At 71.7% G+C, this 192,917-nt stretch carries 168 protein-coding genes, 1 tRNA gene and 3 pseudogenes; 100 read left to right on the top strand and 72 right to left on the bottom strand.

The window, feature by feature from the left end:
- The first annotated feature begins 987 nt into the window (after positions 1-987).
- A complete protein-coding gene (locus ACIQU3_RS33545) occupies positions 988-1,746 on the top strand; it encodes a tetratricopeptide repeat protein (RefSeq protein ID WP_403929358.1) in 759 nt (252 codons plus the stop codon).
- Positions 1,747-1,909: 163 nt separating this feature from the next.
- Here the strand turns inward: ACIQU3_RS33545 and ACIQU3_RS33540 are convergent, their stop codons facing one another.
- On the bottom strand, positions 1,910-3,202 hold the full coding sequence (locus ACIQU3_RS33540; RefSeq protein ID WP_403929345.1) for a DUF1015 domain-containing protein: 1,293 nt from the start codon (positions 3,200-3,202) through the stop codon (positions 1,910-1,912).
- A 72-nt stretch (positions 3,203-3,274) separates the two neighbouring features.
- On the opposite strand from ACIQU3_RS33540, the gene ACIQU3_RS33535 reads away from it, so the two are divergent.
- The 4 genes from ACIQU3_RS33535 to ACIQU3_RS33520 all read left to right on the top strand — a co-directional run bounded on the left by ACIQU3_RS33535 (position 3,275) and on the right by ACIQU3_RS33520 (position 7,359).
- Positions 3,275-4,306, top strand: coding sequence for an HAD hydrolase-like protein (locus tag ACIQU3_RS33535; RefSeq protein WP_403744233.1), 1,032 nt, complete (start codon positions 3,275-3,277; stop codon positions 4,304-4,306).
- An 85-nt stretch (positions 4,307-4,391) separates the two neighbouring features.
- Positions 4,392-5,435 carry a FecCD family ABC transporter permease gene (locus ACIQU3_RS33530; protein WP_403744231.1) on the top strand — a complete coding sequence of 348 codons (1,044 nt, stop codon included), beginning with the start codon at positions 4,392-4,394 and terminating at the stop codon, positions 5,433-5,435.
- Positions 5,432-6,469 carry a FecCD family ABC transporter permease gene (locus ACIQU3_RS33525; protein ID WP_403744230.1) on the top strand — a complete coding sequence of 346 codons (1,038 nt, stop codon included), beginning with the start codon at positions 5,432-5,434 and terminating at the stop codon, positions 6,467-6,469. Before ACIQU3_RS33530 ends, ACIQU3_RS33525 begins: the two co-directional genes overlap by 4 nt.
- Positions 6,466-7,359, top strand: a complete 894-nt coding sequence (locus tag ACIQU3_RS33520; RefSeq protein WP_403744228.1) for an ABC transporter ATP-binding protein — start codon at positions 6,466-6,468, stop codon at positions 7,357-7,359. The genes ACIQU3_RS33525 and ACIQU3_RS33520 overlap by 4 nt, the downstream gene beginning before the upstream one ends.
- Here ACIQU3_RS33520 and ACIQU3_RS33515 read toward each other — a convergent pair.
- Positions 7,343-7,690, bottom strand: a complete 348-nt coding sequence (locus ACIQU3_RS33515) for an SCP2 sterol-binding domain-containing protein (protein WP_403744225.1) — start codon at positions 7,688-7,690, stop codon at positions 7,343-7,345. The two genes, ACIQU3_RS33520 and ACIQU3_RS33515, sit on opposite strands and share 17 nt — an antisense overlap.
- 42 nt (positions 7,691-7,732) lie before the next feature.
- Between ACIQU3_RS33515 and ACIQU3_RS33510 the strand changes: the two genes are divergently transcribed.
- The 5 genes from ACIQU3_RS33510 to ACIQU3_RS33490 all read left to right on the top strand — a co-directional run bounded on the left by ACIQU3_RS33510 (position 7,733) and on the right by ACIQU3_RS33490 (position 13,104).
- A complete protein-coding gene (locus tag ACIQU3_RS33510) occupies positions 7,733-8,008 on the top strand; it encodes a hypothetical protein (protein ID WP_403744223.1) in 276 nt (91 codons plus the stop codon).
- Between the two features lie 7 nt (positions 8,009-8,015).
- On the top strand, positions 8,016-8,831 hold the full coding sequence (locus tag ACIQU3_RS33505) for a TlyA family RNA methyltransferase (RefSeq protein ID WP_403929342.1): 816 nt from the start codon (positions 8,016-8,018) through the stop codon (positions 8,829-8,831).
- Complete coding sequence (locus tag ACIQU3_RS33500; RefSeq protein WP_366715251.1) at positions 8,828-9,733, top strand: NAD kinase; 906 nt, start codon at positions 8,828-8,830, stop codon at positions 9,731-9,733. Before ACIQU3_RS33505 ends, ACIQU3_RS33500 begins: the two co-directional genes overlap by 4 nt.
- 195 nt (positions 9,734-9,928) lie before the next feature.
- Positions 9,929-11,647 carry a DNA repair protein RecN gene (gene recN, locus ACIQU3_RS33495; RefSeq protein WP_403929356.1) on the top strand — a complete coding sequence of 573 codons (1,719 nt, stop codon included), beginning with the start codon at positions 9,929-9,931 and terminating at the stop codon, positions 11,645-11,647.
- Between the two features lie 314 nt (positions 11,648-11,961).
- Positions 11,962-13,104 carry a glycosyltransferase family 4 protein gene (locus ACIQU3_RS33490; protein ID WP_403929339.1) on the top strand — a complete coding sequence of 381 codons (1,143 nt, stop codon included), beginning with the start codon at positions 11,962-11,964 and terminating at the stop codon, positions 13,102-13,104.
- 4 nt (positions 13,105-13,108) lie between these two features.
- Here the strand turns inward: ACIQU3_RS33490 and ACIQU3_RS33485 are convergent, their stop codons facing one another.
- Positions 13,109-14,755, bottom strand: a complete 1,647-nt coding sequence (locus ACIQU3_RS33485) for a PucR family transcriptional regulator (RefSeq protein ID WP_403744216.1) — start codon at positions 14,753-14,755, stop codon at positions 13,109-13,111.
- Positions 14,756-14,880: 125 nt separating this feature from the next.
- Between ACIQU3_RS33485 and ACIQU3_RS33480 the strand changes: the two genes are divergently transcribed.
- Positions 14,881-15,837 carry an LLM class F420-dependent oxidoreductase gene (locus ACIQU3_RS33480; RefSeq protein ID WP_403929337.1) on the top strand — a complete coding sequence of 319 codons (957 nt, stop codon included), beginning with the start codon at positions 14,881-14,883 and terminating at the stop codon, positions 15,835-15,837.
- 153 nt (positions 15,838-15,990) lie between these two features.
- Here the strand turns inward: ACIQU3_RS33480 and ACIQU3_RS33475 are convergent, their stop codons facing one another.
- Positions 15,991-17,793: a glycoside hydrolase family 15 protein gene (locus ACIQU3_RS33475; RefSeq protein ID WP_403744242.1), complete on the bottom strand. Its 1,803-nt coding sequence runs from the start codon at positions 17,791-17,793 to the stop codon at positions 15,991-15,993.
- 527 nt (positions 17,794-18,320) lie between these two features.
- Between ACIQU3_RS33475 and ACIQU3_RS33470 the strand changes: the two genes are divergently transcribed.
- The 11 genes from ACIQU3_RS33470 (at position 18,321) to ACIQU3_RS33420 (ending at position 31,432) form a co-directional block, all read left to right on the top strand.
- Complete coding sequence (locus tag ACIQU3_RS33470) at positions 18,321-19,979, top strand: CTP synthase (protein WP_403744238.1); 1,659 nt, start codon at positions 18,321-18,323, stop codon at positions 19,977-19,979.
- Positions 19,980-20,073: 94 nt separating this feature from the next.
- Positions 20,074-20,700, top strand: a complete 627-nt coding sequence (locus ACIQU3_RS33465) for an NUDIX domain-containing protein (protein ID WP_403929334.1) — start codon at positions 20,074-20,076, stop codon at positions 20,698-20,700.
- Positions 20,701-20,945: 245 nt separating this feature from the next.
- The gene (locus ACIQU3_RS33460; protein WP_403929331.1) at positions 20,946-22,985 is read left to right on the top strand and encodes a tetratricopeptide repeat protein; all 2,040 of its coding nucleotides are present in this window, start codon (positions 20,946-20,948) and stop codon (positions 22,983-22,985) included.
- A 138-nt stretch (positions 22,986-23,123) separates the two neighbouring features.
- Positions 23,124-24,248, top strand: coding sequence for an alanine dehydrogenase (ald, locus tag ACIQU3_RS33455; protein WP_403744207.1), 1,125 nt, complete (start codon positions 23,124-23,126; stop codon positions 24,246-24,248).
- 448 nt (positions 24,249-24,696) lie between these two features.
- Positions 24,697-25,824 carry a ParA family protein gene (locus ACIQU3_RS33450; protein WP_366715263.1) on the top strand — a complete coding sequence of 376 codons (1,128 nt, stop codon included), beginning with the start codon at positions 24,697-24,699 and terminating at the stop codon, positions 25,822-25,824.
- Entirely contained in the window at positions 25,809-26,378 is a 570-nt protein-coding gene (locus ACIQU3_RS33445; RefSeq protein ID WP_403744204.1) for a hypothetical protein, read from the top strand. Before ACIQU3_RS33450 ends, ACIQU3_RS33445 begins: the two co-directional genes overlap by 16 nt.
- Positions 26,379-26,735: 357 nt before the next feature.
- Positions 26,736-27,833 carry a segregation/condensation protein A gene (locus ACIQU3_RS33440; RefSeq protein ID WP_403929354.1) on the top strand — a complete coding sequence of 366 codons (1,098 nt, stop codon included), beginning with the start codon at positions 26,736-26,738 and terminating at the stop codon, positions 27,831-27,833.
- Positions 27,830-28,516 (top strand): SMC-Scp complex subunit ScpB, encoded by a 687-nt coding sequence (scpB, locus tag ACIQU3_RS33435; RefSeq protein ID WP_403929328.1) that lies wholly within the window; start codon positions 27,830-27,832, stop codon positions 28,514-28,516. Before ACIQU3_RS33440 ends, scpB begins: the two co-directional genes overlap by 4 nt.
- Positions 28,516-29,634, top strand: a complete 1,119-nt coding sequence (locus ACIQU3_RS33430) for a pseudouridine synthase (RefSeq protein WP_366715271.1) — start codon at positions 28,516-28,518, stop codon at positions 29,632-29,634. Before scpB ends, ACIQU3_RS33430 begins: the two co-directional genes overlap by 1 nt.
- Before the next feature lie 62 nt (positions 29,635-29,696).
- The gene (locus ACIQU3_RS33425; RefSeq protein WP_403929325.1) at positions 29,697-30,416 is read left to right on the top strand and encodes an NUDIX hydrolase; all 720 of its coding nucleotides are present in this window, start codon (positions 29,697-29,699) and stop codon (positions 30,414-30,416) included.
- Positions 30,413-31,432, top strand: coding sequence for an ADP-ribosylglycohydrolase family protein (locus ACIQU3_RS33420; protein WP_403929323.1), 1,020 nt, complete (start codon positions 30,413-30,415; stop codon positions 31,430-31,432). Before ACIQU3_RS33425 ends, ACIQU3_RS33420 begins: the two co-directional genes overlap by 4 nt.
- 24 nt (positions 31,433-31,456) lie before the next feature.
- Here the strand turns inward: ACIQU3_RS33420 and ACIQU3_RS33415 are convergent, their stop codons facing one another.
- Positions 31,457-31,894, bottom strand: coding sequence for a Rieske (2Fe-2S) protein (locus ACIQU3_RS33415; protein WP_403744194.1), 438 nt, complete (start codon positions 31,892-31,894; stop codon positions 31,457-31,459).
- A 179-nt stretch (positions 31,895-32,073) separates the two neighbouring features.
- Here ACIQU3_RS33415 and aroH point away from each other — a divergent pair, with 179 nt between their 5' ends.
- The 5 genes from aroH to der all read left to right on the top strand — a co-directional run bounded on the left by aroH (position 32,074) and on the right by der (position 36,744).
- Entirely contained in the window at positions 32,074-32,436 is a 363-nt protein-coding gene (gene aroH, locus ACIQU3_RS33410; RefSeq protein WP_234847113.1) for a chorismate mutase, read from the top strand.
- On the top strand, positions 32,433-33,518 hold the full coding sequence (locus ACIQU3_RS33405) for a prephenate dehydrogenase (RefSeq protein WP_403744191.1): 1,086 nt from the start codon (positions 32,433-32,435) through the stop codon (positions 33,516-33,518). The genes aroH and ACIQU3_RS33405 overlap by 4 nt, the downstream gene beginning before the upstream one ends.
- 345 nt (positions 33,519-33,863) lie before the next feature.
- On the top strand, positions 33,864-34,526 hold the full coding sequence (gene cmk, locus ACIQU3_RS33400) for a (d)CMP kinase (RefSeq protein WP_403744189.1): 663 nt from the start codon (positions 33,864-33,866) through the stop codon (positions 34,524-34,526).
- On the top strand, positions 34,523-35,170 hold the full coding sequence (locus ACIQU3_RS33395) for a lysophospholipid acyltransferase family protein (protein WP_366715285.1): 648 nt from the start codon (positions 34,523-34,525) through the stop codon (positions 35,168-35,170). The genes cmk and ACIQU3_RS33395 overlap by 4 nt, the downstream gene beginning before the upstream one ends.
- 80 nt (positions 35,171-35,250) lie before the next feature.
- Entirely contained in the window at positions 35,251-36,744 is a 1,494-nt protein-coding gene (gene der / locus ACIQU3_RS33390; protein WP_403744186.1) for a ribosome biogenesis GTPase Der, read from the top strand.
- 65 nt (positions 36,745-36,809) lie between these two features.
- Here the strand turns inward: der and ACIQU3_RS33385 are convergent, their stop codons facing one another.
- Together ACIQU3_RS33385 and ACIQU3_RS33380 are read right to left on the bottom strand one after the other, a co-directional pair.
- Positions 36,810-37,256, bottom strand: coding sequence for a hypothetical protein (locus ACIQU3_RS33385; RefSeq protein ID WP_403929320.1), 447 nt, complete (start codon positions 37,254-37,256; stop codon positions 36,810-36,812).
- Positions 37,257-37,341: 85 nt separating this feature from the next.
- Entirely contained in the window at positions 37,342-38,124 is a 783-nt protein-coding gene (locus tag ACIQU3_RS33380) for a hypothetical protein (RefSeq protein WP_403729196.1), read from the bottom strand.
- Positions 38,125-38,670: 546 nt separating this feature from the next.
- Between ACIQU3_RS33380 and ACIQU3_RS33375 the strand changes: the two genes are divergently transcribed.
- The gene (locus tag ACIQU3_RS33375; RefSeq protein WP_403929318.1) at positions 38,671-39,303 is read left to right on the top strand and encodes a transglycosylase family protein; all 633 of its coding nucleotides are present in this window, start codon (positions 38,671-38,673) and stop codon (positions 39,301-39,303) included.
- 72 nt (positions 39,304-39,375) lie between these two features.
- Here the strand turns inward: ACIQU3_RS33375 and ACIQU3_RS33370 are convergent, their stop codons facing one another.
- Genes ACIQU3_RS33370 through ACIQU3_RS33360 form a run of 3 tightly spaced genes read right to left on the bottom strand, consistent with a single transcriptional unit; the run spans position 39,376 to position 43,339 of the window.
- Complete coding sequence (locus tag ACIQU3_RS33370) at positions 39,376-40,017, bottom strand: ABC transporter ATP-binding protein (RefSeq protein ID WP_403929316.1); 642 nt, start codon at positions 40,015-40,017, stop codon at positions 39,376-39,378.
- Positions 40,014-42,863 carry a branched-chain amino acid ABC transporter permease/ATP-binding protein gene (locus tag ACIQU3_RS33365; RefSeq protein ID WP_403729181.1) on the bottom strand — a complete coding sequence of 950 codons (2,850 nt, stop codon included), beginning with the start codon at positions 42,861-42,863 and terminating at the stop codon, positions 40,014-40,016. Before ACIQU3_RS33365 ends, ACIQU3_RS33370 begins: the two co-directional genes overlap by 4 nt.
- Positions 42,863-43,339, bottom strand: a complete 477-nt coding sequence (locus ACIQU3_RS33360) for a hypothetical protein (RefSeq protein WP_403729178.1) — start codon at positions 43,337-43,339, stop codon at positions 42,863-42,865. Before ACIQU3_RS33360 ends, ACIQU3_RS33365 begins: the two co-directional genes overlap by 1 nt.
- 145 nt (positions 43,340-43,484) lie before the next feature.
- Here ACIQU3_RS33360 and ACIQU3_RS33355 point away from each other — a divergent pair, with 145 nt between their 5' ends.
- Genes ACIQU3_RS33355 through ACIQU3_RS33345 form a run of 3 tightly spaced genes read left to right on the top strand, consistent with a single transcriptional unit; the run spans position 43,485 to position 46,392 of the window.
- Positions 43,485-44,048, top strand: coding sequence for a hypothetical protein (locus ACIQU3_RS33355; RefSeq protein ID WP_403729176.1), 564 nt, complete (start codon positions 43,485-43,487; stop codon positions 44,046-44,048).
- Positions 44,023-45,312 (top strand): ABC transporter substrate-binding protein, encoded by a 1,290-nt coding sequence (locus tag ACIQU3_RS33350; RefSeq protein WP_403729173.1) that lies wholly within the window; start codon positions 44,023-44,025, stop codon positions 45,310-45,312. Before ACIQU3_RS33355 ends, ACIQU3_RS33350 begins: the two co-directional genes overlap by 26 nt.
- 39 nt (positions 45,313-45,351) lie before the next feature.
- Positions 45,352-46,392, top strand: coding sequence for a helix-turn-helix transcriptional regulator (locus tag ACIQU3_RS33345; RefSeq protein ID WP_403929313.1), 1,041 nt, complete (start codon positions 45,352-45,354; stop codon positions 46,390-46,392).
- Here the strand turns inward: ACIQU3_RS33345 and ctaD are convergent.
- Positions 46,286-47,962: pseudogene (gene ctaD / locus ACIQU3_RS33340) on the bottom strand (cytochrome c oxidase subunit I); the annotation flags it as partial. The gene ACIQU3_RS33345 and the pseudogene ctaD sit on opposite strands and share 107 nt — an antisense overlap.
- Before the next feature lie 483 nt (positions 47,963-48,445).
- On the opposite strand from ctaD, the gene ACIQU3_RS33335 reads away from it, so the two are divergent.
- Positions 48,446-48,661, top strand: coding sequence for an I78 family peptidase inhibitor (locus ACIQU3_RS33335; RefSeq protein ID WP_403929311.1), 216 nt, complete (start codon positions 48,446-48,448; stop codon positions 48,659-48,661).
- A gap of 81 nt (positions 48,662-48,742) precedes the next feature.
- Here the strand turns inward: ACIQU3_RS33335 and ACIQU3_RS33330 are convergent, their stop codons facing one another.
- Together ACIQU3_RS33330 and ACIQU3_RS33325 are read right to left on the bottom strand one after the other, a co-directional pair.
- Positions 48,743-49,738 (bottom strand): phosphatase PAP2 family protein, encoded by a 996-nt coding sequence (locus tag ACIQU3_RS33330; RefSeq protein ID WP_403729164.1) that lies wholly within the window; start codon positions 49,736-49,738, stop codon positions 48,743-48,745.
- A 227-nt stretch (positions 49,739-49,965) separates the two neighbouring features.
- Positions 49,966-51,231 (bottom strand): hypothetical protein, encoded by a 1,266-nt coding sequence (locus ACIQU3_RS33325; RefSeq protein WP_403929308.1) that lies wholly within the window; start codon positions 51,229-51,231, stop codon positions 49,966-49,968.
- A gap of 264 nt (positions 51,232-51,495) precedes the next feature.
- Here ACIQU3_RS33325 and ACIQU3_RS33320 point away from each other — a divergent pair, with 264 nt between their 5' ends.
- Both ACIQU3_RS33320 and ACIQU3_RS33315 read left to right on the top strand, forming a co-directional pair.
- Positions 51,496-53,097, top strand: coding sequence for an MFS transporter (locus ACIQU3_RS33320; RefSeq protein WP_403929305.1), 1,602 nt, complete (start codon positions 51,496-51,498; stop codon positions 53,095-53,097).
- A gap of 111 nt (positions 53,098-53,208) precedes the next feature.
- Entirely contained in the window at positions 53,209-54,399 is a 1,191-nt protein-coding gene (locus tag ACIQU3_RS33315) for an acyl-CoA dehydrogenase family protein (protein WP_403929302.1), read from the top strand.
- Positions 54,400-54,448: 49 nt separating this feature from the next.
- Here the strand turns inward: ACIQU3_RS33315 and ACIQU3_RS33310 are convergent, their stop codons facing one another.
- Complete coding sequence (locus tag ACIQU3_RS33310) at positions 54,449-54,889, bottom strand: cell division protein SepF (RefSeq protein ID WP_053672325.1); 441 nt, start codon at positions 54,887-54,889, stop codon at positions 54,449-54,451.
- A 288-nt stretch (positions 54,890-55,177) separates the two neighbouring features.
- Here ACIQU3_RS33310 and ACIQU3_RS33305 point away from each other — a divergent pair, with 288 nt between their 5' ends.
- The 3 genes from ACIQU3_RS33305 (at position 55,178) to ACIQU3_RS33295 (ending at position 59,226) form a co-directional block, all read left to right on the top strand.
- Positions 55,178-56,437 carry a DUF5685 family protein gene (locus tag ACIQU3_RS33305; protein ID WP_403729145.1) on the top strand — a complete coding sequence of 420 codons (1,260 nt, stop codon included), beginning with the start codon at positions 55,178-55,180 and terminating at the stop codon, positions 56,435-56,437.
- 393 nt (positions 56,438-56,830) lie between these two features.
- Complete coding sequence (locus tag ACIQU3_RS33300; RefSeq protein WP_403729142.1) at positions 56,831-57,736, top strand: S1 family peptidase; 906 nt, start codon at positions 56,831-56,833, stop codon at positions 57,734-57,736.
- 443 nt (positions 57,737-58,179) lie between these two features.
- Positions 58,180-59,226: a S1 family peptidase gene (locus ACIQU3_RS33295; protein WP_403729139.1), complete on the top strand. Its 1,047-nt coding sequence runs from the start codon at positions 58,180-58,182 to the stop codon at positions 59,224-59,226.
- A 139-nt stretch (positions 59,227-59,365) separates the two neighbouring features.
- Here the strand turns inward: ACIQU3_RS33295 and ACIQU3_RS33290 are convergent, their stop codons facing one another.
- Genes ACIQU3_RS33290 through ACIQU3_RS33280 form a run of 3 tightly spaced genes read right to left on the bottom strand, consistent with a single transcriptional unit; the run spans position 59,366 to position 62,305 of the window.
- Positions 59,366-60,193: an MOSC domain-containing protein gene (locus ACIQU3_RS33290; RefSeq protein WP_403729134.1), complete on the bottom strand. Its 828-nt coding sequence runs from the start codon at positions 60,191-60,193 to the stop codon at positions 59,366-59,368.
- A gap of 45 nt (positions 60,194-60,238) precedes the next feature.
- Positions 60,239-60,868, bottom strand: coding sequence for a peptide deformylase (def, locus tag ACIQU3_RS33285; RefSeq protein ID WP_403729131.1), 630 nt, complete (start codon positions 60,866-60,868; stop codon positions 60,239-60,241).
- Positions 60,869-60,928: 60 nt separating this feature from the next.
- A complete protein-coding gene (locus ACIQU3_RS33280; RefSeq protein WP_403929300.1) occupies positions 60,929-62,305 on the bottom strand; it encodes a condensation domain-containing protein in 1,377 nt (458 codons plus the stop codon).
- Between the two features lie 447 nt (positions 62,306-62,752).
- On the opposite strand from ACIQU3_RS33280, the gene ACIQU3_RS33275 reads away from it, so the two are divergent.
- From ACIQU3_RS33275 to ACIQU3_RS33215, 13 genes are all read left to right on the top strand, one after another.
- Positions 62,753-63,826: an ATP-binding cassette domain-containing protein gene (locus ACIQU3_RS33275; RefSeq protein WP_403929297.1), complete on the top strand. Its 1,074-nt coding sequence runs from the start codon at positions 62,753-62,755 to the stop codon at positions 63,824-63,826.
- A 62-nt stretch (positions 63,827-63,888) separates the two neighbouring features.
- On the top strand, positions 63,889-64,668 hold the full coding sequence (locus tag ACIQU3_RS33270; RefSeq protein WP_403729120.1) for an ABC transporter permease: 780 nt from the start codon (positions 63,889-63,891) through the stop codon (positions 64,666-64,668).
- Between the two features lies 1 nt (position 64,669).
- Complete coding sequence (locus ACIQU3_RS33265; protein ID WP_403729117.1) at positions 64,670-65,482, top strand: ABC transporter permease; 813 nt, start codon at positions 64,670-64,672, stop codon at positions 65,480-65,482.
- A 46-nt stretch (positions 65,483-65,528) separates the two neighbouring features.
- Positions 65,529-65,801 (top strand): phosphopantetheine-binding protein, encoded by a 273-nt coding sequence (locus tag ACIQU3_RS33260; RefSeq protein WP_403729114.1) that lies wholly within the window; start codon positions 65,529-65,531, stop codon positions 65,799-65,801.
- Complete coding sequence (locus ACIQU3_RS33255; protein ID WP_403729111.1) at positions 65,798-67,228, top strand: methylmalonyl-CoA mutase family protein; 1,431 nt, start codon at positions 65,798-65,800, stop codon at positions 67,226-67,228. The genes ACIQU3_RS33260 and ACIQU3_RS33255 overlap by 4 nt, the downstream gene beginning before the upstream one ends.
- Positions 67,229-67,253: 25 nt before the next feature.
- Complete coding sequence (gene ccrA, locus ACIQU3_RS33250) at positions 67,254-68,615, top strand: crotonyl-CoA carboxylase/reductase (RefSeq protein WP_403929295.1); 1,362 nt, start codon at positions 67,254-67,256, stop codon at positions 68,613-68,615.
- Positions 68,612-69,532 carry a diiron oxygenase gene (locus ACIQU3_RS33245; RefSeq protein WP_403729104.1) on the top strand — a complete coding sequence of 307 codons (921 nt, stop codon included), beginning with the start codon at positions 68,612-68,614 and terminating at the stop codon, positions 69,530-69,532. The genes ccrA and ACIQU3_RS33245 overlap by 4 nt, the downstream gene beginning before the upstream one ends.
- A gap of 39 nt (positions 69,533-69,571) precedes the next feature.
- Entirely contained in the window at positions 69,572-71,128 is a 1,557-nt protein-coding gene (locus ACIQU3_RS33240) for an amino acid adenylation domain-containing protein (RefSeq protein ID WP_403929293.1), read from the top strand.
- 51 nt (positions 71,129-71,179) lie between these two features.
- Positions 71,180-73,024 (top strand): asparagine synthase (glutamine-hydrolyzing), encoded by a 1,845-nt coding sequence (gene asnB, locus ACIQU3_RS33235; RefSeq protein ID WP_403929290.1) that lies wholly within the window; start codon positions 71,180-71,182, stop codon positions 73,022-73,024.
- The gene (locus tag ACIQU3_RS33230; RefSeq protein ID WP_403929288.1) at positions 73,021-75,087 is read left to right on the top strand and encodes a condensation domain-containing protein; all 2,067 of its coding nucleotides are present in this window, start codon (positions 73,021-73,023) and stop codon (positions 75,085-75,087) included. The genes asnB and ACIQU3_RS33230 overlap by 4 nt, the downstream gene beginning before the upstream one ends.
- 34 nt (positions 75,088-75,121) lie before the next feature.
- A complete protein-coding gene (locus tag ACIQU3_RS33225; protein ID WP_403729091.1) occupies positions 75,122-75,808 on the top strand; it encodes a TylF/MycF/NovP-related O-methyltransferase in 687 nt (228 codons plus the stop codon).
- A gap of 160 nt (positions 75,809-75,968) precedes the next feature.
- Positions 75,969-79,430, top strand: a complete 3,462-nt coding sequence (locus ACIQU3_RS33220; RefSeq protein WP_403929285.1) for a DNA polymerase III subunit alpha — start codon at positions 75,969-75,971, stop codon at positions 79,428-79,430.
- A complete protein-coding gene (locus ACIQU3_RS33215) occupies positions 79,400-80,410 on the top strand; it encodes a DNA polymerase thumb domain-containing protein (RefSeq protein WP_403729078.1) in 1,011 nt (336 codons plus the stop codon). The genes ACIQU3_RS33220 and ACIQU3_RS33215 overlap by 31 nt, the downstream gene beginning before the upstream one ends.
- Before the next feature lie 23 nt (positions 80,411-80,433).
- Here the strand turns inward: ACIQU3_RS33215 and ACIQU3_RS33210 are convergent, their stop codons facing one another.
- Positions 80,434-80,808 carry a cupin domain-containing protein gene (locus tag ACIQU3_RS33210; RefSeq protein ID WP_403729070.1) on the bottom strand — a complete coding sequence of 125 codons (375 nt, stop codon included), beginning with the start codon at positions 80,806-80,808 and terminating at the stop codon, positions 80,434-80,436.
- A gap of 80 nt (positions 80,809-80,888) precedes the next feature.
- On the opposite strand from ACIQU3_RS33210, the gene ACIQU3_RS33205 reads away from it, so the two are divergent.
- A complete protein-coding gene (locus tag ACIQU3_RS33205; RefSeq protein ID WP_403929282.1) occupies positions 80,889-81,335 on the top strand; it encodes a MarR family winged helix-turn-helix transcriptional regulator in 447 nt (148 codons plus the stop codon).
- A 162-nt stretch (positions 81,336-81,497) separates the two neighbouring features.
- The gene (locus ACIQU3_RS33200; protein WP_403929279.1) at positions 81,498-82,358 is read left to right on the top strand and encodes an esterase/lipase family protein; all 861 of its coding nucleotides are present in this window, start codon (positions 81,498-81,500) and stop codon (positions 82,356-82,358) included.
- A gap of 111 nt (positions 82,359-82,469) precedes the next feature.
- On the opposite strand, the gene ACIQU3_RS33195 is transcribed toward ACIQU3_RS33200, so the two are convergent.
- Positions 82,470-83,483 carry a lytic polysaccharide monooxygenase gene (locus ACIQU3_RS33195; protein ID WP_403729057.1) on the bottom strand — a complete coding sequence of 338 codons (1,014 nt, stop codon included), beginning with the start codon at positions 83,481-83,483 and terminating at the stop codon, positions 82,470-82,472.
- A 182-nt stretch (positions 83,484-83,665) separates the two neighbouring features.
- Between ACIQU3_RS33195 and ACIQU3_RS33190 the strand changes: the two genes are divergently transcribed.
- A complete protein-coding gene (locus ACIQU3_RS33190; RefSeq protein ID WP_403929276.1) occupies positions 83,666-84,115 on the top strand; it encodes a GNAT family N-acetyltransferase in 450 nt (149 codons plus the stop codon).
- A gap of 30 nt (positions 84,116-84,145) precedes the next feature.
- Here ACIQU3_RS33190 and ACIQU3_RS33185 read toward each other — a convergent pair whose 3' ends face one another.
- Positions 84,146-84,280 (bottom strand): hypothetical protein, encoded by a 135-nt coding sequence (locus ACIQU3_RS33185; RefSeq protein ID WP_403729047.1) that lies wholly within the window; start codon positions 84,278-84,280, stop codon positions 84,146-84,148.
- Between the two features lie 138 nt (positions 84,281-84,418).
- On the opposite strand from ACIQU3_RS33185, the gene ACIQU3_RS33180 reads away from it, so the two are divergent.
- The gene (locus ACIQU3_RS33180) at positions 84,419-85,051 is read left to right on the top strand and encodes a class I SAM-dependent methyltransferase (protein WP_403729044.1); all 633 of its coding nucleotides are present in this window, start codon (positions 84,419-84,421) and stop codon (positions 85,049-85,051) included.
- On the opposite strand, the gene ACIQU3_RS33175 is transcribed toward ACIQU3_RS33180, so the two are convergent.
- Positions 85,010-85,510: a DUF402 domain-containing protein gene (locus tag ACIQU3_RS33175; protein WP_403729041.1), complete on the bottom strand. Its 501-nt coding sequence runs from the start codon at positions 85,508-85,510 to the stop codon at positions 85,010-85,012. The genes ACIQU3_RS33180 and ACIQU3_RS33175 overlap by 42 nt on opposite strands.
- The gene (locus ACIQU3_RS33170; RefSeq protein ID WP_403729038.1) at positions 85,491-86,420 is read right to left on the bottom strand and encodes a GNAT family N-acetyltransferase; all 930 of its coding nucleotides are present in this window, start codon (positions 86,418-86,420) and stop codon (positions 85,491-85,493) included. The genes ACIQU3_RS33175 and ACIQU3_RS33170 overlap by 20 nt, the downstream gene beginning before the upstream one ends.
- A 71-nt stretch (positions 86,421-86,491) precedes the next feature.
- Here ACIQU3_RS33170 and ACIQU3_RS33165 point away from each other — a divergent pair, with 71 nt between their 5' ends.
- The gene (locus ACIQU3_RS33165; RefSeq protein ID WP_381432482.1) at positions 86,492-86,860 is read left to right on the top strand and encodes a GntR family transcriptional regulator; all 369 of its coding nucleotides are present in this window, start codon (positions 86,492-86,494) and stop codon (positions 86,858-86,860) included.
- 276 nt (positions 86,861-87,136) lie between these two features.
- Here the strand turns inward: ACIQU3_RS33165 and ACIQU3_RS33160 are convergent, their stop codons facing one another.
- The 5 genes from ACIQU3_RS33160 to ACIQU3_RS33140 form a co-directional block, all read right to left on the bottom strand.
- Positions 87,137-87,910 (bottom strand): DUF72 domain-containing protein, encoded by a 774-nt coding sequence (locus ACIQU3_RS33160; protein ID WP_403729033.1) that lies wholly within the window; start codon positions 87,908-87,910, stop codon positions 87,137-87,139.
- Between the two features lie 33 nt (positions 87,911-87,943).
- Complete coding sequence (locus ACIQU3_RS33155; RefSeq protein WP_403729030.1) at positions 87,944-89,038, bottom strand: DUF5925 domain-containing protein; 1,095 nt, start codon at positions 89,036-89,038, stop codon at positions 87,944-87,946.
- Between the two features lie 75 nt (positions 89,039-89,113).
- Entirely contained in the window at positions 89,114-89,914 is an 801-nt protein-coding gene (locus ACIQU3_RS33150; protein ID WP_403929273.1) for a polysaccharide deacetylase family protein, read from the bottom strand.
- Complete coding sequence (locus ACIQU3_RS33145; protein ID WP_403929270.1) at positions 89,907-90,932, bottom strand: glycosyltransferase family 2 protein; 1,026 nt, start codon at positions 90,930-90,932, stop codon at positions 89,907-89,909. Before ACIQU3_RS33145 ends, ACIQU3_RS33150 begins: the two co-directional genes overlap by 8 nt.
- Positions 90,929-91,750, bottom strand: coding sequence for a glycosyltransferase family 2 protein (locus ACIQU3_RS33140; protein WP_403729019.1), 822 nt, complete (start codon positions 91,748-91,750; stop codon positions 90,929-90,931). The genes ACIQU3_RS33145 and ACIQU3_RS33140 overlap by 4 nt, the downstream gene beginning before the upstream one ends.
- 616 nt (positions 91,751-92,366) lie before the next feature.
- Here ACIQU3_RS33140 and ACIQU3_RS33135 point away from each other — a divergent pair.
- A complete protein-coding gene (locus ACIQU3_RS33135) occupies positions 92,367-93,173 on the top strand; it encodes an SGNH/GDSL hydrolase family protein (protein ID WP_403729016.1) in 807 nt (268 codons plus the stop codon).
- A 4-nt stretch (positions 93,174-93,177) separates the two neighbouring features.
- Here the strand turns inward: ACIQU3_RS33135 and ACIQU3_RS33130 are convergent, their stop codons facing one another.
- The 4 genes from ACIQU3_RS33130 to ACIQU3_RS33115 all read right to left on the bottom strand — a co-directional run bounded on the left by ACIQU3_RS33130 (position 93,178) and on the right by ACIQU3_RS33115 (position 99,833).
- The gene (locus ACIQU3_RS33130; RefSeq protein WP_403929268.1) at positions 93,178-94,839 is read right to left on the bottom strand and encodes a serine/threonine-protein kinase; all 1,662 of its coding nucleotides are present in this window, start codon (positions 94,837-94,839) and stop codon (positions 93,178-93,180) included.
- Positions 94,840-94,954: 115 nt separating this feature from the next.
- A complete protein-coding gene (locus ACIQU3_RS33125; protein WP_403729006.1) occupies positions 94,955-96,610 on the bottom strand; it encodes a nickel transporter in 1,656 nt (551 codons plus the stop codon).
- Complete coding sequence (locus ACIQU3_RS33120) at positions 96,607-98,184, bottom strand: tetratricopeptide repeat protein (RefSeq protein ID WP_403929265.1); 1,578 nt, start codon at positions 98,182-98,184, stop codon at positions 96,607-96,609. Before ACIQU3_RS33120 ends, ACIQU3_RS33125 begins: the two co-directional genes overlap by 4 nt.
- Before the next feature lie 116 nt (positions 98,185-98,300).
- Positions 98,301-99,833: a DUF4331 domain-containing protein gene (locus tag ACIQU3_RS33115; protein WP_403929263.1), complete on the bottom strand. Its 1,533-nt coding sequence runs from the start codon at positions 99,831-99,833 to the stop codon at positions 98,301-98,303.
- A 227-nt stretch (positions 99,834-100,060) separates the two neighbouring features.
- Between ACIQU3_RS33115 and ACIQU3_RS33110 the strand changes: the two genes are divergently transcribed.
- The 3 genes from ACIQU3_RS33110 to ACIQU3_RS33100 all read left to right on the top strand — a co-directional run bounded on the left by ACIQU3_RS33110 (position 100,061) and on the right by ACIQU3_RS33100 (position 101,811).
- A complete protein-coding gene (locus ACIQU3_RS33110) occupies positions 100,061-100,603 on the top strand; it encodes a sigma-70 family RNA polymerase sigma factor (RefSeq protein ID WP_033312815.1) in 543 nt (180 codons plus the stop codon).
- Positions 100,600-101,418, top strand: coding sequence for an anti-sigma factor domain-containing protein (locus ACIQU3_RS33105; protein WP_403929260.1), 819 nt, complete (start codon positions 100,600-100,602; stop codon positions 101,416-101,418). Before ACIQU3_RS33110 ends, ACIQU3_RS33105 begins: the two co-directional genes overlap by 4 nt.
- A gap of 126 nt (positions 101,419-101,544) precedes the next feature.
- Positions 101,545-101,811, top strand: coding sequence for a hypothetical protein (locus ACIQU3_RS33100; protein WP_403728992.1), 267 nt, complete (start codon positions 101,545-101,547; stop codon positions 101,809-101,811).
- A 177-nt stretch (positions 101,812-101,988) separates the two neighbouring features.
- On the opposite strand, the gene ACIQU3_RS33095 is transcribed toward ACIQU3_RS33100, so the two are convergent.
- Together ACIQU3_RS33095 and ACIQU3_RS33090 are read right to left on the bottom strand one after the other, a co-directional pair.
- Positions 101,989-102,771, bottom strand: a complete 783-nt coding sequence (locus ACIQU3_RS33095; RefSeq protein WP_403728989.1) for an ABC transporter permease — start codon at positions 102,769-102,771, stop codon at positions 101,989-101,991.
- Positions 102,768-103,769 (bottom strand): ATP-binding cassette domain-containing protein, encoded by a 1,002-nt coding sequence (locus ACIQU3_RS33090; protein WP_403929257.1) that lies wholly within the window; start codon positions 103,767-103,769, stop codon positions 102,768-102,770. Before ACIQU3_RS33090 ends, ACIQU3_RS33095 begins: the two co-directional genes overlap by 4 nt.
- Positions 103,770-103,832: 63 nt before the next feature.
- On the opposite strand from ACIQU3_RS33090, the gene ACIQU3_RS33085 reads away from it, so the two are divergent.
- On the top strand, positions 103,833-104,549 hold the full coding sequence (locus tag ACIQU3_RS33085) for a TetR/AcrR family transcriptional regulator (RefSeq protein WP_403728982.1): 717 nt from the start codon (positions 103,833-103,835) through the stop codon (positions 104,547-104,549).
- A gap of 176 nt (positions 104,550-104,725) precedes the next feature.
- Here the strand turns inward: ACIQU3_RS33085 and ACIQU3_RS33080 are convergent, their stop codons facing one another.
- From ACIQU3_RS33080 to hmgA, 3 genes are all read right to left on the bottom strand, one after another.
- On the bottom strand, positions 104,726-105,880 hold the full coding sequence (locus ACIQU3_RS33080) for a type ISP restriction/modification enzyme (RefSeq protein ID WP_403929254.1): 1,155 nt from the start codon (positions 105,878-105,880) through the stop codon (positions 104,726-104,728).
- A gap of 69 nt (positions 105,881-105,949) precedes the next feature.
- The gene (locus tag ACIQU3_RS33075; protein ID WP_403728976.1) at positions 105,950-106,696 is read right to left on the bottom strand and encodes a GntR family transcriptional regulator; all 747 of its coding nucleotides are present in this window, start codon (positions 106,694-106,696) and stop codon (positions 105,950-105,952) included.
- Positions 106,697-106,844: 148 nt separating this feature from the next.
- Positions 106,845-108,191 carry a homogentisate 1,2-dioxygenase gene (gene hmgA / locus ACIQU3_RS33070; RefSeq protein ID WP_403929251.1) on the bottom strand — a complete coding sequence of 449 codons (1,347 nt, stop codon included), beginning with the start codon at positions 108,189-108,191 and terminating at the stop codon, positions 106,845-106,847.
- A 168-nt stretch (positions 108,192-108,359) separates the two neighbouring features.
- On the opposite strand from hmgA, the gene ACIQU3_RS33065 reads away from it, so the two are divergent.
- The 9 genes from ACIQU3_RS33065 (at position 108,360) to ACIQU3_RS33025 (ending at position 120,973) form a co-directional block, all read left to right on the top strand.
- Positions 108,360-108,956: a hypothetical protein gene (locus ACIQU3_RS33065; RefSeq protein ID WP_403728970.1), complete on the top strand. Its 597-nt coding sequence runs from the start codon at positions 108,360-108,362 to the stop codon at positions 108,954-108,956.
- Complete coding sequence (locus ACIQU3_RS33060) at positions 108,953-109,573, top strand: TetR family transcriptional regulator (RefSeq protein WP_403728964.1); 621 nt, start codon at positions 108,953-108,955, stop codon at positions 109,571-109,573. The genes ACIQU3_RS33065 and ACIQU3_RS33060 overlap by 4 nt, the downstream gene beginning before the upstream one ends.
- Positions 109,574-109,822: 249 nt before the next feature.
- Positions 109,823-112,090: a molybdopterin oxidoreductase family protein gene (locus tag ACIQU3_RS33055; protein ID WP_403728961.1), complete on the top strand. Its 2,268-nt coding sequence runs from the start codon at positions 109,823-109,825 to the stop codon at positions 112,088-112,090.
- A gap of 99 nt (positions 112,091-112,189) precedes the next feature.
- Positions 112,190-113,665: a CitMHS family transporter gene (locus tag ACIQU3_RS33050; RefSeq protein WP_403728958.1), complete on the top strand. Its 1,476-nt coding sequence runs from the start codon at positions 112,190-112,192 to the stop codon at positions 113,663-113,665.
- A gap of 23 nt (positions 113,666-113,688) precedes the next feature.
- Complete coding sequence (locus tag ACIQU3_RS33045; protein WP_403929351.1) at positions 113,689-114,993, top strand: MFS transporter; 1,305 nt, start codon at positions 113,689-113,691, stop codon at positions 114,991-114,993.
- Between the two features lie 443 nt (positions 114,994-115,436).
- Entirely contained in the window at positions 115,437-116,771 is a 1,335-nt protein-coding gene (locus ACIQU3_RS33040) for an ABC transporter ATP-binding protein (protein ID WP_403728955.1), read from the top strand.
- A 121-nt stretch (positions 116,772-116,892) separates the two neighbouring features.
- Complete coding sequence (locus ACIQU3_RS33035; RefSeq protein ID WP_403929249.1) at positions 116,893-118,281, top strand: aldehyde dehydrogenase family protein; 1,389 nt, start codon at positions 116,893-116,895, stop codon at positions 118,279-118,281.
- 39 nt (positions 118,282-118,320) lie between these two features.
- On the top strand, positions 118,321-119,403 hold the full coding sequence (locus ACIQU3_RS33030) for a Zn-dependent alcohol dehydrogenase (protein ID WP_403728949.1): 1,083 nt from the start codon (positions 118,321-118,323) through the stop codon (positions 119,401-119,403).
- A 190-nt stretch (positions 119,404-119,593) separates the two neighbouring features.
- The gene (locus ACIQU3_RS33025) at positions 119,594-120,973 is read left to right on the top strand and encodes an MFS transporter (protein WP_403728946.1); all 1,380 of its coding nucleotides are present in this window, start codon (positions 119,594-119,596) and stop codon (positions 120,971-120,973) included.
- On the opposite strand, the gene ACIQU3_RS33020 is transcribed toward ACIQU3_RS33025, so the two are convergent.
- Genes ACIQU3_RS33020 through ACIQU3_RS33010 form a run of 3 tightly spaced genes read right to left on the bottom strand, consistent with a single transcriptional unit; the run spans position 120,962 to position 123,396 of the window.
- Positions 120,962-121,930, bottom strand: a complete 969-nt coding sequence (locus ACIQU3_RS33020) for a DMT family transporter (protein ID WP_403929348.1) — start codon at positions 121,928-121,930, stop codon at positions 120,962-120,964. The genes ACIQU3_RS33025 and ACIQU3_RS33020 overlap by 12 nt on opposite strands.
- Before the next feature lie 57 nt (positions 121,931-121,987).
- The gene (locus tag ACIQU3_RS33015; RefSeq protein WP_403929246.1) at positions 121,988-122,710 is read right to left on the bottom strand and encodes an ArsR/SmtB family transcription factor; all 723 of its coding nucleotides are present in this window, start codon (positions 122,708-122,710) and stop codon (positions 121,988-121,990) included.
- Between the two features lie 35 nt (positions 122,711-122,745).
- Complete coding sequence (locus ACIQU3_RS33010) at positions 122,746-123,396, bottom strand: TetR/AcrR family transcriptional regulator (RefSeq protein ID WP_403728940.1); 651 nt, start codon at positions 123,394-123,396, stop codon at positions 122,746-122,748.
- A 74-nt stretch (positions 123,397-123,470) separates the two neighbouring features.
- Between ACIQU3_RS33010 and ACIQU3_RS33005 the strand changes: the two genes are divergently transcribed.
- From ACIQU3_RS33005 to ACIQU3_RS32995, 3 genes are all read left to right on the top strand, one after another.
- Positions 123,471-124,622 (top strand): acyl-CoA dehydrogenase family protein, encoded by a 1,152-nt coding sequence (locus ACIQU3_RS33005; RefSeq protein WP_403728937.1) that lies wholly within the window; start codon positions 123,471-123,473, stop codon positions 124,620-124,622.
- 60 nt (positions 124,623-124,682) lie between these two features.
- On the top strand, positions 124,683-124,934 hold the full coding sequence (locus ACIQU3_RS33000) for a YiaA/YiaB family inner membrane protein (protein ID WP_403728933.1): 252 nt from the start codon (positions 124,683-124,685) through the stop codon (positions 124,932-124,934).
- 70 nt (positions 124,935-125,004) lie between these two features.
- Complete coding sequence (locus tag ACIQU3_RS32995) at positions 125,005-125,640, top strand: TetR/AcrR family transcriptional regulator (RefSeq protein ID WP_366715402.1); 636 nt, start codon at positions 125,005-125,007, stop codon at positions 125,638-125,640.
- Between the two features lie 17 nt (positions 125,641-125,657).
- Here the strand turns inward: ACIQU3_RS32995 and ACIQU3_RS32990 are convergent, their stop codons facing one another.
- Positions 125,658-126,119: a MaoC family dehydratase gene (locus tag ACIQU3_RS32990; protein ID WP_403929243.1), complete on the bottom strand. Its 462-nt coding sequence runs from the start codon at positions 126,117-126,119 to the stop codon at positions 125,658-125,660.
- Positions 126,120-126,230: 111 nt separating this feature from the next.
- On the opposite strand from ACIQU3_RS32990, the gene soxR reads away from it, so the two are divergent.
- Positions 126,231-126,704 (top strand): redox-sensitive transcriptional activator SoxR, encoded by a 474-nt coding sequence (soxR, locus tag ACIQU3_RS32985; protein WP_403728929.1) that lies wholly within the window; start codon positions 126,231-126,233, stop codon positions 126,702-126,704.
- Between the two features lie 129 nt (positions 126,705-126,833).
- On the opposite strand, the gene ACIQU3_RS32980 is transcribed toward soxR, so the two are convergent.
- Together ACIQU3_RS32980 and ACIQU3_RS32975 are read right to left on the bottom strand one after the other, a co-directional pair.
- Positions 126,834-127,550, bottom strand: coding sequence for a 3-keto-5-aminohexanoate cleavage protein (locus tag ACIQU3_RS32980; protein ID WP_403729229.1), 717 nt, complete (start codon positions 127,548-127,550; stop codon positions 126,834-126,836).
- 75 nt (positions 127,551-127,625) lie between these two features.
- Positions 127,626-128,228 (bottom strand): hypothetical protein, encoded by a 603-nt coding sequence (locus tag ACIQU3_RS32975; protein ID WP_403728926.1) that lies wholly within the window; start codon positions 128,226-128,228, stop codon positions 127,626-127,628.
- 264 nt (positions 128,229-128,492) lie between these two features.
- Here ACIQU3_RS32975 and ACIQU3_RS32970 point away from each other — a divergent pair, with 264 nt between their 5' ends.
- Complete coding sequence (locus tag ACIQU3_RS32970) at positions 128,493-131,291, top strand: penicillin acylase family protein (RefSeq protein ID WP_403728923.1); 2,799 nt, start codon at positions 128,493-128,495, stop codon at positions 131,289-131,291.
- A gap of 19 nt (positions 131,292-131,310) precedes the next feature.
- Here the strand turns inward: ACIQU3_RS32970 and ACIQU3_RS32965 are convergent, their stop codons facing one another.
- Together ACIQU3_RS32965 and ACIQU3_RS32960 are read right to left on the bottom strand one after the other, a co-directional pair.
- Entirely contained in the window at positions 131,311-132,624 is a 1,314-nt protein-coding gene (locus ACIQU3_RS32965) for a serine-threonine protein kinase (RefSeq protein ID WP_403929240.1), read from the bottom strand.
- 138 nt (positions 132,625-132,762) lie between these two features.
- Entirely contained in the window at positions 132,763-133,998 is a 1,236-nt protein-coding gene (locus tag ACIQU3_RS32960) for an exo-beta-N-acetylmuramidase NamZ domain-containing protein (protein ID WP_403728918.1), read from the bottom strand.
- 194 nt (positions 133,999-134,192) lie between these two features.
- Between ACIQU3_RS32960 and ACIQU3_RS32955 the strand changes: the two genes are divergently transcribed.
- The 3 genes from ACIQU3_RS32955 to ACIQU3_RS32945 are packed head-to-tail and all read left to right on the top strand — an operon-like array spanning position 134,193 to position 137,249.
- The gene (locus tag ACIQU3_RS32955; protein WP_403728914.1) at positions 134,193-134,966 is read left to right on the top strand and encodes an SDR family oxidoreductase; all 774 of its coding nucleotides are present in this window, start codon (positions 134,193-134,195) and stop codon (positions 134,964-134,966) included.
- Positions 134,963-136,627 carry a class I adenylate-forming enzyme family protein gene (locus ACIQU3_RS32950; protein WP_403929238.1) on the top strand — a complete coding sequence of 555 codons (1,665 nt, stop codon included), beginning with the start codon at positions 134,963-134,965 and terminating at the stop codon, positions 136,625-136,627. The genes ACIQU3_RS32955 and ACIQU3_RS32950 overlap by 4 nt, the downstream gene beginning before the upstream one ends.
- A gap of 28 nt (positions 136,628-136,655) precedes the next feature.
- Complete coding sequence (locus ACIQU3_RS32945; protein ID WP_403728908.1) at positions 136,656-137,249, top strand: TetR/AcrR family transcriptional regulator; 594 nt, start codon at positions 136,656-136,658, stop codon at positions 137,247-137,249.
- 15 nt (positions 137,250-137,264) lie between these two features.
- Here ACIQU3_RS32945 and ACIQU3_RS32940 read toward each other — a convergent pair whose 3' ends face one another.
- The 5 genes from ACIQU3_RS32940 to ACIQU3_RS32920 all read right to left on the bottom strand — a co-directional run bounded on the left by ACIQU3_RS32940 (position 137,265) and on the right by ACIQU3_RS32920 (position 143,011).
- A complete protein-coding gene (locus ACIQU3_RS32940; RefSeq protein WP_403728904.1) occupies positions 137,265-137,630 on the bottom strand; it encodes an STAS domain-containing protein in 366 nt (121 codons plus the stop codon).
- 7 nt (positions 137,631-137,637) lie between these two features.
- On the bottom strand, positions 137,638-138,744 hold the full coding sequence (locus tag ACIQU3_RS32935) for a B12-binding domain-containing protein (protein ID WP_403728901.1): 1,107 nt from the start codon (positions 138,742-138,744) through the stop codon (positions 137,638-137,640).
- Positions 138,741-140,357 (bottom strand): SpoIIE family protein phosphatase, encoded by a 1,617-nt coding sequence (locus ACIQU3_RS32930; protein ID WP_403728898.1) that lies wholly within the window; start codon positions 140,355-140,357, stop codon positions 138,741-138,743. The genes ACIQU3_RS32935 and ACIQU3_RS32930 overlap by 4 nt, the downstream gene beginning before the upstream one ends.
- Before the next feature lie 399 nt (positions 140,358-140,756).
- Complete coding sequence (locus tag ACIQU3_RS32925) at positions 140,757-141,971, bottom strand: acyl-CoA dehydrogenase (RefSeq protein ID WP_403728895.1); 1,215 nt, start codon at positions 141,969-141,971, stop codon at positions 140,757-140,759.
- Between the two features lie 5 nt (positions 141,972-141,976).
- Positions 141,977-143,011, bottom strand: coding sequence for a phosphotransferase family protein (locus tag ACIQU3_RS32920; protein ID WP_403728892.1), 1,035 nt, complete (start codon positions 143,009-143,011; stop codon positions 141,977-141,979).
- A 199-nt stretch (positions 143,012-143,210) separates the two neighbouring features.
- Here ACIQU3_RS32920 and ACIQU3_RS32915 point away from each other — a divergent pair, with 199 nt between their 5' ends.
- Both ACIQU3_RS32915 and ACIQU3_RS32910 read left to right on the top strand, forming a co-directional pair.
- Positions 143,211-144,164 carry an NADP-dependent oxidoreductase gene (locus ACIQU3_RS32915; RefSeq protein ID WP_403929236.1) on the top strand — a complete coding sequence of 318 codons (954 nt, stop codon included), beginning with the start codon at positions 143,211-143,213 and terminating at the stop codon, positions 144,162-144,164.
- 76 nt (positions 144,165-144,240) lie between these two features.
- Positions 144,241-144,696, top strand: coding sequence for a hypothetical protein (locus tag ACIQU3_RS32910; RefSeq protein WP_403929233.1), 456 nt, complete (start codon positions 144,241-144,243; stop codon positions 144,694-144,696).
- Positions 144,697-144,727: 31 nt separating this feature from the next.
- Here ACIQU3_RS32910 and ACIQU3_RS32905 read toward each other — a convergent pair whose 3' ends face one another.
- The 4 genes from ACIQU3_RS32905 to ACIQU3_RS32890 are packed head-to-tail and all read right to left on the bottom strand — an operon-like array spanning position 144,728 to position 146,956.
- On the bottom strand, positions 144,728-145,063 hold the full coding sequence (locus tag ACIQU3_RS32905; protein WP_403728877.1) for a DUF202 domain-containing protein: 336 nt from the start codon (positions 145,061-145,063) through the stop codon (positions 144,728-144,730).
- On the bottom strand, positions 145,060-145,452 hold the full coding sequence (locus tag ACIQU3_RS32900) for a DUF202 domain-containing protein (RefSeq protein ID WP_234847675.1): 393 nt from the start codon (positions 145,450-145,452) through the stop codon (positions 145,060-145,062). Before ACIQU3_RS32900 ends, ACIQU3_RS32905 begins: the two co-directional genes overlap by 4 nt.
- Before the next feature lie 10 nt (positions 145,453-145,462).
- Positions 145,463-146,005, bottom strand: coding sequence for an NUDIX hydrolase (locus tag ACIQU3_RS32895; RefSeq protein WP_403929230.1), 543 nt, complete (start codon positions 146,003-146,005; stop codon positions 145,463-145,465).
- Between the two features lie 45 nt (positions 146,006-146,050).
- The gene (locus ACIQU3_RS32890) at positions 146,051-146,956 is read right to left on the bottom strand and encodes a DMT family transporter (protein WP_403929227.1); all 906 of its coding nucleotides are present in this window, start codon (positions 146,954-146,956) and stop codon (positions 146,051-146,053) included.
- Positions 146,957-147,320: 364 nt separating this feature from the next.
- On the opposite strand from ACIQU3_RS32890, the gene ACIQU3_RS32885 reads away from it, so the two are divergent.
- The 4 genes from ACIQU3_RS32885 (at position 147,321) to ACIQU3_RS32870 (ending at position 151,325) form a co-directional block, all read left to right on the top strand.
- Positions 147,321-148,271, top strand: coding sequence for a hypothetical protein (locus tag ACIQU3_RS32885; protein WP_403929224.1), 951 nt, complete (start codon positions 147,321-147,323; stop codon positions 148,269-148,271).
- Positions 148,272-148,304: 33 nt separating this feature from the next.
- The gene (locus ACIQU3_RS32880) at positions 148,305-149,840 is read left to right on the top strand and encodes an APC family permease (protein ID WP_403929221.1); all 1,536 of its coding nucleotides are present in this window, start codon (positions 148,305-148,307) and stop codon (positions 149,838-149,840) included.
- Positions 149,841-149,992: 152 nt separating this feature from the next.
- Positions 149,993-150,718, top strand: a complete 726-nt coding sequence (locus tag ACIQU3_RS32875) for a molybdopterin-dependent oxidoreductase (protein ID WP_403729226.1) — start codon at positions 149,993-149,995, stop codon at positions 150,716-150,718.
- Complete coding sequence (locus ACIQU3_RS32870; RefSeq protein WP_403728862.1) at positions 150,702-151,325, top strand: cytochrome b/b6 domain-containing protein; 624 nt, start codon at positions 150,702-150,704, stop codon at positions 151,323-151,325. The genes ACIQU3_RS32875 and ACIQU3_RS32870 overlap by 17 nt, the downstream gene beginning before the upstream one ends.
- Before the next feature lie 304 nt (positions 151,326-151,629).
- Here the strand turns inward: ACIQU3_RS32870 and ACIQU3_RS32865 are convergent, their stop codons facing one another.
- Genes ACIQU3_RS32865 through ACIQU3_RS32850 form a run of 4 tightly spaced genes read right to left on the bottom strand, consistent with a single transcriptional unit; the run spans position 151,630 to position 155,424 of the window.
- Entirely contained in the window at positions 151,630-152,661 is a 1,032-nt protein-coding gene (locus ACIQU3_RS32865; RefSeq protein ID WP_403728859.1) for an L-idonate 5-dehydrogenase, read from the bottom strand.
- Between the two features lie 19 nt (positions 152,662-152,680).
- Positions 152,681-153,445 carry an SDR family oxidoreductase gene (locus ACIQU3_RS32860; protein ID WP_403929218.1) on the bottom strand — a complete coding sequence of 255 codons (765 nt, stop codon included), beginning with the start codon at positions 153,443-153,445 and terminating at the stop codon, positions 152,681-152,683.
- A gap of 10 nt (positions 153,446-153,455) precedes the next feature.
- Positions 153,456-154,853, bottom strand: a complete 1,398-nt coding sequence (locus ACIQU3_RS32855; RefSeq protein ID WP_403728852.1) for a gluconate:H+ symporter — start codon at positions 154,851-154,853, stop codon at positions 153,456-153,458.
- Positions 154,854-154,905: 52 nt separating this feature from the next.
- On the bottom strand, positions 154,906-155,424 hold the full coding sequence (locus ACIQU3_RS32850; protein WP_403929216.1) for a gluconokinase: 519 nt from the start codon (positions 155,422-155,424) through the stop codon (positions 154,906-154,908).
- A gap of 138 nt (positions 155,425-155,562) precedes the next feature.
- On the opposite strand from ACIQU3_RS32850, the gene ACIQU3_RS32845 reads away from it, so the two are divergent.
- Positions 155,563-156,264, top strand: a complete 702-nt coding sequence (locus ACIQU3_RS32845; RefSeq protein WP_403728846.1) for a FadR/GntR family transcriptional regulator — start codon at positions 155,563-155,565, stop codon at positions 156,262-156,264.
- Between the two features lie 47 nt (positions 156,265-156,311).
- On the opposite strand, the gene ACIQU3_RS32840 is transcribed toward ACIQU3_RS32845, so the two are convergent.
- Both ACIQU3_RS32840 and ACIQU3_RS32835 read right to left on the bottom strand, forming a co-directional pair.
- The gene (locus ACIQU3_RS32840; RefSeq protein ID WP_403728844.1) at positions 156,312-156,686 is read right to left on the bottom strand and encodes a YchJ family protein; all 375 of its coding nucleotides are present in this window, start codon (positions 156,684-156,686) and stop codon (positions 156,312-156,314) included.
- Positions 156,687-156,749: 63 nt separating this feature from the next.
- A tRNA-Leu gene (locus tag ACIQU3_RS32835) sits at positions 156,750-156,834 on the bottom strand.
- 196 nt (positions 156,835-157,030) lie between these two features.
- On the opposite strand from ACIQU3_RS32835, the gene ACIQU3_RS32830 reads away from it, so the two are divergent.
- The 3 genes from ACIQU3_RS32830 to ACIQU3_RS32820 all read left to right on the top strand — a co-directional run bounded on the left by ACIQU3_RS32830 (position 157,031) and on the right by ACIQU3_RS32820 (position 159,769).
- Positions 157,031-158,356, top strand: a complete 1,326-nt coding sequence (locus ACIQU3_RS32830) for a M20/M25/M40 family metallo-hydrolase (RefSeq protein WP_403728842.1) — start codon at positions 157,031-157,033, stop codon at positions 158,354-158,356.
- 148 nt (positions 158,357-158,504) lie between these two features.
- Positions 158,505-158,738 carry a chaplin ChpH gene (gene chpH, locus ACIQU3_RS32825; protein WP_403728840.1) on the top strand — a complete coding sequence of 78 codons (234 nt, stop codon included), beginning with the start codon at positions 158,505-158,507 and terminating at the stop codon, positions 158,736-158,738.
- 131 nt (positions 158,739-158,869) lie between these two features.
- Complete coding sequence (locus tag ACIQU3_RS32820) at positions 158,870-159,769, top strand: chaplin (protein WP_403929213.1); 900 nt, start codon at positions 158,870-158,872, stop codon at positions 159,767-159,769.
- A gap of 80 nt (positions 159,770-159,849) precedes the next feature.
- Here ACIQU3_RS32820 and ACIQU3_RS32815 read toward each other — a convergent pair whose 3' ends face one another.
- Entirely contained in the window at positions 159,850-160,038 is a 189-nt protein-coding gene (locus tag ACIQU3_RS32815; RefSeq protein ID WP_030244084.1) for a DUF5703 family protein, read from the bottom strand.
- Positions 160,039-160,085: 47 nt separating this feature from the next.
- On the opposite strand from ACIQU3_RS32815, the gene ACIQU3_RS32810 reads away from it, so the two are divergent.
- Entirely contained in the window at positions 160,086-160,829 is a 744-nt protein-coding gene (locus tag ACIQU3_RS32810) for a hypothetical protein (protein ID WP_403728836.1), read from the top strand.
- Between the two features lie 66 nt (positions 160,830-160,895).
- Here the strand turns inward: ACIQU3_RS32810 and ACIQU3_RS32805 are convergent, their stop codons facing one another.
- From ACIQU3_RS32805 to ACIQU3_RS32795, 3 genes and pseudogenes are all read right to left on the bottom strand, one after another.
- On the bottom strand, positions 160,896-163,331 hold the full coding sequence (locus ACIQU3_RS32805; RefSeq protein WP_403728834.1) for a helix-hairpin-helix domain-containing protein: 2,436 nt from the start codon (positions 163,329-163,331) through the stop codon (positions 160,896-160,898).
- On the bottom strand, positions 163,328-164,314 hold the full coding sequence (locus tag ACIQU3_RS32800; RefSeq protein ID WP_403728832.1) for an aldo/keto reductase: 987 nt from the start codon (positions 164,312-164,314) through the stop codon (positions 163,328-163,330). Before ACIQU3_RS32800 ends, ACIQU3_RS32805 begins: the two co-directional genes overlap by 4 nt.
- Positions 164,315-164,422: 108 nt before the next feature.
- A pseudogene (locus ACIQU3_RS32795) lies at positions 164,423-165,523 on the bottom strand (polysaccharide lyase family 1 protein); the annotation flags it as partial.
- 211 nt (positions 165,524-165,734) lie between these two features.
- Between ACIQU3_RS32795 and ACIQU3_RS32790 the strand changes: the two are divergent.
- Together ACIQU3_RS32790 and ACIQU3_RS32785 are read left to right on the top strand one after the other, a co-directional pair.
- On the top strand, positions 165,735-166,790 hold the full coding sequence (locus ACIQU3_RS32790; RefSeq protein ID WP_403728830.1) for an LLM class F420-dependent oxidoreductase: 1,056 nt from the start codon (positions 165,735-165,737) through the stop codon (positions 166,788-166,790).
- Positions 166,791-167,069: 279 nt separating this feature from the next.
- Positions 167,070-167,858 carry a ferritin-like domain-containing protein gene (locus tag ACIQU3_RS32785; RefSeq protein WP_403728828.1) on the top strand — a complete coding sequence of 263 codons (789 nt, stop codon included), beginning with the start codon at positions 167,070-167,072 and terminating at the stop codon, positions 167,856-167,858.
- A gap of 19 nt (positions 167,859-167,877) precedes the next feature.
- Here the strand turns inward: ACIQU3_RS32785 and ACIQU3_RS32780 are convergent, their stop codons facing one another.
- Entirely contained in the window at positions 167,878-168,873 is a 996-nt protein-coding gene (locus ACIQU3_RS32780; RefSeq protein ID WP_403728826.1) for a magnesium and cobalt transport protein CorA, read from the bottom strand.
- Between the two features lie 61 nt (positions 168,874-168,934).
- On the opposite strand from ACIQU3_RS32780, the gene ACIQU3_RS32775 reads away from it, so the two are divergent.
- The 4 genes from ACIQU3_RS32775 to mshC all read left to right on the top strand — a co-directional run bounded on the left by ACIQU3_RS32775 (position 168,935) and on the right by mshC (position 172,405).
- Positions 168,935-169,621 carry a histidine phosphatase family protein gene (locus ACIQU3_RS32775; RefSeq protein ID WP_403728824.1) on the top strand — a complete coding sequence of 229 codons (687 nt, stop codon included), beginning with the start codon at positions 168,935-168,937 and terminating at the stop codon, positions 169,619-169,621.
- Positions 169,622-169,699: 78 nt separating this feature from the next.
- Positions 169,700-170,287 (top strand): DUF3090 domain-containing protein, encoded by a 588-nt coding sequence (locus ACIQU3_RS32770; protein WP_248507471.1) that lies wholly within the window; start codon positions 169,700-169,702, stop codon positions 170,285-170,287.
- A complete protein-coding gene (locus ACIQU3_RS32765; protein WP_403728819.1) occupies positions 170,251-171,081 on the top strand; it encodes an SCO1664 family protein in 831 nt (276 codons plus the stop codon). The genes ACIQU3_RS32770 and ACIQU3_RS32765 overlap by 37 nt, the downstream gene beginning before the upstream one ends.
- Before the next feature lie 94 nt (positions 171,082-171,175).
- Positions 171,176-172,405 carry a cysteine--1-D-myo-inosityl 2-amino-2-deoxy-alpha-D-glucopyranoside ligase gene (mshC, locus tag ACIQU3_RS32760; RefSeq protein ID WP_403728817.1) on the top strand — a complete coding sequence of 410 codons (1,230 nt, stop codon included), beginning with the start codon at positions 171,176-171,178 and terminating at the stop codon, positions 172,403-172,405.
- A gap of 66 nt (positions 172,406-172,471) precedes the next feature.
- Here the strand turns inward: mshC and ACIQU3_RS32755 are convergent, their stop codons facing one another.
- The 6 genes from ACIQU3_RS32755 to ACIQU3_RS32730 form a co-directional block, all read right to left on the bottom strand.
- Complete coding sequence (locus tag ACIQU3_RS32755; RefSeq protein ID WP_403728815.1) at positions 172,472-173,455, bottom strand: PAC2 family protein; 984 nt, start codon at positions 173,453-173,455, stop codon at positions 172,472-172,474.
- A 158-nt stretch (positions 173,456-173,613) separates the two neighbouring features.
- The gene (locus ACIQU3_RS32750) at positions 173,614-174,285 is read right to left on the bottom strand and encodes a FadR/GntR family transcriptional regulator (protein WP_403728813.1); all 672 of its coding nucleotides are present in this window, start codon (positions 174,283-174,285) and stop codon (positions 173,614-173,616) included.
- A gap of 146 nt (positions 174,286-174,431) precedes the next feature.
- Positions 174,432-176,048, bottom strand: a complete 1,617-nt coding sequence (locus tag ACIQU3_RS32745; RefSeq protein ID WP_403728811.1) for an FAD-dependent oxidoreductase — start codon at positions 176,046-176,048, stop codon at positions 174,432-174,434.
- Between the two features lie 8 nt (positions 176,049-176,056).
- Positions 176,057-177,595 (bottom strand): glycerol kinase GlpK, encoded by a 1,539-nt coding sequence (gene glpK / locus ACIQU3_RS32740; protein ID WP_403728809.1) that lies wholly within the window; start codon positions 177,593-177,595, stop codon positions 176,057-176,059.
- 84 nt (positions 177,596-177,679) lie between these two features.
- The gene (locus ACIQU3_RS32735) at positions 177,680-178,471 is read right to left on the bottom strand and encodes an MIP/aquaporin family protein (protein ID WP_403728805.1); all 792 of its coding nucleotides are present in this window, start codon (positions 178,469-178,471) and stop codon (positions 177,680-177,682) included.
- A gap of 262 nt (positions 178,472-178,733) precedes the next feature.
- The gene (locus ACIQU3_RS32730; protein ID WP_053673928.1) at positions 178,734-179,507 is read right to left on the bottom strand and encodes an IclR family transcriptional regulator; all 774 of its coding nucleotides are present in this window, start codon (positions 179,505-179,507) and stop codon (positions 178,734-178,736) included.
- A 418-nt stretch (positions 179,508-179,925) separates the two neighbouring features.
- On the opposite strand from ACIQU3_RS32730, the gene metH reads away from it, so the two are divergent.
- The 4 genes from metH (at position 179,926) to ACIQU3_RS32710 (ending at position 188,019) form a co-directional block, all read left to right on the top strand.
- The gene (metH, locus tag ACIQU3_RS32725; RefSeq protein WP_403728801.1) at positions 179,926-183,441 is read left to right on the top strand and encodes a methionine synthase; all 3,516 of its coding nucleotides are present in this window, start codon (positions 179,926-179,928) and stop codon (positions 183,439-183,441) included.
- Between the two features lie 168 nt (positions 183,442-183,609).
- The gene (locus tag ACIQU3_RS32720; RefSeq protein ID WP_403728799.1) at positions 183,610-184,311 is read left to right on the top strand and encodes an HAD family hydrolase; all 702 of its coding nucleotides are present in this window, start codon (positions 183,610-183,612) and stop codon (positions 184,309-184,311) included.
- A 409-nt stretch (positions 184,312-184,720) separates the two neighbouring features.
- Entirely contained in the window at positions 184,721-186,325 is a 1,605-nt protein-coding gene (locus tag ACIQU3_RS32715; protein WP_403728797.1) for an ABC transporter substrate-binding protein, read from the top strand.
- Between the two features lie 107 nt (positions 186,326-186,432).
- Positions 186,433-188,019, top strand: a complete 1,587-nt coding sequence (locus tag ACIQU3_RS32710) for an ABC transporter substrate-binding protein (RefSeq protein WP_403728795.1) — start codon at positions 186,433-186,435, stop codon at positions 188,017-188,019.
- Positions 188,020-188,087: 68 nt separating this feature from the next.
- On the opposite strand, the gene ACIQU3_RS32705 is transcribed toward ACIQU3_RS32710, so the two are convergent.
- Positions 188,088-188,759 carry a response regulator transcription factor gene (locus ACIQU3_RS32705; RefSeq protein WP_030946009.1) on the bottom strand — a complete coding sequence of 224 codons (672 nt, stop codon included), beginning with the start codon at positions 188,757-188,759 and terminating at the stop codon, positions 188,088-188,090.
- A 14-nt stretch (positions 188,760-188,773) separates the two neighbouring features.
- Positions 188,774-189,836: pseudogene (locus tag ACIQU3_RS32700) on the bottom strand (RecB family exonuclease).
- Positions 189,837-190,024: 188 nt separating this feature from the next.
- Between ACIQU3_RS32700 and ACIQU3_RS32695 the strand changes: the two are divergent.
- Positions 190,025-191,803 (top strand): site-2 protease family protein, encoded by a 1,779-nt coding sequence (locus ACIQU3_RS32695; protein WP_403929210.1) that lies wholly within the window; start codon positions 190,025-190,027, stop codon positions 191,801-191,803.
- Between the two features lie 39 nt (positions 191,804-191,842).
- Positions 191,843-192,745: a tRNA (adenine-N1)-methyltransferase gene (locus tag ACIQU3_RS32690; protein ID WP_031141913.1), complete on the top strand. Its 903-nt coding sequence runs from the start codon at positions 191,843-191,845 to the stop codon at positions 192,743-192,745.
- The last annotated feature ends 172 nt before the right edge of the window (positions 192,746-192,917 follow it).

Raw genomic sequence — 192,917 nt, 5'->3', positions numbered from 1 at the left:
AACCGTGGCGGTGGGTATGGCCGGCGTGACGACCGTGACCGTGGTCCCCGCCGCGACGACCGCGGTGACCGTCCCGCCTTCCGTCGCGACGACCGTGGAGACCGTCCGCCCTTCCGCCGTGACGACCGGGACGACCGCGGCGAGCGCCCCGCCTTCCGTCGCGACGACCGGCGCGACGACAACCGTGGCGGTGGGTATGGCCGGCGTGACGACCGTGACCGTGGTCCCCGCCGCGACGACCGCGGTGACCGTCCCGCCTTCCGTCGCGACGACCGCGGTGACCGTCCCGCCTTCCGTCGTGACGACCGCGGTGACCGTCCCGCCTTCCGTCGTGACGACCGCGGTGACCGTCCCGCCTTCCGTCGTGACGACCGTCGTGACGACCGACGCGATGATCGGCGTGGCGAGCGGCGCGAGGGCGACCGTGGCGGATTCCCCCGCCGCGACGACCGGGACCGTGGTGGCTTCCGGCGCGACGACAACCGCGACCGCGGCGAGCGTGGCGGTTTCCGCGGCCGGGACGACCGCGGTGGCTTCCGGGGCCGCGACGACCGGCGTGACGACCGTCGTGACGACCGGCGTGACGACCGTCGTGATGAGCGCCGTGACGACCGTCGTGATGAGCGCCGTGACGACCGTCGTGATGAGCGCCGTGGGGACGAGCGCGGGGAGCGCGGCGGCTTCCGTCGGGACGAAGGCGGCCGAGGCGGGCGCCCCGGTTTCCGGCGCGAGGACGGCCCCCGCAGCGACTTCCGTCGGGAGGACAGCCGCGACAGCAGGGGCGACCGCGGCGAGCGCGGTGGCTTCCGAGGCCGTGACGACCGCGGTGGTCGCGGGCCTCGGCGTGACGACCGGGGCGACCGCGGCTTCCGGCGTGACGGTGATCGCCGTGACGGCGACCGGGGCGGGTTCCGCGGCCGTGACGACCGGCGTGGCCCTGGCCGGTTCCGTGAGGAGCGTGACCGCGACAGGGAGCCGATCAAGCGGCTGCCGATCCCCGAGGACGTCACGGGCGACGAGATCGACAAGGACGTACGGCAGGAGCTGCAGAGCCTGCCCAAGACGCTCGCGGACGACGTCGCCAGGAACCTGGTGATGGTGGCCCGGCTCCTCGATGAGGACCCCGAGGGCGCGTACGGCTACTCCAGGGTGGCGCTGCGGCTGGCGTCGCGTGTCGCCGCCGTGCGGGAAGCCGCCGGGTTCGCCGCCTACGCCAGCCAGAAGTACGGCGAGGCACTGGCCGAGTTCCGGGCCGCCAAGCGGATGACCGGGAACATCGACCTGTGGCCGGTCATGGCCGACTGCGAGCGTGGCCTCGGCCGGCCGGAGAAGGCCCTGGACATGGCCGGCGCGCCCGAGGTGCACAAGCTCGACAAGGCCGGTCAGGTCGAGATGCGGCTCGTCGCCGCCGGTGCGCGGCGGGACATGGGGCAGCTGGACGCGGCCATCGTGACGCTTCAGAGCCCGGAGCTCGCTGCGAACGCCGTGCAGCCGTGGACGGCGCGCCTGAGGTACGCCTACGCCGACGCGCTGCTCGCGGCGGGGCGTGAGAGCGAGGCCCGGGAGTGGTTCGCGAAGGCCGTCGAGGCCGACCGCGACGGCAGCACCGACGCTTCGGACCGGCTCGCCGAGCTGGACGGTGTGGAGTTCATGGACGCTCTGGTCGAGGACGACGAGAACGACAACGACGAGACTCCGGCCGCGCCCAAGGCGGACGAGGACGAGGGCGAGAACCACAAGGACTGACGTCCGCACAGAGCAGCAGAGCAACAGCAGGACAGCACAACAGCGCAACAGCAAGACAGAGCAGGACAGCAGCACAGCGCAACAGAAGAAGGGGCGGGATCCCGGGCCGTGAGGCACTTGGGGTCCCGCCCCTTCCGCGTGTCCGGGCCGGCCCGGAGCTCCGTCAGAGGTCCAGAGCCCGCAGGACCAGGCCCGTTGCCGGCTTCGGGCCGAACGACGTCGACTTGCGGGGCATCGTCACGCCCTGGCGCGCCAGGTCGCGCACGACCTCCTCGCGGACCGGGTGCATCAGGACGGCCGTTCCGCCGTCCCGTTCCGCCTTCTCGACCGTCGCGGCCGTGTCGTGGATGTAGGCGATGTGAGCCGGGGAATCCTCGGGGATGCGCCAGACGTGGTCGAGGAGCGTGGCGTGCAGGACCGTCGCGTCCAGGGTGCGCCAGGCCGTGGGGCGGTCGGCGGGCACCGTACGGGCCAGGAGATCCGGGTCCGGGCGGTCGACGAGGTGGAACGCGCCGTCGCCCGCCAGCAGGAAGGCGTTCCCGGCGCAGGCGGCGTCGGCCAGTGTCCGCAGGGCCTCGGACAGCGGGACGTCGAGGCGACGCACGCGGAAATGCCCCTCCAGGGCGGCCACGGCGTCGGCGACCGGGAGGCCGTGCAGGAGGCGGTGGATGGCACGGACCCGCAGGGGATAGCGGGCCGTGTCGACGAGGAGGACCAGGCCGTGGTCCCACGGGCTGGGGGAGGGGTGCTCCGCGCGGAGGCGGCGGTAGGTCGCCCAGCGGTGGTGGCCGTCGGCGATCAGGGCCTGGTGCCGGCCGAGGTCCCTTTGGATCGTCGCCAGGTCCTCGGGGGCGGTGACCGACCACAGGCGGTGGCGGAAACCGTCCTCCGTGGTGGTGGCCAGGAGCGGCGGCAGGGTCGCGGTGCGCTCGATCAGATCGGCTGTGGCGGTCGTGGCCCCGTCGCCCCGGTAGGTGAGCAGGAGGGGTTCGAGGTTGGCCGAGGTGGCCCGCATGAGGGCCGCGCGGTCGGCGACGACGTGCGGCATGACGTCCTCGTGCGGCAGCACCAGCTGCTCGTCCGGATCCGACACGCGCAGGGCGCCGATGATGCCGCGTTGCAGTATGCCGTTGCCGTCCTGCTGCTCGTAGACGTAGAGACCCGGTTCCGGATCGGTGGTGAGGATGCCCTCGGACAGCCAGCGGCGCAGCGTGTCGGCGGCCCGCTCGTTGCGGGCACTGGGTGTGGCGGCCTGGGGGAGGATCAGACGGACGATGTTGTACGGATCGGCCGATTCGAGGTGGTGCAGGCCGTCGGGGCGCACCACGACGTCGTACGGGGGTGATGTGACGGCGGCAAGGCTGCCGACCCGGTGGGGGTCGTAACGAAGGCCTCGGAACGGGGTGAGTTCCAGGCCTCGGTGCGTCGTTGCCTCCGAGTGACCTGCTGAGTTCATCCCGGCATCGTACGGCTGTCGGTGGCATGGGGGATGATCGGGGGAAAGCCGTCGAACGAGGAGCGATGCGGGATGAGCCGAAGCGTCAGGACGAGGCCCGAGGGCAGTGGGCAGGCCCTGAGCGAGGCGTACGACACGGCGCTGCTCGACCTCGACGGTGTCGTGTACGCGGGCGGGAGCGCCATCGCGCACGCGGTCGAGTCGCTGGCCACGGCCCGGGAGGGCGGGATGCGCCTGGCGTATGTGACGAACAACGCGTTGCGCACCCCGGACACCGTGGCGGCGCATCTGACCGAGCTGGGGATACCGACGGGCGCGCAGGACGTCATCACCTCGGCGCAGGCCGTCGCGCGGCTGATCAGCGAGCAGGTGCCGCAGGGCGCCCGGGTGCTGGTGATCGGCGGTGAGGGGCTGCGGGTCGCGCTGCGTGAACGCGGGCTGGTGCCCGTGGAGTCGGCGGACGACGACCCGGCGGCGGTGGTGCAGGGCTTCGGTGGCGCCGACCTGCCGTGGGGGCGCTTCGCCGAGGCCTCCTACGCGGTGGCGCGGGGCGTGCCGTGGTTCGCCTCCAACACCGACCTGACGATTCCGAGCGGGCGGGGCATCGCTCCGGGCAACGGAGCGGCCGTGGAGGTCGTCCGGATCGCCACGGGTGCGGAGCCGCAGGTCGCGGGCAAGCCGCTGCCGCCGATGCACCGCGAGACCATCCTGCGGACCGGGGCGCAGCGGCCGCTGGTGGTCGGGGACCGGCTGGACACGGACATCGAGGGCGCGTTCAACGGGGAGGTCGACTCGCTGCTCGTCCTGACCGGTGTGACCGACGGCGCGCAGTTGCTGGCCGCGCCGCCGCAGCACCGGCCGACGTATGTGGACGCCGATCTGCGGGGGATGCTCGCGAGCCAGCCGGAGGTCGTCGACGCGGGTGAGGGCGCCTTCCGGTGTGGTGGCTGGACGGCGACGGCCGGCGCGGACCGGCTCGAGCTCGACGGGGAGGGCGCGGCCGTGGATGGTCTGCGTGCGCTGTGTGCCGTGGCGTGGACGGCGGCCGGTGAGGGTGCGTGTGAGCTGGACGGGGGGAAGGCGCTGGCGCGGCTGGGGATCTGAGCGCCTGTCAGTGCCCGGGCGGGGCCGGGGGCCGGGGCGGGCATCCGCATCGTGCTCGAATGCGAGGGTAGGCTAACCTAACTGCGTGTTGGTCGAGAGTCCCCCCGAGCAGAGCGCGGAGACCGCCCCCGCGCCTCCCACCCGACGGGCGGTACGAGCCTTCGGGCTGCTCCTGTCCGTGGCGATCCTGGTGTTCGTCGCGCTGGCGAGTATCGCGATCGGGGCGAAGGAGCTGTCCCTCGGGCAGGTCTGGCACGGCCTGTTCGAGGACTCGGGGACCTACGGCGACGTGGTCGTGGCCGAGCGGCTGTCGCGGACGCTGCTCGGGCTGCTGGCGGGCGCGGCTCTCGGGCTGGCCGGGGCGGTGCTCCAGGCCCTCACCCGCAATCCGCTGGCCGACCCGGGACTGCTCGGCATCAACGCGGGCGCCTCCGCCGCGGTCGTCACGGCCATCACGTACTTCGGGGTCACCTCGCTCAGCGGCTACGTCTGGTTCGCGTTCTTCGGCGCGGCCGCGGTCGGGGCGCTCGTCTGGTTCCTCGGCGGCAGCCGGGGCGCGACCCCGGTGCGGCTCGCGCTCGCAGGCACGGCGATCAGCGCCGCCCTGTACGGCTACCTCCAGGCCGTGATGATCATGGACGAGGCGGCGCTCGGCAAGATGCGCTTCTGGACGGTCGGTTCACTGGCCTCGGCGACGAACTCGACCATCACGCAGGTCCTGCCGTTCCTGCTGACCGGTACGGTCCTGGCGCTGGTCCTGGCCCGGCCGCTGAACGCGATGGCCATGGGCGACGACACCGCCAAGGCGCTCGGCGCCGACCTCAACCGCACGCGGGCGCTGTCCATGCTGGCCGCGACCGTGCTGTGCGGAGCCGCGACCGCCGCCTGCGGGCCGATCGTGTTCGTCGGGCTGATGGTGCCGCACGTGGTGCGCTCGTTCACCGGGCCCGACCTGCGCTGGATCCTGCCGTACGCGGCGATCCTGTCGCCCGTGCTGCTGCTCGGCGCCGACGTCCTCGGCCGGATCGTGGCCCGGCCCTCGGAGCTCCAGGTGGGCATCGTCACCGCGATCCTCGGCGGGCCGGTGTTCATCTTTCTCGTACGACGGCGGAGGACGGCCCAGCTGTGAAGACCACCAACCGTGCCGTGCGGACCGGCGGGCTCTCGATACGCCTGGACGTACGGGCCGTCACCGTCGTGCTCCTGCTGCTCGTCGCGGCGCTCGTGGCGAGTGTCGTGCTCATCGGCACCGGCGACTTCCCGATCCCGGCCGCCGACGTGCTGCGGACGCTGGTCGGCCAGGGCAACCCGGGCCAGGAGTTCATCGTCAACGAGCTGCGGCTGCCGCGGGTCCTGGTCGGGCTGCTGGTCGGAGCCTCGCTCGGACTCGGCGGCGCGCTGTTCCAGGCCATCTCCCGTAACCCGCTGGGCAGTCCGGACGTGCTCGGTCTCGGGCAGGGGGCGACGGCCGGCGCGCTCGCGGTGATCGTGCTGACCTCCGGCAGCGCGAACCAGGTCGCCGCCGGGGCGCTGGCCGGGGGACTGGTGACCGGGCTCGCCATCTACGTGCTCGCCTGGAAGAAGGGCGTGCACGGCTACCGGCTGGTCCTGGTCGGCATCGGCGTCTCCGCGATCGTCACGGCGGTCAACGGCTATCTGCTGACCAAGTCCGACATCGTGGACGCGGCCCGCGCGGTGGTCTGGATGACCGGCTCCCTCGACGGCCGGGACTGGGATCAGGTGTGGCCGCTGCTCGCGCTGACCGCCGTGCTGGTGCCGCTCGTCCTCGTCAACGCGCGCGGGCTGCGGATGATGGAGATGGGCGACGACGTGTCGTACGCCCTCGGGGTGCGGGTCGAGCGGGTACGGCTGCTGCTGATGGTGGCGGCCGTGCTGCTCACCGCGTCCGCCACCGCCGCGGCCGGGCCGGTCAGCTTCGTCGCCCTCACCGCGCCGCAGCTGGCCCGGCGCCTGACCCGCTCGCCCGGGCCCAACCTGTCGGCCTCGCTGTGCATGGGCGCCGCCCTGCTGGTCGTCGCCGACTGGGTCTCGCAGCGGGCGTTCGGCGCGGAGCAGTTGCCCGTGGGCGTGGTGACCGGTGTGCTCGGCGGGGTCTACCTGCTGTGGCTGCTGGTCAGCGAGCGCAGGGCGGGCCGCATATGAGGGCGGGCCGGAGCGCCGAGAGCAGCACCAGCAGCGGACTGATCAACCGAAGGAGCCCCGTGAACCGCCTGTCCGCCGAGAACGTCACCCTCGCCTACGACCAGCGGGTCATCGCCGAGCAGCTGTCGGTGGAGATACCCGACCGGTCGTTCACGGTGATCGTCGGCCCGAACGCCTGCGGCAAGTCGACGCTGCTGCGGGCGCTGTCACGGATGCTCAAGCCGAGCGAGGGCCGGGTGCTGCTCGACGGGAACGTGATCCAGTCGATGCCCGCGAAGAAGGTAGCGCGGACCCTCGGCCTGCTGCCCCAGTCGTCCATCGCGCCCGACGGCATCACGGTCGCCGACCTCGTCGGCCGTGGCCGCTACCCGCACCAGGGCATTCTGCGCCAGTGGTCGGCCGACGACGAGCGGGTCGTCCAGGAGTCCATGCGGCAGACCGGCGTCGCCGAGCTCGGCGACCGCTACGTCGACGAGCTCTCCGGTGGCCAGCGCCAACGCGTGTGGATCGCCATGGCCCTCGCCCAGCAGACGCCCCTGCTGCTGCTCGACGAGCCGACGACGTACCTGGACATCCAGCACCAGATCGACGTGCTGGACCTGTGCGCGGAGCTGCACGAGGAACAGGGCCGCACGCTCGTCGCCGTGCTGCACGACCTCAACCACGCCGCCCGCTACGCCACCCACCTCATCGCCCTGCGCGAGGGCCGGGTCATCGCCGAGGGCGCGCCGAAGGACATCGTCACGGCCGAACTGGTCGAGGAGGTCTTCGGGCTGCGCTGCCAGGTCATCGACGACCCGGAGACGGGCACCCCGCTGGTCGTGCCGGCCGCTCGCAAGGCCCGCGTACGGGGCACGGACGGAGAGGTCGCGGCTACAGGAGCTTCCTGAGCTGGAACAGGTCCCGCACGCCCGCGTGCAGTTTCACCCGGCCCGAACCCCAGGCCTTGGCGAAGTTCAGCTCGCCGCCGACCAGGGCCACCAGGTCGTCGCCGGTCATGGCGAGCCTGATCTCGGCCTTGCCGGGCGGCGGCCCCGGCACGGTGTCGTGCACCTCGATCCGCCCGCCCTGCATGCGGCCGACGAAGGTGACGTCGAGGTCCGTGATGTGGCAGCTCACCGAGCGGTCCAGGGCCGCGGCGTCGCGGACGTCCCCTTCGGCGCGCTGCATGTTGTCCGAAAGCTTGTCGAGTGCGCTGCGGCACTCCTCGATCGTGGCCATCGCGGTCGACGGTACCGCAGCGGTTCGCGGTAGCGTCGGGGCATGGACGACGCAGTTCCCGAGGCCCCTCCGGCGGCGGAGGAGGAGCCGGCGTACGACCCCGCCGCCCCCGCGCCCCTGAACGTGCCCCGCGCGCCCACCGGTGACGCCGGTGTGGACGCCGCCCTGGACCGGCTCGGCGACGCGGACCACCTCGCCACGGACGGCCATGTCGAGGTGTACGAGGATGTACACCGGGGGCTGCGCGACGCGCTCACCGCGCTCGACGCCCGCCCGGGACCTCCGGTGCCCCCGCGGCCGTACGAGCACAGGAGCTGAACCGAACGTGGCAGGAGTCGCACGTCGCCGTCTGGACGCGGAGCTGGTCCGCCGGAAGCTCGCGCGTTCGCGTGAGCACGCCGCGCAGCTGATCGCCGCGGGGCGGGTCTCCGTCGGCAAGACCGTCGCGACCAAACCCGCCACGCAAGTCGAGACCGCGGCCGCGATCGTCGTGGCCCAGGACGACAGTGATCCCGACTACGTCTCGCGCGGCGGTCACAAGCTGGCCGGCGCGCTCGCGGTCTTCGGCCCTCAGGGGCTGGCCGTCGCAGGACGCAGGGCGCTCGACGCGGGCGCTTCCACCGGCGGTTTCACCGACGTCCTGCTGCGCGCGGGCGCGGCCCACGTCGTCGCCGTGGACGTCGGATACGGACAACTCGCGTGGTCCCTCCAGAAGGATGAACGCGTCACCGTCAAGGACCGTACGAACGTACGCGAGTTGACGCTTGAAGCGATCGATGGGGAGCCAGTGGATCTTGTCGTGGGGGATCTGTCCTTCATCCCGCTCGGGCTGGTCCTGCCCGCCCTGGTGCGGTGCGTGAAGCCGGACGCCGATCTGGTGATGATGGTCAAGCCGCAGTTCGAGGTGGGTAAGGAGCGCCTCGGCAGCGGGGGAGTGGTACGCAGCACCCAGCTGCGCGTTGAAGCGGTCCGGGGGGTGGCCGCGAAGGCCTGGGGGCTGGGGCTCGGGGTGAAGGGCGTGACGGCCAGTCCGCTGCCCGGGCCGTCGGGGAATGTCGAATACTTCTTGTGGCTGCGGTCCGGGGCACCGGAACTGGACCCGGCCGAGGCAGACCGTGCAGTGGCGGAGGGGCCGCGTTGACCGAGAACCGAGCTCGTACTGTTTTCCTGCTCGCCCACACGGGGCGGCCCGCCGCCGTGCGCAGTGCCGAGCTCGTGGTGAAGGGGCTGCTGCGCTCCGGCCTCGGCGTGCGCGTCCTGGAGGCCGAGGCGCGCGACCTGCCGTTGCCGACCGAAGTGGAGCTGGTGAAGGAGGCCACTCCGCAGTGCCTCGACGGGTGCGAGCTGCTGATCGTGCTGGGCGGCGACGGCACGCTGCTGCGCGGCGCCGAGTTCGCGCGGGCCTCGGGCGTGCCGATGCTCGGCGTCAACCTCGGGCGCGTCGGGTTCCTCGCGGAGGCCGAGCGGGACGACCTCGACAAGGTGGTCGACCGGGTGGTGACCAAGGCGTACGAGGTCGAGGAGCGGATGACCGTCGACGTCGTGGTGCACCAGAACGGCGACATCGTGCACACGGACTGGGCGCTGAACGAGGCGGCCGTGCAGAAGGTGTCCGCCGAGCGGATGCTGGAGATCGTCCTGGAGATCGACGGCCGGCCGGTCACGGGCTTCGGCTGCGACGGGATCGTGTGCGCCACGCCCACGGGGTCGACTGCGTACGCCTTCTCGGCGGGCGGGCCGGTCGTGTGGCCGGAGGTCGAGGCGCTGCTGATGGTGCCGATCTCCGCGCACGCGCTGTTCGCGAAGCCGCTGGTGACCTCGCCGGATTCCGTGTTGGCCGTGGAGGTTCTGCCGCACATTCCGCCGGGGGTGCTGTGGTGCGACGGGCGGCGGACGGTGGAGTTGCCGGCCGGGGCGCGGGTGGAGGTGCGGCGGGGGGCGGTGCCGGTTCGGTTGGCCCGGCTGCATCACGCGTCCTTCACGGACCGGCTGGTGGCGAAGTTCGCGCTGCCGGTTTCCGGGTGGCGGGGGGCGCCTCACTAGCGGTGTGTGGGGGGTGGTTCCGCTTTCGTGGGCGGCTGGGGTGGATTGTGGTTTCCGCGCCCACGCGGCGGAGCCGCACCTTGGTACAGCCCCGCGCCCCTGAAGACGGCCGATCACCACTCTCGTGGGTGACAGGGGCGGGCCGGTCGCACGCGCGGGTCCCGACCTCGTAAGGTCTTGTCCGTGTTGGAGGAGATGCGGATACGGTCGCTGGGCGTGATCGACGACGCTGTCGTCGAGCTGTCGCCCGGGTTCACCGCGGTCACCGGTGAGACGGGTGCGGGCAAGACCATGGTGGTCACCAGCCTGGGGTTGCTGCTGGGCGGGCGTGCCGACCCGGCGCTCGTGCGGATCGGCGCCGGCAAGGCCGTCGTGGAGGGGCGCATCACCGTCCCCCGGGACGCCTCGGTCGCCGTGCGCGCCGAGGAGGCCGGGGCCGAGCTCGACGACGGGGCCCTGCTGATCAGCCGTACCGTCTCCGCCGAGGGGCGCTCGCGGGCGCACCTGGGCGGACGCAGCGTGCCCGTGGGGGTCCTCGCCGAGCTCGCCGACGAACTGGTGGCCGTGCACGGTCAGACGGACCAGCAGGGGCTGCTCAAGCTGTCCCGGCAGCGGCAGGCGCTCGACCGGTACGCGGGCGACGCGGTCGCCGGGCCGCTGGCCAAGTACGGCGAGGCGTACAAGAGACTGCGGGCCGTGGCCGCCGAACTCGACGAGATCACCACCCGGGCGCGGGAACGGGCCCAGGAGGCCGACCTGCTGCGCTTCGGGCTCGACGAGATCGCCGCCGTCGAGCCCCGTGCCGGCGAGGACGTGGAGCTGGCCGAGGAGGCCGAGCGGCTCGGGCACGCCGAGGCGCTGGCGGCGGCCGCGGCGGCCGCTCACGCCGCCCTCGCGGGCAATCCCGAGGACCCGGAGGGCGTCGACGCCGGGACGCTCGTCGCGGGCGCCCAGCGGGCCCTGGACGCCGTACGGTCGCACGACTCGGCGCTGGCCGCGCTCGCCGACCGCGTCGGGGAGATCGGGATCCTGCTGCGGGACGCGGCGGGCGACCTGGCCGGGTACGCCGACGATCTGGACGCCGATCCGCTGCGGCTCGCGGCCGTCGAGGAGCGGCGGGCCGCGCTCACCGGGCTGACGCGCAAGTACGGCGAGGACATCGCCTCCGTACTGGCCTGGGCCGAGCAGAGCGCCGCGCGGCTCACCGAACTCGAGGGCGACGACGAGCGGATCGGGGAGCTGACGGCCGAGCGGGACGCGCTGCGGAGCGAACTGGGCGGGCTGGCGCAGGCCCTGACGGACGCCCGCACGGAGGCCGCCGAGCGGTTCGCCGCCGCCGTGACCGCCGAGCTGGCCTCGCTCGCCATGCCGCACGCGCGCGTGTCCTTCGACATCCGGCAGACCGAGGACCCCGACGGCGTCGAGGTGGGCGGCCGTACGGTCGCCTACGGTCCCGCGGGCGCCGACGAGGTCGAGTTGCTGCTGGCCCCGCACCCGGGCGCACCGCCCCGGCCGATCGCCAAGGGCGCGTCCGGCGGTGAGCTGTCGCGGGTGATGCTGGCCGTGGAGGTCGTGTTCGCGGGGACGGACCCCGTGCCGACGTACCTGTTCGACGAGGTCGACGCGGGTGTCGGCGGCAAGGCGGCGGTCGAGATCGGCCGTCGGCTGGCCCGCCTGGCGAAGACCGCGCAGGTCGTGGTCGTGACCCACCTGCCGCAGGTCGCCGCCTTCGCCGACCGCCAGCTGCTCGTCGAGAAGACCAACGACGGATCCGTGACCCGCTCCGGAGTCAAGGTCCTCGAGGGCGAGGACCGGGTCCGGGAGCTGTCCCGCATGCTCGCCGGCCAGGAGGACTCCGAGACGGCCCGGGCCCACGCGGAGGAACTGCTGGCGGCGGCCCGGGCGGACGGCTAGCGCGTCCGGAAGGGCGGGTGTCCTCGGGGCACTCGCCCGGCGGCGGGGCCGCGCATTCTTGCGCAGGCCACCGACAGCGGCGGGGCCGGTGGGCGGAAGCGAGCTGTTCGGGTGAAGCGGGCATCGGATGTGCGATTACTGCGCCGCGATGCCTTTGTCACTCGTGTGGGTGACCTGCTTCTGTCGGCCCCCCGTGCGCCCGGCGCTGCCGCCCTCCCGGTGTTCCCGGAACCCCCCTATGTCCTGGCATCCTTGGCGGAGTACGTGCGAAATCCGCGCCGTGACCGTCCGACCCGAACCAGGAGCCCGGCCAGGTGACCCCCGTGAGCAGCCACGCACCGCATGGCCAGTCGCCGCTGCGCACCGTGCAGGTGCTCGGCGGAGGCAACGCCGCCAGCAGTGCGCATGTGCGCTCGCTGGCCGCGGGGCTCGTCGAGCGGGGAGTGAAAGTCACGGTGTGCGCCCCCTACGAGGCCGACCGCGCCTATGACTTCAGCGGAGTCGGCGCCGACCACGTGCATGTGCCGCGCAGCAGTGACCCGGTGTCGGTGGCGGCGCTGCGCGCGGCCTGCGCCCACGCCGATCTGGTGCACGCGCACGGACTGCACGCCTCCTTCCGCACCGTGCTCGCCCTCAGCGGCCGGCGCGTGGCCACTCCGCTGGTCGTGACCTGGCACGACCGCGCACACGCCGACGGGGCCCGCGCCCACATGCTGCGGGTGCTGGAGCGCAGGGTCGTGAAGGCGGCCACCGTGGTGCTCGGGACCTCCTCGCCGCTCGTGGACCGCGCCCGCCTCACCGGTGCGCGGGACGCCCGGCTCGCCGCCGTCGCGCTGCCCGGCCCCAAGAGGCCCCTCGAACCCGACGACCCCGACGGGCTCCGGCCCAAGGTGCGCGCCGAACTCGGTGCCATCGGGAGGCCGTTGCTGATCGCCGTCGGCTCCCTGGAACGACACCGTGGGTACGACGTCCTGCTGGACGCCGCGCGTGCCTGGCGCCGGCTCGATCCCGTGCCCCTGGTCGTGATCGCCGGGGAGGGGCAGCTGCGTGGTGAACTCCAGGGCCGCATCGAGGAGGAGGGCCTGCCGGTCCGGCTCATCGGGCGACGCGACGACGTCACCGACCTGCTCGCCGCCGCCGACCTGGCCCTGCTGCCGAGCCGGTGGGAGGCTCGCTCCGTCCTCGCCCAGGAGGCCCTCCACGCGCGCGTGCCGCTCGTCGCGACCCACGTCGGCGGCATCCCCGAACTCGTCGGCGACGCGGCCGAACTCGTCCCGTACGGCGACGCGAAGGCCCTCGCCGACGCCGTCGTACGGCTGCTCGGCGACCGGGCGCGCCGGGACCTGCTGACGGCCAGGGGCACCAGGCAGGCCGCCACCTGGCCGACCGAGGACGAGACGGTCGCCCAAGTGCTCAGCGTCTACGACGAGTTGACCCTGCCCCGCCCCCTCTCCTAGAGCCCTACGGGACGTGCCTGCGGGCCCGCAGGGCCAGGCTCAGGGCCAGGACCGTCTGCGGGTCGTCGAGGTCCGTCCCCAGCAACTCCCCGATGCGCGCCAGGCGGTTGTACAGGGTCTGCCGGTTCAGGTGCAGCTCCCGGGCCGTCTCCGCCTTGCGCCCCGCGTGGGCGAGGTAGGTCGTCAACGTGGGCAGCAGCGGCGGCCGGGAACGCCGGTCGTGCTCGAGCAGCGGGCCGACGGCCCGGTCCACGAAGGCCGCCAGGTCCGGGTGGTCGCGCAGCCGCCACAGCAGCAGGTCGATGTCGAGACGACGTGCGTCGTACCAGGGCCGGTCCGCGAGGCCCTGGGCCGCCGTGGCCGTCTCGGCCGCGTGCCGCAGGCCCGAGGCGGCCGCCTGCCAGCCACCGGCCATCCCCACGACCACCACGGGCGCCTGCCCGCCCGGCCGCGGCATCGCGGCCCGTTCCACACCGGCGCGCAGGGCCGCCGCGACCCGGTCCGCGACCGCCGTCCGCTCCGACTCCGCACGCAGCCCGAGCAACACCAGCACCCTGCCCTCCACCGGCCGTACGCCGAGCAGCACCGGCACGCCGACCGCCGCCAGCTCCTCCGAGATGGCCCGGGTCGGCACGCCCCAGCCGCCCCCACCCGGGGCCAGTGCTTCCCCGAGCCGCATGACCACCGGCAGCAGCGGCCCCTCGCCCGGCCGGAAACCCAGCACCCGGGCCTGCGCCGGGGCGTCCTCGGGCGAGATGCGGCCCTCGGCCAGGTCGGTGAGGAAGTCGCCCCGCCCGCGTGCCGCCAGCTCCTCCTCCTGGCGGGCCTGCATCAGCACCACGGCCAGGATGCCCGCGGCCCGCTCGGCCGCCATCCGGTGCACCGGCGCCATGGACGTGCGCACCGGCAGCAGGACCAGACGCGCCCGGACGCCCCCGCTGCCGGGCCCGCCGCCCGGCACGTCCACCAGGACCGACCCCGCGAGCGGCGGCTCGTCCTTGTGCTGGCCGCGCAGCCCCTCCCACACCTGGAGCGGCTCCGCCCCCTCGGGACCGGCTCCGGCGGCGTACAGCAACTGACCGTCCGCCGTCTCCAGGAACACGGGATTGGCGGCGAAGTCGGCCAGGATGCCGAGCACCTGGGGCACCCCGCCGCCGCCCAGCACGGCCTGCGTGCACCGCCGGTGCACCTCCTCGGCCCGCTGCAGCAGGGCGTAGTGGCCGTTGACGATCTCGGTGTGCACCTCCTCCGTGACCGTGACGAACGCCACCTCGCGGTGCAGTTGGACCAGTGGCAGCCCGGCCGCGCGCGCCGTGTCGACGAGGGCCGCGGGCAGCCGGGTGAAGCGCGGGCCGAGCTCCACGACCAGGGCCGCGATGCCGCGCTCGGCGAGGGTGCGTACGAACGCCCGCTGTTCGGCGGGGCGGGTGCCCAGGCCGTAGCCCGTGGTCAGCAGCAGTTCACCGCCCTTGAGCAGCGAGGCGATGTGCGGCACCTCTCCGGCGTGCACCCAGCGCACGGTCCGCCCGAGCCGCTCGCCGCCCGCCAGCACCTCGGGGAGCCCGCTGCGCAGCCCCGGCAGCTCCAGCGCCCGCCGCACGGTGATCCCGGCGCCCTGGGTGTCGTGTGCGCTGTCCGTCCCGCTGTCCATGTGCCGGACGCTACCCGTGCGGGTGCCTCCCGGACATCTCCGGAGGGGCACCGGGACGATCATCGCCCGGATCCCGTCGTGGATGTCCCGGATTACGGCGTGATCGGCCGGGTACGGGCGCCGTCATGGACTTGAGCGTGGTTGCGGTGGGGCGGGAGGACGACAGTCCGGTCGAGGAGCCGCTGCGGGTCGCGGTGCTCGCGGACCGGCTCGGGTACCGGGAGGTGTGGGCGGGGGAGGGACCCACATGGGACTCGTTCGTCCTGGCGACGGCGATCGGTGCGGCCACCGAGCAGGCCGCGCTGACCGCCGGGCCGGTGCCGGTGTCGGTGCGCGACCCGCTGACCATCGTCCGGGGCGCCGCCTCCACGGCGGCCGTGACCGGCCGGCCCGTCGGGGTGGCCCTGGGCACCTCCAGCAAGCGCGTCGTCGAGGGCGTGCACGGCCGGCCGCGCACCCGTCCCGCCGCCGCCCTGGAGGAGTCGGCGGCGGCCGTGCGGGCGCTGATGCACGGCGTGCCCGGCGAGCCGGTCGTCCCCGGCAGCGGCTTCCCGCGCCGGCTCCCGCCGCCCGGCGGCATGGTCACGGTCGCGGCGTTCGGGGAGCGCGCGGTCGCCGCTGCCGTCGCGCACGCCGACCGGATGCTGCTCGACATCGTCTCGCCCGGGCAGGTGCGCATGCTGCGGGCCCGGATGCTCGACGCGGCCGAGAAGGCCGGCCGTACGCCGCCCCGGCTGGCCGCCTGGCTGCCCGCCGCCGTGGACCCCGAGCCGGAGTCGCTCACCCAGGTCCTGCGCAGCGTCGTCGGCTACCTCGCCGTGCCGGGCTACAGCGACATGTTCGTCGACGCGGGGTTCGCCGAGGTCGTCGAGCTGGCCGCCAAGGGCGCCGACCCGGACACCCTGCTGCGCGCGCTGCCGCCCGAGGCCGCGGGCACCGTCGCCCTGGTGGGTGACGCCGACACCGTCCGCGCCCGGATGTCCGCCTACGCCGAGGCCGGACTCGACGAGATAGCCCTCGTCCCGGCCACGGCAGGCGACCCCGCGGGCGAGCGCACGCTCACGGCTCTCAGGCCGAAGTGAGGGGCCGGGCCGACATGGCCGTGAGGGCCGGAGTGCGGCCACGGGTGAGGTCCCCGTGGGCGCTGGAATGACACAGCTGAGCGCCGCGGTGGGGCCCCCGCGCGAGCCGGAGTGACACCCGCGAGGGCCCGTAAGCCCCGTGAGCCGCCCCGCTCAGCCGCCGTACGCGCCCGAAGCGGTCAGGCGCAGCGCTGTGTCGATGAGCGGCACGTGGCTGAACGCCTGCGGGAAGTTGCCGACCTGGCGCTGCAGGCGCGGGTCCCACTCCTCGGCCAGCAGACCGAGGTCGTTGCGCAGGGACAGCAGCTTCTCGAACAGCTTGCGGGCCTCGTCCACGCGGCCGATCATCGCCAGGTCGTCGGCCATCCAGAACGAGCAGGCCAGGAACGCGCCCTCGTCACCGGGCAGACCGTCCACGCCCTCGTCGCCGCCGGAGGTCGGGTAGCGCAGGATGAAGCCGTCCGGCGTCGACAGCTCCCGCTGGATCGCCTCGATCGTGCCGATGACCCGCTTGTCGTCCGGTGGCAGGAAGCCCATCTGGGGGATCAGCAGCAGGGAGGCGTCCAGCTCCTTCGAGCCGTACGACTGCGTGAAGGTGTTGCGCTCCTTGTCGTAACCCTTCTCGCACACGTCGCGGTGGATGTCCTCGCGCAGTTCCTTCCAGCGCTCCAGCGGGCCGTCCGCGTCCCCGGACTCGATCAGCTTGATCGTGCGGTCGACCGCGACCCAGGCCATCACCTTGGAGTGCACGAAGTGGCGGCGCGGGCCGCGCACCTCCCAGATGCCCTCGTCCGGGTCCTGCCAGTGGTCCTCCAGGTAGCGGATCAGCTTCAGCTGGAGGAGGGAGGCGTAGTCGTTGCGCGCGAGGCCCGTCATGTGGGCCAGGTGCAGGGCCTCGGTGACCTCGCCGTACACGTCCAGCTGGAGCTGGTGGGCCGCGCCGTTGCCGACCCGGACCGGGGTGGAGTTCTCATAGCCCGGCAACCAGTCCAGCTCCGCCTCGCCGAGCTCGCGCTCGCCGGCGATGCCGTACATGATCTGCAGGTTCTCCGGGTCGCCGGCCACCGCACGCAGCAGCCACTCGCGCCAGGCGCGGGCCTCCTCGCGGTAGCCGGTGCGCAGCAGCGAGGACAGGGTGATGGCCGCGTCGCGCAGCCAGGTGTAGCGGTAGTCCCAGTTGCGGACGCCGCCGATGTCCTCCGGCAGGGAGGTGGTCGGCGCGGCGACGATGCCGCCGGTCGGGGCGTACGTCAGGGCCTTCAGCGTGATCAGCGAGCGGACCACGGCCTCCCGGTAGGGGCCGTGGTACGTACAGTGGTCGACCCACTCGCGCCAGAAGTCCTCCGTCGCCTCCAGCGACTGCTCCGGCTCGGGCAGCGGCGGCGGCTCCTTGTGCGAGGGCTGCCAGGAGATCGTGAACGCGATCCGGTCGCCCGGCGCGACCGTGAAGTCCGCGTAGGTCGTCAGCGACTTGCCGTAGGTCTCCGCCGATGTGTCGAACCACACGGAGTCGGGTCCCGCGACGGCCACCGTGCGCCCCTCGTGCTTGTGCACCCACGGCACCACCCGCCCGTAGGAGAACCGCATCCGGAGCGCCGAGCGCATCGGCACCCGGCCGGAGACGCCCTCCACGATCCGGATCAGCTGCGGGGCGCCGTCACGCGGCGGCATGAAGTCGGTCACCCGGACCGTGCCCCGCTGGGTGTCCCACTCGGACTCCAGGATCAGCGAGTCGCCCCGGTAGCTGCGGCGCGCGGCGGTGGGGGGCTGCTGGTCGGAGGCGTACGCGGGACCCAGCCGCCAGAAGCCGTGCTCCTCGGTGCCCAGCAGGCCGGCGAAGATGGCGTGCGAGTCGAAGCGGGGCAGGCACAGCCAGTCGACTGTCCCGTCCCGGCAGACCAGGGCAGCGGTCTGCATGTCTCCGATGAGTGCGTAGTCTTCGATGCGCCCGGCCACGTGCAACTCCAGTCGAACGGCCACGTCACCCCACGAGGGGGCTGTCGCTAGTGCGGTCAAGGGGGGTTTCAGCAGATCTTGCAATGCGTCATTGAGCGATGAAGCAAAACAGGTCGCTCAGCCGTGATGCAAAGCGCCAATTCTTGCTCAACGAACTGACGAGCTCACGTTGTTCCGGTGGTTACGGGCGGGGGGTGGTGCCGTGGGGCCGGACGGGCTCGGCAGCGAGTGTCCGAGCAGGATACGACGCACGCAGATGATCCGGGTGCCCGTCCCGGCAAGGTGGGTACGCCGAACGAGTGAGCAACGGGTGAGGGACCGGTGACCGTGATCGCCTCCGTGTCGGGATGTGTGCGGAGCGTGGCCGGAAGCCATCGCCCCGCGGCGCTGATACGCTGGTAGCCCGTGGACCGGTGGGCCCCTTCCCGACAGGGAACCCCCGAACCGCAGCGACGGCACCCCGGAGCATTCCGGCGGGCAGCCGCACCGCACCCCCAGACCGCGACCACGGGAGCCCCGTCTTGGCCATGCCGCCCGCCGCATTTCGTAATTCGACGACCAAGCACATCTTCGTCACCGGGGGTGTCGCCTCCTCGCTCGGCAAGGGCCTGACGGCCTCCAGCCTCGGCATGCTGCTCAAGGCCCGCGGACTGCGCGTCGTGATGCAGAAGCTCGACCCGTACCTCAACGTCGACCCGGGCACGATGAACCCCTTCCAGCACGGTGAGGTGTTCGTCACCAACGACGGCGCCGAGACCGACCTGGACATCGGCCACTACGAGCGCTTCCTCGACCGTGACCTCGACGGCTCCGCCAACGTCACCACCGGTCAGGTGTACAACACCGTGATCGCCAAGGAGCGGCGCGGCGAGTACCTGGGCGACACCGTGCAGGTCATCCCGCACATCACCAACGAGATCAAGCACCGCATCCGCCGCATGGCGACGGACGAGGTCGACGTCGTGATCACCGAGGTCGGCGGCACCGTCGGCGACATCGAGTCGCTGCCGTTCCTGGAGACCGTCCGCCAGGTCCGTCACGAGGTCGGTCGTGACAACGTCTTCGTCGTCCACATCTCGCTCCTGCCGTACATCGGCCCCTCGGGTGAACTGAAGACGAAGCCCACCCAGCACTCGGTTGCGGCCCTGCGCAACATCGGTATCCAGCCGGACGCGATCGTGCTGCGCTGCGACCGCGAGGTGCCCACCGCGATCAAGCGGAAGATCTCGCTGATGTGCGACGTCGACGAGGCCGCCGTGGTCGCCTGCCCCGACGCCCGTTCGATCTACGACATCCCGAAGACCGTGCACGGCGAGGGCCTGGACGCCTACGTCGTCCGCAAGCTGGACCTGCCGTTCCGTGACGTGGACTGGACGACCTGGGACGACCTGCTCGACCGCGTCCACAACCCCGACCACGAGATCACCCTCGCGCTGGTCGGCAAGTACATCGACCTGCCCGACGCCTACCTGTCGGTCACCGAGGCGCTGCGCGCCGGCGGCTTCGCCAACCGGGCCCGCGTCAAGATCAAGTGGGTCACCTCCGACGACTGCAAGACCCCGGCGGGCGCGGCCCAGCAGCTCGGCGACGTCGACGGCATCTGCATCCCCGGCGGCTTCGGCGACCGCGGTGTGCTCGGCAAGGTCGGCGCGATCAAGTTCGCCCGCGAGAACAAGATCCCGCTGCTCGGCCTCTGCCTCGGCCTGCAGTGCATCGTGATCGAGGCCGCGCGCAACCTGGCCGACATCACCGACGCCAACTCCACCGAGTTCGACCCGGCCACCGGCCACCCGGTCATCTCCACCATGGCCGAGCAGCTCGACATCGTCGCCGGTGAGGGTGACATGGGCGGCACCATGCGGCTCGGCATGTACCCGGCGAAGCTGGCCGAGGGCTCGATCGTGCGCGAGGTGTACGACGGCAAGGAGTACGTCGAGGAGCGGCACCGGCACCGCTACGAGGTGAACAACGCCTACCGCGCCGAGCTGGAGAAGAAGGCGGGCATCCTGTTCTCCGGCACCTCGCCGGACGGCAAGCTCGTCGAGTATGTCGAGTACCCGCGCGACGTCCACCCGTACCTGGTCGCCACCCAGGCCCACCCGGAGCTGCGCTCGCGCCCGACGCGTCCGCACCCGCTGTTCGCCGGGCTCGTCAAGGCCTCGGTCGAGCGGAAGATTTCGAAGTAACACACCAGTTGTACGGTGGCCGGGGTGCATCCCTTCAATGGGTGTGCACCCCGGTTTCGTTTCAGCAGGTCGCGCGGCACGTGGAAGGACAGGCATGACGATCAAGGACATCCCGGTGGAGTGGGAGATCCGGGCGACGGAGACCCCCTTCACGGGCAACAAGACCTCCGTGCGCACCGACGAGGTGGTCATGCCCGACGGCACCGTGGTGGGCCGTGACTACCAGGTCCACCCCGGCTCCGTGGCCGTCCTCGCCCTCGACGAGTCCGACCGCGTGCTGGTGCTGCGCCAGTACCGCCACCCCGTGCGCCACAAGCTGTGGGAGATCCCGGCCGGCCTGCTCGACGTCCCCGGCGAGAACCCGCTGCACGCCGCGCAGCGCGAGCTGTACGAGGAGGCGCACGTCAAGGCCGAGGACTGGCGGGTGCTGACCGACGTCTACACCACGCCGGGCGGCTGCGACGAGGCCGTCCGGATCTTCCTCGCGCGGGACCTGTCCGAGGCCGAGGGGGAGCGCTTCGCGGTCGCGGAGGAAGAGGCCGACATGGAACTCGACCGGGTGCCGGTCCAGGAACTCGTGCGGGGCGTGCTGGCCGGCGAGCTCCACAACAACTGCCTCGTCGTGGGCGTCCTGTCGCTGGTCGCCGCGCGGGCCGGTGACGGACTGGACGTCCTGCGCCCGGCCCAGGCGCCGTGGCCGGCGCGGCCGTTCGAGGCGTAGCACTCCGCCAGGGTGCCGCGGGTGGTGCCGGTCGGGTGCGGCCCCGTCGTGGCTGGTCGCGCAGTTCCCCGCGCCCCCTTACGAGCGCCGCCGGTCCTACAGTCGGTTGATCCGATCGGGGGATGCGTCCGCCGTGCCCGCCGTGCACCACCCGGGACGTTGCAGAGCGTGAACTAGGCTCTGTGGCACGCCCGAGCCGGAGTCCCGGCGGGCTTGCGCGTGCGGTTGGGACGGGAGTGTGGCCCGTGGCGGATCAGGTCGTGGAGACAGGCGAAGTGCGGTCGGCCGGGCGCGTCGCCGGGGAGAGCGAGTTCCTGGGCCGCACGCGGGAGTTGAAGGAACTGCGCGCCGACATCGAGCGCGCCGGACTGGACACCCTGGCCGGCCGCAAGGCACCCCGCGCACGCGTGCTGCTCATCGCCGGCCGGCCCGGTTCGGGCCGCACCGCGCTCGCCGAGGAACTCGTGCGACAGGTCGCGGACCGTTACCCCGACGGGGTCCTGCGTGTCGGCCTGACCGAGCCCGACGGCACCCCCGTCCCCGTCGGCCGCGCCGCCCGCGACCTCCTTGCCGCCCTGGACGAGCAGGCACCGGCCGGGGCCTGCGAGGACGACCTCACCGACGCCCTGCGCAGCGCCCTGGCCGACCGCCGGGCCCTGCTCCTGCTGGACGACGCGGTCGACGCCGAGCAGGTCGACGCCCTGCTGCCCGACAGCCCGGACTGCCTCGTCGTCGCCGTCTCCGAAGGACCGCTGACCGGCATCTCCGACGTCCGCCCCTGCACCCTGGGCGGCCTGGACACCAAGTCCGGGGTGGAACTGCTGACCCGGCACACCGGCTCGGTCCGCATCACCGTCGACCCCCGGGCCGCGGAGGGCCTCGCCGAGGAGTGCCAGGGGCAGCCCGCCGCGCTGATGCTGGCGGGCGGCTGGCTCGCGGCACATCCCAAGGCCGCAGTCTCCGACCTGGCCAAGCAGCTGCGCGCCGACGACAGCGAGGGCATCGCACTGACGAGGGTCTTCCGGCTCGCCCACGCCGCCCTGCCCGCCAGCGCCGCCCGGATGCTGCGCCTGCTCGCCCTTGCCCCGGCCGGTCTCGTCGACCCCCAGACCGCCTCCGCGCTCGTCGGCTGCTCGGTGGAAAGCGCGCGCACCACCCTCGGCGAGTTCGTCACCCTGGGCTTCCTGCGTGCGGTGGACTCCCCGCTGCCGCAGTACGAGGTGCCCGGCTGCCTGCACCCGCAGCTGCGGATCCTCGCCGAGCACCACGAGCGCCCGGCCGATCTCCAGCTGGCCCGCGCCCGCATGCTGGAGCGCACCGTCCGGCTGCTCCAGGCCTGCCGGGCGATCACCGAGACCGACAGTCCGAAGGCCCGCCAGAAGCTGCTCGACATGCCCCGCGCGCTGCGCTTCCCCACCCCGCGCGCGGCCGCCGACTGGCTGCGCCTGACCCGGCCCGCGCTGCTGGCCTCCGCCCGGCTCGCGGTCGCCGACGGGGAGCTGGACACCCTGGCCCGACGGCTGATGTCCCAGCTGGTCCGGGCGATGGCGGCGCACATCGGCACCAAGGCCGCCGCGCCCGACCTCTACGAGATCCACGGCATGGTCCTCGACGTCGCCGAACGCCGCCGTCTGCCCCGGGAGCGTGCCGCCGCCCTGCTCAACCTCGGCGACCTCGACGCCCGCACCGGCCGCACGGCCGACGCCCTGGCGCGCTACCGGGCCGCGCTGGACGCCGGGCGCGAGGTGAACGATCCGTACGCGACCGGCCGCGCGATGGAATCCGTAGGCGGCGCGTACCTGGACCTCGACGACTTCGACCGGGCCGCCGACTGGTTCGGGCGCGCCCTGGTCGAGCGGCTCGCCCGGGGCGAGCGCGCCGAGGCCGCCCGGCTCTACGGGCGGATCGCCGCAGCCCACACCTTCGCGGGCCGCTACGGCGAGGCCCTGCGGAACTGGCGCGCGGCGATCGCCGGCCACCGCAAGAACGGCGACGTGGCCGCCCAGGCCCGGGCCCTGAGCGAGCTGGCGCGGGTCCAGGAGTACGCGGGACGTCCCGAGGAGTCGCTGCGCACCTGCCGGGAAGCCGTGGAATGGGCGCGGCGCGCCGAGGACCCCCGGCTGCAGGCGGCGCTGCATCTGCGGGCCGCCGACACCCTCGAACACCTGGGAGATCCCGCGTCCGCCGGGCTGCACCGGGGCGCCGCCGGGCGGATTCTCGGCGACTCAAACCTTCAAAGTGACCCTGACGCCTGCGAAATCCGTACCGCATCAGCTGAAGATTGATGCAATGAAAGGCTAGACAGCGAGAACACCTTCATTAGACTGGCTCTGCCGCACGTTCTCCTGCGGTCTCTCCCGGTGTGCCCGTGTGTGCCCGGGTATGTCTAAGGAATACCCCCCATACCCTCTGAGCCAAGGACCGTGATCGACGTGAAGGTCGGCATCCCCCGCGAGGTCAAGAACAACGAGTTCCGGGTGGCCATCACCCCCGCCGGCGTGCACGAGCTGGTGCGCCACGGCCACCAGGTCGTCATCGAGCGTGGCGCCGGCGTCGGCTCCTCGATCCCCGACACCGAGTACGTCGCCGCCGGTGCGCAGATCCTGGACACCGCCGACGAGGTGTGGGCCGCCGCCGACCTGCTGCTGAAGGTCAAGGAGCCCATCGCCGAGGAGTACCACCGCCTCCGCAAGGACCAGACGCTCTTCACCTACCTGCACCTGGCCGCCTCCAAGGAGTGCACGGACGCCCTCCTGGAGTCCGGCACCACCGCGATCGCCTACGAGACCGTGGAGCTGCCCAGTCGCGCGCTGCCGCTGCTCGCCCCGATGTCCGAGGTCGCGGGCCGACTGGCCCCGCAGGTCGGCGCCTACCACCTGATGCGCGCCAACGGCGGCCGCGGCGTCCTGCCCGGCGGCGTCCCCGGTGTGCTGGCCGGCCGTGCCGTCGTGATCGGCGGCGGTGTCTCCGGCTGGAACGCCGCGCAGATCGCCATCGGCATGGGCTTCCACGTGACCCTGCTCGACAAGGACATCAACAAGCTCCGCGAGGCCGACAAGATCTTCGGCACGAAGATCCAGACCGTCGTCTCCAACACCTTCGAACTGGAGAAGGCCTGCCTGGAGGCCGACCTCGTCATCGGTGCGGTGCTCATCCCCGGCGCCAAGGCCCCGAAGCTGGTCACCAACGAGCTCGTCTCGCGGATGAAGCCCGGAAGTGTCCTTGTCGACATCGCGATCGACCAGGGCGGCTGCTTCGAGGACTCCCGCCCGACCACCCACGCCGAGCCGGCCTTCCGGGTCCACAACTCGGTCTTCTACTGCGTCGCCAACATGCCCGGCGCGGTGCCGAACACCTCCACCTATGCGCTGACCAACGCCACGCTGCCGTACATCGTCGAGCTGGCCAACCACGGCTGGGCGGACGCGCTGCGCCGCGACCCCGCACTGGCCAAGGGCCTCAACACGCATGACGGCAAGGTCGTTTACCGCGAGGTCGCCGAGGCGCACGGCGTGGAGCACGTGGAGCTGTCCTCGCTGCTCGGCTGAGCACACTCGGCCGCCAAGTCGCCTAAGTGACCAACCGGCAAAGGCGATAGTCCCCCCGTCTCGGCTTCGCTCGATCGGGGGGACCACCGTCGCCGCTCGTCAACGCCGTGCATCCGGCCGGACCTTGCCCGACAAGGTCCGGCCGGATGTGTGTATGGTCACTTCGCGATTCTCGAGCAACTCGCCTCGAACGTAACCCTTCAACCGATTCGCACACCGGTGAAACCTGCCGTGCGACGGCCGTACGCCCTTGACAGCGGGATGTTTCATTGCCGACACATCGGGCCGGGTCCGGCGGATTGTGTTGCTGCGGACGCCCGACACGCCATAGAGTCGCCAATCGTCGGCATGGTGCCACGCTGACCTGTCTAGAAGTTTCCTGGTCACCAAGGAGGTAAGACGACTTGTGAATGAGTCGACATTTTCTCCCGGGGGTGGCCAACCAGGAATGCCTGCACCGGGCCAGGTGCCCGCGGGGTTCGAGGCTGTCGGCTCCGTCGCTGTGCGCACCTTCGCAGCCCACCAGAGTCCGCAGGCGACTCACACAGCACACCAGAAGATGGATGGCCATCACGTGAACGCCATGGCCGGCGACGGAAGTGGCGCGCCCCACAACCACTTCGCCGACTACGACGAACTGCCCGAGGGGCACTTCTACGACCCCGACGCGGAGTACGAGCCCGACCCCGAGTACGCGGCCACCCTCGCGCCCGACGCGGCAAGACAGCGCCGCGAGCGCGTCGGTCCGACCGGGCGCCCGCTGCCGTACTTCCCGATCCCGGGCCCGCTGCCCGAGCACGGACCCGCCAAGATCATCGCGATGTGCAACCAGAAGGGCGGCGTCGGCAAGACCACGTCGACCATCAACCTGGGTGCCGCGCTCGCGGAGTACGGACGCCGTGTCCTGCTCGTGGACTTCGACCCGCAGGGCGCGCTGTCGGTCGGACTCGGTGTCAACCCGATGGAACTCGACCTCACCGTCTACAACCTGCTCATGGAGCGGGGGATGGCGGCCGACGAGGTGCTGCTGAAGACCGCGGTCCCCAACATGGACCTGCTGCCCAGCAACATCGACCTGTCGGCGGCCGAGGTCCAGCTCGTCTCCGAGGTCGCCCGCGAGTCGACGCTGCAGCGCGCCCTGAAGCCGCTGCTGCCCGACTACGACTTCATCGTCATCGACTGCCAGCCCTCGCTCGGCCTGCTCACGGTGAACGCCCTGACGGCCGCGCACAAGGTGATAGTGCCGCTGGAGTGCGAGTTCTTCGCGCTGCGTGGTGTGGCCCTGCTGACGGAGACCATCGAGAAGGTCCAGGAGCGGCTCAACCCGGAGCTGGAGCTCGACGGCATCCTCGCCACCATGTACGACTCACGCACGGTGCACAGCCGTGAGGTGCTCGCGCGCGTGGTCGAGGCGTTCGACGACCACGTCTACCACACGGTCATCGGGCGCACGGTCCGCTTCCCGGAGACCACCGTCGCAGGTGAGCCGATCACCACGTACGCCTCCAACTCCGTGGGTGCCGCCGCCTATCGCCAGCTCGCCAGGGAGGTGCTCGCCCGGTGTCACGCCGAGTGAGTCTGCCGGGGGCCGACGAACTCTTCCGTACGACAGGGGGGATGGCGCTTCAGTCGTCCCAGCCCAGGCGCCAGGCCAACGGCGACGCCAGGGTGCCCGCTCCGGCGGGGGAGGGCGACGCGGCGGCCGCCGCGGAGGACGCGCCGCAGGCGGTGCCCGCGCAGGGCGGTGACGGCGAGGGCGCGGAGCACGTCGCGGCGGACGCGGAGCCGGCCGAGGCCGGGGAGGCCCACAGCCGTTCCGCCGAGCGCTCCGGCTCGACCCGCCGTCAGGCGGCGCAGGAAGGTTCTGCCGCCGGCGCGGCGCCCCGCAAGCGCGGGCGCAACCCCTCGCGCCGGCCCAGCGGCCGGGAGCGGCACGACGAGAAGATCACGGTGTACGTGTCGGCCGAGGAGCTCATGGACCTCGAGCACGCCCGTCTCGTGCTCCGTGGCGAGCACGGTCTGGCCGTGGACCGCGGCCGCATCGTCCGTGAGGCGGTCGCGGTTGTCCTCGCCGACCTGGAGACCCGCGGGGACGCCAGCATCCTCGTACGACGACTGCGCGGGCGGTAGCGGTAGCCTGCGGGGGCCATGACCTCGAACGCTTCCCCACCTCCCCCCGGCGGCCCGGCCGGCCGCCGGCGTGCGCTGGGGCGGGGGCCGGGGGCTCCGCGAACGGCTCCGGAGGCTGAACGGCAGGAGGTCGTGCCGCAGGAGGGCCGCCTGGAGGAGGGCGAGGCGCCGGAGGCCGGGCCGTGGCACGCCGAGCCGCGGGAGCTTGAGGCGCGGGAGGCCCAGCCGTGGGGCGCCGCGGTGCGAGAGGCCGAGCCGTCCCGTGCACCGGAGGAGGCCGGTCCCGCAGCTCCGCCTGTCCGCCTGTCCGGGCCTGAGGCGGTCGCGCCGTCTGCGGACCGGGCCGGGCCGGTGGTCATGGTCGGTTCAAGCACGGCTGCACCGGACGCGGGGTCCGCGGGCGACCCGGCGGCGTCCGAGGCACCGGCGGTGCATGACCCGGCCGCGTACGAGAAACCGACGGTGCATGACCCTGCCGCGTACGCGGTCCCGGCGGCGGATGACCCGGCCGCGTACGCGGCACCGGCAGGGCATGACCCTGCCGTGAACGCGGCATCGGCTGCGGATGACCCCGCCGTGTCCGAGGAGGTCTCCGGGGCCGTCCCGGGCCCCCAGCCGCCGGCCGGTGATGCCGAGTCCGCCGGTGACGGGGTCTTCAAGGTCCGGCTCGCCAACTTCGAGGGGCCCTTCGATCTGCTGCTGCAGTTGATCTCGCGGCACAAGCTGGACGTCACCGAGGTCGCGCTGTCGAAGGTGACCGACGAGTTCATGGCCCACATCAGGGCCATGGGACCGGACTGGGACCTGGACGAGACGACCGAGTTCCTGGTCGTGGCCGCCACCCTGCTCGACCTGAAGGCCGCGCGGCTGCTGCCCGCCGCCGAGGTGGAGGACGAGGGCGATCTCGCGCTGCTCGAGGCGCGGGACCTGCTGTTCGCCCGGCTGCTGCAGTACCGCGCGTACAAGCAGATCGCCGACATCTTCAGCGGGCGGCTCGACGACGAGGCCCGGCGCCACCCCCGGACCGTCGGACTCGAGGCGCACCACGCCGAGCTGCTGCCCGACGTGGTCATCAGCATCGGCGCGGAGGGCTTCGCCAAGCTCGCCGTGAAGGCGATGCAGCCCAGGCCCAAGCCGCAGGTCTACGTCGACCACATCCACGCCCCCCTGGTCAGCGTGCAGGAGCAGGCGCAGATCGTCGTGGCCCGGCTCCGGGAGCTCGGGGAGGCCGGCTTCCGCGTGCTCGTGGCGGACACCGACGACACCCTGACCGTCGTCGCGAGGTTCCTCGCCCTGCTGGAGCTGTACCGCGAGAAGGCCGTCGCGCTGGAGCAGGAGACCGCGCTCGGGGAACTGCTCGTGCGGTGGACCGGCGGCGACGGGGACGAGACACCGACCGTCACCGACGAGTTCGACCGGCCGCCCGAGCCACCGAAGGAGGAGAAGCAGGCGTGAGCGAGCCAACGACCGACCTGCCGGCCGGGACGCCTGTCGTCGCCGGCCTCGACCTCAAGCCCGCCCTGGAGGCCGTCCTCATGGTCGTGGACGAGCCCGCGACCGAGGAACACCTCGCGAAGATACTGGAGCGGCCGAAGCGGCAGATCGCGGACGCCCTGCGCGAGCTGGCCGACGAGTACACCGTCCAGGGGCGCGGCTTCGAGCTGCGGTACGTCGCGAACGGCTGGCGCTTCTACACGCGCGCCGCCTTCGCGCCCGCCGTCGAGCGCTTCGTCCTGGACGGCCAGCAGGCCCGCCTCACCCAGGCCGCCCTGGAGACCCTGGCCGTCGTCGCCTACCGCCAGCCGGTCAGCCGCAGCCGGGTCTCGGCCGTACGCGGAGTCAACTGCGACGGCGTGATGCGCACCCTCCTCCAGCGCGGACTGATAGAGGAGGCGGGCACGGAACCCGAAACAGGTGCGATCCTGTACAGGACGACGAACTACTTCCTGGAGCGGATGGGCCTGCGCGGTCTGGACGAGCTCCCGGAGCTCGCGCCCTTCCTCCCGGAGGCGGAGGCGATCGAGGCCGAGACCCAGGAGGGCGTACCGTCGTTCGACCCGGACGCGCCTGACGACGACGTGCCGGGCAGCCCGGTGAGCCCGGGGACCCACGACGAAGACGACCAGACGGAACTTTGATGCGAAGCAGCAGCGGCAGGAACAGCAGCGGAAACAACGGCGGGAGCCGTGGTGGCAACAGCGGCGGCCGCGGCGGGAGTGGTGGTGGTCGCGGCAACTTCCGCGGCGCCGGCAACAACCGCGACGACAAGCAGGGCAGTGGCCGTCCGAAGAAGCCGCGCCCCGAGGAGCGCCGCTACGACGTGGGCCCCGGGGCGACGAAGGACGGCCCCAAGGCCGGGCGTGGCGGCGCCGCGCGTGGCGGCGCCAAGGGCGGTCCCAAGCAGCCCCAGAAGCAGGGACGTACGACCCCGGCCCGCCCGCGTGAGTACGAGGCGCAGGTCGAGGAGCGCAACCGCGACCGGTACGCCGGGAAGAAGGAGGTCAAGCTCCCGAAGACCTTCCCCGGCGCCGAGCAGGAGGGCGAGCGCCTGCAGAAGGTCCTCGCCCGCGCGGGCTTCGGCTCCCGGCGTGCCTGCGAGGAGCTGATCGAGCAGGCCCGGGTCGAGATCAACGGCGAGATCGTCCTGGAGCAGGGGCGGCGTGTCGACCCGGAGAAGGACGAGATCAAGGTCGACGGGCTGACCGTCGCAACCCAGCGCTTCCAGTTCTTCTCGCTGAACAAGCCCGCCGGTGTCGTGTCGACGATGGAGGACCCCGAGGGCCGGCAGTGCCTCGGTGACTACGTCACCAACCGCGAGACCCGGCTCTTCCACGTCGGCCGGCTCGACACCGAGACCGAGGGCGTCATCCTGCTCACCAACCACGGCGAGCTGGCGCACCGGCTGACGCACCCGAAGTACGGCGTGAAGAAGACCTACCTCGCGCACATCGTCGGGCCCATCCCGCGCGACCTGGGCAAGCAGCTCAAGGACGGCATCCAGCTGGAGGACGGCTACGCGCGCGCGGACCACTTCCGGGTGGTCCAGCAGACCGGCAAGAACTACCTCGTCGAGGTCACCCTCCACGAGGGCCGCAAGCACATCGTGCGCCGGATGCTCGCGGAGGCCGGCTTCCCGGTCGACAAGCTGGTCCGGGTCGCCTTCGGGCCGATCACCCTGGGCGACCAGAAGTCGGGCTGGCTGCGTCGGCTGTCCAACACCGAGGTCGGGATGCTGATGCAGGAGGTCGACCTCTAGACCTTGTGAGCGACCGGCACCCCCTTTTATAGTCGTGCTGACTATTAAAGGGGGTGTTCGTCATGGACGGCTACGACAAGTACGCCCACGAACCCTTCGCGGTGACCGTCGACCTCGCGGTGTTCACCCTCCGGGGAGGCGCGCTGCACGTGCTGCTCGTCGAGCGCGGGCAGGAGCCGTACGCCGGGCGGTGGGCGCTGCCCGGCGGGATCGTGCAGCCGGACGAGTCGGCGGAGACGGCCGCCCGGCGTGAACTCGCCGAGGAGACCGGCCTGTCCGACGTCTCCGGGCTGCATCTGGAGCAGCTGCGGACCTACAGCGAACCCGGCCGCGACCCCCGGATGCGGGTCGTGTCGGTCGCCTTCACCGCACTGCTGCCCGACGCACCCGAGGCGCACGGCGGCAGCGACGCGGCCCAGGCCCGCTGGGTGCCGTACGGCACGGCCGGGCCGCTCGCCTTCGACCACGACCGCATCCTGGCCGACGCCCACGAACGCGTCGGCGCCAAGTTCGAGTACACCTGCCTCGCCACCGCGTTCTGCCCGCCCGAGTTCACCCTCGGCGAGTTGCAACAGGTCTACGAGACCGTGTGGGGAACCGCACTCGACCGGCCCAACTTCCGGCGCAAGGTGCTCGCCACACCCGGCTTCGTCGAAGCCGTCCCGGGCGCCGCCCGGCTGACCGGCGGCCGCGGCAAGCCCGCCGCGCTGTACCGCGCCGGAACCGCCACCGCCCTCCACCCGCCTCTCCTCCGGCCCCTCCGGGAAGGACGCCCCGCATGACCACACTCGTCCACAAGCAGGCCGCCACCGGAGCGCTCACGGGCCTGGCCCTCGGCGATGCACTGGGCTTTCCCACCGAGTTCAACGACGTCCCCTCGATCCTCGCCAAGTGCGGGCCCTGGCGGCAGATGGAGCTGCCGTCCCCGGCGATCGTCACCGACGACACGCAGATGACACTGGCGCTCGGACGGGGCATACGGGCGGCGATGGACCGGGGTGTGCTGGGACCGGAGGGGATGGCCGAGGCCGTGCGGCGGGAGTTCATCGCCTGGAACCGCTCCCCGGAGAACAACCGCGCTCCCGGCAACACCTGTCTGCGGGCCTGCGCCCTGCTGGAGCACTCGGATCGCCCCTGGCAGGACGCCAGTCAAACCGAATCCAAGGGCTGCGGTGCCAACATGCGTGTGGCGCCGCTGGGGCTGGTGTCCGGCCTGAGCGACGAACAGCGTGCGGGCGCCGCACAGTTGCAGTCCGCCCTCACCCACGGGCACCCCACCGCGCTCGCCGCGTCCGACCTCACCGCACACGCCGTACGCCTGCTCGCCCGGGGCGCCGAGCCGACCGGGCTGATCGGACGGCTCCGCTCCTACGCCCTGGAGAACCGCAGCCGCTACCACGAGCGCTGGCTCGGCGACCTGTGGCGGCTGGCCGGGGACCCGAGCCCCGAGCGGTTCATCGCGCGCGGCTGGGACGAGTGTCTGGAGGCCCTCGAGCGGCTCCGGCACGCCGTGCGCACCGTCTCGCCGGAGACCGACCCCTGTCTGGCCACCGGCGAGGGCTGGATCGCCGAGGAGGCTCTGGCGACCGGACTGCTGTGCTTCCTGCTCTTCGTCGACGAGCCGGTGACCGCCCTGCGCCGCGCCGCCTGCACCGCGGGCGACTCGGACTCGATCGCCTGCCTGACGGGCGCCTTCGCGGGCGCGCACCTGGGTGCGGAGGCCTGGCCCGCCGAGTGGGCCGACCGCGTCGAGTACCGGGGTGATCTGCTCACCCTCGGGGCTCTGTGGGACGCGTGACGGCCCGCTGCCGGGCGCGGGCCGTCAGGTCATGCGAATGGAGTTCCCGTCCACGGTGATCTGCTCGGCGGGCAGGGGCTGGGTCGCCGGTCCGTGAGCCACCGCACCGTCGGCGATCTTGAACTTGCTGCCGTGGCAGGGGCAGTTGATCGTGCCGTCGGAGACGGACCCCACCAGGCAGTGCTGGTGGGTGCAGATCGCCGAGAAGGCCTTGAACTGCCCCTCCTCCGGCTGGGTCACCACGACCTTCTCGTCCTTGAAGATCTTGCCGCCGCCGACCGGGATCTCACCGATGTCAGCCAGGTCCTTGCCGGCGGACCCGCTCGTCGCGCCGCCGTCGGTGGGGGAGTCCGCCGACGAGGAGCCGCTGTCGCCGCCCCCGCCGCAGGCCGCGACGAGCGCCGTCGCGCCGGTCACGCCCGTCGCGAGGAGAACCGTGCGGCGCGTGGTCTCGTAGGTCATGTCGTCACTCCGAACGTGCCGAAGATGGGTGAAACGGGATTTGCGTCATCTTGGCACTGAACTTACCCAAAGGCGGTGTTTCTGGCGTCTCGCCGGGTGGGCGTCGCGCCCCCGGGCCGCGCGGGCTGACTAGGCTGGTCGGACGTAGAGCGACACGCACGTCAGCAAGGAGCATCGCCGTGGCGGTACGAGCGGTCCGGGGCGCCGTCCAACTCGAACGGGACGAGGCCGGACACATGGACGAGCAGGTCGGAGCCCTGCTCACGGAGATCCTGGAGCGCAACGGTCTCGCCGCCGACGACCTGATCAGCATCTGGTTCACGGCCACGCCCGACCTGCACAGCGATTTCCCGGCGGCCGCCGCCCGCAAGCTGGGCATCGTCGACGTGCCGCTGATCTGCGCCCAGGAACTGGACATCGAAGGCGCCATGCCCCGGGTCGTCCGGGTCCTCGCGCACATCGAGTCCGACCGGCCCCGTGCCGACATCGCCCACGTCTACCTCGGCGCCGCCGCCGCCCTGCGCAAGGACATCGCCCAGTGAGGACCGCACTCGTCATCGGCACCGGCCTCATCGGCACGTCCGCCGCTCTGGCCCTGTCCCAGCGGGGCGTCACCGTGCATCTCGCCGACCCGGACCCCGAGCAGGCCCGTACCGCGGCCGCGCTGGGCGCAGGCACGGACGAGGCGCCGGACGGCCCCGTCGACCTGGTGATCGTCGCCGCGCCGCCCGCGCACGTGGCCGACGTTCTCGCCGACGCCCTGAGCCGCGGGGCGGGACGCGGCTACCTGGACGTCGCCAGCGTCAAGGGTGGACCGCGCCGCGAGCTGGAGGCACGCGGTCTCGACCTGTCCGCCTACATCGGCTCCCACCCCATGTCGGGCCGGGAGAAGTCCGGCCCGCTGGCCGCGACCGGGGACCTCTTCGAGGGCCGCCCCTGGGTGCTCACCCCGACCCGGGACACCGACACCGAGGTGCTGAACCTCGCCCTGGAGCTGGTCTCGCACTGCCGGGCCGTGCCGGTGGTGATGGACGCCGACGCCCACGACCGGGCCGTTGCCCTCGTCTCCCACATGCCCCACCTGGTCTCCAGCCTGGTCGCCGCGCGCCTGGAGCACGCCGAGGAGGCCGCCGTACGGCTTTGCGGGCAGGGCATCCGGGACGTGACGCGGATCGCCGCCTCCGACCCCCGGATGTGGATCGACATCCTCTCCGCGAACCCCGCGCCGGTCGCCGACCTGCTCACGGACGTCGCCGCGGACCTGGAGGAGACCGTGCGGGCCCTGCGCGCCCTGCAGTCCTCCGACGACCACAAGCGCCGCGAGGGCGCCGGCGGGGTCGAGGACCTGCTGCGGCGCGGCAACGCGGGCCAGGTCCGCGTCCCCGGCAAGCACGGGTCCGCGCCGCGGGCCTACGAGGTCGTGGCCGTGCTCATCGACGACCAGCCGGGGCAGCTGGCCCGGATCTTCGCCGACGCGGGCCTGGCCGGCGTCAACATCGAGGACGTACGCATCGAGCACGCGACGGGACAGCAGGCCGGTCTGGTGCAGTTGATGGTGGAGCCGAAGGCGGCTCCGGTGCTGAGTGCCGCTCTGCGGGAACGGGGCTGGGCGCTCCGGCAGTAGCCGGCAGAAGGCTGCTGTCCGGGGCCGCATTCCGGAGGCTGCCGCCCTCGGGCCCCGTATCGGCCCGAACGGCCTCGTCCTGTGGCCGAGCAGCGTCGGCTGGTGCCGGACGGGTTGGTGGTGGCCGAGCAGCGTCGGCTGGCGCCGGACGGGCTGGTGGTGGCCGAGTGCCGCGGCCGGCGCCGGACGGGCTTCGGGGGCCGAGTGGCGTCGGCGCTTGTGGGTCGCCCCGGACGCGCGGCCGGACGAGTGACGCGCACCCAGTAACCTGGTGCGGGGCACTCGCGCCCTCACCCCCGCAGAGCCCGGTTCAGGAAGGTCCCCACTGTGGAAAGCGCCACGCCAGTGATTGTCGCCATCGACGGCCCCGCCGGCACCGGCAAGTCGAGCACCTCGAAGGCCGTGGCGGCCCAGCTCGGGCTGAGCTACCTGGACACCGGCGCCCAGTACCGGGCGATCACCTGGTGGATGGTGAGCAACGGCATCGACATAGACGACCCGTCCGCGATCGCCGCCGCCGCGGGCAAGCCCGAGATCATCTCGGGTACCGACCCGGACGGCCCGACCATCACGGTCGACGGCGTGGACGTGGCGGCCCCGATCCGCACCCAGGAGGTCTCCTCCAAGGTCAGCGCGGTCAGCGCGGTGCCCGAGGTGCGTGCCCGGATCACCGAACTGCAGCGCTCGATCGCCGCCTCCGCGGAGCAGGGCATCGTCGTCGAGGGACGCGACATCGGCACGACCGTGCTGCCCGACGCCGACCTCAAGATCTTCCTCACCGCCTCCCCGGAGGCGCGGGCCGCCCGCCGCAGCGGTGAGCTGAAGGGCTCCGACGTCCACTCCACCCGCGAGGCCCTGATCAAGCGGGACGCGGCCGACTCCAGCCGCAAGACCTCCCCGCTCGCCAAGGCGGACGACGCCGTCGAGGTGGACACCACCGAGCTCACGCTGGCCCAGGTCATCGAGTGCGTCGTCACCCTCGTCGAGGAGAAGCGGGCCGGGAAGTGACCGAGCTGCCTTCGGCCCGGGGCGCCGAGGTCGGGCGGCGCATCGGCGTCGGCCTGATGTACGGGCTGTGGAAGCCGCGCGTGCTCGGCGCCTGGCGGGTGCCCGCCAGCGGCCCGGTGATCCTCGCGGTCAACCACTCCCACAACATCGACGGCCCGATGGTCATGGGCGTGGCTCCCCGGCCGACGCACTTCCTGATCAAGAAGGAAGCCTTCGTCGGCCCGCTGGACCCCTTCCTGCTCGGCATCGGGCAGGTGAAGGTCGACCGCGACACCACCGACCGCTCCGCGATCACCCGGGCGCTCGGCGTCCTGGACAGCGGCGGCGTGCTCGGCATCTTCCCGGAGGGCACCCGGGGCGAGGGCGACTTCGCCTCGCTGCGTGCCGGCCTCTCCTACTTCGCGGTGCGCAGTGGTGCCCCGATCGTCCCGGTGGCCGTGCTGGGAAGTTCCGAGCGGCGGGGACGGTTGATAAAGGGGCTGCCTCCGCTGCGCTCCCGCGTCGACGTCGTCTTCGGGGAGCCCTTCGAGGCGGGCGACGGCAGCGGTCGCCGGACGCGCAAGGCGCTGGACGAGGCGACCGGGCGCATCCAGAAGCAGCTCGCGGCCCACCTGGAAAACGCCAGGCGTCTCACCGGACGCTAGGCGACACTGAGTAGTGGATCAGCCCGGCACACGGCCGGCACTCCACCGACCACCACGATGAACGACGAGGTACGGACTTCATGAACGACCACATCCAGCCCGACGGCTCGGGCGCGTCCGAGGGCGCCCACGAGCACGACCACGGGGCGCTCGGCGACGCCGAGTTCGCGGAGTTCATGGAGCTCGCCGCGGAGGAGGGCTTCGACCTCGAGGACGTCGAGGGCGCCATCGAGGAGGCCGGTCACGGTCCGCTTCCCGTGCTCGCCGTCGTCGGCCGCCCCAATGTCGGCAAGTCGACCCTGGTGAACCGCATCATCGGGCGCCGCGAGGCCGTCGTCGAGGACAAGCCCGGCGTCACCCGCGACCGCGTGACCTACGAGGCCGAGTGGGCGGGCCGCCGCTTCAAGGTCGTCGACACCGGCGGCTGGGAGCAGGACGTCCTCGGCATCGACGCCTCCGTGGCCGCCCAGGCCGAGTACGCGATCGAGGCCGCCGACGCGGTCGTCTTCGTCGTCGACGCCAAGGTCGGTGCCACCGACACCGACGAGGCCGTCGTACGGCTGCTGCGCAAGGCCGGCAAGCCGGTCGTGCTGTGCGCCAACAAGGTGGACGGCCCCAGCGGCGAGGCCGACGCGGCCTACCTGTGGTCGCTGGGCCTGGGTGAGCCGCACCCGGTCTCCGCGCTGCACGGCCGCGGCACCGGCGACATGCTCGACCAGGTCCTGGAGGTGCTGCCCGAGGCACCGCGTGAGACGTTCGCTGGGGGCGGCATCGGAGGCCCGCGGCGCGTCGCCCTGATCGGGCGCCCGAATGTCGGCAAGTCCTCCCTGCTGAACAAGGTGGCGGGCGAGGAGCGCGTCGTCGTCAACGAGCTGGCGGGCACCACCCGTGACCCGGTCGACGAGCTCATCGAACTCGGCGGCGTCACCTGGAAGTTCGTCGACACGGCGGGCATCCGCAAGCGCGTCCACCTCCAGCAGGGCGCCGACTACTACGCCTCGCTGCGTACGGCCGCCGCCGTGGAGAAGGCGGAGGTCGCGGTCATCCTGATCGACGGCTCCGAGTCCATCTCGGTGCAGGACCAGCGGATCGTCACCATGGCCGTCGAGGCGGGCCGCGCGATCGTCGTCGCGTACAACAAGTGGGACACCCTCGACGAGGAACGCCGCTACTACCTGGAGCGGGAGATCGAGACCGAGCTCGGCCAGGTGGCGTGGGCGCCGCGGGTCAACGTCTCGGCGCGCACCGGCCGGCACATGGAGAAGCTGGTCCCGGCGATCGAGACGGCCCTGGCGGGCTGGGAGACCCGGGTCCCGACGGGCCGGCTGAACGCCTTCCTCGGTGAGCTCGTCGCCGCCCATCCGCACCCCGTCCGGGGCGGCAAGCAGCCGCGCATCCTGTTCGGCACGCAGGCGGGCACCAAGCCGCCGCGGTTCGTCCTGTTCGCCTCCGGCTTCATCGAGGCGGGCTACCGGCGCTTCATCGAGCGCCGCCTGCGCGAGGAGTTCGGCTTCGAGGGGACGCCGATCCACATCTCCGTGCGGGTGCGCGAGAAGCGCGGCAAGAAGAAGTAGCGCGAAGCACCGGAAAGGGCGGCCCCGAACGGGGCCGCCCTTTCCGGTGTCCGGTGCCCGCTCAGTTACCGCCCCCGCCGTCCCGGCGGCAGCGCGGCCGGGACATGGTGCATGCCCGTACCGTGCATCCCCGTGCCGTGCCCGCTCGTGTTGTGCGAATCCGTGGTGTGCGAATCGGCGATGTGCGAGCCGACAGCCCCGACGCGCTGCCACTGCGGCTGCTGCCCGGCGGCGTGGCGGGCGGTCTGGGCGCCCGCGCTGTAGGCACTGTAGGAGCTGCCGTACGTCCCTCCGTAGGAGCCCGAACCGTGCGGGGTGTTCCCGAAGGCGGTGAAGCCGAGCTTCTCCTCGCCGCTGCGGTCCCCGGGCAGTGCCCGGAAGGACTTGACGTACTCGGCGTAGAGCGCGTCGTAGATCGGCGTGGCCGATGGGCCGCCCTGGGAGTCCTGAGCCGACCGCGCGGACGGGATCGGTGGGAAGGACTGGCGGCGGGGAACGTCATATGCGTGCACGTATGTCCAAACGACCCCGCGGGTCAAGGGATGCGGCCCGGCTACGGCTTTCGCAGGTGCACGGCGTGGACGGGTGACGCGCCGCTCAGGTGCCGGCCAGCGGCAGCGCCGAGGCGACCAGCTTTCCGTTCGCCGCCGCCTTGTCCAGCGCGTCCCGCAGCAGGTCCTCGCGCGGCTGGCGGCCGATGGAGCCGGCCGGTGCGGCGAACATCAGCACCTGCTGGTGCTTGCTGGCGGCCGCGCGCCAGCCCTCGGTCACCTGCAGCGGCTGGTGCGCCTGCCACCAGGCCACCGGCCGGCCGCCGGCCGCCCCCGGCTGGAGCACCGCGTGCAGCTGGCCCATGGCGAGCAGCACCGACCAGCCGTGCAGCACCGGCGGTACGGCGGACAGCTCCGTCAGCGGCATGAAGCCCTGTTCGATGAGCAGCGGCAGGAAGTCGTCGCCACCGCCGGTCGTGCCGGGCCGGGCGATGGGCCCGGTCGGCTCGACCACCAGGGCCGGGCGCAGTTCACCGCCGATGAGGACGAGTCCGCTGGTCACACCGAGCACCGCCTGCTGGGGCACCACCTTGTCGGGTTCCAGGTCGACGGTGTCGCCGGTGATGGACTTCACGGCGCCCTGCAGCTGCTCCTCGGTGACCTGCACGACCTGCGAGGGCAGGCAGCCGGCGTGGGCGAAGGCGAGGACGGCGGTCTCGTCACCGATGAACAGGACGGTGCTGGTGCGCTCCTGCTCGGAGTCGCCCGGAGTGCGGCACGACGTGCAGTCGTAACTGCCCGCGGCGGTCTCTCCGGCGAGCAGGCGGTCGGCTTCTTCGTCGCCGATCTCGGCGCGTACCTCGTCGCTGACGTCGAGCATGCGCGGCACGGGTGGCTCCCTCGGGGATGCGGTGCGTGGCAAAGCCGGGTGGCTCCCGGCCCCGTGGTCCGGGTAGGTCCCGGCTCATGCAGAAGACAACGGCCGATCTGTGGCGGGAGTCACGCCCCAAGCCGAACGTAATCGAACCAACCAGCGCGCAGGGTCACGCTGCGCGCGGAATGGCACACTCACTGTCAACTGGCTTATGCGACAAGGGCGTTGGTGGGGTGAGGTGGGTCACAGATCGTCGCGGCTGTTGGTCGATAAATCCGGAAATCCACGAATGAAGTGGGTGTCCGGAAAACGCCGTTACCCGAGGTATCGGTGAACTGGCCTGCCCGAACGGGCGTTTCCTTGCTGCCGAGCCCCCGACCTCCTTAGATTCCTCGGCCGTGTGCAACGAGCACCGCTCGGGTACGTCCACCGGCCGCCGGGTTCCCAGGAACCGGGCACCGCACCGCTCCGGTGGGCGGGGCGAGCGCGACCCTCGCGTCCCATGACGCGAAAGTGGCGTTCCGCCTTGGGGGATCCCCGGGTGTTTCGAAAGGGACCTACATGTCCGAATGTGCCGATACCACTCGCTCAGGCGCCCGCAAGCACCAGGTTCGTACAACGGCGGTCCTCGCCGGGGCGGCACTGCTCGCGCCCCTCGGTCTGCTGGCCGCGACCGGGAACGCCGCGGCGGCTGACAGCGGAGTGTGGGACCGCATCGCCCAGTGCGAGAGCGGCGGCGACTGGCACATCAACACCGGTAACGGCTACTACGGCGGACTCCAGTTCGCCCCCTCCACCTGGAACGCCTACGGCGGCACGGCCTACGCGCCCACCGCCGACCGGGCGAGCAGGTCCGAGCAGATCGCCGTCGCCACCAAGGTCCAGCGCGCCCAGGGGTGGGGCGCCTGGCCCGTCTGTTCGGCACGTGCCGGAGCGAGCGGCGGCGCACCCGCCGCCGACCCGGTCACCTCCACCAAGCAGGCCCCGGCGAAGCCGTCGAAGGCGTCGGCGCGGGCCACGGAGCACGCGGACCGCGGCTCCTCACGCGGCGACTACACCGTCCGCCGGGGCGACACCCTGAGCGGCGTCGCCGCCCGGCACGGAACCACCTGGCAGCACCTCTACGCCGCCAACAAGGCCGCCATCGGGGCCGATCCCGACGTGATCGTGCCCGGCCTGCGCCTCGAGTTCTGAGCCGCTGCTCCTCCTCGCCGGGACACGGGCCCCGTCCGGTCGGCCGACCGGACGGGGCCTCGGCAAGCCCGGTCACCCCCTGAGCTCACCCGCCTCCCCGGCGAACACGACGGCCCCACGGCGCAGTTCGTACACGAGCACGGACCGCTCCCGCAGGGCGGGCGGCAGCCGCTGCTCGGCGAGCACCACGCACGCGTCGAGCGCGCCCAGCAGCTCGTACGTCCGGGCCGCGACCGAGGGCGACATGCCCTGCGCGGGCTCGTCGACGAGCACCACGCGCGCGCGTGCGAGCAACGCCCGGGAGAGGGCGAGCATGCGCTGCTCCCCGCCGGAGAGGGTGCCGGCGCGCCGCTCCAGCAAGGGCCGCAGCTGCGGGTAGGCGTCCAGCGCCACGGTGTGCTCCCGTGCGGCGAGCCGGAGGTTCTCGCGCACGGTGAGCGAGGCGAACACGGCCTGCCGTTCCGGCACGAGGCACATCCCGCGCCGGGCGCGTTCGTACGCCGGGACGCGCGTCACGTCCCGGCCGTCCCACACCACCGCGCCGCCCGCCAGGGGGACCGTGCCGGCCAGGGCGCGCAGGGCGGTGGTGCGGCCGGAGCCGTTGCGGCCCAGCAGCACGGTCAGGCCCGGGCCGGGGGCGACGAGGGTGATGCCGTGCAGTGCCTCCACAGGTCCGTAGCGCACGCGCGCATGGCGCAGGGACAGCGTCGTCATCGGCCGGCCTCCCGCTCCAGGGCTTCCAGGACGTGCCCGGGAGGGCCGGTGGCGACGATCCGGCCCGCGGCCATCACCTGCACGACGTCGGCGAGACCGGCCACCAGGTCCAGGTCGTGCTCGACGACGAGGAGGGCCGTTCCGTCCGCGGCCAGGGCCTTCAGGACCCGGGCCAGGGCGGTCACTTCGGCGGTGTCGAGCCCGGCGGCCGGCTCGTCCAGGAGGAGGACGCGAGGGCTGCCCGCGAGGACCCGGGCCAGTTCGACGCGGCGCAGCGTCCCGGTGGGCAGTCCGGCGGCGGGCCGGCCGCGCACGGGCCCGTCGAGCCCGAGCAGCCTGAGTGTGCGTTCCACGGCGCCCGGGTCGGTCACCCGGCCCTGCTCGGCGCCCACGCGGACGTTCTCGGCCACGGTCAGCGTGGGGAAGACGGCCAGTTCCTGGAAGGTCCGTGCCACGCCGAGCCGGGTGCGGGCGTGCGCGGGCAGCGCGGTGATGTCCCGTCCGAAGAGCCGCACGGCCCCGTCCGCGGGCTTCAGCGTCCCGGCCAGACAGTGGAACAAGGTGCTCTTCCCGGCCCCGTTGGGCCCCACGACCGCGGTGATCCGACCGGCGGAGAGGTCCAGATCCACCCCGTCGAGAGCGGTGAAGCCGCCGTAGCGGACGTGGAGGTGACGGGCGGTGAGGGCTGCGGAGGGGGCGGGTGCTGCGGCTGCCGGGCCCGTGGGCGGTGGGGCGGCCCCGGCGGGTGCCGCCCTGCCCGGCCGGGGGCTCGGGGAGGGCCCGACGGTCGTCTCGGGGCCGGTGACCGACGCCCGGCTGTCTCCGCCCGTCGGGCCGGCCGCGGCCCGGCCCGACGGGGCGCGTCCCGGACGGCCCCCGCCGTCCCCCCGCTCGCGCCGATCGGCCGCTCCCATGGCACCCGGCGCCTCCGCCCTGTGCGCCATCCGCGTCGCCCCGGTCGGTACCGGTGCTCTCCGCGCCCGTTGCGGTTCGGCCGGACGGAGCCGGTCGCGGGCCCGCACGCCGGCCTGCGTCAGCGCCCGGGTGCCGCGCGGCCGCAGGCGTTCGGCCGCCGTGCGCAGCGCCTCGTACGGGCCGCCCGGGAAGCGGCCCACCAGGACCGCGAGGACGCCGATGAGGGCCGCCGCGACGCCGCCCCGGGTGCCCGCGTCCAGCCCGACCAGGAGGGCCGCGGCCACGAGGGCCCCGAGCGTGCTGTCGGCGCCCAGCACCACCACCGCCGCGAACCACAGCAGGCCGCGCACGGGATCGTAGGCGGCGGCGTCGAAGGCACGCAGGCCCATCCCGAGCATGCCGCCGCCCAGCGCGGCCAGCGCGGCACCCGCGACGAAGGCCAGCAGCTTGAGGGAGGGCACACCGACGCCCGCAGCCTGCGCGCCCCGCTCGTGATCCCGCATGGCGGCGAGGGCCCGGCCCGTCCGCCCCCGGCGCAGCGCGTGCGTCGCCAGCAGCGCGACCGCCAGCATCAGCAGCTCCAGGACGTAGTAGGCCCGGTCCCCGTCGAAGCCCGCGGGGCGGCCCAGTGACAGGCCCGAGGTGGCGTACGGCTGGGTGAAGACGAAGCGGCTCACCCCCACGCCGACCGCGAACGTCGCCAGCGCCAGGGCCAGGCCCCGGCGGCCGATCGCGGGCCAGCCCGTCAGCAGGCCCAGCGGTGCCACCAGGACCACCGCCACCGCGAGGGCCGTCAGCTCCGGCAGGGCGGGCAGCCCCGGCAGACGGCCCGCCGCCAGCAGCGCGGTGAACAGGGCACCCAGACCCGCGTACGCCGCCTGCCCCAGCGAGATCTGGCCGCCGCGGCCGGTGACCACCACCAGGGACAGCAGGATCACGGCCAGCGCCGGGACCTGGACCGACGTGTGCAGGTCCCGGCCTGCGAGCCCCAGCGGCAGCAGGAACAGCACGAGCACCACGATCCAGGCACCCGGCGGGGTCGGTACGCGCGCCGTGGCCGTGCGGGGCAGCGCGTCCCGGTCCCCGACGCCCGGCAGGACCAGCGCCGCGACCAGCAACGCGACGACGAACAGGTTCGTGCCGACCGCCTGGAGCAGCGGTTCGGCCCAGCCCGGCGGGTGCAGCCGCGTCAGCTGGCTCTGCGCCACCCCGATGCCCAGCGCCACCACCACCGCGACCGGCAGGCTCCGCATCCGCGCCGCCACCGCGACCGCCACGACCTCCATCACGAGCAGCGAGAGACCGTACGGGTCGAGCCGTACGTACGGCGCCAGCAGCACACCCGTCAGCCCGGCCGTGAACGAACCGAACGCCCAGCCGGTGGCCGCGACCCGGTCCGCGTCGATACCGCCCAGCACGGCGAGCCGCCGGTCGTCGACCACGGCCCGCAGCTCCCGCCCGAAGCGCGTCCACCGGACCACCGCCGCGACCCCGGTGGCCAGCAGCAGCACCACCGCCAGCTGACCCCACGGCTCGTCGGGCACCAGCACCGGCGCGTCGTCCCGTGCTCCCTGGCCCCACAGCAGCGCCGCCCCGCCCACCAGCAGCACGAACACCCCGATGGACGCCACCAGCGTCTGCGCCGGATCACCGCCGAGAACCGCCAGCGGCCGGAAGACGAACCGTTCCAGCACCACCCCCAGCCCCGGAGCCAGCACCAGCAGCGTCACCGCCGCCCCGAGCCACAGCGGCCAGCCCCACTCGACCACGCACTGCCGCAGCACGTACGCGCACACCATCGCGATCGCGCCGTGCGCGAAGTTCAGCACGCCCGTCGCGCGGTAGGTGACGATCAGGCCGATCCCGGTCAGCGCCGCCGCACTGCCGACCGAGAGCCCGGCGAGCGTGAGGTCGTACGTCAGTGACGACATCAGTCGGTTTCTTCGGCCGGTTCGCAGATCGGGCAGGGGTCCAGCTCTCCGCTCGCCACCAGCTCGGAGTCCACCGGCACCGCCTCCGCCTTGCCCGCGACCAGTGGACAGTCCGCGCGGTGCCACAGCGTGCCGCCCGGCAGCATCAGCAGATCGCCGCTGACCGCGAGCGGCGCGAGCGCGGCCCGGCCGGCCGGCTCCGGCTCGGCCGGCCCGTCCTCCACCAGCAGGCCGTAGAGCTCCTCCACACGCCCCGCGGCGACCGCGCCCCTGCCCTGGGCCAGCAGCACCGCCCCGGCGACGATCAGGGCGGCCCCGGGGACCGTGCAGGAGGCGAGGTAGGGCAGTTGCCGTTCGGCGTAACGCTCACCGGAGATCCCGTACCAGCCCACGACGCACAGCACCGCGCCGGCGGCCAGGGCGGCCCAGCCCGCCCACAGGACGGGATGCACGGTCCGCAGTCGGCTGGTCCGCATCGCTCGCTCCCACACGTCGGATTCGGCTGTGCGTGCGTCGGGCTGCCTGTTCAAGTCCGCCGATCGCTTGCACTATGCCCTGTGGAAGCTGACCCTGAAAGCACCGGGCGCCCATGGCCCGGACCGACACCCGGTGGTGAGCCAGATGGTTCTCGGCAGCGACCTCAGGCGGGGGAACGGAACGGGGGGTCCACGCACCGCGGGACGGGGCACGGCGATCGCGGCCGCCCTGGTCCTGGCCCTCGCCCCGGCCCTTGCGGCATGCAGTGACGACAGCGGCGGCGGCAGCGAGAGCACGCCCCCCACACCGACCGCGGAGCAGACCACGAGCGCGCCCGCCAGCGCGCCGGCGGACCGGGCCGCGGCGGAGGCGGAGATCAAGCAGAACTGGGAGAAGTTCTTCGATCCGAAGACCTCGACCGAGGAGAAGCAGGCCGTCCTGCAGAACGGCGACCGGATGGGGCCGGTCCTTCAGGCATTCAGCGGTGACGAGCGTGGCGGACAGGTCCAGGCGAAGGTCACCAAGGTCGAATTCACCTCGGCGACCGAGGCGGACGTGACCTACACGCTCACCCTGAAGGGCGCCACCGTTCTGCCGAACGCCTCCGGGACAGCCGTCGAGGAGGAGGGCACCTGGAAGGTGTCCGTCAAGGCGCTGTGCTCGCTGGTGCAGATGAGCGGCAATGGGTCGCCGGTCCCTGGTTGCTGAGATCCTCGCCGCGTCCCTGCTGCTCTCCCTGAGTGCGGCCTGCGGCAGCCGGCTTCCGGAGAGCGACTTCCGGCACGACGACCGCGGCACCCCGCCGCCCCGCGACTCCGCGCCCCTGCGGGTCGGCATCATCACCAGCGCCACCAGCCCCGTCGGCGGCAACGCCTTCACCGGCCCCCGAGACGGCGCACTGGCCTTCTTCGACCGGCTCAACGCGCGCGGCGGCATCGACGGGCGCAGGGTCGAGGTACGCCGTTGCGACGACGGCGGCAGCGGTGTCGGCAACAACGAGTGCGTGCACAGACTCGTCGAGGAGGACGAGGTCGTCGCCCTGGTCGCCACCACCGTCCTCGACTACGCGGGCGCCCCCCGTGTCGCACGCGCGCGCGTGCCCGACATCGGCGGCCAGCCCATCGGCGCCGCCTACGACACCTACCCGCACCTCTACGGCATCTACGGCAGCCTCGCCCCCCGCCACGGCACCCCAGGCTGGGACGGCCGGCTGTACGGCGGCACCGAGGTCTACCGCTACTTCGCACGCGAGCACGGCGCCCGCACCGCCGCCGTCGTGTCCTACAACCAGTCCGCCTCGGCCGCCTACGCCCGGCTCGTCGAACGGGGACTGCGCGCCGAGGGCTACCGGGTCGTCACCGAGCAGGTCGACTTCGCCCTGCCCAACTTCCGCGCCGTCGCGGCCGACCTCAAGGAGCAGGGCGCCGACCTGGTCTTCGACGCCATCGACGGCCACGGCAACGCCCAGCTGTGCCAGGCGATGGACGAGGTCGGCGCCGACGTCACCGCGAAGGTGACCAACGTGCAGAACTGGACGTCCACCGTCACCGACGACTACAAGGACGCCCCGCGCTGCCGCAACGCCCTCTGGGCGACCGGCGCCAGCCGCAACTTCGAGGACACCGGCAACGCGGCCGTACGGGAGTTCCGCGAGGCGACGAAGGACCTGAAGACGCACTCCCAGTGGCAGCTGGAAGGGTGGGCGGCCGCGCGGTGGTTCACCGACGCGGCGAAATCCTGCGCGGCGACGGGCGTCACGCGCGCGTGCGTCGACGCGTACATGGACCGCAGCCAGGGCTACACCGCCGGAGGACTCCTGCTCCCCGTCCGGTTCGAGCGTCTGCCCGAGCCGCCGAGAACGAACAGGACCTGCCTGTCGGTGGCCCGCTGGCAGGACGACAGGGGCTGGGTGAGCCAGGGGGACATGAACCGCACCTGCTTCACCGTCCCGCAACTGGCCTACACGCCTTGAGGACGGTGGCTGTCCGCAAGGCCTGGCAGACTCGCCCCCATGTTGGAGACCTCGGCCCGTCTGCTGCGTCTGCTGTCCCTCCTCCAGGCCCACCGCGAGTGGTCCGGCGCCGACCTGGCCGGCCGGCTCGGCATCAGCGCCCGCACCCTGCGCCGGGACGTCGACCGGCTGCGTGAACTCGGCTACCCGGTCAACGCCAGCCCCGGCACCGGCGGCGGCTACCAGCTGGGCGCCGGCGCCGAACTGCCGCCGCTGCTCCTGGACGACGACGAGGCCGTCGCCGTGGCGGTCGGACTGCGCACCGCCGCCGGGCAGGGCATCGACGGCATCGGGGAGACCTCCGTCCGGGCCCTCGCCAAACTGGAACAGGTGCTCCCGAACCGGCTGCGCCGCCGTGTGGGCGCCCTGAACGCCTTCACCGTGCCGATGCTGCGCAGCACACTGCCCTCCTCGGTCGACCCGGCCGTCCTCACCGAACTCGCCCATCTGTGCCGGGACGCCGAGCGGCTGCGCTTCGAGTACCGCGGCCACGACGGCGTCCTGTCCCGCCGCACCGTCGAACCGCACCGGCTGGTGTGCACCGAACGCCGCTGGTACCTGGTCGCCTGGGACCTCGACCGGGACGACTGGCGCACCTTCCGCGTGGACCGCGTCACCCCCAGGCCGCCGCACGGCCCGCGTTTCGCGCCCCGCACGCCGCCCGCCGAGGACCTCGCCGCCTACGTCTCGCAGGGCGTCTCCACGCGTGCGTACGCCACCCACGCCGTCGTACGGCTGCTGGTGCCCCTGGAGGAGGCCGCCGAACACATCTCGCCCTCGGCCGGGGTACTGGAGGCCGAGGGCCCGGACACCTGCCTGCTGCGCTGCGGCGCCGGCAGCCTGGACGTGATGGTCATCCACGTCGTCATGCTGGGCTTCGAGTTCGAGGTGCTGGAACCGGCCGGGCTGGTCGAGGCGATCAGGCGGACCCGGGACCGGCTTGATGGCGCTCTGGCTCGGGCTGCGACGTCACCGCCGCGTACTCCGGATGGTGCAGGTCGAACGCCGGGGACTCGGAGCGGATCCGCGGCAACGTCGTGAAGTTGTGCCGCGGGGGCGGACATGACGTCGCCCACTCCAGGGAGCGGCCGTACCCCCAGGGGTCGTCGACCTCGACCCGCTCGCCGTACTTCGCGGTCTTCCACACGTTGTAGAGGAACGGCAGCGTCGACATGCCGAGCAGGAACGCGCCGATGCTCGACACGGTGTTGAGCGCCGTGAACCCGTCCGCCGCGAGGTAGTCCGCGTAGCGGCGGGGCATGCCCTCGGCGCCCAGCCAGTGCTGCACCAGGAACGTGGTGTGGAAGCCGACGAACAGCGTCCAGAACTGGATCTTGCCGAGCCGTTCGTCGAGCATCTTCCCGGTGAACTTCGGCCACCAGAAGTAGAAGCCGGCGAAGATCGCGAAGACGACGGTGCCGAAGACGACGTAGTGGAAGTGCGCGACCACGAAGTACGAGTCCGTCACGTGGAAGTCCATCGGCGGGGACGCCAGGATCACCCCGGTCAGCCCGCCGAACAGGAACGTCACCAGGAAGCCCGTCGCCCACAGCATCGGCGTCTCGAACGACAGCGATCCCTTGAGCATGGTGCCGGCCCAGTTGAAGAACTTCACCCCCGTCGGCACCGCGATCAGGAAGCTCATGAAGGAGAAGAACGGCAGCAGCACCGCACCCGTGGCGAACATGTGGTGCGCCCACACGATCATCGACAGGCCGGTGATCGCCATGGTCGCGCCGACCAGCGTCAGATAGCCGAACAGCGGCTTGCGGCTGAAGACCGGGATGATCTCCGTGATGATGCCGAAGAACGGCAGCGCGATGATGTACACCTCGGGATGGCCGAAGAACCAGAACAGGTGCTGCCACAGGATCGCGCCGCCGTTGGCCGCGTCGAAGACCTGCGCGCCGAACCGCCGGTCCGCCTCCAGTACCAGCAGCGCCGCCGCCAGCACCGGGAACGCCATCAGGATCAGGATCGACGTGAACAGGGTGTTCCACACGAAGATCGGCATCCGGAACATCGTCATGCCCGGGGCGCGCATCCCGATGATCGTGGTGATGAAGTTGACCGCGCCGAGGATCGTGCCGAAGCCGGACAGGGCCAGCCCCATGATCCACAGGTCGGGTCCGAGGCCCGGCGACCGCTCCGCGCTGTTGAGCGGGGCGTAGGCGAACCAGCCGAAGTCGGCCGGCCCGGAGGGCACGAGCAGCGAGCCGAGCACGATCAGCCCGCCGAACAGGAACAGCCAGTACGAGAACATGTTCAGCCGCGGGAAGGCGACGTCGGGCGCACCGATCTGCAGCGGCATCAGCTCGTTGGCGAAGCCCGCGAAGCTCGGCGTCGCGAACAGCAGCAGCATGATCGTGCCGTGCATCGTGAACGCCTGGTTGAACTGCTCGTTGTCGATGATCTGCAGGCCCGGACGGGCGAGCTCGGCGCGCATCAGCAGCGCCATCACCCCGGCGATCAGGAAGAACACGAACGAGGTGACCAGGTAGAGGTGGCCGATCTTCTTGTGGTCCGTCGTCGTGAGCCAGTCGACCACCACGCGGCCGTGCCGTGTGCGCGGCTCGTGCGGCGCCGCCGCCTGTACGGTCTGCGTCCCCATCGCTCGCTCGCCCCTTCGCTCATCGCGTACCGGGCCCGCCGTAGCCCGCGCCTCACGTACCCGCGAGCTCACGCCATGATGCTCGCGTCACCGCAGGCTCCGACAGGGGGCGAACCGGCCTCCGGGTGCAGAAGCCATGCATTTCCTGTACCGCGCCGACTTCACCGGGCCGGGCCGGCAGGGGAAAGGAACTGAGCTCAGAAGGCACTTCTGCCGGAACTTTCCGCCGGGCTTTTCCATCAGCTCATGTGACACGCGGGAATTACGACCGAATGCCTGCGGAAGGCGTACGGAACCGCTCGTCCGAGTGACGGACAGCCCCCGAAACTCCTGTCGTGATCCTGTGACAGAAGCGTGACGGGAGGCGGACGGTGACCGGTCGCCGCCCGGGCTTCATCGGTCCGCGTCCGGGCTACGAGGGGCGCCGTGACCGGTCGTCGGCCCGGGCTTCCGCGGTCGCCGGGCAGGACATAGCGTGGCGGCATGGCACCGACTCCGACACCTTCCGCGGAACCCGACGACAGCCCGGACACCTATGTCGGCCTGGAGGCCGGCCGGGCCGAACGCCTCGCGCATGAGCGCGGCTGGCCCACGGTGCGCGCACTGCCACCGGGGGCGATCATCACGATGGAGTACCGCGTGGGCCGGCTGAACTTCGAGGTCAAGGGCGGCCGGGTGGCGCGGGCCTGGAAGGGCTGAGACCCGCCGAAGGCCCCGGTTCCGAAGCGGAACCGGGGCCTTCGGCGTGCCGGGTGCGGGGTGGGGGCGCGCCGCCGGTGGTCAGCCGCCCGTCACGGGCCGGGCCGAGGGCGTCGAACCGCGCGGGTGGCGCTCGGGGTGCGGCGGCCGGCGGCTGCCGGCCGGGGTGACCGGCGAGCGCTCCGAGCGGGCGGTGTGCGGGCCGGGAGCCAGATGGACCGGCGCCCGCGACGCGCGGGCCGCGACGTCCTCGCGGTCGGCCGGCAAGGGGGTGACCACCACGGGCGGCGCGCCGGCCGGCACGGCCGAGGTGCGGCGCCTGCGGGCCCGGACACGGTCGCGCAGATCGAAGAGGGCGTCCTCGGAGCGAGCGATCAGCGGCTCGAACCACGGCAGGCCGAGCAGGATGAGCAGGCCCGCGGTCCAGCCGAGGAGCACATCGCTCAGCCAGTGCGTACCGAGGTAGACGGTGGCCATGCCGACGCCGAGCGAGGTCACGGCGGACACGGCGGACAGCCAGCGCTGGGCTCTCGCGCCGGAGGCCAGGTAAGCCAGGATTCCCCAGGTCACCACGGCATTGGCGGTGTGACCGCTCGGAAATATATCGCCGCCGAGCCACATCTCGTTCGAGCCGATGAAGGTCGCGTAGTGCGGCCCCAGGCGGCCCATGCCGTACTTGGCGGCGCCGACCGTGATGTTCAGCAGCAGCAGCGAGACGCCGAGCGCGAGCAGCGGGCGCAGGGTGTGCTGCCGCCAGGAGCGCCAGCCCAGCCAGGCCGCGACCATGACCGCGGTGGGGCCGCGCTGGCCGAGGACCACGTAGTAGTCGACGAACCAGTGGATCTCCGACCACTGCTGGTACGGGCGGAAGAACATGACCTGCCAGTCGAGCCGCACCAGCCAGGACGTGATCACCACGGCCCACACGATCGCGCCGTAGAAGGCCAGGGTCGCCGCGAAGAGGACCATGCGGTGCCTGCTCATCTTCGGCACATCGATGTGGGCCGGTCGTTCCGGCTCACGGTCCAGCCGGGCGAACACCCGGTCCAGACGGGTGAGCTTCGGTTCGGTACGCACCCAATCGACGTTACAGCGAGTGAGCTCGGATCCCTGGCGAATCAACGGCTTTGTGATGACGATGTGATGTGGGATTCCTCTCAGGAGGACGTTTATTTCCAGCGAATCTGCAATCGTCGGCCGCTGCGGCCTTCAATTCCTTTGATCATTCCGGATGGGGGTTTTATTGCGCTTTTGAATTCGTTCACCGGGGGGTGGTGCTGAATTCCCCCGGCGCTCACAGCGGGTCAGGGCGGACCGGAGCCGTTCAGCCAGAACGCCCCGTACACCGCCGAGGCCACCGCGACGGACCCCAACACCGCCGCTGACCTGCGTGGACGCGCCTCGGCCAGGGCCACGGCGAGGGGCAGCAGCAGCGGGAAGGCGGGCAGCAGCAGACGCGGTTTCGAGCCGAAGTAGCTCGACGCGCCCAGCGCGAGCGCGGTCACGATGCCGGTGTAGACCAGCAGCGGAAGCGGCTGGCGCCGACGTACTCCGGTCACGTACAGCCAGACGACTGACGCGACCCCGAGAATCAGTCCCAGACCCGCCAGGGCCGCGGGGAACGACATGAGCTTCTCGGCGACGAACCGGCCGAAGGCGTAGCCGCCGTCGAAGCCGTTGCGCCATCCGGCCTGGACCTCCAGATATCCCAGCGGGCCCTTGCCGGTGCGGTGACCGACCCACAGCACGTACCCGGCGGCGCCGAGGGGGGCCAGGGCCATCCCGAGAACGCGCCGGGCCCGAGTCGTGCGGTCGGCCGCAGTGCCCGTGGCTTCAGGACCGGCCGGGCGGTCGACGGGGGCGCCCGGGGCTTCCGGACCCGTCGTGCGGTCGACCGGGGCGCCCGGGGAGTCCGGACCGGCCGCGCGGCCCTCCCGTACGAAGGAGACCACCGCCGCCGTCCACACCGCCGCCACTACGGCGAGCCCCACCGGACGGGTCAGTCCCGCGAGCAGGGCCAGCGCGCCCGCCGTCACCCACCGGCCGGTCAGCACCGCGTACAGCGACCAGGCCGCCAGAGCCGTGAACAGCGACTCGCTGTACGCCATCGACTGCACGATCCCGACCGGCAGGACGGCCCACAGCAGCACCGCGCACACACCCGCCCGGCTGCCGTACACGTGGTCCGCCACCGCGAAGATCCCCCACGCCGCCGCGAGCGAGGCGACCAGACCGACCAGGAACCCCCCGTCCGCATGCGACAGCGGCGACCCCGCCGCCACGAGCCGCTCCAGCCAGGGGAGCAGCGGGAAGAACGCCAGGTTCGAGTGGACGTCCCCGTTCGGCAGCCGCACCTCGTAGCCGTAACCGAGCTCGGCGACCCTGGCGTACCAGAGGGCGTCCCAGCGGGCGGTCAGCAGCGTGTACGCGCTCTTGTCCCGCGCCGCGCTCCAGAGGAACAGCGCCAGCAGGCCCAGGGCGCGGACGGTCGCGTACCCGGCGAGCGCCGGGGCCGCCCGGCGCAGCGCCCCGGCGTGGGACGGGGCCGCGCGCGTCTCGAGATCGGTCACGCGCCCGATTATCGACCGGGGCCGGAACCGTTCGGCCCGCCGGGGCGTGGACGACACCGGAGAGAGTGGCGTACGCCACATCCTTCCGCCGGAGGTCTGAGAGGTCCGCCACTGGTCTTGGCCCGGGACTCGCGTACGCTGACGTGTCACTCGCTTTTCGTTTGCGCGGGCCGGAGGCCTTCCGCTCCTCTCCGGCCGAGTCGCGGGGGCGTCCCCCACCCCGTGAGCCCGCCGATCGCGAGGGAACATCTGGGAGGTACGTACATGTCCGGGACGACCACGGCCGCCGCTTCGCTGCGCCGTCGGACGGCCGGGGCCGGTGCCAACCGCTGGGTGGTCCTCGTCGTCCTCTGCGTCAGCCTGCTGCTGGTCGCCGTCGACGCGACCGTGCTCCACGTGGCGGTCCCCGCCGTCACCGAGGACCTCAAGCCCGGCGGGATAGAGCTGCTCTGGATCGTCGACGTCTACCCGCTGGTCTGCGCCTCGCTGCTGATCCTCTTCGGCACGCTGGGCGACCGCTTCGGCCGCCGCAGGGTCCTGCTCCTCGGGTACACGCTGTTCGGCGTCGCCTCCGGACTCGCGGCACTGGCCGACAGCGCCCAGGTGCTGATCGTGGCGCGGGCGCTGCTCGGGGTCGGCGGCGCGATGATCATGCCCGCGACCCTGTCGATCCTGCGGCAGGTCTTCCCGGACCGGCGCGAGCGGGCGCTCGCGATCGGCATCTGGAGCGCCGTCGCCGCGGTGGGCGCGGCGGTCGGCCCGCTGCTCGGCGGCTTCCTGCTGGAGCACTTCTGGTGGGGCTCGGTGTTCCTCGTCAACATCCCGTTGATGCTGGTCAGCCTGCCGGTGGGACGCGTGCTGCTGCCCGAGTCGAAGGGCGACGGCAAGGGCCCCTGGGACGTGGTCGGCGCGCTGATGGCCGCGGCCGGGCTGTTCGGCGTCGTGCTGGGAGTGAAGCGGCTCGGCAGCGGCGAGTCCCTGGGCAGTCTGCTCACGGTGCCGCCCTTGGTGGTCGGCGCCGCCCTGCTGGCCGGATTCGTACGGCGGCAGCGGCGGCGGACGCACCCGCTGGTGGACCTCAAGATGTTCGCGCGGCCGGCGTTCAGCACGTCCGTCGGGTGCATCGTGCTGGCGATGCTCGCACTGGTGGGTCTGGAACTGATCGCGGCGCAGTACCTGCAGCTGGTGCTGGGGCTGTCGCCGCTGGAGACCGGGCTGCGGCTGCTGCCGCTGACGTTCGCGGCGATGGCGGCCGGGCTGGCCGGGGCGCGGATGCTGCGGCGGTTCGGGCCGCGGCGGATGGTGTGCGCCGGGTTCTGCCTCACGGCGTTCGCGGTGGTGCTGCTGACCGCGCTGGGGCGGACGGACGACTGCGCGCTGATGCTGAGCGGGTTCGTGCTGCTCGGCTTCGGACTGGAGACGACGCTGTTCGGGGCGTATGAGTCGATGCTGAGCGAGGCCCCGCCGGAGCAGGCCGGTGGGGCGGCGGCGATCGGGGAGACGTCGTACCAGCTCGGGGCGGGGATCGGGATCGCGCTGCTGGGCACGGTGATGAACGCGGCGTACGCGCCCGGGTTGTCGGGCGTGCCCGGGGTCCCGGCGTCGGCATCCGCGTCCGCGGGGCATTCGCTGGGGGAGGCGTACGAAGTCGCCGGGCAGCTCGGCGGGTCGGCCGGTGCGGCGCTCCGGCATGCCGCCCGGGACGCGTTCGTGCACGGCCTGCATGTGACGCTGCTGGTGAGTGCGGGTTTGCTGCTCCTGGGGGCGGCGATGGCGCTGCGGCTGCCGCGGGTCATGCAGTGTGAGCCGGAACAGGTGGAGCTGCCGGCTCCCAGGGGCGCGGCGGACTCACGCGTTTCGGTGTGAGGCCCCTTCGCGTTCCTTCATTGGGGACAGCGATGGGTGGTGCGCGGGCGGGCTGCCGTCGTAGCGTCTTGGTTAGCACTGCTAGTTAAAGAGCTTCGGAGGGTGTCGATCATGTCCGGTTCATCCAAGCTGCCCGCCTTCGACCCCGCCGATCCCCTCGGCCTCGACGACCTGCTGGAGCCGGAGGACCTGGGGATCAGGGACACCGTGCGGGCCTGGGCCACGGACCGGGTGCTGCCCTACGTCGCCGACTGGTACGAGAAGGGCGAGCTGCCCCGGATCCGCGAGCTGGCCCGGGAGCTGGGCGGCATCGGAGCCCTCGGCATGTCCCTGGAGGGCTACGGGTGCGCCGGCGCGTCCGCCGTGCAGTACGGGCTGGCCTGCCTGGAGCTGGAGGCCGCCGACTCCGGCATCCGTTCCCTCGTCTCCGTGCAGGGCTCACTCGCCATGTACGCCATCCACCGCTTCGGCAGCGAGGAGCAGAAGCAGCATTGGCTGCCGCGCATGGCCGCCGGCGAGGTCATCGGCTGTTTCGGGCTCACCGAGCCCGACCACGGCTCCGACCCCGCCGCCATGCGGACCTACGCCAAGCGCGACGGCTCCGACTGGATCCTCAACGGCCGCAAGATGTGGATCACCAACGGGTCGGTCGCCGGTGTCGCCGTGGTCTGGGCGCAGACGGACGAAGGAATCCGCGGGTTCGCCGTGCCCACCGACAGCGGCGGGTTCTCCGCTCCCGAGATCAAGCACAAGTGGTCCCTGCGGGCCTCCGTCACCAGCGAGCTCGTCCTCGACGACGTGCGGCTGCCCGCCGACGCCGTCCTCCCGGACGTCACCGGTCTGCGCGGACCCCTCAGCTGTCTGTCCCACGCCCGGTACGGAATCGTCTGGGGCGCCATGGGCGCGGCCCGCAGCAGTTTCGAGGCCGCGGTCGACTACGCGAAGTCACGGGAGCAGTTCGGCCGGCCCATCGGCGGCTTCCAGCTCACCCAGGCCAAACTCGCCGACATGGCGGTCGAACTGCACAAGGGGATCCTGCTCGCCCATCATCTGGGGCGGCGTATGGATGCCGGCCGCCTGCGTCCCGAGCAGGTCAGCTTCGGCAAGCTCAACAACGTCCGGGAAGCGATCGAGATCTGCCGTACGGCCCGGACCATTCTCGGTGCCAACGGGATCTCGCTCGAATATCCCGTGATGCGGCACGCGACCAACCTCGAGTCGGTGCTCACCTACGAGGGCACCGTCGAGATGCACCAGCTCGTGCTGGGCAAGGCGCTCACCGGGCTCGACGCTTTCCGGTAGGCCGGTCCGGTGTCCCCGCGCGGAGGCAGGGCCGGTGAGCGGCCCTGCCTCAGCTCTGGTTGAAGAAGCCGTCCGTACGGTGCCCGGCCGGGTCGCCGTTGACGATCTCCGTGTGGGCCGGGGTGAGCAGGAACACCCGGGTCGACACTCTCTCGATCGAACCGCGCAGGCCGAAGATCAGCCCGGCCGCGAAGTCGACCACGCGCTTGGCGTCGGAGGCCTCCATGGCCGTGAGGTTCATGATGACCGGCACGCCCTCGCGGAACAGCTCGCCGATGGCGCGCGCGTCCCGGAAGCTGTCCGGGGTCACCGTGCCGATCCGGCGGCCCTTCTCCTCGGCGACGTCCGAAGCCACCTTGACGCGCGGATCGGTGACCCAGGCCTCTCCGGGCTCGTTTCCGTCGGAGTAGTCGTCGTCGTCGTAGTAACGCTCGTCTTCGTTGTCGTCGACGAGGCCAAGCCAGGCACTTGCCTTGCGTACCGATCCCATGGACGCCTCCTCTCACAGCGGTCTTTCTGCTTTCCGCATCCCTATGGTCGTCCATGATGCGGATGGCGCGCCAAGTGGATAGACGCCGCACGGGGGGTTTGTGACGGTACTGGTGCACAGCGAATCCGTCGAGAGTCCGTGTGTCCCAAGGGTCGTTTCCCAAACGGCTGCTGACTGTGAGTGAAATATGATTCTTCTCGGCGTACGGGTGACGGGCGGAGCGTACGGGTGAATGCGAGCCGATACGATGCCGCAGCTCAACGTCGTTACGAGGTTCGGGGGAGCGTTGTGTTCGGAATCGTCAGGCCCTGCAGGCACCGGCTCGGGGAGAAGCTCGCGAGCCAGTGGATGGCGCATTTGTGCGGGCTCTGCCTCGCGCTGCGCGGCGATCACGGGCAGTTCGCCCGAGTCGTCACGAATTACGACGGGCTGCTCATCTCGGTTCTGACGGAGGCTCAGGCCGGGCGCGACGCGACCGGCCGGCGTACGGCGGGGCCTTGCCCGCTACGTGGCATGCGCACCGCCTCCGTCGCGCACGGCGAGGGAGCCCGGCTCGCGGCGGCCGTCTCCCTGGTTCTGGCCTCCGCGAAGGTACGCGATCACCTCACCGACGGTGACGGGCTGTTGGCCCGCAAGCCGGTGGCCCGGGCCGCTCGCCGGGTCGCCGCGAGCTGGGACACGGCAGGTGCCCGGAGCGGCACCGCTGTGGGATTCGACACCTCCCTGCTGGTCGACGCGGTGGACCGGCAGGCCGGGATCGAGGCACTCGCCGGGCCCGGGACGCCGATCCTGGCGGTCACCGAACCGACCGAGTCCGCGACCGCCGCGGCCTTCGCGCACACGGCCGTGCTCGCGGGCCGGCCGGGCAACGCCGGGCCGCTCGCTGAGGCAGGCCGGCTCTTCGGGCGTCTCGCCCACCTGCTGGACGCCGTGGAGGACCAGCACGCTGACGCCGCGTCAGGCGCCTGGAACCCGATCACCGCGACCGGCACCTCCCTCGCGGAGGCGCGGCGGCTCGCCGACGACGCGGTGCACGGGGTGCGCCTCGCGCTGCGGGACGCGGAGTTCGCCGACGAGCAGCTCGTGCATCTGCTGCTCGTGCACGAACTGCGGCGCTCGGTGGACCGGGCATTCGGCACGGTGCCGGTGTGCGCCTCCCACCTGGGCGGCGGCCCTCGGGGCCAGGTGCCGGGACAGGGGCCGGGTCCTCACGGGCAGCAGCCGCAGGGGCCCTACGGTTCCCCGCAGCACCCGTACGCCGGCGGTGGCGGAAATCCGTACGCCGGTGGGGGAGGCGCGTACGCCGGCGGGGGTGGCGCGTACGGCGGTGGAGGCTTCGACGGGGGCGGATTCGGCGCGCCTGCGCCGCAGCCGCCGCGCAGGCGCGGGTTCTGGGCCGGCTGCGGGATGTTCTGGCTCCTGTGCTGCACCTGCCAGTTGTGCTGCGCCAAGGAGTACGAGGGGCCGTGGTCCCGCAAGAAGCGCGAGGGCGTCTGCCGGGACTGTGACTGCGACGGGTGTGACTGCTGCTGCCCCTGCGACGGCTGACCCGCCCGGCTGAGGACCGGCCCGATTCATCCGGACGGTCGACTTCCGGACATGACCGGCCCGGTCGCGCGAACGTGGCCGGTCGTGCTGTTGTGTGAAGGGGCGTGAGGCGTGCGGGCCTCCGCCCCCGGCGTCCACCATGCGCCGGGAGTTCCGTGGTCCCCTCGCGCCCCCTGGGGCCGAAAAGCACCCGTGGGGCGACTTCGTAAAGATCCATCAAAGGTTGAAGTCCGAAAGGCACTCTTGCGCCGACCGGCCGTTCGGCCGAATACTCCCCCTCAGCGCTTGTCAGGGGCACGGCGTGTTCGGAATCCGGACGGCCGGTCCCAGGCTGCGCCTCACGGGCCCGAAACCCCACGAGGGCCCCCGACTTCCTTTGTGGAGGAACGAAAAGTGAGGATCAAGCGCACCACCCCCCGCAGCGGCATTTCGAGACGGACCCGGCTGATCGCCGTTTCCACCGGCCTCGTTGCCGCCGCAGCGATCGCGATCCCCAGCGCGAACGCATCCGACACCCCCACCACCTTCAGCGCCGCCGAGCTCAAGAGCGCCAGCGGCTCGCTGCTGAAGGCCGACATCCCGGGTACCGCCTGGGCCGTCGACAGCAAGACCAACCGCGTGCTGCTGACCGTGGACAGCACGGTCACGCAGGCCGAGCTGACGAAGATCAAGCAGCAGGCCGGCGCCAACGCCGACGCGCTCACGATCAAGCGCACACCCGGCAAGTTCAGCAAGCTGATCCAGGGCGGCGACGCCATCTATGCGAGTAGCTGGCGCTGCTCCCTCGGCTTCAACGTCCAGAACAGCAGCGGTCAGCAGTTCTTCCTGACCGCCGGTCACTGCACCGACGGCGCGGGTACCTGGTACTCCAACTCGGGCCGTACCACGGTCATCGGCTCGACCGCCGGCTCCAGCTTCCCGGGCAACGACTACGGCCTCGTGCGCTACAGCGGGTCCGTCAGCCGTCCCGGCACCGCGAACGGCGTGGACATCACGCGCGCGGCCACCCCGAGCGTGGGCACCACCGTCATCCGCGACGGCTCCACGACCGGTACGCACAGCGGCCGTGTGACCGCCCTCAACGCCACCGTCAACTACGGCGGCGGGGACATCGTCTCCGGCCTGATCCAGACCACCGTCTGCGCCGAGCCCGGTGACTCCGGCGGTTCCCTCTACGGCAGCAACGGTACGGCGTACGGTCTGACGTCGGGCGGCAGCGGCAACTGCTCCTCCGGCGGTACGACGTTCTTCCAGCCCGTCACGGAGGCCCTGAGCGCGTACGGCCTCAGCGTCTACTAGGCCCCCGACGGCAGTTCACCGCACTTCGAAGCCCCCGCACGTGTCGTGCGGGGGCTTCCGCGTACGTACGTGCGGGCTCTCCACGTTGCGCAGGGGCTTCGTGTTGTCCGTGGGCTTCCCTCTCAACCGGCTTTGGGATGGGCGAGATTCAGCCACGGGCAGACGTCACAGAGTGGGCACACATTACTCACGCGTAATGTTTGCACTGTGAACGCACGGGAGTTGGTCCGATTTGATCGCGGACGGCCAAAATGACGGGGCGTGCGAAGCGGTGTCTACGCGCGTCTCGAACTTACCCTTGTGTGTTCACCCGCCGCCTCGGAATAGTGGGCGCTCGTCAACGAAGCCTTCCGGCTCGCGGAGGTCCCCACAACCTCCCGTGCCGACCCCCCACAGGAGGACGAAAGTTGAAGCACCGACGCATACCCAAGCGGCGTGCAGTCATGGCAGGTGCGGGCATCGCCGCGCTGGTCGCCGCGGGAGTGACGTTCCAGACCGCGAACGCAAGTGAGACCCCTGAGGCGTCCGCCCCCCGGACCCTGTCGCTCACCGCGGCCGGAAAGCTCGCCTCGTCGCTGGCCGAGGACCTGGGTGGCGACGCGGCCGGGACGTACTACGACACCAAGAGCAAGAGCCTCACGGTGAACGTGCTCGACGAGAGCGCCGCGCAGGCCGTGGAGAAGGCCGGCGCCAAGGCGAGAGTCGTGGCGAACTCGCTCGCCGAACTCAAGAGCGCCCGCGGCACGCTGAAGCAGGACGCGACGATCCCGGGTACCGCCTGGGTGACGGACCCGACGACGAACAAGGTCGTCGTGACCGCCGACCGCACGGTCTCGAAGGCCGAGTGGGCGACGCTGACGAAGGTCGTGGACGGGCTCGGCGCGAAGGCCGAACTCAAGCGGTCCAAGGGGGAGTACAAGCCCTTCATCGCCGGCGGCGACGCGATCACCGGTGGCAGCGGGCGCTGCTCGCTGGGCTTCAACGTGGTCAAGGGCGGCGAGCCGTTCTTCCTGACCGCCGGTCACTGCACCGAGGGCATCTCCACGTGGTCGGACTCCAGCGGCAAGGAGATCGGCACCAACACGGACTCGCAGTTCCCGGACAACGACTTCGGGCTGGTCAAGTACACCGCGGAGGTCGACCACCCGAGCGAGGTGAACCTGTACAACGGGTCCACCCAGAAGATCTCGGGCGCCGCGGAGGCCACCGTCGGCATGGCGGTCACCCGGAGCGGGTCGACCACGCAGGTGCACGACGGCAAGGTCACGGGGCTGGACGCCACCGTGAACTACGGCAACGGCGACATCGTGAACGGGCTGATCCAGACCGACGTGTGCGCGGAGCCGGGTGACAGCGGCGGGTCGCTGTTCGCCGGGGACAAGGCGGTCGGGCTCACGTCCGGCGGCAGCGGTGACTGCACCTCGGGTGGGGAGACGTTCTTCCAGCCGGTGACCGAGGCGCTGTCGGCGACCGGGACCGAGATCGGCTGACGCTCGGAGTCCGCGAAGCCCTTTGCGGAGCCCCGCCCCCTGTGAGGGACGGGGCTTTCCGCTGTGTGTGGCGGGCTGTGGGTGGGGTGCGCGCTCGTTTCGCCTTCGCGGTGGGTGCGCGGGTGTCGTGTGCTGCCGTTCATCGCAAGGAGACCCGATCCCCCACTCGGACCCGGCCGGGCTGCAGTACGTGCGCGTACGCGCCGGCGCACGGTTGCGGGGCCAGGGAGTCCAGCGGGGTGATGCGGTTGTTGTCCGCCAGGACGCGCAGGACGGACGGGTCCCGTCGCAGGGGGCCGTGGGGGAGTGTGGGCACCACGCACCGGGGGGTGCGGGCGATGACGCGCACGGTGAGTTCGTCTCCGATGCGCAGAACGCGCCCGAGCCAGTCGTTCTCCACAAACCCCGTCCGCTCGCCGTCGATGAGGATGTTCGGCCGATATCGCGGCGGCCCGGCGGCGCCGGGAGAAGCGAGCAGGGCGATGGCCTTGAGCGTGGACGTCGTCAGCAGATGCAGCGGCGCGAAGTCGAAGAACGTCCCGGGTGGAGCCTCCCGGCCCAGGCGGCCGGTCGTGACCTCCAACTCGGCGTCCGGACCGGCGCGGAGCACTTCCTGCGGATCGGACCGTTCCAGTTCCGCCGCGGGCGGCGCGGTGCGCGCGAGGATGACGGGGCGGCCCACCAGATCCGAGAGGAGGCCGTCGACCCGGGGGTCCGTGGACCGGAACGTCTCGCCCTCCGGCGTGGTCATCGCTACGGCATCACCCCGGACCTCGGCCGTCATGGTCAGCAGTGCGCGCCACAGCCTGGGGTGCTTCGCGCTGGCCACCTTGCCCGTCCTCCGGTCGACCAGGCCGTAGCCGCGATCGCGGGAGAGTCCGCGTGCGCCGACGTGCACGTCGGACACGTCCTCACCGAGCATCGACTTCACGGGGTAGCGACGCAGCATGCCCACACGTCCGAGCATGTGTCGCCACCTCCTTCTTGCCGGCGGACTCCCTGGGCCGCCCGGTCAGTCGTTCGGAACCGTTGCGTAGTCAGGTCGCCGCTCGGCCATCTGACGCATCACCTGCTTGCGATCGCGCTTGGAAAGACGGTCGATGTACAGCCAGCCGTTCAGATGGTCGGTCTCGTGCTGCAGGCAGCGGGCGAAGTTGCCCGTCCCCCGTACGGCGATGTCGTCGCCGTGTCTGTCCTTGCCCCGGCACACCACCTCGTCCGGCCGGGCCAGCTCCATGAAGGCGCCGGGCACGGACAGACAGCCCTCGGGGGAGGCGTCGAGCACTCGGTCGTCGACCGGTACGGGATCGATGACCGGGTTGATGACGTGACCGACGTGGCGTACTCCGTGATCGTCGTGGCAGTCGTACACGAAGACCTTGAGGGCGACACCGATCTGGTTGGCTGCCAGACCCACGCCGGTCGCGGCGTGCTGACTGGCGAACATGTCGTCGATGAGCGCGGCCAGGGCCTCGTCGAACTCGGTCACCGCAGCGCACTCCCGGTGCAGCACCGGGTTACCGACAAGGGTGATCGGGCGGGCCGTGCCCCGAGCCCGGTGAGACGCTTCACGCTTGGCGGCGTCGGTCGTGTCGTCGACGAACTCCGCCGTCGTCCGGTCGGCGCGTTGGTTCTGGAGCATCGTGGTGCTTGCCTTCCTCGTCTGTGCGGCCAGGGTGAGTGCTTGTGGTGGAGGGGGGCGCTACGTCAGGGACGCGTCCGTCAGGGAGTCCAGGACGAGGCTCTCCACGTCGGTCAGGAACCGGGCGATCTGGGAGGAAGGCAGCAGGGCTGTGTCCGCCCTCAAGGAGAGGACGAACTCACCGTCCTCGATGTATGCGCCCAGGTAGAACTTCATGTCGTCCCACTCGAATTCCTTCACCGGGCCGAACCGGGATCCCCTCGCCGACCGCCGGGCCTCCGGTTCGACTTCCGCACAGCTCTGCGCGGCCTGGTCGCCCTCCTGCCCGAACTCGGGGAAGAAGAGATTGAAAGCGCAGGACAAGTCCGCCTCGTAACCCGTCTCGGCGGAGTAGTCCTCGAGGAGTGCGTCGACCTCGTCCGGGTCGCATTCGCAACCCATGACGGACCGCAGGACGGACTGGTGGCAGGACTTCACGAGTTCCCTCAGTGACGAGGTGGTGACATCCACGCCGACCGGAACGCTCTGGACCAGGGTGCCGGAGTAGTGGAGGTCTCTCTCCAGGAAGCGATTGTGGGAGAACATCAAGAAGCCGCAGCGGGGGTTCCCCGACAGCTTCCCCAGCAATCTCAGCGCATGTGCGAGGATCACCGACCCGATATTCGTCCCGAGGTGCCGGGCAAGCGCCGGGGACGCGAGGAGGAGCGCCTTCGAATACAGCGTGTGCTCATGGAAGCGGACGGGCTCCGCGGCATCTGCCAGCGCCGGGAGGGCCACTCTCGGAAACGTGTCGATCTCACGTCTCCAGCGCTTCAACGCTGCTTGTGAACGCCGTTGACCCGCATGGCTTTGTTCGTCCCGGGCCCGGTCCGACGGATGTGAGATCTCCTGGAGTGCCGGCAGCTCGGCTCCGTCGGCGCATGACCGCAGGCGCTGGTGAAGCTCCTCCGTGACGCGGTGCATGCCCCACGCGTCGATCGCCATGTGGAAGACGATGAGGGTGACTTTCGCCGGCACGCCGTCCGCCGTGATGACAGCGACCCGGACCGCGAGTTCGGGGATGGTGAAGGGCAGCCGAGCGAGATCCTTCTCGGCTTGTCGTACCGCGACCGCCACGTCGTTTTCAGCGCAGTCGTGGACCTCGACCCGCAGATCACCTTGCTCGGCAATGACCTGCCGAGGTTTTCCGTGCTCGTCCACGAAGTATCTGGTGCGTAATGTCTCATGGCGCCGGAGTAGGGCTGAAAGGGATGATAAGACCCCGTCCATGTCGCAGCCCGAGGGAATATCCACCCGGAAAGGCGCGCCGAAGTGCGCGTATGAAGGGGCCTGCGCCGCGACGGCACGCCAAATCCATCGCTGCCCCCATGTGAGGGGCTGTACGCCCGAACCGCGCTCCCCGGAGAAGGGCACCGTTCTCACATCGGCAATGCTCATCCACAGCTTCCGTTCCCGGCCAACCGGACAATCGCCCCAGTCTCGCCGCCTGCTCTTCAGGGCGCCCCGCCGGCCCACCCCTTGCGACCTGCATGGATTCGAACCGCATCAAGTTGACACACCGGTGACCGTGCGTCAAGCGGCAATCCGATCCCGTAACCAGGACTTCCTCCAAGGGGTTGACGAAGGGTCGTCACAACGCTAGAAAAGTTACCCGGCGATTACGGGGGAGGCGCATACCGATGCAGGTAGTAAGCGCTTGTCCGTTTTGTCGAGTCGCAGCCAGGAAAAGCTGAAAACGGATCTCTGGGTAGCGAATTCCCGCAATGCTTCCTCGCAACGCTTCATTGCTGTGAAGCGAGCGGACTCACTCTGCAACCCCTCTGGCTTGAGTGCTTGGATCGGGTTCATACGAAGCTGCACTGTGTGCGGCGAACGGGGCAAGTAGTGCATCACACGAACCATTTACCGCGTGCCGGCGGCGGTGCCGCCATCGAAGTGCACGGACTTACCAAAACCTTCCACGGGGCAAAGCGTCAGCCGGGTTTCCTCGGAGCTCTGCGGTCGATCGTCGCGCCGGAGCGCACCACCAAGACCGCGGTGGAAGACGTGTCCTTCGCCGTCAACCACGGTGAACTCGTCGCCCTCCTCGGGCCGAACGGCGCGGGGAAGTCCACGACCATCAAGATGCTGACCGGCATCCTCGTCCCGAGTTCCGGGGAAGCGCGGGTCGCCGGCATCGAGCCCTACCGGGAACGCGAGCGCAACGCCCGCAACATCGGCGCGGTGTTCGGGCAGCGGAGCCAGCTGTGGTGGGACCTGCCGGTCCGTGACTCGTTCGCCATCCTCAGGGACATCTACGGCGTGTCCCAGGCCGATCACCGGCGGCGGCTCGCCGAGTTCGACGAACTGCTCGAACTGTCCTCGTTCTGGGACACGCAGGTCCGTCACCTCTCCCTGGGGCAGCGGGTACGCTCGGACCTCGCCGCCGCTCTCCTGCACGACCCGCCGGTCGTCTTCCTCGACGAGCCCACGATCGGGATGGACGTCGTGGTCAAGGAGCAGGTGCGCAGATTCCTCCAGCAGCAGGTCGAGCAGCGCGGCGTCACCGTGCTGCTGACCACGCACGACATGACCGAAGTCGCGCGTCTGGCGCGGCGCGTGATCCTCATCAACCACGGGCGCATCGTCGTCGACGGCTCGTTGGAGAGCATCCGCAAACAGATCGGCATTACTTGGCAGGTTCACGCCACACTGGTGGATCCTGCGGACGACCTGCGGCTGGAGGGGGTCAAGGTGCTGCACCGGGACGGGCCCCGCGTAGTGCTGGCCCCCGCGGACGAGGCCGAGCTGACGCCTCACCGAGCTCTGAAGCTGCTCATCGAGCGGTACGCGGTGGCCGATGTCGCCATCGAGGAGGCCGACCTCGAGGACGTCATGCGTGACATGTACCTGCGTACGGCCGCCGGCGCTCCGCAGAGCCCGTCGTCCGTCGCCCTGTCCGAAGCCGGTGAGGCGTGAGCGAGTCCGTTCCGGGTGCCGTTTCGCCGGTTGCTCCGAGCACGTCGCCGAAGGCCTGGCGGGTGGCCCACATCACCGCCCGAGGAGAACTCCTCGCCTCGGGGCGCATCGCGGGCACTGCGGTGCGGCTGGTGGTGCAGGTCTTCCTCGTCGTCTGCCTGTGGCGAGCCCTCTACCACGACACCACCTCCAGCGCGGGGCTGGACCGGGACCAGGCCGTCACCTTCGCCGTGCTGGCCGCCCTGGCCGTCCGCATCCGCGGCATCGATCGCAGCGCCGCCCGCGACACCGTGCTCCAGCAGGTGCAACTCGGCACCATCGTCTACTGGTTCATGCGCCCGGTGGCCCCCCGGCGCTACTACATGTACCGCGCCGTCGGCGACCAGCTCTACGGATTCGCCTGGGCGGGCGCCGGCTACGCGATCTGCCGCGTCCTCGGGCTGATCCAGGCACCGCCTTCGGCCGGCGCGGCCGGAGCCTTCGCCGTCAGCATGCTGCTCGGACAGATGATCTTCCACTACCTCACGCTCCTCATCGACCTGTTGTGCTTCTGGACGGTGAAGAACGAGGCCGGACTGCTGATCCTCGTCTTCGCGCAGAACCTGCTCTCAGGTGTCTTCGCACCGCTGTGGTACTTCCCGGACTGGTTCCGCACGATGAGCGCCTTCCTGCCGTTCCAGGCGACGTTGAACACTCCCCTGTCCCTCTACATCGGCCGCATTCCACCGTCGTCGGCGCTGCGGGAACTGGGTCTCCAGGCGGTGTGGGTGCTCCTGCTCGCCGGTGTCAGCCGTCTCCTGTGGCACCGCGCCGCGGACCGAGTCGTTTCACAGGGAGGCTGAGATGCGCAACTTCATCTCCGCGTGGCGGCTCGCCGGGCGCATCGTCAAGCTCACCTTCCGGGCCCGCCTCGAATACCGCGGCGAGTTCATCATGGGCGTCACCATCGGTGTCGTCTGGCAGGTCTCCGTCATCGTCTTCGCGACGGTGCTGCTCGGCCGCTTCCACGGCATGGGCGGCTGGCCGAGCGACGCGGTGTTGATGATCATGGCCATGCGGATGCTCAGCCACGGCCTCTACGTCCTGCTGCTCGGCCGGGTCTTCGCCCTCACGCTCCTGGTGCAGCGCGGCGAAGTGGACGCGTTCCTGCTGCGGCCGCTGCCCGTGTACCGCCAGGTGCAGCTGTCGTACTTCCCCACGAACGCCATCGGCGACCTCATGGTGGGCATCTCGCTCTTCGTGGGCGCCCTCCTCCACGTCGACCTGGTATGGAGCTGGCCCAAGGCCCTGTTCCTCGCGGCCGGCGTCCTCGGCGGCATGTTCATGGAAGCAGCGATCGCGACCGCGCTCTCCAGCGCGGCCCTGCACTACCCCGCTGCCTTCTACTGGCAGTCCTGGGTGGAAGAGCTGCTCGGCACCTTCGGGAGCTACCCGCTGAAGATCCTTCCCCGGGCCGTGGACGCCGCCTTCACCTTCCTGCTCCCCCTCGCCTTCATCGCCTACTTCCCGGCAGCGGTCCTCACCGGCAACACCCCGGGGCTCGGCGTGCCCGAAACAGTGGCCGCCCTCTCACCCGTGATCGCGATCGCCGCCTTTCTGGCCTCACGGCTGCTGTGGAACCGGAGTCTGCGCCACTACACGGGCGTCAACGGCTGACTTCCGGCTCCGCGCCATCTCACTTCCTCAGAGTGAAAGGTCTCCCATGCCTGCGCTGAACACGACAACGCTGGAAGAAGTCGAGTCCGTCGTCATCGAGACAACGGCACACGTGCTGCAGATGCCTGATGTCGAGAGGACCGACAACTTCTTCGACCTCGGAGTCGACTCCCTGGTCGCCGCCCGCATCCTCACCGAACTGCGCAACCGCCTCGGAGTGGACGTCCCCCTCGTCCAGGTCTTCGAGACCCCGGACATCGACGAGTTCTGCGAGTCACTCCTGGACCTCCTCGCCGAAGCCGAGACCGATCAGACGTGAGCGCGCCCGGTGAGTTCCCCTACGAAGCGGGCCTCCACCCCGGCGGGTACACCAGCCGCTTATGGACCATGCGCCAACTGGCCGGACTGAGCAGCACCGCATCCACCAACGAACGCTTCCGCTATCTGCTGGAGATGGGGGAGACGGGCCTCTCCCTGGCCTTCGACCTGCCGACCCAGATGGGACTCGACCCGGACAGCCCCCAAGCCGACGGCGAGGTGGGCCGCACCGGAGTCTCCATCGCGAGCGTGGACGACCTGATAGCCGTGTTCGCCGGCATCCCGCTGGACAAGGTCTCCGTGTCGTTCACGATCAACGCCACGGCACCCATGCTGCTGGCCATGTGGATCGTGGCAGCCGAGGAATCCGGGGTCGATCCCGCAAGTCTGCGCGGCACGCTCCAGAACGAGATGCTGAAGGAGTTCCTGGCGCGCAAGACCCACGTCTACGACCTCGACACCAGCATGCGCTACTGCCTGGACGTCATCGAGCACTGCCTGCGGCACCTGCCCGCCGTCAACCCGATATCGATCTCGGGCGGTCACGCTCGCGAAGCAGGAGCCGACGCGGCCCTGGAAGTGGCCTGCGCGCTGGCCAGCACGGACGAGTACCTCGGCGGCATGGTGGCACGCGGCTTCTCCGCGGACGAGGTGGCCTCCCGGTTCAGCTTCATCTTCGGGACCGACATGGAACTCCTCAAGGAGGCCGCCAAGTTACGCGTGGCCCGCAAGCTGTATGCCGAACGCATGCACGACATCTGGGGGGCGTCCGCCCCCCGGGCTCTGAAGCTGCGCACCCAGGTCAACACCTTCGGATCGGCGCTGGCGTTCCAGGAGCCGCTCAACAACATCGTCAGAGCCACCGTCCAGGCCCTCGCAGCCGTCCTGGGCGGCACCCAGTCCCTGCACGTCTGCAGCTTCGACGAAGCGGTGCAGACCCCGGGCCCCCTCGGCGCGCGGGTCGCCCTGCGCACCCAGCAGATCATCGCGGAAGAGACCGACATCGCCCGCTACGCCGATCCGCTGGGCGGCTCCCGGGTCGTCGAACAGCTCGTGGACGAGGTGACGCGCGAGGTCGAGGAGTGGCTGGCACGCATCCGCGACCACGGAGGGATGGCGGCCGGCGTACGCAGCGGCTGGCTGGAGAGCGAGATCGAAACCCTCGCCTACACCGACCCGGGGCCGACGGTGGGGGTCACCCGGCCCTCTCCGTCGGAGAGCGAGCGTGAACTGCTGGCCGCGGAGCGCCACACCACGGTCGGCACCCGCAGGGACGTGGTCCGACGGAACGACGTCGGGCCGTACCTGAGCCGGCTGCGGGCAGACGCGGCGAGTCACCGCAACGTCATGCCCGCGCTGATCGAAGCGGTCCGGCAGCGGGCCACCATCGGGCAGCTCGGCGCCGCCATGCGTCCGGCGGAATCCTGACCACAGGCCATTGGGAGGAACGAACATGACTGCTCTCATCGAGGCGGTGCGCAACGGCGCCGTCGGCGACGAACTCCTGACGTACGAGGTACCGGAGACCTACCGCGCCGTCTACCTGAAGAAGGAGGACGAGCGCATCTTCGCGGGCGAGACGGACAAGGACGTCACCCGGACACTGCACGTGGGCGAGGTCCCCACACCCGAGCTGGCGCCGGACGAGGTCCTCGTCGCGGTGATGGCCTCGGCGGTGAACTACAACACCGTCTGGTCCGCGATGTACGAGCCCATCTCCACCTTCCGCTTCCTGAAGCAGTTCGGCCGTCAGGGCGGCTGGGCCCGGCGGCACGACCGGGACTACCACGTCGTCGGGTCCGACGCCGCCGGTGTCGTCGTCCGCGTCGGAAGCGCCGTACGGCACTGGTCCCCCGGGGACAAGGTCATCGTGACCGCGCCGTACATCGACGAGCAGGATCCCATCGCCCAGCAGGACGGCATGCTGGCGGCGGACCAGCGGGCCTGGGGGTTCGAGACGAACTTCGGCGCGTTCGGGGACTTCGCGGTGGCCCGCGCGACGCAGCTCGTCCCCAAGCCGCCCCACCTGTCGTGGGAGGAGGCCGCCTGCAACACCCTGTGCCTGGGCACCGCCTACCGCATGCTCATCGGCCGGCACGGCGCACAGATCAAGATGGGAGACATCGTTCTCGTCTGGGGGGCGGCCGGAGGGCTCGGCTCCTACGCCGTCCAACTCGTCCGCCAGGCGGGCGGCATCGCCGTCGGCGTCGTCGGGTCCGACGCCAAGGGCGACCTCATGGACAAGCTGGGGTGCCACCTCGTGGTCAACCGCAACGACGTGGAACTGGCCGACGACACCGAGGGCAGCGGCCGAGCCGTCTCCTGGAAGGCCCTCGGCTCGGTCATCCGGAAGGAACTCGGCGAGGACCCGCACGTCGTGTTCGAACACGTGGGCCGCAGCACCTTCGACACGTCCGTGAACGTCGTACGGCGCGGCGGCTGCGTGGTCACCTGCGGTTCCAGCAGCGGCTACGACCATCGCTACGACAACCGGTACCTGTGGATGAAACTCAAGCGCGTCATCGGCAGCCACGGAGCCAGCTACCAGGAGTCGTGGGAGGCCAACCGCCTGCTGACGCTCGGTCTCGTGGTGCCGACGCTGTCCCGGGTCTTCGACCTGACCGAGACACCGCAGGCCACCCGATCGGTCCAGCTGAACGAACACGAGGGCAAGGTCGGCATACTCGGGCTGGCGACGCAGGAAGGCCAGGGAATCGACGACCCGGTACTGCGCGCCCAGGTGGGGGAGGAGCGGCTCCGGCTGTTCCGCGACCACGCCGCCACCGGGCCGAAGGCACCGGGCGGACACCTGTGATCCCAGCCCTCAAGGACTGGTACGAGAACGCCGGCGTCCGCAGCCGGGAGAGACGGATCCTCGCGGAGGACCGGGAGGAAGGCCTCCTCCTCTTCCCGGAAAAGCTCGTGCCGTACCTGGACCACGACGCGCTCGCCCACCTCGGGGCGGACGCCCGCCGGGCCCTGCTGGCCCAGCACTTCTACCAGTACATGCAGTACACCACCCAGTTGGAGACCCAGGTCGTCAACCGAGGCACCGCACTGGTCGCACACGGCCAGGTCGACATGCCCCTGAGCGCCCAGGCCCGGCTCGACGCCTTCAAGATCTACTGCGACGAGGGGTACCACGCCCTCTTCAGCCTCGATCTCCTGCAACAGATCGAGAAGGCGGTCGGCATACCCGCGCTGCCCTACGACTTCGGGCCCCGGATGGCCCGGCTGGAGCAGGCCGCCGAACGGTTCCTGCCCGGGTGCGGCTCCCTCGGGCACATCCTGCAGGTCGTCTCGTTCGAGACCGTGGTCACCTCACTGCTGTCGGAGATCCCCCGGGATCCGACCGTCTACCGCGCGGTGCGCGCCGTGGTCGACGACCACGTCTCCGACGAGGTGCACCACCATGCCTACTTCGCGCGCTTCTTCAAGGAACTCTGGGCCGGCCTCTCACCGGCCCGCCGTGTCGACGTGGCCTGTGCCATGCCGCACTTCGTCCACGCCTGTCTCGTCCCCGAGCCGGCTCCGGTCCGCGCCGCCCTGGTCTCGGTCGGCGTCAGCACCTCCGACGCAGATGCCGTCCTGCGCGACCACTACGGCGAAGCCGCACTCAGCGAGGCGGTGAACGAGGCGGGACGCCACACCCTGCGCCTGTGTCAGGCAGTCGGCGCCTTCGACCTCCCGCAGGCCCAGGAGCAGCTCCAGCTGCTGAATCTCAGGATCTGACCGGCAAGGCATCGACGGGACCGAGAGCAGGTCATGCACATGCGCGCGAACGTTCCACCCACCGCACAGAACCTGTGCGAGGTCTTCCTCGCCTCGGCCGCCCGGTACGCCGACCGGGTGGCCCTGCAAGACACCGAACGGTCCTTGACCTACAGGGACCTGGACCGGCTCAGCGCCGAAGTGGCCAACGCGCTTCTCGCCGCGGGCGTCCGTCCGGGGCAGCGGATCGGCCTGCACCTGGCGCGCACCGTGGACCTCGGCGTGGCGGTCCTCGGCGTGTTACGGGCCGGCGCCGTCTACGTACCGGTGGACCCCGGATGGCCGCAGGCCCGGATCAGCACGGTCCTCGCCGACGCGGACGTCGAAGTCGTCCTCGTCGACGAAGTCGGCGGCCTCCCCGCCTGTGCGGAGGTTCTGCAGGTACCGGTCGGCAGGGCCGCCGAGGCGGACCGGGCCGGGCACTCCGTGACACCGGAGCCCTCATCACCGGCGTACGTCATCTACACGTCGGGTTCCACCGGGCAGCCCAAAGGCGTGGTCGTCAGCCATGGCAACGTCGTGGCGCTGCTTCGCCACGCCTTGCCGCTGTTCGACTTCTCCGAGCACGACGTCTGGACCCTGTTCCACGGCGTGAGCTTCGACTTCTCGGTCTGGGAGCTGTGGGGTGCCCTCGCCACCGGTGCACGATGTCTGGTGCTCCCGCTCGGCGTGGTGCGTTCGCCCCATGCCCTGCTGTCGGAACTCGTGCGGCGGCAGGTGACCGTACTCAACCAGGTCCCGTCCGTCTTCACCCACCTCGTCGCCGTGCATGAGGAACAGAACGCCCCGCCTCTCGCACTGCGGTACGTGATCTTCGGCGGGGAGAGCGTGAAACTGCCTGCCGTCGAACACTTCAGAAAGCAGCTGCGCGGCGCGGAGGACACATCGGTCCCCGTCTTCGTGAACATGTACGGGATCACCGAGATCACGGTGCACGCGACATGGAAGGTCCTCGACGAATTCCCCGACCCGCAGCTGAGATCGCCGATCGGAACGCCCCTGCCCCATCTGTCGATCGCGGTTCTCGACGAGGAACTGCGGCCGGTGGGCCCGGGCGGGACGGGCGAGATGTGGGTCAGCGGTGACGGCGTGGCACTCGGATATCTCAACCGTCCGGAACTGACCGGCCGGCGCTTCAAAACCCTCGACACCCCGAAGGGCACCGCCCGCTCCTACCGCACGGGCGATCTCGCCCGAGTGCTCCCCGACGGATCCCTGGACTACGCGGGACGCAATGACCACCAGATCAAACTCAACGGCTTCCGCATCGAACTCCAGGAAGTCGAAACCGTACTCGCCGCCCATCCGGACGTTCAGGACGCGGCGGTCACCGTCGTCCCCCGGCCCGACGGCGGGCAGGTACTGACAGCACTGGTGGTTGCTCAGCCGGGGCACCGGCGCACCGAGCTGGTGAGGGCCGTCCGCACCCACGCGGGCGCCCGGCTTCCCTCGTACATGGTTCCGCACCGCTTCGTGCTCGCGGACGCCCTTCCACTGACGCACTCCGGGAAGCTCGACCGAGCCTCCCTGGCCGAACTTGCGGGCGCACGCAGCTGATCGCCCTTCGCGTACCTGCGCAGTCGCCCCCTCCATGAAGGAAGAACACCTGTGTGCGGCATTGTCGGAATCATCTCCTTCGACCAGGACCTGTCCCTCAGAACCGATCTCGTCGACGCGATGCGTCCCGCGCTGTCCCACCGCGGGCCCGACGCCGTCGACCAGTGGGTGTCACCTCGCGCCCTGCTCGTCCCGCGCCGGCTCGCGGTCGTCGACCTGGCCGGTGGACGACAGCCCGCGATCGCCACCGACGACGCCGGCCGGGACGTCGTCGTTCTCAGCTACACGGGTGAGGTGTTCAACTTCGCCGAGATACGGGCCGAACTCGTCACCCGAGGCCACCGGTTCCGCGACCGGAGCGACACCGAGGTCGTCCTGCGCGCGTACCAGGAATGGGGAGCCGACTGCGCCAGGCGCTTCCGCGGCATGTTCGCCTTCGCCGTCTGGGACGTGCGCCGGGAGGAACTCCTCCTCATCCGTGACCGGTTCGGCATCTACCCCCTCTACTACGCCCGCACATCCCGTGGCTTCGCCTTCGCTTCCGAGCCCAAGGCCCTGTTCACCACCGGTGTCGTGGAGCCCGTGGTGGACCGCGCGGGACTGCTGGAGGCCCTGTCCTTCACCCCGACGCCCGGGTGCTCGGTGTTCAAGGACATCCGTGAAGTGATCCCGGGCGAAGTGGTCCGCTTCGACCACAACGGGGTGCACCGCTCGCGGTACTGGACGTTCACCGCGCGGGAACACGAGGACGACCTGGCCACGACCGAACGCACGGTGAGCGACATCCTCCGGGAGGTGATCCGGCAGCAGCTGGTATCCGACGTGCCCGTCACGGCCATGCTGTCGGGCGGGCTGGATTCAAGCGCCGTCTGTGCCCTGGCGACCGCCCACCGGGCCGGCGCCGGGGGGCCCTTGCAGACGTTCTCCATGGACTACTCGTACCACCTGGACAGCTTCCGGCCCGACGAGGTCCACGACTCCCCGGACAGTCCCTACGTCGAGAAGATGTCCGCCCACCTGGGGACGGATCACCACGAGCTCCTGCTGGACTGGAACCACCTCGCGGATCCGGAGGCGCAGGCCGCTGTCGTCCGGGCGATGGACCGGCCGATCGCGGGCCTGGACATGTACGTGTCGCTGCTGCAGCTGTCCGCCGAGGTGCGTCGCCGCTCGCACGTCGTGCTCACGGGCGACGGTTCGGACGAACTGTTCGGCGGCTACATGTGGTTCCACGACCCCTTCTACGTCCGCGCGCAGCAATTCCCGTGGCTCGGGGTCTCGCACCGGATGGAGTTCCTCACCGGGCTCCTCGACCGTTCGCTCCGCACGGAACTGGCCTTCGCGGACTACGCGCGGGACCGCTACCACGAGGCCGTCGCCGAGACCCCCCTCACGGGAAAGGAGACACCCCGGGAGCGGCGCATGCGCGAGATCACGTATCTCAACATGACCCGGTACCTGCGGGTGATCCTCGACCGCAAGGACCGGCTGGGCATGGCCGTCTCGATCGAGGGCCGGGTCCCGTTCTGCGACCACGTCCTCGCGGAGTACGTCTACAACGTGCCCTGGAGCATGAAGGTCGCCGACGGCCGCGAGAAGAGCCTGCTCCGGGCCGCCGTCCGAGGCCTGGTGCCCGACGCCGTACTGGACCGCAAGAAGTCCCCCTTCCCCACGGCCCAGGACCCCCGGTACCGGACCGCCCTGCGCGAGCAACTGCGCCGGATCACCGAGGACGGCGGATCCGCGGTCGCCGGCCTGTTCGACCAGCAACGGGTCAAGTCCGTCCTCACCGACCCGTCGTACGGCCTGCGCGCGGGGGTGACGCGGATGAGCATCGAGGCCGCCGTCCAGCTTCACCACTGGACGGCCTCCGGCGTCCGGCTGGAGCTGACGTGATCGAGACCGTGCGGGTCGCCATGACACCGGCGCAGGAGTCGATCTGGCTGGAGGAACTGCTCAAACCGGCCGGCGGTGGCAACGCCGGGTTCTTCTCCGTCCTGATCCGGGGCGAGTTCGACGAGGCGCAGGTGCGATCCGCCTGCTTGGCGGTGTGCGACGACAGTCCCCAACTGCGCGGTGTGGTGGTCCCGGGCGAGCAGCGGCATCACATCGAGATCGGCCCGGCGGCAACCCGCTTCTCCTTCGAGACCTGCCGTGTCACGGCTGCCGAGGGCGAGGAACTCCGCGTGGCACGGGAGTGGTACCTGCGAGGACACGGCGGGAGCTGGGACCTGACCACCCGGGCTCCGATCCGGTTCTTCCTGCTGGACCACGGCGGCTCCCGCGCCTCGCTGGTGATCGGCGTCCACCACATCGCGTTCGACGGCAGATCGAAGTTCGTCTTCGCGCGCCGGTTCGCACACGCCCTGACGGCCCTGCGCGCCGGACGGACCATCACCTCGCGGCGGCCCGACCGTCCGTCCGTGCCCCGGCCGGACATCGCGGAGCGCGTCTCCGAAGCAGTACGGCACTGGGTGGATGCCGGTCTGGCCGACCTTCCGGGACTGGGTCTGCCCCTGGGGCACGGACGCGATGCGGCGGGCGAGGTCACGGCAACGGGAACGTTCCATGCCCCGGACCAGGCCTGCACGCGCCTGGCCGACCTCACCAAAGGCGAAGGGACGAGCTTCTTCACCGGCCTCGTGGCCTGCGCCGCCGCCCGGCTCCACCAGTACGGCAACAGCAGGTTCGTGCTGGGCATACCCGTGGACACCAGCACCCCGGACACCCGGGACGAGATCGGACTGCAGGTCAACGTGGTGCCCTGTCTCATCGATGTGCCCCCGGGGGCGAGCTTCCGGGACCTCGTGGCCATCTGCGGCCGGGCCCTGCAGACCGTACGCAGGCACCGTCATGTCCCGTTCGCCTGGGTCCTGCGAGAACTCCGAAGGCAGTACGGCGTCGATGTGGGGCGGACCGTGTTCGACAAGGTCGGCATCTCGTACCCGACGGTGGTCCGTGAGCACACGGAGGTCCCCGGTCTGACCATGGAGTGGGACTTCTTCGCTCCCAACTCCACGCAGACCTTCGAGCTCATCCTCCAGCTCCGCCGTGAGGGGCACCGTGTCTACGGGCGCCTCGACTACTCCACGCGCCTGCTCGGCAGGGCTGCCGCCGAGGGGTTCGCGGACGGCTTCGTACGGCTGCTGGACGATCTGACGGAGGCACCGGACAAGCCGCTGCCGCGGGAACCGAAGCGCTGCACACCGGTGTCGCGCCCCGAGACCGCTGCGCGCGGAGCCCTCGCCACCCCCCGGCCCGAAGAGCCCGTCGCGGTGACCGGATTCCGGGCTCTGACCCGGCTCGCCGAGCAGCCGGGGGAGCGCTCGGCGGCGGAACGGCGCGTGGTCTGCCCGCTGGAGCAGTTCCAGCCCACGTCTGCGGTCGCGGCCTTCGTCCGGTCCGGCGGGCAGGTGATCCTGGAAGCGACCGATCCGGTGCTCGGCCGGCTCGGATCCGCTCGCTGGGACCCGGACGCAGCCGCGGACATACCGCTGACCGACCCGGCCCCGGGGCTCCGTTTCCTCGTGACCACGGATCAGGGGTTCCCCGTGCCCCGCGGAGTCCCCGGTGCCCTGGGGGTGCTGGGCGGCTCCGGACCGGGGCGCTTCAGGGCGTGGATCGACGAGCGGGATCACGTACGGCTCCTGGGCACCGTCGAACAGGTCCGCAGCCATTACGGCCGGTTCCTGGACCTCGACCTGGCCGAAGCCCGGACGGCCGCGCTGCCGGGGGTGCGGGAGGTCGCCGTCCTCTTCGGCACGGTCTCCTCGAAAGCGGCTCCCCGAGTCGTCCTTGTGTCCACCACGGACACGTCGGCGGACGAACGGCACTGGCTGCGGGCCGTCCGTCGGGTCTGGCCCCGTAACTGGCCCCGCCCTGCCCGCGTGACGCTCGCCGAGGAACTGCCACGCCTGCCCTCGGGTGAGGTCGACCGCTCTGCACTCGACGACGCGTGATGCGCCGTCGCCCGACGAGAGATGGAGAAGAGCTGTGGATGAACTGCTGCAGAACGAGACCCTTCAGGAGATACGTGCGTGGATCCTCGGCGAGTTCGCCCAGGAGCAGACGATCTCGGCCGACCGTCTGATCGCGATCACCCCGCGCATAAAAAGCATTGTCGACAGCGGTGTACAAGGCTCCTTCGTCGAACTGGGATGCCACAGGGGTGCCATGACGCTCTGGGTCAGGTCCGTCCTCGACGTGCTCGGCGACACCGAGCGTGAGATCCACGTCTACGACTCCTTCCAGGGGCTGCCGGCGCCGGACGAGTGCGACACCGACTACGCGGCGGAGGGAGATCTCGTCACATCCGAGGAGGTCGTCCTCGCCGCACACGCCCGCTGGGGGAAGAAGCCGCCCGTCGTACACGCCGGATGGTTCGACGACACCCTGCCCAAGGAGCTTCCGGACGCCATCGCGTTCGGATATCTGGACGGAGACTTCTACTCCTCGATCATGACCAGTCTCACGCACTGCATTCCGAGGATGACGCCCGGTGGCGTACTCGTCATCGATGACTACGCGGACCTGGAGGCCCATCCCGGAGCCTGGAACGGCCTGCCGGGAGTGAAACTGGCTTGTGACGAGTACTTCGAAGGGAGATCGCCGGTGGAGGCCATCGTTCTCGAGAACAGCGATCTCCCCTACGGCTTCTACCGGCGCCCGGCCGAGGTGTGACCGTGTGAAGCACCCTCTTCATCACGCTCCGTGACAAGTTTCGACACCCCTCTCTTGAATCGCATAAACGTTCGATGCTGGTCTAGGGTGGTGTCATCACCCCGGAGGGGCCGGAGTGGCAACGTGGAGACAGGGGGCAGGCAGTGGCGAGGTGGTCCGGATGCGCGGTTTTACGCATCTGCACGCCGTCTCCGGGTTCTCCCTGCGGTACGGCGCCTCGCACCCCGAGCAGCTTGTGGAGCGGACCGTCGAGCGGGGGATGGACGCGGTCGCCCTGACCGACCGGGACACCCTCGGCGGGGCCGTCCGGTTCGCCAAGGCCGCAGGTCAGGCCGGTGTCCGCCCGCTGTTCGGAGTGGATCTCGCGGTGCAGGCGCCTCCCGGGGCGGCTGGACGCACGGAACGGCGACGCACACCGGCTCGCGGTGGCGCCTTCGTCGACGAGTCGGCCCAGCGCGTGGTCTTCCTTGCCCGGGACGGGGCCCGAGGCTGGAGCGAGCTGTGCCGGCTGGTGAGCGCGGCGCATGCGGGCACCGCCGGAGACCGGCGCCCCCTGCTGTCCTGGGAGGCCCTCGGCGGGGACCACCTCACCGTGCTGCTCGGCCCCGCCTCGGACGTCGGCCGGGCCCTGGCCGCCGGGCGGCCGGACCGCGCCGCCCGGCTGCTCGCGCCCTGGCGGGAGCGGTTCGGGGACGCGGCGCTGCGCGTCGAGGTCGTCTGCCACGGCCGCAGCGGTACGGGCGCCGGTTCGCTCCGGCTCGCGGCCCGTACCCTCGGCTTCGCCGTGGACCAGAGGATCACGCCCGTCCTGAGCAACGCCGTACGCTATGCCGACCCGGGCCAGGGCCCGGTCGCGGACGTCCTGGACTCCGCACGCCGCCTGGTGCCGATCGATCCGCGCGGCGAGCGCGACTGCGGCGAGCGGTGGCTGAAGCCGGCGGCGGACATGGCCCGTATCGCCGGGCAGGTCGCCGAAGCCGCCGGATACCGCGCGGACACCGCCCGCCGGCTGCTCGAGGTCACCGCGGAGACCGCCGCCGCCTGCCGTGTCGACCCCGAGGACGACCTGGGGCTCGGCCGTGTGCACTTCCCCGAGCCGGAACTCGTCGGCGGCCACCGTCGCACCCCCGAACGGGTGCTGCGTTCGAAGTGTGCCGCCGCGATGGTGCTGCGCGGCTACGACCGCGACCGCCGCCGCTGGGCGCGGCTCGAGGACGAACTGCGTCTGATCGAGAGACTCGGATACGCCTCGTACTTCCTCACCGTCGCCCAGGTCGTCGCCGACACCCGCGACCTCGGCATCCGGGTCGCCGCCCGCGGCTCCGGCGCGGGTTCCCTGGTCAATCATCTCCTCGGGATCGCCACCGCCGACCCCGTGGAGCACGGTCTGCTCATGGAGCGTTTCCTGTCCGACCGGCGGACGGAACTGCCCGACATCGACATCGACGTGGAGTCCGCCCGGCGGCTGGAGGTCTACCGGGCGATCCTCGACCGCTTCGGCCCGGAACGGGTGGCCACCGTGTCCATGCCGGAGACCTACCGGGTGCGGCATGCCGTACGCGATGTCGGCCTCGCCCTCGGTCTGGCTCCAGCCGACGTGGACCGGCTTGCAAAATCGTTTCCTCACATTCGGGCCCGGGACGCCCGGGCCGCCCTGCGGGAACTGCCGGAACTGCGCGGCATCGATCCGGAGTCGTACGGTCCGCAGATGTGGGACCTGGTCGAGGCCCTGGACGCGCTCCCGCGCGGCATCGCCATGCACCCGTGCGGTGTCCTGCTCTCCGACGCGACGCTGCTGCACCGCACCCCGGTCATGCCGACCAGCGGCGAGGGCTTTCCCATGTCCCAGTTCGACAAGGAGGACGTGGAGGATCTCGGGCTGCTCAAACTCGACGTGCTCGGCGTGCGCATGCAGTCCGCCATGGCGCACGCCGTCGCCGAGGTCGAACGGGCCACCGGCCACCGCATCGACCTGGACGACGCGGCCCAGGTGCCGCCGGACGACCCGAAGACGTTCCGGCTGATCAAGTCCTCGCAGACCCTGGGGTGCTTCCAGACCGAGTCGCCCGGCCAGCGCGACCTCATCGCCCGGTTGCAGCCCGAGACCTTCCACGATCTCGTCGTCGACATCTCGTTGTTCAGGCCGGGACCTGTCGCGGCCAACATGGTCGATCCGTTCATCAAGTCCCGGCACGGGCGCCAGGCACCCCGCTGCCCCCACCCCGACCTGGAGCCCGCGCTGCGGGAGACGTACGGCGTGGTGGTCTTCCACGAACAGATCATCCGGATCCTGTCGGTCATGACCGGCTGCACCCCGGCCTTCGGCGACTACACGCGGCGGGCGCTGTCCAACGCCGACCAGCTCGGACGAGTACGGGCGTGGTTCGCACAGGAGGCCCGCGGGCGGGGGTACGAGGAGGAGGTCGTCGAGCGGACCTGGGAGATCGTCGAGGCGTTCGGGGCGTACGGCTTCTGCAAGGCGCACGCGGTGGCCTTCGCGGTGCCCTCGTACCAGTCGGCGTGGCTGAAGACCCATCATCCGGCCGCCTTCTACGCGGGACTCCTCACGCACGACCCGGGGATGTACCCGAAGCGGCTGTTGCTCGCGGACGCCCGGCGGCGGGGTGTGCCGATCCTGCCGCTGGATGTGAATGCGTCGGATGCCGCCTATCGAATCGAACTGGTGTCTGATGCGAAAGGGGGTCGGCCTGTTCACGGGCTCCGGCTCGCTCTGTGTGACGTGCGCGGGATGAGCGAGAGCGAGGCGGCGCGCATCGCGGCGGGGCGCCCCTACAGCTCGCTCCAGGACTTCGCCTCCCGGGCCCGGCCCTCCCGGCCCGTCGCCGAACGCCTCGCGCAGGTCGGTGCGCTGGACGCCTTCGGCCGCAACCGCCGCGACCTGCTCCTGCACCTCGCCGAGCTGCACCGCGGTGGGCGGAGCTCCGCGCAGGGCCAGTTGACGCTGGGGGAGGCCGGTGCCCACGGCACGGTCGCCCCCGCCGGCCTGCCCGACCTGGACGATGCCGAGCGCCTCGGAGCCGAGCTCGGGGTGCTCGGCATGGACGCCTCCCGCCACCTCATGGGCGATCACCGGGAGTTGCTGGAAGAGCTCGGCGTCATCTCCGCGAAGCGGCTGCAGGACCTGCCCCACGGCCAGGTGGTACTGGTCGCAGGGGCGAAGGGGGCCGTTCAGACCCCGCCGGTCCGCTCCGGCAAACGCGTCATCTTCACCACGCTGGACGACGCGACAGGCCTGGTGGACTGCGCGTTCTTCGAGGACAGCCACGAGGCCTGCGCGCACACCGTCTTCCATTCCTGGCTGCTGCTCGTGCGCGGGGTGGTGCAGCGCCGGGGAGGAGGCAGCGGCAAGGCGCTGTCGGTGACCGGCTCCGCCGCCTGGGACCTCACCGAACTGGCCGAGCTGCGCCGCGAGGGCGGCCTGTCGACGGTGACGGAACGCCTCACCCGGGCCGATGCGCCACCGGGCAGAGCCGCGGGCAGCCGGAGCCTCCGGCTGGAGACCGGTTACGCATTGCATCCCTGGGCGGATCTGCAGCCGCCCGGCGAGTCCGTCAAGCAGAGCCGCAAGCTGTGGCACCAGAGTCCCGGGAGCGCAGGGTGAACATCCTTTACATCCACTTCCACGACCTGTCGGACGAGCAGCTCTACGGCCGTCTTCTCGCCCTGCTGGCCGAGTACACCCCCCTGGTGCAGGCGCTGCCCCCGGACGCCGCGCTGGCCGATGTCTCCGGCAGCCTGCGCTACTTCGGCACGGACGCCACGGCACTGGCCGAGCGCATCCGAGCGCGCACGGGCGGGCTGTACGGGCTCCGTTCGACGGTCGGTGTCGCGGCCAACCCGCTGCTCGCCCGCATGGTCGCCGCCGGCGGCCCGCCCTCGGCGGTCCGCACCCTGCCCGACGACGTCGGCGCGGTCGCCGCCTTCCTCGAGGAGAAACCCTCCGCCGCCCTGCAGGGCGTGGGGCCGGCGACGGCCCGCACCCTGTCCTCGTACGGCCTGGACAGTGTCGGCAGAATCGCCGCCGCGCCACTCGGTACGCTGCAGCGCATCCTGGGCGCCACCGCCGGACGCCGGCTCCATGACGCGGCCCGCGGACTCGACCCGACGCCGGTGGTTCCCTCGGCCCCGCCCCGCTCGATGAGCGTCGAACACCGCTTCGCCCAGGACGAGCTGGACCGGGACCGGCAGCGCGCCGCCCTGCTCGCCCTCACCGACCGCCTCGGGCTACGGCTGCGCGGCGAGTCCCAGGTGGCCTGCGCCCTCACGCTCACCGTCCGCTACGCGGACCGCTCCACGACCACCCGCACTCGCACGCTGCACGAGCCCACCGCCCACACCCGCTCTTTGACGGCACTCGCCTACGACCTCCACGACCGACTCGCTCTGCAGCGCGCCCGCGTCCGTACGGTCTCTCTGCGGGCGGAGAGCCTGATCGCCGCCGAACGGGCCTCTCGCCAGCTGCTGTTCGAGCCGGCCGACGAGAAGGCCCGCCGTGTCGAGGCCGCCGCCGATCGCGCCCGGGACCGGTTCGGCGCCGAGGCGGTGCGCCCGGCGGGAACGGTGAGGTTCCATGTCGCCTGACCTGACGTCCTGACGCCCTGGCGTCAGTTGGCCCACGGCGGCACGATGCGGGTGCCGTCGGCCAGCCGCGCCTCCAGGCCGATCGAGGTGGTGACCCAGGAGCGCGCGGTCCGGTCGGTCGGGTTCTCGACGGTCAGGGTGGCGCCGGGATTGATGATCACCGTGTCGCCGGCCGCGATCCGCTCGGTGCGGCCGTCGAGAGTGATCAGCAGCTCGCCGTCGAGCAGGTGGAAGATCTCCTCCCGGCTGACCGTGTGCGCGGGTGCCTTGAGGCCGGCCGGGATCTCGCCGCGCCAGGCGCACAGCTCCTTGCTGCCGCTGCCGGGAGTGGCGTACGAGACGAAGCGGGCGCCGTGGATCTCGTGGATGACGGCTTCGGACGATCGGACGACGGGCATGAGGCCTCCAAAGTGGTCAAGCTTCTTGACTATATGGTCAAGCAGCTTGACCATCGCGTCAAGGGTGTTTCAATGCCCGTGTGCAGAACTCCGAGGCCATGGCCCTGTCCGCCACCCTGCTCGCCGTCGCCGGCAGGCTCACGCAACGCATCAACGAGGGGGTGATCGCCCGCGGTTTCGAAGGCGTGCGGCCCGCGCACGGCTTCGCCTTCGCCCGGCTCGCCCCGGACGGTGCGACGGTCACCGACCTCGCCGTCCATCTCGGGGTGACCAAGCAGGCCGCGAGCCAGCTCGTCGACGAGATGGTGCGCAAGGGGTACGCCGAGCGACGACCGCATCCGCGGGACGCGCGGGCGCGGCTGGTCGTGATGACCGAGCTGGGGTGGAGCTGCACGCGGGCCGCGGAGGAGGTGGCCGCGGAAGCGGTGCGGGAGTGGGCGGACCTGCTGGGGGAGCGGGAAGTGCGGACGCTGGCGGAGCAGTTGCTGCGGATCGCCCCGCGCGGGCCCGTGCGGCCCGCATGGTGAGGGCGCGCCGACCTGGGCCGGTTGCCCGCGCAAGTTTTTACTGACGCGTAACTTCCCAGTTTGGCTACTCGCCCGTAACTTGACGAATGAACAGCATCCCGTGATCCGGATCACAGGGCCCCGTGCCGTCGCCCCTCCCCCGATCCGCAAGGAGATCACCCGATGCTGCCCTGGAAACGAGCGCTCAGACCCCTCGCCGCGCTGCTGCTCACCGCCGCCGCCGTCACCGTCCCCGCCGCCACCGCCCAGGCCGCCGGTGCCCCGGACTCCGGCTGGAACGACTACTCCTGCAAGCCGTCCGCCGCCCACCCCCGCCCCGTCGTCCTGGTCCACGGCACCCTGGGCAACTCCGTCGACAACTGGCTGGGCCTCGCCCCCTACCTGAAGGTCCGCGGCTACTGCGTCTTCTCCCTCGACTACGGCCAACTCGAAGGAGTCCCCTTCTTCCACGGCCTCGGACCCGTCAAGAAGTCCGCCGGACAACTGAAGGATTTCGTGGACAAGGTGCTCGCGGCCACCGGAGCCGCCGAGACCGACGTCGTCGGACACTCGCAGGGCGGCATGATGCCCCGCTACTACCTCAAGTTCCTCGGCGGAGCCGACGAGGTGCACGCCCTGGTCGGTATCGCGCCCAGCAACCACGGCACCGACCTGAACGGCTTCACCAAGCTGCTGCCCTACTTCCCGGGCGCGGCGGACCTCCTCTCGAAGAACACCCCCGCCCTCGCCGACCAGGTCACCGGCTCCGCCTTCCTCGCCGAACTGAACGCGGGCGGCGACACCGTGCCCGGCGTGCGCTACACCGTCATCGCGACCCGGTACGACGAGGTGGTCACGCCGTGGCGCAGCCAGTACCTGAGCGGGCCGGACGTGCGCAACGTCCTGCTCCAGGACCTGTGCCCCGTCGACCTGTCCGAGCATGTGGCCGCCGGGCTGCTCGACCGGGTCGTCTTCCACGAGGTGGCCAACGCCCTCGATCCGGGGCGCGCCACACCCACCACCTGTCTGTCGGCCTTCGAATGACACGTGTCATCGTTTGACGTGTCGCTCGTTGACACGTGTCAGCGAAACGTTTCGGGGCCTGTCCGGCCTGAGCCGCCGGACAGGCCCCGAGTCATGGGGCGGTGGTGGGGGTCAGCGGCCGTGCCGGCCGCCGCTCACCGCCCGGCGCCGGGCCGAGAGGAACAGGGCCGAGGCACCCAGCGCCAGGGCCGCCGCGCCACCGATCGCGACATACGGAGTGGTGCCGTCCCCGCCGGTCTCGGCGAGGTTCTCCGTGGCACCGGCCACCTTGGGCCGGTTGGGCGCGGGCGCGGCGGCCTTCGGCCGGTCCGGCGCGGCCTGCTTCTTCGGGGCCGCGGCCGGTGCCGCCGAGGTGCGGGGGTCGTTGTCGCCGTGCCCGTGGTGCTCGATGGTCGACTTGGCGTTGCCGTCCTTGATCTGCTTCTCGCTGGGAGCCGAGGCGGACGGGGCGGGAGCCGCGGCGCCGCCCGCCGTGCTGCCCGCCGTGCCGCCGCCGAAGCTGACGTCCGAGCAGGAGTAGAACGCCTCCGGGCTGTCCGACCGCTGCCAGATCGCGTACAGCAGGTGCTTGCCGGAGCGCTGGGGCAGCTTGCCGGAGAAGGTGTAGAAACCACCGGCGGCGGCCGGGTCGGTGGAGGTCGCGACCGGCTTCGCGAGATCCAGGTCCTTCCAGGCGAGCGGCTTGGCCGGGTTGTAGCCGGGCTTGGTGATGTACACCTTGAAGGTGCCCTTGTGAGGGGCCGTCACGCGGTACTTGAAGGTGTGCGAACCGCTACGGACGCCGGTGGCGGGCCAGTCGCGGCGGGGGAGGTCCAGCCCCTTGAACTCCGCGTTGTTCGCGCTGCAGAGCTTGCCGTCCGGTATGAGCCGGCGGTGCCGGCCGCCCGCGTCGCCGATGCGGATGCCGTTCCAGTCGTAGAGGGCCTGGGTGCCACCCGCCGCGACCGCGGCCTTGCAGGCGGCCGACTTCGGGCTCTCGGGGCCTTCGGCGTAGCACTGCGAGACCCGGCTGACCGGGTCGCCCATCGAACCGTGCGCGGCGGCCGGGGTGGCGGTCAGCGCGGTCAGGGCGAGCGGGAGGCCGCCGAGGGCGGTGACGGCGGCGGCCGTGCGGCGTGCGGGCATGCGGGAACTCCTCGAAACGGTGCATGGGGCAGATCCGGGCCCGAGTGGGGCCGAATCCCGTGGGGTGGTTCGAAGTTAGCCCCCAAGAACCGTGAAATCGCCTGCTGGGAGCGGGTGGAGGAGATCCTTATGGCCCGCTTAAGGGAGTGTTCGGACTGGCATCAGGTAGGTACCGTCACGGCATGGCAGACGAGGAGATCCGGCCGGCCCGGGCCGCCGACGTACAGGTCGTCGCCGAGGTGGTCGACGCGGCCTTCCGCCCCTACGTCGAGCGCATCGGGCGGGTGCCCCAGCCCATGGAGGAGGACCACGCGTCGAACGTGGCCGCGGGCAAGGTGTTCGTGACGGGCGATCCCGTGACCGGGCTCGTCGTGGTCGAGGCGTTCGACGACCACCTCTTCCTCGACACCATCGCCGTCCACCCCGCCGCGCACGGCCGGGGAGTGGGGCGACGACTGCTCCGGTTCGTCGACGCGCACGCGCGCACGCTCGGCCTGCCCGAGATCAGGCTCTACACGAACGCGATGATGTGGGAGAACCAGCAGATCTATCCGAAGTACGGCTACGAACTCGTGGAACGCCGCGTGGACGGGCCCTACGACCGCGTCCACTACCGCAAGCGGCTGCTCTGAACGTCGCGTCTCATGACCGGCACCGGCCGCTCAGGCGTCCGGCCACCAGGTGCGTGCGATGTCCCTGCGGACCTCCGGGCGCCCGGCGGGGCGCTCGTCGGCCTCCTCGCGGACCCGGCGGACATCGGACTTCTTCAGGGGCTTCTGCACGGTCATACGGCGCATGGCTGCCTCCTTAAGGGTCTACCGGGTTCCGCGTTCTCACGGAGGTAGACCTTTCGGGGGAGGGTTACTCATCGCTCCTGGTCTGTCAGTGGCGGCAGTCACGATTCGAGTGTCAGTGGCGGGTGTCACCCTGGGGCCATGACCGAAGTGGACTGGGACGCCGAGGCCGCCTCCTTCGACGAGGAGCCGGACCACGGCCTGCGTGACCCCGAGGTGCGCCGCGCCTGGGCCGGACGGCTGCGGGACTGGCTGCCGGGGCGCGCGGGCGACGTGCTCGACCTCGGCTGCGGCACGGGCAGCCTGTCACTCCTCGCGTCCGAACAGGGCCACCGCGTGACGGGCGTGGACGCGTCACCGGCGATGGTGGCCCGCGCCCGGGAGAAGCTCGCCGGGCGCGACGCCGTGTTCCTCCTCGGCGACGCGGCGGCACCGCCGGTCGGGGAGCAGCGCTTCGACGCCGTGCTCGTCCGGCACGTCCTGTGGACCCTGCCCGACCCCGGCCGCGCCCTGCGGCACTGGTACGGGCTGCTGCGGCCGGGCGGGCGGCTCGTGCTGGTCGAGGGCGTGTGGGGGAGCGCCGAGCCGGTCGGCATACCCGCCGAGCGGCTCACCGGCCTGCTCGCCCCGGTCGCCGGGCGGGTGCGGGTGCAACGGCTCTCGGACGACCCCCGGCTGTGGGGCGGCCCGGTGACCGACGAGCGGTACGCGGTCGTCGTGCCGAGCGGTGGCTCAGGTCAGGAGCGTGGTGAAGTCGTCACCCTGGGCGAGTGACTCCAGTTCGTCGAGCGCGGCCAGTGCGGCCCGTGCCGCCTCCGGGTCCGACTCCGCGAGGCCGCTCTCGGCGAACTCGTCCTCGTCCAGGCGCCGCACGTCCGTGCCGTCCGCGGAGCGCCACAGGTCGAGGTCCAGATCCTCCACGACCAGCTCCGGTCCCGAGCGCCTGGCGGGGCGGGTGACGTCGCAGTACCAGCCCTTCAGCGCGCCCGTCGCGGAGCGCACCTCCTTGATCGCGTACCAGCGGTCGCGCCAGTAGTACTCCGTGAAGACGTCCCCGGACTCGAAACGGACGAAGCCGAAGTCGCGTACGCCGGAGCCCGCCCACGGAGCGCGGACGGCGACCCGCGTGCCGTCGTCCGACAGCAGCTCGCCCCGGTAACGGATCTTCGTACGGCCCGCCTTGACGAGCACGACGTCCAGCTGCGAGGCCCCGTCAGCCGAGTTCGCGGACATAGCGCACTTCCTTCGCACAGATCTCGTAGCCGAACCACGTGTTGATGGCGATCATCGGCTCGTTCCCGGCGTCGTTGCCGGTGAACGCCTCCGTGCACCCCGCCGCGCGGGCGCGGTGCAGCGAGTCGTTCTTGACGAGTTTCGCCAGACCCCGGCCGCGGAACTCCCGGGCGGTGCCGGTCATCGCGGTGCCGTAGCGGGAGCCGCCGTCGGTGTGCGCCACGCTGAAGGCGGCGGGGCGGCCGTCGACGACGGCGACGGTGGTGAGCTCGCGGTTCAGCAGCGGGTGCTTCCAGTGCTCCTCCAGCCAGGCCCCGTAGTCCGTGAACTCCACGTCGATGTCGCCCGGTTCGTCCGACGCCGTCGCCGCGTCCAGTTCGAACAGGGGACGGGGGTCGTCCTCGAAGTCCGCTGCGCTGCGCAGGACGACGCCGGCCGGCGGCTCCTGGCGGGGCGGGAGCGTGCCGCCCGCCAGGTCCAGGCGCAGGAAGAAGGCCGAACGGCTGGCCCGGAAGCCGTGCCGCTCGGCGAAGGCGCGGTTGTCCGGCTCGTCCAGGACCCAGGCGAACAGCTTCGTGACGCCCAGGCGTCCCAGACGCTCCTGTGCGGTGCGCAGCAGCAGCGACCCGGCGCCGCGGTTCCTGCGGTCGGGGCGTACGTAGATGTTGGCGGAGCCCTGGCCGGGTTCCGGGCTCTCGTGGGCGACGCCGACCTGGGCGGTACCGATGATCTCGCCGTCCTCCTCGGCGACGAGCTGCGCGAAGTGGGCGTCGGGGTGGCTGCGCGTCAGGGTGTGCAGCACGGACTCCGGCGTGGACAGCATGTACGGCAGGGCGAGGCGGCGGGTGCCGGAGAATCCCTCGGCGTCGGCTCGGACGTCGGGACGCAGGTCGCGCACGATCACGGTCATGGAGGCGCACGCTACGCGTGGGCCCGTCCGGGTGCCTCTCATTTTCCGGCGGGTGCGCGACAATCGGGCCTGTGACCTTGAAGATCGACATCGACGACAGTGCTCCGCCCTACGAGCAGGTGCGGGCACGGATCTCCGAGCAGGCACGGTCGGGCGCGCTGCCGGTGGGCTACCGGCTGCCGACCGTGCGGGGGCTGGCCGAGTCGCTGGGCCTCGCCGCGAACACGGTTGCCAAGGCGTACCGGGCGCTGGAGGCGGACGGGGTGATCGAGACGCGGGGCCGCAACGGCACGTTCGTCGCCGCCGCCGGCGCGGCGGCGGACCGCGAACTGGCGACCGCGGCGCAGGCCTACGTGGAGCGGGCCCGGCGGCTCGGGCTCACGGAGGCCGATGCGCTGGCGGCGGTACGGGACGCCCTCCGGGCGGCTTACGGGGAGTAGGGCGTCGGGCTGCCGGTCGGGGTGGGCCTTGTGCGGGGGCGTCGGGCTGCCGGTCGGGGTGGGCCTTGTGCGGGGGCGTCCGGCTGCGGGCCGGTGGGGGCTGTTCGCGCTCACGCGGCGGAGCCGCACATCGATACAGCCCCGCGCCCCTCACGGGCGTCGCCCTGGGGGCGCGGGGAACTGCGCGACCTGCCGGAACGGCGCCGCAGCCGACTTGCGGCCTTCCGCCGCACAGCGTCGTGGCGTGCGTTGCCGGGGCGCAGCGGAAGGTCCGGTTCAGCCGGCCCGCGTCAGCCGCTCGGGCGTCCGGGTGATGTCCAGCCCCGCGGACCTCCCGGCCCGTGCGAACGCCATCGCGTCCTCCACCGCCGCGCCGCCCGGGTCGTTGTTGAAGTACGCGTAGACGTCCTCGCCGTCGGTCCAGGTCGTGGCGATGCGGTCGAGCCAGGTGGCCAGCGAGCGGCGGCCGTAGCGGGGCCAGGGCTTGGCGCGGCCCTGGTGGAAGCGGACGTAGCCCCAGTCGGCGGTGCGCCACAGCGGGGTCGCCGGGCGGGCCAGCACGTCGGCCCAGCACAGGGCCGCACGCCGGTTCTCCAGGACACGCCGGACCTGCGGCGTCCACCACGAGTCGTGGCGCGGTTCGACCGCGACCCGGGTCGAGGCCGGGAAGCAGGCCAGACACGCCTCCAGCAGGCCCGGGTCGGCGCGCAGCGTGGGCGGGAGCTGGAGCAGCACCGGGCCGAGCCGGTCGCCGAGGCCCGCCGCGTGGCTCATCAGCCGGTGCACCGGCTCCTCGGGGTCCTTCAGCCGTTTGATGTGGGTCAGATAGCGGCTCGCCTTGACCGCGACGACGAAGTCGCCGGGCACCCGCCTCCGCCAGTCCTCGAACGTCTCCCGGGCCGGCAGCCGGTAGAAGGCGTTGTTGATCTCGACGGTGGCGAAGTGCCCGGTGTACTCCTCCAGCCAGAGCCGCATCGGCAGCCCGGACGGGTACAGGACGTCACGCCAGTCCTTGTACTGCCATCCGGAGGTGCCGACGAACAGGGTCATACACCCATCAAAACACCGCCGGGTGCCGGGCTCCTACAGATACAGGCCCGCGTCGACACCACCGCGCGGCTCGGGCAGGGCCGTCGGGGACGTGCCCCGGCGCAGCGCGTACAGCTCCGCCAGCGTCGCGCCCTCGCGGCCGACGCCGTCCTCCTGGCCCAGCCAGTTCACCGCCTCGGGCCGGGTCAGCGGGCCGACCTCGATCCGGGCGAGGCAGCGGCCGGGGCGGACCACGGCCGGGTGCAGGCGCTCCAGGTCCTCGTTGGTCGTGACGCCGACCAGCACGTTGCGGCCCTGGCCGAGCAGGCCGTCCGTCAGGTTCAGCAGCCTCGACAGCGCCTGGCCCGCCGTGTGCTTGGCCTCGCCGCGGATCAGCTCGTCGCAGTCCTCCAGGAGCAGCAGCCGCCAGCGGCCCTTGCCCGTCGCGTCCTCCTCACCGATGGCGATGTCCATGAGGTAGCCGACGTCGGAGAAGAGCCGCTCGGGGTCCAGGACGCAGTCCACCTGGCACCAGTCGCGCCAGGACCGGGCCAGGGTGCGCAGCGCCGAGGTCTTGCCGGTGCCGGGCGGCCCGTGCAGCAGCAGGAGCCGGCCCGCGATGTCCTCAGGGGTCGTCTTCATCAGGCGGTCCATGGCGTCCGCCACCGGCGCGGTGTAGTTGGACCGGACCTCGTCCCAGGTGCCCGCGGCGATCTGGCGGGTGGTGCGGTGCGGGCCGCGCCGCGGGGAGACGTACCAGAAGCCCATCGTCACGTTCTCCGGCTGCGGTTCGGGTTCGTCCGCCGCGCCGTCCGTGGCCTGGTCGAGGACCTTCTTCGCGAGTTCCTCGCTGGTCGCCGTCACGGTGACGTCGGCGCCCCGGTTCCAGCGGGAGACCAGCACCGTCCAGCCGTCGCCCTCGGCGAGGGTCGCGCTGCGGTCGTCGTCCCGGGCCACGCGCAGCACCCGGGCGCCGGGCGGCATCAGCGTCGCACCGGACCGCACCCGGTCGATGTTCACCGCGTGGGAGTACGGCTGCTCGCCCGTCGCGAAGCGGCCGAGGAACAGTGCGTCGACGACGTCGGACGGGGAGTCGGAGTCGTCGACGTTGAGCCGGATCGGCAGCGCCTCGTGCGGGTTTCCAGACATGCCGCCATGATCCGGCACGGGGACGCCGCGTGCACCCGGTTTCCTGGTGCCCGCGGCATGTCGTCCCCGTGCAGGTCAGCCCGCGGAGCGGGAGACCAGCCGGCGTGCCTGCCGGGCCCTGCGGACGACGGCGTACCCCTTGGTCAGGGCACGGTCCCCGGCGAACGTACGGGCGATCGCGCGGCCTTCGACGACCCGCTCGAACTCCTCGATGCCCGTGCCGCGGCGCACCGTCACCCGCCGCAGCGCGTACGGTCCCTGTGCGCGCCGCGCGAGAGAGTTGCCGACGGCGAGGGCCTGGGCGTAGCCCGTCTCGCGCACGGCCTGCCGGACCCGGCGGCTGGAGTAGCCGTAGGGATAGGCGAACGAGGTGGGAACGGAGCCCAGTTGGTCCGAGACGATCTCCTTGCAGTGGATCAGTTCGAACCGCAGCGTGGCGTCCGAGACCTGGTCGAGCTGCGGGTGGCTGTGGCTGTGCCCGCCGATCTCGACACCGGCCGCCGCGAGGTCGCGGACCTGGTCCCAGTCCAGCATGGTGTCCAGGCCGCCCCCGGTGTCGTACGGCCCCCTGAGCCACCCGGTCGAGACGAACAGGGTGGCGGGGAAGCCGTGCTTGGCGAGTGCGGGGAGGGCGTGCCGGTGCACACCCTCGTAGCCGTCGTCGAACGTGATGAGCACCGGCCGCTCGGGCAGGGCCCGGCCGGAGCGCCAGTACGCCGCCAGCCCGCCCGTGGTGAGCGGCCTGAACCCGCGGTCGGCGAGCACCGCCATCTGCTTGGCGAACGCCTCCGGGGACACCGACAGCGCACGCGTCGCCTCGTTCGGGTCGGTCGCGACCGCGTGGTACATGAGGATCGGTACGCGCGTGTCACTCACGGGCCGCCACCTCCACCCCGGGCACCTGGAACGTGGTCCCGCCCCGGCGTGCCCGGACGCTGCCGACGACGTAACCGCCCGCCGCCGTCAGCACTCCGGCCACGATCGCGCCGGCCCGCCCCGCACCGCCCGGCCGGGCCAGCAGGGCGTCGCGCAGGCCCCGGGCCACGCCGGCGGGCAGGACCCGCGTGGCGTACCGGCGCTCCGACTCCAGGCCCTTCTCCGCTCCGACGCTCCGGGCCACCAGGGCCTTGGACAGGCCCTCGGCGTAGGTGCGGGTGCGGAAGTAGCGGAAGTGCTCACGGACCTCGGGCACCCGGTGGTGGATCACCGCCCGGTCGTCGATCAGCAGCACCGCGTCGGGCCGGGCTTGGGACAGACGGATGCACAGTTCCGTCTCCTCGCAGCCCAGCGGGCGTTTGTCGCCGTCCCGGCCGATGCCGGTGGCGAAACCGCCCGCCGCGTCGAAGGCGCTGCGGCGGAACGAGGCGTTGCCGCCGAGCACGTTGCGCACCCGCACCCGGCCGCGTGGCAGGCCCCGGTAGGTGCAGCCCACCACCCAGTCGAACTCCTCCGGGAACCAGTCGGGCCGCCGTCCCGACGCCCAGACCGGCTCCGTGCGCCCGCCGACCGCCATCACCCGCGGGTCGGCGTACGCCTCGGCGAAGTGCCGCAGCCAGTCGCGCTCGGCCACGGCGTCGTCGTCGAGGAAGGCCACGACCTCGCCCCGCGCCGCGGCGATGCCGGTGTTGCGGCCGGCGGAGAGGCCGCGGGGGCCCGCGTTGGCGAGCACCCGCACCACGCCACCGCCGGCGGCCCCCGCGTACCCCGTGTGCTCCTGGTGTTCCTTGTACTCCTTGGCCAGACGCTCCCGCAGCGTCTCGTTGTAGTCGACGACCAGCAGCGTCTCCAGGGCCGGCCGCGACTGCGCGCGGACCGAGGAGACCGCCGCGAGGATGTCCTCCCAGCGGTCCTCGGTGTACGCGCAGATCACGACGGAGATGCCGGGACCGCTCAAGACACCTCTCCCCGCATCGCGGCCGGCATCGACGAGCGGGACGAACGGCGGCGCAGCGCACGGCGGTTGGAGCGCTCCTGGAGGATCACCTTCAGCACGCGCAGCCCGTCCCGCACGGCCCGCAGGTTGCTGACGCCGTGGATGCGCAGGTACTCGTGGCTCGGGATCTCCTGCACCTTGAGTCCGGCCTTGACCACCCGGATGTTCATCAGGGTCTCGACCTCGAAGCCGGTGCAGTCGAGGTCGATCTTGTCGAGGCAGTGCCGCCAGAACGCGTTGTAGCCGTAGCACAGGTCGGTGTAGCGGGCGCCGAACTTGCGGTTGACGGCCGTGCACAGCGCCCAGTTGCCCAGCTTGCGGATGAAGGTCATGTCGTCGGTGCCGCCGCCGTTGGCGAAGCGGGAGCCCTTGGCGAAGTCCGCGCCGGAGACCAGGGCGGAGACGTAGCTGAGGATCTCCCCGCCGTCCGCCGAGCCGTCCGCGTCGACCATCACGATGATGTCGCCGGTGCAGGCCTGGAAGCCGGTGATCAGGGCGTCGCCCTTGCCCTTGCCGCGCTGCTCGACGACCTTCACCTCGGGCCACAGCTCGCGGGCCACCTCGACGGTGTCGTCGGTGGAGTTGCCGTCGACCAGGACCACTTCATGTATCCAGTCGGGCAGGGTCTTGAAGACGTACGGCAGGTTCTCCGCCTCGTTCATGGCCGGGATCACCACGCTCACCGGCGGCGCGATGGCCAGGTGAGAGGAGACGGGCCGGTACTTGGAGGCGGTCGGCGGACGCTGCTGCGTCGCGGCCGGCTGCAGAACTGAGCTCATGAGTCTGGTCCCTCTCGTCCGGTGGACCGCCCCCCCAGGGCAGTCCGGATCCAGTCCGGTTCGAAAGGGGGGTTCTCACCCGAGGCACGCCGAGACGGCGAGGCATGCCGGGATGACGCTCCGGCACGCCGGGTGAGCTGGCAAAGCTGGCCGGCCGCAGAAACGGCAACCGGCCGCGCGGCACGGCCCGGAGACAGTTGCGGTCACCGAGCACGGCACCCCCCTACCGCGCCCCGCGCCGGTTCGTCGCGGTCCCTGAGCCCTCCCCTGGAGCCGCGTACTGACGGACCGATGCGGGTGAGATGTATGACGGTATTGACGATTGAACCCGTATGGCAAGACCTGGAACGGCCTCTCACGTTTTTGTTGGTTTGGTCGTTGCGAGAGACGGGTTGTGCGACGCAAGTTGCACGTTCCCGTCCCATAAACATGCGTTCCCCGGAGGCGATCAGGAGCCTTCGGGGAACGCATGTTCAGGTGCCGGTGCGGACGCCGAGGCGTGGGGGACGCGCCGGGAATCCGGGGAGGGGCCGAAAAGACTTGGCATGGACACTTCCTGTCAATGCGCGTAGCTGCTACGACGGTTATGGCAGAGATCCTGCTAAAGGGAGGTTCCATGAGACGTTCCCGACTTGTCGTCCTCGTGAGCTCGCTCCTCCTCGCCGTCGGCACCGCCCTCACCGGGGCAGCGACGGCGCAGGCGTCCTCACTCGCCGCAACCGGCGGCTATGTGGCCCTCGGTGACTCCTATTCCTCCGGAGTCGGAGCCGGCAGCTACATCAGCTCCAGCGGCGACTGCAAGCGCAGCACCAAGGCCTACCCCTACCTCTGGGCAGCCGCCCACGCACCCTCGACCTTCGGTTTCACCGCCTGCTCGGGCGCCCGAACGGGTGATGTTCTGGCGAGTCAGCTCGCCCCGCTCGGCGCCTCCACCGCCCTCGTCTCGATCAGCATCGGGGGCAACGACGCCGGTTTCGCCGACGTCATGACGACCTGTGTGACCCAGTCCGACAGCGCCTGTGTCTCCCGCATCAACACCGCCCGGGCGTACGTCGACTCCACGCTGCCCGGAAAGCTCGACGGCGTGTACTCGGCGATCCGCTCCAAAGCCCCCGCCGCCAAGGTCGTCGTCCTCGGCTACCCCCGCTTCTACAAGCTCGGATCCAGCTGCCTCGGTCTGTCCGAGACCAAGCGCAAGGCCATCAACGACGCCTCCGACCACCTCAACACCGCCATCGCCAAGCGGGCCGCGAACCACGGCTTCGCCTTCGGTGACGTACGCACCACCTTCACCGGTCACGAGATCTGCTCCGGTGACTCGTGGCTGCACAGCGTCAGCTGGCTCAACATCGGCGAGTCGTACCACCCGAAGGCCCCCGGCCAGTCGGGTGGCTACCTGTCCGTGCTCAACAGCAACGACTGACCGCTCAGCCGTCGTCCGAGTCCGAACCGGAGCCGGAGCCGGAGCCGGAGCCGGAGTCCGAGCCGGAGTTCGCGTCCGGATCCGTGCCGGAGGGAGAAGGGGAGGCCCCGCCCGTCGGGGTCTCCGTCTCGCACGTCACCGAGAAGGGCACCGACTCGGACGCCGTACGCACCGGTTCCCGCACCTCGACACCGATCTCGTTCTCGAACGTCCCGGTCCGCGCCTGGGTCGACACGCGCACCGTGTCCTGCTTCGAGCGGTCGCCGCCCTCCGGGAACGACAGGGTCTTCCAGCCCCCGTCGAGCACCTGGCCGTCCTGTGTCACCCAGCGGTAACTGACCTCGGCCGGCAGCCGCCCCACCGTGAGCGTCGCCGTGAACTCGGGCGCCCGGGCGGCGGGCGGCGGGCAGGTACCCGAGTAGTCCGTGCGCCGGCCCTGGAGGGACACCTTCACCGACTGCGGCGGCGGACTGCTCTCCTTCGACCGGCTCGGAGTCGGCGACGGGCTGGACTTCTCGGTCCCGGTGTTGCGGGGCGGGCTCTTGGTCGCGGTGGGCGTACCGGTCCCGGCCCCCTGGTCCTTACCGCCGGAACCGTCCCCGTCGTTCAGCAGCGCGTACGTCAGCCCACCCGCCGCGAGCGCCAGCGCGATCACGCCCGCGACCAGCACCCGGCCGGACCGCCGGTCCCGGTCCCGGCCCGTGTCCGTCGCGGTCGCACCCGAACCGGCCGCCGCCGACTGCCCCGGGAACGCCATGGGCGGCGTGGCAGCCGGCTCGGGGTGGCCCACCACCGTCGGCGGGAACGGAACCGCCCGTGTGGTGTCCGGCAGCGGCGCCCCGCCCGCGGCGACCAGCCGCAGATCCTCCTCGGCCCGCTCGGGCGGCAGCCGCTGCTCGGGGTCCTTGCGCAACAGCCCCTCGATCACCGGCGCGAGCGGCCCGGCCCGGTACGGCGGCGGCAGCTCCTCGTCGACGATCGCCCGCAGCGTGCTCAGCGGGGTGTCGTGACGGAAGGGGGAGTGGCCCTCGACCGCCGCGTACAGCAGTACACCGAGCGACCACAGGTCCGACTCCGGGCCCGGTGTACGGCCCAGCGCCCGCTCCGGGGCGAGGAACTCGGGCGAGCCGATGACCTCGCCGGTCATGGTCAGCGCGGAGCTGCCCTCGACCATGGCGATGCCGAAGTCGGTGAGCACGATCCGGCCGTCGTTCGAGATCAGCACGTTGGCCGGTTTCACGTCGCGATGCAGCACCCCGGCCTCGTGCGCGGCCCGCAGCGCGGCCAGCACCTCGGCGCCGATGTGCGCGGCACGCTCCGGCGCCATCGGGCCCTCGGCGTCCAGGATCTCGGCCAGCGACAGACCGCGGACCAGTTCCATGACGATCCACGGCCGGCCGTCGTCCGTCGCCACGTCGTAGACCGTCACCACGTTGCGGTTGGCGACCCGGGCCGCCGCCCACGCCTCACGCTCCAGCCGCGCGTACATCCGCTGCACGTCGTCGCCCGCCAGCCCGGACGGGGCGCGCACCTCCTTGACGGCCACCTCGCGGTGCAGCACCTCGTCGCGGGCGCGCCACACGGTGCCCATACCGCCCTCGCCGAGCGGTGCCAGGAGCCGGTAGCGGCCCGCGATCACACGCTCATGGCCCGGTTCTTCGAACACGGCGCCCCCATTCGCAGCCGGGCGAAATCTCCATGGGGTGTGTTTTCCCCACGCGGTCGGAATTCCTCACGACGTCCGCTTTTTCTCCTGACGTCCGATGCCTCACGAACGTAACTCAGCCGAGTGCGGATGCCGCCCCCTTGAACACGAGTCCGGCCCCGAGAACCAGCACGGCGAAGGCCGAGCCGAGCGGCGCGGTCCGGCGTACCAGGGCCGCCGTCGGGCCCGCCGTCCAGCGGGGGCGCCGTTCCAGCAGACGGGTCATGCTGCTGCCCGCCTTGACGACGGCGTACCCGGCGGCCGTGAGGGTGAGGGCCAGCCCGACGCCGTACGCGACGACGAGCAGCAGACCGAACCAGGCCTGCCCGAGCGCGGCGGCACCGACCAGCACCACGACGGCGGACGGGCTGGGCACGAGGCCGCCCGCGAAGCCCATGAGGATGGTGCCGCGGAGGGTGGGGGCGACAGGGTGGGAGTGGGTGAAGCCGCCGTGGGTGTGCTCGACCGTGTGGGGGTGGGAGTGCGGGTGGGCGTCATCGTGCGGATGGGCGTGGTCGTGGTCGTGCTTGCCGTGAGGGTCGTGATCGTGGGTGTCGTGGTCGTGGGCGTGGTCGTGGTCGTGGGCGTGCGGGTGATCGTGGTCGTGCTTGCCGAGAGGGCCGTGGTCGTGGGTGTCGTGGTCGTGGGTGTGGCTTCCGTGGCCGTGATGATGACCGTGCGGGTGGTGGGTGTGCGCGCGGTTGCGCAGGGCGCGGCGGACCAGGCTCGCGCCCGCCAGGGTCACCAGCAGACCGCTGGCGACACCGAGCCAGGCGATCACCGAGGGCGCCGCCGCCGAGCCGGCCGTGACCAGCAGGCCCAGCGCGACCACGCCGAGGGTGTGCGTGACGGTCACCGAGGCGGCCATGGGCAGGACGTCCTTCATCCGGGCCTGCCCGCCCCGGGCCGCCGCCGTGGCGGCCATGATGGTCTTGCCGTGGCCCGGGGCGAGTGCGTGCATCGCCCCCAGGACGACGGCGATGAGCAGGGCCAGCGCGGCGAAGCCGGCGCTGAGGTCCTGCCGGGCCACCAGCTCGTCCAGGGCGCGCGTCCAGCGGTCCGCGCCGCGCGGGAGCACCGAGGCCGCGGGGGCGTCCGAGTCCTCCTCGGCCAGGGCCGAGCCGCCGGGGCGGACCCGCAGGGCGGCCGACGCGGTGTCGGCCGGGGACGACAGCAACTCCTCGGGGTAGCGGGTCAGTTCGTCCGAAATCGACTTCTCCGGCACGTCCGACGCGGCGAGCGTCATACGGTCGCCCCGAGCCGTGATCTCCCGCCAGCCCGGGCCGGTGGAAGCGCCCGCGCCGCGGAAGCCGAGAGCCACGGTCCTGTCGTCCGAGGGGAGAGCAGCGGTCAGCTCGCACTCCACCCGGAGGGTGTCGAGCCCCGCCTGCCCGGGCCGCACGCGCGCGTGGCTGCGCTCGGCGGTGAGGGCGACCCGGCGGCCGTCGACGGTCGCCCGGCTGTCCTCGGCGGCCGCGGCGCACCGCTCGCGCGCCCACATGGCGATGCCGAGCCGCTTGATGTCCGGCCCCGCCTGGGTCGCCGGGATCTCCGCGAGGTCCTCCACGTGATGGACCCGCAGCTCGCCGGGGGCGGCGACGAGGCCGTCGTAACGGTTGACGGTGAAGTTGCCCAGCGGGTGGGCGCTCGCCGTGGCGGCGGGCAGCAGGGTGAGCGCGCAGGCGGCCGTGAGGACGGCGGCGCCGGACGCGAACAGCCGGCGCAGGGTCACCGGTTCCCCTCCAGGTCCTTGAGTGCGGTACGGGCCTCACGCGTGCCGAGGGGCGAGAAGCCGGGGTTCAGGTCCAGCGCGGACTTCAGACGGGTGCGGGCCCCGCGCTCGTCCCCGGTGGCGCGTTCGATGACACCGCGGTGGTAGAGGAAGACGGCGTTGCGGTAGCCGGTGGCGGTCGCCCGTCGGGCGTACGGCAGGGCTTCCTCGTCGCGGCCGTTGACGTGCAGGGCCCACGCGAGAGCGTCGGCGGTGTGCACGCTGTGGCGGCGGTCCCACTCGGCGCGGGCGGCCCGCAGGGCTTCCTTCTTGTCGCCGTGGTCGGCGGCGGCCATGGCCGTCTCGAGGTCGGTGTTGGCGCCGCCGGCGCGCGCCAGGGCCGTCCAGGCGTCGACGAGGGCGTACTGGTCGCCGGCCTTCGCACGGTCACCGTCGGCGCCGCGGTCCTCGTACAGCTCGCCGAGCGCGACGAGCGGGCCGGGCAGCGGGAAACGGGCGACGACCTGCTCCAGCCCCTTCACCGCCGCCGTCCGGTCACCGCTCGCCGCCTGGGCACGGGCGCGGCCCTCCAGGGCGGGGAGATAGGCGTCGTCGGCGGCGAGGGCGCGGGCGTAGTGGCCGAGGGCCGTCTTGTACTCGCCCTGGTTCCAGGCGAGCTGGCCCAGGGCCGTGGCGACGTATGCGACGTCGCCGGGCGCGTTCGCCGAAACGAGGGCGCGCTCCAGTACGGCACGCGCCGTACGGACGTCACCGCGCAGCTCGTGCACGTAGGCGTACCGCGTGAAGACGGGAACGCCCGGGCGCCGGTCGTCGGCGGTGTCGGCGGCCTTCGCGGCGTCGTCGTACCGGCCGAGTTCGACGAGGGCGTCGATACGGGTGCACAGGGCGCGTTCGCTGTAGGGGTTCTGCTTCAGGGCCCGGTCGGCCCAGGACAGGGCGCCGGGGAAGTCGTGCCGGGCGGCGGCGAGGGCGGCGCGGCCCGCCAGGGCCTGGTCGTTGCCCGGCTCCAGTTCCAGGGACCGCTTCAGGGCGCGCTCGGCCTGCGGGTACCGGGACGGGTCGCCCTTCGTGCGGGCCTGTTCGACGTAGGCGAGACCGAGGGTGGCCCAGCTGCCGAAGTCCCTCGGCTGGGCGCGCAGGTGCTTCTGCAGGGACGCGATGCCCGCGTCGAGGTCACCCCGCGCGAGATCGCCGGGAGACAGGGCCCCGGCCGCCGACACGGCGTCGACCGCCGCCTCCCGGTCCTGCGCCCCCCCGACGGCGATGGCCCCACCGGTCACCGCGACCGCCAGCAGCACCGCACACCCTGCGACGTGCAGAGCGCGCCACCGCCGCCCCCCGTCGGCGGCCCGCCGCACGGCGGCGACCCGCCGGCCGGCGTCCGTGCCGGAACCGGAGCCGCTCTCGGCGGGGCGGGCATCGGAGGTGCCGTCGCGGTCGCCGCCGGAGCCGGCCCCCGCCCCGGCGGCAGAACCACCGGGCCGCCCCTCGGGCTCCGGGTGCACCGGGGACGTCGACGGCGAGCGGTCGTCGTCGGGGCGTCCCGGTGTGCTGTCGGTCGTACGCGGAGGCATGACCACTCCTCGGTCGGATGTGCTGCGGGTGCGGGTGCGGGTGCGGGAGTCGGCGGCGCGGCCCGCGCCGTGGGGGATGTGGAACGGGCCGCGCCAGTCGGTGACAGCGGAACGGGTCAGTACGCCCGGTTCCGCATGCGGCGCCACCACATCAGGGCCGCGCCGATCAGGACGACGCCGCCCGCACCGGCCCCCGCGGAGGCGGCCATCAGACCCATGTCGTCCGAACCCTGCGCGCCGGCCGGCTGGAGCGCGTCGCCCAGCTGGCTGCGGACGTCGTTGCCGCCGTCCACGCCCTTGGCGAGCGGGCCGCGCGAACCCTCCGTCGGCAGAGCCACGTACGGGAAGTACTTCTCGAACTTCTTGTCGTTCTTGTCGACCGCGTCACCGAGGTCGTTCTTCGCACCGAGCAGCTCGCCCTCGACGACCTGCAGCGACGCGTCGATCACGTCGTCGGTGAGGCGACGGCCGTTCGGGAAGCCCGCGTTGTCACCGTCCAGGACACCGAGCCGCTTGGGCTTGGCGGCCGGCTTGATGGACGTGTTGAGCCGCAGCTGCTCCGACGGCGTCACGTGCGGCGGCTGGTTGAGGTCCTTCACACCCTTCAGGAAGACGTCGACCAGGTCGTTGCGGGGCTCGGCCGGAGCCGGGATCTTGTAGATCGCCTCGATGAGCTTCGGCAGCTCCGGGTTGGTGACGTTCTTCAGGAACTGGGCGTCGTCGCGCGGGGTGGACGCGTTGAACGTGTCCTTGTCCTTGATGGGGTTGACGACCTCGTTGACCAGCGGGTTGCCGAGGCGCGAGACCTGCGTGAAGTAGCCCTTGGCGTTCTTGCGCTGGGTCGTCGACCAGATGCCGACGACGGGCTGCTCGTGCGACTCGGTGATGAAGCTGTTGGGGACCTGCAGGGCTATCGAGTTGACGTTGTAGCCCTTGAGGGTGTCGTTGCCGACCTCGGAGAGGTTCCCGCCGTACAGGAGGTCGAAGACGCGCAGGTCCAGGAAGAACGGGTCGTCGGCCTGACCGGCGAACGTCTGGGCGCCCCCGGCGAGTTTGTGCACCGCCTGCTCGCGGAGGGTGTTGTAGTCCGGCATCGACGCCTTGCCGACGTTCGACGGCGCGACCGGCACGTCGTCGGCGACCTTGGTCTTCGACACGGCCTTCAGATGCTTCAGCTTGATCAGTTCGAGATCGTAGGTCTGCGTGATGTTGAGGTCGGGGTCGTCGAGGCTCTCGACCGGGCCCGTGTTGTACAGGAACGTCTTCTCGTTCTTCGTGTGCGTCTTGAACGTGTACCGGAAGAGCAGGTCCTCCTGGGCGTCACCGTTGCTGTCGATGCGCAGGTCGTACTGGGCGTCCTCGGCGAACGTGAAGAAGTTGGGCCCGCCGGCCGGTTCCTCGAAGGGGATCCAGTTCGCGACAATGGTCGTCGTGTCCGGCTTGTCCGGGCTGACGAACGCGTACACATCGGTGTTGTCGTACTGCGGGGTCCCCGAGATCAGCGGGGCCTCGCGGTGGCTGGAGGCGGAGGCCGCCTCAGGTTCCAGCGCGGTCACACCGGCGGCTGCGAGCCCGCCGGCGGCCAGCGCGCCACAGATCACGGTCGCGATGCTCGCGCGTCCCGCACCGGTCCTGGAGATAGGTGTCATGCCGTCCGTCCTCCGTGCCAACTTGCCTGACACACGCCATTCGGAGCGGTCGGCGAAGCGGATTGGTCGAATCTCAAACGTTCTTACGGCGGATCGGGAAAGTTGTTTCATCACCGGGTGACCCGCGTTTTCGGCGCGCTGATCCGTAACCCCATCCGGAGGTGTGTGCGTTGCGAATGCCTCGTGTGAGGGGACAGGCCCGGTGCGGCCTCGGGAAGGGGGACCGAGTGGAGGCGGACGAACTGCTGCTGCTCGTGGCAGGGGGGGACCAGAAGGCCTTCGAGGAGTTGTACGGACTCGTGTCCGGTCCGGTGTTCGGACTCGTACGGCGTGTGGTGCGCGACCCCGCCCAGTCGGAGGAGGTGGCTCAGGAGGTGCTGCTCGAACTGTGGCGCTCGGCGGCGAAGTTCGACCCGGGCCGGGGCAGCGCGATGTCGTGGATCCTCACCCTCGCCCACCGCCGGGCCGTCGACCGGGTGCGCAGCGCCCGCGCGGCGGGTGAACGCGAGCAGCGCGAGGCGCTGCGTGCGAACCAGCCCGCCTTCGACCAGGTCACCGAGGAGGTCGAGGCCGGACTCGAACGGGAGTGGGTGCGCCGCTGCCTCGACCGGCTCACCGTCCTGCAGCGCCAGTCGGTCACGCTCGCCTACTACGAGGGCTACACCTACCGTGAGGTGGCCGAGCAGCTCTCCTTGCCGCTGGGCACCGTCAAGACCCGGATGCGGGACGGGCTGACCCGTATGCGTGAGTGCCTCGGAGGTGTGGCATGAGCCTCTTCCGCCGCGAGGACCTGCACTCGCTCGCCGCGCCCTACGCGCTCGACGCCCTGGAGCCGCCGGAGCGGGTCCGCTTCGAGAGGCACCTCGCGGACTGCGACCGCTGCGCCGCCGAGGTGCGCGCCCTGGCCGAGGACGCCGTGCGGCTCGCCTGGTCCACGACCGCCCCGCCCCCGGCCGCGATGCGCGAGCGGGTCATGCTCGCCGTACGGACGACTCCGCAGGACCCGCCGCCGCAGGGGGCGGTGCGTGAGCCGGCGCGGGCGCGGGCCGCTCAGCTGCCCCCGCACGTATGGGGCGCCCAGCCGCCGCCGCGGCAGCGGCAACGCCGTCGCATCCCGCTGTTCGTGCCTTTCGCGACGGCCACCGCCGCCGCGGCCCTCGTCGTCGCCTCGCTGTTCGCCGTGCAGGCGAACCGCACCCAGGACCGGCTGACCGCCGAGCAAGATCGGTCACGTGAGATCGCCCACGTTCTGGCCGCTCCGGACGCCCGTGCGAGCACCGGCCGGGACGGTCGGGGCCGCACGATCGGAGTGATCGCTTCCGCCACGGAGGGGAGTGCGGTGGTCACCCTCGGCGGATACAGCGCCCCGACGGGCGGCCGCGTGCACCAGTTGTGGCTCATGCGCCCCGGCGCGCAACCACGCTCCCTCGGCCTCTTCCAAGGAGACGCGCCCCTGGTCGCGACGGGTTTGGGCACCTCCGCGACGTCACTGGCCGTCACCGTCGAGCCCGCCGGGGGTTCGCCGCGGCCCACTACCCAGCCGTTCGTCCAACTCGCCCTGAAATCTGTCGGATTCGGAGAGTGATCGGAGATACATCGTCAACCCCCTTATGGGGAAGGTGAATCCTGTGGCCGAGATACACGAGTGCCGGGACGGGGCGATAGGGTTAACCTGCCCGGGCCGGGTGGACTCGTACGGGTGGGGAGTGACATGGATCAGATAACAGTGCGCAGCAGGGCCAGGGTCCCTGCGATCACCTGCGGGAGCAGCGCGACCAGTTCGCGCCTCGACCGCCACCTCTCGGTGCTGGGCGGCCCCGCCGTCCCCCAGCGGGAGACGGTCGAGGCGACCTCGCTCATGCGGGAACTGACCGCGCGTCAGTCGCACGACCGCAGTGGCAGGGGTGCGCGCGTCCGTCGCGTCTCGCTCTTCGCGCCGCTGCGCCGGCTGCGCCGCTCGCTGTTCGGCAGCAGGTAGGGGCCCGCGCTCGGGCGGTCACACCGCCCCCGGCGCCGTCGCTGCGACACCCGTCGTCCGTCATCCCCGCGGCACGCAGCGGCGCCGGTGTGTTCCCGAGCGCGGTACGCCCCCTGTCGGTGCCTTCTCCCCGCCCGGCGGCGACCGGGGGCTGTGGCCGCGGACGCGGTGGCCCGTTCAGCGCTCCCCGTGCGTGTACTGACGCACGGCCAGCGGCACGAACACCCCGAGCAGCACGGCGCACCACACGAGTGACCCCGCGACGGGGTGCGCCACCGGCCAGGCCGCCCCGCCGGGCACCGGCGCGTTGCCGAACAGCTCCCGCAGGGCCGTCGCCACGGCGCTGATCGGATTCCACTCGGCGACCGTCCGCAGCCAGCCCGGCAGCCCGCTCGTGGGGATGTACGCGCTGGACAGCAGCGGCAGCAGGAACGTCGCCCCGCCCAGCTGGCCGGCCGCCTCCTCGTTCCGGGTGAGCAGGCCGAGGTAGATCCCGGCCCATGTGCAGGCGAAGCGGAACAGCAGCAGCAGCGCGAACGCCCCCGCGGCTGCGAGCGGGCTCCCCTCGACCCGCCAGCCCACCGCCAGGCCCACCAGTACGAACGGCACCGTCCCGAGCGCCGTGGCCACCAGGTCCGCCGCGGCCTGTCCCAGTGGTACGGCCGCCCGGCTCACCGGCAGCGTACGGAAGCGGTCGGTCACCCCACGGTGCGTGTCCTGGGCCGCCTGGAACATGCCGGCCATGATCCCGCCCGAAGCGGTCGCCACCAGCAGGCCCGGCACGAGGAACGACCGGTACGCCTCGCCCGGCACCGCCAGCGCGCTGCCGAAGACGTAGCCGAAGAACAGCAGCATGCTGATCGGCATCGTCTGGGTGAGGATCAGCAGGCCCGGGTTGTTGCGCAGCCGCAGCAGCTGGCGGCCCAGCATCGCGGTCCCGTCGTACGCCAGCATGCTCATGCGGCACGCTCCCTCTCGTCGGTCGTCCCGGGCTTCGAGGTCGTCCCGGTCTTCTCTGTCTTCTCGGGTGACGGCTCCGTCAGGCGCAGGAACACGTCGTCGAGGGTCGGCGGGCGCAGGCTCACGTCGAGCAGCGGCACACCCGCCGTGTCCAGGGCGCGCACCAGCAGCGCAATCGTGAGCGTCGGGTCCTTGCTGACCGCGCCGACGGCGTTGCGCTCGTGGTCGAGCGACGGCTGCGCGCCGGTCAGCCGGTCGAGCACGGCCGCCGCCTTCGCGAGGACGCCGGCGTCCGGCACGACGACCTCGGCGTGCGCCCCGACCAGCGCCTTGAGCTGCGCCGGAGAACCGGTCTGCGTGACCCGTCCCCGGTCCACCAGGGCGATGTCGTCGGCCAGCCGGTCGGCCTCCTCCAGGTACTGCGTGGTGAGCAGCACGGTCGTGCCCTCGTCGGCCAGGCCGCGCACCACGTCCCAGATGAGGGTGCGGCTGACCGGGTCGAGGCCGGTCGTCGGTTCGTCCAGGAACAGCACGTCGGGACGGCGGATCAGGCTCGCCGCGAGGTCCAGGCGGCGGCGCATCCCGCCGGAGTAGGTGGACGCGGGGCGGTCGGCGGCCTCGGTCAGGCCGAAGCGCTCGAGGAGTTCCGCGCTCCGGTCGGCCGGACCGCGCACCCGGTGCAGCCGGCCGAACAGCCGGAGGTTCTGACGCCCTGTGAGGTCTCCGTCGATCGAGGTGTCCTGCCCGGTGACGCTGATCCTCCTGCGTACGGCGGCGGCCTCGCGGACGAGGTCGTGCCCCGCGACGCGGGCGGAGCCGGCATCCGGCCGCAGCAGTGTGGTCAACAGCCCCACGGCCGTCGTCTTCCCCGCCCCGTTCGGCCCGAGGAGCCCGCAGACCGTCCCCTCGGCGACCGCGAGATCCAGCCCGCACAGGGCGCGGACCTGCCCGAACCGCTTCTCCAGACCTTCACTAAGTACAGCGTACGTAGAAGTCATGGCATGACCATAGCGCACTACGTACGTTGTACGTAACTAGGATGGTGGCCGAGGTGATGATCGATGGCGGGCCGAGCTGCCGTACCCGAAGTGATCTGGGCGCGCCCCGAGCGCACCGGCCGTGGGCCGAAACCGGCGTTCACCCGCGCCGATATCGCGGCGGCGGCCGTGCGGATCGCCGACGCGGACGGGCTGGACGGGGTCACCATGCGGCACGTCGCCGCGGAGCTGGGCTGCGGCACGATGTCGCTCTACAACTACGTCCCCCGCAAGGAGGACCTGTACGAGCTGATGATCGACGCCATCGGTGCCGAGCACGAGATGTTCGAGCCGACGGGCGACTGGCGCGCCGACATGCTGCGCAACGCCGAGGAGACGCGCGCCATCATGCACCGCCACACCTGGGCCCCCCGTCTGATGGCGGGAGTGTTCGGCTTCAGCCCCAACACCCTGCGCTACCTGGAGCACTGCCTGGCCTGTCTCGAACCGCTCGAGGTGCCGGCCGGCACGAAGACGGAGCTGGTCGCGCTGCTCAACGGCGTCGTGACGACGTACACCGGGAACGACATCGCGACCGCCGAACGCGCCCGCTCCATGCCGTGGTCGGCCGAGGAGGAGAACGCGGTCCGCATGGCCTACCTGGGCGGCCAGATCGCCACCGGCGCCTATCCGCGGCTGGCCGCGGCCTTCACGGAGCAGAGCGGGCCGGTCGACCTGGAGGCGGTGTTCCGTCGGGCCCTCGAACGCGTGCTGGACGCCTTCGACCCGGAGCTGCGCTAGAGGCCCGGAGCTGCGCTGGAGGCCCCGGAGCTGCGCTGGAGGCCCCGGAGCTGCGCTGGAGGCCCGGAGCTGCGCCGGAGACTCCCGAGCCGCTCCAGAAGACCAGGAGCTGTGCCCCAAGATCTGGAGCCGCTCCGGAGGGCCCGGAGCTGTGCCGGAGGAAGACTCTGCTGCGCCTAGAGCAGCGCCAGTTGGCCCTCGGGGCCCTCCTCGGGCGCCTCCAGCACCGACGCCGGGCGGCGGGCCGCCCTCGGCACCGGCAGGACGCCCGCCTCGGACAGCTCCGTCGCCGTGACCGGGTCGGGGACCTCCGGCTCCTCCGGCACGCGCAGCTCGGCCAGGAGCGCCAGGACGGTGATCAGCTCCAGCAGCTCCGATGTCCAGGCCTGCGGCCAGGTGGCGGGACGGATGGCCGTCAGCGTGCCCGGCTCGGGGACGGCGACGCGGATGGCGAACCACTCCTGGAGGACGCTGACCCCTCCCACCTGGAAGTCCCAGGCCTCCGGCGGCACCGGGGAGATGCGGCCCTCGTCAAGGAGCAGGGCCTCCTCGTCCCGGTCGTAGTGCAGCGCCACCGGGCGGGAGGGCAGCGGGGCGCGGACGTAGGGGCGGCGGCCGCCGGGGAGCTTCGGGCGCTCGCCGTCGCGGCGCATCAGCCACAGCAGCCGGCGGCCCCGTTCGAGACCCCGCTCCCACGCGGCGGCGTCCCCGGTGAGCGGGACAGTGAGGCCGGGGCGGATCGTGGCCGTGATCCAGGCCAGGACGTCCAGCGGCGCAGGGACGCGGCCCAGGCGGGCGCCGAGGTGCTCCAGCAGGCCCGGGGCCAGATTCGGCTCGCGGCCGCCGGGGCGCCGGAACAGCGGGCGGATCCGGCCGGGGCGCAACAGCGGCAGCAGCGAAGTGACCAGCAGGGGCGGATCGGCCTCGGGCACCTCCGCGACGAAGACCTGCCGCTCGTCCGCCACCCGCCACAGCTCCGGGCGGGCCGCGTCGATCAGCCGCTGGTCGGGGATGAGCCACTGCTCGTCGTAGGGGGCGAGCAGGACGCGCACCGGCTCCGCGCAGGGCCCCGAGGCGCGCACCAGCTTCTCGGTGCCGCTGCCGGTCCGGCCGGGCAGCCGGCCGACGGCCGTGTGCAGCGTGCGCGAGCGGGTCGGCTCGAACAGGGACTCACGGTCGGGCCCCTCGGCCTTCACCAAGGCGTCCCAGCGGGCTTTCAGGGACGCCGCGTCCGGCGCCGCCGGCCAGCCCCGGCCGAGCCGCGGCGGTGCGACGGACCACGGCATGAGGTCCGCCAGCAGCGGAGCGTCGTCGTGCGTCACGCCGGGCATCGTACGACGCGCCCGAGGGGCGCGGGGCCGGGCCCGCGGCGGCACGGCACACGGCCCGCGGGCCGCTCCCTACGCATCCAGCGTCACCGTGAAGGAGAACCGGTCGCCCCGGTACTGGATGACGGCCACGTCCAGCGTCCGCCCCTCGCTGTCGTACGTCACGCCCGTGTAGTGCAGGATCGGGCTCAGCAGGGGGACTTGGAGCAGCTTCGCGGTCTCCGGGTCGGCCAGCCGCGCCTCCACCGTGTCCGTGATGCGGCTGATGTCCGCGCCCACCACGTCCCGCAGCACCTTGGTCATGGGCCACCGGACGAGGTCGTCCGGGTCGAGCCGCGCGGCCAGTTCGGGACGGACGTAGTTGCGGGCGTGGTTGGTCGGCTCGCCGGTCTTCTCGTCGCTCCGCAGCCGGTGGTACGTCGAGACCGCCCGCACGTCCGGGAAGTACTCGGCGAGTTCGCCGGGCACGGGTGCGCTGCCGTGCTCCAGGAGTTCGGTCGTCATGCCGGACTGCTGCGCCACGATCGCGTCCACCGAGCCGAGCAGACGCACCGGCGAACCCCGGCGCGCGTGCGGCTCGATGAACGTGCCCCGGCGGCGGTGACGCGTGATCAGGCCCTCGTCCTCCAGCTCCTTCAGCGCCTGCCGCATCGTCAGCACGCTCACGCCGTAGTGCCCGGCCAGCTGCTCCTCGGTGGGCAGCCGCAGCGGGTCCTGCGGCGAGCGGCCGAGGATGGAGGCCCGCAGCGACTGCGACACCTGGTACCAGAGCGGCAGCTTGCGGTTCAGGACGATCGAGTCCGGGGCGAAGGAGGTCACGGGGCCATCCGTACCGGTAGGAAATGATCAGTGCAAGGGGCTGCTGAGGGATCTCCGCGGAGGAAGGGTCGGCGTTCGGTGCGCGCCCTCGGGGCGGCGGGCATGCGTGCCGGGCGTCCCGATGCCGCGGAGATCCGTGGGGAGACCCCTAGGAGCGGAAGTGCCGTTCCAGGCCTTGCCAGACGTCGTCGTAGCGCTGCTGGAGGTGTTCCGCCCGGGCGGCGTGCGGGGTGAGGGTGAGCGGCCAGCGGGTCTCGAACATGAACGCCAGGCCGTCGTCGATCTTCTGCGGCTTCAGCTCGGCGGCGCTCGCCCGGTCGAAGGTCTCCCGGTCCGGTCCGTGCGCCGACATCATGTTGTGCAGCGAGCCGCCGCCCGGCACGAAGCCCTCCGCCTTCGCGTCGTACGCACCCTCGATCAGGCCCATGTACTCGCTCATCACGTTCCGGTGGAAGTACGGCGGCCGGAACGTGTCCTCGCCCACCAGCCAGCGCGGTGCGAACACCACGAAGTCGACGCCGGCCAGGCCCGGGGTGTCCGACGGCGACGTCAGCACCGTGAAGATCGACGGGTCCGGGTGGTCGTAGGTGATGGTGCCGAGCACATTGAACCGACGCAGGTCGTAGGCGTACGGCACATGGTTGCCGTGCCAGGCGACCACATCGAGGGGGGAGTGGTCGTAGGTGGCGGTCCACAGGTTGCCGCAGAACTTGTTCACCACCTCCACCGGCCCCTCCACGTCCTCGAAGGCGGCGACGGGGGCGCGGAAGTCCCGGGCGTTGGCCAGCCCGTTGGCGCCGATCGGGCCCAGGTCCGGGAGCGTGAAGGGCGCGCCGTAGTTCTCGCACACATAACCGCGGGCGAACTCGTCGAGCAGTTCCACACGGAAGCGGACACCACGCGGAATCAGCGCCACATGTCCCGGCTCCACATGAAGCAGACCGAACTCCGTGCGCAGCAGCAGCCCGCCGCGCTCCGGGACGATCAGCAGCTCCCCGTCGGCGTCGCTGAACACCCGGTCCATGGAGGTGTCGGCCGCGTACAGGTGCACGGCGATGCCGGTGCGCTGGGTGGCGTCCCCGTTGCCGCCCAGGGTCCACAGGCCCGCCAGGAAGTCGGTCCCGGGCGCCGGGTCGGGCAGCGGGTTCCAGCGCAGGCGGTTGGGGTCGGGCACGGTCTGGGTGAAGGGAGCGGTGCGGATCGTCCCGTTGTGGGTCCGGGTGAACGCCGGGTGCGCGGCCGAGGGGCGGATGCGGTAGAGCCACGAGCGGCGGTTGTGTGCCCGCGGCTCGGTGAACGCCGTACCGCTCAGCTGCTCCGCGTACAGCCCGAGGGGCGCCCGCTGGGGTGAGTTGCGGCCCTCGGGCAGTGCGCCCGGGACCGCCTCCGAGCTGTGCTCGTTGCCGAAGCCGGAGAGGTACGCCAGCCCTTCGGCGGTCTTCCGTGCTTCCCCGCGCTCGAACGTGCTCGCGCGGGTGGTACCCCCATCGCCCATGATCGCTGCTCCCTTGCGGCCGTGACAGGCTCAACCGATTCCTATGCGACACCGTAGGATTGCGATTTCCCCGACGCAAGAGGGGCACGCGCTCTCCTCTTCACGGATGACCGGAACCCGACTTGAGAATGATCCGCAGGGCCGGACGTGTGTTCTACGCTCCCGAACATGTCGTGGACACGGAGACCCTGCGCCGCGCTCGTGGTCGGTGTCCTGCTCGTGACCGGATCCGCGGGCTGCGGCTCCGACGACGCCCGGGGGGACGGCGCGTCGCCCGCGCCGGTCGGCAAGACCCTCGAAGACCGGGACCAGGACGGTCGGCCCTACCGCGAGGTGGGGCGCGAGGACGCCCCCGGCGTCGGGATCGAGGTGCAGCCCGACACGGCCGGCGGCTGGGACGTCCACCTCACCTTGCGCAACTTCCGCTTCTCGCCGGCCGGTGCGGCGGCCCGTCCGGTGGCCGGGCGCGGCCTCGCGCGCCTGTTCGTCGACGGCCGCCCCGTGGCCCGGCTCCGCACCCCCGCGCACCGGCTGGACACCCGCCTCGTGCCGCGCGGCACGCACCGCGTCACGGCCCGTCTCTACGCCGATGACGGAACCGTGTGGGCGGTGGACGGCGAACCCGTGGAGAGCACGGCCGACATCACCGCGTCGGAGCCGGGCCCGGGGATGAGTCCGGACGCCGCCGCCCGGCGCAAGGCCCGGACGCAGGACGCGCAGACCGGGGGGCGAGGTTCACCGCACCGCGCCCGAGGGGCATCATGAAGCCCGTGCCCCACGCGACATCGCTCCGCCGTGCGCCCGTGCAGCGGCGCAGTGCCGAACGCCTGACCAGGATCCTCGACGCCTGCGCCGACCTCCTCGACGAGGTCGGCTACGACGCCCTGAGCACGCGGGCCGTCGCCCAGCGGGCCTCGGTCCCCATCGGCTCGGTCTACCGGTTCTTCGGCAACAAGCGCCAGATGTGCGACGCCCTGGCCCAGCGCAACCTGGAGCGGTACTCCGAGCGCGTCACGCGGCGCCTGCGGGACGCCGGGGAGGACGGGGGCTGGCGCCTGGCCATGGATGCCGTCCTCGACGAGTACCTGGACATGAAGCGCACCGCGCCCGGCTTCTCCCTCGTCGACTTCGGCAACCAGATCCCGGTCGGCGCCCGCCAGGCGGAACCCAACCACCGCGTCGCCGACCGCCTCACCGAACTCCTCGCCGGTCGCCTCGGCCGCGAACCCGACGAGGACCTGCGCCGTGTCTTCCTCATAGCGGTCGAGACCGCGGACACCCTCGTGCACCTGGCGTTCCGCGTCGCCCCGGAGGGGGACCAGCGGATCATCGACGAGGCACGGGAGATGCTGCGGGCCTATCTCGCCCGGGTGCTCGACTGACGTCGCCCTGCCCCTCGGCCGGTCTCACCAGGGCGCTCGGCCGGCCTCGTCGGAGTGCTCGACCTCCCGCACCGGGGTGCTCGACCTCCCTCACCCGGGTACTCCACCTCCTCCCTCACCCGGGTACTCCACCTCCCTCACCCGGGTGCTCGGCCGACCCCGATCCGGTCAGGGCCTCCCCACCGTTCATACCGGTCGGTATGCTCGGGCGGGTCCGCGTCACCGTAGCCGCCGCCCCCGGGAGGACCCGTGTCCCGCACCGCCCTGCGTATCTGCCCCCTGTGCGAGGCCACGTGCGGCCTGACCCTCACCATCGAGGGCACGCGCGTCACCCACGCCCGCGGGGACCGCGACGACGTGTTCAGCCAGGGATTCATCTGCCCCAAGGGCGCTTCCTTCGGCGCGGTCGACGCCGACCCCGACCGGCTGCGCACGCCGCTCGTGCGCCGTGACGGGGAGCTGAGCGAGGCCACCTGGGAGGAGGCCTTCGACGCGGTCGCGGCCGGTGTCCGGCCGATCGTGGAGCGCCACGGCCCGAACGCCGTCGGGGTCGTCCTCGGCAACCCGAACGTGCACACCATGGCCGGCGCCCTCTACCCGCCCGTCCTGCTCGCCGGACTCGGCACCCGCAGCGTCTTCACCGCCTCCACGGTCGACCAGATGCCCAAGCACGTCTCCAGCGGCCTGCTCTTCGGCGACGCGAACGCCATCCCGGTGCCCGACCTCGACCACACCGACCACCTGCTCCTGATCGGCGCCAACCCGCTGGAGTCCAACGGCAGTCTGTGCACCGCCCCCGACTTCCCCGGCAAGCTGAAGGCGCTCAAGGCCCGCGGCGGCACCCTCGTCGTGATCGACCCGCGGCGCACCCGGACCGCCAAGTTGGCCGACCGGCACATCGCCGTCCGGCCCGGAACCGACGCGCTGCTGCTGGCGGCGATGGCGCGGGTGCTCTACGACGAGGGCCTCGTCGAGCCGACACCGCACGTGCGGGGCGTGGAGGAACTGGCCGCGGAACTGGAGGAGTTCACCCCCGAAGCCGTCGCCGGGGCCTGTGACGTCGACGCCGACGTCATCCGCACCCTGGCCCGCGAACTCGCCGCCGCCCCCACCGCCGCCGTCTACGGCCGTATCGGCAGCTGCACCGTCCCGCACGGCACCCTCGCCAGCTGGCTCGTCGACGTCCTGAACATCCTCACCGGCAACCTCGACCGGCCCGGCGGTGCCCTCTTCCCGCAGGCCGCCACCGACAAGACGCCACGCCCCGCGGGCCCCGGCCGCGGCTTCGCCCTCGGGCGCTGGCACTCCCGGGTGAGCGAACACCCCGAAGCCAAGGGCGAACTGCCGATCTCGGCCCTCGCGGAGGAGATCGACACCGCCACCGAGGAGGGCGAGCCGGTGCGGGCGCTGATCGCCGTGGCCACCAACCCCGTGCTGTCCGCGCCCGACGGCGACCGGCTCGACAAGGCCCTCGACTCGCTCGACTTCATGGTCAGTGTCGACCCCTACCTCAACGAGAGCTCCCGCCACGCCGACGTCGTCCTGCCCCCGCCCCCGCCCTCCCAGAGCCCCCACCACGACTTCGCCTTCAACACGCTCGCCGTACGCAACCAGGTCCGCTACACCCGCCCGGCGATCCCGCTGGAGCCCGGCCGCATGGCGGAGACGGAGATCCTGGCCCGGCTGGTCCTCGCCGTCACCGGCATGCACGGAGCCGACCCGGCGGCCGTCGACCGGATGGTCATCGACCAGACCCTCGGCAAGGCGGTGCAGGAGCCCCACTCGCCCGTCCACGGTGGTGATCCTCGCGAGCTCGCCGGCCGGCTCACCGGCGACAACGGCCCCGAGCGCCGGCTCGACATGATGCTGCGCCTCGGCCCCTACGGCGACGGCTTCGGCGTACGGCCGGACGGGCTCAGCCTGGAGAAGCTGCTCGCGCACCCGCACGGCATCGACCTCGGCCCGCTGCGGCCCCGCCTGCCGCAGCCCCTGAAGACCCGCAGCGGCGAGGTGGAGCTGCTGCCCGGCCCGATCGCGGACGACCTGCCCCGCCTGCGCGCCGCCCTCGCCGAACGCCCGGAGGGACTCGTCCTGGTCGGCCGCCGCCATCTGCGCTCCAACAACAGCTGGATGCACAACGTGCCCGCCCTCACCGGCGGCTCCAACCGCTGCACCCTGCACATCCACCCCGAGGACGCCGAGCGGCTGGGTGTCGAGGACGGGGCCGCCGTGCGTGTGAACGGCGCCGGGGGAGAGGTCGTCGCACCCGCCGAGGTCACGGACGCGATCCGCAGGGGCGTGGTGAGCCTGCCGCACGGCTGGGGCCACAACCGCCCCGGCACTCGTCTCCGGCACGCCTCCACGGACCCGGGCGTCAACGTCAACCAGCTCCTCGACGGCCGTCTCCTCGACCCGCTGTCGGGCAACGCGGTCCTCAACGGAGTACCCGTCGAGGTCGCCCCCGCGAGCTCCGCCGCACCCGCCGCCATGACCGAAAAGCTCACCGCTCTGACCTGAGCAAAGCTGTGACCAGCAGTTTTGCGCTTATTGCTCGCAGGTCAACGTCTTGTTAACGCTGCTTGACGGGACCTAACGTCTCGGGAACCGCCGGCCCTGGTGGGATGTTCAAGGGCGAACGTTAGGTATCCACTCATGCTGACCATCCTCGGCTTCGCCATGATCGCGACCTTCCTGGTCCTGATCATGATGAAGAAGATGTCGCCGATCGCGGCGCTCGTGCTGATTCCCGCGCTGTTCTGCGTGTTCGTCGGCAAGGGCGCCAAGCTCGGCGACTACGTCCTCGACGGCGTGACCGACCTCGCCCCCACCGCGGCGATGCTCATGTTCGCGATCGTCTACTTCGGCGTGATGATCGACGTCGGTCTCTTCGACCCGATCGTCCGCGGAATCCTCAAATTCTGTAAGGCCGACCCGATGCGGATCGTCGTCGGCACCGCCGTGCTCGCCGCGATCGTGTCGCTGGACGGCGACGGCTCGACCACCTTCATGATCACCGTCTCGGCGATGTACCCGCTGTACAAGCGACTGAAGATGAGCCTGGTCGTGATGACCGGTGTGGCCGCCATGGCCAACGGCGTGATGAACACCCTCCCCTGGGGCGGTCCGACCGCCCGCGCCGCCACCGCGCTGAAGCTCGACGCCAGCGACATCTTCGTCCCGATGATCCCGGCGCTCCTGGTGGGCCTGGCCTTCGTCTTCGTCCTGTCCTACGTGCTCGGTGTGCGCGAGCGCCGCCGGCTGGGCGTGCTGACCCTGGACGAGGTGCTGGAGGTGGAGCAGGAGACCGAGACGGTCCTCGTCGGCTCCGGTGCCTCCGGCGACGGCAAGGTCTCGATGAGCAAGGGCGGCACGGCCGCCGCGGGCTCCGGCACCGACGCCCCCGCGGGCGCCCCGGGCGGCGCCGCCTCCGCCGCCTCGGATGACGACGGTTTCCAGGGCCTCGACCCGAACCGGCCCACCCTGCGTCCGAAGCTGTACTGGTTCAACGCGCTGCTCACGGTCGGCCTGCTCACCGCCATGATCATGGAGTGGCTGCCGATCCCGGTGCTGTTCCTCATCGGCGCCGCGCTCGTCCTCTCCGTGAACTTCCCGCACATCCCCGACCAGAAGGCCCGCCTCGCCGCCCACGCCGACAACGTCCTGAACGTCTCCGGCATGGTCTTCGCCGCCGCCGTCTTCACCGGCGTCCTCCAGGGCACCGGCATGGTCGACCACATGGCCAAGTGGATGGTGGACGTCATCCCCGGCAGCATGGGTCCGCACATGGCCCTCGTCACCGGCATCCTGAGCCTGCCGCTCACGTACTTCATGTCCAACGACGGCTTCTACTTCGGTGTCCTGCCCGTCCTCGCCGAGGCGGGTGCCGCGCACGGCGTCACCCCGCTGGAGATGGCCCGCGCCTCGCTGGTCGGCCAGCCGCTGCACATGTCCAGCCCGCTCGTCCCGGCCGTCTACGTCCTGGTCGGCATGGCCAAGGTGGAGTTCGGCGACCACACCAGGTTCGTCGTGAAGTGGGCCGCCCTCACCTGCCTGGTCATCCTCGGCGCGGGCATGCTGTTCGGGATCATCTGAGCCACTCCATGGAGGACGTCATCGTGAGGCCCGGTGGGAACCGCGGCTGGCTGCTCCGCCTCGTCATCGCCTTCTCCTTCGCGCAGGGGGCGGTGTCGATGGCCCGGCCCGCCGTCTCCTACCGGGCCCTCGCGCTGGGCGCGGACGAGCGCGCCGTCGGTGTGATCGCCGGTGTCTACGCGCTGCTGCCCCTGTTCGCCGCCGTGCCCCTGGGCCGGCGCACCGACCACGGCCGCTGCGCGCCGCTGCTGCCGGTCGGCGTGGTGCTCATATCCGGCGGCTGCGCCCTCAGCGGCGCGGCCGGCTCCCTGCGGACGATGGCCCTGTGGAGCGGTGTGATGGGCCTCGGACACCTGTGCTTCGTCATCGGCTCCCAGTCCCTCGTCGCCCGCCAGTCCGCACCGCACGAACAGGACCGCAACTTCGGCCACTTCACCATCGGCGCCGCCCTCGGCCAGCTGGTCGGACCGGTCGCCGCGGGTGCGCTGATCGGCGGCGAGGACATGGCCGGCAGCAGTGCGCTCGCCCTGATCGTGGCGGGCGCGACCGCGGCGGTCGCGTTCACCTCGCTGTGGCGCATCGAGCACCGCCGTACGCCGTCCGCCTCCGGCGCGGACAAGGGGGCCCGGGTCCCCGTCCGCGGCATCCTGCGCACCCGCGGGGTACCGGCGGGCATCCTGATCAGCCTGGCCGTGCTGTCCGCCACCGACATCCTGACCGCCTATCTGCCGGTGGTCGGCGAGCACCGCGGCATCGCGCCGTCCGTGATCGGCGTCCTGCTGAGTCTGCGCGCGGCGGCCACGATCGCCTGCCGCCTGGTGCTGACGCCCCTGCTGCGGCTGCTCGGCCGGACCCTGCTGCTGACGCTCACCTGTCTGCTGGCGGCCCTGCTGTGCGCCGGCATCGCCCTGCCGGTGCCGGTGTGGGCGCTCGGACTGCTGCTGGTCGCGCTGGGCTTCTGCCTCGGGGTCGGCCAGCCGCTGTCGATGACGACCGTCGTCCAGGCGGCCCCTGACGATGCCCGTTCCACCGCCCTGGCCCTGCGCCTGACCGGCAACCGCCTCGGGCAGGTCGCCGCGCCCGCCGCGGCCGGTCTGATCGCCGGGGTCGCGGGTGTGGCGGCGCCGTTCGTGATGCTGGGCGTGCTGTTGCTGCTGTCGTCGGGGGTCGCCGTCCGGACGCCGCGGGAGCCGGAGGAGCCGGGCGGGCCGGAGGAGCCGGACGGGCCGGAGGACCCGGACGGGCCGGAGGACCCGGGCAGGGGGCGACGTACGGGGCCGAAGGGCTTCGCGGGCGGGGTGTCGCTGCGCCGGAAGAGCGATATCTGACGCGCCGTAGTGCGCTGCTGTGCCCTCTTCGGCCGTCAATCGGGGCGAGCTGCGGCTGATCACCTGCGGCGGCCATGACCGCAAGGAGGGCTTCGCCGGGAGCCCGGTCGCCTTCGCCCGCCCCACCGGCATCCGCTGACCCGGACCGGTCCGGACCGACGGCCCGACCCGGGCCGGTCCCGGCCGACCCCTGATCGGGCCGGTCCCGGCCGACCCCTGATCGGGCCGGTCCCGGCAGACCGCTGACCCGGACCGGTCCCGGCGGGCCCCTGAACCGGTCCGTCCGCCTTCTCACCAGATGGACCGGAGCCCCCGATCTTGTCCGGTCTCTTCCCCCGGCCGCGCACATTCCGTTAACTTCCGTGACCCACAGCCCCGTACGACCCGCACGGGGCTTCCGACCGCGGAGCACCAGCGCCCTGATGACCCCTCGGGGGCCCCTCATGACACGCGCCATCTCCCTGCACGACGTGAGCAAGGCCTACCCGCGGGGCACCCGCGTGGTCGACCGGCTGACGCTGGACATCACGCCCGGCGAGTTCCTCGTGCTGCTCGGCCCGTCCGGCTGCGGGAAGTCGACCGTGCTCCGAATGATCGCCGGGCTGGAGGAGATCGACGAGGGCCGGCTGCTGCTCGACGGCGAGTACGCCAACGAACTGCCGCCCTCCGGCCGGGACATGGCGATGGTCTTCCAGAACTTCGCCCTCTACCCGAACATGACCGGCCGCGACAACATCGGCTTCCCGCTGCGCATCGAGTCCCCGGGCGCCGATCCCCGCCCCCGCGTCGACGCCACCGCGCGCATGCTCGGCATCGAGGACCTCCTCGACCGCCTGCCCGGCCAGCTGTCCGGCGGTGAACGACAGCGGGTCGCCATGGGCCGGGCCATCGCCCGCCACCCCTCCGCCTTCCTGATGGACGAGCCGCTGTCCAACCTCGACGCCAAGCTCCGCACCCATCTGCGGGCCGAGATCTCCCGGCTCACCCGGGAACTGGGCGTCACGACGATCTACGTCACGCACGACCAGTCCGAGGCCATGTCGCTCGGTGACCGGGTCGCGGTGCTGCGCGGCGGCGTGCTGCAGCAGGTCGACAGCCCCCGTGTGGTCTACGCGCTCCCCCGCAACGTCTTCGTCGCCGCGTTCATCGGCACTCCGCGCATCAACCTGCTGCGCGGCCTGGTGCGCGCCCCGCTGGACGGGGCGATGACCATCAGCCTGGGCAAGCAGTTCCTGCGCTTGCCCGAGCCGCTCTCCCTCGACCACCAGTTGCTGCGGGTCCAGCAGGGCCGCGAGGTCATCGTCGGCCTGCGCTCGGAGGCCGTCCGGATCGCCAAGCACGGCGCGGCCCGCCCCGGCGAGGTGCCGATCACCGGCCTCGTCGAGCACGTGGAGTTCCAGGGGCACGAGATCCTCGTCCACTTCAACACCGGATCCAGCCCGGCCGTCGTCCCCGAACTTGAGGCCCCGCGCCCCCGCCCCGGCCGCCCCGCCCGGCGGCGCCGCCGCGACGGCTCGGTCCTGACCCGGCTGCGGGAGCGGACCGGGGCCGGGCGGGCCGGACCCGTGATCGCCGTGGACCGTCCCGAGACCGCCGCCCCCGCGACCGCCGACGTGCGCCTGCCCGGCGACCTCATCGTCCGCACCACCCCGGACCTGGCCCTTCGCCACGGGATGCAGGTACCGCTCCTCGTGGACCTCGCCCACCTCCTCGTCTTCGACCAGCACGGCGACCGGATCTGCCCGCACCCCGACCGCCTTCCCGACCTGGGGGAGTGAGGAGCGGCACATCCGGCGGTGACCGTCCGCGTGCTCTGATGACCGGTGGTGTCTGGCGCCAGAAAACTATCGCCGCTAGTTTATGTGCCGGACGACGACGCCCCGCCCCGGAGGAAGCGCGATGAAGGCACACGACGGCATGTACATCGACGGCGCCTGGCGCCCCGCCGCCGGCCCCGACGTGATCGAGGTCGTGAACCCGGTCGACGAGCAGGTCATCGGCACGGTCCCGGCGGGCACCGCCCAGGACGTCGACAGTGCCGTACGGGCCGCTCGCGCCGCCCTGCCCGGCTGGGCCGCGACCCCGCCCGCCGAGCGCGCGGCGCGTCTGTCCGCCCTGCGGGACGTGCTCGTGGCCCGCGCGGACGAGATCGCCGAGACGGTGACGGCCGAACTCGGCTCGCCGCTGAAGTTCTCGCAGGCCGTCCACGCGGGTGTGCCGATCGCGGTGGCCGGCTCCTACGCCGAACTGGCGGCGACGTACGCCTTCGAGGAGAAGACCGGCAACTCGGTCGTGCACCAGGAGCCGGTCGGAGTCGTGGCCGCGATCACGCCCTGGAACTACCCCCTGCACCAGATCGTCGCGAAGGTCGCCCCGGCCCTCGCGGCGGGCTGCACGATCGTGGTGAAGCCCGCCGAGGACACCCCGCTGGTGGCCCGCCTGTTCGCCGGCGCCGTGCACGAGGCGGGCATCCCGGCCGGTGTCTTCAACCTGGTCACCGGCCTCGGCCCGGTCGCCGGTCAGGCCCTCGCCGAGCACCCCGGTGTCGACCTCGTCTCCTTCACCGGCTCCACCGCCGTCGGCCGGCAGATCGCCGCGATCGCCGCCGGGCAGATCAAGAAGGTCGCGCTGGAGCTGGGCGGCAAGTCCGCCAACGTCATCCTCCCGAGCGCCGACCTGGCCAAGGCGGTCAACGTCGGGGTCGCCAACGTCATGTCCAACTCCGGCCAGACGTGCAGCGCCTGGACGCGGATGCTGGTCCACCGCGAACAGTACGACGAGGCCGTCGAGCTCGCCGCCGCGGCCGCCGGCAAGTACGGCGACCGCATCGGCCCGGTCGTCAACGCCAAGCAGCAGGCCCGGGTGCGCGGCTACATCGAGAAGGGCGTGGCGGAAGGCGCCCGGCTGGTCGCCGGCGGCCCCGAAGCCCCACGCGGAAGCGGCTACTTCGTCAGCCCGACCGTGTTCGCCGACGTCACCGAGAACATGACCATCGCGCAGGAGGAGATCTTCGGCCCCGTCCTGTCGATCCTCGCCTACGAGGACGAGGAGGACGCCCTGCGCATCGCCAACGGCACCGTCTACGGCCTGGCCGGTGCCGTCTGGGCCGGTGACGAGGCCGAGGCGGTGGCCTTCGCGCGCCGTATGGAGACCGGCCAGGTCGACATCAACGGCGGCCGCTTCAACCCCCTCGCGCCGTTCGGCGGCTACAAGCACTCCGGCGTCGGCCGCGAACTCGGCGTGCACGGCCTGGCCGAGTACCTCCAGACCAAGTCGCTCCAGTTCTAGCCAGTTCCAGCCAGTTCTAGCCAGGGAGTTCCCACCGTCATGGCTGTCCGCGCCGCCGTCCTGCCCGCCGTCGGCTCCCCGCTGGAGATCACCGGCATCGAGCTGCCCGACCCCGGACCCGGCCAGGTCCGCGTCCGGCTCGCCGCAGCCGGGGTCTGCCACTCCGACCTGTCCCTGTCCGACGGCACCATGCGCGTGCCCGTCCCCGCCGTCCTCGGCCACGAGGGCGCCGGCACTGTCGTCGCCGTCGGCGAGGGCGTCACCCACGTCGCACCCGGAGACGGGGTCGTCCTCAACTGGGCCCCCTCCTGCGGTGCCTGCCACGCCTGCTCGCTCGGCGAGGTGTGGCTGTGCGCCGAGGCCCTCAGCGGCACCGGTGACGTCTACGCCCGCACCACTGACGGCACCGACCTCCACCCCGGCCTCAACGTCGCCGCGTTCGCCGAGGAGACGGTCGTCTCCGCCGCCTGTGTGCTGCCCGTCCCCGACGGCGTCCCGCTCACCGACGCCGCCCTCCTCGGCTGCGCCGTCCTCACCGGCTACGGCGCTGTCCACCACTCGGCCCGGGTCCGGCAGGGCGAGACGGTCGCGGTGTTCGGCGTCGGGGGAGTGGGCCTGTCCGCCCTCCAGGCCGCCCGGATCGCGGGCGCCTCGCAGATCGTCGCGGTGGACGTGTCCCCGGAGAAGGAGGAACTGGCCAGGGCGGCCGGTGCCACCGACTACGTCGTCGCCTCCGACACCACCGCCCGCGACATCCGCGGCCTCACCGGCAAGCAGGGCGTGGACGTGGCCGTGGAGTGCGCCGGGCGCGCGGTCAGCATCCGGGCGGCCTGGGACTCCACCCGCCGCGGCGGCCGCACCACCGTCGTCGGCATCGGCGGCAAGGACCAGCAGGTCACCTTCAACGCCCTGGAGATCTTCCACTGGGGCCGCACCCTCTCCGGCTGCGTCTACGGCAACTCCGACCCGGCCGCGGACCTCCCGGTCCTGGCCGGCCACATCCGGGCGGGCCGCCTCGACCTGGGCGCACTGGTGACGGAACGCATCTCCCTGGACGGCATTCCGGCGGCCTTCGAGAACATGCTGGCGGGCAAGGGCGGCCGGGCCCTGGTCGTCTTCTAACCCCGAGCCCCCGGCGCCCCGGCCTCCCGCGAGGCCGGGGCCTCAGGCATGCCCGGGCCCGCGGTCGATGCCAAGTACAGGCAAAAGTCCTGATGCGCGACCCGTTGACGGCCATACCGTCCGGTCAGTACGTTCCCGGAACCCGAGCCACCCCCCGTTCCGTCCCCGCACCCCCCGGAGCGTGCACCGCATGGACACGGCACCTTCCGCTCAGCCCGTCACGACCTCACCCGCCGTCGGCAACCGCCGCCGGGTGGCCACCGCGGCGGCGCTCGCCTCCGCAGTCGAGTGGTACGACTACTTCGTCTTCGGCATCGCCGCGGCTCTCGTACTCGGCGACCTCTACTTCCCCTCCGGCAGCGCCACGGCCGGCGTCCTCGCCTCGTTCGCGACCTTCGCCGTCGGCTTCCTCGCCCGGCCCATCGGCGGCGTCGTCGCCGGCCACCTCGGCGACAAGCGCGGCCGCAAGCCCATGCTGGTCCTCGCGCTCACCCTGATGGGCGTGTCGACCACCGCCATCGGCCTGCTGCCGACGTACGACACGATCGGCGTGGCCGCCCCGATCCTGCTCGTCCTGCTTCGGGTCGCGCAGGGCGTCGCCGTCGGCGCCCAGTGGGGCGGCGCGATGCTCCTGGCCACCGAGTACGCCCCGGAGGGCAAGCGCGGTGTCTACGGCAGCGTCGTACAACTCGGCGTCCCCATCGGCGTGGTCACCGCCAACACCGTCTTCCTGCTGGCCGGCGCGCTCACCACCGACTCGGCGTTCGCCGCCTGGGGCTGGCGCGTGCCGTTCCTGGTCGGTCTGCTGGTGCTCGGCCTCGCCTGGTACATCCACACCCGCGTCGAGGAGACGCCGGCGTTCCGGGAGGCCGAACGCGCCCTCGCCGAGAAGGAGAAGTCCGAGCAGAGCTCGCCGCTGCGCACCATCCTGCGCGGCCACCTGGGCACGGTGTTCCTGGCCGGCGGTTCCTTTGCCGTGAACACCGCCACCTTCTACATCCTCATCACCGGCGTCCTCGACTACACGACCCGGGAACTGGACATGAAGAAGGGCCCGGTGCTCCTGGTCTCGCTCTGCGTCAGCCTCACCCAGCTGGTGCTGATCCCGGCCGCTGCCGCGCTCTCCGACCGCGTGGGCCGCATCCGGGTCTACGCCCTCGGTGCGGTCGGCATCGCCCTGTGGGCCGTACCGCTCTTCCTGCTGATCGACACCGGCTCGCTGCTGTGGCTCGCGGTCGGCACGTTCGTCGCAAGCTGCTTCCTGAGCATCATGTACGGGCCCCAGGCCGCCCTGTTCGCCGAGCTGTTCACGCCCGAGATGCGCTACACCGGAGCCTCCCTCGGCTACCAGATCGCGGCCGTCGCGGGCGGCGGGCTCGCGCCCTTCATGATGGTGCTGCTGCTGGAGGCCACCGGCACGTCGATGGCCGTGTCCGGCTACATCGTCGGGCTCTCGGTGATCGCCCTGGTGTCGATCAAGATTCTCGCGGACCGGGCGCGCGGCGCCGAAGCTCCGGACGCCGCGCAGGCGAAGGCCGAACCGGAGACGAAGGCCGAGTCAGCGGGCTGAGTCCCCGGTCTCCTCGGGCAGTGGCTCCGGAGCACCTCCCGGAGTCACCGCCCGGGCCGCCGCCCGCGACCGCGACCGGGACACCGCCACGCCCGCCAGGCACAGCACACCGCCCACCAGGGTGAGCAGCCCCGGCACCTCGCCGAGGAACAGCCAGGACATCAGCACCACCAGTGCGGGCGCGGCGTACGTCGTCGCGCCCATCCGGCTCGCGGTCGTCCGGGACAAGGCGTACGCCCACGTCGTGAAGGCGAGGGCGGTCGGGAAGACGCCCAGGTAGACCATGTTGAGCGTCGCCGAGACGGGCGCCGCGGCGGCCTGCCGCGCGAGCTGCCCGGCGAACGGCAGACACAGCACCGCGCCGACCAGGCACCCGAACGTCGTCACCTGCAACGGGCTCGCCGAGCCCAGTGCGGGCTTCTGCGCCACGACACCCGCGGCGTACGCGACCGCCGCGAGCAGGCACAGCACCACCCCGAGCACCGAGGAGCCGCCCTCGCCGGACATGGAAAGACCCACCGTCACGGCACCGGCGAACGACACGGCCATCCCCGCCAGCAGCCGCGGCGGCATCGGGTCGCCCAGCAGCCGGACCCCGAGCAGCGCGATGAGGATCGGCCCGGTGTTCACGACCAGGGCGGCCGTCCCCGCGTCGACCTGCTGCTCGCCCCAGTTCAGGGCGACCATATAGAAGCCGAACCACAGCACGCCGGATATCGCGATCCCGCGCCAGGCCGAGCGCGGTGGCAGCCCCTCCCGCCGCAGCAGACAGAACACCCCCAGCGTCAGCGCCCCGGCCAGCAACCGCCCGAGGGCCAGGGCGCCCGGCGCGTAGGCGTCACCCGCGCTGCGGATCGACACGAAGGCGGACGCCCACAGCACGACGGTGACGGCGGCCGCACCGGCGGCCCGCAGGTCGGTGCGACGACCGGGACGGTGCGGGGAGGGGTGCGACATCATGCTCCGAAGGCCAGGAGGGGAGGGGAGGGAGAAGCTCGCGGTTTTCGGACGGGGCTACCGCAGCGCCGCCGGCTCCACGCCCAACAGGTCGAACAGGGCGCGTTCACCGGCCGCCGTCACCTTCACGGCGCGCTCCGAGCCGATGCGCACGCACCAGCCCGCGTCCAGGGCGTGCCGGCACAGGGCGGCGCCCGCCACGCCCGCGAGGTGGGGCCGGCGTTCGGTCCAGTCGAGGCAGGCCCGGGCCAGCGGACGCCGGCCGCGCCGCTCCAGGCCGATGCCCGCCGACGCGAACCAGGCCAGCCCCGCGTCGGTGAGCGCGAACCCCGTCTCCTGCTCCAGCAGCCCGCCTGCCGTCAGCGCATCGGTGACCGCGATGCCCAGCCGCCCGGCGAGATGGTCGTAGCAGGTGCGGCCCCGGGCCATCGCCGAGCCGGCGCTCGACGCGCGCAGGGTGCGCGGCCGTTCCGCTCGGTCCGGCGTGACCTGGGCGGCCAGGTCCTCCAGCAGCTGTGCGACCCGGGGGTCGGCCAGCCGGACGTATCGGTGCCTGCCCTGCCGCTCCTCGGTGAGCAGCCCGCCCGCGACGAGCCGGCTGAGATGCTCGCTCAGCGTCGACGCGGCGACCCCCGCGTGCCGCGCCAGCTCGGTCGCAGTCCAGGCCCGTCCGTCGAGCAGCGCCAGCAGGCACGCGGCCCGGGTCTCGTCCGCGAACAGCGCGGCGAGCCGTGCCAGGGCCGTCGCCTGCGGATCCCTCGTGGTCATGCCCCCCAGCATGGGACACGGACGCTTCGGCCGACGCCGAAGCGTCGCTACACCGTGCGCCGCACCTGCTCGTACTGCCGTGCCAGCCCGTCCAGCAGTGCCGTCAATCCGGTCTCGAAGGCCCTCTCGTCGATCTTCTCCTGCTGTTCGGCGAGGCGGTGGGCCTGCTGGAGATGCGGGTAGTCGGCCGGGTCGTACGCGCTCGCGTCGTCCACGAAGCCCCCGGCGAAGGAGCCGAGCGCGGAGCCCATCACGAAGTACCGCATCAGCGCGCCGATCGACGTCGCCTGGGCCGGCGGCCAGCCGGCGGCGACCATCGCGCCGTAGACGGCGTCCGCGAGGCGCAGTCCGGCCGGGCGGCGGCCGGGGCCGCGGGCCAGCACCGGGACGATGTTCGGGTGGTCGCGCAGCGCGGCGCGGTAGGAGACGGCCCAGTCGTGCAGCGCGGTGCGCCAGTCCCGGCCGTCCTGGAACATGGTCAGGTCCACCTGGCCGCTCACCGAGTCGGCGACCGCCTCCAGGATCTCGTCCTTGGTGCGGAAGTGGTTGTACAGCGAGGGCCCGCTGACTCCCAGTTCGGCGGCGAGCCGCCGCGTGGAGACGGCGGCCAGACCCTCCGCGTCGACGAGCGCGCGGGCCGTCTCGACGATCCGGTCGGTGCTGAGCAAGGGCTTGCGCGGTCGGGCCATGGCGCACATAGTAGGGCTGCACGGAGAAACTAGCAGTGCTAATTTAAACGTACAGCTTTTGGCTTTCAGTGGGGTGACCTGTGGTGAATCTGGAGCTCAGCGAAGAGCAGAGCGCGGTCCGTCAGCTCGCGCGGGACTTCGTGGAGCGCGAGATCACCCCGCACGTCGTCGCCTGGGACCGCGCCGAGGAGGTCGACCGGGGCATCGTCAAGAAGCTCGGTGACGTCGGCTTCCTGGGCCTGACGATCGACGAGGAGTACGGCGGTTCAGGCGGCGACCATCTCGCGTACTGCCTGGTCACGGAGGAACTGGGGCGGGGTGACTCGTCCGTGCGCGGCATCGTCTCCGTCTCCCTGGGGCTCGTCGCCAAGACGGTCGCCGCCTGGGGGAGCGAGGAGCAGAAGCGGCGCTGGCTGCCCGGCCTGACCTCCGGCGCGGAGGTCGGCTGCTTCGGCCTGACCGAGCCGGGCACCGGCTCCGACGCGGGCAACCTGGCGACCAGGGCGGCACGGGACGGCGACGACTACGTCCTCAACGGCACCAAGATGTTCATCACCAACGGCACCTGGGCCGACGTGGTCCTGCTCTTCGCCCGCTCCACGGACGCCCCCGGCCACAAGGGCGTCTCCGCCTTCCTCGTCCCCACCGACACGCCCGGCCTGACCCGCCGCACCGTCCACGGCAAGCTCGGGCTGCGTGGCCAGGCCACCGCCGAACTCGTCCTGGAGGACGTGCGGGTACCTGCCTCCGCCCTGCTCGGTGAGGAGGGCAAGGGCTTCTCGATCGCCATGTCGGCCCTCGCCAAGGGCCGGATGTCGGTCGCCGCGGGCTGTGTCGGCATCGCCCAGGCCGCCCTCGACGCGGCCGTGCGTTACGCGGGGGAGCGGGAGCAGTTCGGCAGGACCATCGCCCACCACCAGCTCGTGCAGGAACTGCTCAGCGACATCGCCCTGGACGTGGACGCCGCACGGCTGCTGACCTGGCGGGTCGCCGACCTGATCGACCGGGGGCGGCCCTTCGCCGTGGAGTCGTCCAAGGCCAAGCTGTTCGCCTCGGAGGCCGCCGTCCGCGCCGCGAACAACGCGCTCCAGGTCTTCGGCGGCTACGGCTACATCGACGAGTACCCGGCAGGCAAACTGCTGCGGGACGCCCGGGTGATGACCCTCTACGAGGGCACGAGCCAGATCCAGAAGCTCGTCATCGGGCGGGCGCTGACGGGCGTGTCGGCTTTCTGAGTACCTGCCTGAGTACCTCGGCGGATGTGGCGCGGGCCACGTCCGCCGATGCTTGCCCCCATGAGTGACACACCGGGCAAGCAGCAGAACACGGCCGCCTTCTACGGACAGGCCGTCGCGTCCTTCGCCGTCGCCATGGCGGCCACCGCCATCGGCATCTACCAGCTGAGCGCCGACGCCTGGGTGCGGGCCTTCCTCGCCATCGCCGTCCTGTACCTGGTCACCTCGGCCTTCACCCTTTCCAAGGTGATCCGGGACCGGCAGGAGGGCGCGGGGACGACCCCCTCGTACGCCCCCTACGAGAAGCGCTGAGCGGGCACACTAAGCGCTCGCTCACCTTGGGCGGTATGGTGTTGCTCCTGCCAGTGGAGAGGGGCGAGCGATGGGTACGGCGGAGGAGACGGCCGGCGGCGAGGCGCAGGCGTGGGGCGAGGTCACGCCCGACGCGGCGCGGCGGCTGCTGGTGGCCGCGGTGGAGGCCTTCGCCGAGCGTGGCTACCACGCCACGACGACCCGGGACATCGCGGGCCGAGCCGGGATGAGCCCGGCCGCGCTCTACATCCACTACAAGACCAAGGAAGAGCTGCTGCACCGCATCAGCAGGATCGGGCACGAGAAGGCCCTGGAGATCCTGCGGACGGCGTCCCGGCGGGAGGGTACCCCCACCGAGCGGCTCGCCGACGCGGTCAGCTCCTTCGTGCGCTGGCACGCGGGCGGCCGTACCACCGCGCGGGTCGTGCAGTACGAACTCGACTCGCTCGGGCCCGACGCCCGTGCCGAGATCCTCGCGCTGCGCCGCGAGGTGGACGGCGAGGTGCGCGGGATCATCGAGGAGGGCGTGGAGTCGGGCGAGTTCGACGTCATCGACGTCCACGGCACGACGCTGGCCGTGCTCTCCCTCTGCATCGACGTGGCGCGGTGGTTCAGCGTCGGCGGGCCCCGGACGCCGGAGGAGGTCGGCGATCTGTACGCCGACCTCGTCCTGCGGATGGTCGGAGCCCGGAACCCGGCGGCCTGAAGCCGGGTGACCCGGCCTCAGAAGTAGTAGCGCGCCACGGACTCGGCGACGCAGACCGGCTTGTCGCCGCCCTCGCGCTCGACGCTGAAGGCGACGGCCACCTGGACGCCGCCCGGTACCTCGTCGACGGCGCTGATGCTCGCCGTGGCGCGCAGCCGGGAGCCGACCGGGACGGGGGCGGGGAAACGCACCTTGTTCGTGCCGTAGTTGACGCCCATCTTCACGCCCTCGACGGCGATCAGCTGCGGTCCGAAGAGGGGCAGCAGGGACAGGGTCAGATAGCCGTGGGCGATGGTGGTGCCGAAGGGGCCCGCGGCGGCCTTCTCCGCGTCGACGTGAATCCACTGGTGGTCACCGGTGGCCTCCGCGAAGAGGTCGATCCGCTTCTGGTCGATGTCGAGCCAGTCGGTGTACCCCAGCTGTTCGCCCACCGCCGCCCTCAGGTCGTCGATGGACGTGAAGATCCTCGGCTCTGCCATGTTCTTCCAGGCCTCTCATGTCCAGGGAGTCTGTGCGCTCGTATGTCTAAGCGACTGCTTAGCATGGTCGGCCGCCGGGGCTGTGTCAACGGACTCGGTAGTGTTCGCGGGGTGCCCCAGATTCCTGAGAAGATCCATGAGCTCTCGGTCGGCCAGCTCGCCGCGCGCAGCGGCGCCGCCGTCTCCGCCCTGCACTTCTACGAGTCCAAGGGCTTGATCAGCAGTCGCCGGACCCCGGGCAACCAGCGCCGCTACGCCCGCGACACGCTCCGCCGGGTCGCGTTCATCAGGGCCGCGCAGCGGGTCGGTATCCCGCTGGCGACGATCCGCGAGGCGCTGACGCAGCTTCCGGAGGAGCGGACGCCGACCAGGGAGGACTGGGCGCACCTCTCGGAGACCTGGCGCACCGAGCTGGAGGAGCGCATCAGGCAGCTCAACCGCCTCCGGGACCATCTGGCCGACTGCATCGGCTGTGGCTGCCTCTCCCTGGACACCTGCGTCCTGTCCAACCCGGACGACGCGTTCGGCGAACGGCGCGCGGGCTCCCGCCTGATGGTGGAACGGGACCGGCAGAGTCAGGGCTGAGCGAGCACGGGGCCTCGCTCCGCCGACCGCGTCACGGCCGCCGTACCTCGCTCCGCCGACCGCGTCACGGCGCCGTACCTCACGGCGCCGTACCTCGCCGGCCCCGCGGTCACCGCTCCGCCGACCGCCTCACGCCCGGCCGTACTCCACCAGCCCTGCGGCCACCAACTCCGCGTTGGACCCCGCCGGCGCCCCGTCCGGCCGTATCAGTACGTCCTCCAGGCCGACCCGGGTCGCCAGCCCCAGTCGCCCCGCGAGCCGCAGCACCGGCCACGCGCCCCCGTCCTCCCCGTGCAGCAGCACGGGGCGACTGTGCGCGGACCCCAGGTCGGAGAGCAGCCCATGGGCGGTAGCGATCGCGTCCCGCGGGTCGGTGTCCGTCACCTCCGCCAGGACCCTCAGCACCTTCGGCCCGAGCGGCGAGGCGGCGAACCGCTCCGCGCCGTCCGTGCCCGACCAGATGCCGGCCTCCACACCCGCTCCGAGCTCCATGAGCAGCGCGGCCGTCTCCTCCGCTCCCGGCTCGTGCCAGTTGACCGAGGCGTGGTCGGGCAGCACGGTCCAGCCGCGGATCCGCTCCAGCCGGGCCGCGGGGTCGGGCTCCGCCCACGCGCCCGTGGTCACACCGACCGGAACCGTCACCCGGTCCCGGATCGCCGACAGCGTCTGTGTGAGCACCCGCGGCGACAACGTGTCCCGCCCGCAGGGCGTCTTGGGGTGGACGTGGATGTCCGTCGCCCCGGCGGCGACGGCCTCGGCGGCCGAGTCGGCCATCGACTCGGGTGTCAGCGGCACGGCCACGCCGTCAGCGGCCGTCCGCGAACCGTTCAGGCACACCTGCATCATGGCGTCGATGGTGCCAGTCACCACCGACAGTGGGGGTGCGGCATCCCCGGCGCACCCCCCGCGCACCCGCATCCGTCAAGCCGACACCAACAACCTCGCCCGCCTGGCATAGGCCAGGGACTCGGGCGTGAGCACGGGACGCGGCACCAGGATGCCGCAGTCCGTGCAGACCGGACCGGACGAGGGTTCGTGGTCCAGGTCGTACCTCCAGACGAGCTGATCCCCGCCGCACACCGGGCACGCCGAGCCCGGCTCGCGCTCCAGCGCGGCGATCAGCCGGCGCAGCACCTCGGCCAGCGGTTCACGGGGATGGACCGCCGGGTCGTCGCACCACGCCACGCCGAAACCGCCCCAGGTCAGCCGGTGCCAGTCGTCCACGCTGCCCGGCCTGCGCAGCCCGTCGTGCTTCTCCTTCCTGCGGCGCTCGGCGAACTCGACCTCGTAGGCCAGCCAGACCGCCCGCGCTTCCTCCAGTTCGTCCAGTGCGGCCACGAGCCGCACCGGATCGGGGGAGCGGTCCTCGGGACCGAACCCTGCCCGGGAGCACAGATGGTCCCAGGTCGCCCTGTGCCCGTAAGGGGCGAACCTCTCAAGGCACTTGCGCAGCGAATAGCGTCGCAAGGCCAGATCGCACCGCGGGTCGCGGACCTGTCTCGCCAGACTCCGGAAACCGGCCATCGTCCTGCACCTCCGTCACACCTGCACCTGTAATCCGGTCACTTCGGCGTCGTCGTACGGACGTCGCCGAATAGACGTATCGACAAGCGAATCGGCTCCATCCGATTTCAAATGGCCTCCATAAGCGGCCCGAAGGGGCTCGCGTGCCGACTGCCGTGATCCGTGTGTCTGTTGTGCCGACCTCAAAAAGTGACGCTTGTTCATCTTCAAGCCGGGGGATACCGGCGGTAACATCCCCGCCCACCCCCGTCGGGAGGAGCCCCCATGCCACGGCGTGCCCCACGCACCGTTCTCGACAGAATGAGAACTCCCAGCGGAATCCCCGGGTTCCTGACAACGGCATCGGTATGCGCCCTGATTGCAGGTCTCTTGTCGCCGCTTGCCCCGGCTGCCGCCGCGGAAACAGCGACCACGCAGGCCACCGCCGTGGCGAACGACCACTGCGGCAACCAGTGTTCGGACATCCTCCCGCCCGGTCAGAACGGCAACGCCACCCTCGCCCAGATCCTCCTCAACCAGGCCTTCGGCACCCAGCCCGAGCACGCCGAGGACCAGCTCGGGCCCTACGCCGACCTGGCCAAGGGCCATCCCGGCCTCACCAACGACAAGATCAACACCTTCTTCAACGACGCCTCCTTCGGAGTCCCCGCCGACCAGGTCGCCTCCAGCCTCAAACCGGCCGGACGCAGTGACGTGACGATCGTCCGGGACAAGAAGACCGGCGTGCCGCACATCACCGGCACCACCAGATACGGCACGGAGTTCGGCGCCGGATACGCGGCAGCCCAGGACCGGCTGTGGCTGATGGACGTCTTCCGGCACGTCGGGCGCGGTCAGCTGACCTCCTTCGCGGGCGGTGCGCCCTCCAACCAGGGCCTCGAGCAGCAGTTCTGGCGGCACGCCCCCTACAGCGAGGCCGATCTGCAGGCGCAGATCGACAACGCCGTCGCCACCAACGGCGAGCGCGGACAGCAGGCACTCGCCGACGTCAGGGCCTACCTCGACGGCATCAACTCCTACATCGACGCCTCCGACAGCGGGCGCTACTTCCCCGGTGAGTACGTACTCACCGGGCACAAGGACTCAGTCACCAACGCCGGGACCATCGAGCACTTCAAGATCACCGACCTGGTCGCGCTGGCCTCCGTCATCGGCGCGCTGTTCGGCTCCGGCGGCGGCGGCGAGGTGAACAACGCCCTCTCGCTCCTGGCCGCCCAGGAGAAGTACGGCGTCACCGAGGGCACCGAGATCTGGGAGTCCTTCCGGATGCGCAACGACCCGGAGGCCGTCCTCACCCAGCACGACGGCAGCTTCCCGTACGGGACCAAGCCCGCCGACCCGCAGGGCACCGCACTGCCCGACGCGGGCTCGGTGGAGCCGGAGCCGCTCGTGTACGACCGCACCGGCAGCGCCACGACGGCCGGTGCGACCGGTGCCTCCGGCGCGGCGGCGAAGGCCGCCACGTCGTCGGCGAGGCGCGGCATGTCCAACGCCCTCGTCGTCAGCGGCAAGCACACCGCGAGCGGTCACCCCGTCGCCGTGTTCGGCCCGCAGACCGGCTACTTCGCCCCCCAGCTGCTCCTGCTCCAGGAGATCCAGGGCCCGGGCCTCAGTGCCCGCGGCGCCTCCTTCGCCGGCCTGAGCATGTACGTGGAGCTCGGCCGCGGCCAGGACTACGCGTGGAGCGCCACGACCTCGGGCCAGGACATCATCGACTCCTACGCCGTCGAGCTGTGCCAGGACGACCACCACTACCTGTACCGCGGCACCTGCACGCCGATGGAGAAGATCGAGCAGAAGAACGCCTGGAAGCCCACCACCGCCGACGGCACCGCGGCCGGTTCGTACACCATGCGTGTCTGGCGCACGAAGTACGGCCCCGTCGAGTACCGCGCGACGGTCGGCGGCAAGAAGGTCGCCTACACCACCCTGCGCTCGTCCTTCCTGCACGAGGCCGACTCCATCATCGGCTTCCAGATGCTGAACGACCCGGACCACGTCAAGGGCCCGGACTCCTTCCAGAAGGCCGTGCAGCACATCAACTACACCTTCAACTGGTTCTACGCCGACTCCGAGCACACCGCGTACTACAACAGCGGCGACAACCCGGTGCGCGCGACCGGCGTCGACGCCGAGTTCCCGGCGTGGGCACGGCCGGCGTACGAGTGGCGCGGCTGGGACCCGAAGACCAACACGGCCGACTACACACCGCCGTCGGCCCACCCCCACTCCACCGACCAGGACTACTACGTCTCCTGGAACAACAAGCAGGCCAGGAACTACACGACCGCGCCCTGGGGCAACGGGTCCGTGCACCGCGGCAACCTCCTGGAGGACCGGGTGAAGAGGCTGGTCCAGCAGGGCGGGGTGACCCGGGCCTCCCTGGTGAAGGCCATGGCGGACGCGGGCCTGACCGATCTGCGGGCCGAGGACGTCCTGCCCAGGCTCCTGAAGGCCGTCACCGGCGCACCCGTCACCGACCCGGCCGCTGCGGCCGCCGTGAGCAAGCTCCAGGCCTGGGTCGCCGCCGGGGGCAAGCGCACGGAGACCGCGGCCGGTTCCAGGAAGTACGCCGACGCCGACGCGGTCCGCATCCTGGACGCCTGGTGGCCGCTGCTGGTCGAGGCCGAGTTCGAACCGGGCCTCGGCAGCGAGCTGTACACGGCCTTCACCCGCAATCTCCCCGTCGACGAGTCCCCCTCGGCCGCGCACGGCCCGACCGGCTCGCACGCCGGAAGCTCCTTCCAGTACGGCTGGTGGAGCTACGTCGACAAGGACGTCCGCGCGGTGCTCGGTGAACAGGTGAAGGGGCCGCTCGCCCGGACGTACTGCGGCGGCGGCAGCCTCACCGCCTGCCGGGACATCCTCGTCAGCACGTTGAAGCAGGCGGCCGGCAGGACCGCGGCCCAGGTCTACCCCGGCGACGACGTGTGCGCGGCGGGCGACCAGTGGTGCGCCGACGCGATCAACCACCGCACCCTCGGCGGCATCAAGCACGGCAAGATCAGCTGGCAGAACCGGCCGACCTACCAGCAGGTCGTGGAGTTCACCTCGCACCGGTGACACACCACCCGGCGGCGGGTCAGCGAACGCGGCCCGCCGCCAGCACCAGCCGGACCAGCTCCTCGTGCAGGATGTCGCTGTGCGCGCCGGCCGGCGGCCCGCCGCGTCTGACCACGGCCGCCGCGTCGACGTTCACGCACCCCGAGGCGGGCAGTCCCGCGGCCAGGGCCTCGGCGAGGGTGTACGCACGCGTGCCCGGCACCGCCCGCACCCCGTCGTGGCCCAGCGCGCCCCACTTGGCGCCCAGCGCCCGCCCGACGGCCCCCTCGGCGGCCGACCGGCTGTCACCCGCCATCCGCGACGCCAGCGGGTACATCGTGCCCAGGGCCTTGTCGTGCCGGGAGTGGCAGCACACCAGGGGGCCGTCGACGCGGTTCTGCTGTCCCTGGAGCACCCCTCCGGCCCGGGCGTCGTGCGGCAGCCGGGCCGCGAACGCGTAGTGGGAGAACGCCCCTTGGAGCAGCGTCACCGACTTCACCGTGCGCACGCCGTCGGGAAGGCCCCGCAGCGCGAACGACACCAGCCGCGCGCCGAAGCTGTGCCCGACCAGGTGCACCCGCACACCCGGGGCCGCCTTCGCCAGCTGCCCGACGACCCGGCCGAGCCCCCGCTCACCCACGGTCCCCGCGCGCCGCTTCATCGCGTAGTACGTCGCCTGCCGCAGCAACTCGTGCGCACCGTCCCAGGGGTTGGGGATCCTGAACCCCGGTGTCCGGGGTGGCTCGCACTCCGCCAGCGCCCGCGCGAACTCCTCGCAGACGGCCGCCGAAGGCCCGGCGAACATCTCCGGCTCGTTCTGCGGTACGCCCTCCGCCACCGTGTCCGCCGCGAACAGCGCCTGCGGGCCGGGCGCCACCACCTCCACCAGCGTCCGCACCAGCCGCCCGAACTCCTCCAGCTCGGCCTCCTCCTGCGGCTGCTGTGCCAGCAGCCGGGCGATCTGGTCCACCAGGATCGCCCGGCCCGGGAACGTCTCCAGCAGCGCGTGGCGGGTGTCCTTGTCCAGCACCGGGCGCCTCGGCGGATCGGCCGCCACGGCCCGCGGGAAGTCCGGGATCGGCTCGTCGGAGAACCGCATCGCCGGCCACAGCACGCCGGCGTACCCGACCCGGGCCGCCGGGGCCAGCCGCGGGACGGGTGAGAAGAAGCGGTCGTAGAGGCGGGTCGCCCCCGAGCGGTCGCTGTTCCAGCCGTGCGCGAAGACGATCAGATCGCGCACGCCCCGCTCGGTCACCCCGGTGAGGAGCCGGTCGCGCCGACGGCCGTCCGGGTCCCCGTCCGCGTCGAAGACCAACTCCCAGTAGGGAGTCACACTCATCGCCGGATCCGCCATGACAGGCCCCCTAGCCCCCGGGTGACGCCACGATGTGGGCGCATCGTCCTGCCAACGGGGGAGCTTGGCCATACGTCACGGCGTATCGGCCTCAGCGGTGGGAGCCGGTGAGGGGGAGACCGGTACGTGGTGGAGACTTCAGCGGTAGAGGAGGTACTTCCGGCGCATCCGGCGGAAGCCCGCCAGATCCTCCTGCCAGCCGGCCACCACCTCGTCGGCGTCCGCGCCCGCGTCGATCATCGTGCGCACGCGCGCGGAGCCGGTGAGCTTGTCGATCCAGTTGTCCGGGCGCCAGGCGAAGCCGCTCCAGACCCGCTTCGCGGTGACGAGCAGGGCGATCCCCGTGCGGACCGGGTCGAAGGCGGCCCGGTCGTGCACATGGACCTGCACACCGCCGATCGTCCTGCCCTGGAACTTCGAGAAGGTGGGCGCGAAGTACGCCTCCCTGAACCGCACCCCGGGCAGGGCGAGTTCGTTCGCCGCGGCCGCCCAGCGCCGGTCGACGCCCTCCGCGCCCAGCAGCTCGAACGGCCGGGTCGTGCCGCGACCCTCCGACAGGTTCGTGCCCTCGAACAGGCACGTGCCCGAGTACACCAGGGCCGTCTCGGGCGTCGGCATGTTCGGGCTGGGCGGCACCCAGGGCAGCCCGGAGGCGTCGTAGAACTCCGAGCGCCTCCAGCCCGACATCGTCACGGTCCTGAGGGGCACGGGCTCGGTCAGGAACTCGGCGTTGAACAGCCGCGCCAGTTCCGCGACGGTCATCCCGTGGGCCTGGGAGATCGGCTGCCGCCCGACGAACGTGGCGAACTCCTTGTGCAGGACGGGGCCGAGGGCCGCGCGGCCGGTCACCGGGTTCGGCCGGTCCAGGACCACGAACCGCTTGCCGGCGAGCGCGGCGGCCTCCATGCAGTCGTACAGCGTCCAGATGTACGTGTAGAAGCGGGCGCCGACGTCCTGGATGTCGAAGACGACCGTGTCGACGCCGGACGCGGTGAAGACGTCCGCGAGCGGCCGGCCGCTCTTGAGGTAGGTGTCGTAGACGGGCAGGCCCGTCGCCGGGTCGTCGTAACGGCCCTCGGAACCGCCGGCCTGGGCGGTGCCGCGGAAGCCGTGCTCGGGGCCGAAGACGGCGGTGAGGTCGACGCGGGCGTCGGCGTGCATGACGTCGACGATGTGGCGGGCGTCGCGGGTGATACCGGTGGGGTTGGTGACGATGCCGACTTTCTTGCCGTCGAGCAGGGAGTAGCCGTCCTGGGCGAGTCGTTCGAAGCCGGTGCGCAGGTGCCTGCGGCGCTGGGCGGCGGAGGCGGTGGATGTGGCGGATACGGCTGCCGCCGTGGCGGTGGTGATGAGGGCTCGTCTGGAAGGGCGCATGCGGTGACCTCCTTGAGCGGGGACGGTCGGCATGGGCACGGTATGCGCTTCCTCGGGCTGAGGGGAGGCCGCGGGTGGCTTGTGGGCTTGTCGCGCAGTTCCCCGCGCCCCTTCCGGGCGCTCCAGCACCCTTCCCTGGTACATACCGACCGGTTAGTCTGGCGCCAGTGCTTGAGCCGCGACTGAGGAGACCGATGGTGGGAGCCTTTCAAGGAGCCGGAGTCGTTGTCACGGGGGCCGGCGGTGGAATCGGGGCCGCGCTGGCCCGGCGGTTCGCCGCCGAAGGGGCCCGGGTCGTCGTCAACGACCTCGACGCCGAGCGGGCCAAGGGCGTCGCGGACGAGATCGGCGGGATCGCCGTGGCCGGTGACGCCTCGGTGATCGTCACGGACGCCCGGGACGCGCTCGGCGGGACCGTCGACGTGTACTGCGCCAACGCCGGTGTCGCCGCCGACGGCATTGATCCCGGGCAGCCGCTGGACGAGAAGGCGTGGGCCCTCTCCTGGGACGTGAACGTCATGGCTCATGTGCGGGCCGCTCAGGAGCTGCTCCCCGCCTGGCTGGAGCGCGGCAGCGGCCGGTTCGTCTCCACCGTGTCCGCCGCCGGGCTGCTCACCATGATCGGGGCGGCGCCCTACGCCGTCACCAAGCACGGCGCGCTCGCCTTTGCCGAGTGGCTGTCGCTGACGTACCGGCACCGGGGCGTGAAGGTCCACGCCATCTGCCCGCAGGGTGTGCGCACCGACATGCTGGCCGCGACCGGCAGTGCCGGCGACCTGGTGCTCCGGCCGACCGCGATCGAGCCGGAGACCGTCGCGGACGCCCTGCTCGAAGGCATCGAGGAGGACAGGTTCCTGATCCTGCCGCACCCCGAGGTCGCCGCCTACCATCAGGCCCGGGCCGGTGACCCCGACCGGTGGCTGTCCGGCATGAACCGCATCCAGCAGCAGTGGGAGGCCGACCGGTGACCGCGTCCCGTTACGCCGCCAAGCCCTGGACCGCCCTGCTCAGCGACGCCCAGAAGGGCGCGATCAGCCCTGCGGACTCCCTGGTGCACGCCCTGCGCCGGGCCGTGGCCGAGTCGCCAGGGAGCGACTTCCTGGCCTACTTCGACGGCCGGCTGACCTACCGGGAGGTCGACGAGCTCAGCGACTCCGTCGCCGGGCACCTCGCGGAGCGCGGTCTCCGGCGCGGCGACCGGGTCGCGGTGCTGCTGCAGAACTCCCCGCACTTCGTGCTGGCCCTGCTGGGCGCGTGGAAGGCGGGTGCGGTCGTCGTGCCCGTCAACCCGATGTACAAGTCGGGCGAGGTGGCGCACGTCCTGAAGGACGGCGAGGTCGCCGCGCTGATCTGCTCGGACCGGGCCTGGGAGTCGTATCTGCGTGAGACGGCCGCCGACTCGCCCGTGCGGATCGTGCTCACCGGGTGCGAGCTGGACTTCCAGAGCCGCGGCGACGCGCGCCTGCTGACCTTCGAACGGCTGCCGCAGCCCCCGGACGCCGCCGACCTGGTGACCGTGGCCCGGGCCGGGCACAAGGCGCCGCAGGACCGGGACCCCGGCCCGGACGACATCGCGCTGATCAGCTACACCTCCGGCACCAGCGGCACACCCAAGGGCGCCACCAACACGCACCGCAACATCATGTACAACTCCGAGCGGCAGCGCACCGGCCTGGGACTGCCCGAGCGGCCCGTCTACTTCGCCCTGGCGCCGCTGTTCCACATCACCGGCATGGTCTGCCAGTTCGGCGCCTGCCTGAACAGCGGGGGCACGCTCGTGCTGGCCTACCGCTTCGAGGCCGGTGCGGTGCTCGACGCCTTCGCCGAGCACCGGCCGCACTACACCGTCGGCCCGTCCACGGCCTTCATGGCTCTGGCCGCCCACCCCGCCGTCACCCGGGACCACTTCTCCTCCTTCCGGGTGATCTCCTCCGGCGGCGCCCCGCTGCCCCCGGCGCTCGTGGAGAAGTTCCGGGCGGGCTTCGGCCCGTACATCCGCAACGGTTACGGGCTGACCGAGTGCACCGCGCCCTGCGCCTCCGTGCCGCCCGGGCTGGAGGCACCGGTCGACCCGGTGTCCGGGACCCTCGCCGTGGGGCTGCCCGGTCCCGACACGGTCGTCCGGATCGTCGACGACAGCGGCCAGGAGGTGCCCTTCGGCGAGCAGGGCGAGATCGTCGTCAGCGGGCCGCAGGTCGTGCCCGGCTACTGGCGCCGCCCCGACGCCACCGCCGAGACGTTCCCCGGCGGCGAACTGCACACCGGCGACATCGGCTTCATGGACGAGCAGGGCTGGCTGTACGTCGTCGACCGCAAGAAGGACATGATCAACGCGTCCGGCTTCAAGGTGTGGCCGCGCGAGGTCGAGGACGTCCTCTACACGCACCCGGCGGTGCGCGAGGCCGCCGTGGTCGGCGTGCCCGACGGCTACCGCGGGGAGACCGTCAAGGCGTTCATCAGCCTGCGCCCGGACGCCGAAACGGACCCGGATGCACTCGCCGCCTACTGCAAGGAGAGACTGGCCGCCTACAAATATCCGCGTCAGGTGGAGATCCTGCCGGACTTGCCGAAGACGGCCAGTGGGAAGATCCTCCGGCGGGAACTGCGTTCCCGCACGCAAGGCAACTGACAGCAGAACGGAAAGGCAGGTGGCGGCAGTGCCCAGGACCACGGACTCGGACGGCACGCCCGTGCCTCAGCGGCTCCTGGCCGCCGCCACCCGGCTCTTCGCCGAGCAGGGCTACGACCGCACCTCGGTACAGGAGATCGTCGAGGCGGCCGGCGTCACCAAGGGAGCGCTGTACCACTACTTCGGTTCCAAGGACGACCTGCTGCACGAGGTGTACGCGCGCGTGCTGCGCATCCAGCAGGAACGGCTGGACGCCGTGGCCGGCGCCGACGAGCCGGTCGAGAAGCGGCTGCGGGCCGCGGCCGCGGACGTCGTGGTGACGACCATCGACAACCTCGACGACGCGATGATCTTCTGGCGCTCCATGCACCACCTCAGCCCCGAGAAGAACAAGCAGGTCCGCTCCGAGCGGCGCCGCTACCACGAGCGTTTCCGCGCGCTCGTCGAGGAGGGCCAGGGGTCCGGCGTCTTCTCCCGGGCGACCCCGGCGGACCTGGTGGTCGACTACCACTTCGGCTCGGTCCACCACCTGTCGACGTGGTACCGCCCCGACGGTCCCCTCACACCCCAGCAGGTCGCCGACCACCTGGCCGACCTGCTGCTGCGCGCCCTGCGCCCGTAGCCGTACCGTCTCGGCTCAGGAGCGGCCGTGGCGGCTCTCGGCGGGCGGCTCGGACTGCTGGGGCGTCGTCAGGTACTCGTAGGTGCCGGTGAGTTCCAGCAGGCGCCGCAGCGCCGGGCCGACCTCGTCCAGGTGGAACGAGATGCCGTCCCGGCAGGCGGAGCGGTGGATCTGCAGCAGGGTCGACAGCCCCATGGAGTCGACCAGCTCCAGCCGCCCGCAGTCCAGGCGCAGTTCGTCGACGTCCTCGCGGCCCTCCAGAGCCGCCCGCGCACGCTGGAGCAGTTCCGCGCAGGTGTCGTAGTCCAGATCGCCGGTGAGAGTCAGCCGCACGGTGTGCGGGCCGGAGCCGATGGAGGGGGTCACGGGTTCGTCCAGCATGTCGGGGTCAGGGGCGGGGGGTGAGCGCGGTGCGCCCGGCGTCGAGGAGCCGGCAGGCCCGGGGGAAGTCGTGCAACTGCTCCTTCAGCAGGTCCAGGCACGGCAGCAGCGAGCGCGCCGGGACGTCGCGGGCGGTGAGCACCTCGGCGGTCCAGACGAGGAAGTCGCCGAAGACCTCGTCGGCGTCCACGTACAGGGCGGCCGTCAGGAAGGTGACGACGTGGGCGATGTCCTCGGCGGTCCGCTCACGCTGCTCCTCGCTGTAGTCCCGCATCGCGGGGAAGCGCTGCTCCAGCGACCGGAACGTCTCGCGCACCAGACGGGTCGAGGACTTCGCGACCAGTGTGTACTCCTGGTCGCGCAGGTGCGGCAGGTCGTCGGTCGCCTGGTGGGCGGGCGTCGGCCGGCTCAGGGGACCGGCCGCGAGCCGCTCGGCGGCCGCGCGCGCGTCGGGCGCCCAGGCGTCGGCGCCCAGCAGACGGGCGTAGCGGCCGTCGGCACCGAAGGCGAGGCCACCGGCCATGACCGGGGTGCCGGCGGCCTGGACGGCGGTGATGGCGCTGTGCGCGAGAGGCAGCCGGGTGGGCAGCGAGCTCGACAGGCACACCGCGTCCGGCCCGGTGCGGTGGATGTGGCTGATCAGATGGGCGGTGGGGACCTGCGCCCCGAGGTAGTCCACCCGCCAGCCGCGCAGCCGCAGCGTCTCGGACACCAGGCGCGCGGGCAGGGCGTGCCACTCCTGGTCCACGCAGGCGACCGTGATCCGGCCCCGGCTGCCCTCCGGACGACGGGCCGGCAGGACGGCGATGACCCGGTCGTTGATGGCGGTGGCGGCGTGCTCGTCGGCCACGCTCATGCGGTTGGCCGCCCACTCGGTGCCGACCTTGCGCTGGACCGCGCCGATCACGTCCAGCAGGACCGACTCGGGATCCAGTCCCGCGGCCAGAGCATCGGTGACGACGTCGACGGCCGCGTACTCGTCCGCCGCCCGGACGGCGGCCCACAGCCTGTCCGCCCAGGCAGGCGCCCCGGCGTCGCCGTGCGGTGCGGGGAGGCGCCTGGCCACGTCGTGGCGGCCCGGTCTGCCGGTGTGTTCGGTGAGGTGCCCGGTCATGCGGTGTACCTGCCCCGGGTCGCGCCGTCCACCGCACTGAGGTGGGCACCGCGGGGTGCGGTGATGGCCAGGACCGCGATGTCGTCGTGGCGTCCGTCGCCGATCCACTGCGAGGTGACCATCTGGACGCGTTCCACGACCGCCTCCGCCGGCATGCCCGCGCACTCGGCCGCGGCCCGCCTGAGGCGCCGGTCACCGAACATGGTGTCGCCCAGCGGACCGCCCCGGGCCTCGGTGACGCCGTCGGTGAACAGCAGGCAGGTCTCGCCCGGAGCGAGGCGGACCCGCGCGGTGCGTGAGGTGACGGCCGGCAGGACACCGATGAGGGTGCCGCGCGTGTCGGCCTCCTCCACGGTGCCGTCCCGCCGGATGATCAGCGGCGCGGGATGCCCGGCCGACGTGAGCCGCAGCGCGACCTCGCGCTCCTCCCGGCGGACCGACGCCATCACGAGGGTGGCGAACCGGGTGTGGTGGCTGGTCCGCATGGCGTTGTTCACCAGACGCAGCATCCGGGCGTGGTCGTCGGCCATGGGCAGCAGCGCGTGCAGGGCGTTGCGGATCTTGCCGGTCAGCACCGCCGCTTCCAGCCCCTTGCCGGCCACGTCGCCCAGCACCACGAGCGTCTCGGGGGAGTCCTCGGTGGGCGGGTGGACGTCGTAGAAGTCGCCGCCGATGCGTTCGGTGTCCTTGCTGGCCCGGTAGCCGCCCGCGAACTCCACGCCCTCCACCTGCCGCAGGGCGGGCGGCAGGAGCTCACGCATGAGGGTGTCGGAGATCGAGTTCTGTTCCGCGTAGAGACGGGCCGCCGACATCGCCGCGCCGGCCCGGGCGGCGAACAGCCCGGCCAGCGACTCCTCCGCCTCGGTGAACGCGTCCTGCTGCGCCCGGCGCAGCAGGACCAGGGCCCCGGCCGGCACGCCGAGACCCGGGAGCGGTGTGATCACCAGCGAGCCGACCTCACCGAACCCCGACGGGATCAGCCACTGCGGGGCCGTCGCCGGGTCTATCCACCGCGAGGGCACCGGAGGGAAGCCCCGCAGCGCCTCGGCGAGGCCCGGCACGGTCTCCGGTGCCTCGGTCACGGTGCTGCGGGTGAGTTCGCCCCGGTGGTCACAGGCGACCATCGGCAGGGTCCTGGCGGCGGTGGGCGCGATGACCAGCGCGGCGTCGGCCAGGTGCTCCGTGGCCAGGCGCGCCGTCACCTCCATGGACCGCTCCAGGTTCAGCGAGGCGAGCAGGGCACTGGAGGCGTCGGTGAGGAAGCGGGTGCGGCCACGCTCGGCCTCCAGCTCACCGACCGCCGAGCGGTAGGCGGTCTCCTCCATCAGCCACCACACGGTCCGGCCGTCCGTCAGGAGGGACGGGTGCGCCGCGAACGACCGGTCGCCCACCTCCCCGCCGACGGGCTCCGGCCGGGTGCGGTCGGCGGTGGCGAGCCAGGTGGGGGAGGACAGGGGCCGCCCGGCGCGGGCGGCGGGCAGCAGTGTGCGGGCAGCGTCGTTGAGTTCCGCGACGTGGCCGTCCGCGTCCAGGACCACCACCGGACAGGGGGCGGCGGTGACGCTCACGGTGCTCACCGCACCGGTGCGGGGCCTGGCCGGGGAAGAAGTCATGTACGGGGGCCCCTACGCGTGACCCACACCTCACTCTGCGAAGACGAACGTGGACTGTCTCGGTGCACAGTCCCGTAGTCCGGGTGTGTGGTGCAACCACCGGAGTCGCCCGGGATGCGACGAGGAGCGGGTCCGGGGCGGAAAACCATCCGAAACGGCCTTCCTACCCCGGCGACCGGTCATGAGTCCGTGCGAAGTTTCACACCTCGTACACAACCGAGGCGGCCCCTCCTCGCAGCCGGTGGGTGAGGGAGCGCAGCGGCGGAGATGCGAACCCCGCCGAAGCGGAGCGGCGGAGGCGCGAACCCGGCGGCCGGTTCGGCTGAGTCGGCGGTGTGCCGGAAACCCCCCCGCTGGAGCGGAGCGGCGGAGACGCGAAACCCCGCCGCCCGCGCCGGGTCACAGGTACCGCTTGAGCTCCCGCCGCGCCAGCGACCGCTGGTGCACCTCGTCCGGCCCGTCCGCGATCATCAGCGTCCGCGCCCCCGCGTACAGCTCCGCCAGCGGGAAGTCCTGGCTCACTCCACCGGCACCGTGCAACTGGATCGCCCGGTCGAGGATGTCCACCACCGCCCGGGGCGTGGCGATCTTGATCGACTGGATCTCGGTGTGCGCACCGCGATTGCCCACCGTGTCCATCAGCCACGCGGTCTTCAGCACCAGCAGCCGCAACTGCTCCACCGTCACCCGGGCGTCCGCGATCCAGTTGTGGACCACGCCCTGCTGCGCCAGGGCCTTGCCGAACGCGGTCCGGGACGCGGCCCGCCGGCACATCAGCTCGATCGCCCGCTCGGCCATGCCGATCAGCCGCATGCAGTGGTGGATGCGCCCGGGGCCCAGCCGCGCCTGCGCGATGGCGAAGCCGCCGCCCTCCTCACCGATCAGGTTCGACGCCGGCACGCGCGCGTGGTCGAAGATCACCTCGGCATGGCCGCCGTGGTAGTGGTCCTCGTACCCGAACACCTGCATGGCCCGCTTGATGGTGACGCCCGGGGTGTCGCGCGGCACCAGCACCATCGACTGCTGGCGGCGGATGTCCTCCCCGTCCGGATCGGTCTTGCCCATCACGATGAAGATCTTGCAGTCGGGGTGCATCGCCCCGGAGATGTACCACTTGCGGCCGGTGATGACGTACTCGTCACCGTCCCGCTCGATGTGCGTGGTGATGTTGGTGGCGTCGGAGGAGGCCACGTCCGGCTCGGTCATCGCGAACGCCGAGCGGATCTCGCCGGCCAGCAGCGGCTCCAGCCACTGCTTGCGCTGCTGTTCGTCGCCGAACTGGGTGAGCACCTCCATGTTCCCGGTGTCGGGCGCCGCGCAGTTCGTCACCGTCGGCGCCAGCTGCGGGGAGCGGCCCATGATCTCGGCGAGCGGCGCGTACTGGAGGTTGGTGAGCCCCGCCCCGTACTCGGAGTCCGGCAGGAAGAGGTTCCACAGGCCCTGCCTGCGGGCCTCGGCCTTCAGCTCCTCCACCACGGGCACGTTCTCCCACGGTGAGTCGAGCTGCTCGCGCTGCTCGTGCGCGACGGCTTCGGCCGGGTAGACGTACTCGTCCATGAAGGCGAGGAGCTTGGCGCGCAGCTCTTCGGTGCGCGCGTCGAAAGCGAAGTCCATGTGGATCAGCCCTCCTGGAGGCCTTCGTGGAGCGTGGTCAGTCCGTGCCGGACGAAGAAGGGGACGAGATCGCCGATGCGGTCGAAGCCGCGCCCGACCGTCTGGCCCAGCGTGTAGCGGTAGTGGATGCCCTCGAGGATCACGGCGAGCTTGAACCAGGCGAACGCCGTGTACCAGGCGACCGCGGAGACGTCGCGCCCCGAGCGCGCGGCGTACCGCTCGATGAGTTCCGACGGCGCCGGATGCCCGGGCGCCTCTGCGGTCGTGGAGACGGGGGAGTCGGGCATGCCGAGCGGCATGCTGTACATGACCAGCAGGCCGAGGTCGGTCAGCGGGTCGCCCAGCGTCGACATCTCCCAGTCGAGGATCGCCTTGATCCGGTCGTCCTCGCCGATCAGCACGTTGTCGAGCCGGTAGTCGCCGTGCACGACGGCCGGGGCGGGGGAGCGGGGCAGCTCGCGCCCGAGGGCGGCGTGCAGTTCGTCGATGCCGTCCAGGTCCCGGTTGCGGGAGGCGTCCAGCTGCTTGCCCCAGCGCCGCAGCTGCCGGTCCAGGAAGCCCTCGGGCCGGCCGAAGTCCGCCAGGCCCACCTCATCCGGATCGACCGCGTGCAGTTCCACCAGCGTGTCGACGAGGTTCAGCACCGCGCCCCGGGTCCGCTCCGCGCCGATCGGGGCGAGCTGGTCGGCGGTGCGGTAGGGCGTGCCGTCGACGAACTCCATGACGTAGAAGGGCGCTCCGAGCACCTCCTCGTCCTCGCACAGCAGCACCGGCCGCGGCACCGGTACGGCGGTCGGGTGCAGCGCGCTGATCACCCGGTGCTCGCGCTTCATGTCGTGCGCGGTGGCCAGGACGTGGCCGAGCGGGGGACGGCGTACGACCCACCGCGAGGCGCCGTCGGAGAGCGCGTAGGTGAGGTTCGACCGTCCGCCCTCGATCAGCCGGCCGGACAGCGGGCCGTTGACCAGACCGGGCCGCTCGCGCTCGAGCAGGTCGCGCAACCGTTCGAGATCCAGTCCGGGCGGATGGTCGGGGCTCATGCGGGGCTCCTACGGGCAGGTGAACAGTTCCCGACTTATGATGCCGACCGGTCGGTATGTCGTCCAGAGCGGGACCGAAACGTGATCGGAGCCACGATAGGCCGACCCCTCCTCCTGCGAGGAGGCCGGGGAGGTCGTGGCCGGTTCGTTCAGGCCATCCGGCTTGCGTGTCGTGCGGCGACCCCGGAAGGTCGGACCCATGAAGGCCATCAGCTACTCACGGTACGGCGGGCCCGAGGTACTGGCGTTCGGCGAGGTCCGCGATCCGAAGGTCGGCCCGGACGCGGTGCTGGTCAAGGTGCGGGCGGCGGCCGTGAACCCCGTCGACTGGAAGTGCCGCGAGGGGTGCCTCGACGGGATCCTCGCCCCCGTCTTCCCCGTGGTGCCCGGCTGGGACGTCTCGGGCGTCGTCGTGCGGCCCGGTGTGGCCGTCTCGGAGTTCGGCGTCGGGGACGAGGTCATCGGCTACGTGCGCGAGGACTTCCTCTCCCGCGGCACCTTCGCCGAGTACGTGGCCGCACCCGTGCGCGCGCTCGCGCGCAAGCCGCGCAACCTCTCCTTCGAGGAGGCGGCCGGGCTGCCGCTCGCCGGGCTCACCGCCTACCAGGTACTGGCCAAGGTGCTGCAGGTGAAGCGGGGCGAGACCGTGCTGGTGCACGCCGCGGCCGGCGGCGTCGGTTCCATCGCCGTCCAGCTCGGCGTCCATCTCGGCGCCCGGGTGATCGGCACGGCGAGCGAGTCCAACCACGACTTCGTTCGGGGCCTGGGCGGGGAGCCCGTGGTGTACGGCGAGGGCCTGGGCGAGCGGGTGCGGGGACTGGCTCCGGAGGGCGTGGACGCGGTGTTCGACACCGTCGGCGGCGACGCCCTGAAGGTGTCGGCGAACCTGCTGGCGCCCGAGGGCCGCCTGGCCTCGATCGCCGACAACGACGTCGTGACCTACGGCGGCCGCTACTACTTCGTCCGCCCCGACGCCCAGGACCTCCAGCGCCTGTCCGACCTGGCGGAGCAGGGCGTGATCAGCGTGCACGTCGACGAGACGTTCCCCCTGGAGCGCGCGGCCGACGCACACCGGCTGAACCAGCAGGGCCGCACCCGCGGCAAGATCGTCGTGACGGTGGACTGGGAGAGCGAGGGCGAGGGGCCGGACTAGGGTCCTCTCGGCGCACCGGGACTTCCGCCGGGCAGCTCCCGGGCGGAATGGGCCCGTGTCCGTGGAGAAGAAACCGGTGTTCACCCTGCCGCGCGGTGCCACGGGTTTGTTCCGGCCGAAGGACGGGCCGTTGCCGGAAACCGGCACGCGGGCAATCCGGGCAGCGCTGTACGCGGCCGCCAGGGCGGCCCGGGGCCGAGTAGGCGGGATGGAAGAAGGGGAGTACCCCCGTTCTTTCCACATCGCGACGGTTGTCGAGGGCGCCGGTGAGCGCGTCGTCCTCTGTCACGCGCACCACCCCTGGATCGCCTTAGCCCGAGAACGCCGGGACTGGTACACCGACGCGTTCCTCGCACCACCGCCGTGGGCCCGGATCTTCACCGACCTGGGCCTCACCGTGCGCGATCGCGTGCAGCTCACCCTGCCGCTGTCCGAGGTCGACACCTCGGTCCTGACTCGGGACGAGTGGCGCCCGGTGCGCCTCCACGGCATCACCACACTGGGCGGAGTGCTGTTCAACGCGTGGGACTGATGTCCGAGCGGGACGGTGCGCCGGACGGAGGTCAGAGCACCAGGGCGGCTCCGCACAGGGCCATCGCCACCGTGCACAGCACAGCCGCCGCCGCGTGCCGGGGTGCGAACGCCGCAGGGGCCGGGGCGGTCGCGAGGGCGCGGATGCGCCGATGGGCGACGCTCAGGAAGCCCAGCCAGAGCACACAGCACACGGCACAGGCGACGACCCCGGTCGCGGAGGTCCCCCCGTGCAGCGCCGCCTTCACCGCCAGCACCGCGACGACGGTGCCCGACAGTGTCGTACGCCGCCACGCGAGCCGGGTCCGCTCGGGCTGCAGCCCGGGATCGCGGTCGGGGTCCCGCCGCCCGGGGACGGGCGTGCTCACCCCTCCCACCCCACGAGCACCACCACGACCATGGCGACGGCCACGACCGCGACGACGAGGCTCAGCAGCGCCGGGAACCGGGACACCGGCAGATCCTCACCCCGGCGCATGGCCCGCTCGCAGCGCACCCAGTGATTGACCGCCCGCAGGGAGCACAGCACGCCCGCGGCCAGCAGCGCGAGCGCCAGCCCGGCCCGCCAGGCCCAGCGCAGGTCCGGCAGGAACTGGTCCACGGCGAAACCGCCGCCGATCAGCGCGAGCGCGGTACGCACCCAGGCGAGGAAGGTGCGTTCGTTCGCCAGCGAGAACCGGTAGTCGGGCGTCTCGCCGTCCTCCCGGATCTCCGCGGGCGCGAACCACAACCGGACGTTCCGTACGAACTCGATCACGTGCGCGACCCTACCCGGGAGCCCCGTCCCGCCCGGTTCCGGCCGCCGCCCGGAACGCCTTGAGCCGCTCGTACGCGGCCAGTCCGTCCGGCACCCACTCCCAGTCGCCCAGGCGCCGCTCGACCTGGTCGTCGGTCAGGAAGCCGTGCCAGGCCACCTCCTCGGGCTGGGGCCGCACGGGGAGCTCGCAGCGCACCTCGTGGACCGCCGACCACCAGGTCCGGCCGGAGCCGTCGTCGTAGAGGAACGTGAAGAGGTGCCGCGGCCGGGGCAGGCCGGTCACGCCCAGTTCCTCCTCGGCCTCCCGCAGGGCCGCCTCGTCGTAGGACTCGCCCGCGCCGACGACGCCGCCGACGAACATGTCGTGGAGGGAGGGAAAGACCAGCTTGGTCGCGGTACGCCGGTGCACGAAGATCCGGCCCTCGGCGTCCCGGGCCTGGACGAACACGCAGCGGTGGCGCAGGCCCCGGGCGTAGACCTCGCCGCGCGGGGCCTGCCCGACGACCCGGTCGTTCTCGTCGACGACGTCGAGGATCTCGTCAGCAGCGCTCATGCCCTCATCCAAGCAGGGCGCTCCAGCACCGTGGGGCGGGGCCCGTCAGGGCGAGGCCGGGCTCACCGCGGGGGCGGCCACCCGGGCGCGCTCGGAGGCGCCGTGCGGCATCGCCGGGTGCAGACCGAGCAGCACGATCCCGGCGACCACGGCCAGCAGGCCACCGGCCTCCCAGCTCAGGGCCACCGCGTCGGTGCGCAGCCGGTCGCCCAGGAACCCGACGCCGCAGACGATCCCGGCCAGGGGCTGCGCCGCGGTCAGGGCGGGCAGCGACTTGCGCAGGGACGCGGTCTCGAACGCGCTCTGCACGAGGACCAGCCCCGTGACGCCCAGCGCGAGCACCGCGTACGGCTCCCAGCCGGTGAGCAGCTCGGCGAAGCCGCCGTCGGAGACCTTCTGCCCGCTGACCCGGGTCAGCGCGTCCTGCACGCCGTACAGCAGCCCGGCGGCGAGGGCCAGCAGCACCGGTCCCGAGCTCAGCCGGGACCGCTTGCCGCGGGTCGTGAGCAGCAGGGCGAGCCCGATCATGACCCCGATGATCAGCCACTGCCGCACCGGATCGGCCGTTGCGGCGCCGCCCTCCGGCCGGCCCGCCACGATGAACGCCGTCACCCCGCCGGCCAGCAGGAAGAGGCCCGTCCAGCCCTGGCAGCCCAGCGGCTGCCGGGTCTGCTTGCGGGAGAGCGCGAGCGCGAAGAGCAGGTTCGTCGCCAGCAGCGGTTCCACCAGGGACAGCTCGCCCTGCCCCAGGGCGGCGGCGCCCAGCCCCATGCCGACCACCATCAGCGCGATGCCGCCGAGCCAGCGGGGCACCTTCACCAGGTCGATCAGGAGGCGGAAGGAGAGGAAGTCGCCGAGCGGGGCCCGCTGGGCCGCGTTCTGCTGCAGGACGAAGCCGAAGCCGAGACAGCAGGCGGCACCCAGGGCGAGCGCCAGAACAAGAACCGACACGCGGTGTACCTCGATCGTCAGGTCGGGTCACGGTTGCGTAGGGGCCGACTGTACCGGCCGGCTCCGCCCGGCGCGCCCGTACGTCATGCCATCGTCGGGGGCGGTACCGGCCCGTGCTATGACGTACGTCACATTGGACGTAACGGAAAAATCGGATGACGCTCACGCTGGCCCCATGGGTCTCATGCGTCACAAAATCCTCACGACTAACGGCAGTTGACGCGTGTAACGCCCTGGTGGGCCTTGACGGCAACCGTTGGCTGGGGGTTTGCTGTGCGTGATCAGCTCATGGCGATGCGCACATACGCGCTCCTTCTGCCGCCGTGGGCCGAAACACCAGAAGAGCGCGTGAGGAAGTCCCGCGGTGCCCCCACCCCCGCCTCCCCTCGGCCGTGGCCGCAGACGTGCGGCGCAGACCTTCGACGAGGCCCTCGACGACGCGGACCTCATGACCGCGCGTGCCGCACTGGCACAGGGCCGCTGGCAGAACGCCCGTTCCCTGCTGGTGCACACCGGGGACGACTGGGACCGGCGCGGCCACCGTGTCACCGTCCTCGCACGGGAGCCCTCTTGCGCGGCGTGGGCCCGGGAGTGGCTGCTCGCCGAACCCGAGTCCGCCGACGCCGCCGTCCTGCTCGCACTCGCCCGGGTCAGGCGCGCCCTGCACGGCAAGGCCAAGCCCGACCGCGCCCGGGAGGCGTGCCGGACCGCCGCGGACCGGGCCCCCGCCGACCCCACCCCCTGGCTGGGCCTGCTCATGCTGGAGTGCGCGCTCGGCAGCGACCAGGACGCCGTCCGCGGCTTCGAGGCGGTCCGCGGCCGGTACGCCGACCACCACCACGCCCACCATCTGATGGTCGCCCGGCTCGCCGGCCGCCGCACCGAGGCCGGCCCCGACCCGCTGCACGAGGTCTACGACTTCGCCAACTGGGCCGCCGAACAGGCCCCCGCCGACTCGCCGCTCGCGATCCTGCCGGTGATCGCGCACGCCGAGCGCTATCGCGTGCTGGCCGCCGCCGGGCACGAGGCGGCCGACCCCGTCGCCTCCGGCCACTGGGCGGGCCGCCGGGCACGGCAGGTCATGAAGGCCGCCTTCGACTGGTGGCTGGAGTGGGAGCTGGAGGGGCACCCGCGGCGGCTGATCGACCTGAACTTCCTCGCCCACGCCAAGTTCTGCGAAGGGCGGGGAGCCGAGGCAGCCGCCCTCTTCCACCGGATCGGCCGGTACGCCACACCGGCTCCCTGGTCGTACCCGGACCGCGATCCGCACACCGCCTTCGCCGCCGCCCGCGCCGCCGCGCTCGGCACGGCCTGACACCCCGACCCGACAAGTGAGGACGCTCCCCCGATGACCACCGACCGTTCCAGAACGAGCCCGTCCGCTCCCGGCGGCATCAGTACGTTCAAGGGGCAGGAGCGTGCCCTGCGGGCCGACCGGCTCGGCACCGGCGGCCTGCTGCTCTCCGTCCTCGCGGCGACCGCCCCGCTCATGGTCGTCGCGGGTGTCATGCCCACCACATTCGCGGTGATGGGCATCGTCGGCCAGCCGCTGCTCTTCGTCCTCCTCGGCGTCGTCCTGATCCTCTTCAGCGTCGGATACGCCGAGATGAGCCGCCACGTCCACAACGCGGGCGCCTTCTACGCGTACATATCCCGCGGCCTGGGCGCCACCGCCGGTGCGGGCGCCGCCCTGGTGGCCCTCGTCGCCTACAACGCGCTCCAGGTCGGCATCTACGGAATCTTCGGCTTCGAGGTCTCCGGGCTCCTCGCCACCTACGCCGACGTGCAGATCGCCTGGTGGATACCCGCGCTCGTGGCCGCGCTCGCCGTCGGACTGCTGGGCTGGCTGAAGATCGACGTCAACGCCCGCGTCCTCGGCGTGCTGCTCGTCATCGAGGTGCTCCTGGTGGTGATCTTCGACGTCGCGGCCCTGGCCGACCCCGGCAAGGAGGGCTTGTCGCTGCACGCCTTCAACCCCGACACCCTCACCGGCTCCGGAGTCGGCACCGCGCTGTGCTTCTGCATCGCCGCGTTCCTCGGCTTCGAGCAGGCCCCCGTCTACGCGGAGGAGACCAGCCGCCCGCACGTCCTGGTGCCGCGCGTGATGTTCCTCGCCGTCGGCGGCGTAGCCGTCTTCTTCGCGCTGAGCAGCTGGGCCCTCACCGTCGCCACCGGCCCCGGCGCCGTCGTCGGCACGGCCCGGAAGCAGAGCGCGGGGCTGCTGTTCTTCCTCACCGACTCCCGCCTCGGCGGCACCTTCACGGACGTGCTGCACGTCCTGTTCGTCACCGGCATGTTCGCCGCGCTGCTCAGCTTCCACAACGTCGTCGCCCGCTACGCCTTCGCCATGGGCCGCGAGGGCCTGCTGCCCGCCGCCTTCGGCCGCACCAGCGGCAGCAGCGGCGCGCCGGGCACCGGCTCGCTGCTCCAGACCGTCGTGGCCGTGCTGGTCGTGGCCGCGTTCGCGGTCGCCGACGACAACCCGGCCGGCGACCCCACCGCACCCGTCCTTCAGCTGTTCACCTGGTTCGGCAACATCGGCGCCCTCGGCGTGATCGTGCTGATGGCGGCGGCGTCCCTGTCGGTCGTCGTCTTCTTCGTCCGCCGTGGTGCCGCCGGCGCCCAGGCCTGGCGGCTGGTCACCTCCGCACTGGCGGGCATCGCCCTGCTGGTGATCGCCGGGTACACGGTGAAGGACTTCGAGGTGCTGGTCGGCGCCGGTCCCGATTCCTCGCTGAGCTGGGTACTGCCCGGCATCATCGGCCTGGCCGCGCTCGCCGGCGTGGTCCTCGGCCTGGTGCTGCGCGCCCGCGCCCCCGAGAGGCACGCCCGGATCGGCCTCGGCAACGAGGCGTTCCAGCTGGACAAGGCGGCCTCATCCTGACGCGCTCCGCGCGAGAAGCGGTCGAGGCGGCCCCCTCCTGACCCGCTCGGCGCAAGAAGTGGTTACGGAAATCTGACGAGCACCCGCGATCCCTGTCCTGCCGGGGCCGCGGGTGTTCGAATGAGTACGTGAACGAGGACGTACACCAGGGTGTGAACGACGAGCACCCCGAAGAGCGGGGCACCCCGATCGGCCGCCGCGTCTTCCTCGGCACCCTCGCCCTGGGGGCCGCGGGCGTGGTCGCCGCGCCCCCGCTGCAACGCGGCCTGGAGCGCTTCCTCGGCGGCGCGGCCGACAAGGACCCCACCGGCCTGACCGGCCTGCTCCCCAACGGCGGCGGCTTCCGCTACTACTCGGTCGCCTCGTCCGTCCCCCGCAAGAACGCCGGCAGCTACCGCCTCACCGTGAACGGCCTGGTCGAGCGCCCCGCGACCTACACCCTCGACGACCTCAAGGCCCTGCCCCAGACCCGCATGGTCCGCGACGTCCAGTGCGTCACGGGCTGGCGCGTCCCCGACACCCCCTTCGAGGGCGTACGGCTGTCCCGGCTCCTGGACGCCGCCCGGGTACGCCCCACGGCCAAGGCCGTCCGCTTCACCTGCTTCGACGGCACGTACAGCGAGAGCCTCACCCTCGACCAGGCCCGCCGCGCGGACGTCCTGGTCGCCCTGCGCATGCAGGACAAGGACCTCGGACACTCCCACGGCGGCCCGGTCCGCCTCTACGTGGCCCCCATGTACTTCTACAAGTCCGCCAAGTGGCTCTCCGGCATCACCGTCACCGACGAGGTCCGGCCGGGCTACTGGGAGGAGCGCGGCTACGACGTCGACGCCTGGGTGGGCCGTTCGAACGGACGGGACGATGACCCTACGAGCTGACACGCCCCCGGCCACGGCGCAGGTCCGGCGCTTCAGCACCGCACAGCGCTGGATCCACCGCACCACGGCCGCACTGATGGGCGTCTGCGTCGCCACGGCCGCCTGCCTCTACGTCCCGCAGCTCGCCGAACTCGTCGGCCGCCGCGATCTGCTCGTCACCCTGCATCAGTGGTCGGGCCTGGCCCTGCCCGTCCCCGTCCTGGCAGGCCTCGCCTCCCGGGCGTTCCGCGCCGACCTCGGCCGCCTGAACCGCTTCGGCCCGCACGACCGCACCTGGCTGCGCGCCGCCCTGCACCGCGACAAACGCCGCGCGTCCCGCCCCGCGGCCAAGTTCAACGCCGGGCAGAAGCTCTACGCCGCCTGGATCGCCGGCGCCACGCTGGTCATGCTCGCCACGGGCCTGATGATGTGGTTCACCCACCTCACCCCCCTGCTCTGGCGCACCAGCGCCACCTTCGTCCACGACTGGCTGGCCCTCACCATCGGCATCGTCCTGGCCGGCCACATCGGCATGGCCCTGGCGGACCCGGAATCGAGGAGGGGCATGCGCACGGGCAGGGTGAGCAGAGACTGGGCAGACCGAGAGCACCCCCTATGGCGCCCTTAGCACATCTCCCCAAGGGGCGCGGGGAACCGCGCGCACACCACAGCCCACCCGCACCTTCCAAGACGCCGGCAGTCCCTCACCCCAGGTGGCGCGGGGAACTGCGCGCACACCACAGCGCACCCGCACCTTCCAAGACGCCGGCAGTCCCTCACCCCAGGTGGCGCGGGGAACTGCGCGAACAGCCACAGCGCACCCGCACTGTCCAAGACGCCGGCAGTTCCTCACCCCAGGGGGCGCGGGGAACTGCGCGAACAGCCACAGTGCACCCGCACCCGCCCGACGACGCACACCGCACACCCCACCCCTACGACGACGCCGCGAAATCCAACAGCACCTTGCAGGACCGACTCCGATCAGCGGCCAGCGCGAACGCCGACTCGGCCTCCCCCACGGGAACCACCGCACTGATCAGCCCGTCGAACGCCGCCTCCGCCCCCAGCAGCGCCAGCGCCGCATCGAACTCCCCGTCGAAGCGGAACGCCCCCCGCAGCTCGATCTCCCGGCTCACCACCAGGTTCCCGGCGAACGGACTGTGCCCCGCCGGCAACATCCCGAGCTGCACGACGGTCCCGCCCCGCCGCACCCGCCGCAGGCACGTGTCGAGCCCCGCGGCCACCCCGGACGCCTCGACGGCCACGTCGACCTCCTCCGGCCAGCCACGGTCATCCGCGTCATCGGCCCGTACGACCGTCCCCGCCCCGGCGATCCGCCCGTACGCCAACGCCTCGGGCAGCAGATCCGACACCGTCACATGCGCGGCCCCGGCCGCCTTCGCCGCCGCGACCACCAGGCACCCGATCGGCCCGGCGCCCGTCACCAGCACATGCCGCCCCGCGACCTGCCCGGCCCGCCGCACCGCGTGCAGGGCGACCGCCAAGGGTTCGGCCAGGGCCGCGCGCCGCATCTCCAGCCCGGTGGGCAGCGCCCGCAACTGCCCGGCGGGCACGACCACCTGCTCCGCGAAACCCCCCTGCACATGCGGAAACCGCGCGGCGCTCCCGAGATACCGGGTGTCGCGGCAGACGTTGCGCAGCCCGGCCGCGCACTCCGGACACACCCCGCACGGAGTGGCCGGATGCACGGCGACCGCGGTACCCGGAGCCGGCCCCGCGGCACCGGCGCCGTACTCCACCACCGTCCCCACGACCTCGTGCCCGAGCACCATCGGCTCCCGCAGCCGGAAGTCACCGACCCCGCCGTGCCGCCAGTAGTGCAGATCGGACCCGCACACCCCGCCGTACCGCACGCCGACCAGTGCCTGCCCCGGCCCGGGCCGCGGCACCGGCAGCTCCGTCACCCGCAGTTCGCGCCGACCGTGGATCACACAACCCCGCATCACGCCACCTCCCGGCAGGTCACAGCACGCTCGTCATACCGCCGTCGACATACAGCACCTGCCCGCTGACGAAGTCCGCCGCGGGGGAGGCGAGGAACAGCACTCCGCCCACCAGGTCCTGCGTACGCCCCCAGCGCCCGGCCGGGGTACGCCCCCGCACCCAGGCGCTGAACTCCTCGTCCTCGACCAGCGGCCGGGTCAGCTCGGTCTCGATGTAGCCCGGCCCCAGCCCGTTGACCTGCGCCCCGTACGGTCCCCAGTCCGCGCACATGCCCTTGGTGAGCATCTTCAGGGCGCCCTTGGTGGCCGCGTACGGCGCGATCCGGGGCCGTGCCACCTCGCTCTGCAGCGAGCAGATGTTGATGATCTTCCCGTGGCCCCGTTCCGTCATCCGGCGCGCCGCCTCACGGCCCACCAGGAAGGCACTGGTCAGGTTGGTGTCCAGGATCCGGTGCCAGTCGGAGTCGCTGAACTCCAGCAGCGGGGCGCGCAGTTGCATGCCCGCGTTGTTGACCAGGATGTCGAGCGGGCCCACCCGCTCCTCGACCTCGGCGACCCCCGAGGCCACCGACGGTCCGTCGGTCACGTCGAACGTGGCCGTGTGCACCCGGTCGCCGGGCAGCGCGGCGGCGGCCTCGGCGAGCCGGTCCCCGTCACGTCCGTTCAGCACGACCGTGCAGCCGGCCTCCGCGAGACCGCGCGCCAGGGCGAGTCCGATGCCCCGGCTGGAGCCGGTCACCAGGGCCGTACGGCCGCCGATGTCGAAGAGGGGGTGAGCCGTCATCGCCGTACTCCTAGATCACGAGGGACAGCAGCAGGACCAGGCCGCCGGCGACCACCGAGATGATCGTCTCCATCACCGACCAGGTCTTGATGTTCTGGCCGACGCTCAGCCCGAAGTACTCCTTCACCATCCAGAACCCGGCGTCGTTGACATGGCTGAAGAAGAGCGAGCCGGCGCCGATGGCGAGGACGAGCAGGGCGGCGTGCGTGGTCGACATGTCGGCCGCGAGCGGGGCGACCAGACCGGCCGCCGAGACCGTGGCCACCGTCGCCGAACCCGTCGCCAGGCGGATCACCACCGCGATCAGCCAGGCCAGCAGCAGGGCGGGAATGGCCCAGTCCTCGGAGATGTCCAGGACCATCCGGCCCACACCGGTGTCGATCAGCGTCTGCTTGAAACCGCCGCCCGCGCCGACGATCAGCAGGATGCCCGCGATCGGCATGAGGCTCTTCTCCACGAGCGGCGAGATCCGCTCCTTGGCGAACCCGGCGGGCCGCAGCAGCGTGAAGATGCCGACCAGCACCGAGGCGAGCAGGGCGATCATGGGCGCGCCGATCACGTCGAAGACACGCTGCACCGGGTTCTCCGGGTCGTCCACGACGATGTCGACCAGCGCCTTGGCCAGCATGAGGATCACCGGCAGCAGCACGGTGAAGAGCGTGGCACCGAAGCCGGGACGCCTCTCGAGCTCCTCGGACGGGCGCTGCGGGAGCATCTTCTCGGGGGCGGGCACGTCGACCCAGCGGGCGGCGTACTTCGAGAACACCGGGCCGGCGATGATCACGGTGGGTATGGCGACGAGGACGCCGAGCGCCAGCGTCACGCCGAGGTCGGCCCCGACGGCGTCGATCGCGACCAGCGGGCCGGGGTGCGGCGGCACCAGGCCGTGCATCACGGACAGGCCCGCGAGCGCCGGGATGCCGATGCGCATCAGTGAGTAGTTGCCGCGCTTGGCGACCATCAGCACGACGGGGATCAGCAGCACGATGCCGACCTCGAAGAACAGCGGCAGCCCGATCACGGAGGCGATCAGCACCATCGCCCACGGCATCGACCGCCCGCCGGCCTTCTCCAGGATGGTGTCGACGATCTGATCGGCGCCCCCGGAGTCGGCGAGCATCTTGCCCAGGATCGCCCCCAGGGCGATCAGCACCCCGACCCCGGCGACGGTGGTGCCGAGGCCGGCGCTGAAACTGGTGAGCACCTTGTCCAGCGGTGCCCCGGCGATCGCGCCGAGCACCAGTGACCCGATGGTCAGGGACAGGAACGCGTGCAGCTTGAACTTGGTGATGAGCAGGACGATGACGGCGATGCCCGCCAGGACGGCGATGCCCAGCTGAGCGTGGCCGGCCGAGGTGATCGGCTCGGGTGCGTCCGCTGCCAGCATCTCGACGCTGAGTCTGGTCACGGGTGGGTTCCCTTGCGTTGGGGGATAGGGGGAGGGAAACGGCCGGCTGGGGCTACTGCACGGGTTCGGGGAGGTCCGCCAGAGCGAGCGCCGCCCGCCGGGTGATCTCCTCCGGACTGCCCGAGACGTTCACCTCGACGCCCGCCTCGTCCGCCTCCAGTGGCTGGAGCGTGGCGAACTGGGAGTCGAGCAGCGCCGTGGGCATGAAGTGCCCCTGCCGGTGCGACATCCGGTCCTCGATCAGGGCGCGGTCACCGGCGAGGTGCACGAAGACCACGCCGGGTGCGGCGGCCCGCAGCCGGTCGCGGTACGACCGCTTCAGCGCCGAGCAGCTGACCACCCCGCCGAGCCCCGCCCGGCCGTGCGCCCACGCGCCGATGGCGTCGAGCCAGGGCAGGCGGTCCTCGTCGGTGAGCGGGGTACCGGCCGACATCTTGGCGATGTTGGCCTGCGGGTGGAAGTCGTCGCCCTCGGCGTAGGGAACGCCGATCCGGGCCGCGAGCAGGGGACCGATGGTGGTCTTGCCGGTGCCCGCTACGCCCATGACCACGACGACGTGGGGGGTGTTCATCGCTGCCTCACTGTCTGCTGTCCGAGGTCGACACGTGATGTCGACGCAACTGAAACCCATTAGGTACGACTAATTCAAGAGGCCGTCATCAATAAGTCTGACTTTTTGTCTCCGTGATCTACCCCGTACGCTGAGTGCATGAGCACACCGGGCCGGGGGCTGCACGGCCATGTACTGGACACCCTCGGCCCCGAGATCACGGCGGGGGAGTACCCGCCGGGCAGTGTCCTGCGCACCGATGAGCTCGCCCAGCGTTTCGACGTGTCACGCTCCGTGATGCGCGAGGCGGTCCGCGTCCTGGAATCCATGTACCTGGTCGAGTCCCGCCGCCGCGTCGGCGTGACGGTCCGCCCCAAGTCCGAGTGGAACGTCTACGACCCGCAGGTCATCCGCTGGCGCCTGGCCGGCGCGGACCGGCCCCGGCAACTGCGGTCCCTCACGGTGCTTCGCTCGGCCGTCGAACCCGTCGCGGCCGGCCTCGCCGCCCGGCACGCCACGGCCGAGCAGTGCGCCGAGCTCACCGAATGCGCCCTCGGCATGGTCGCCCACTCACGCGGTCACAAGCTGGAGGGCTACCTCCTGCACGACGTCGCCTTCCACCGCGTCATCCTGGAGGCTTCCGGCAACGAGATGTTCGCCCGCCTCGGCGACGTCGTCGCGGAGGTCCTGACCGGCCGCACCCAGCACGAGGTGATGTTCGAGGACCCCGACCCTGCCGCCGTCACCCTGCACGTCCAGGTCGCCGAGGCGGTCCGCGCGGGCGACGCCGCCCGGGCGGAGGAACTGACCCGGGAGATCACGGTCGGCGCCCTCCAGGAACTGGACATCCTGGCGCCGTAGCCCCGGCCGGGCCGGCACTTCGCGTCGTCCCGCCGCTGTTCTCCCCGCTACGCCGGGAATTCCCCGTCGACGTACACCCAGGCCCCGTCGACCCGCTCGAACCGGCTCCGCTCGTGCAGCGACCCGCCCCGGTACGACGCCCGGAACTCCACGGTCCCGCTGGTGTGGAAGGCCGAGCCGCCGCTCGTGCCCAGGATCTCCAGCCCGGTCCACCGCATGCCCGGATCCGGCTCCAGCGTCCCGGGCCGTGTCCGTGGATGCCAGGTCCGCAGCAAGTACGCCACGTCCCCCCGCACGAAGGCGCAGTAACGCGACCGCATCAACGCCTCGGCGGTCGGAGCGGCGGCCGCCCCGGAGTGGAAGCGCCCGCAGCACGCCTCGTACGCCTCGGGGAGCCCGCACGGGCAGGAACGCCTGGTCATGGTCACCTTTCCGCGGAAAAACCCGAGGGCCGTGACCTCGCGGTCACGGCCCTCAGTTTCATGTGTCCGAGGGGGGACTTGAACCCCCACGCCCGATAAAGGGCACTAGCACCTCAAGCTAGCGCGTCTGCCATTCCGCCACCCGGACAAGGTGTCTGTCGCGTGGGTTCTCCCCGCGGCGACGACGTAAACATTACCAGGCTTTCCGGGGTGGCCGATCACCCCCCGTCCGCACTCCGGTGGGGCGTGAACGGCGTGTGACGGGCCGGTAGCGCTCTTGGGGCGCGGACCGGGGAGAGAGAGGATGAGAGGGACCCACCAGCAGTGACACCGGGAGGAAGCACGTGAGCGAGACGGACACGGCCAGGAGCGTCACCGGCGAGGACGAGGTCGTGGACCTCTGCCGCGAGCTGATCCAGATCGACACCAGCAACTACGGCGACCACTCGGGTCCCGGCGAGCGGAAGGCGGCTGAATACGTCGCGGCAAAGCTCGCCGAGGTCGGGCTCGAACCGCAGATCTTCGAGTCCCACCCGGGCCGCGCCTCCACGGTGGCCCGGATCGAGGGCGAGGACCCCTCCCGGCCCGCGCTCCTCATCCACGGCCACACCGACGTCGTCCCGGCCAACGCCGACGACTGGACCCACCACCCCTTCTCCGGTGAGGTCGCCGACGGGTGCGTATGGGGCCGCGGGGCCGTCGACATGAAGGACATGGACGCGATGACCCTGGCGGTCGTCCGCGACCGGCTGCGCAGCGGGCGCAAGCCCCCGCGCGACATCGTCCTCGCGTTCCTCGCCGACGAGGAGGCCGGCGGCACGTACGGCGCCAAGCACCTCGTGCGCAAGCACCCCGAGCTGTTCGAGGGCGTCACCGAGGCGATCAGCGAGGTGGGCGGGTTCTCGTTCACCGTCAGTGAGCAGCGGCGGCTCTACATGATCCAGACGGCCGAGAAGGGCATGCACTGGATGAAGCTCACCGTGGCCGGCACCGCCGGGCACGGATCGATGATCCACCGGGACAACGCGATCACCGAGCTGTCGGAGGCCGTCGCGCGGCTCGGGCGGCACAAGTTCCCGGTGCGGGTCACCAAGACCACCCGCGCCTTCCTCGACGAGCTCGGTGACGCGCTCGGCACCGAACTCGACCCGGAGGACATGGAGTCGACCCTCGTCAGGCTCGGCGGCATCGCCAAGTTCATCGGCGCGACCCTGAGCAACACGGCCAATCCGACACAGCTCGGCGCCGGTTACAAGGTCAACGTCATCCCGGGCGAGGCGACCGCCCACGTCGACGGACGGTTCCTGCCCGGCCACGAGGAGGAGTTCCTCGCCGACCTCGACCGGATCCTCGGCCCGAACGTGCGGCGCGAGGACGTCCACGCCGACAAGGCCGTCGAGACCACCTTCGACGGAGCGCTGGTGGGGGCGATGCAGTCCGCGCTGCTGGCGGAGGACCCCACCGCCAAGGCGATCCCCTACATGCTCTCCGGCGGGACGGACGCCAAGTCCTTCGACGACCTGGGCATCCGGGGCTTCGGCTTCGTGCCGCTGAAGCTGCCGCCGGAGCTGGACTTCGCCGGGATGTTCCACGGCGTGGACGAGCGGGTGCCGGTGGAGGGCCTGCAGTTCGGCGTGCGCGTGCTGGACCGTTTCATCGACTTGTCCTGAAGGGGCCCGCGGAACTCTGGTATTCGGTCGCGCGTGCGGGATCGACTGGGAAGAGTGAATGCGACGATAAGCTCGTAGCCTCATTACTCCCTCCTCGTTACAGGTAATGCGATCGCACGATGGATCGCTTTGCTAACTAGGAGGACTAATGATCAAGAAGGTCGTCGCTGCCGCTGCCGCCACCGGTGGACTGGTTCTCGCGGGCGCGGGCATGGCCGTCGCCGACTCGGGTGCTCAGGGTGCCGCCGTGCACTCCCCGGGCGTCCTGTCCGGCAACGTTGTCCAGGTGCCCGTTCACGCCCCGGTGAACGTCTGCGGCAACACGGTCTCGGTGATCGGGCTGCTGAACCCCGCCTTCGGCAACACCTGCATCAACAAGTGATGCTTTCCCCTCGCTGAGGGGAGTCCAAAGCCATCGGTCCCGGAGAGCGTGCCATGCACTCCGGGACCGAACGCTTCTTTCGGAGAATTCGAGAAGAATTCAAGACAGGGTCGAAGGCAGGTATTCAGCAAATGCGACAGGTCACCCGCAAGGGTCTGATGACCGTGGCGGCCGCGACCGGCGTGATCGCCGCGGCGGGCGGCTCCGCCCACGCCGACTCGGGCGCCCAGGGCGTGGCGTCGGGCTCGCCCGGCGTACTGTCCGGAAACTCCGTGCAGGCGCCGGTGTACGCGCCGGTCAATGTGTGCGGCAACACCGTCAACGTCGTCGGTGTGCTCAACCCGTCGGTGGGCAATTCCTGCGCCGCCAAGGGCGGCGGACCGTCGTCGGGGGGATACGGCGAACACGGCGACCGGGGCGGTCACGGCGGCGCCCACGCGGGCGGGCACGCCACCGGCTCTCCCGGCGTCGGCTCGGGCAACCACGTCCAGGCGCCGGTCCACGTGCCCGTGAACGTCTGCGGCAACAGCGTCGACGTCATCGGCGTCGCCAACCCCAGCACGGGCAACGACTGCTCCAACGGCGGTGCCCACCACGGCACCCCGCCCGGGGGCGGTCACGAAGCCCCGGACGAGCCCGGCGGCCCCGGAAATCCGGGGGCCCCCGGCAACCCGGGGACCCCCGGCAACCCCGCTGATCCGGGGAACCCCGGCAATCCGGGGAACCCCGGCAATCCGGGGAACCCCGGCAACCCGGGTGACCCGGGCCCCGGCACGCCGGGGAACCCCGGAAACCCCGGTGAGCCCGGACGCCCCGGCACCCCGGACACTCCGCCCGGCACCGACGGCGAGACCCCCGGCGGCTCCTCGCAGGGCAACAAGCCGGGCGGCCAGTCGGTCACCCAGCCGGACGGCGATGCCCAGCTCGCCAGCACCGGCAGCGACCTGCCGCTCGGCCTGGTCCTCCCGGCGGGGGCCGGCGCGCTGCTCGCGGGCGCGGTCCTCTACCGCAAGGCACGCGCCTCGGCCTGACTCCCCCCGCACAACGGAGCGGGCCCCGCCGACGCGGGGCCCGCTCCGTCATGTGTGTTCTTCCCGTGCTCCGTCTTCACTCACCACGTGGCCCGCACCTGGCGGATGATCCGTCGGCGCAACCGCACCCTGCGGCTGCCGTCACGCAGCAGGCTCAGACGGTACAACTCCCAGTGTCCGTACTCCGCGTGGTCCGTCAGCAGACGTGCCGTCTCCTTGCGGGAGACCCCGCGCGGCACGTACACGTCGACAAATTCGTATTCCGGCATCGCATCTATTGTGCGGGCTGGGCCCCGGTACGGATAGCGTCTGCACTATGTCTGATGCTGCGCAGCCCACCGCTGCCGAGGTACGCGCCGCCGCCGAGGCGGTGAAGACCGCGCTCGACCGCCACCTGGCCGCTGTCGAACGCAGGTCGGGGGAGGACGACCCGGCCGTCTACGAGGCGTTCAACCAGCTGGCCGCGGCCGCAGAGGTGTACGACGAACTGCTCTACGACCGCTACGACGAGGTCACCCCCTTCGAGATCCCCGGCGCCGAGGACGCCCTGCCCCCGTACACCGGACCAGAGGAACCGAACGCGCTGAGCGTCCTGATCCGCCGTGACTACGCGGTCGCCGAACCGCAGCGCCTGCTCGCCCAGGCGCAGCGGATCGAGGCCGTGGAGGGTGACGACGGAGCTCCGGCCTCCGGGACGGTGCACGGGGCGCTCGGGCTGCTCTTCGGGGAGTTCGAGCCCGACGAGATCGCCTCCCGGCACAAGGAGTTCGGGCTGGAGGAGGGCGACTCCACGCTCTGGGTGACGGCGGCGGACGAACCGGCCGAGCCCGGCGAGTGGCTGGAGGCGCCGTTCGAGCAGGTCGATCCGCAGCAGGTGGTCTGCCGCTTCGACGTCAGCGCCGTCTTCGACGACGAGATCGATGACGAGATCGACGATGACGAGATCGACGACGTCGACGATGACGAGGACAGCGAGGACGGCGACGGTTTCGAGGACGAACCCGCCGGCGACCTGGACGAGGACGAGGACCTGGAGCCGCTGGACGCGGACCGCCGCTGAGCGCACCCGCCGGCGACCACGGGGGTGGGGGTCAGGGGCGACGAGAGCTCCTGACCCCCACCCCCGTCACGCGCCGCTGATCTGAGGCGCGAGCAGCACCGGAAGCCGGGTCGTGCGCGGCTTCGCCGGCACCTCGGCCACGGCACGGGGCAGCGCCTGCTCCACCCCGTGCACCACCGACAGATGCCGGTCGGCACGCCCGAACGCCGTGTACACCCAGGGCCTGCTGAGTGCCTGCGCCGCGTCGCCGGGCAGCACCACGACCACCGCCGGCCACCGGCTCCCCACGGCCTGGTGCGCGGTCAGCGCCCACCCGTGCCGTACCGACTGCTCCACCCGCTCCTTCGGGACGACGACGGTCTCGCCCTCGCACGACAGGTGCAGCCCCTCGGCGTCCGCGGTCACCACACGGCCCGGCAGGGCACGGCCCGGAACGGGGGAGTAGACGATCCGGTCACCGGGGTCGAAGCCGCCGAAGCGGCCCGGGCCCGGATTCAGCCGTTCCTTCAGCGCGGCGTTCAGCACCCGCGTCCCCACGGCTCCGCCGTGCCCGGGGGTGATCACCTGCGTCTGTGCGGCCGGCACCCCGATCGCCCGCGGCACCGAGTCCACGACGAGCTGCACCGTCCGGTGCACGGCCTCGCCCGCGTCCCGCACCGGCACGATCACGATCTCCTTGCCGGGGGCCTCGACCTGGTTCAGCTCGCCGATTCCGACGCCGGAGACCAGCTCGCCCAGCGGCCCGGGATCCGGCCGCCGTGAGGCCACCTGGGGGCAGATCCGCGCTGCGAGCAGGTCCGCGAACACCCGGCCCGGCCCCACCGACCACAACACCGCGGGATCGCCCGACAGGACCAGCCGGGCCCCGTCCGGCATCGACTCGGTCAGCAGAGCCGCCGTCTCGACGTCCAGCTGGGGCGCGTCGAGCACGACGAGCAGATCGAGATCGAGGGCACCGTCCGCGTCCCGGCCGGGACCTTCGCGGCCGGCGAGCAGCCCGGAGACGGTGGCGACGGGGAGGCCGGTGCCCGACGATCCGCCGGCCGTCCCGTGGCGGTCCCGCGCGTCCCCGTCGGGCGGGCCGGGCCGCTGCCGGGAGGCGTCTGCCTCGCCCGCCGCCCCGCCGGTCCGTCGCAGCAGGGCCGCGAAACGGGTGCGGCCGAGCGGGCCGTGCGTGGCAGCCCAGGCCCGCAGCCCGAGCGACCGCGCGGCGTCCAGCAGCGCCGCGGGCTCGGCCAGGGACGCCTCCCCGCCGGTGTGCAGCACCAGGCCCTGACCGGCCACCGCACTGATCAGCTCCGCCGTGGAGCCCTGGGCCGACGCGGCGGCCCGCTCCCAGTCCGCTGCCGAACCGTCCTGCTTGGGCGTCGAGTTGACCAGCCGGGCCAGGCCGTCGGCCAGGCTCTCCTCCGCCAGCGCGTACCGCTCCAGCCCGACCAGGACACGGACCGGACGCTCCTCGTCCTCCTGCTCGCCCTCCTCGTCGGAGGAGGCCGGAGCACCGGCCTCCGCCAGGGCGTCCTGGAAGACCAGGGCCTCGCCCTCCGCGATCGCACCCTGCACGGCACCGTCGGGCTCCGGCACGCCGCGCTGCGCCAGCGCCGCGAGGAGCGCCGGCATCTCCAGGGCGGTGTGCCCGGCCAGTGCCGCCTGCTCCAGGAGCCAGCCGGTGACGGCCCGGCCGCGCCGCTCGTCGTCCGGGCCGCACTCGGCGCCGAGGAGCGCCCGCGCGAAACCGTCGGCCTGCTCGGGGCGCACCCCGGGGACCCGCAGCAACTGCCAGGGGTCGGCGCGCAACTGCGCGTCCGCGCCCTCGCCCAGGGCCGCGGCGACCTGGGGCGCGAGCACCTCGGGGGCGCCGCCCTCGCCGAGCACCTGCCGGACGGCCCGCACCGCCTCCGGTGCGGGAGCCGACTGCGCGACGACCGGCTCCGGCGTCACCGGCTGCGGCCGCCGCTCCGGCTCGGGGGCGGAGCCGCGGGGGGCGGGCCGGGGCTCTTCCAACTCCGTGGCCACCGGCTTCTCGCCGCTCTCGACCGCCCGTACGGCCGCGAGCAGATCGGCGGCCTTGCCGCTCAGCTTGGTGCCGCTGCGGATCGGTCCCTTCTTCTCGGCCTTGCGCTGCTCGATGCGCTCCCGCTCGACCTGCTGGGCCCGAAGCTCCGCCTCCGCCTCGGAAACCTCCCCGGCGTCACCGCCACCCGCGTCACCGCTCTGAGCCCCATCCGCCTGCCCGGCGCCCGCGTCACCGCTCTCCGCTCGGGAAGCCTGCCCGGCCCCCGGGTCACCGCCCTCCGCTTCGGCGGACCCCTCGGTCTCCCCGTCGCCGCTCTCCGCCTCGGCCGTCTGCCCGGCGCCCGCGTCACCGCTCCCGGTGCCGGGCGTCTGCTCGGGATCGGGTTCGTCGCGGCTTTCGGTCCCTTCGGCCTGTGCGGCCTCTGCGGTTTCGGCGCCCGGCGTCCCCGGCTCGGTGTCCTCCGTGGTCTCGGGCTCCGTGCTCACAGCGTGCTCCAGTCGTGATCGGGATAGCGGTGCACGGGCGCAGACACATCGTCGAGCGCCCGGCAGATCTCGTCAGGAAGACTAAGGGTCTCCACTGACAATGCCGCCGTGAGCTGCTGCGCGTTGCGCGCGCCGACGATCGGTGCGGTCACGCCGGGCCGGTCCCGCACCCACGCCAGGGCCACCTGGAGCGGCGTCACCGCCAGCCCGTCGGCCGCGGTGGCCACGGCGTCCACGATGCGGCTCGCCGTGTCGTCGAGGTACGGCGCGACGAAGGGCGCGAAGTGCTCGGAGGCACCGCGCGAATCCGGCGGTGCCGAGTCGCCCCGGTACTTGCCCGTCAGCACTCCGCGTCCGAGCGGCGAGGAGGGCAGCAGCCCTATCCCCAGGTCCATGGCGGCAGGCAGCACCTCCCGCTCCACACCGCGCTGGAGCAGGGAGTACTCCAGCTGTGTCCCGGCAAGCCGGGTCCGGAGGCCCGGGGCCGCCAGCTGCCAGGTCGCCGCCTTGGCCAGCTGCCAGCCGCAGAAGTTGGAGACGGCCGCATAGCGCGCACGCCCGCTGGAGACCGCCAGGTCGAGCGCCTGGAGCGTCTCCTCCAGCGGGGTCTGCGGGTCGAAGGCGTGCACGTGCCACAAGTCGACGTAGTCCGTGCCGAGCCGGGTGAGCGAGGCGTCCAGCGCGGAGAGCAGATGGCCGCGGGAGCCGTCGAAGCGGCGGTCGGGGTCCGGCACGCTGCCGGCCTTGGTCGAGACGACCAGGTCCCGGCGGGGCACCAGCCCTTCCATGAGCCTGCCGAGCAGGTACTCGGCCTCTCCGTCCCCGTACACGTCCGCGGTGTCGACGAGGGTCCCGCCCGCTTCCCAGAACGTCTTCATGAGGTCCGCGGCGTCGTGCTCGTCGGTGTCCCGCCCCCAGGTCAGGGTGCCGAGCCCGATGCGGGACACACGAAGGCCGGTGCGGCCGAGATGCCTCTGCTCCATGAACGCCGAGATTACTGGCCAGAACCTACCGCGTGGGTAGCCGCGGACGACGGATTTCCGGAGGCAGCCGGCCGGTTGCCCAGCACCGTCCGTCGCCGTCCTCGGTCAGCACCTCCCGTCCGACACCTGCAACCCCTTGTTCGCGCCCGCCGTCCGGCTCACCACGGCCGGTACGCACCCCGCCGCGTCGAGGGCGTAGGAGTAGGGGATGGAGACCGTGGTGTTCGACTGCGGGTCCGGGCCGGCGGGATGGTTCTCACCGCCGGGGGCGGACCAGGTCACGTTGTCGAAGATGTTGCCATCGACCTGCCAGTACCCGGCCTCGTCGGTGTAGAAGGTGCCGAGGACGTCCTTGGAGTCCTCGAAGTAGTTGCCGTCCACCTTGGCGCGGGCGCCGGCCCGGGAGTTGATGCCGGACTCGTTGAGGCGCACGTAGTGGTTGTTGTAGAGGTGAGCGATGCCGCCGCGCAGCAGCGGCGCACGGGAGTCGATGTTCTCGTACCGGTTGTGGTGGTACGCGATGAAGCCGTTCGACCGGTCGCTCTCGCTGTTCCCGACCAGACCGCCCCGGCCGGAGTTGCGCAGCACGCTGTAGGACAGCGTCACGTACTGGGTGTTGTCCTTGAGGTCGAACAGCCCGTCGTAGCCCTCCGACTCGCCGCCCGACGCCTCCAGGGTCGTGTGGTCGATCCAGACGTTGCGGACGTTGCGCTCGATGCCGATGGCGTCCCCGCCGTTGGACGTGGGGGAACCCGACTTCTTGACGTTCCGCACGGTCACGTTCCGGACGATGATGTTCTTCGATTCGCGGATGTGGATGCCCAGTTGATCGAAGACGGCGCCGCCGCCGACCCCGACGATCGTCACGTTGCTGACCTTCTTCAGCTCGATCACGCCGTCCGCGGTGTCGCAGCTGTCACCCGACACCTTCTTGGTGTTGGCGTGGTTGATGGTCCCGGTGACCTCGATGGTGATCGGGGTGCTCGCGCTCGCCCGGCCGCACAGCGCCTGGTGGATCGCCGTCCCCGTCGCCGCCCGGACCGTCGTGCCTCCTGCGCCGCCGGTCGTCCCGCCGTTCTGGGTCGCGTAACCGGTGGCGGTACCGACCGCCGCAGCGGCCTCGGGCACCGTGCCGAGCGTGCCCAGCGCTGCCGCGAGGATCGCCGCGGCCGACGCCGCGCGGAGTCCCGGGGGGAATGCTCGCTTCATCCGTGCCTCTCCGTCCGTCTTCGGAAGGTGGGTGCTGGAAAGCGCTTTCCATGTCGAAAGGTAGGAACTTGCCGTGGACGCGTCAATGGTCGCGACCATGATTTCTGTTCATGCACGTGGACAATGGGTCGACGGTGGCCGTATACCTGCCCCCGGCCCGCGCGCTAGGGTGCCCGCACAGGCACGTTACTGATCAGTAAGGGGATGTGGCATGCAGCTCGGTATCAACCTCGGCTACTGGGGTGCCGGAATGGACGCGGACAACCTGGCCGTCGCCCAGGAGGCCGACCGGCTCGGCTACGCCGTCTGCTGGGCCGCCGAGGCCTACGGCTCCGACGCCGCCACCGTGCTGAGCTGGGTCGCCGCCCAGACCGAGCGCATCGACGTCGGCTCGGCCATCTTCCAGATCCCGGCCCGCCAGCCCGCGATGACGGCCATGACCGCCGCCACCCTCGACTCGCTCTCCGGCGGCCGGTTCCGCCTCGGCCTCGGCGTCTCCGGCCCGCAGGTCTCCGAGGGCTGGTACGGCGTCAAGTTCGACAAGCCGCTCGCCCGCACCCGTGAGTACGTCGAGATCGTCCGCAAGGCCATGACCCGCGAGCGCCTGTCCTACGAAGGGCAGCACTGGACCCTGCCCCTGCCCGGCGGTCCCGGCAAGCCCATCAAGCTCACCGTGCACCCGCAGCGCGAGCACATCCCGCTGTACATCGCCGCGATCGGCCCGAAGAACCTCGAGCAGACCGGCGAGATCGCCGACGGCGCCCTGCTGATCTTCCCCTCCGCCGAGCACCTGGAGGACACCACGATCACGTACCTGCGCGCCGGGCGTGAGAAAGCCGGCAAGACCCTCGACGGGTTCGACGTCTGCCCGACCCTGCCGCTCGCCGTCGGCGACGACAAGGACGTGGCCGCCCTCGCCGACACCTTCCGCCCCTACACCGCGCTGTACGTCGGCGGCATGGGCAGCCCCAAGCAGAACTTCTACAACCAGCTCGCCCGGCGCATGGGCTACGAGCAGGAAGCCGCCGAGATCCAGAGCAAGTACCTCGCCGGCGACAAGCAGGGCGCCGCGGCCGCCGTACCGCACGACCTGATCGACAAGACGACCCTGCTCGGTTCCGTCGACCGGATCGCGGACCGGATGAAGGCCTACGCCGCGGCCGGGGTCACCACTCTCTCCCTCGCACCGGCGGGCTTCACGCTCGACGAGCGGCTCGCCTCCCTCAGGGCCGGCACGGAGGCCCTGGAGCGCGCCGGGCTCGCCTGACGGCTTCGGCCGGTCGCGCGTGTGAAGTTCCGCGGCCGTGGTGGGGGCTCGGGGGTCTTCCCCGCCACGGCCGTCACGCGGAACAACGCGCCGGGGCCGCCCTCGGTTACGGCACAGCGGCCTCTTTGCCGACCAGGGCCCCGCGGCCCCCGCGTCCTCCATTCGGCGGAGTTGTCCCTCACACCTGTTGCAGCGCCCCCCACCCCGCACTTGACTCGTTCTTCGCGGAAACCTGCGGAATGTCGCAGTACGCCCACGCGCGCGGGAGAGGTGCCCACGATGCTTTCGGCCAAGAGTCTGTTCCAGGAGATCCTCGACAACGACGAGTCCTTCGCCCTGTTCTGCTCCATCGCCGCGAGCGGTGAGTCCCAGGGCGGCTGGGAGAACGCCCGGATCGCCGCCCTCGTGCCCGAGGCCGAGCGAGAACTCGCCCCCAAGATCAGCCGGCACGGCGCCGACGAGGACAAGCACGGCCGGATCTTCAACGCCCTCATGAAGAAGCGCGGCCTCGACCCCGTGCCGGTCCCGCCCGAGACCGACTACACCATGCTCCTGGAGAAGAACGGCATCGGCCTCGCGCACGAGCAGCTCCGGCGCGACGAACGGCTCACGGTCCAGGACATCGTCACCTACCTCTCGCACAGCAGGGTCACCGAGCAGCGCGCCTCGGAGCAGATGGACCTGCTCCGCAAGCACTTCTCCGACCACCCCGACGTCGGCCGCGCGGTCAAGCAGATCTCGGGCGACGAGGACAACCACCTCGCCTACTGCCACGAGGAGCTGCTGCGCTTCGCCTACGCGGGTCACGGCCGGGCCATCCAGCGCACCCTGCGCGCGTGCGCGCTCGCCGAGATCCGGATCTACCGGGACGTCAGTCTCGCGGTGATGGCGCACATGGGCCGCATCCTCGGCTGGTCCAGGCCCAAGTCGGCCGTGCTCGCCGCGGGCATCCACGCGATGTACGCCTACGAACGCCTGGGCGGCTGGCGCCGGATGGTGTCGCTGACGCCGCCCGAGCGCCGCAACGCCCTCGGCGGCCCCGCGACCCCGGAACCCGAGTTCGCCTGAATCGGCCCGCCTCCGGGGCCTACAGCCAGCCGCGGCGCTTGAACAGCCGGAAGACCATGATCTCCAGGACGGCCATCAGGGCCATCAGCGCCGGATAGGACCAGACGTAGTGCAGCTCGGGCATGTGCTCGAAGTTCATGCCGTAGATCCCCGCGAACATCGTGGGGATCGCGGCCATGGCCGCCCACGCGGAGATCTTCCGCATGTCGTCGTTCTGCCGGACGCTCATCTGCGCGAGGTGCGCCGAGAGGATGTCCGACACCAGCCGGTCCAGGTTCTCCACGGACTCGTTCACGCGCGTGAGGTGGTCGCTGACGTCACGGAAGAACGGCCGGGCCCGGTCGTCCACGAATGGCACGGTCACGCCGGTCGCCGCCGTGCCCGCCAGCCGGCTCATCGGCGGGGCCAGCGGCCCGGTCGCCCGGCGGAACTCCAGGACCTGCCGCTTGAAGGCGTAGATCCGGGACGCCGTGTTCCGTGAGCCCCCGCCGTCCGGCGAGAAGACCTCCGCCTCCAGGCCCTCCAGGTCCGTCTGCAACTCGGTCGCCACGTCCAGGTAGTGGTCGACGGTGGCGTCGGCGACCGCGTACAGCACAGCCGTGGGGCCCTTGCTCAGCAGCTCCGGCTCCTGCTCCAGCCGGTGGCGTACGGCCTTGAGCGGGGCGCCCTCGCCGTGCCGGACGGTCACCACGAACGAATCACCCAGGAAGATCATGATCTCGCCGGAGGAGACCGTGTCGCTCTGCGGCTCGTACGCCACCGGCTTGAGCACCACGAAGAGCGAGTCGTCGTACACCTCCAGCTTGGGCCGCTGGTGGGCCTTGAGGGCGTCCTCGACGGCCAGCGGGTGCAGCCCGAACTCCCGGGTCACATGGTCGAACTCGCTCTCCGTCGGCTCGTGCAGCCCTATCCACACGAACCCGCCCGCCGTGCGGGCCTCACCCAGCGCGTCGGAGAGGTCCTCGGGTCCTTCCGTCCGCTGTCCTTCGCGGTAGATGGCACAGTCGACGATCACGAAGGGACTCTCCCGTCACTCGAACAACACCGCACGCGCGCGTGCGCCTACGCTGGACCGCATGCCCACGCTGATCCTGGTCAGGCACGGACGCTCCACCGCCAACACCGAGGGACTGCTCGCCGGCTGGACGCCCGGCGTCGCCCTCGACGAGCGCGGCGCCGCACAGGCCGCCGCGCTCCCCGGGCGGCTGGCCGAACTGCCCCTCGCCGAAATCGTCACCAGCCCGCTCCAGCGCTGCCAGGAGACCATCCGGCCGCTGCTCGACGCCCGGCCCGGGCTGAGCCCGCACACCGACGAACGCATCGGCGAGTGCCACTACGGCGACTGGTCCGGACGCAAGCTCGCCGAGCTCAAGGACGAACCCCTGATGGAGGTGGTGCAGGCGCACCCCTCCGCGGCGGCGTTCCCCGGGGGCGAGTCGATGCGGTCCATGCAGACCCGCGCCGCCGAGGCCGTACGCGAGTGGAACGCACGCGTGGAGCGCGACCACGGCGCCGACGCCGTCTACCTGATGTGCTCGCACGGCGACATCATCAAGTCGCTCGTCGCGGACGCTCTCGGACTTCACCTGGACCTCTTCCAGCGGATCTCCGTCGAACCGTGTTCCATCACGGCGATCCGCTACACCCGGCTGCGGCCGTTTCTCGTGCGGCTCGGCGACACCGGTGACTTCACGTCCCTCGTGCCGCGCGAGGCGGCGCCGGGCGGCGAGGCCGAAGTCGGGGGTGGTGCGGGCGCACCGTGATCGTTCGCCGCAGTAGGGTGAAGCGGTCGCAGCAGTGCCGTGGTCACACGGTTCCCACGATCCCAATGGAGACAGGACGTGTCCCGTCAGGTGTTCCTCTACGACCATCCGGAGCGTTTCGTGGCCGGTACGGTCGGACTGCCCGGACGCCGTTCGTTCTTCCTCCAGGCCTCCGCCGGCTCCCGGGTGACCAGCGTGGCCCTGGAGAAGACCCAGGTCGCCGCCCTCGCCGAGCGCATGGACGAACTGCTGGACGAGGTCGTACGCCGTAGCGGCGGCAGCGCCCACGTCCCCGCGGTCGCGCCCTCCGACACCGACACCGCCCCGCTGGACACCCCCATCGAGGAGGAGTTCCGGGTCGGCACCATGGCGCTCGCCTGGGACGGCGACGAGCAGCTCATGATCGTCGAGGCGCAGGCGCTCGTGGAGCTCGACGCGGAATCCGAGGAGGACCTCGCCGAGGCCGAGGAGCGGCTGCTGCAGGACGAGGAGAACGGTCCGCCGATGCTGCGGGTCCGGCTCACCGGCACGCAGGCCAGGGCCTTCGCCAAGCGCGCCCTCGACGTCGTCAACGCCGGGCGGCCGCCGTGCCCGCTGTGCAGCCTCCCGCTCGACCCGGAAGGACACGTATGTCCGCGCCAGAACGGATACCGCCGCGGAGCGTGACGCCTCCCGCGAACGCCGCCGAGCTGCTCGCCCGGGGCGAACTGACCGTACGCGGACGCATCCGTGAGGCCTCCAACGCGGCCCTGTACTGCACGGTGTCGTACGACGGCGAGGACGCGGCCTGCGTCTACAAGCCGGTCGCGGGGGAGCGGCCCCTGTGGGACTTCCCCGACGGGACGCTGGCTCAGCGGGAGGTCGCCGCGTACGCGGTCTCCGAGGCGACCGGCTGGGGCCTGGTGCCGCCCACCGTGCTGCGCGACGGCCCCTACGGCGAGGGCATGTGCCAGCTGTGGATCGAGGTGACCCCCGAGGCGGAGCTGCTCGCGCTGGTCGACGGCGAGGAACCGGAGCCGGGCTGGAAGGCGATCGGCTTCGCCGAGGTCGGCGAGGGACGCACCGCGCTGCTCGTGCACGCCGACGACGAGCGGCTGCGGCGGCTCGCTGTCCTCGACGCCGTCATCAACAACGCCGACCGCAAGGGCGGGCACCTGCTGCCCACCGGTGAGGGGCGGCTGTACGGCATCGACCACGGGGTCACGTTCAACGCCGAGAACAAGCTGCGGACCCTGTTGTGGGGCTGGGCGGGGGAGCCCCTCACGCAGGAGGCCGTCGACGTCCTGGAAGGCCTCAGGAAGGACCTGGCCGAGGGCGGGGCCCTCGCCGCGCGGCTCGAACCGCTGATCACCCGCGCCGAGATCGACGCCACCCGCGCGCGGGTCGGCGCGCTGCTCGCCGCGGGGACCCACCCCGAGCCGAGCGGGGAATGGCCGGCGATTCCCTGGCCACCCGTGTAGCAGCACAGACGCCGGATCACCGCAAGAGCGCCTTCTCGGCCGAGTGGACCGCTCCCATTCGTATATGGAACTTCAGTCCGGTTAGGCTCAAGGCATGCATGCCTGGCCCGCTTCCGAGGTCCCCGCCCTGCCTGGTCAGGGCCGCGACCTGAGGATCCACGACACCGCGACCGGCGGTCTGGTCACCCTCGACCCCGGTCCCGTCGCCCGTATCTACGTCTGTGGCATCACCCCCTACGACGCCACACACCTGGGGCACGCGGCGACCTACAACGCGTTCGACCTCGTGCAGCGCGTGTGGCTCGACACCAAGCGGCAGGTTCACTACGTCCAGAACGTCACCGACGTCGACGATCCGCTCCTGGAGCGGGCGCAGCGTGACGGCGTCGACTGGGTCGCGCTCGCCGAGAAGGAGACGGCCCTCTTCCGCGAGGACATGACGGCGCTGCGGATGCTCCCGCCACGCCAGTACATAGGCGCCGTCGAGGCCATACCCGGGATCGTCCCGCTCGTCGAGCGGCTCCGGGACGCCGGCGCGGCCTACGAGCTGGACGGGGACGTCTACTTCTCCGTGGAGTCCGACCCGCACTTCGGCAAGGTCTCGAACCTCGACGCCGCGGCGATGCGGCTGCTGTCCGCCGAGCGCGGCGGCGACCCGGAGCGCCCCGGCAAGAAGAACCCGCTCGACCCGATGCTGTGGATGGCGGCCCGCGAGGGCGAACCCAGCTGGGACGGCGGCTCGCTCGGACGCGGCCGGCCCGGCTGGCACATCGAGTGCGTGGCCATCGCCCTCGACCACCTCGGCATGGGCTTCGACATCCAGGGCGGCGGCTCCGATCTCGCCTTCCCGCACCACGAGATGGGCGCCTCGCACGCCCAGGCCCTCACCGGCGAGTTCCCCATGGCCAAGGCGTACGTACACGCCGGCATGGTCGCCCTGGACGGCGAGAAGATGTCCAAGTCCAAGGGCAACCTCGTCTTCGTCTCCAGGCTCCGGCACGACGGCGTCGACCCGGCCGCCATCCGGCTCACGCTGCTCGCCCACCACTACCGCGCCGACTGGGAGTACACCGACCAGGCCCTCCAGGACGCCGTCGCGCGGCTCGGCCGCTGGCGGGCCGCCGTGTCCCGGCCTGACGGGCCGCCGGCGGAGGCGCTCGTCGACCAGATCCGCGAGGCCCTCGCGAACGACCTGGACGCCCCGGCCGCGCTGGACGCGGTCGATCGCTGGGTGGACCTCCAGGAGCGCAGCGGCGGCACGGACATCGGCGCGCCCGGGGTCGTCTCCCGGGCCGTGGACGCGCTGCTGGGCGTGGCGCTGTAACGACAGGCACGCACAGGGGCGTCTCCCGTTCGGGAGGCGCCCCTGTGGCGTATGCGTGCGGTGTGCTCAGTCCTCCGACGACTCGTCGTCGTCCGTGCCCGCCTTCGGAGGCTTCGGCGGGCGGGTGCGGCCACTGGGGTTGTCCCGCAGGTACGACGTGCTGTCACTGCCGTCGGCCGTGGCGTGACCGCCGGGCGCGGGCGGTCCGCCGCCGTCGTGGCGCCGCAGATAGCGCTCGAACTCCCGGGCGATGGCCTCCCCGGACGCCTCCGGGAGCTCGGCGGTGTCCCGGGCCTCCTCCAGCGACTGGACGTACTCGGCGACCTCGCTGTCCTCGGCGGCCAGCTGGTCCACGCCGACCTGCCAGGCACGCGCGTCCTCGGGCAGCTCGCCCAGCGGGATGCGCACGTCGATCAGGTCCTCCAGGCGGTTCAGCAGGGCCATCGTGGCCTTCGGGTTCGGCGGCTGCGACACGTAGTGCGGCACCGCCGCCCACAGCGAGACGGCCGGGACACCCGCGTGCGTGCAGGCCTCCTGGAGGACGCCGACGATGCCCGTGGGGCCCTCGTACTTGGTCTCCTCCAGGTCCATGCGGCGGGCCAGGTCCGGGTCGGACGTCGTACCGCTGATCGGAACCGGACGGGTGTGCGGGGTGTCACCGAGCAGGGCGCCCAGGACGACCACCAGTTCCACGCCCAGTTCGTGCGCGAAGCCCAGCAGTTCGTTGCAGAACGAGCGCCAGCGCATGGACGGCTCGATGCCCCGCACCAGGACGAGGTCGCGCGGCTTCTCCCCGCCGACCCGGACCACCGACAGCCTGGTCGTGGGCCAGGTGATCTTGCGGACGCCCGCTTCCATGAACACGGTGGGGCGGTTGACCTGGAAGTCGTAGTAGTCCTCGGCGTCCAGCGCCGCGAACACCTCGCCCTTCCATTCCCTGTCCAGATGCGCGACCGCGGTGGAGGCGGCGTCGCCGGCATCGTTCCAGCCCTCGAACGCGGCCACCATGACCGGGTCGACCAGCTCGGGAACCCCCTCGAGCTCGATCACCCAGCGCCTCCTTCCGACGTGCCCTCGCTTGACCACACAACCTTACGGCGTGCCGCGGGGGCGCCCGCAGCCCCCTCGCAGGGGGAGTGCCCCCATCACTGCCCCGCGATCCGCCCCTGAACACCCCGGACTCGTCCGGGCAGTCCGTGCGGCCCTGGTCACAGCGAGGAGCGCAGCCACTGCTCCACACTCGCGACGTGCACGGTCGCCCAGCAGCGCGCCGCCTCGGCGTCCCGGTCGCGCAGGGCGGCGAGGATCGCGCGGTGCTCGCGCAGGGTGCGGGCGACGGCGTCCTCCTGGGTGAGGCCGCGCCAGATCCGGGCCCGGGTCGTGGGGCCCGAGATGCCGTCCAGCAGCGAGCACAGCACGGAGTTGCCCGAACTGCGCACGATGCCCCGGTGGAACTCCAGGTCGCAGGCGACGAGCTCCTCCACGGACGGGCCGTCGCCGAGCCTGTCCAGCTGGGCGTCGAGCGCGTCCAGTTGCTGCTCGCTGATGCGCAGCGCCGCCATGGCGGTCGCCGCCGGCTCCAGGATGCGGCGTACGGCCAGGAACTCCAGGACCGTGTCGTCACGGTGGAAGTCGACGACGAAGCTCATCGCCTCCAGCAGGAGTTGCGGGTCGAGGCTGGTGACGTACGTGCCGTCGCCCTGCCGTACGTCGAGAATCCGGATCAGAGACAGGGCGCGTACGGCCTCCCGCAGGGAGTTGCGCGACAGCCCGAGTCCGGCGGCGAGTTCGCTCTCCTTGGGCAGTCGGTCGCCCGGGCGCAGCGCGCCGGAGACGATCATCCCCTTGATCTTCTCGATCGCCTCGTCGGTGACTGCCATGGCGGCCTCCCTGTGCGTTGAGACCTCCGACGTATCAGAGACCTCCGACGTATCAGGTCATTATGCGGGCGCGGAAAATGCGGCAGGGGCGGCTCCGTCGGCGTGGAGCCGCCCCTGCCGGGATGGGGTTCCCCCCGTACCCGTGCTTACTTCTTGTCGAGCAAGTCCTGCACCTTGGCGCGGACGTCGTCCGTGGCGAGGCCGCGGATCGTCAGCGTCGTGCGGCGGCGCAGCACGTCGTCCTGCGTCTCGGCCCACTCGTGGTCCCGGGCCCAGACGACCTGCGCCCAGATCTCCGGGGCGTCGGGGTGGACGCGCTCGGCGAGTTCGGGGCTCTCGTTGGCCATGCGGGCGATGTCGAAGGCCAGCGAGCCGTAGTGGGTGGCCAGGTGCTTGGCCGTGTCCGCCGCCATGCGCGGGCCAGGCGCCGGCCGGTCGGTGAGCAGCCGGTGGGCGACCGCGCGCGGGTTGGCGATGCCGGGCAGCGGCAGCTTCTTCGGCAGCGTGCTGATCGGTTCGAAGTCGTCGCCCAGCGGGTGGCCCGGCAGCGACTCCAGCTTCTGCATGATCGTCCGGCCGATGTGGCGGAACGTGGTCCACTTGCCGCCCGCGACGGACAGCATGCCGCCCCGGCCCTCGGTCACCACCGTCTCGCGCTTGGCCTTCGAGGTGTCGCCGGGGCCGCCCGGCAGCACCCGCAGGCCCGCGAAGGCGTAGGTGATGAGATCACGGTCCAGCTGCTGGTCACGGACGGAGAAGGCGGCCTCGTCGAGGATCTGGGCTATGTCCTTCTCCGTGACGGAGACGTCCGCCGGGTCGCCCTCGAACTCCTCGTCGGTGGTGCCGAGCAGCAGCATGTCCTCCCAGGGGAGGGCGAAGGTGATGCGGTACTTGTCGATCGGGGTGGCGAGCGCGGCCTTCCAGGGGGAGGTGCGCTTGAGGACCAGGTGCGCGCCCTTCGACAGACGGATCGACGGCGCCGCGTTCGGGTCCTCCATCTTGCGCAGGTGGTCGACCCACGGACCGGTCGCGTTCAGCACCAGCCGGGCGCTGACGCCGAACTCGTCCCCGGACAGGCGGTCCTTCAGTTCGGCGCCCGTGACCCGGCCCTGCGTGAAGCGCAGTCCGGTCACCTCGGCGTGGTTGAGGACGACCGCGCCCGCCTCGACGGCCCCGCGGACCGTCATCAGCGCCATGCGCGCGTCGTTCATCTGGTCGTCGCCGTAGACGGCCACGGCCTTCAGGTTCTCGGTGCGCAGCTCGGGCACGTCCTGCGCCGCCTTGGCGGGGGACAGAAGGTGGCCGACACCGTCACCGAAAGCGGAGAGCGCGGAGTAGGCGAAGACGCCCGCACCGAGCTTCGCCGCGCCGTGCGGCCCGCCCTTGTACACGGGGAGGTAGAACGTGAGCGGGTTCGCCAGGTGGGGAGCCACCTGACGGGAGACCGCACGGCGCTCGAAGTGGTTCTCCGCCACCAGCTTCACCGCGCCGGTCTGCAGGTAGCGCAGACCGCCGTGGAGGAGCTTGGAGGAGGCGGAGGACGTGGCGCCGGCGAAGTCGCCGGCGTCCACCAGAGCCACCCTGAGGCCGGACTGCGCGGCGTGCCAGGCGGTGGAGATGCCCAGAATGCCGCCGCCGATCACGAGAAGGTCGTACGACGCCTTGGAAAGCTGCTCCCTGGTCTCGGCTCGGCTCGGGTTCGAGCCGGAGGCCGGGTGCGTCCCCAGGGCAGGCACGGACTGCAGGGTGGACTTGGTGGTCATGCTGTTTCTTACTCCTCGTCCTCGAGCCAGCCCATGGTCCGCTCGACGGCCTTGAGCCAGTTCTTGTACTCATGGGCGCGGGTCTCCGCGTCCATGCGGGGGGTCCACTCGGCGGCCCGGCGCCAGTTGGCGCGCAGGTCGTCGGTGCTGTTCCAGAAGCCGACGGCGAGACCGGCGGCGTAGGCGGCGCCGAGGCAGGTGGTCTCGGCGACCATCGGGCGCACCACGGGGGCGTCCACGAAGTCGGCGAGGGTCTGCATCAGCAGGTTGTTGGAGGTCATGCCGCCGTCGACCTTGAGGGCGGTCAGCTCCACGCCGGAGTCCTTCGTCATGGCGTCGGCGATCTCACGCGTCTGCCAGGCGGTGGCCTCCAGGACGGCGCGCGCGAGGTGCGCCTTGGTGACGTACCGGGTCAGACCGGCGATCACACCGCGGGCGTCGGAGCGCCAGTACGGGGCGAACAGACCGGAGAAGGCCGGCACGAAGTAGGCGCCGCCGTTGTCCTCGACCGACAGGGCGAGGGTCTCGATCTCGGCGGCGGTGGAGATCAGGCCCATCTGGTCGCGCATCCACTGCACCAGCGAACCGGTGACGGCGATCGAGCCCTCCAGGGCGTAGACCGTCTTCTGGTCGCCGATCTTGTAGCCGACCGTCGTCAGCAGGCCGCTGTAGGAGTTGATGATCTTGTCACCGGTGTTCATCACCATGAAGGTGCCGGTGCCGTAGGTCGACTTGGTCTCGCCCTCGGCGAAACAGGTCTGGCCGAACAGGGCCGCCTGCTGGTCGCCGAGCGCGGAGGCGACCGGAATGCCGCCGAGCAGGTCGCCCAGCTTCCCGCCGGTGATCTCGCCGTAGACCTCCGCGGAGGAGCGGATCTCGGGCAGGATCTGCTGCGGGACGCCGATGGACTCGCAGATCTTCTCGTCCCACTGCATGGTGTGCAGGTTCATGAGCATGGTGCGGGAGGCGTTGGTGACGTCGGTGACGTGCTTGCCGCCGTCGGCACCACCGGTCAGGTTCCAGATGACCCAGGTGTCCATCGTGCCGAAAAGAATGTCTCCCGCCTCGGCGCGCTCCTTCAGGCCGTCGACGTTGTCGAGCAGCCAGCGGGCCTTGGGGCCGGCGAAGTAGGAGGCGAGGGGGAGGCCCGTCTCGCGGCGGAAGCGGTCCTGGCCGACGTTGCGGCCGAGCTCGCGGCACAGGGCGTCGGTGCGGGTGTCCTGCCAGACGATGGCGTTGTGGACGGGCTCACCGGTGTTCTTGTCCCACAGCACGGTCGTCTCGCGCTGGTTGGTGATGCCGATGGCCTTGATGTCGTCCCGGGTGATGCCGGCCTTCTCGATGGCCCCGGCGACGACCTCCTGGACGTTCGTCCAGATCTCGGTGGCGTTGTGCTCGACCCAGCCCGGCTTCGGGAAGATCTGCTCGTGCTCCTTCTGGTCGACGGAGACGATCCGGCCGTCCCGGTCGAAGACGATGCAGCGGCTGGAGGTGGTGCCCTGGTCGATGGCGGCGATGAAGGGGCCGGCGGTGTGCGCGTCGGTCACTGTGTGCTCCTGGTAATTCCGGGTTTAAGGGGCTTTACGTACGGCGCGTGCTGGAAGTTTCGCTCAGGCGCGAGAAACGGGCTCCTAGGCGAATGCGACGTTGTAGATGCCCGCCGCGATGGCGCCGCCGATCAGCGGACCCACCACGGGGACCCAGGCGTAGCCCCAGTCGGAGCCGCCCTTGTTGGGCAGGGGAAGCAGGGCGTGCACGATGCGCGGACCGAGGTCACGGGCCGGGTTGATCGCGTACCCCGTCGGGCCGCCGAGCGAGAGGCCGATGGAGACCACGACGAGCGCGGTGACCAGGGCGCCCAGGGTGCCCAGACCGTTGCCCTTGTCGTTCAGGCCCTGGGTGAGCACGGCGAGCACCAGCACGATGGTGCCGATGACCTCCGTGGCGATGTTCTGCCAGGCGACCCGGACCTCGGGGCCGGTGGAGAAGACGCCCAGCACGGGGCCGGCGCCCTTCTCCCGGGCCTCGACGGCCTTGGCGGTGTCCTGCGCGCCCGGCCCGCCGACTATCTCGCGGTCGGTGAGGTGGGCGTGGAACTGACCGTAGTAGACGATCCAGACCAGGGCCGCGCCGATCATGGCGCCGAGGACCTGTCCGGCCCAGTAGACCGGAACGTTCTTCCAGTCGCCGTCCTTGATCGCGAGCGCGAGGGTGACGGCCGGATTCAGATGGGCACCGGACAGCGGTGCCGAGGTGTAGACGGCCGTGAGCACCGCGAAGCCCCACCCGAAGGTGATGGCGAGCCAGCCGGCGTTGCGGGCCTTGGAGGCCTTCAGGGTGACGGCGGCACAGACGCCGCCGCCGAGGAGGATGAGTATGGCGGTACCGATGGTCTCGCCGATGAAGATGTCGGAGCTGGACACCCGCGACTCCTTTGTCCTACGTCCAGGGAAGTTCGATACCGGCCTGGCGTTGTCACACTCTAGCGCGTATTGCCGGTAGCTGTTCGACAATGTCGACCGATGGACGGGAGTCTTGCTTCGGCGTTACGAGCACGTCAAGGGCTGTGGACTCGAAAATCTGATCGTTACTGATCGCCCCGGGCTCAGTGATCTTTGCCGTAGGTGGGCGCGGGCATGCCGAGGACCGGAACGCCGTACGGCGTTCCGGTCCGCTCGTGTGCCCTCAGAACCGCCCGGCGCCCAGGTCTCGCGACACCGCGCGGGCGCAGTCCCGTACCGCCGCGATGAGCTCGGGCCGCAGCGCGGCCTCGTCGTCGGGCCGGCACAGCCGCTCCACGGCGCCCGTGATGCCCACCGAGCCGACCGGCATCCGCCGCCGGTCGTGGATGGGGGCGGCGATGGAGGCCACGCCCTCCCAGGTCTCCTCCACGTCCGCCGCGTACCCCCGCGCGCGTGTGACGTCGAGGATGTGCTCGAAGCCCTCCGGCTCGCACACGGTCCGGTCGGTGAACGCCTTGCGGTCGGCTTCCAGGGCCTCGCTGTGCGCCACCGGGTCGTAGGCGGACAGCACCTTGCCCAGGGCCGTGGAGTGCAGTGGCTGCATGGCCCCGATCTCCAGGACCTGCCTGCTGTCGTCGGGCCGGAAGACGTGGTGCACGATCAGTACGCCCTGCTGGTGCAGGACGCCCAGATAGACGCTCTCGCCGCTGGAACGGGCCAGGTCGTCGGCCCACACCAGGGCGCGCGCCCGCAGCTCGTGCACATCGAGGTAGGTGGTGCCCAGGCGCAGCAGCTCCGCGCCCAGCTGGTAGCGCCCGGAGGCGTCGTCCTGCTCGACGAAGCCCTCCTGCTGCAGGGTGCGCAGGATGCCGTGGGCGGTGCCCTTGGCCAGGCCCAGCGACGAGGCGATGTCGGACAGGCCGAGCCGCCGCTCGCCGCCCGCCAGCAGCCGCAGCATCGCGGCCGCCCGTTCGAGCGACTGGATGTTCCGTGCCATCGCCGTACTGCCTCCGTCCCCTTCGACCGCCGACAAGCGTCACCACAGCCCTCGTTCGGCAATGTCGAACACTACCGGTCGATGCCGACCTCTCGCTAATGGCGGGGCGCCATTTGTTGCGTCACGATGGCCGACACGCCGCGGTTCCACCGCCTTGACGGTGACCGATCCGTCGCCGGCGGGCCGCGCCCATGATGACGGCACAGGGTGACGGGCGAACCACCGCCGGGCCGTTCGCGCGGTGGCCGGCACGCCGCCGTGCGGCCGTTCCGGCGCCACCGGAGTCCGCCCCGTGGACGCGCTGCCCATCCAAGCCCACTCCCGGTTACGCTGGCGCGGTGCGCCCTTCCCCGGGACGCCTCGTGATGCCCGGGAAGCCGCAAAGCCGACAGTCGTCGCATCCGAGGGAGCCTCTTTCATGGCCGCGTTGCCGCCGACCCCTTCCGCAGACAGCCGGGCTCGTGTGTCCGCGCTCCGAGAAGCCCTGGCCACCCGAGTGGTGGTGGCCGACGGAGCCATGGGCACCATGCTCCAGGCGCAGGACCCCACACTCGAGGACTTCGAGAACCTCGAAGGCTGCAACGAGATCCTCAACGTGACGCGGCCGGACATCGTCCGTTCGGTCCACGCCGAGTACTTCGACGCCGGTGTGGACTGCGTGGAGACCAACACCTTCGGCGCCAACCACACCGCCGCCGCCGAGTACGACATCTCCGACCGCGTGCACGAGCTGTCCGAGACGGGCGCCCGGATCGCCCGCGAGGTGGCCGACGAGTACGCCGCCCGGGACGGCCGCCCGCGCTGGGTGCTCGGCTCGGTCGGCCCCGGCACCAAGCTGCCGACGCTCGGCCACGTCGCCTACGCCACGATCCGCGACGGATACCAGGCCAACGCCGAGGGACTGCTCGCGGGCGGCGCGGACGCGCTGCTCGTGGAGACCACCCAGGACCTGCTCCAGACGAAGGCCTCCGTCCTGGGCGCCCGCCGCGCCATGGAGGCCACCGGTGTCGAGGTCCCGCTGCTGTGCTCGATGGCCTTCGAGACCACCGGCACCATGCTCCTCGGCTCCGAGATCGGCGCGGCGCTGACCGCCCTGGAGCCCCTCGGCATCGACATGATCGGCCTGAACTGCTCGACCGGCCCCGCCGAGATGAGCGAGCACCTGCGCTACCTGACGCGCCACTCGCGCATCCCCCTGCTGTGCATGCCGAACGCCGGCCTGCCGATCCTCACCAAGGACGGCGCGCACTTCCCGCTCGACCCCGAGGGCCTGGCCGACGCCCAGCAGACCTTCGTCCAGGACTACGGCCTCTCCCTCGTCGGCGGCTGCTGCGGCACCACCCCCGAGCACCTGCGCCGGCTGGTCGAGCGCGTCCGGGACGTGACCCCGACCGACCGCAGCCCGCAGCCCGAGCCGGGCGCGGCCTCGCTGTACCAGTCCGTGCCGTTCCGGCAGGACACCTCCTACCTGGCCATCGGCGAGCGGACCAACGCCAACGGCTCGAAGAAGTTCCGCGAGGCCATGCTGGAAGGCCGCTGGGACGACTGTGTGGAGATGGCCCGCGACCAGATCCGCGAGGGCGCGCACATGCTCGACCTCTGCGTGGACTACGTCGGCCGGGACGGCGTGGCCGACATGGAGGAACTCGCCGGCCGCTTCGCCACCGCCTCCACCCTGCCGATCGTGCTGGACTCCACCGAGGTCGACGTCATCCAGGCCGGCCTGGAGAAGCTCGGCGGCCGCGCGGTGATCAACTCGGTCAACTACGAGGACGGCGACGGCCCCGAGTCCCGCTTCGCCAAGGTGACCGCCCTGGCCAAGGAGCACGGCGCGGCCCTGATCGCGCTGACCATCGACGAGGAGGGCCAGGCCCGCACCGCCGAGAAGAAGGTCGAGATCGCCGAACGCCTCATCACCGACCTGACCGGCAACTGGGGCATCCACGAGGAGGACATCCTCGTCGACTGTCTGACCTTCACGATCTGCACCGGCCAGGAGGAGTCCCGCAAGGACGGCATCGCCACCATCGAGGGCATCCGCGAGCTGAAGCGACGCCACCCGAAGGTGCAGACCACCCTCGGCCTGTCCAACATCTCCTTCGGCCTCAACCCGGCCGCCCGCATCCTGCTGAACTCCGTCTTCCTCGACGAGTGCGTCAAGGCGGGCCTGGACTCGGCCATCGTGCACGCCTCGAAGATCCTCCCGATCGCCCGCTTCAGCGAGGAGGAGGTGCAGACGGCCCTGGACCTCATCCACGACCGCCGCGCCGAGGGCTACGACCCGCTCCAGAAGCTCATGCAGCTCTTCGAGGGCGCCACCGCCAAGTCCCTCAAGGCGGGCAAGGCCGAGGAACTGGCCGCCCTGCCGCTGGACGAGCGCCTGAAGCGCCGCATCATCGACGGTGAGAAGAACGGCCTCGAAGCAGACCTGGACGAGGCCCTCCAGGAGCGGCCCGCCCTGGACATCGTCAACGAGACCCTGCTGGACGGCATGAAGGTCGTCGGCGAACTGTTCGGCTCCGGCCAGATGCAGCTGCCGTTCGTGCTCCAGTCCGCCGAGGTCATGAAGTCGGCCGTCGCCCACCTCGAACCGCACATGGAGAAGTCCGACGAGGCGGGCAAGGGCACCATCGTGCTCGCCACCGTCCGCGGCGACGTGCACGACATCGGCAAGAACCTCGTCGACATCATCCTGTCCAACAACGGCTACAACGTCGTCAACCTGGGCATCAAGCAGCCGGTCTCCGCGATCCTGGACGCCGCCGAGGAACACCGGGCCGACGTCATCGGCATGTCCGGACTCCTGGTCAAGTCCACCGTGATCATGAAGGAGAACCTGGAGGAGCTGAACCAGCGCGGCCTGGCGGCGAACTTCCCGGTCATCCTCGGCGGCGCCGCCCTGACCCGGGCCTACGTCGAGCAGGACCTGTACGAGATCTACGAGGGCGAGGTCCGCTACGCCCGCGACGCCTTCGAGGGCCTGCGCCTGATGGACGCTCTGATCGGCGTCAAGCGGGGCGTGCCCGGCGCCAAGCTGCCCGAACTGAAACAGCGCCGGGTCCGGGCGACCGCCCCGGCCGCCGTCGAGGAACGGCCCGAGGAGGGGCACGTCCGCTCCGACGTCGCCACCGACAACCCCGTCCCCGAGCCGCCCTTCCGCGGCACCCGCGTGATCAAGGGCATCCAGCTCAAGGAGTACGCGAGCTGGCTCGACGAGGGCGCCCTCTTCAAGGGCCAGTGGGGCCTGAAGCAGGCCCGCACCGGCGAGGGCCCCTCCTACGACGAACTCGTCGAGAGCGAGGGACGGCCCCGGCTGCGCGGCCTGCTGGACCGGCTCCAGACGGAGAACCTGCTGGAGGCGGCCGTGGTCTACGGCTACTTCCCGTGCGTCTCCAAGGACGACGACCTGATCATCCTGGACGAGCAGGGCAACGAGCGCACCCGCTTCACCTTCCCGCGCCAGCGCCGCGGCCGCCGCCTGTGCCTGGCCGACTTCTTCCGCCCGGAGGAGTCCGGCGAGACCGACGTCGTCGGCCTTCAGGTCGTCACCGTCGGCTCACGCATCGGTGAGGAGACCGCGCGGCTCTTCGAGGCCAACGCCTACCGGGACTACCTGGAACTGCACGGGCTGTCCGTGCAGCTGGCCGAGGCACTCGCCGAGTACTGGCACGCACGCGTCCGCTCCGAACTCGGCTTCGCCGGCGAGGACCCGGACGAGATGCAGGGCATGTTCGAGCTGAAGTACCGGGGCGCCCGCTTCTCCCTCGGCTACGGCGCCTGCCCGAACCTGGAGGACCGGGCGAAGATCGCCGACCTGCTGGAGCCGGAGCGCATCGGCGTCCAGCTGTCCGAGGAGTTCCAGCTGCACCCCGAGCAGTCCACGGACGCCATCGTGATCCACCACCCGGAGGCGAAGTACTTCAACGCCCGCTGAGCGCCCTCCGGCGCACGTCACAGCCACCCCCGGCGTATCCACGGTGTGCCCCGGGGCACAGCTGCTAAACGAGGCACATCGCTCACGGACGACGTAGACTGGTCGGTCCACTGCAGGCCGGTTCCCCGTGTGGGAACCGGCCTGATCGTCCCTCAAGGAGGTAGGTGGATGACCAGTACGGTCCCCGCGCTCGGTACCCGGTCGGCCGAGGGGTCGGCCCTGCAGGCCGTGCTTCTCGACATGGACGGCACCCTGGTGGACACGGAGGGCTTCTGGTGGGACGTCGAGGTCGAGGTCTTCGCCTCCCTCGGCCACAGGCTCGACGAGTCCTGGCGCCACGTCGTGGTGGGCGGGCCGATGACCCGCAGCGCCGGGTTCCTCATCGAGGCCACCGGCGCCGACATCGCCCTGGACGAGCTCACCGTGCTCCTGAACGACGGCTTCGAGGGCCGCATCGGCCGCGCCCTGCCGCTGATGCCGGGAGCCGGCCGGCTGCTCGCCGAGCTGTACGAGTACGAGATCCCCACCGCCCTCGTCTCCGCCTCGCACCGGCGCATCATCGACCGGGTCCTCACCTCGCTGGGCGCCCACCACTTCAGCCTGACCGTGGCCGGCGACGAGGTGCCGCGCACCAAGCCCCACCCCGATCCCTACCTGGCCGCCGCCGCCGGACTCGGCGCCGACCCGGCCCGGTGCGCCGTCATCGAGGACACCGCGACCGGCGTCGCCGCCGCCGAGGCCGCGGGCTGCCAGGTCGTGGCCGTGCCCTCCGTGGCCCCCATCACCCCGGCCCTGCGCCGCACCGTCGTCACCTCCCTCGAAGAGGTCGACCTGACATTTCTGCACGGTCTGATGACGGAAATGCGCTAGACCTTCACCCAGCGTGCAGCGGCCTTAGAACGGCAATTCCGAAAGTGAATTCGACCTCCCCCCGGCGATCGAATTCCCGTACCCCGGAACCCGTTTACGCGTGTGACGTTCCCCACGCGGTCCGGGGTCGACAGCCGATCCGGCATGTGCTGCGCACCCCTCCAGGGGGGTCGTCGGCGTGCCCTTGTGTCCCGATTGATGGAACGCTGTACCAAAGCTTCCACTGTCGGGTTTTCGGTCTGTCCGCGCCCGGTTCCGCAGCGTGATGGGTGCTCAACTCCGGTGGCTGCGAACCCTCCTGCCGGCCCGGACTAATCTCGTCGCGAGAACATCGCCCCACCCCCGTGATCGGCTGCGCCACCCCTGCATGCCGGGTGCACGGAGTCGACAGCTCTGGAGAATCTCGAGCATGAACCGCAAGACTTTGGTGCTGCCGGCCGTGATCGGCCTGCTCGCGCCGGTGCTCGCCGCCTGCGGCGGGACCGACAGCGGGAGCACCGACGGGGACGCGATCGTTGTCGGCACCACGGACCGGTTCACCGCTTCGAAGGACGCCCCCGCCCCCCTCGACCCGGCGTACGCCTACGACGTCGGCACCTGGAACATCCTGCGCCAGACCGTGCAGACACTGATGATCCAGCCGCGCGGCGAGGGTGAGCCGGTACCGGAGGCCGCCGAGCGGTGCGGCTTCACCGACACCGGCAACGAGCGCTACGCCTGCACCCTGCGCGACGGCCTGAAATTCTCCAACGGCAACGCTGTCACCGCGGCCGACGTGAAGTACTCCATCGACCGCGCCCGCTCCCTCAAGGCCGACAGCGGGGTGTTCGCCCTGCTGTCCACCGTCGACACCGTCGAGACCCAGGGCGACCGCGAGGTCATCTTCCACCTCAAGACGGCCGACGCGACCTTCCCGTACAAACTGTCGACCCCCGTCGCCGGCATCGTCGACCCCGAGGACTACCCCAAGAACAAGCTGCGCGACGGCTTCGACCTGGAGGGCTCCGGCCCGTACACCCTCAAGGCCGACGTCGAGAACGGCGAGCTGACCAAGGCCGAGTTCACCCGGAACCCCGACTACCAGGGCACCCTCAAGGTGAACAACGACAAGGTCGACATGGTGTCCTTCAAGGACGCCGACGCCATGGGCGAGGCGCTGGACAAGGGCGACATCGACCTGATGACCCGCGCCATGTCGCCGGATCAGATCCGCAAGCTCTCGGGCGACGCCGGCACCGACGTGGACCTCGTCGAGATGCCCGGCCTGGAGATCCGCTACCTGGGCTTCAACACCGACGCGCCGACGGTGAAGTCCAAGGCGGTACGCCAGGCGATGGCCCAGCTCGTCAACCGCAGCGCCCTGGTCTCCAAGGTCTACGGCTCCCAGGCAGAGCCGCTCTACTCGCTGGTCCCGGCCAGCGTCACCGGCCACTCCAACTCGTTCTTCAACAAGTACGGCGAGCCGAACGTCAGCAAGGCCCGGGCCCTGCTCAACCAGGCGAACATCACCACCCCGGTGAAGCTGACGCTGCACTACACCACCGACCACTACGGCCCGGCCACCAAGAAGGAGTTCGAGGTCCTGCGCGACCAGCTGAACTCCAGCGGCCTGTTCGACGTCGGCATCAAGGGCACCCCCTGGGACACGTTCCGCCCGGCCGAGAAGAAGGGCGAGTACGACGTCTACGGCATGGGCTGGTTCCCGGACTTCCCGGACGCCGACAACTTCCTCGCGCCGTTCCTCGACGCCGACAACACGCTCGGCTCGCCGTACGACAACAGCCGGATCCGCAACACCCTGATCCCGGAGTCCCGCCGTGAGGCGGACCGCCTGTCCGCCTCCACCAGCCTGACGGACATTCAGGACATCGTCGCCGGTGACGTGCCGGTGCTGCCGCTGTGGCAGGGCAAGCAGTACGTCGCCGCCCGCGACGACGTCACGGGTACCGCGTACGCGCTCAACTCCGCCTCGACGCTCCAGCTGTGGGAGCTCGGGCGGGGCGTGAGCGGCTGACGCACCCGATGGATCCCCGGGGCCGGTGACCGCGGCCCCCGGGGAACCCTGCCCCGGAGCCAGGACATGCTCCGGGAGTTCTCGAGAACCGACGACAAGGCACACACGTGAACCTACGCAACCAGTGGCCGGTCCTGCCGATCGTGGCGGGCCTCGCCTCCGGACTGCTGACCGGCTGTGGCACGGAGAGCGGAGACTCCGCGGGGGACGGCTCCAACGTGGTGGTGGGGATGTCCGACGACGTCCTGGCCACGGACCCGGCCTCCGGCTACGACCCCGGCTCCTGGCTGTTGTTCAACAACGTCTTCCAGTCCCTGCTGAGCTTCCCCAAGGGCGCGACGGAACCCCAGCCGGAGGCCGCCGAGGCCTGCGCCTTCAGCGACACGCAGACCCGGGTCTACAAGTGCACGCTGAAGGACGGCCTCAAGTTCAGCAACGGTGACGCGCTCACCTCGGAGGACGTGAAGTTCTCCTTCGACCGCATGCTGAAGATCAACGACCCCGACGGGCCCGCGATCATGTTCCCCACGCTCGACAAGGTCGAGACCCCGGACGAGAAGACGGTCGTCTTCCAGCTGAACACGGCCGACGCCACCTTCCCGAGCAAGATCGCCTCCGGTGCCGGCTCGATCGTCGACCACAACGAGTACGACGCGGGCAAGCTCCGCAAGGACGGCCAGGCCGTCGGCTCCGGCCCGTACAAGCTCGACTCGTTCGACGAAGACCAGGCCGTCTTCTCCGTCAACGAGAACTACGAGGGCACCGCCAAGGTGAAGAACACCGGTGTGACGCTGAAGTTCTTCGACGGCGACCAGACCGCCCTGAAGCAGGCCATCCAGAACGAGGAGGTCGACATCGCCTACCGCGGTCTCACCGCGGGCGACGTCGCCGACATGGAGAAGGCCGACGACGGCACCGGCACGGAGGTCGTCGAGGGCAGCAGCGCCGAGGTCCAGCACCTGGTGTTCAACATGGACGACCCGGTCGCCGGAAAGCTCGGCGTGCGCAAGGCCATCGCCCACCTGCTCGACCGCGAAGCCCTCATCAAGGACGTCTACCAGGGCACCGCGACCCCGCTGTACTCGATCATCCCGGCCGGTATCGCGGGCCACAACACGGCCTTCTTCGACACCTACGGCGCCCGCCCCTCCAGGGCCAAGGCCCAGGCCGCGCTGCGCGAGGACGGCATCACCGGCAAGGTGAAGCTCACCCTCTGGTCGACCCCGTCCCGCTACGGCCCCGCGACCGACCAGGAGCTGAACGCCATCGCCGGCCAGCTCAACGCCAGCGGCCTGTTCGACGCGAGCGTCAAGTCCGTGCCCTTCGGCCAGTACGAGAAGGACATCGCCGCCGGCAAGTACGGCGTCTACGTGAAGGGCTGGGTGCCGGACTACCCGGACGCCGACAACTTCACGGCCCCCTTCTTCGGCAAGGGCAACGTGCTGAGCAACAACTACGACAACGGCACGATCACCGGCTCGCTCATCCCGCGCACCGCCGCCACGACCAACCGGGCCTCCACGGACAAGGAGTTCGGCGAGCTGCAGGACATCGTCGCCGACGAACTGCCCGTCCTGCCCGTGTGGCAGGCCAAGCAGTACGCGGTCGTCCGCGACGGCGTCTACGGCCTGGAGTACTGCCTCGACGCCTCCACGGTGTTCCGCTTCTGGGAGCTCAGCAAGGACGACGCCTGACACTTCGATGTGAAGAGGGCGCCTCCCGCTCGGCGGGGGGCGCCCTCTCGCATACCGGCTCGCGGCCGTCACTGCGCGCCGGGACGCACCAGCCCGCTCTCGTACGCGTACACCGCCGCCTGCACGCGGTCGCGCAGGCCCAGCTTCGTCAGCACATGGCCCACATGCGTCTTCACGGTGGTCTCGCTGACGAACAGGTCGGCGGCGATCTCGGCGTTGGACAGCCCGCGCGCCACCAGCTTCAGCACCTCGACCTCGCGGTCGGTGAGCGTGTGCAGGGTGTCCGGTACCGGCTCGTCACCCGACGGCAGATGTGTGGCGTACTTGTCGAGCAGCCGACGGGTGATGCTCGGTGCGAGCATGGCCTCGCCCCCGGCGACGACCCGGATGGCCTGCACCAGCTCGTTGGCGGGAGCGTCCTTGAGCAGGAACCCGCTGGCACCGGCGCGCAGCGCCTCCACCACGTACTCGTCGAGGTCGAACGTGGTCAGCACCAGCACCTTCGCCGGGCCGTCCCGCCCGGGCCCGGTGATCTGCCGGGTCGCCTCCACACCGTCCATCCGCGGCATGCGGATGTCCATCAGAACCACATCGGGCTGTAGCGCACGCACCTGGTCGAGTGCCTGCAGTCCGTCACCGGCCTCCCCGACGACCGCGAGGTCCTGCTCGGCCTCCAGGATCATCCGGAAGCCGGTACGGAGCAGCGGCTGGTCGTCGACCAGTAGGACGCGGATGGCCACGTAAGTCTCCTTCGCTAGTCCGGCCCCATTCTGCCCTGCGCGGGTCCGCCGGACTCAGCCGCCCTCACCGGCGACGGGCTGCGCCGGAAGCCCCGCCTCGGGCACCGGCAGCGGATACGGCGGGGGAGTGCCCCCGAACTCCGGGCAGTGCGCCTGGTGGTCGCACCAGCCGCACAGCTTCGTGGGCCGGGGCCGCCAGTCGCCCGTCTCGGTCGCGAGCCGGATCGCGTCCCACAACGCCAGCAGTTTGCGCTCGACCCGCTCCAGGTCGGCGAGGACCGGGTCGTACGTCAGCACCTGGCCGCTGCCGAGGTAGACCAGCTGCAGCCGCCGGGGCACCACGTTCTTCAGCCGCCACACCACCAGGGCGTAGAACTTCATCTGGAACAGGGCGCCCTCGGAGTACTCCGGCCTGGGCGCCTTCCCCGTCTTGTAGTCGACGATCCGCACCTCGCCCGTGGGGGCCACGTCGACCCGGTCGATGATGCCGCGCAGCCGTAGCCCCGACTCCAGCTCGGCCTCGACGAAGAGCTCCCGCTCGGCCGGCTCCAGACGACTGGGGTCCTCCAGGGTGAACCAGCGCTCGACGAGCTGCTCCGCCTCGCCCAGCCAGCGCGCCAGCCGCTCGCCCTCGGGATCGTCGGCGAACAGCTCCCCGACCTCCGGCCGGGTCTCGCGCAGCCGGTCCCACTGACCGGGGATCAGGGACTTCGCCCGTGGTGCCGTGCGCTCGGCGGCCGGGGCGTCGAAGAGCCGCTCCAGGACCGCGTGCACCAGCGTGCCCCTGGTCGCGGCCTCGCTCGGCTTCTCCGGGAGCCGGTCGATCACCCGGAAGCGGTAGAGCAACGGGCACTGCATGAAGTCGCTGGCACGGGAGGGGGACAGTGAGGTGGGGGGTATGGCGGCGGACCCGGTCACGAGCTCGCTCACGGCCGCGGTCTCGGCCGCCGCCTCCGCCACGGACTGTGCCTGTGCCGCCGTGTCCGCCGGACCCTGCGCGGGCCCGGCCGGTACCGGATCCACCGCCGCGGCCGGACTGCTGTCGGGCTGCGCCGCGCCCTCGGTGCTCGTCTCCATGCCCCAGACCTTACGGCCCGCCACTGACAGTGACCCGGCCGCGTTCCGTGGGGGAAGCCGGGAGAGGAGGTCGACGTACGGGAAACACAGGGGTGCCGGGGCGAAACGCACCGCGACTGACGCATACCATCGACTCGAGACCCTCCCGTCCGGCAGGCGCGGGAGACGCTTCGATCGAGGGGACACCGGTGGACGAGAGCGGCGGGCGCGGGCGGCCGCGGTCCGGCAACGACGAGTCGGCCGAGCGTCACGCGGGACCTCCGGTCCGGGCCACCGACCCGACCCCCGCCGAGGAGCGGCCCACGGACGAGCACCGCTCCACCCCCGAGCAGCCCGCCCCGGCGCCGGAGCCGACGGACCCCGCGACGCCCGCGGACCCCCCGGCCGCTCCGCAGGGCAACTCGCCCGCGGACACCCCGGCCGCTCCGCAGGGCAACGCGCCCGCGGACACCCCGGCGGCTCCGCAGGGCAACCCGCAGACGGACCCCTCCCACACCGCCGGCACTACGCCGGATCCAGAGATCCCGGACGGCCGGACGCCGGATGCCTCCGCGCCCGCCTCCACCGAGCACGACACACACCCCGACCGCGCCTACGCCGGAGGGCCGGACTCGGCGGGTTCCGCCGGTACGCCCGAGCCGGACCGGCTGCGCAAGGCCCCGGCCCCGGGTGCGCGCCCTGGCAGTCCCGAGGCTCCGGCCCCGGGCGCGCGTCCTGGTGGTCCTGAGGCCCCGGTCCCGGGCCCCTCCGGCCTCCACGGGGACCGCCCTCTCGCGCACTCGGCCGACGGCAAAGGCCCCGCCCCCCAGCGGCCCGAGCCCCGGGGTGGGCTCCTCATGGGGCGGCCCTTCGGGGTGCCCGTGTACGTCGCGCCGAGCTGGTTCCTCGTCGCCGCGCTGATCACCTGGGTCTTCGGCGGCCAGCTGGAGCGCGTGCTGCCCGAGCTCGGCGCCGCCCGCTACCTGGTCTCCCTGTTCTTCGCCGTCGCCTTCTACGCCTCCGTACTCGTCCACGAACTGGCCCACACGGTCGCCGCCCTCCGCTTCAAGCTCCCGGTCCGCCGCATCCAGCTCCAGTTCTTCGGCGGTGTCTCCGAGATCGAGAAGGAGGCCGAGACCCCCGGCCGCGAGTTCGTGCTGGCCTTCGTCGGGCCCCTGCTCTCCCTCGTCCTCGCCGGTGTCTTCTACGCCGCCCTGCTGGCCGTGGAACCCGGCACCGTCCCGGGCGTCCTGCTCGCCGGACTGATGATCTCCAACCTCATCGTGGCCGCGTTCAACCTCCTGCCCGGCCTGCCCCTCGACGGAGGCCGTATGCTCCGCGCCGTCGTCTGGAAGATCACCGGCAAGCCGATGAAGGGCACCATCGCCGCCGCCTGGGTCGGCCGTGCCCTCGCCGTCTCCGTCCTCATCGGACTGCCGCTGCTGACCCAGTCCGGCGCGCTCGGCACCGACGCCGTCGACAACGTCGGCATGGACACCGTCCTCGACGCCCTGCTCGCCGCCATCCTCGCCGCGATCATCTGGACCGGCGCGGGCAACAGCCTGCGCATGGCCCGGCTGCGCGAGCACCTGCCCGAACTGCGCGCCCGCGCCCTCACCCGCCGCGCGGTCCCGGTCGAGACCGACACCCCGCTCTCGGAGGCCCTGCGCCGCGCCAACGCCGCCGGCGCCCGCGCCCTGGTCGTCGTCGACGCCGACGGCCAGCCCCTCTCCCTCGTCCGCGAGGCCGCCATCGTGGGCGTACCCGAGCACCGCCGCCCCTGGGTCGCCGTGAGCGGCCTCGCCCAGGACCTCACCGACGGCATGCGCGTCTCCGCGGAACTGTCGGGAGAGGAACTCCTCGACGCCCTGCGCGCGACGCCCGCGACCGAGTACCTGGTCGTGGAGGAGACGGGCGAGATCTACGGCGTGCTGTCGGCGGCCGACGTGGAACGGGCCTTCGTGAAGGCGATGGCCAGGCCCAGCTGAGTGGTCGGAGGCCCTCTCCGGGACCGGTAGGCTGGTCACATGTCCGAACCGACCGGTGCCGCCCGCAGGCGCGGGCCCTTCAAGGTCGGGGACCAGGTTCAGCTGACCGACCCCAAGGGCCGCCACTACACGTTCACGCTCGAGGCCGGGAAGAACTTCCACACCCACAAGGGTTCCTTCCCGCACGACGAACTGATCGGCGCTCCCGAGGGCAGCGTTGTCCGCACCACGGGGAACGTCGCCTATCTCGCGCTGCGCCCCCTGCTCCCCGACTACGTCCTGTCCATGCCCCGCGGCGCCGCCGTGGTCTACCCCAAGGACGCGGGGCAGATCCTCGCCTTCGCCGACATCTTCCCCGGCGCGCGCGTCGTGGAGGCGGGCGTCGGCTCCGGCTCGCTCAGCAGCTTCCTGCTGCGGGCCATCGGCGACCAGGGCATGCTGCACAGCTACGAGCGCCGGGCGGACTTCGCCGAGATCGCCCAGGCGAACGTGGAGCGCTACTTCGGCGGACCGCACCCCGCCTGGCAGCTCACCGTCGGCGACCTCCAGGACAACCTGTCCGACGCCGACGTGGACCGCGTCATCCTCGACATGCTCGCCCCCTGGGAGTGCCTGGAGGCCGTTTCCAAGGCGCTCGTCCCCGGCGGCATCCTGTGCTGCTACGTGGCGACCACCACCCAGCTCGCCCGGACCGTCGAGTCCATCCGCGAGATCGGCTGCTTCAACGAGCCGACCTCGTGGGAGACGATGATCCGCAACTGGCACATCGAGGGCCTGGCCGTCCGCCCGGACCACCGGATGATCGGCCACACCGGCTTCCTGCTCACCGCCCGCCGTCTCGCCGACGGCGTCGAGCCGCCCATGCGCCGCCGCCGCCCCGCCAAGGGCGCCTACGGCGAGGACTACGCGGGTCCCAACGCCGACGGCGGCACCGCTCGCTGAAGCGGCTCGTCACCGCATCCAACGCACCGGCGCCGGGGGGGGGGGGGGGGGGGGGGCCCCCCCCCCCCCCCCCGGCCCCCCCCCCCGGGGGGCCGCCGGGGCCCGCCCCCCCCCCCGGGGCCCACCACCGCCCCGCCCCCCCGCCCGGGTTCCGCGACCCCCCCACGCCGGG

It is taken from the genome of Streptomyces sp. NPDC101110 (assembly GCF_044759525.1).
In the GTDB taxonomy this organism is placed as follows: Bacteria; Actinomycetota; Actinomycetes; order Streptomycetales; family Streptomycetaceae; genus Streptomyces.
This window is presented reverse-complemented; position numbering and strand designations above follow the sequence as displayed.

What these genes read in the sequence shown, in the direction of transcription:
- ACIQU3_RS33540 (WP_403929345.1), bottom strand. Translation starts at nt 3,202, where the DNA reads ATGAACTCAGCAGGTCACTCGGAGGCAACGACGCACCGAGGCCTGGAA.
- ACIQU3_RS33535 (WP_403744233.1), top strand. Translation starts at nt 3,275, where the DNA reads ATGAGCCGAAGCGTCAGGACGAGGCCCGAGGGCAGTGGGCAGGCCCTG.
- ACIQU3_RS33520 (WP_403744228.1), top strand. Translation starts at nt 6,466, where the DNA reads ATGAGGGCGGGCCGGAGCGCCGAGAGCAGCACCAGCAGCGGACTGATC.
- ACIQU3_RS33515 (WP_403744225.1), bottom strand. Translation starts at nt 7,690, where the DNA reads ATGGCCACGATCGAGGAGTGCCGCAGCGCACTCGACAAGCTTTCGGAC.
- ACIQU3_RS33510 (WP_403744223.1), top strand. Translation starts at nt 7,733, where the DNA reads ATGGACGACGCAGTTCCCGAGGCCCCTCCGGCGGCGGAGGAGGAGCCG.
- recN (WP_403929356.1), top strand. Translation starts at nt 9,929, where the DNA reads ATGCGGATACGGTCGCTGGGCGTGATCGACGACGCTGTCGTCGAGCTG.
- ACIQU3_RS33485 (WP_403744216.1), bottom strand. Translation starts at nt 14,755, where the DNA reads ATGGACAGCGGGACGGACAGCGCACACGACACCCAGGGCGCCGGGATC.
- ACIQU3_RS33480 (WP_403929337.1), top strand. Translation starts at nt 14,881, where the DNA reads ATGGACTTGAGCGTGGTTGCGGTGGGGCGGGAGGACGACAGTCCGGTC.
- ACIQU3_RS33470 (WP_403744238.1), top strand. Translation starts at nt 18,321, where the DNA reads ATGCCGCCCGCCGCATTTCGTAATTCGACGACCAAGCACATCTTCGTC.
- ACIQU3_RS33465 (WP_403929334.1), top strand. Translation starts at nt 20,074, where the DNA reads ATGACGATCAAGGACATCCCGGTGGAGTGGGAGATCCGGGCGACGGAG.
- ACIQU3_RS33450 (WP_366715263.1), top strand. Translation starts at nt 24,697, where the DNA reads ATGCCTGCACCGGGCCAGGTGCCCGCGGGGTTCGAGGCTGTCGGCTCC.
- ACIQU3_RS33440 (WP_403929354.1), top strand. Translation starts at nt 26,736, where the DNA reads ATGGTCGGTTCAAGCACGGCTGCACCGGACGCGGGGTCCGCGGGCGAC.
- ACIQU3_RS33430 (WP_366715271.1), top strand. Translation starts at nt 28,516, where the DNA reads ATGCGAAGCAGCAGCGGCAGGAACAGCAGCGGAAACAACGGCGGGAGC.
- ACIQU3_RS33425 (WP_403929325.1), top strand. Translation starts at nt 29,697, where the DNA reads ATGGACGGCTACGACAAGTACGCCCACGAACCCTTCGCGGTGACCGTC.
- ACIQU3_RS33420 (WP_403929323.1), top strand. Translation starts at nt 30,413, where the DNA reads ATGACCACACTCGTCCACAAGCAGGCCGCCACCGGAGCGCTCACGGGC.
- ACIQU3_RS33415 (WP_403744194.1), bottom strand. Translation starts at nt 31,894, where the DNA reads ATGACCTACGAGACCACGCGCCGCACGGTTCTCCTCGCGACGGGCGTG.
- der (WP_403744186.1), top strand. Translation starts at nt 35,251, where the DNA reads ATGAACGACCACATCCAGCCCGACGGCTCGGGCGCGTCCGAGGGCGCC.
- ACIQU3_RS33375 (WP_403929318.1), top strand. Translation starts at nt 38,671, where the DNA reads ATGTCCGAATGTGCCGATACCACTCGCTCAGGCGCCCGCAAGCACCAG.
- ACIQU3_RS33370 (WP_403929316.1), bottom strand. Translation starts at nt 40,017, where the DNA reads ATGACGACGCTGTCCCTGCGCCATGCGCGCGTGCGCTACGGACCTGTG.
- ACIQU3_RS33365 (WP_403729181.1), bottom strand. Translation starts at nt 42,863, where the DNA reads ATGTCGTCACTGACGTACGACCTCACGCTCGCCGGGCTCTCGGTCGGC.
- ACIQU3_RS33360 (WP_403729178.1), bottom strand. Translation starts at nt 43,339, where the DNA reads ATGCGGACCAGCCGACTGCGGACCGTGCATCCCGTCCTGTGGGCGGGC.
- ACIQU3_RS33355 (WP_403729176.1), top strand. Translation starts at nt 43,485, where the DNA reads ATGGTTCTCGGCAGCGACCTCAGGCGGGGGAACGGAACGGGGGGTCCA.
- ACIQU3_RS33350 (WP_403729173.1), top strand. Translation starts at nt 44,023, where the DNA reads ATGGGTCGCCGGTCCCTGGTTGCTGAGATCCTCGCCGCGTCCCTGCTG.
- ACIQU3_RS33345 (WP_403929313.1), top strand. Translation starts at nt 45,352, where the DNA reads ATGTTGGAGACCTCGGCCCGTCTGCTGCGTCTGCTGTCCCTCCTCCAG.
- ACIQU3_RS33335 (WP_403929311.1), top strand. Translation starts at nt 48,446, where the DNA reads ATGGCACCGACTCCGACACCTTCCGCGGAACCCGACGACAGCCCGGAC.
- ACIQU3_RS33320 (WP_403929305.1), top strand. Translation starts at nt 51,496, where the DNA reads ATGTCCGGGACGACCACGGCCGCCGCTTCGCTGCGCCGTCGGACGGCC.
- ACIQU3_RS33315 (WP_403929302.1), top strand. Translation starts at nt 53,209, where the DNA reads ATGTCCGGTTCATCCAAGCTGCCCGCCTTCGACCCCGCCGATCCCCTC.
- ACIQU3_RS33310 (WP_053672325.1), bottom strand. Translation starts at nt 54,889, where the DNA reads ATGGGATCGGTACGCAAGGCAAGTGCCTGGCTTGGCCTCGTCGACGAC.
- ACIQU3_RS33295 (WP_403729139.1), top strand. Translation starts at nt 58,180, where the DNA reads ATGGCAGGTGCGGGCATCGCCGCGCTGGTCGCCGCGGGAGTGACGTTC.
- ACIQU3_RS33290 (WP_403729134.1), bottom strand. Translation starts at nt 60,193, where the DNA reads ATGCTCGGACGTGTGGGCATGCTGCGTCGCTACCCCGTGAAGTCGATG.
- def (WP_403729131.1), bottom strand. Translation starts at nt 60,868, where the DNA reads ATGCTCCAGAACCAACGCGCCGACCGGACGACGGCGGAGTTCGTCGAC.
- ACIQU3_RS33280 (WP_403929300.1), bottom strand. Translation starts at nt 62,305, where the DNA reads ATGAGCATTGCCGATGTGAGAACGGTGCCCTTCTCCGGGGAGCGCGGT.
- ACIQU3_RS33265 (WP_403729117.1), top strand. Translation starts at nt 64,670, where the DNA reads ATGCGCAACTTCATCTCCGCGTGGCGGCTCGCCGGGCGCATCGTCAAG.
- ACIQU3_RS33260 (WP_403729114.1), top strand. Translation starts at nt 65,529, where the DNA reads ATGCCTGCGCTGAACACGACAACGCTGGAAGAAGTCGAGTCCGTCGTC.
- ccrA (WP_403929295.1), top strand. Translation starts at nt 67,254, where the DNA reads ATGACTGCTCTCATCGAGGCGGTGCGCAACGGCGCCGTCGGCGACGAA.
- ACIQU3_RS33240 (WP_403929293.1), top strand. Translation starts at nt 69,572, where the DNA reads ATGCGCGCGAACGTTCCACCCACCGCACAGAACCTGTGCGAGGTCTTC.
- ACIQU3_RS33220 (WP_403929285.1), top strand. Translation starts at nt 75,969, where the DNA reads ATGCGCGGTTTTACGCATCTGCACGCCGTCTCCGGGTTCTCCCTGCGG.
- ACIQU3_RS33210 (WP_403729070.1), bottom strand. Translation starts at nt 80,808, where the DNA reads ATGCCCGTCGTCCGATCGTCCGAAGCCGTCATCCACGAGATCCACGGC.
- ACIQU3_RS33200 (WP_403929279.1), top strand. Translation starts at nt 81,498, where the DNA reads ATGCTGCCCTGGAAACGAGCGCTCAGACCCCTCGCCGCGCTGCTGCTC.
- ACIQU3_RS33195 (WP_403729057.1), bottom strand. Translation starts at nt 83,483, where the DNA reads ATGCCCGCACGCCGCACGGCCGCCGCCGTCACCGCCCTCGGCGGCCTC.
- ACIQU3_RS33190 (WP_403929276.1), top strand. Translation starts at nt 83,666, where the DNA reads ATGGCAGACGAGGAGATCCGGCCGGCCCGGGCCGCCGACGTACAGGTC.
- ACIQU3_RS33185 (WP_403729047.1), bottom strand. Translation starts at nt 84,280, where the DNA reads ATGCGCCGTATGACCGTGCAGAAGCCCCTGAAGAAGTCCGATGTCCGC.
- ACIQU3_RS33180 (WP_403729044.1), top strand. Translation starts at nt 84,419, where the DNA reads ATGACCGAAGTGGACTGGGACGCCGAGGCCGCCTCCTTCGACGAGGAG.
- ACIQU3_RS33175 (WP_403729041.1), bottom strand. Translation starts at nt 85,510, where the DNA reads ATGTCCGCGAACTCGGCTGACGGGGCCTCGCAGCTGGACGTCGTGCTC.
- ACIQU3_RS33170 (WP_403729038.1), bottom strand. Translation starts at nt 86,420, where the DNA reads ATGACCGTGATCGTGCGCGACCTGCGTCCCGACGTCCGAGCCGACGCC.
- ACIQU3_RS33160 (WP_403729033.1), bottom strand. Translation starts at nt 87,910, where the DNA reads ATGACCCTGTTCGTCGGCACCTCCGGATGGCAGTACAAGGACTGGCGT.
- ACIQU3_RS33155 (WP_403729030.1), bottom strand. Translation starts at nt 89,038, where the DNA reads ATGTCTGGAAACCCGCACGAGGCGCTGCCGATCCGGCTCAACGTCGAC.
- ACIQU3_RS33140 (WP_403729019.1), bottom strand. Translation starts at nt 91,750, where the DNA reads ATGAGCTCAGTTCTGCAGCCGGCCGCGACGCAGCAGCGTCCGCCGACC.
- ACIQU3_RS33135 (WP_403729016.1), top strand. Translation starts at nt 92,367, where the DNA reads ATGAGACGTTCCCGACTTGTCGTCCTCGTGAGCTCGCTCCTCCTCGCC.
- ACIQU3_RS33120 (WP_403929265.1), bottom strand. Translation starts at nt 98,184, where the DNA reads ATGCCTCCGCGTACGACCGACAGCACACCGGGACGCCCCGACGACGAC.
- ACIQU3_RS33115 (WP_403929263.1), bottom strand. Translation starts at nt 99,833, where the DNA reads ATGACACCTATCTCCAGGACCGGTGCGGGACGCGCGAGCATCGCGACC.
- ACIQU3_RS33105 (WP_403929260.1), top strand. Translation starts at nt 100,600, where the DNA reads ATGAGCCTCTTCCGCCGCGAGGACCTGCACTCGCTCGCCGCGCCCTAC.
- ACIQU3_RS33100 (WP_403728992.1), top strand. Translation starts at nt 101,545, where the DNA reads ATGGATCAGATAACAGTGCGCAGCAGGGCCAGGGTCCCTGCGATCACC.
- ACIQU3_RS33095 (WP_403728989.1), bottom strand. Translation starts at nt 102,771, where the DNA reads ATGAGCATGCTGGCGTACGACGGGACCGCGATGCTGGGCCGCCAGCTG.
- ACIQU3_RS33090 (WP_403929257.1), bottom strand. Translation starts at nt 103,769, where the DNA reads ATGACTTCTACGTACGCTGTACTTAGTGAAGGTCTGGAGAAGCGGTTC.
- ACIQU3_RS33085 (WP_403728982.1), top strand. Translation starts at nt 103,833, where the DNA reads ATGGCGGGCCGAGCTGCCGTACCCGAAGTGATCTGGGCGCGCCCCGAG.
- ACIQU3_RS33080 (WP_403929254.1), bottom strand. Translation starts at nt 105,880, where the DNA reads ATGCCCGGCGTGACGCACGACGACGCTCCGCTGCTGGCGGACCTCATG.
- hmgA (WP_403929251.1), bottom strand. Translation starts at nt 108,191, where the DNA reads ATGGGCGATGGGGGTACCACCCGCGCGAGCACGTTCGAGCGCGGGGAA.
- ACIQU3_RS33065 (WP_403728970.1), top strand. Translation starts at nt 108,360, where the DNA reads ATGTCGTGGACACGGAGACCCTGCGCCGCGCTCGTGGTCGGTGTCCTG.
- ACIQU3_RS33060 (WP_403728964.1), top strand. Translation starts at nt 108,953, where the DNA reads ATGAAGCCCGTGCCCCACGCGACATCGCTCCGCCGTGCGCCCGTGCAG.
- ACIQU3_RS33040 (WP_403728955.1), top strand. Translation starts at nt 115,437, where the DNA reads ATGACACGCGCCATCTCCCTGCACGACGTGAGCAAGGCCTACCCGCGG.
- ACIQU3_RS33035 (WP_403929249.1), top strand. Translation starts at nt 116,893, where the DNA reads ATGAAGGCACACGACGGCATGTACATCGACGGCGCCTGGCGCCCCGCC.
- ACIQU3_RS33030 (WP_403728949.1), top strand. Translation starts at nt 118,321, where the DNA reads ATGGCTGTCCGCGCCGCCGTCCTGCCCGCCGTCGGCTCCCCGCTGGAG.
- ACIQU3_RS33025 (WP_403728946.1), top strand. Translation starts at nt 119,594, where the DNA reads ATGGACACGGCACCTTCCGCTCAGCCCGTCACGACCTCACCCGCCGTC.
- ACIQU3_RS33020 (WP_403929348.1), bottom strand. Translation starts at nt 121,930, where the DNA reads ATGTCGCACCCCTCCCCGCACCGTCCCGGTCGTCGCACCGACCTGCGG.
- ACIQU3_RS33015 (WP_403929246.1), bottom strand. Translation starts at nt 122,710, where the DNA reads ATGCTGGGGGGCATGACCACGAGGGATCCGCAGGCGACGGCCCTGGCA.
- ACIQU3_RS33010 (WP_403728940.1), bottom strand. Translation starts at nt 123,396, where the DNA reads ATGTGCGCCATGGCCCGACCGCGCAAGCCCTTGCTCAGCACCGACCGG.
- ACIQU3_RS33000 (WP_403728933.1), top strand. Translation starts at nt 124,683, where the DNA reads ATGAGTGACACACCGGGCAAGCAGCAGAACACGGCCGCCTTCTACGGA.
- ACIQU3_RS32995 (WP_366715402.1), top strand. Translation starts at nt 125,005, where the DNA reads ATGGGTACGGCGGAGGAGACGGCCGGCGGCGAGGCGCAGGCGTGGGGC.
- ACIQU3_RS32990 (WP_403929243.1), bottom strand. Translation starts at nt 126,119, where the DNA reads ATGGCAGAGCCGAGGATCTTCACGTCCATCGACGACCTGAGGGCGGCG.
- ACIQU3_RS32980 (WP_403729229.1), bottom strand. Translation starts at nt 127,550, where the DNA reads ATGATGCAGGTGTGCCTGAACGGTTCGCGGACGGCCGCTGACGGCGTG.
- ACIQU3_RS32975 (WP_403728926.1), bottom strand. Translation starts at nt 128,228, where the DNA reads ATGGCCGGTTTCCGGAGTCTGGCGAGACAGGTCCGCGACCCGCGGTGC.
- ACIQU3_RS32970 (WP_403728923.1), top strand. Translation starts at nt 128,493, where the DNA reads ATGCCACGGCGTGCCCCACGCACCGTTCTCGACAGAATGAGAACTCCC.
- ACIQU3_RS32965 (WP_403929240.1), bottom strand. Translation starts at nt 132,624, where the DNA reads ATGGCGGATCCGGCGATGAGTGTGACTCCCTACTGGGAGTTGGTCTTC.
- ACIQU3_RS32960 (WP_403728918.1), bottom strand. Translation starts at nt 133,998, where the DNA reads ATGCGCCCTTCCAGACGAGCCCTCATCACCACCGCCACGGCGGCAGCC.
- ACIQU3_RS32955 (WP_403728914.1), top strand. Translation starts at nt 134,193, where the DNA reads ATGGTGGGAGCCTTTCAAGGAGCCGGAGTCGTTGTCACGGGGGCCGGC.
- ACIQU3_RS32940 (WP_403728904.1), bottom strand. Translation starts at nt 137,630, where the DNA reads ATGCTGGACGAACCCGTGACCCCCTCCATCGGCTCCGGCCCGCACACC.
- ACIQU3_RS32935 (WP_403728901.1), bottom strand. Translation starts at nt 138,744, where the DNA reads ATGACCGGGCACCTCACCGAACACACCGGCAGACCGGGCCGCCACGAC.
- ACIQU3_RS32930 (WP_403728898.1), bottom strand. Translation starts at nt 140,357, where the DNA reads ATGACTTCTTCCCCGGCCAGGCCCCGCACCGGTGCGGTGAGCACCGTG.
- ACIQU3_RS32925 (WP_403728895.1), bottom strand. Translation starts at nt 141,971, where the DNA reads ATGGACTTCGCTTTCGACGCGCGCACCGAAGAGCTGCGCGCCAAGCTC.
- ACIQU3_RS32920 (WP_403728892.1), bottom strand. Translation starts at nt 143,011, where the DNA reads ATGAGCCCCGACCATCCGCCCGGACTGGATCTCGAACGGTTGCGCGAC.
- ACIQU3_RS32915 (WP_403929236.1), top strand. Translation starts at nt 143,211, where the DNA reads ATGAAGGCCATCAGCTACTCACGGTACGGCGGGCCCGAGGTACTGGCG.
- ACIQU3_RS32895 (WP_403929230.1), bottom strand. Translation starts at nt 146,005, where the DNA reads ATGAGCGCTGCTGACGAGATCCTCGACGTCGTCGACGAGAACGACCGG.
- ACIQU3_RS32880 (WP_403929221.1), top strand. Translation starts at nt 148,305, where the DNA reads ATGACCACCGACCGTTCCAGAACGAGCCCGTCCGCTCCCGGCGGCATC.
- ACIQU3_RS32870 (WP_403728862.1), top strand. Translation starts at nt 150,702, where the DNA reads ATGACCCTACGAGCTGACACGCCCCCGGCCACGGCGCAGGTCCGGCGC.
- ACIQU3_RS32865 (WP_403728859.1), bottom strand. Translation starts at nt 152,661, where the DNA reads ATGCGGGGTTGTGTGATCCACGGTCGGCGCGAACTGCGGGTGACGGAG.
- ACIQU3_RS32860 (WP_403929218.1), bottom strand. Translation starts at nt 153,445, where the DNA reads ATGACGGCTCACCCCCTCTTCGACATCGGCGGCCGTACGGCCCTGGTG.
- ACIQU3_RS32850 (WP_403929216.1), bottom strand. Translation starts at nt 155,424, where the DNA reads ATGAACACCCCCCACGTCGTCGTGGTCATGGGCGTAGCGGGCACCGGC.
- ACIQU3_RS32845 (WP_403728846.1), top strand. Translation starts at nt 155,563, where the DNA reads ATGAGCACACCGGGCCGGGGGCTGCACGGCCATGTACTGGACACCCTC.
- ACIQU3_RS32840 (WP_403728844.1), bottom strand. Translation starts at nt 156,686, where the DNA reads ATGACCAGGCGTTCCTGCCCGTGCGGGCTCCCCGAGGCGTACGAGGCG.
- chpH (WP_403728840.1), top strand. Translation starts at nt 158,505, where the DNA reads ATGATCAAGAAGGTCGTCGCTGCCGCTGCCGCCACCGGTGGACTGGTT.
- ACIQU3_RS32820 (WP_403929213.1), top strand. Translation starts at nt 158,870, where the DNA reads ATGCGACAGGTCACCCGCAAGGGTCTGATGACCGTGGCGGCCGCGACC.
- ACIQU3_RS32815 (WP_030244084.1), bottom strand. Translation starts at nt 160,038, where the DNA reads ATGCCGGAATACGAATTTGTCGACGTGTACGTGCCGCGCGGGGTCTCC.
- ACIQU3_RS32810 (WP_403728836.1), top strand. Translation starts at nt 160,086, where the DNA reads ATGTCTGATGCTGCGCAGCCCACCGCTGCCGAGGTACGCGCCGCCGCC.
- ACIQU3_RS32800 (WP_403728832.1), bottom strand. Translation starts at nt 164,314, where the DNA reads ATGGAGCAGAGGCATCTCGGCCGCACCGGCCTTCGTGTGTCCCGCATC.
- ACIQU3_RS32790 (WP_403728830.1), top strand. Translation starts at nt 165,735, where the DNA reads ATGCAGCTCGGTATCAACCTCGGCTACTGGGGTGCCGGAATGGACGCG.
- ACIQU3_RS32785 (WP_403728828.1), top strand. Translation starts at nt 167,070, where the DNA reads ATGCTTTCGGCCAAGAGTCTGTTCCAGGAGATCCTCGACAACGACGAG.
- ACIQU3_RS32775 (WP_403728824.1), top strand. Translation starts at nt 168,935, where the DNA reads ATGCCCACGCTGATCCTGGTCAGGCACGGACGCTCCACCGCCAACACC.
- ACIQU3_RS32765 (WP_403728819.1), top strand. Translation starts at nt 170,251, where the DNA reads ATGTCCGCGCCAGAACGGATACCGCCGCGGAGCGTGACGCCTCCCGCG.
- mshC (WP_403728817.1), top strand. Translation starts at nt 171,176, where the DNA reads ATGCATGCCTGGCCCGCTTCCGAGGTCCCCGCCCTGCCTGGTCAGGGC.
- ACIQU3_RS32750 (WP_403728813.1), bottom strand. Translation starts at nt 174,285, where the DNA reads ATGGCAGTCACCGACGAGGCGATCGAGAAGATCAAGGGGATGATCGTC.
- ACIQU3_RS32745 (WP_403728811.1), bottom strand. Translation starts at nt 176,048, where the DNA reads ATGACCACCAAGTCCACCCTGCAGTCCGTGCCTGCCCTGGGGACGCAC.
- ACIQU3_RS32730 (WP_053673928.1), bottom strand. Translation starts at nt 179,507, where the DNA reads ATGGCACGGAACATCCAGTCGCTCGAACGGGCGGCCGCGATGCTGCGG.
- metH (WP_403728801.1), top strand. Translation starts at nt 179,926, where the DNA reads ATGGCCGCGTTGCCGCCGACCCCTTCCGCAGACAGCCGGGCTCGTGTG.
- ACIQU3_RS32720 (WP_403728799.1), top strand. Translation starts at nt 183,610, where the DNA reads ATGACCAGTACGGTCCCCGCGCTCGGTACCCGGTCGGCCGAGGGGTCG.
- ACIQU3_RS32715 (WP_403728797.1), top strand. Translation starts at nt 184,721, where the DNA reads ATGAACCGCAAGACTTTGGTGCTGCCGGCCGTGATCGGCCTGCTCGCG.
- ACIQU3_RS32690 (WP_031141913.1), top strand. Translation starts at nt 191,843, where the DNA reads ATGTCCGAACCGACCGGTGCCGCCCGCAGGCGCGGGCCCTTCAAGGTC.